Here is a 230,686-nt window from a genome sequence, read left to right as displayed (position 1 = left end):
CCGCGAACGGATCGTGGGCAATAGCCGGTCCGGCATATGACTGATCAGAAAGAAGATCGTTTTTTTCGGTGGTTCTTCAAGATTCTTCAATATGGCATTGGCACCGCCTCGTTCCAGATCATCGGCGGCGTCTATGACGACGACCCGATATTCGGAAATGGAGGCCTGATTTTGGAAGAGAGGCTGTAAGGCACGTATCTGATCGACTTTTATATTGCGGGCCAGATCGTGCTCTTCCAGCGAATCAAGGCCATTGTCCCGCGCCCTTTTTTCTTCCTTGTCCGACTTGGGTCCGCGACGCAGTAGTCGGAAGTCGGGATGTGAACCAGCTGCAAGAAGATGGCCGGTCTCGTCGTCCTGCACGTCACAAAATACCGTCGGCCGATTGTGGGAATTGAGCAAGAAATGCGCGGCCTGCTGGGCAAAAGCCGCTTTGCCCAATCCCTTGTCGCCGGCGAGAATCCATGCGTGATGGAGCTTGTCCTTGGCAAAAGACTGGCAGAAAACCTCCCTGGGTTTGTCGTGGCCATAAAATGACGTCATGCCATCATATCTCCGAGATTCTGCAACAACAGCTCGGTTATGGGCTCTACCGCCTGCGAGGCATCAATCAGCCGGATGCGATCGGGCTCGTCCGCAGCAAACTGGCGAAAACGCTGCATGACAGACCGATGATAGGCGCTATCTCTACCGCCGATCCGGTCGCTATCGCCACGATCTCTTGCTTCGGCTCGTTTCGCGGCCACTGCTTCGGGCAGATCCAGTACAAATGTCCGGTCCGGCATTAAAGCGCCGCTGCCCACCTCATGCAAGGCCATGATTTCCCGGTCGGTGAGCTGGTCACCTCCGGTTTGATAGGCGCGGCTGCTGTCGATGAAACGGTCGCTGATCACCCACTCACCTCGGTCAAGGGCCGGGCGGATCAATTTAGCGCAATGCTCAGCCCTTGCCGCGGCAAATAGCAATGCTTCCGTGCGCATATGCCATTTCTCATCTGCCCCGCTCAGCAGCAGATCGCGGATGACTTCCGCGCCGGGAGTTCCGCCCGGCTCGCGCGTCACATTGACTTTGTAACCTTTTGTCTCGAGCGCGCTGGCGAGTGCCTTGACCTGGGTGGATTTTCCCGTTCCCTCGCCGCCTTCAAGGCTGATGAAGCGGCCCTTGGTCACGCCAATCCGAGCAGGGATTTCAAGCCGGCCCAAGCCCGATTGAAAAAGCCCGCTTCGCCGACATCTTCGCCAGCGACCAGAGGAATCCGTTGTTGATCCACGTCCTCCGACGTAACGATCAAGGTTGCAATGGGCTGACCTTTAACGATCGGAGCCTTGATCGGCCCGTCATAAGTCACTTTCATCGATATCTTGCCGTCGGAGGCTTTGGGCAAAGTCGCGAACAGGTCCTTGGCGGCGACAAGAGAAACGGTCGAGCTGTCGCCCAGCTGGACTTCGGCGTTCTGGACTTTCGTGCCCTTGTCAAAAAGCTTCCTTGGTTCCCAGGCGTTGAAACCCCAGTTCATGAATTTGACTGATTCCTCGACGCGGCTGCCGTAACTATCCAGCCCGGCAAGAACCGACACCAGTCGCCGACCTTTTTGTTCAGCCGAGCCGGTAAAACCATAGCCGGCTTCGTCAGTGTGACCGGTTTTCAGTCCGTCCGAACCCGCAACCTTGCCGATCAGAGGATTTCGGTTCGTTTGTTTGATTCCATTCCAGGCGAATTCGTCCTGACCGTAGAAATCATCATATAATTTCGGGAAATTATTCACCGTAGCGGCCCCCAGGGCCGCGAGATCCTTGGCCGTGACCATGGTCCGGCCTTCATCCGGCCAGCCGTTGCTGTTGCCAAAGCGACTCTTTGACATGCCCAGTTCCTTGGCGCGCTTGTTCATAAGTCCGACGAAGGCTTCCTCGGTTCCAGCAATGCCTTCCGCGAGAACGACACAGGCGTCATTGCCCGACAAGGTCACGATTCCGTGCAGGAGGTCGCTGACGCTCACCTCATCACCCACGCCAAGAAACATCGTCGAGCCCTGGTTATTCCATTTCTTCCAGGTTCCCTCGTTGACGCGGAACTTGTCATCGAGCTTGAGCTTGCCTTTTTCGATCAGGTCAAAGGCGACATAAACAGTCATCATCTTGGCCATCGAAGCCGGTGGAATCTGCTTGTCCGCATTTTTTTGATAGAGCACGGCACCGGAGGACAGGTCCGTCATATAGGCAATGGGTGCTTCGGTATCGAAGCGGGGCGCTGCGATGACAATCGATGACATGGCAATTAGGGGCAGAGACGCCAGAAGAAACTTTTTCATTTAGGCCAGAATTCCCGATTAAAATTTTGCGAAGCTGATCGATACGGACGCTATTTGTTCGCCCGCAAGATTCGGGCCCCGCTATAACCCCGCTGCTGCGCCTGTGCCAGCCCTGCTTGCGCATCTTGCTCACTTGCATAAGGACCGTAACGAACACGCCAGATCGATCGGGTGCCATCGGACATGACCTTGGCTCCAATTTTCCGGGCAAGCGTATCTGCCCGCGATTTGTCGCTGAAGGCCGCTACCTGGACGACATATCCCCCGGCCAAGCCGCCGACATAATTGTCACCGATACTATTCTCGACTGCAACCGGACGTCCGCCACCCTCTATGATAAAACGACCGTCGCGGGTGCCGGGGCCTCGCCCCGCAGTATCGGTCGCGCGACCGGATGCCGCCGCGGGAGATTTTGCAATATTGGGTGGCGGGTAAGCGGGCGCCGCAGCCTGCCGGATTGGCGCAGTGGGTCGCGGCAGCTTGTCGAGGTTCTTCCGCAAGATTGAAAGAAGCGAATCCGGCGTCGCTATACGTTCCGTGGCAGGCGCACCCATGCGGAGGACCGCGCGTTCCTGTTCATTGGGGTTTACCTTGCGGACGCGGACACCGGACACGCCGTGCTGGTCAATACCCAGCTGTTTTGCGGCGCCGTGGGACAGGTCGATCAGCCGGTCGTTGGCAAATGGCCCACGATCATTGATCCGCACCAAAATCGTACGACCGGTATCAAGTGCAGTAACCTCGACATAGGATGGCAATGGCAATGTCTTGTGCGCCGCCGAAATGCCTTGGGGATTAAACGATTCTCCGTTGGCGGTCTGGTTCCCTGATAGTTCTTCGCCATACCAGCTGGCATATCCCACCTCGTCATAACTCGCGACATCCTCGGGAGTGTAAGTTTCTCCGGCGACCTTATAGGGTTCGCCGATCTTTTGCGGATAGTCGGAAACGCTTGTGGCCCCTGTCGGCGCGCCTGCGGCGGCAGGAGGAAGAGAGCCATCGGGGAAGCTGCCAAAATCGCGAGACCCGCTACAGCCGGCCAATGCCAGAGTTGCGGAAGAGAATATTCCAAGCTTAACTGCGTATTTCATCCGCCAATAACCCCACTGCTAATCCGTAAAAATTCGAACAATTATAATCCAGAATGACGCGGTAATTGCCCGTCAACAAATAAGCCCTGTTCCCAGCGCCGTCTGGTTCGAGCAGAGTCGCCATCACGTTCGCATCCAGTGACTTCCCCGTCGCTGGCAGAACGCCCAGCGTGCGCCATTCCGCCATGCTCTTCCACTGACTGTGGCGATTGAACACCCGCGGGCAGCGTGTCGGCGTTATCTGGCTTGCTATGGTCGCGCGATCTAGCCCCGAGGGAACGTTGACCGGGATTCCCCAAGGCTCTCCCCTGCGCCATCCCGAGTTAACGAAATAATTGGCGATCGAAGCCACGGCGTCATATTCGCTGCCCCAGATATCTGCATAGCCGTCTCCGCTGCCGTCTTTCGCCAGCCGCAGATATACCGAAGGGAGAAACTGCGGCTTGCCCATGGCCCCTGCCCAGCTACCCTTGAGCGCAGATTGCGGCACTCCCTGGTCGATCAGCTTCAGCACAGCGAGCAATTCGCCCTCGAACAGCGCGCGTCGCCGACCTTCGTAAGCGAGCGTCGCCAGCGACCGGGGGATATCGAAATTACCGGTGTAGGATCCGTAATTGGTTTCTTTCCCGTAGATCGCCATAATGATCGGCCCCGGCACGCCGGTTTCGCGTTCGACATCAATGAGCTTGGCCATCAGACGGCTATAGGCCGCTTTCCCGTTGGCAATCCGTTCGCTGGTGATGTGCCGCTTCTGGTAGGGAGCGAAGGGTGGTATTGCGCTGCTCGGGCTTCCCCCCGGCTGTGACTGGTCGAGCTCTATAACCCGCGGATTGTAGGTGAGGCCCGGAAGAACCTGATCCAGCGTCTCGGCGCGAACCCCGTCCTGAAGGGCTTTTTGTCGCACTTGCTGGAGATAGGACTCGAAGCTCGAGCTGCTTTGGGCCTGGGCATTTTCCATCGGGATTGCTGCGCTGATGGTGGAAATTGCAATAACGCTGCAGGCGATAGCGGTCATGATACGCATGAATACTTCCTTTTCGTTCCTTCATTGTCGCACAAAGCGACTCTCAGGGGAATCCCTAAATGTCCCACAGATGCAACAACTCGACCCGAAAGCGCAGTGAAGCCGGAAAATCGCCCTTGTATCGCAACTGCTTGCAAAATGTTTTGCGCTTTCAAATCGAGGGCGCTAGGACGCCATCGACCCGGCCCTAATGGCTATGCGGACAGGTGGCAGAGTGGTCGAATGCAGCGGTCTTGAAAACCGCCGAGGGTGCAAGCTCTCCGTGGGTTCGAATCCCACCCTGTCCGCCATCAACCTTTAACACTCAAAACCAATGAATTGATCGGACCTCACGCCCGTTGTGCAGCATGCATATTCATGCGTTGCAGGCTTTGGAGCGGAATTTCCTCAAGTCGATAATATCGTCCGCAGTGCACTTGGATTTTTCACCGCGAGCGGAACGTCTGCAATCCGCGATTGAAGCGATCATTCCTGACGGCCCGATGCTGCGTCCGCTTCGCCGCAAGGTGGCCGAGGAATATATTATTACAGTTTTGTTGCAATGTTCGTCATAAAAGTGTAATATCCATTCATAACAATAGGAGATGATGCTATGAAAACAGCAAAAATGCTGGGAATTGCAACGGGTTTTCTCTTGGTGGCCACGCCAGCTTTGGCAGAGACTCCAAGCGGTGAAATCGGCTACGCCAAGGGAGCGCTTGGTTATGATGCGCTGGTTGCCGGTGATAATCAAACCGCACTCACGCAGCTTGAAGCCGCCGATGGTGTAAGCGCCAATGATCCGGCACGACTTATCAATCTTGGTCAGGCCTATAAGCGTGTCGGTCGCGCCGGCGATGCTGCCCAGATGTTCAGGGCGGCAATGAATAGCAACCGCAGTTTTGATCTGGTTCTTGCCAATGGCACTGTGGTAAATTCACGCAAAGCCGCGAAACTGGCGTTGAGCGAAATGAACACCTCGCTGGCTGCACGCTAAAACCAGCGACCTTATTTTATGAAAAGGCGGCCAATTTTTTGGCCGCCTTTTTTATGCCTCCGGAAGGCCGATAATATTGCAGCGCAGCATCAATTTTGGCGGCGCTCTGCGCTCTCGCCGCCGACTGCCATAAACATGAAATAATTCTGTCTCTGTTGCGTCATGTAAACCGCACCGACGAGTCACAATCTGTGCCTATTGGCCTCACCCAAGGGCGATGGGGTGAAGTTAAGGTTCGGTACCGCATCGTTTGAACATCAAGCTTCAAGCCAGTTCTGCGGAGAATATTACATGAATAAGAAAAAGTTCCAGTCCATCCTTTTTGCCAGTGCGGCGGCGTTCATCGTCACCGGCTGTGGCGCGGACAGTGTCGCTTCCCCCGGTGAAGGCAATATTGTGGTACTGCCCACTCCTGCTCCGACACCGGCGCCGACTCCAACACCGACGCCCACACCAACAGCGGGCACTCCAGCCACTGACTGTCCTGTCGGAACCGCCAATGTGGGAGTGATCACCACCGGGAACGGCGAAGAGGCACGCAATTGTCAGGTATCGGGTGTCATTCAAGGCAACCTGGTTCTGCCCAAGCGCCCCAATACAGCCAACACTGTTTACTCACTGTCCGGCGGCGTTGAAGTCGGCGTTGACGGCGGGACAACGGGTATCCTGACAATCGAGCCGGGCGTAACCATATTCGGTTCCTCGGGCGGTGATTTTCTGCTTGTCAATCGCGGGTCGCAATTATTCGCCGAAGGTAACGCTTCCGCGCCTATTATCTTTACATCGCGCCAGAATATCCTGGGTCAGTCCGGCGTGGACAGCATCGGCCAGTGGGGCGGCATCGTGATCCTTGGACGGGCTCCGATTTCCGATTGTGCCACCGGTGGCGCGTCCAATCCCGGCGGTGCTCGCGCCGACTGTGAGGCAATCGTCGAAGGCCCTGCCAACGCGGTTTATGGCGGCACGCTCCCGGCTGATTCCAGTGGCCGTTTGTCCTATGTCCAGGTCCGCTATCCCGGCTTTGAAGTCTCGCCGGGCAACGAGTTGAACGGCATCACCATGGCTGGTGTCGGCAGCGGAACATTCTTCCAGAACATCCAGGTTCACAACAGCTCGGATGATGGCGTCGAATGGTTTGGCGGCCGGGTCAATGGCAAAAATCTTGTGATGACCGGTATTGACGATGACTCCGTGGACTCTGACTCGGGCTACAAGGGGCACAACCAGTTTGTGCTGGCAGTACAGCGCGTTGGCGGCGGCGACCATGTGATGGAAGCCGACTCCAATGGCGACGAAGATGCCGAACCGCGTCAGGATCACAAATTGGCCAATGTCACATTCGTGTCCAGCGGCGGCGATCACGTGATCCTGCTGCGTGGTGGTGGTGATTATGCCTTCTATAACAGCGTTTTCACCAGCCGAAACGGTGGAGCATGTGTCGACATTGACAGTGCAACGACCATTCAAGCTGCGGGTGCAGGCCCTGACGAGAACGGGCCTCCAGTGTTCGAATCGGTATTCTTGAGCTGTCCGACAGCCTTTGTCGACGATGGCAACGTCACGGTCGCTCAAATACAGACCCTGTTCAACGCCGGAACGAATAACACTGCAAACGGCACATCGACTCTTTCCAATGTGGCCGCTGCCTTCCCGTTCGTGAACGGAGCCAATGAAACCGGTGTTACGCCATTTGCGGTAAGCGGTGTGAACAGCTTCTTCGAAGATGTGAATTACATCGGCGCTGTCAGAGACGCGAACGACACGCGTTTCCAAGGCTGGACTTGCGGTCTTTACGCCAATGATTGTGCGACCGCCCCGACCATTGGTTAACCTCGAGAAAACTTGCGGGATGGCGGTCATACTGACTGCCATCCCATTTTATATATGTGACAAGGAAATATTCCGATGAAGAAGCGGGCCTCATTTATCTCCAGCCTTTTGCTGACCACGGCACTATTATCGCCCTCGGCATTCGCCCAGACCATGGCGTCGGACGAGCCGGCCATAGAAGAGGCGCCGGTCGACGAACGCGCATCCGATGATGATGTGGATATTTCCGCGCCTGGCAGTGATTTTGGTAATGAAATCATTGTTCGGGGAAAATTTATTCCCAATCCGATCCGCGCAACGGCCGAAGTTGTTTCGGTTCTCGGCGAAGCTGAAATCGCGCGGGCTGCCGATGGAGATATTGCTGGTTCGTTGCAGCGTGTCACCGGTCTGAGTGTGGTCGGCGGACGGTTCGTGTTTGTTCGCGGCCTCGGCGAGCGTTATTCGCTTGCGCTTCTGAACGGATTACCCCTGCCCTCGCCGGAGCCATTGCGGCGTGTCGTTCCGCTCGATCTTTTCCCGACGAGCGTGATTGCCTCCACCGTAGTTCAGAAGAGCTATTCGGTAAATTATCCCGGAGAATTTGGCGGTGGCGTGATCAACCTGACCACCAAATCAACACCGGATGAGCCGTTTCTGGAAGTCAAGTTCGGGGTCAGCGGCGATAGCGAGACAACGGGCAAACTGGGCTATGTCTATGATGGTTCCGACACAGATATTATCGGTTACGACAACGGTCTGCGAGATATTCCAAGCGGACTGGCCAATGCTCTTGCGCTCAATATTCCGATATCTGTCGGTACCGAGTTTTCCAGCCTTGATCTGCAAAACTTCGGCGCTAGCCTTAACAATGCCAATACGAATCTGATCCAGACCAATAATGATATTCCTGCAAATTTTTCCGCAGAAGTTACCGGCGGCACGACGTTCGACGTCGGTGATGCCTTTGTCGGTATTGTCGCGACAGCTGGTTTCGATAATAGCTGGCGCACACGTAGCGGCATGCAGCAAACCTCGCAGGGTATCGTCAATATCAATGGCGAACCCGGCCTGCTCCCTGACCAGAATTTCAATTTCGTCACCACCGAAAATCGCATTATCGTCAATGGGCTGCTGGGATTGTCGGCGGAAATTGGCGAACATAAATTGCGTTTCACCAACCTCTATATCCACGACACATCGAAAGAAGCGTCAATCAAGGCCGGTATCGACGCGATCAATGTTGATGAAGAAACATTGCTCAACCAGGGACGCACGAGCTGGTTCGAACGGCAGCTCTTCACCAGCCAGTTTGTCGGCGAATTCGAGTTTGGCGCCGTTTCCGTCGATCTGCGCGGGGCCTATGCCAATTCCAAACGCGATGCGCCTTATCAGCGGTCGTACAGCTATGCCTATGACGACCAGATCGCCGATGACTTTGTCAACGACCTGACCTCGCCTGGTCAGTCTGCACGCGTCCAGTTCAGCGATTTGAACGATGATGTGTATGGCGGTGGAGCGGACCTGGGATATGAAACCAACATCGGCGTCCCGGTCAATCTCAACGTCGGTTACAGCTATTATCTCAACGATCGACAGGCGCAGCGCCGGGACTTCAGATTTGTTCCGGCCAATGGCCTTCCTAATCCCATCGAACAGGAGCGGATCGACTTTCTCCTGTCGGATTTCAATATTTTCACGCATGAAATTGAACTGCGCGAGGTAGCGGCCCAGACGTCTGTGCCAGCCTATGAAGCGCAACTTGAAATTCATGCCGGTTACGGCCAGATTGACGCGGAACTTGCCGATGGTCTGCGCGTGAATGTCGGCGTCCGTTATGAAGATGCGCAGCAAACGGTGACCCCCATTTTGCTGCAAGGGGGGACGGCCTCTCTCGCATCCGGCATAAGCAATGACTATTGGCTTCCCGCCGGAACGCTGACCTGGAATTTTGCCGACGACATGCAGTTTCGGCTAGCCGCTTCGAAAACCGTTGCCCGCCCGCAGTTTCGCGAACTGGCACCCCAGCAGTTTCTTGATCTGGAAACCGACCGCACGTTCATCGGTAACCCCTTGCTGAAAGATAGCGAGTTGATCAATGTGGAAGGCAGGTATGAATATTATATCGGGCGTGGTGAACGCATCACCCTTGCCGGCTTCTACAAGAAGATCGACAATCCTATCGAAAATGTAGCCTTTGTTCAGGGCGGAGGGACGCTGTTTACCGGCTTTTCCAACGCGCCAACCGCGACGCTATATGGTGCAGAAGTCGAACTGGTGAAATATTTCCCGCTCTATGATCTGGGAGGCAATTTCTTTGAAGATCGCCGACTGTTGCTTGCCGCAAACTATACCTACACCAAGTCTGAAATAAAGGTCGCCGATGGCGATCAGGCAATCAACCCGGTCACGCTTCAGCCAACCGACGCAGCCAATCTGTTCGACGATGGTGATCGTTTGACCGGCCAATCGAGCCATGTTGCCAATCTGCAATTCGGGATGGAACGCGAGGACGGTCCTTTATCGCAACAAACCGTTCTGCTGACCTATAACAGCCCCAGGGTGACAGCGCGCGGACCGCAGGATCAACCGGATCTGATCGAGAAGACAGGCTGGCGGCTCGATCTTGTATTGCGCGAGGAAATGAATATCGCAGGTCAGGACTTCGAGTTGAAGTTCGAAGCCCGCAACGTTCTGGGCACGGATTACAGTGAATCCCAGACACTGGGCAGTTCGACCATTCTCAATAATGCCTACGAAGTGGGCACTCGCTTTTCCATGAGTATCGGGTTGAATTTCTAGCAGTTTTACGCCCATTTCTCTGTAATTTATTTGTCATCGATGCGTCTCCAATCCGTCATCTTGTCATGCGACAGATGATGGAAGAAATTTCTACGGGGACCATCGTGACAGATGATTATGCAGAACAGGCATCTCTGAACAGAACAGGGAATGGTGCCTGCGAAAATGTGGCACCCGGCCGCCCGGTTGTCGAACTATCCTACGATTATTCCCGAGAACACGGGATATTGATTGTGGCGGGCGATCGCGAGCGCGTGAAAATTGCAGTGAAAAAGGGTTCTGATCCCGCAGCTTTGCTCAAGATACAACGCTATCTCGCCATACCGATCGATCTGGAGATCGTCGACGAGACCGCATTTGAACAGCTTTTTAATGGGTATTTCCAGCGACTGATTCAAGCTGGCAAGACTGTGCAGACAACCGGTGATCCGCAGCAACCAGATGACGCTTTTGCAGGCGATCCACTGGATGTCTTTACCGCTCATTTTCCGGATGCGGCAGACATTTTGAAGGAAAAAAAAGACGCATTCGGCCTTCGCCTGATCTGCGGAATTATTGCAGAGACCGAGCGACAGGGCGCTTCTGCCGTACATCTGGAATCGCATGATCTGGCATTGGTGATCCGGATGCGGGTCAATGGCGTGCTGACTGAAAAACTGCGGCTGCCGCAAGATCTGTCGACGGTCGTCGTCAAACTTATCCATCGGATGTCGCGTCCGGATATGGCTGATCAGCCTTTTCCACAAGACGGAACCATGCAAATTTTTCTTCGCGGAAAATTACGGAAAGTTCGCGTCTCGACGCTTTCCGACGTCAACGGAACGGGGGAACGGCTGGTACTGCGAATTCTTGACCAGCAGGTTACATCAGCTACGCTAAAACTGCTCGGCATGTCAGAGCCTATTCAAGAAATTTTGACAGATGCCTGCGCCAAGCCAGACGGCCTTATTCTTGTTTGCGGCCCCGGCGCATCGGGCAAGACAGCTACGCTTTACGCCGGAATGAAGCAGTTGAATGATGGTCGTCGCAATATCCTGACGGTCGAGAACCCGATAGAATATCCAGTCGAAAATATCGTGCAGACGCAGATTGATACCGAGAGTGGCGTGGGTTTCGCGCAAGGGCTGAGGGCTATCTTGCACCAGGACCCGGATGTTGTCATGATTGGCGAGATTGATGATCGCGAGACCGCTGGAATAGCGGTGCAAGCGTCGCTTGACGGTCGACTGGTCCTCGCGGCGATAAATAGCATCGATGCTGTGAGCGCCATTACACAATTGCGTGAAATGCACGTTGATCCGTTTCTTCTGGCATCCTCGATACGGGTAATCATCGGCCAGCGTATGGTTCGCAAGCTTTGTGAACATTGCCGACTGCCGATCCAGGCAGAAGGGTCACTAGCTTCGCTGCTGGGCTTTGATCGTGGCACCATCGTGTTTCGGGAAACCGGCTGCAATCGTTGCAGCCAGACGGGTTTTCAGGGTCATACCGGAGTGTTCGAGGCGATTCGTGTAGATGAGACAATCCGCAAACTGATTAACAATGGCGGCGATGAGGCGCGCATATCAGCGCATGCCTTTTATAACCAGCCCGGACTGGCGTCTGCAGCCCGTGCTATGGTCAGGCAGGGTATTACAACGCCGGAAGAAGGAATAAGAATCTCGCAGGGGGAAGCCGTCGCGATAAGCCAATCAGGCCGGATTTAGCACTTCCGAGATTAAGGAACTGATGGGCTATCGGAAAGTTCAAGTTCCAGTGGCGCGCCGATCTCAGTCGAACCCACCAAGGATAAATCAGAACACTCACCTGTTTCATGCAGTCCGTCCGTCTGAAGCACGCGGACGAGGGACAGATGTGCATTTCTATGTCCAGCTGCCCCCGCCAAGGGTCACTGCTCCGGCAACCTTGCCAACAGCTTGTCCAGCGTGGCCGGATAATCGCGAACACGAATTCCCGTCGCATTATATATCGCGTTGGTGACCGCAGCAGCAGCACCGCATATCCCCAGCTCGCCTATGCCTTTCGCCTGAATGGGGCTGGCCAGTGCGTCCCGTTCCTCGAGCAGGACAACCTCGATTTGCGGGACATCCAGATTGACCGGAACATGATATTCCGCCAGATCGTGATTGACAATATGGCCGTCGCGGTCGTCGAAAACCAGCTCTTCGGTCAGGGCACTGCCAATGCCCCAGATCATGCCACCATAGCATTGCGATGTTGCAGTCTTCTCGTTCAGGATCCGGCCCGCCCCGAATACGCCCAGCATCCTTTTGACCCGGGTCTCGCCGGTTACTGCGTTTACCGCGACCTCGGCGAAATATGAGCCGTATGTCGCCTGTTGCCATTCCTCCAGCGTCTTGCCGGGTTCGATATGACCAATTGCCGAAATATCCTGCCCGTCCAATATGTCGGCAAAAGATCGCATGCTCTCACCGGTCCCTGCCCTGCCATTTGCCAGTGCAAGATCAGTCTCCTCGCTGCCAATCTGTTCGGCGAGTTTTTTACGGATTTCCTCGCATGCGAGAAACACGGCCGAACCTGCAGAAGACGCTCCCCATGATCCCCCCGAGCCCGGCCCTGCCGGAAAATCGGTGTCACCCAGTTTTGTTTCGACCTTGCTTGCCGGCAGGCCCAGCATGTCGCCGGCAATCTGGGTCAATATCGCATAGGTTCCGGTACCGATGTCGGTCATGTCGGTTTCAACCACCGCGGTTCCGTCTGCACACAACGTCACCCTGGCCTTCGCTTCCGAGAGGATATTGACTCTCGCCGCGCCGGCCATCCCATGGCCGACCAGCCAGTCTCCTTCACGCAACGATCCGGGCGTCTTGTTGCGCTTGTGCCATTCAAAGAGTTTCGCGCCCTCGTCGAGCGCCTCGATGAACCGGCGGGACGAGTAGGGAATATCCTGCTCCGGATGGCGGTCCGGTACATTTCGCCGTCTGAGTTCAACCGGGTCAATGCCCGCTTCCTCGGCCAGTTCATCCATGGCATTTTCCAGAACCTGCATGCCGACTGCCTCGCCGGGTGCCCGTACCGAGCCACCGCAGGTACGGTTGATCCGCGCGACTTGGATGCCGAGCTTGCGGTTTTTGCCGCCGTACATGAAATGGGTCGCCTGGGTGACTGGCTCGTAAAATTCTTCCTCCGGCAAATTGGACACCAGACATTCGTGGCCAAGACCGGTCAGAACACCGTCTGTTCCGCAGGCCAGCCGGACATGCTGCCGCGTCTCGGATCGGCGCATGGTGGTTTCGAAAACCTGTGGCCGCGACAAGGCAACACAGACCGGTTGACCGATTTCCTTAGCCGCGAGCGCAGCGGAGACGGCTTCCGGCGAGATGCCCAGTTTGGAACCAAAGCCGCCGCCGACAAAGGGTGACAACATCCGGATATTTTCCGGCACGATATGTAGCGCATCGGCCAGTTCGTTGATGTTGAAGTTGAGCATCTGATAGCTGCCGCGCAAGGTCAGCTTGTCGCCGTCCCAGCTGGCAATGGCGCAATGCGGCTCCATTGCTGCGCTATTGTGGCCTGGGGTGCGATAGACCTGGTCCACGGTAAAGGGGGCATCGGCCATCGCCTTGTCGAGATCGCCCTGATCAAGCTGATCGTCCTCCGGCTTGTCGGTGGGTGTGTCTTCGGCCTCCGGGTCGAACGCGGCATTGGCCATCGGTTCATAGCTGATCTTCAGAATATTGGCAGCGTGGCGCGCCTGTTCGAATGTATCCGCGACCACCAGCGCGATCGGTTGACCGAAATAGTCGACCTGCCTTGATCCTTGCGGCGGCGCTTCATCGGCACCGCCTTGCGCAGGCCGTCTCAGCAAACGGTCATCGGTGATAACCGCGCGGACACCGTCTTTGCCGATTAGGGGAATGCTCGCCACATCGGTGACGCGGCCTTTGGAGATGGTTGCCCGAGCCAGCACGCCAAATAGCATGCCGGGTACATCCCATTCGTGCGCGTAGGTTGCTTGTCCGGAAACCTTGAGCGGTCCGTCCGGACGATCCATCGGCGAGCCGACCAGACCCTGTACCATATCGTCGAGCCGGTTGCGCGAATCCGCCTTATCCATTTTGTGATGCGCGGTCATGCGGCTGCTCCTTTTTCAGTGGCTTCTTGCAAGACGGAGATCATCACGCGTCTGGTCAGCGGGATTTTGAAATCGTTGCTGCCATGGCCCTGCGCCTCTGCGAGCAATTGGTCCGCTGCCCTGCCGAATAATTGTGCCGAGGGTTTCTCTCCGACCAACAGCGCCTCTACGGTTTCGTCCCGCCATGGCTTATGTGCCAGCCCGCCGAATGCAAGCGCAGCGGCGGCGATGGTCTCGCGATCCATCTGGACAACGGCCGCGACCGAGCAGAGCGCGAAGGCGTAGGATGCGCGGTCGCGGACCTTCCGGTAAATCTGTTTTCCCTCGACCGGGCGGGGCAGGATCACGGCGGTAATCAAATCGCCGTTCTCGAGGATATTGTCCCGTTCGGGATTGTCGCCCGGCAGGCAATGAAAATCCTGGATCGGAATCTGCCTGATCGCGCCATCGACATTTTCGATTTCGACCCGAGCGTCGAGCGCGGTCATCGCCACCGCCATATCCCCGGGATAGGTGGCAATACAGGCCTCGCTCGCGCCGAGGATCGCGTGGATTCGGTTAAAGCCCGCCAGTGCCTGGCAGCCGGACCCCGGCTCGCGCTTGTTGCACGGCATGGCCGTATCGTAGAAATAATAGCAGCGGGTGCGCTGGCACAAATTGCCACCGGTCGTCGCCTTGTTGCGCAGCTGACCGCTGGCGCCAGCCAGAATTGCGCGCGACAACAAGGGATAATCACGCCGGATACGCTGATCGGCGGCGCAGTCGCTGTTGGTTACCAGCGCACCGATCCGCAAACCTCCGTCGTCGGTATCGGCGAGTTCGGAAAGGTCCAGCCGATTGATGTCGACCAGCTTGTCGGGAGCCATCACCTCGAGTTTCATGAGATCGAGCAAATTGGTTCCGCCCGCGATATAAAGGGCATTGTCCGCCGCCTCCGCTCTGGCTCCGTCGCGGTCGCTTGCTCTGGCATAGGCAAAGGGCTTCATGATTTTTCTCCGGCAACCTGACGGATGGCGTTGACGATGTTCGGATAAGCGGCGCAGCGACAGAGGTTCCCGCTCATCCGCTCGGAAATTTCTTCATCGCTCAGCCTATCGGGTCCTTCCAGATCATCCGACACGAAACTCGGCCAGCCCGCCTTTGCCTCTTCTATCATCGCCGTCGCCGAGCATATCTGCCCGGGGGTGCAATATCCGCACTGGAAGCCGTCGTGAGCGACGAATGCCGATTGCAACTGCGACAGATTGCCCGGTTCGCCCAGTCCTTCGATCGTTGTGATCTCGTCACCGTCATGCATGCAGGCGAGCGTGAGGCAGCTGTTTATCCGGCGGCCCTCGACGATCACGGTGCAAGCGCCGCATTGTCCATGGTCACAACCCTTTTTGGTTCCGGTAAGTCCCAAATGGTTGCGGAGCGCATCCAGCAAGGTCACTCTGCTGTCGGCTTCCAGTCTGTGGCTTTTGCCATTCACGCTCAATTCTGTGATTTCCATTCTGACGCTGTCCTTCCATGCCGGGCAATATGATAGCCGCGGATCAGCCAGTTCTGGCGATCACTGGCCCGATATTGTGATTTGAGATCGCTGGTACATCACCACTTTACGCCCGGCCGCCCCGATCGTTCCGCAAAAGCCGATATTTATGAAAGCACCATTTACGGTGGTCCGAAAACGCGGGTCGGGCCAATGTCTAAGGGATAGACCGGTCGTAAAATTCCGGACGATTTTTTGGGAACGGAATTCGACGAGGCTCGTTTCGGTTCTGCAACGCGATGATCCGCAACCCAGTCTGAGGAGAGATAACATGACCACGAGCAAATCCCCGTCCAAGTCGAAGCAGCAATCAGATTCAAGCAGTCCGGCGCTCGATAATGCGCTCCATGAAATCCAGCCCGGAAGCGGTCGTGTCGACCACGCAGAAGAACAGCGGGATAATGGCGGCGAAACCCATCAGCAGATCAAGCCGGGTGCCGACCATGGCGACGGCACTGCCCATCTGACCGACAATTTTGGCCATCGTATTTCCGATAACCAGAACAGTCTCAAGGCCGGTGCGCGAGGCCCCAGTCTGCTGGAAGATTTTGTACTGCGCGAGAAAATATTCCATTTTGACCATGAACGCATCCCCGAACGTATCGTGCATGCGCGCGGCTCGGGAGCGCATGGTGTATTTGAGGTAACAGAAGCAATCCCCGAGCTGACCAAGGCCGAACTGTTCCAGAAGAAAGGCAATAGCTGCCCGCTGTTTGTGCGCTTTTCCACCGTTGCCGGATCGAAGGGTTCCAAGGACACGCCTCGCGACGTTCGCGGCTTTGCCGTCAAATTCTATACCGAAACCGGGAACTGGGACCTGGTCGGCAACAATATGGCGCCCTTCTTCATTCAGGACGCGATCAAGTTTCCGGATCTGATCCATTCGGTAAAGCCCGAAGCCGACCGGGGATATCCTCAGGCTGCATCTGCGCATGATACATTCTGGGATTTCATCAGCCTGATGCCGGAAAGCATGCACATGATCATGTGGGCCATGTCCGACCGCGCCTTGCCCAGAAGCTTGCGGATGATGGAAGGCTTCGGCGTCCATACATTCCGTTTTGTGAATGCCGAGGGGAAAGGCACTTTTGTCAAGTTCCACTGGAAGCCGAAGCTTGGAATGCAATCCACGACCTGGGACGAGGCGGTCAAGATTTCGGGCGCCGATCCCGACTATCATCGTCGTGATCTGCACGATGCAATCGACGCTGGCGATTTTCCCGAATGGGAACTGGGTATCCAGACATTTGACGAGCAATGGGCGGCCAAGCAGCCATATGATGTGCTCGACGCCACCAAGCTGATACCGGAAGAAGAAATTCCGGTCCGCATTATCGGCAAGATGACGCTTAACCGGAACCCCGACAATTTTTTTGCCGAAACCGAGCAGGCGGCCTTTCTGCCGACGAACGTCATTCCCGGCATCGACTTCTCGAACGATCCGCTGCTGCAAGGCCGTCTGTTCAGCTATCTCGACACGCAAAAATCGCGACTTGGGACGACGAACTTTCACCAGATTCCGATCAACGCACCAAAATGCCCGATGCACAATTTCCAGCGCGACGGGCTGATGCAGACGATGGTTCCGACCGGGCGCGCCAATTATGAACCGAACAGTCTCGCCGAAGCGGACGAGGACGGTGGTCCGCGCGAATGTCCGGAAACCGGTTTCAGCACGTTCGAAGAAAATGCCGAACGCAACGACCCGACCGAGAAAGTCCGTGCCCGCGGAGAGCTGTTCGCCGACCATTTCAGTCAGGCGCGGATGTTCTACCTTTCCCAGACCGACAACGAGCAAGCGCATATTGCCTCCGCAATCGTCTTTGAATTGTCGAAAGTCACCCTGCCCCACGTCCGTGAGCGGGTGGTTGCCCAGCTAAGGAATATCGATGCGGACCTCGCCAAACGGATCGCCGACGGATTGGCAATCGATCTGCCCGAAGCAGCCAAGCCAGCCCGCAAACCGGTAGACCTCGGGCAATCGGACGCGCTCTCGATACAGAAGAATGTCAAGGATATTCTGGAGGGCCGCCAGGTCGGCATTCTGTTCGCCGAGGGCTCCGACAGAAAGACTATCGACGCGCTGAAAAAGTCAATCGAGGCCAAGGGCGGCACCGCAATGTTGATCGCACCCAAGATCGGAGGGATCAAGCTGGACGGTGGCACCTTGGAAGCGGACGGCCAGCTGGCGGGAACGCCGTCAGTGCTGCTAGATGCCGTCGCTCTGGTCCTCACCAGGGAAGCGGCCGAAAAACTGACCACCGATAGCGCCGCCGTCGACTTTGTCTGCGATGCCTGGGCCCATCTGAAGGCGATCGGTCATGATGATGGTGCTCGGCACTTGCTCGATCATTGCCACGTTCCGGTCGAGGCCGGTGGCGTGTCGGAGGCCGACGGTTCGTTTGTCGACAATGCCGCCTTGCGTTTCTTCGATCGTGAACCGGATGTTCGCGACCTTGCGTAAGAGAATATAGCCAGCTGCTGGCCGGACGATCGCGAGCCCCCTCATCGTCAGGTGCGAGTGACGGTCCGCTCGCGTGGTTTCGGCCAGCAATTGGTATACTGCCTATTCTATCGTTTGGCGGAGCGCCGTCCGTTTTGGGCAGCGCTACAAAGGTCGGCGTGTCTTGGTCCTGAAGGGATTACATCGGTGCGAAAAATCGGAATCGTGGGCAGCGGCCCGACGGCAATCTATTTACTCAAGCATCTTTCTTCCAGCGATGATCCGCTTGCCATTACATTCTTCGAAGCGTCACCTCGCGCGGGAACGGGAATGCCTTACGACCCTGCTCTGAATGCCGATTACATGCTTTGCAACGCCTTTAGCCGCGAAATCCCGGCTCCGGTGCGACCGCTGGTCGACTGGCTCAGAGAGCAGCCCGCCCGCGAACTTGGTGAATGGGAATTATCGGCGCATGACCTTACCGCTCGCGCCTTTTATCCGCGCGTCCTGATCGGCGAGTATCTCCATTCCCAATTTTCCGAATTGTGCGAAAACGCTCGCGATATCGGGCACGAAATCGATATTCTTACGAAATGCCGCGTGACTGACATTGAAGCGGCAAATGACATGCGCTCGACCGTGCGATATGAGTGCGGACAGTCCATCAAGACGTTGCAGTTCGACGCAGTCGTGATTGCTTCGGGTCACAGCTGGCCCGACGTTCCCGAAATTGACGGCGTGAAACTGGTTTCGCCCTGGCCCAATACAAATATCACCGGGCTGGAACAGAATGATATTGGCGTGCTGGGCTCGTCGCTGTCAGCGATAGACATTGTAATCACCCTTGGTCACGCCCGCGGTGAATTCCAGGAGAGCGGGGGGCGTATCAGCTGGTTGGCGGCCGATACGGATAACGCGTTGCGGATTACCATGGTGTCGAAAATGGGAATCATGCCAGAGGGCGACTTCTATTACCCTTTTCCCTACGAGCCGCTCACCTGTCTGACGCGGGATGCGATGGATTTCGAGATTGATCAGGGATCTGACGGTTTGCTCGATCGTATATTCCAGCTTCTGTGTGACGAACTGGATGTGGCCGACCCCGACTATCTCGATCGGCTACCCGAGACCGCGAGGACCCTGGAAGGGTTCGGGCCTGCCTATTTTTCCGATCGACGCGAGGTCGGCGGATTGCGCGCGGTGAAACGAGATTTGCTTGAATCGCGGGAGACTATGCGTTGCAAGGAGACAATCCCGCATCGCTATGCCCTGCTCCGTGCGCACGTAGCGATCGATCATATATTACGGCAACTGTCCGAGGAGGATTATTGGCGTTTCCTCGATCATCTCATGCCGGTGTTTGCCGACTGCTATGCCGCCGTGCCACATCTTTCTCTCGCTCGCGTTACCGCGCTCTTTGATGCAGGCGTGCTTGCGCTTGTTGCGACTGAGGAAGAAGCCGAATTTGGGCTATCGGACGATGGCATAATCGAGATTGATAGTGAGGATGGTACCATCCGTTTTGATGTCATGCTTGATGCCCGGGGCCAGTCTCCGTCAAGTCCGGCCGATTTGCCATTTCCGTCGCTGGTAAAGGCTTTGCGCGATCCTGAGGAGCCGGTGTTGCGGCCCTTCATTCTGGATCTGGCGAAAGCAGACGCCAGTCCGATTTATTGTTTGGCCCTGCCCCAGCTTCTTGAACGCTATCCGTTCTCGCAAGGTTTGGTGGAATGTTCGAAAAATGCCCGACATGTGGCTGACGATATATTGCGCAAATGGAGCAAACAGGGTTCCTGAGAATGAGCACAGATCTTACCGGAAGCCGTATTTTGACCGGTTTATCAAGGATTGCGCGGCCATGGCTCTGACCAAGACCGCGCACCCTGTCGAAATGTCTTTCTAAGAATAGGCACCTTCGGAATAGGTCAGTTCATAGCTGTGGCTGTAAATTTCGAACACGATCCCGAACGGGTCTTCGACGTAGCACATGCGATATGGCTTCTTGCCCGGAAAATATTCGCGGACAGGCATGCGTTGCCTTCCTCCGGCGGCGACGATTTTTTCGATCAGGCCTTCCACGTCGGGATCCTGGATGCAGAAATGGAAGGTTCCGTGGCGCTTGTGGTCAAGATTCTGGTCCGGCGCGTGATTGTCCGGAAATTCGAATATCTCGATGCCGACACGGTCGGCGGTCGCGAGATGGGCGATACGCAAGCTGCCCCATCCCGGGCCGAAAACGTCGGTACACATGATCCCGACAGCACTGTCGTCTTCGGTGATTTCGGTCGGTTTCATGATCGTATAGAGCCCGAGTATTTCGGTGTAGAATTTGACGGCGGCATCAAGGTCCGGGACCGATAGGCCGATATGCGAAAAAGCGCGTGGTGTTGGCAGCATGGGTGAGTTCCTTTTATTTCCTGTACTGTTAGAGATAAGCGAACGCCTTCATCATGTGAAATAATCGTTTGCTTATTTAATCATTACAGATAGTAATATCCAATGTTGAACGCCCAATGGTTGGAAACCTTCGTCACTCTCTGCGAAACCGGTCATTTTACCAGGGCGGCGGAGCAGTTGAATATGACCCAGCCCGGCGTTTCGCAGCATTTGCAAAAGCTGGAAGCCCAGATCGGTCAGTCGCTGATTTCGCGCCAGGGAAAAAGATTCAGCCCCACCCCGGCGGGCGAAGCGGTACTGGCGGTCGGGCGCGCGAGACGCGCCGAAGAGCAGAGCCTGCTCGAGACGGTGCTGAGCGACGACCCCGCGACCGGTGAGGTCACCATCGCCTGTTCCGGCAGTTTCGCGATGCTGATATTTCCGCATCTCCTTTCGGCGATGCAACACTCGCCGAAACTGACGATCAGGCTGGAGGCCGCGCCGCAGGACAAGGTGCTGAACGGCGTTTTGAAGGGACAATTTGATCTGGGCGTTGCGGACCATGATCCGCGCCATCCCAGGCTCGATGCCATGCATCTGGCACAGGAGGAACTATGTCTCGTTGTGCCACTCGATGCGATCGAGCCTCCGATCAGCTTTCAGGCGCTCGAACAGCTCGGCTTCGTCGCCCATCCTGACGGATTTGCCTATGCGGACAGTCTGTTCGCGCTGAATTTCCCGGAAGAGTTCCGGGGGTCGGACCGTCTCCGCATCCGCAGTTTCGTGAACCAGATCAGCCAGATCCCTGCACCCGTCGCGGAAGGTGTCGGATATACCCTGCTGCCGCGCAGCGGCGTGAACAGCTACCCGGCGAAGGACAGGCTTCAGGTCGCGCCACTCCCCAAAAGGCTCCGCCATGATTTGTGGATGGTCTCGCGACGCGGCAGAAAAATGCCCGCGCGGGTCGAGTGGATTGGACAGCTTATCGCATCGGTCTCGAACAGTCTGGACGCAGAATGAGGGATGACGGCGCGGTCAGGCGCGGCATCTATGTCCCGGCGGGTTCACCCCGGTCCTGGTCTTGCGGTAATTCTATCGGAGTAGCCGCACAAATGGTTCGCAATGCCTGTTTCAACCCTTCTTCCAGTGTTGGATGATAATAAGGCATTTCGAGGAATTGGGTGGCGGTCTGGCCTTGCTGGATGGCCCATGTCAGCATGTGCGCCAGATGTTCGCTACCGGGCGTGAAGAGATCGGCACCGATCAACCGACCGTCGGGTGCGGCGGCATAGAGGGTCAGGACGCCCTGGTTAATTCCCTCGACCCGAGCGCGACCCTGGTCGCTGAAATCGGCGGTGCCGGTTACCAGCCCGTCCTCTTCGGATTTGCCGATCCGTGCGACCGGTGGGCTGGTGAAGGTGATGCTGAAAGGTGTGAACCGATCGGTCTTTATAGTGACCGGACAGGCAACGGCGTTGCGCCCCGCAATGGCCCCGCCATGCGATGCCTCGTGGAGCAGCGGCATGTCATTGGCGACATCGCCGGCAAGAAAGATCGCGCTTTCTCCGCAGCGCATCGTTTCCCTGTCGTGCCGGGGTACGCCCTGGTCATCCAGCTCCAGGCCCGCTGCACGCAGATCGAGGCTTTCCAGATTCGGCGGTCGTCCGGTGGCAACCAGAATATAATCGAAATCCGCTTCACCCGACGACCGGCCGCTCCACGCCAGGCCAACGCTTTCCGCTTTGCCGTCGGCCTCCACATCTACACCCAGATGGAGATCCATATCCGCTTCGATCTCGGATCGCAGCGCGGCATGAACGCGGTCGCAGCGAATTCCGCCGAGCCGAGCGCCACGGTCGAAAAGGGACACCTTGACGCCGAGCCTTGCCATGGCCTGAGCCAGTTCGAGCCCGATCGGTCCCGATCCGATGACCGCCAGCCGAGCGGGCAATTCCTCCAGCTCGAATATATTGTCATTGGTGAGCAGCCGGTCGCCGAGATTGGAATATCCATCCGGAATCGATGGAGCCGATCCGGTGGCAATTACGATAGCCCGCGCGTCAATCGTCCGGCCATCGTCCAGTTCGAGCCGATCGGGTGCGGTAAATCTCGCCCGCCCTATCAGACGGACATGCTCGGGTATATCCGCGATCGATTCGCGGGTCAGCCGGGCAAAGCGGTCGCGTTCGTCGCGGACCCGCTGCATCACCGCCGCGCCATCGACCCTGACCTTGCCAACTTCGATACCGAACATGGCAGTCGACCTTGCGGCATGGGCGGCGTGAGAAGCCGCGATCAGCAGCTTGGATGGCATGCAGCCCACGTTGGCGCAGGTCGTTCCGTTATATTCCGGATCGATCAGCAGGGTGCGGGCACCGTTGGACCGCGCCGCACGTTCGGCCGCGAGGCCGGCGGTGCCGGCACCAATCACCGCCACATCACATGTCAGGGTCCCGGTCATATCAGTCCGCAATCGTGATTGCCTTGACGTTGACAAACTCCTTCAGGCCGACCTCGCCATGTTCGCGACCATAGCCCGAATTCTTGACGCCGCCGAAGGGCATGTCCGGCGATGCAATGCTGTAAGTATTGATATTGACCATGCCGGTGTCAAAATGGGTCGACGCCATCCTGACCGCGCGATCGACATCCTTGCTGAATATCCCGCCGCCGAGGCCATAGCGGCTGTCATTGGCAATGCGCATCGCATCTTCGTCATCCCTGGCCTTGATAATCGAGGCAACAGGACCGAATATCTCGTCATCATAGGCTGGCTGGCCAGGGGCCACATCAACCAGCGCTGTGGCCGGATAGAACCAGCCGGCCTGATCGGGGATCTCCCCGCCGGCCACGATCTTTGCGCCATTGGCCACGCTTTCCTCGACCTGCTTGTGGACCTGGTCCCGCTGGCTGCGCGATACCAATGGACCAAGTCCGGATTCTTCCTTGTTGGGATCTCCCATCGTGACGGCTTTGAACGCATCAGCATAGCCTTTCACAAACGCATCGTAATTTTTCTCGGTGACAATGAAACGCTTGGCATTGACGCAGGTCTGGCCGTTGTTGAACAGCCGGCCCTGAACGCATGTCTTGATCGCGAGATCGAGATCGGCGTCATCAAAAATCATATAGGCATCGTTCGAGCCCAGCTCCATCACGGTCTTTTTCGCAACCGCTGCAGCCTTCTGCGCAACGGTACGCCCGGCCTTGTCGCTGCCCGTCAGGGTGACACCGCGCACCAGGTCATGTTCAATGATGGCATCGGACTGGTCATGGCTGATCAACAGCACGCCGAACAAGCCTTTCGGCAGTCCTGCCCGTTCGTAAATGTCGCGCAGCATCAGCCCGCTGCCGGTGCAATTTTCCGAATGTTTCAGCAACACGCCATTGCCGACCATCAGGCTGGAAATGGAATAGCGAACCGCCTGGTAGCAGGGGAAGTTCCAAGGCTGGATGCCGTAGATCACGCCCATCGGGGAATAGGTTACCAGCCCGCGGCCGCTGGGGACATCATGCTGTTCATCGGCCAGCATTTCGGGTCCGTTTTTGGCGGTATAATCGCAAATGCTAGCGCAAAGCTCGATCTCGGCGCGGGAGTCGCTGATCAGCTTGCCGACCTCATCGGTCATCAGCTGGGCAAATTCCTCTTTCGAATTGCGCAGTTCCTTCGCGATCGACGCGATCACGCCGGCCCGCTCTTCAGGGCTCTTCAGACGCCATTCGAGAAACGCGGCATGACTGGTCTCGACCACGTCCATCGCCTCTGCGTCCGACATCATCGGATAGGATTTCAGCAGCTGTTCGGTAAGCGGGTTGGTGGTCTGGATAGACGGATTGCTCATATTTATTTCCTTGATCTGATGGATTTGCCGAAGCGTCCGGAACCGAGCGGTCAGCCGTATTTGCTACGATGTTTGTCGAGAGTGGGGGCAGCTGCATCGAGGGCTTCTCGGATCGCCTCTGGAAAGTTCTGGCCGGACATGTCGAGAATGCCGTTATGGGCGGCGCATATCATTGACGTGTCGGCCCATTCACTGGCCAGCTGATTTGCCCAACGGACATAATCGTCCGCTGCGCCCGAGCGTTTTTCGAGTCCGTCGGCCAGCTTCGGATGGAAACGCAGTTGCGGACCCGGAATCAGTTTTTGTGCCAGCGCAGGCAGGTCGATATACATCAATGTGTCGTCGGCATGGACGATGCGACTGGCGCGATGGCGAAGCAGGACCGAGCTGACGTGGACGGCCTCGTCATCGGAAATGAAGTCGACACCCGAGGGGATCGAGAAATCGAACAGGTCGGCAAACTCCTGTTGCGTCGCCGCATCTTCGATCAGTGCCGTGTCCCAGTGGAGATCAGGCTTCTGCTCATGATGGCGACGCGTGCCGATCAAACGGGCGTTCGGCGCCAGCTTCTCCGCAAAGCCGCAGTGGATGGTGTGAAAGGGATGAACATTCAACACCGCCTCGATCATCGAACCGCCCTCGGTCAGGGTCATCAGCGCGTCAAGGTCCTGCTTGGCGGGTTCATAGGAGTCGAGAAGGATAAACTTGCCACCCGGCCGGCGGACCACAGACATGTGGGTGCCGATGTTGATGACATGCGCGATCTTGAAATCACCGCGTATGTTCCAGAAGTCTTGGCTTAATTGTTTCATCGCGGTGGCCCTTGAGAATTGAACGTTCGTGACCAGACAAAGCATGAGCAGCGATATCGTTCCAATCGCGTGTGATGACGTGCGAGGGCCGTCCGTTGCCGAAAGCGAATCCTGCTGTTCGGACGGGAGAAACGGGAATGCCCGGGCGGGCTTACAAAAAAGGGCGGTCAGTCAAAAAATAGCCGGGAAAGAGGCGACAAGCATGTCGCCCAATCGGGCTCAAACCTGATTCTGCCGGTCGGCAAGCACTTCCGTTTCCGGCGTCATATTGCGTGCCAATGGAGCGCTCTGAAAACTCGCCTTGTCATCTGCAGCGACCTGGGCCCGCTGCCCTATTCGCCAAAGCGAGAAGATGGCCATCAACAGATGCGCGCCGAAAATGGTGCCGAACAGCCCCATTGGCCCGAATAGCATGATAGCGAGACCGCCGATGAACGGGCCGATGATCGATCCCAGACCGAACAACATCAACAGCCCACCGGAGGTGCGGATATATTGGCCCGGAGCGGCGTGATCGCTGGCATGCGCGACGACGATCGGATACATCGCGAAAATCGCCGCGCCGAGTGCAGAGCCGATCAGGATATTTGCCAATGCTGTCTCGGGCCGCATGAAAAGAAAGCTGCTGGTCGCAGCGAGGGCAATAATGGCCAGAAACACGAGGACTTTGCGACGATCGAAACGATCCGACGCCCTCCCCACCGGGATTTGTGCAGCAGCACCAGCGAGGATTGGCAAGCTGCTGAAAAGCACGATGGTTGTCAGGTCGAGACCGATTCTATCGGCGTAAACCGGCGCCAGGGCTCCAAATGTGCCATTGGCAATACCGATCATCAGCACCGCAAATACCGCGACGGGGGAATTGCGCCATAGCTGCGGAATGTTGAGCTTGACCTCGAACAGTGGCGCGGGCGCGCGGTTGGAACTGATCGCCGTCGGGATCAGGGCCAGACAATAGAAGATGGCGGCCAGCATGAAGAACCAGGGCGTGGAAACATCCGCGCCGATCAGGATCAACTGCCCGCCGGTCGAACCCACCAGATTGATCATCGTATAGGTTCCGAAAACCTGACCCCGGATCGAGGAATCGACCTCTTCGTTGAGCCAGCTTTCGACGATCATCGCCGCCCCTGCGAAACAGAAACCCGAAACCGCTCTCAACGGGATCCAGAACCATGGATTGGGGAACATTGACGACAACAAGATGACGATCGCGGCTGTAGCGGCGAGGGTTCCGAATACCCGGATATGGCCGACTCCGGCCACCAGTAGCGGCGTATAGATGCATCCCAGCACATATCCCGCCGCCCAGCCGGTGCCCAGCAACCCCAGCGAAAAGGCGCTAAAGCCCTCGTTTAACCCGCGTATCGGGAGAATCAGGCCGTTTATGCCGCCTGCGATCAGTAGAAACAGGGAACCGAGCAGCAGGGCGCTGAGAGGGATGAGGCGGGCTGTCATGATGGTTTGTTCACTGCTCGTTATTCTTCACACTGTTCAGCGGGGGCTCAGCCAGATCTTTGGGGCTAACACGGTAATTCGGCCGATGATCCCGGTCGCCCCGCTATTGCTCTCGACAAGCCGGGGCGACCGGATACAATGCCTAGACGACCATATATCCGCCGTCGACCGTGATTATTCCACCGGTCATGAAGGCACCTGCATTGCTTGCCAGCAGCAGAGCCGGCCCCATTATATCTTCATCCGATCCCCAGCGATGCAAGGGTATCATCTTGATTTCCCGTTCATATTGCTCCCTGTCCTGTTCGACGGTGCTGGTCATCTTCGAATGAAAGCGGCCAGGTGCAATGGCATTCACGCGAATATGATCGTCGGCCAGCAGGTTGGCGAGATTGCGCGTGAGTTGATGGATCGCGGTTTTGGAAACGCTGTAGCTCAAGCCGCCGCCGGCATTTCCCAGCATCCCCGCAATCGACCCGATGTTGATGACGGAAGCGGTATTCTCGGCGCTCCCCCCTGCCCTGAGCAGTGGCAATAATTGCTGGGTGAGGAAGAAAGGTGTTTTCACATTCAGGTCCATGACCTTGTCCCAGCCCTTTTCGGGAAACTCGTCAATCGACGCGACCCAGGCTGCACCAGCGTTGTTGACCAGGACATCGACATGGCTCTCCCGGCTCGCAATTTCATCGACAAATGCCTTGATGTCATCGGCGCTACTCATGTCGCCCGGCAGCCCGATACATTCGCCGCTTTCGGTCAGGGCTGACAGTTCCTCTGCCGTCTGGGCGCATTCGTGAGGCTTGCGGGCGGTGACATAGACCCGCTTCGCGCCCGCGTTGAGAAATGCGGTAGCCATGGCCTTGCCCAGTCCTCGCGAGCCCCCCGTGATCACGCAGATTTTGTCGAGCATGGAAAACAAGGGGTTGGACATGGATTTTTTCCTCGAGTTGAGACTGGGTGGGAAGAGTTGTCGGCGAAAGCCGATCAGAAGGCTATCATAAAGCAGACCGAGGATGACAGGCAATGACGCTGATGGCCATGCCAAATTGAAATAATGTCAAAATTGGAATGATGATGGTCGGGGCAAGCCATTGAAGAACGTCCGGGAGACATAAATCCTGGTAGGGTCGTTGCCTGCTTGGCATCTCGACGGCAAATGACATTGACGTCATGTCCTGGCGCAGAAACATAATCGATGACTAGCCGGTTGGCCGCTGGCAAGCCTGCCCACTCCGAATTGCGACGGACGCGCCGATGGAGGCAAATTACAGCCCGAGCCGGGCCTTCACCACAGCGAAGGCTTCGATTGCCCGGTCAATTTCCTCGATGCTCAGGCCGGCTGACATCTGGGTTCTGATCCGTGCCTTGCCCTTGCCAACCACCGGATAGGAAAAGGCGACGACATAGACGCCTTCTTTGAGCATTTCATCGGCAAATGTTTTTGCCGTCTTGGCGTCATACAGCATCACCGGCACAATCGCATGCTCGCCCGGCAGAAGGTCAAAGCCGAGTTTTGTCATCGCATCGCGGAAATAGGCGGTTTTCTGGTTGAGGTCCTTGATACGTTCCGGCGCCCCCTCGATAGCGTCGAGCGCCGCAATGGCGCCACTGACCACCGGGGGCGCGACCGTATTGGAGAACAGATAGGGCCGCGACCGCTGGCGCAGCAATTCGACAATTTCGCGCTTGGCACTGGTATAGCCACCACTCGCGCCGCCCAGCGCCTTGCCGAGCGTGCCGGTGGTAATATCCACCCGGTCGATACAGTCGCGAAATTCGTGCGTGCCGCGTCCCGTTGCGCCAACAAAGCCGGTGGCGTGGCAATCGTCGAAATGGACGAGCGCCTCATATTGCTCCGCGAGATCGCAGATCTTGTCGAGCTGCGCGATCGTGCCGTCCATCGAGAATACCCCGTCGGTGGTGATCAGCTTGAAACGCGCGCCCTGTTCGTCTGCTGCGCGAAGCTGTGCCTCGAGATCGGCCATGTCGTTATTTTTGTAGCGGAACCGCCTGGCCTTGCTGAGCCGAATGCCGTCGATGATGCTGGCGTGGTTCAGTTCGTCAGAAATCACCGCGTCTTCGGGGCCGAGTAGCGTCTCGAAAAGACCGCCATTGGCATCAAAACAAGACGGGTAGAGGATGGTGTCCTCCATCCCGACAAAGGCGGACAGCCGGTCCTCGAGCTGCTTGTGCTGGCTCTGGGTTCCGCAAATGAAACGAACCGAAGCCATGCCAAAGCCCCAGTCATCGAGCCCCTTTTTGGCAGCGGCATTGACCCCTGCATCCTGAGCCAGGCCTAGATAATTATTGGCGCAAAGATTGATCACCTTGCGACCCTTCAAATCTACCGAGGCTCCCTGGGGAGAGGTGATCAGGCGCTCGTCCTTATACAGGCTATCGGCCTTGATCTGGTCGAGTTCGCCTTGCAGATGCTGCTGAAAATTTCCGTACATAGCTCAATCTTCCCAGTTCAATACGACTTTGCAAGCGTCGCCCGCCAGCATTGCCTGAAAGCCCGTTTCAAAATCCGTGTAGGGCAAGCGGTGTGTGATGAGTGGTGAAATGTCGAGGCCGGATTCGATGAACACGGACATCTTGTACCAGGTCTCGAATATCTCGCGTCCGTAGACGCCCTTGAGCGTCAGCATGTTGAAAATCACCTTGTGCCAGTCGATCGCCATACCCGCCTCCGGCAGACCAAGAATGGCGACCTTGCCGCCGTGACACATATTGTCGATCAGCGATGCAAAGCCCGCTTCGTTGCCCGACATCTCGAGGCCGATATCAAAACCTTCGCTCATCCCCAGTTCTTTCTGAACGTCTTCGATCGTTTCCCGGGACACGTTGACGGCCCGGGTAACGCCGAGCTTGCGCGCCATGTCCAGGCGATTGTCGTTGATGTCGGTGATCACGACATGCCGCGCGCCGGCATGGCGGCAGACGGCAGCGGCCATCATGCCGATCGGTCCCGCCCCGGCAACCAGAACATCTTCGCCCAGCACGTCAAATTGAAGCGCGGTGTGCACTGCATTGCCGAACGGGTCGAACAGCGAGGCTACGTCGAGGTCAATCCCGTCGTTATGCAACCACAAATTCGCGGAGGGCAGCGACAGATATTCGGCAAAGGCACCCGGACGGTTGACGCCGATGCCATCGGCATGCGCGCACATATGGCGACGGCCTGCCATGCAATTGCGGCAGCGGCCGCAAACCACATGGCCTTCGCCGGAGACAATCTGCCCCAGTTCATAGCCGCGGACATTGTCGCCGATCTTGACGATCTCGCCGACAAATTCATGGCCCACCGTCATCGGGACCGGGATGGTCTTTTGCGCCCAGTCGTCCCATTTATAAATATGCATGTCGGTGCCGCAGATCGCGGTTCGCTTTACCTTTATCAGGACATCGTTGATTCCGGTCTCCGGCTCCGGAACATCGCGCAGCCACAGGCCGGGTTCCGATTTTGCTTTCACCAATGCCTTCACTTCAATCTCCTAAATCATGCAGCGGAAACACCAGACCGAAGCGACCGGTCAAAGACCGGTTGCCGAAAGGCCGCGTCGTCCGTTCGGGGACCGTCACCAGCTTGCCCGTCGGGCACTTTTGGCGTGAGCCACCTGAGCGTCTCTTAGGGCAGAAGCGGTCTCGCTTCCATGAACAATATTGCCGGTTCCCGGCGCCTGAGCCGCTGCAAAATCAGGATTGGTCCGATCCTGCAAGATCATGTCTTTCGGCCCGGAAATGCCGACCGAATATTGCTGGAAGTTAACGCAATTTTTAGCCTAAGTTGCTATTTCGATACGTCAGGAAAGCTGGATAATATGCGATTTTTTTCCTGTCGGGCAATGGTGGCAAAATTAGAGGCAGGCAAATTGGGACAAACGGGCTTCGAAGCGGGAATTGACGTGAACCCGGCCAGCGAACGCGAATGGTTCGGGGCGATTTATGCAGTTCAGGTTGCCAGCTCCGCATTTGCCCGGTTTCTGGTGATCAAACCCATATGACCGATGTTTTCATCACAATCGATACCGAATATTCAGCCGGTATATATGACCGTCTGGGGTTCTCCTGCCGGGCTGAAAATTTCGACAAATCCATTCTCGGCCGGACCCCCAACGGCGATGTCGGCATATCCTACCAGATGGATGTCTTTGACCGCTATGGCATGAAAGCCGTATTCTTTGTCGATCCGATGCCGGCGCTGATATGGGGTGTGGAGGCAATAGCGGATATCGTGTCTCCGATCATCGCCCGCGGCCATGATGTCCAGTTGCATCTCCACAGCGAGTGGCTGGCCTTTGCCGGAGACGCCAATCCCCTGGGCTCGCGCACCGGCCAGAATATGAAGGATTTCTCAAGGGATGAACAGAAGCGCCTTCTAGATTTCGCAGCCCGAACGCTTGTCGAAGCCGGTGCGCCTTATCCGGTCGCGTTTCGGGCCGGAAATTATGGCGCAAATGATGACACTCTGCGCGCCCTCGCCGATCTCGGCCTTGCTTATGACACCAGCCACTGCCCGGGAATCGCAGCGGCAGAATGTGCGATCGGACTGTCGAAAACCCAATATCGGCCAGTTGCCCATTGCGGGGTAATGGAACTTCCCATCGGCGCGATCGGCGCCATTGGCAATAAAACCCGGCACGCGCAAATCACGGCTTTGTCTGCGGCTGAACTTATATCCGCAATTCGGTTTGCGCATCAACAGAATTTACTCTATTTTACAGTGGTTTCTCATAGCTTTGAGTTGATGAGTCGCGACCGGAAGCGTATCAACAAGATCATAAAGAAACGATTTGAAACATTTTGCCGGTTGTTCGCGGCAATGCCGGATGTAACCACCATGACTTTCAATGATGATTCACTATCCATAGCTTCGTCCACAATCCCCTCGCCGGTCCTGCCGCATAATATCATGCGCACCGGCGCCCGTCTGGCCGAACAGCTACTGAGCAACAAGCTCTACGGCGGCAAATGACCACGAAATCCGGTCCGGTGGGCGACAGCGCAACGCTTCCACCGGCCATCGTGATTGGGGTCGATTCCCCGATTGGCCTGACCGTGATCCGCGAGCTTGGCAAGCGCGGTGTGCCGGTGATTGGCGTGGGTTCTAGCAAATATTCGGTCGGCGGCGCATCTCGCTATCTCAAGCATTTCTTCAGACGGCCCGAGACCCGGACAATTCCAGAATGGTTGCCCGGATTGATCCGGCAATATGACGCAAAGGCGGTTCTGGCGATCTCTGAAAGCGATTTGCTGCAATTGGCCGAGATGCCGGACGATATCGAAGGCTGCCAGATCCTGACCCCGCGCCAGCCGCAATTGGGCGAGGTCCTCGACAAGTCCCGGACGATGGCTGTTGCGCGAGACCTCGGGCTGGACACTCCGGATTCCTGGCAGCCGTCTGCGGAAGATGATTTTGCCGAAATAGCGCGTGTTTTGGCTTATCCGCTGGCCATCAAATGGAATGACCCGCAGGCGATCGGGCCCGTGCTCAGCGAACATCAGATCGCTTTTGAAAAAGTCGAATATGCCGCGAATGCGGAGGAGCTGCTTGGCATATTGCGGCGTTATGACAATGTTCAAGCCTGGCCGCTGGTGCAAAGCTATTGTCCCGGCACCGGGTTTGGCCAGATGCTCCTGATGCGCGACGGCAAGGCTGCGCTTACGTTCCAGCACCGGAGGCTTCATGAATGGCCCGTAACGGGGGGCGTTTCGACATTATGTACCAATGAAGCACCGGAACGGCATCGCGATCAGCTGGCAAAATCTGAAAAACTGCTTCGCGCCATCAATTGGGATGGTCCTGCGATGGTGGAATATCGTTATGACCCGGAAACCGGCCGTTATTGCCTGATGGAAGTCAACGGTCGATTCTGGGGCAGCTTGCCGCTGGCGCACCATAGCGGAGCATTTTTCGCATGGGAAACCTATGCCGGACGAATATTGGGTCTGGAGGTCGACGAGACGTCCCAAAGCTCAAGGTCGATCAAAGCTTGCTATCTGATCCCGGAAACAAAGCGGTTGGCCCAAATATTGAGACAAGATGTCGAGCCCAAAGGCTATGCGGAGCGGATCATGATATTGGGTGGATATATCCGAGACAGGCTGAACCCCCGGATGCATTATTATATATTTTCCTGGCGTGATCCCAAGCCGTGCATTGTCGACATGATCGGGATCATTGTCCGCTTGCGGCACCGGGGAAAGTGATTTTCAGAGCGTCGACCGCGCTGGCCACGCGCTTCAGGCAAACCGGCATATAGCGCGGATCGAGACTATAGGGGTCGTGCAAATGCGGAAATGACGGCTTTGCATAGAGTCCCAGCAAGGTTCTGGGGATATCCCGCAACCGCTCGATTTGCGCGATTTTGTGCAAATGACGAACTTCCATCGCCAACAACAGGTCACCCGGCTGCGGCTGGTAATCTTCGACCGCTGTTGTCTGATGCCCGGCCAGACTGACGCCCAGACCTTCGGACACCTCGCTGGCAAAAGCATGTGCGCCTTTGTGGCTGGTAGTAGACAAGCCGAATGAAGCGGTTGAAAGGCCCGATTGACGCGCATAATGGTCGGCAAAGGCGCTGCGGCAGATATTGCCGTGACATACGAACACAAGCCGCTTGATCGTGGTCGGGTCGAAGTCATTGATTTGCGCTGTTTTCAGGCCGACCTGAACATAGGACAAGGCAAGCCGCACCAGGCCGCGATGGGTTCCGAAATTTTCTGTCAGCATCGAGTTGTCGCTCTCAAGTCCCTGTTTCGCATCGAGTTTGGTCCTGCCTGGCTGTTATTTGGCATCGGAAGAGATTCCTAACGCGACGCTTAAGGACAATTCCCTAATATCAGCCTGACGATTTGCAATGTTTATGGTGACGATTGACCGCGCTATGGCCTTGAAAGCATTTCCTGTTTTGCCCTAGTGGCCAGACCTGAAATCGCGGCCCGCGCGGCGAGCGCAATATTTCTTTTCCATATCCAGCAAAACTTATCTTCAAAATACGCAAAATTCCATCTAGGAGCATTTTAATTACAAAAATATTATCGAAAAATAAGGACGGAAAATGAGCTTCCCGCCACGGCAAGGCCTGTATGATTCAAACAACGAGCATGACGCGTGCGGCGTCGGCTTTGTTGCAAATATCAAGGGCGACAAATCGCATCTCACGGTCAAACGTGGTCTGGAAATTCTGGTTAATATCGACCACCGCGGCGCTGTTGGTGCCGATCCGCTCCTGGGTGACGGCGCCGGAATATTATTGCAGATTCCCGACGCACTTCTGCGGAACTGGACCGATTCACAAGGTCTCGCCCTGCCCCCGTCGGGTGACTATGCCGTCGCGATGTGCTTCCTTCCGTCCGACCCGGCCGAGGCGGAATTTGCGACAGCGCATTTCGAACGGTTCATCGCCAAAGAAGGCCAGGTCATGGTCGGCTGGAGAGACGTGCCGATCGATACCGTCGGCATCGGCAAGGCCGTGCTCGAACAAATGCCACTGATTCGTCAGGCCATTGTCGGCAAAGGCGATTCGATTGCCGATCAGGATGCGTTCGAGCGCAAGATCCTCGCTATCCGCAAACAGGTGCACAACCCGCTGGATGGCCTCGCCGAGAAAAACGGGATGCCGGGCCTCTCCGAATTCTATATGCCGTCTTTCTCGACCAAGACGATTGTCTACAAGGGGCTGTTGCTCGCTGATCAGGTCGGTTCCTTCTACAAGGACCTGAATGATCCGCTGACCACGTCAGCCGTCGCGATGGTTCACCAGCGTTTTTCGACCAACACCTTCCCGTCGTGGAAACTGGCGCACCCTTATCGGTTCATCGCGCATAATGGCGAGATCAACACGGTGCGCGGCAATGTCAACTGGATGAATGCCCGCCGCAGGACCATGGAATCCGACCTGCTGGGCGCCGATCTCGACAAGATGTGGCCATTGATCCCGCACGGCCAATCCGACACGGCATGCCTCGACAACGCTCTCGAACTGCTGGTTGCAGGCGGATACTCCCTGCCCCACGCGGTCATGATGCTGATCCCGGAAGCCTGGGCCGGTGATCCGATGATGGATGCCGACCGCAAGGCATTTTACGAATATCACGCCGCCTTGATGGAACCATGGGACGGCCCTGCGGCTGTCGCCTTTACCGATGGAGTTCAAGTCGGCGCAACGCTGGACCGCAACGGCCTGCGTCCGGCGCGTTTCTGCGTCACCGACGACGGTCATGTCATCATGGCCTCGGAATCCGGCGTACTTCCCGTCAAGGAGGACAATATCGTCCGTAAATGGCGGTTGCAGCCCGGAAAGATGCTGCTCATCGATATGGAGCAGGGCCGGATCATCGAGGATGAAGAGATCAAGGCCGATCTCGCCAAGGCCAAACCCTATGCGAAATGGCTGGAATCGACGCAATATAATCTGAAAGATCTTGATCTTGATGATCTGGACGATGTCGATGCACCGAAAGCCAACGGGCAAGACAGTCCGGCGGCGCTGCTCGACCGCCAGCAGGCGTTCGGCTTCACCCAGGAAGATATCACAAAATTCCTCGAACCGATGGCGAGTGACGGGATTGATCCGATTGGCTCAATGGGCACCGACACGCCGATAGCTGTCCTGTCAGGCAAGCCGCGCCTGCTATATGATTATTTCAAGCAGAATTTTGCCCAGGTAACCAACCCGCCGATCGACCCGATCCGCGAGGAACTGGTCATGTCGCTGGTTTCGATGATCGGTCCGCGACCCAATCTGCTGGGTCATGATGCCGGTACGCACAAGCGGCTCGAGGTCGACCAACCTGTGCTGACCAACGCGGATTTGCTCAAGATTCGCTCGGTCGAAGAAGCGCTCGACGGTGCCTTCCGGACCGAGACGATCGACATCACCTGGGACGCCGAGACTGGCGCAGACGGTCTGGAAATGGCGCTTAAGGAAATGTGCTGGGCGGCAACCGAAGCCGTGCTGGCCGACCGCAATATTCTGATCCTGTCCGATCGCGCCAAGGGACCGGACCGGATCGCCATGCCGGCCCTGCTCGCTACGGCAGCCGTTCATCATCACCTGGTCCGTCAGGGCCTGAGAATGCAGACCGGTCTCGTCGTCGAAACCGGTGAAGCCCGCGAAGTCCATCATTTTTGCGTTTTGGCCGGCTATGGCGCAGAAGCGGTCAATCCCTATCTGGCGTTCGAAACGCTTGAGGAAATTCGCGTTCGCCGCGAACTGCCGCTGACCACGCAACAGGTCGAGCAGAATTATATCAAGGCCATCGGCAAGGGTATTTTGAAAGTCATGTCCAAAATGGGCATCTCGACCTACCAGAGTTATTGCGGCGCGCAGATTTTCGATGCGGTTGGCCTGTCCAGCGCGTTTATAGAAAAATATTTCACCGGTACCGCGACCATGATCGAGGGCGTTGGTCTGGCGGAAGTCGCCGGAGAGACCGTGTTCCGGCATACCGAGGCCTATGGCGACAATCCGATCTACAAGAATATGCTCGATGTCGGGGGTATCTATGGCTTCCGGCTTCGCGGCGAAGAACATGCCTGGACACCTGCCAATGTCGCAAATCTGCAGCATGCGGTGCGCGGCAATGATCCGAAAAATTATGCGGAATTTGCAAAATCGGTCAATGAACAGAGCGAACGACTGCTGACCATTCGCGGGTTGATGGATCTGACCAAGTCTGGTGAACCGCTCGACATCAGTGAAGTAGAGCCCGCATCCGAAATCGTGAAGCGTTTCGCCACCGGTGCGATGAGCTTCGGCTCTATCAGCCGGGAAGCGCATACGACGCTGGCCATCGCCATGAACCGGATTGGCGGCAAGTCCAATACCGGCGAAGGCGGCGAAGAACCGGACCGCTTCCTGCCGATGGTCAATGGCGACAGCATGCGCTCGGCGATCAAGCAGGTCGCCAGTGGCCGTTTCGGCGTAACCGCCGAATATCTCGTCAATGCCGACGATATCCAGATCAAGATGGCGCAGGGTGCCAAGCCTGGCGAAGGCGGGCAGCTGCCCGGCAGCAAGGTCGACAAGAATATCGGCAAGGTTCGTCACTCGACCCCCGGCGTCGGCCTGATTTCGCCGCCGCCGCATCATGACATCTATTCGATCGAGGATCTGGCACAGCTCATCCATGACCTGAAAAATGTGAACACAGGCGCGCGGATTTCGGTAAAACTGGTTTCCGAAGTCGGCGTCGGCACGGTTGCCGCAGGCGTGTCCAAGGCACGCGCCGATCATCTGACCATTTCCGGTTATGACGGTGGCACAGGCGCTTCGCCCCTGACCTCGCTGACCCACGCCGGCTCACCTTGGGAAATCGGTCTGGCCGAGACGCAGCAGACCTTGCTGCTCAACGGATTGCGTTCGAGAATATCGGTACAGGTTGATGGCGGTCTGCGTACCGGGCGCGATGTCGCCATTGGCGCGCTACTGGGCGCCGACGAATTCGGTTTTGCTACGGCACCGCTGATCGCCGCCGGTTGCATCATGATGCGCAAATGTCACCTCAACACCTGCCCCGTCGGCGTGGCGACCCAGAATCCGGAACTGCGCAAGAAGTTCACAGGACAGCCGGAATATGTGATCAACTATTTCTTCTTCGTCGCCGAAGAGCTGCGCCAGATCATGGCCGAAATGGGCTTCCGCACGATCGAGGAAATGGTTGGACGAGTCGACAAGATCGATATGCGCAAGGCGCTCGACCACTGGAAAGCTGAAGGTGTCGACCTTTCCCGTCTGCTGCATCAGGTTCCACTGGCCGAAGGGGAACCGCTTCATCAGACCATCACCCAGGACCACGGCCTTGACGCCGCGCTGGACAAGGATCTGATCGCGGCTGCCACACCGGCTCTGGAAAACGGGCAGACCGTGAAGATCGAGCGCAAGGTGAAAAACGTCAACCGCACCGTCGGCGCGATGCTTTCGGGGGAAGTTGCCAAGCGCTACGGCCATGCGGGACTGCCGAACAATACGATCCAGATGGCGTTCGAAGGCGTGGCCGGGCAAAGCTTCGGTGCGTTTCTGGCGCATGGTATCACCGCCGAACTGGTCGGCGATGCCAATGACTATGTCGGCAAGGGCCTTTCCGGTGGACGTGTCATCGTCAAGCAGCCGACCCATGTCGATCGCAATCCGACCGAAAATATCATCGTCGGCAATACCGTGCTCTATGGCGCGGTCGCCGGGGAAGCCTATTTCAACGGGGTCGCAGGAGAACGTTTCGCTGTCCGCAATTCGGGCGCGGTCACCGTCGTAGAAGGCACAGGCGATCATGGCTGTGAATATATGACCGGCGGGGTTGTTGTCGTGCTCGGCAAGACCGGGCGGAATTTCGCGGCCGGCATGTCCGGTGGTGTGGCTTATGTCTATGACGAGGACGGCCTGTTCCGCAAACGCTGCAATATGGCGATGGTCGGCATCGAGCCGATTGATGCGGACGCCGATGATGGCGAAGGCACCACGCCGCCCCAGCAGCTTCCGGTTGATGTCAACGATTATGGCATGGGTGACATGCTGTATCACGACGCCGCGCGACTGCGGATCTTGCTGGAACGGCACAAGCTTTACACCGGCAGCAAACGGGCGAGCGAAATTCTCGAAAATTGGGAAGAAGCCCTTGGCCGTTTCGTAAAAGTCATGCCGAGTGATTATGCCGGTGCGCTGAAACAACTTGAAGCCGAGCGTCTCGACGCGATCGTTGCTGCAGAATAATTGAAGATATTGGAGTAGACCGTGGGTAAAGTAACAGGCTTTCTCGAGATTGATCGCAAAGAAGCGACCTATGCCGATCCAAAGGAACGGCTGAAACATTACAAGGAATTCACGATTCCATTGCCGGAATCTGAAATCAAGGGTCAGGCTGCCCGCTGCATGGATTGCGGCATCCCTTATTGCCATAACGGCTGCCCGGTGAATAACATCATCCCCGACTGGAATAATCTGGTCTACGAAGGTGACTGGAAGACGGCTCTCGAAACGCTGCACTCGACCAACAATTTCCCCGAATTCACCGGTCGTATCTGCCCCGCTCCTTGCGAGGCCGCCTGCACGCTGAACATCGACGACGCGCCGGTGAACATCAAGTCGATCGAATGCGCGATCGTCGATCGCGGATGGGAAGAAGGCTGGATCAGCCCCCAGATCGCCGACCATAAGACCGGGAAATCTGTCGCGGTCGTCGGTTCCGGTCCTGCGGGCATGGCCTGCGCCCAGCAATTGGCTCGCGCCGGCCACAACGTCACATTATTCGAGAAAAATGACCGTATGGGCGGACTGCTGCGCTACGGCATTCCCGATTTCAAGATGGAAAAGCATCTGATCAACCGCCGACTCGTCCAGATGGAAGCGGAAGGCGTGGAATTGCGCACCAGCGCCGAAGTCGGCGTGACCGTTTCGGTCCAGTCATTGCGCGACAATTATGATGCAGTGGTGATGTCAGGCGGCGCGGAAAAGCCGCGCGCACTCGACATACCCGGCTATGAAATGTCCGGCGTCCGCACGGCAATGGAATTTCTGACCCAGCAGAACAAGCGCAACGCGGGCGACGACGAAATGCGGGCAGCTCCGCGCGGATCGATTACCGCCGAAGGCAAGCATGTCATCGTCATTGGCGGCGGTGATACCGGCTCGGACTGTGTAGGCACATCCAATCGCCAGGGCGCCGCATCGGTAACCCAGATAGAAATCATGCCCAAGCCGCCGAAAATGGAAGACAAGACTTTCTCCTGGCCCGATTGGCCTTTGAAGCTGCGCACTTCGTCCAGCCATCTGGAGGGCTGCGAACGCGACTGGTCGATCATGGCAAAACGGGTCGTCGGCACCAACGGCGAGGTCGAAGGTCTCGAATGTGTCCGCCTCGAATGGCTCGATGGCCAGATGCAGGAAATTGCGGGAAGCGAATTCACCATCAAGGCCGACCTTATACTCTTGGCCATGGGCTTCGTAGGACCGCGCAAGATGGGATTGATCGATCAATCGGAAGTCGAACTCGACGCGCGCGGCAATGTCGCGGCCAATGTGAGCAGCTACGCAACCAGCAAGAGCGGTATCTTCGCCTGCGGTGACATGCGTCGCGGCCAGAGCCTTGTCGTGTGGGCTATCCGCGAGGGGCGCCAGTGCGCCCGTGCGGTCGATCTGGAGCTTATGGGAGAAAGCTTGTTGCCCCGCTGAGGTTGGGATAAAGCAGGCCGAGATGGCAGAACCGGAAAACAGCAACAAGCCCCCCGAGGCTTCTCCTCCTGCTGACGCCGACGGGGCCAAGACGGACATCGATTTTTCCGCCGGCCTTGCCGGGTTTCTGGCAGCCGGTAATATCTCGCTGGGCTTCACATCCTATCAGACCGGCAGACTATATCTGATAGGTTCCGGCGCAGACGGAAAGCTCGCCCTGCACGAAGCGCAATATCCGCAGGCAATGGGTGTGGCAGGCGACAGCGAGCGCATCTATCTGGGGACGCTGACGCAGGTGGTGCGAATGGAAAATGTGCTGGCACCGGGCCAGACGGCCAATAATGTCCACGACAAGGTCTATGTCCCGCGCAATATGCAGACAACCGGCAATATCGACATTCACGAACTGGGCATCCGCAAGAACGGGCGCCTGGTCTATATCAACACGCGCTACAGCTGTTTGTGCGAGCCCGACATCAAGCACAGTTTCAAACCGGTCTGGAAACCGGAGTTCATCTCCAAGCTGGCGCCCGAAGACCGCTGCCATCTCAACGGTCTGGCGATGGTCGACGGCGAACCGAAATATGTCTCCGCCGTCTGCCGCAGCGATGTTATCGATGGCTGGCGCGACCGTCGCCACGATGGCGGTGTGATTATCGACATCGATACAAACGAGATAATGGCCGAAGGCCTCTCCATGCCGCACAGCCCGCGCTGGTTCGACGGGAAATTATGGATCCTCAATTCAGGCAGCGGCGAACTGGGCTGGATTGACCCGGAAGACAAAAGCTTTCAACCGGTGGCATTCTTTCCAGGCTTCCTGCGCGGTCTGGCCTTCCACGGCAACCATGCGGTCACGACATTGTCCAAGCCACGCAATAAACGGTTTGACGGGCTGACTCTCGACGACAGGCTGAAGGAAAAAGATGCCGATGCGTGGTGCGGCGTCCAGATACTCAATTTGCAGACGGGCGATGTCGCCCATTGGCTGCGCCTCGACGGTCCGATCACCGAATTGTTCGATGTCTGCGTACTCCCTGGCGTGCGCAACCCGATCACCCTTGGCCCCAATTCGGCAGAGATCAGAGACTTCATCACCTTCAATTAGCGGATCGCACGGCGCGCTCTGCACATGCTCTCTTCCCAATCGGCATGATTTCGTTACACTCCCGCCATGAACATCTCGCCCGTTCGCGCTACCTTGCTGATGCTAGGCCTGTTTCTGGCGGCCAGTTTTCTTGGCGGCTCGGCCATCTGGTCGGTGCTTGGTATCGCCGATGATCTGACGATCGACGGCCGGGCTCAAATCGTCCGTCCGGACAGCGGTGGTCTCGGCACGGATTGGCAAGCCTATGGCGGCGACAGCGGCGGCAATCGCTATGTGGCCGCCCGCAATATCGACAAGGATAATGTCGCCCGTCTCGAGATCGCGTGGGTCCATCAAAGCGGGGCATTGAACGGCCTTGGTAAAAAGGCGCTTTCCCGCACGGCCCTGCAGTCCACCCCGATACTGGTTGAGGGGCTGCTGATCTATTGCACCCAGTTCAATCAGGTCATCGCGCTTGATCCGGGCACCGGGGCCGAAAAATGGCGTTTTGATCCGGAAGTGCCAACCGACAGCCGACCCGCCAATCAATATACTTGCCGCGGTGTTTCCTACTGGCAGGACAGCGCGGCACCACCGGGCGCGAAATGCGCCTCGCGGCTGTTTACCGCGACAATCGATGCGCGGATGATCGCGCTCGACGCCCGAAGCGGCAAGCTCTGCGAGGATTTCGGCGAAGGCGGAACCAAACGCATCCGGCCATCGATCTCGCTGCGCTGGCCGGGCGAATTTCAGGTCACGTCGGCACCGGCGATCGTCGGCGATATCGTGGTGACCGGGACGTCGATCGGCGACAATCTGCGCACCGATGCACCGAGAGGAACGGTTTTCGCTTTTGACGCGCGGACCGGTGAGACAAAATGGATTTTCGATCCTCTGAGCGGATCACCGACCATACGCGCAGGGCACGGCAACGTCTGGAGCAGCATCGCGGTCGACAAGGAGCGCGGCCTCGTCATCCTGCCGACCTCGAGCCCCAGTCCCGATTATTATGGGGGCAACAGGCCCGGCGATAATCTCTACGCCAATAGCGTCGTGGCGCTCGACGGCGAGAACGGCACGGTGGCATGGCATTTTCAAACGGTCCATCACGATGTCTGGGACTATGATCTCCCTGCCCAGCCCGGGCTCTATCAGGTCTGGCGTGATGGCGAGGCCCATGATGTTGTCGCACAGGTCACCAAGACCGGATTGGTGTTCGTGCTCGACCGCGACACTGGCAAACCCTTTTTGCCAATAGAGGAAAGGCCGGTGCCGCAAGGCGGCGTTGCAGGTGAACGGCTGTCCCCTACCCAGCCCTTTCCGGTCAGGACGCCGCCGGTCGTTCCGGACCGGCTCGACCTTGGCGATGCCTTTGGGGTGACCTTGTGGGACAAGTTGGCCTGCAAATCAAAACTGGAGAAATTGCGCGGAGAGGGTCTGTTTACGCCGCCAACCATAGCCGGAACCCTGTCGCTGCCGTTTACCGGCGGCGGGGCAAATTGGGGCAGCGCGGCCTATGACCCGCGCCGCAATCTTATGGTGATCAACATGAACAATCTCGCGTCCCATATGACGATGCATCGCGATACGAACGAGCGTGAGCAAGTCGACGCGATAAGCGACGACGACGAATTCGCACCAATGGAAGGCGCGCCTTATGCGATGACCAGAGCAACGCTCCTTTCGCCTCTCGGCCTGCCCTGCTCCGCGCCGCCGTGGGGCGTACTCGCTGGTGTCGATCTCGACAGCGGTCGGATTGTCTGGCGACAGACACTGGGCACGACCGAAGATCTGGCACCGGGCGGACTGGCGCTGAAGCTTGGAACCCCGAGTTTCGGCGGGCCGATGATCACCGCTGGGGGGCTGATATTCATCGGCGCGGCGATGGATGACTATTTACGGGCGATCGATGTCGATACTGGCAAAGAGCTGTGGAAGGGCCGGTTGCCCGCTGGCGGCCAGGCAACGCCCATGAGCTACGTCTGGAAAGGCCGCCAATATGTTGTGATTGCTGCCGGCGGACATGCGCGCATCGGTTCAAAGCTGGGTGACCATATCCTCGCATTTGCCCTGCCCCAATAGCTTGGCCGGGACGGATATGGTTAGATCGGTGAAGCGTGTGTTCCTGCCTCGAACTATGCCGACAATCTTTGTTCTTCAGCAACGCTATCGAGCCAGACAGCCGTGAAGATTTCCGAAGAGACCGGCTTGGAGATATGCCAGCCCTGACCAATGTCGCAGCCATATTGCATCAGCAAGTCCATCGTTTGCTGATCCTCGATCCCTTCGGCAACGATTTTCAGTCCCAGTTCATGAGCCATGGCGATGGTAGACTTCACGATCACCTGATTGGATTTGTCGGTGACCATTGACTGCACAAAGCTCTTGTCCAATTTTATCTCGCCGATCGGAAGACGTTGCAGATAGCTTATCGTCGACTGGCCTGTCCCATAATCGTCGATGGATATTCCGATACCGGCTTTCCGGATCTGTCTCAGCGCCAATAGTGATGCATCGGGATCAGCCAAGGTCGCCGTTTCCGTGACCTCAAATACAACTTGCCCATTCGAAACAGCAGCGGCTTTGACCATCGCAATAGCCTGGTCGACAAAGCTGCTGTCGCTCAACAGTTTCGCCGAAATGTTGACCGAGCAGGTCAATCCCGGGCGTCGTTTGTCCCAGGCGCCCAGGTCATTGAGGGCCCGTCGCAACACCAGATAGGTCAGCTGGTCGATGCGGCCAGCCTGTTCGAGCAAGGGAATGAATATTTCCGGGCTGATCAGGCCACGATCGGGATGGCTCCAGCGGACCAGCGCCTCGGCACCGTCCAGAGCTTGCGCCGACAGGTCCCATTTGGGTTGATAGACCACGACCAGCTTGCCGTCCTCGATCGACCGATCCAGTTCCATCAGCAGGTTATGTTTCTGGCCGATCGCCTGATCGACCTCTTCATTGTGCCACGCCCATTTCTGGCCGGCGGCAAAGGCCTGTTCAGAAGCAATCCGTGCCTTGTCGACGGATTCGCTGCTGATCCCGAACGTCGCCGCAATCTTGACCCTGGTTTGCTCCGCCATCACCGGAGCTTGCAGAAGCACGGAGGCGGTATCGAAATGGCCCACAATATCGTTGCGATAATCGCTCTTAACAATCCAGGCGAGCAGATCGGAATCGAGATGGAATATCTGCTCGTCCTGCGCGAGAAAGCCGAACCGGCTCGCAAGATTCCGGAACAGGTCGCGACGCGATTCCTTGCTGGTCACGACCAGCAATTCCCGGAAATCCGAAATACGTGCAGTTGCGATAAAGCCAAAATCCCTGCCGCCGACCGTCTTCAGCAAGGCCGTTTCATTGGGCAGATTGCTCGTCACGTTTATGTAGCGGCTGGTATTCAACGCCCTGGTAGTCGTCAGGAACTTCTGGAACAGAATGTAGGACGCGAGGAAAAGCATGACCTGAACATTCCCAAAGGTAACGAGATTGAGATATTCGGTCAGAAGTAACAGCCCGGAGAATATGACGGCGGTTCCCAACGCCAGACGGATCATTCCCGCCGATGATATCTTCCGGATGAGGATGCCCCCTAGCAACACTATTGCCGCCAGCATCAGGGTGGGCAAGCTTCCCAGATTTTGCAGATTGGTCCCCTGGATCAGGGTCTCGCTAGCCATCGCCTGGATGACAACCCCCGGAAGGATACCATGACGGCTGATCGGATAACGGTCGCCCAGTTCGATCGCTGTCGCGCCAATCAAAGCCGCCTTGCCAGCGAGATTGATCGGTTGGCCATTTCCACTGACCAGATCGCCAAAACTCAGCCGCGGAATTGTATTCGGATCGATCGATTGATCGATCGCAAAGCTATGATCTATATCGCCAGATACCTCGGCGATCATGCTGGCCAGCGAGGGACGAGCGATGCCCGCGGTGGTGGTCCCGAAACTATAGTCGTTCAATTGTCCGAGCTCGTCCGGATGGACGTTGACCGATGCCAGAAATGCATTTTCGCGGAGCATCTCGATCGGCAGGCTTTCGACAAATTCCGATTGTACAGTCGAAGCCTGCTGCCGCATCGTCGGCAGAATGACCGTCGCATCAGATCGCGCAATTGCTTCGGCCAGTATCTGATCCTGCATCTCGGTCGACCGGGATGAAAAATCGACATCAAACGCGATCTGGCTTGCGCCGGCTGCGGTCAGGACGTCGATTGCTTTCGCATAATGAGCGCGCGGCCACGGCCAGTTGTCGACGGCTTGCAGCGACCTGGCGTCAATCTCGACGATTACGACGTCTCCGGACGCCGGTTTTTCCAGCAAACTGGCACGCAGGTTGGTAAGCTGGCGCTCGACTTCATTGCCGACACCAGCGGAACTCAGCACCAGAGCAGCGAGCAGCGCCAATGTCCACGCTGCCAGGAACTGGAAGAACGGATCTGCGTCGAAAGAGGAAAAAATGGTCTTCAATTATGGCCCCAAGGAATATCTGGAGAACATCTAACCGAAGACCACTCTATTTTGCGTTAACGCTACCAGTCACGTTGAATCAGGGCTTGGGAAACAAGCCCTGATTCAGACCTTCTATGATCTCGCTGACGATATTGGAACTGCCGCTCTTATTGGCTCCGGCACCATTGGCATTGTTGTTCCCGGCACCATTGCTGTTTTCGCTGATGCCGCTTCCGTCGCCATTCCCATAGCCGATAATACCGTTGCCGGCGTCATCATTTTCGCCATCATCGCCATCATCATCTCCGCCACCGTTTCCGTTTCCGTTACCGTCGCCGTTGTTGCCATTGCCGGCGTCATCATCATCGCCGTCATCGCCATCATCGTTTCCGCCACCGCCACCGTTTCCGTTCCCGCTATTGCCGTTTCCGTTACCATCATTGCCGTTGTCGTTGCCGTCTCCGTTGCCATTTGGATTGGGGCCGCTTCTGCAATTCGGAACACCGTTGCATGTCCCGTCGGGTTGATCCCCGCCATAATTTGGTCCGGCATCATCATCGCCATTATTGCTATTGCCGCCAGCGTTGTTATTTTCGCCGTTGTTACCATTGCCAACACCGTCCGGCTTTCCGCCCGCGTCAGCATTGGCGTTGTCGCTGTTTCCGCCAGCGTTATCGCTTCCGGCATCTCCTAAAGAATTTCCTCTGCCAACAGCGCCTGGATTGCCATTGTCAACCGGGCTATTGCCGCTGACCGCTCCCGGCAACGACAGCTGAAGTGACGCAAATCGCGCGGGTGCTGGTGCTGACGGGGCTGCACCGTTGGAAACCAGTCCACCGGTCAGATCGCTGAGTGACACCGGAGCTTCCAACACGGGTGCCGTGATTGTTCCTTCAAAACTGCTGTTTGCGATCTCTACCAGGGCGGCATCTTCGACCGGTTCCGGCGTGTCGGTGCTGCCTGCCGGCGCATTGGGCGAATCTATGGTGCGCGATTCCGTTCCCGCGATGGTCAGTCGAAATTGCTGACTCTGGTCGACCATTCCGATCATGCCCGGAGACAGAAGCTGCGTCGCGCCGCCGTCAAGAGTCGAGACCTGCACTGCACCTTCGGTAACCTGCACCGCCGTTCCGGACTCCGTAACCGTCACGCTGAAAGTGGTGCCCTTGACCACAGCCGCCAGATAGGGTGTTTTTACCCCGAAATGCGGGGTGGACTTCTTGTCGATGCGAAACAGAACATTGCCGAGCTCTTCAAAAAACTGAACCACGCCGCCGCTTTGTTCCGGAGCGCTGATCCTGAGCCGGCTGTTGGGAGAAACGACAACATATTCCTGACCACGCACCAATACCGCACGGCTTTTCGTGCCGGTCGTGATGACATCGCCAGCAGTCAGACTGCCACCGCTGATAGCGATCCTGGACACGCCCGAACGCAGGACATTAACAGTTCCGGCGCTTTCCGAAAGCTTCCACTGCGGTGTTTCTGCTTGAGCAGATCCTCCGGCCATCAATGCGGCTATCGTCAGGATTATCTTGGTTTTCTTCATTGTCTTGCCCTTGTGATCTCGCATCGCGGAGACCGTTTTCGTTGACCCACGAGACACCCGATAGCGGTTTAAAGTCGCAACATCGTTTAAAAGCGCGCTGAATATTCCGTTAATGGGGGCTCCTGCTAAGGAATTCCTAAGGATTGCAGGATAAATGACATGTTGAATATGTTCAGGAGTGTTGCGTGCGTCCCCAAGTAAATCTAGCCCTATTCACCATGCTGGGCTGCCTATCGTCCGCTGTCCTGGCGCAACAGAGCGGCAACCCCTTCGAAAGCGTTGGCGATCCGGGTGAGTGGATCGTGGGCGATCCCACCGGCGACGACATGGTTGCGCCGATAGCACTGGCCAAGCCAGAAGCTGTGCCGGACCAGTCATTGCAACAATCCAATGAAAGCCGTTCGATCACCATCGGTGCGGTCAGCGTCAATTCGGGCAGCCAGATCGCCGGAGACATGCTTGCCAGCAGCTACGAGAAATTCATCGGCCAGACTGCCAGCCAGGACATGCTGAGGGACCTCGCCAGCGCTGTCTCGGAAGCTGCCAGAAACCGCGGCTATATATTTGCAAGCGCACAAGTTCCGCCTCAATCTGTCAAAATAGGTGTGGTCGAGGTCCTGCTGGATCCTGGCGCTATCGATGAAGTCCGGATCATCGGATCAAACAATCGCCGGTTGAGGAAAATACTCGACCAACTGGAATGCAAGGCTGCGCTGTCGCACGAGGTCGAACGGCAATTGCTGCTAGCCGGCGACTTGCCGGGAATCAGGGTGCTGAATTCAAAATATCAACGCGAAGACGGCAAGGGTGTCCTGATCGTGAAGGTACGCGAAGACAAAGCCAAAGGGCATTTGAGGGTGGACAATCACGGTCCGGAAACACTGGGGCCGATCCGTGCCCGCCTCAATCTCGACGTGGCGGGCCTGCTGACGGACAGCGATGTTCTCACAACCAACGTGATAAGCACTGCCTTGCAACCGAAAGAACTGACCTATATCAACGCCCGCTATGCGATGACATTGGGCGATGGCGGCACTGTTATCGGTTTTTCTGGTGCTGCGGGCCGCACCCGGTCGGGCGGCAATCTTTCCAGTTTCAATTATACCGGTCGCAATCGCTATGCTTCCGTCTTTTCCAGTCACGCCTTGAAGCGCAGCAATGATTTCAATCTCTGGCTCAATGCGGAACTGGCCTATCTGGATGTCAAGCAATCCCGCGATGGGCTATTGTTTCAAGACGAGCAGATCGCCACTGCCTCGCTGAATTTCTCGGGCAATTATAATGTCGGTATCGGTCGCATCTATGGCGGGGTCGGGGTTACCCGGGGTCTGGGCATATTGGGAGCGAATAGAAGCGGCGATTCGCTAAACTCCCGCAATGATGGCAGCGGCGAATTTACCAAGGCAAATTTCTGGATCAACTCGATCCTCAACATGGGCGACGGCTTTGGCATGAGACTGGCCGGCAATGCGCAAATCGCCTCGCGACCGCTACTCTCTCCCAATGAAATTTCGATCGGCGGGCCATATTTTGGCAAGGGATATGATTTCAGCGAACGCTTCGGCGATGAGGGCGCTCTGGGACTTGCCGAAGTGCGCAAGGAATTTGACGACATCACCGGTTGGCTCGACTGGTTCCAGCTCTACGCCTTTGTCGATGGCGGCTATGTTTCCAACATCGGTTCCGGCTTTGGTGGCGGCACGCTAGCGTCGGCAGGCGGCGGCCTGCGATCCCAGATCGGCAGAATCGACCTGGGCGTCGAGGCCGCGGCACCAGTGAACACCGACCGCTTTGAAAGCGGAGACCGGTCGCCCAAGATCAATGTTCAGGTCGGACTGCAGTTCTAGCCGGGTTAGCCTGCTCGGGGCGACCGGTACGCTTACTGCTCCTTGACGGGTCTTGTATTGCTGCTCGCATAGCCGGCATATCCGTCGGTATAGGCAAATAACACGTTGTCGGCTTCTTCGGTGGCAAACTGCGCCGCTTCACTTTCCGGACTATTATAGCTGATCTCGTCTTTCTTGATCGCCGCGATCATATTGTTCCGCTCATCGGCGCAGGCCGTCGTGGCTGCTTTTTTGAATGCGCTGGTGCTGGTTTTTTCATCCAGATTGACGGACGTAAAATCCACCAGACAATTGGAATATGCAATACGCGCGCTTTCGGCATCGGCGAATGTGGCTGCCGATGCGGTGCTGAGAAAGGCAATAGTCAAAAATGTAATCATGATGATCGTTCCTCGATTGAGCATCGCTTATAGCATATCGGGATTTTGTGAGCGAAGCAGATTCAACATCTCTCGATGCAGAAAATACCGTTACTTATCAGGATGATAGTAGCGAACCTGGATATGAACGGTCGCGGTATTGCAGCGCAAGGCCTGCGACAGCAGCCGACTCGCCCGGCAAAATATTAGGGCTTGCAACCGAAACCGTTTTGAGAGAATGGGGCGGCAGATATCGGGTTTCTCTTAATCGAGAATTCAAAGGGAAATCGGTGAGGAAAGGGTTTGCGCCCGTTCCAAATCCGGTACTGACCCCGCAACTGTAAGCGGCTAGCTGATATGCCAAATGCCACTGGATCCCCGGATCTGGGAAGGCGGCATGTTCAGCAGCGATCCGCAAGTCAGGAGACCTGCCCTGTATCGTCGTTCTTCAGCCGGACGGGGTGTGTCGGGTGAACGGGGTTTTCCCCTGCGTAACGGCAATTGATGTCGTTAACAAAAGGGAATCCCAATGTATAAAATCCGAACCCTCGCCACACTTCTGGCGTCTTCCGCTTATTGCTTTGCAGCGCCTGCACTGGCCGCCGACAATCCCGAGATCGTTGTCACCGCGACCGGCATCGAGCAGGATATCCGCGATACCGGCACCGCCATATCGGTGATCGATACAGCAGACATAATCGACCAGCAGATCATCTCGATAGCCGACATCCTGCAGGAACTTCCCGGGGTCAGCGTGACCCAGAGCGGAGGATTGGGGTCGCAAGCCTCGGTCCGCATCCGGGGGGCGGAAAGCGACCAGACGCTGGTGTTGATCAACGGCATCAGGGTCAATGACCCGTCCTCTCCCGACGGCGCATTTGATTTCGGCAATCTGCTCGCCGGAAACATAGAACGCGTGGAAGTGCTGCGCGGTGCCAGCGGCGTTACCTGGGGCAGCCAGGCCGTCGGCGGCGTGGTCAATATCACCACGAAACGCCCGACCGAAGATCTCGCCCTGTTTGCCCAGGGCGAATATGGTGCCCATGATACGGTCCGGCTGGTCAGCAACGCCTCCGGCAAGATCGGGCCGGTCGGCCTGAGCATCGGCGGCGGCTATGCCAGCACCGACGGCATCAGCGCTTTTTCCGGCGGCACCGAAACGGACGGCTATCGCCAATATTCCGCTTCCGGACAGGTCGAGGTCGACCTAACCGACGCGATCCGTTTTGAAGCAAGCGGCTATTATGCGGACAGCCGGATCGACAATGACAGCGTTTTCCCGCCCTTCAGTTCCGACGACAGCCAGTTTTCGCTGGCAAAGGAAATCTACGGCAATGCCGCGATTGAGGCGCGGGCATTTGACGGCCGCTTCCAGAACCGCTTTGCTTTCAGCATTTCCGATATCAACCGCGATATCATCAACCCCTTCTTCACTTCGCTGCCGAGAGGACGGACGGAGCGGTTCGAATATCGCGGCGACTTCGCAGTGATCGAACAGTTGCGGTTTGTTTTCGGCGCCGAAACGGAGGACAGCCGCTATGAAAATAGCGGCGTGACCGACTCGACCGGCATCGATTCCGTCTTCTTCCAGACCGTGTTCAAACCGCTCGACGGGCTGGCGCTGACCGCCGGGGTCCGGCACGATGATCACGAGGATTTTGGCGGCAATACCAGCCTCGCGGGAAATATCGTTTATCGCGCTGGCGAGGATGGGCCGACGATCCGGGCGAGCTATGCCGAGGGTTTCCGAGCGCCCTCGCTGATCGATCTTGATGACCGTCCTTTCGGCTTTGGCACGCCTGACCTGTTGCCGGAAACCGCCAAATCCTACGAGATCGGCATTGAACAATCGTTTATCGCCAAGGCTGTTCAGCTGTCGGTAACCCTGTTCCAGCGCGACACAGATAACCAGATCGCCTTCGCCGCCTGTCCGGTAGCGCCCGATCCGGCTCCGGAAGTCTGCACCAACGGCAGCCGTCCTTTCGGTACGACCCTTAACATCGAACGCAATCGGACCAAGGGTGTTGAGGCGATCCTGTCGATCGCTCCGGTCGAACGGTTGAGGATTGATGCCAATTACACCTGGCTCGACACTGCGAACCGGTCGACCGGTGCCAATTTCGGCAACGAGCTCGCCCGCCGTCCGGCCAGCAGCCTCTATCTCGACGCCAGCTACCAGACCGCATTCGGCCTGAAGCTGGGGGCGGACATGCAGATGGTCGGCGACAGTTTCGACGACTTGGCCAACAGCCGCCGCATCGACGGCTACATATTGGCCGGAGCACGGGCGAGCATCCCCGTCACCGACGCGTTTGAAGTCTTTGGACGTATCGACAATCTGTTTGATGTCACCTATGAAACAGCCACTGATTTTGGCTCTCCGGGGCGTTCGGCTTATGTTGGAGCGCGCGCGCGTTTCTGATATCCATTAGCAAAAGGGAATATGATCACATGCAACTCCGTCAATCTTCTTCGTCCGTCCAGAATATCTGGGCCGGCGTGCTGGCATCTTCGTCGGTTCTGGGCAGCCTGGCATTGGCCTGCATATTTCCTTTTGCCGCGATCGCGACCTTGCTGGCGGCGACATTGCCGTTCCGCAAGGCAGCGGTCTGGATGGGTGCGGTCTGGTTTGCCAATCAGCTGGTTGGCTATCTGATCCTCGGCTATCCGCAGACCGCCAACAGCTTCGGCCACGGCCTCGCCATGGGCGCGACCGCGATGGCCACCTTGTTCGTTGCGAAGACGGTGCTGGATATGCGCTCCGACCGCAGCTTCGTTACGCTGGGCCTCGCCTTTGTCGCAGCCTTTGCCGCTTATGAAGCGCTGTTGCTGCTGGCCGCGACATTCCTTGGCGGCGTGCAGAATTTCATGCCTTCGATCGTCTGGATGGTCGCGCAAAACGACATATTGTGGTTTGCCGGGCTCGCGATCCTGTACATGGTTCTCGACGGCACCCTGTTCGAACGGATCGGGAAGCACGCCAACCCGCTGGGCTGATCGCGCTATAGCCTGATCCGCAATTCCGAAAGTTGCGTGTAGGCATCGCGGCACTGGTCCGCGATTGCCTGCTCGCTTTTCGCCAGTCTCGGCGCTTCGTCCTCGCCGGCCCCGAAGCCCGTCGTTTCGAGCACGCGGCCATACCAGTGGGACGCCCACACTCCGTCACTTTCACGCGGCCCGGACTCCCACGAGAGCATCCCCGCATCCCACGGAATATCAAGCGCCGCGCACAGCGCCCGCAAATGGGCCTCGGGATCGCGCAATATATCGGCGCTATCCAGCACGACCGGTGGCTGGCCGGTATGCTGGGCCGTCCGGTCGACATATTCAAGCTGCCGCGCATAGCCAAGATCATCGGCGGTGACCTCGACCCGCTTTGCGGCATAGCTTGCAACAACGCGCTGCGGATCGCGGATCAGGAAAGCATGGCGATGGTCGGGGAAGTCGGCAATGCTGATATCGGCGGCCATATGGTGCGGCATATGTTTCTGGTACCAGAGCGGCTTGCTGCCGGGAGCCGGGCCTTGCATCGCAGCGGCGACAGACTGCCAGTCGCAATCCATTGACGCAATGACGTCATCGGCCATCGGTTGCCGCTGACCGGTGGTTTTCAGGAAGGCGCCGTAAAAGGGCTCGTCGCTGACTGCACAATCGCTGCGCCCCCCAAAGCTGCGCATCATCGCGGTCGAGATATTGCGTGGGCCGGACCACATGGCGATGCGGATGGTCATGATTGGATCACCAGAGCCTCCCAACTCGCCGCGAAGCGCATTTATTCAATGCTATTTTGGGCGCGCACGAAGCCACGAAGACACAATGATGCTGCCGCTCTAATATCATTCTTCGTGCCTTTGTGTCTTCGTGCGAGGAATTAATGGAAATGACCTGCGGTCGCCAAAGATTTGCGTTGTACAAATAGGCGTGGCGTCAGGCCGCAACATCATGCTCAATCAGTCCCTTGTAAAGACCTTGCAGCCGTTCGACCATCGGCCCCCTGCCCTCGGTCAATATCCGGCCATCCACCTCGGTAGCGGGCACCACACCGGCGAAGGTCCCGGTAACGAAGGCCTCGTCCGCGCCATAGACGTCGGTGAGCGAGAAGTTTTTCTCGAACACCGGAATGTCATTCTCCCGGCAGATCCGGATGACATTGGCGCGGGTAATCCCGCCGAGGCAATAGTCGCCGCTCGAGGTCCAGACCTCGCCCTTGCGGACGATGAAGAAATGGGTGCTGTTGCAGGTCGCGACAAAGCCCTGCGGGTCGAGCATCAAGGCCTCGTCTGCACCGGCCTGGGTCGCCTGGATACAGGCGGTGATGCAGTTGAGCTTGCTGTGCGAATTCAGCTTCTGGTCCTGTACTGCCGGATCACCGCGCCGGACATGGACGGTGAACAGGCGGATGCCGTTCTCGACCGTGCTCGGCAAAGCTTCCTTATATTCGGGAATGATCACGATCGTCGCCGGAGAGATCACCACGCGCGGGTCCTGATAGGGCGTCGAGCGGATGCCGCGGGTCACCATCAGCCGGATATGCACGCCTTCCTGATCGAACATGGCATTGGCAGCAATGGTGTCATTGAGGCGTGCCACCAATGCGTCGCGCGTGATCCCGATATCCATCGCGATTGCCTTTGATCCTTCAAACAGCCGGTCGAGATGGGCGTCGAGAAAAGCGATCTTGCCCTTGTGAACGCGCAGGCCTTCCCAGACCCCGTCGCCGAGCATGAAACCGCTGTCGAAAACCGAAACCACCGCCTCGGCCCGTGGCGTCATCACGCCGTTGACATTGATCAGAATATTTGAGTTGCGCGGATCGGCGGTGAAGTCGTGCGTGCCTTTGGCCATTTTATCTAACCTTGTGATTTAGCGAAACCGCCTGGTGAACTTTACCAACTTTACAGTGTTAAAGAAAAGAAACAACTTGCTGCGGGGAAAGGCCTTTTTGCAGGTATAGCTGGTCCCGAAACATTGTGGTTCATGACCCGAAGGCTAGCGCAAACCGGGGCGTGTAGGAAAGTGATTTGCGTCCTGCCGAAGCATTAGGATCATTTCGGCGATCATGAACTTTCCTCTCCCGTGAGGGAGAGGGATGTGCAGGCTTGGCAACTTGTTGCCTAGCCGGAACTGGGTGAGGGTGTGCTGCGCTTCAGGGGTTAGGACACCCTCATCCAACTGCGCCTAGCTTCGTTCCTCAGCAAGGCTAGCTATCCTTCTCCCTCACGGGAGAAGGAGTCACATATGCAAAACGCGGCCATAGGCATCGAGCACGCTTTCGTGCATCATCTCGCTCAGCGTCGGATGCGGGAAGACCGTGTTCATCAGCTCCGCTTCGGTCGTTTCCAGCGTCTTGCCGATCGTATAGCCCTGGATCAGTTCGGTTACTTCCGCGCCGATCATGTGCGCGCCGAGCAATTCGCCCGTCTTGGCGTCAAACACCGTCTTGATGAAACCCTCGGTTTCGCCCAGCGCAATAGCCTTGCCATTGCCGATGAAGGGAAACTTGCCGGTCTTGACGTCATGGCCTGCTTCCTTCGCTCTCGCTTCGGTCAGACCGACACTGGCGATCTGGGGGTGGCAATAGGTGCAGCCGGGGATATTGTTGACGTCCATCGTGTGCGGGTGGGCGTCCTTGCCCAGGCTGGCGGCGATGGTTTCTGCAGCAATGACGCCTTCGTGGCTCGCCTTGTGCGCCAGCCACGGACCAGCGGTACAGTCACCGATCGCGTAGATGCCATCGACATTGGTCCGGCAGTGATCATCGGTCTTGATATGAGAACGTTCATCGGGAGTGACGCCAAGTTTTTCGAGACCGATATCCTCGAGATTGGGCATGATACCGACGGCGACGATGACATGACTGAAGTCATGGCTTTGCTTCTTGCCCTTGCTGTCCTCTATCTCCGCCTTGACGCCTTTGGCGCTGGCATCAATGCTTTTTACGCCCGCACCGGTCATGATGGTCATGCCCTGCTTCTTCAGAGACTTTTCGAGGAATTTCGAGATTTCCTCGTCTTCGACAGGCACGATGCGGTCGAGCATTTCGACGACCGTCACATCGACCCCGATATCATTATAGAAGCTGGCAAACTCGATGCCGATCGCGCCAGAACCAATGACCAGCAACTTGGTCGGCGTTTCGCTTGGCGTCATCGCGTGGCGATAGGTCCAGATGCGCTTGCCGTCGGCCTTGGCAAAAGGCAGATCCCGCGCGCGGGCACCGGTGGCGATGATGATATTCTTGGCGGTGAGTTCGGTCTCGCCGCTCTCGCCGGTCACGACAATCTTGTCCTTCGCGGTCAATCTGCCGTCGCCCATATGGACGTCGATCTTGTTCTTCTTCATCAGCCCGGTGACGCCCTGATTGAGCTGCTTGGCGACTCCGCGCGAACGCTTGACGATGGCGTCGAGATCGGCGCTGATCTTCTCTGCGGCAAGACCATAGTCCGCCGCATGTTTCATATTGTGGAACACTTCCGCCGAGCGGAGCAAGGCCTTGGTCGGTATGCAACCCCAGTTCAGACAGATGCCGCCGAGATTTTCACGCTCCACGATAGCGGTCTTGAGGCCGAGCTGCGCGGCGCGGATCGCGGCTACATAGCCGCCGGGGCCGGAACCGAGAACGATGAGGTCATATCCGTTTGCCATGTTGTTCCTTTTCGATAATCTCTAGTCCAGTGCGGGGACCTGCACGGGCTTGCCATCGCTATTAACAGCGACAAATGTGTAGACGCCCGACGCCGCCCTCGTCATTTCATCCCCATGCCGGTCCCGCCGGAATGCTTCGACCTGAACGGTCATCGAGCTACGGCCGATCTTGGAGAATTCGGCGTAGACCGACAATTCGTCACCAATTTCGACCGGATGCCCGAAACGGACATCATTTGCGCCGACAACCACCGACTGGTGCTTGCTGTGCTGCGCCGCGAGCGCGCCGCCGGCCTGCGCCATCTGTGCCATCAGCCAGCCACCAAATGCCACCCCGTAAGGATTGCCGTCAGCCGGCATGACGATGGTGCGAATGGCGGGCACTTTATTGGCCAGTTCGCTCAAGCGAGCATCCCCAGCGGATTTTCACAAAGTTCCTTGAACACTTTCATCAACTGCGCGCCGTCCGCGCCGTCAATCGCGCGATGGTCGAAGCTGCCAGTGGCGCTCATGATCGTGGCGATCTGCAGACTGTCGTCAATCACATGCGGGCGTTTCTCTCCGGCACCGATTGCCATGATCATCGCTTGCGGCGGGTTGATCACCGCGTCGAAATTCTTGATCCCGAACATGCCCATGTTGGAAATGCTCGCGGTACCGCCCTGATATTCATGCATCTTGAGCTTGCCGTCCTTGGCGCGATCGGCGAGGTCCTTCATCTCGGTCGAGATGGCGCTGAGCGACTTGCTGTCGGCGCTCTTTATGATCGGGGTGATCAGACCGCCTTCGATGCTGACCGCAACCGAAATATCGGCGCGTTCAAATGTTTTCAGTTGATCGCCTTCGATCGAGACATTGCATTTCGGCACCTGCATCAACGACACCGCCAGCGCCTTGATCAGCAGATCATTGACCGACAATTTTATGTCGCGCGATGCCAGTGTCGCGTTGAGCTCGCTGCGCAATTTGAGCAGCTTGTCGAGCTGGATATCCACGGTCAGATAGATATGCGGGATCGTCTGTTTGGCCTCGGTAAGGCGGCGCGCGATGGTCTTGCGCATGCTGGAGAGTTTTTCGCTGCTGTGCGGAATATCGAAATCGCTTGCCGGCGCTGCTGTTGCGGTGGGTGCGGTTGCAGCCGCTTCGCTTTTGACCGGAGCAGCGCCGCCGTCCGCCGCGTCGATATCGGCCTTGATGATCCGGCCACCGGGTCCGGATCCGGACAGCGCGTTCAGGTCGACGCCTTTCTGGTCGGCCAGACGCCGCGCTAGCGGGCTGACTTTCAGACGCTCGTCATTTCCGTTCGACGATGTCTTGGCTGCAGGAGCGGCTGTCGGAGCCGGTGTCGCTTTCGGTGCAGGTGCTTCCTCTTTCGCGGCGGGCGCGGCTGTCTTTTCTGCCGGAGCCGGAACGGCTTCGACGTCACCTGCATCTTCGCCTTCTTCGGCGATGATCGCAATGACGTCGCCGACCTTCACATTTTCCGTGCCCTCGGCAACCACGATCCTGGCAACCACGCCTTCGTCGATCGCTTCAAATTCCATCGTCGCCTTGTCGGTTTCGATTTCCGCCAGCAAATCACCGGATGAAACGCTGTCCCCCTCTTTCACCAGCCATTTTGCGAGCGTCCCCTCTTCCATGGTCGGCGATAGGGCTGGCATTTGGAGATTGATGGGCATGGCCGGTTATCTTTCCTGGGGAAGTCCTGTTATCAGGTCGATCTGTCCAACATTGAAGCAATATCGTCAAGGGCCGTAGCTTGCCTTGTATGCGTTTTTATCGCAACAGGTGTTTCTGACAGGGTGAGGAGGGTTCATGCGCACGTATCTGGTAGTGATCGACGAGACCGACGAGGCGAGCGTAGCGCTCCGCTTTGCTTCCCGACGGGCGATGAAGACGAACAGCGCGCTGCACATCCTGGCGCTGGTCGAAAGCGAGGGTTTCGTTGCCTGGGGCGGGGTTCAGGCCACGCTTGAGGAAGAGGCGAAAAACCGAGCCGAGGCTCTGGTGTCCGGCGCCGCCGGTACCTTGTTTGACGAGACCGGTATCCGGCCTTCGATTACAGTGAAGCAAGGCAAGGGCCCGAAAGTCGTCCGCGAGATGATGGGAGAGGTCGATGGCCTCGCCGCGCTGGTACTAGGAGCGGCCGCGCACGGCGCGCCGGGACCACTGGTCAGCCATTTTGCCAACACCGAAGCAGGGACGCTGCCCTGCCCGGTGATGGTTGTTCCCGGATCATTGACCAAGGAAGAGATTGATCGTCTCAGCTAGCGCGATTGCGCCAGCTCTCCGCGCGCCGGATAATCATTTTCCAGCGCATAGTCGATGCCCTTGAGAAGCTCGTCGAGCGGAGGCCGGGTGAACGGCATGCTCTGGATACTCGCAAAATACAGGCTCTGGTCCGGCTTGACCAGCAGCAAGGCGGGTTCGGAGAAAACCTCAGGTTCCTCGCTGTCGGGTCGACCGGACGAGATATAGAGGTCAAAAGCGCGGGCCTGTTCTTCGCTGAGACCATAGCCGAGCGTCACGTCCTTGATATCCCATTCGTCGGACGATTTGCGGGCACGTTCCTGGCTGTCCATGCTGATCGCGACGACATTGATACCGCGCTTTTCAAAATCACCGAGCTTGCGCTGCAATTCGCGCAACTGCATTTTGCAGATCGGGCAGTGAACGCCACGGTAAAAGACCAGCAGCGTAAAATTATCGCCAAGCTGCTCGCTCAGTTCAAACGTGCCACCGCCGATCAGCGGGACGGAGAAATCGGGAACGGCTTGGGTCGGAAGAATATTCGGCATGGGAGGAGTTCCTTTGTTTTTATTTAGTCTATACCCCAATTCGACCCGAATGGTTGCCTCCTGACAAACAAGAATTACTTGCGACGGGCCTTGCCCATCTTGCCACGAACGTTGGCAGGGCGCCCGGGTTTGCCCTTGCGATGCGGCTTGCCCTTGCCGGCACGGCGCGGAGCGGGACGGCCAGCCATGTGGTTGGCACCCTCGGCCAGTTCGAACAACAGGCTGCCGGTCGCGGCATTGGCCTCGACCAGACGCAATTCGATCTTCTGGCCGACATTATAGGTGGTTCCGCTGTCCATGCCGGTGAGCTGTTGCTTGGCTTCGTCATAATCGAAACGTTCGGCCCCCAGCGTGCGGACCGGCACCAGCCCGTCGCCGCCGAGATCCTCGACGGTGGCGAAAAAACCGAAATTCTGGACGCCCGTGATCCGGCATTTGACGACTTCGCCGATCCGGCTCGCGAGATGGGCCGAGATATAGCGGTCGATGGTTTCCCATTCGGCCTTCATCGCGCGGCGTTCCAGCTTGGAGATTTTCTCCGAGATCAGCTCGAGGCGCCCGGCCTCTTCCTTGCTCAGTCCCGAATATTCCGGAATGGCGCTGTTCTCCGGTGCCGGCTGTTCAAGCTTGCAGGCACTGACCAGCGCCCGGTGCACGATCAGGTCGGCATAGCGCCGGATCGGGCTGGTGAAATGGGCGTAGCTTCCCAGCGACAGGCCGAAATGGCCCATGTTGGTATGGCCGTAATAAGCCTGGGTCTGGCTGCGCAATATCTGCTCCATGACCAGAGGCAGCAGCAATTCGTCATCGACCTGTTCGATCAGATTGTTGAATACCGAAGGCTTGATCACCTGCCCCATGGCGAAGCTCATGTCGAAGCTCTTGAGATAATCCTTCAGCGCGATCAGCTTCTCGCGCGAGGGCGTTTCGTGGACCCGATAGATGACCGGAGATTTTTTCGATTCCAGCATCCGCGCCGCCGCGACATTGGCGACGATCATATAATCCTCGACCACGCGGTGCGCGTCGAGCCGTTCGCGGATGGCGATTTCGACGATCTTGCCCTGGTCGTCCAGCACCACCCGTTTTTCGGGCAGATCGAGATTGAGCGGTTCGCGTTCGTCGCGTGCCTTGGCGAGCAGCTTCCAGCAGGCCCACAGTGGCTCGAGCGCGCTGCTCTTGAGCGGATGGTCCAGCTTCCCGTCCATTGCGGCCTGCGCGTCTTCATAGGCGATATTGCCGGTCAGCTTGACGATTGCCCGGGTGAAGCGGGAGGCGATCACCTGCCCCTTGGCATCGATCGTGACGTGACAGACCAGAGCCGCCCGGTCGACGCCCTGTTTGAGCGAGCAGACATCGGTCGACAGTGCCTCCGGCAACATCGGCACGACCCGGTCTGGGAAATAGACGCTGTTGCCGCGCTTATAGGCTTCGCGGTCGAGCTTGCTGCCCGAGCGGACATAATAAGACACATCGGCGATCGCGATCAGCGCCTTGAACCCGCCCTTGTTATCCGGATTGTCATCCGGCTCGGCCCAGATCGCGTCATCATGATCGCGGGCATCGGCCGGATCGATCGCGACAATCGGCAAGTGCCGCAGGTCTTCGCGCTGCTCTTTCGAAATTGCCAGCCTGGTCGCCTGTTCGGCTTCTTCGGTCACCGCATCGGGAAAATGCAGCGGGATTTCAAATTTGTGGATGGCGATCAGGCTGAAGGATTTGGCAGCGAACGGATCGCCCAATATTTCCTTCACCCGCGCCTTGACCTCGGAGCCGCGCTTGAGCGGTTCGGCCAGCACCAGGTTCCCGGGCTTTGCCTCACCCAGATCGATAATCGGCGTGCTCCGACGAATCTTGCGGTCGACCGGCTTCAGCCAATATTGGTCGCGCTCATCCTTCTCGACGATACCGAGCAGCATCTCGTTGCTCTGGGCGAGCTTTTTCATCAGAAACGCAATATGGCCCTGCCCGCGTTCTTCGGTGCGAGCGAGTATCCTGTCGCCGATCGCCAGTGCGGCGCGGCGGCCTTTTTCCTTGATCCTGATCTTTGGTGCGGGAGCGCTCTCTTCTTCCCATTTTTCGGGGATGCCGATCGCTTCGTTGCCGTCAATCTCGACGATCTTGAGCACGGTTACCTTCGGCAGGCCGCCCACCTTATGCAAGGCCCGCCCCAGATCTCCGGCGAGCAATCCTTCCTTGGTCATGTCCTTGAGCAAAGCCTTGAGGGCAATTTTGTCCGCCCCCCGCAATCCAAAGGCTTTTGATATCTCCCGCCGTCCTGCAGGCCGCTCCGATTGCTCGATAAAATCCAGTATCTGCTGGCGAGAGGGAACCTGTTTCGGTTTGTGAGATTTTTTGGGACCTGCCATTAATAAGCTTTACCTATGATTATGCGCTCGACCGCGGGTTTGCCCGTAAAGATGCATGTGCCATCCGCGGCGGCTGCATCGACGGGCACGTTGCGGAACGTCAGCTTCAGTTTCTTCAAACGCTCTTCTATCGACTTTAGTTCCTCGCCGGTCGCCTTGCACCATTGCACTTCCAGCCATCCGGGATGCTTCTTCTTCGGCGCATAGAAACGTTCAACGTCCGACCAATATTCAACGCCCTTCTTGACGTTGCCATCCATCCGCTCTCTGGCTTCTGAGTGCAAGTTGGTCTGGATGTCGGACAATAGCGCCGGGATTTCGGGAATGAATTCAGCCTTGGCCAGGAATTTCGTGTCGAGCTTCCCGCTGTCCTGATAAAGCGCATCCCTGCGGATCATCGCGACCTTGTTGTCGGCCATGTCGCGCGGTCCGATTTCCAATATGACCGGCGCGCCCTTCTTGATCCACGACCAGCGCTTGGTCTGGGTCTTGGCCCCCGTGACGTCGACCTTCACCCGAACCGGCTCGTCAAAGGCACGGAGCTTGGCAATGTCTTTGGCCAGCGCCTTGCAATAATCCAGCACTTCTTCATCTTCCGGCTTGTCGCGCAGCATCGGCACGATCACCACCTGATAAGGCGCAATCAGCGGCGGCACGCGCATGCCGTCGTCATCGCCATGGGTCATGATGACGCCGCCGATCATCCGCGTCGATGTGCCCCAGCTGGTTGTATAGGCAAACTGGAACTCGCCGTCCTTGTCCTGATAGCGGATATTCTGCGCCTTGCTGAAGGTCTGGCCGAGGAAGTGGCTGGTGCCGGCCTGCAAAGCCTTGCCGTCCTGCATCATCGCTTCAATCGAGTAAGTCGCATCGGCGCCGGGAAAACGTTCATTTTCCGGCTTCTCTCCGGCGATGACCGGCATCGCCAGCACCTCTTCGGAAAAGGCGCGGTACATTTCCAGCGCGCTCAGCGTCTCTTCCATCGCCTCGGCCTTGGTGGCGTGAGCGGTATGGCCTTCCTGCCAGAGAAATTCGGTGGTCCGCAGAAACATTCTTGTGCGCATTTCCCAGCGCACCACATTCGCCCACTGGTTGATCATCACCGGTAGGTCGCGCCAGCTCTGCACCCAGCGCGCAAAAGCGGTGCCGATCACCGTTTCCGATGTAGGACGAACAACAAGCGGTTCTTCCAGCTTGGCTTCCGGATCGACGACCAGTCCGCCGTCTTCGCCCTTGATCAGCCGGTGATGCGTGACAACCGCCATTTCCTTGGCAAATCCGTCAACATGCTCGGCCTCTTTCGAAAAATAGCTGAGCGGAATGAACAAGGGAAAATAGCAGTTTTCATGTCCCGACGCCTTGATCCGCTGGTCCATCAGATATTGCACCCGTTCCCAGATGCCATAGCCCCAGGGCCGCATGATCATGCTGCCGCGCACGCCGGATTCCTCGGCCATGTCGGCTTCGGCAATTACTTGTTGGTACCATCCCGCGAAATCGTCAGCGCGGGTGATGGAAAGAGCATTTTTCTTCACTAGTGGTTCCTGCGGATTATTGGTTTCCGGTTATCAGACGTCGAGCTTGTCAATCTTGGACTGGATATCCGCCAATTGCTTTTTCAATTCGACAATTTCGATGTCTTTTTCCGACAATTCTGCTTGTTGCTCGTCGTCGGACGAATCCTGGTTGTTCTGGCCGAGGCTCAATGCCTTTTCGAACACGCCGGCGAGCGGGCTGGCCTTCAGGGCATTTTCGACAGCTTCCTGAAACTGCTTCTGGTTCTTGACCGCCATCTGTCCGAGCGGGTTCTTGTTCAGAGCCCCTTCGACAGCTTCCTGAAACTGCTTCTGGTTCTTGCGAAAATTGTCCATCGACGCTTCGAGATAGGATGGCATCAGCGACTGCATGCTGTTGCCATACATGGAAATCAGCTGGCGCAGAAAATTGACCGGCAGCATTTGCTTGCCGCTGCTTTCCTCGTCGACGATGATCTGGGTCAGAACATTATGGGTGATGTCATCGCCGGTCTTTGCGTCGACAACGACAAAATCTTCATCGTTGCGGGTCATCTCGGCGAGAAAATCAAGCGTGATATAATTGGATGTCTGGGTGTTATAGAGACGGCGATTAGCGTATTTTTTTATGACTATCGGGCCGTCCTGAGTTTTTTTCTTCGACTTGGTCATATAAGCTCCCGAGGGGTTAGAAATACTGAAGGTTGTCGGGATTTCTAACCGTCCTTTAATTGGATGTTGCACCAGCACTAAACCTATTTGTGCAATGCCGCAACTTCTGTTGTTATACGGGGTTTTTGTGCAACATATTCATTTTGTGCAACTGCGTTGGTCGCGGTTGTTCAACAAGGCTATGTCCACTGGCGTGCCAACCGATTGCCGAGGCCGGTAATCAGTTCATATTGCGACAAGCCGGATTGCGATGACGCGATCCCGAGATCATATTCGCAATCGACCCAGTCGCCTTCTTTGAGTTGGGGCGCTTCTGTAAGATCGATTGCGATCAGGTCCATCGAGACCCGGCCCAGCACGGGCAGCACGATGCCGCCATCCGCGAACATGCCGCTATTTGAAAATCCTCGCAAATATCCGTCGGCATAGCCCATCGCCAATATGCCGACATCGTGCGATTCCTCTGCAATATATTGCGCGTTATAGCCGAGCTTGTCGCCCGCACGAAGCGAGCGAACCTGGATGATCTCGGCTTGCGGCATAGCCACTTGCTCGATGACCGCTTCGAGTTCCGGACGCTGGACGCCGCCGTAAAGCGACAGGCCGGGACGGGTAAGGTCAAAATGATAATCACTGCCCAGCGCGATGCCGGCGCTATTGGCGAGGCTGTTCCGCTTGGCCGGGAGAATTTCGAGCGCGGCCCTGTACTGATCGAGTTGCGCTGCATTTTGCGGCCCGTCTTCATCAGCCGATGCCAGATGGCTCATCGCGATATCGATCGCCATCCCGACAAAATGATCCGCTTCAAGATTTTCGGGATTGATCCCGAGACGGTTCATGCCGCTGTTGATCATGATGTCACAGGCCTTGCCCGTCGGCCGCCAGCGCGCAAGTTGCTCGAGACTGTTTATCACCGGCTTTGCCGGGGACTGCAGTGCGAAAGGCAGATCGGCCTGACGGACGCCATTGAGCACGGACACCGACGCTTTGCCAGCTGTCAGATATTCGATCTCCCGAGCCTCCTGCCAGTTGGCGACGAAGAAATCCGTGCATCCGGCGGCCATCAGCTTTTGCACAACGTCGCGGACACCCAGACCATATGCGTTGGCCTTGACGGCTGCCCCCGCCTTCGCTTTTCCAGACATCTTGTCCAGCGCACGCCAGTTGGCCACCAGCGCATCGGAATCGAGCCTTATCTTCGCCGTCGGCGGTATGATGGGTACTTCATCACTCATCGACTGGCCGATACGGCCTTCATTGCGTTTCGTCGAGTGCCGCTTCGGGATCATTGGGAATTCCCCACCATGCCACGACCACCCCAAATGCGACAACGACCCAGGTGTACCAGAGGCCAGCATAGATATCACCCGACCGCGCTACAATATATCCGGCAATCAGCGGCAGGAACCCGCCGAGATAGCCCGCTCCGATATGATAGGGGATCGACATTGAACTGTAGCGGATTTTGGCCGGAAACATTTCCGACAGCAGGGCGGCGACCGATCCGTAGGTCAAGGCGCTCAGCGCTCCCAGCACCAGCAGGATGGCCACAATACCCAATATGCTGATCATACCCGGCTGCTGCTTGGCAAAATCATAGCCATATGCGCTAAGCGCATCGCGGATGCCGCTGCTACGGGCGGCGCCATCTTCCAGCCAGCTTGGGTCAATAACAATCGGATTGCTGCCCGCGCTCAATTTCAGATCGCTGGCATCGACCAGCGTGTAGGACACGCCCGCTGATGTCAGGGTTTCCAGTATCTTGCCGCAATCGCTCTGCTCCCGGCTGAACAGCTCGGCAAAGGGATCGGTGCTGCAGGCGCTGCCTTCGACCCGGACAGGGTTGGCCTCGGCCGCTTCGGTCAGGCCGGGATTGGCAAAATGGCCCAGTCCCCAGAACGCTGGAAAGAGCAGCAACAGTGACAGCAGGGCGCCCACAATAATTGGCTTTTTGCGTCCAACCCTGTCGGACCATTTGCCGACGACGAGATAGAAGGACATGGCGATCAGACCGGAGAGAAACAGGATTATGTCGACGGTGCGCGCCTCCATGTTCATCGGCCCACGCAGAAAGGACATGCCGGAGAAAAAGGCAGTGTACCAGATGGTCGTAAGCACGCCGGTGATGCCGAACAGGGCGACAAAGATGCGCTTCTTGTTTCCGGGATAGGTGAAGCTTTCTACGAACGGATTGCCCGCGGTTTCGCCCGCCGCTTTCATCGCCTGGAAGACCGGGCTTTCGTTGAGCTTCAGCCGCATCCACAGCGATATCACGAGGAGGAGGATCGAGAGAAGAAACGGTACCCGCCAGCCCCAGTCGTTGAACGCCTGCTCGGGAATCAGGAATCGGCAGGCCAATATTACGCCGATCGACAGGACGAAGCCGCCGGCGACGCTGGCCTGGATATAGCTGGTATAATAGCCGCGCTTCTCGGTTGGCGCGTGTTCCGCGACATAGATTGCCGCGCCGCCATATTCACCGCCCAGCGCCAGACCCTGCAATATCCGCAGGAAGATTACGATCAGCGGGGCCGCCAGTCCGATTGTCTCGGCGCTCGGGATCAGACCGACGCCTGCGGTGGCTATGCCCATCAGGGTGACCGTCACGAGAAACGTATATTTGCGCCCCAGCTTGTCGCCGAGAAAGCCGAAGAGGATGGCGCCGACCGGACGGAAGCCGAAGCCGATGGCAAAGGTCGCCCAGACCATCAGGATTTCCAGCGTCGGATTGCCGCTGGGGAAGAAGGTCGGCCCGATGATGTAGAACAGGGTGCCGTAGATGAAGAAGTCATACCATTCGAAAATGGTGCCGGCGGAGGATGCCGCGATGACCAGACGAATTTCCTTTTGCGTCGGTTCGCGCTGTCCTGCCGCTGCTACTTCACTGGCCATATTTTACCCTCCCCAAGGCGTTCGTCCTTATTCCAGCTCGAGTATCACGGCATCGACGGCAAGGCTATCACCCTGTGCCGCGTTGACCGATTTTACCACGCCGTTTTTCTCGGCGCGGAGAATATTCTCCATCTTCATCGCTTCGACGACGGCCAGCGGCTGTCCCTCGACCACGGTTTCGCCCTCGCCCACGTGCAACGCGACCAGCAGGCCAGGCATCGGGCAGAGCAGGAATTTTGACAGGTCGGGCGGTATCTTCTCGATCATATGCACGGCATGCTGCGCAACATGGGCGGGCAACACGCGGGCCTTGTGGGTTGCGCCATGGGTGTTGAGCGCAAAGCCGTTCGCGGTCTTGGCGATCTTCACCGACAGCGGCTTTCCCGCGACTTCGGCGAGGATCAGGCTGTCGCCCGGCGTATATTCGGCGGACAGGTCGACTTCGGTACCGTCGACGATGATTTCCTCTTCGGAAATCGAGACGTCCATGATCTTGTCGCCGATCTTGACCTGCCATTCTGATGGCGGATCAAGCCGCTTGCCGAGCTGACTATCGACCCGGCGGGCGCGATCAGCATGGGCGGTCGCGGCGAAGGCCCCGACGGCAGCGAGATTGCACAACAGTTCATCGGATGCCGGAGCGCCCTGGAACCCGTCCGGATATTCTTCGGCGATGAAATTGGTCGTAATATTGCCCTCGCGGAACCGCTCGTGCTGCATCAGCGCCGAGAGGAAGTCGATATTGTGACCGGGGCCGACCAGCTCGAAGCGGTTGAGCGCGTCGATCTGGCGATCAATCGCCTCGATGCGGGTCTCGCCATAGGTAATCAGCTTGGCGATCATCGGATCGTAGAAGATAGAAACTTCGCCGCCCTCGGCTACGCCATCGTCGACGCGGATGCCTTCTTCGGCTTCCGGTGGCCGATATTTCACGAGACGACCGGTCGACGGCAGGAAGCCGCGATAGGGGTCTTCGGCATAGACGCGGTTTTCGACCGCCCAGCCAGTGAGTTTTACCTCATCCTGTGTCAGCGGCAGTTTCTCGCCATAGGCGACGCGGATCATCTGTTCGACCAGATCGAGACCGGTGATATATTCAGTGACCGGATGCTCGACCTGCAGACGGGTGTTCATTTCGAGGAAATAGAAGCTCTTGTCGGCACCGACGATCAGTTCGACCGTACCGGCGCTGTAATAGCCCACGGCCTGCGACAGGGCGACGGCCTGCTCGCCCATTTTCTTGCGCATCTCGGGGTCAACGAAGGGCGATGGCGCTTCCTCGACGACCTTCTGGTGGCGCCGCTGAATCGAACATTCGCGTTCGCCGAGATAGATGACATTGCCATGCTTGTCGCCGAGCACCTGGATTTCGATATGGCGCGGCTGTTCGATGAATTTCTCGATAAACACGCGGTCATCGCCAAAGCTGGCCAGACCTTCGCGCTTGGTCGCTTCAAATCCTTCGCGAACGTCTTTCTCGTTCCACGCAAGCCGCATGCCCTTGCCGCCGCCGCCGGCGCTGGCCTTCATCATCACGGGATAGCCGATTTCCGACGAAATGCGCACGGCATGTTCGGTATCGTCAATTTCGCCGATATGGCCGGGAACCACGCTGACGCCAGCCTTTTCGGCCAGTTTCTTCGACTCGATCTTGTCGCCCATCGCCGCGATGGCATTGATCGGCGGGCCGATGAAGGCGATGTCATTATCATCCAGTTGCTGGGCAAAGCTGGTCCGCTCGGACAGAAATCCATAGCCGGGATGGACCGCTTCCGCGCCGGTTTCCTTGCAGGCCGCGATAATCTTGTCCGCGATCAGATAAGATTCGCCTGCAGGCGACGGACCGATATGCACCGCCTCGTCCGCCATTTTGACATGCGGCGAGCGCGCGTCGGCATCGGAATAGACGGCGACCGTCTTGATCCCCATTTTCTGTGCGGTGCGGATGACCCGGCAAGCGATTTCGCCGCGGTTTGCGATCAGGATTTTTTTAAACAAAACATGACTCCAGCAGTTCGTCACCCTGAACTTGGTTCAGGGTCCATCGTGCGAAAAGCACAGACGGTGATTGTTGAGAGGTGGATGCTGAAACAAGTTCAGCATGACGAAAATGTAAGATCACTCAGCCGCCTCCAGCGCACAATCCCGCTGCTCGGCTTGCATCGGAACCAGCCCCAGTTTTGCGAACAATGTCTCGTCCGCATCATCACCCGCATTGCCGGTGGTCAGCAATTTGTCGCCGGTGAAGATGCTGTTGGCACCGGCTAGGAAACACAAAGCCTGTGTGCTTTCGCTCATGCTTTCGCGGCCAGCGGACAGGCGCACCATAGATGCAGGCATGGTGATCCGTGCCACCGCAATCGTGCGGACAAATTCGATATCGTCGATCTTCGCCAGCGGTGTATCGGCGAGCATATCGCCGAGCACGGTGCCTTTGACAGGAACCAGCGCGTTGACCGGCACGCTTTCCGGATGTTTCTGCAAGGTTGCCAGCGCGTGGACAAAGCCGACGCGGTCTTCGCGGGTCTCGCCCATGCCGACGATGCCGCCGGAACAGACGTTGATACCGCTGTTGCGGACATTTTCCAGCGTCTCGAGCCGGTCGCCGAAGGTGCGTGTGGTTATCACCTTCTCATAATGTTCGGGCGAGGTATCGATGTTGTGATTATAATAATCGAGGCCCGCTTCGGACAGCATTTCCGACTGTTCCTTGGTCAGCATGCCCAGAGTCATGCAGGTTTCCATGCCCATCTGCCGCACGCCCTTGATCATCTCGATGATCGCCGGCATGTCGCGGTTCTTGGGATTGCGCCATGCGGCACCCATGCAGAAGCGCGAGGAACCGCGGTCTTTCGCCTGCGCCGCCGATTGCAGCACGGTGCGGACGTCGAGCAATTTCTCTGCCTTCAGGCCGGATTTTGCGCCGGCGGACTGGTTGCAATAGCCGCAATCCTCGGGGCAGCCGCCGGTCTTGATCGACAGCAGCGTCGAAAGCTGCACCTCGCCCGCCTTGTGATTGACGCGGTGCACGGTCGCGGCCTGAAAAACCAGATCGTCGAACGGCAGATCGAACAGCGCGGCGATTTCCTCGCGGGTCCAGTCGTTGCGCACGCCGGTTTCTTCCATCTCTATCACGTCACTCATTCGGCAATTTCCTCTTCGGGGGGCATATTATGGCCCAGCAATCTCAATATGTCCGCGGCACATTCCACAATATTGCTGCCCGGTCCATAGATTCCGACAACGCCGGATTTGCGCAAAAATTCATAGTCCTTCGCCGGGATCACACCGCCGGCAAAAATCTTGATATCGCTCCGCCCAGCTTCTTTCAGCAGGTTGATCAGTTCCGGGATCAGTGTCTTGTGGCCTGCGGCAAGGCTGGACGCGCCCACCGCGTCGACATTCTCGGACAAGGCAAGATCGCGGGTTTCGCCGGGTGTCTGGAACAGCGGCCCGGAAATCACGTCAAAGCCCATATCGGTGAAGGCGCTCGACACGACATTGGCACCACGGTCATGACCGTCCTGCCCCATTTTCGCGACGAGGATTTTCGGCTTGCGGCCAAGCCGCTGCGAAACCGCATCCACGCCCTCGATGACCATCGCGTAGCGGGCATCGCCTTCATAGGCTTTGCCATAAATGCCTTTGACCGGCGTTGGCTGCGTTTCATAACGGCCAAAGACCGCTTCCATCGCATCCGAAATCTCGCCCAGCGACGCGCGTTGCCGTGCGGCATCAACCGCCAGCGCCAGCACATTGCCGCCGCCCTTGGCGCCATCGGTCAGCGCCTTGAGCGCCGCCTGACAGGCAGCTTCATCGCGGTCAGCCCGCATCTTCTCGAGCCGCGCAATCTGGCCCTGCCGGACCTTGGCATTGTCGATGTCGAGCGTTTCCATCGGATCTTCTTCGGGCAGCCGATATTTATTGACCCCGACAATAACGGCATCGCCCTTGTCAACAGCGGCCTGGCGACCGGCAGCGGCCTCCTCGATCATCGCCTTGGGCCAGCCATCGGCAACCGCCTTGGCCATGCCGCCTTCGGCGTCGACTTTCTCGATAATCTCCCAGGCTTTCTCGACCAGTTCATCGGTCAGCGCCTCGACATAATAGCTGCCGCCGAGTGGATCGACGACCTTGGTAATGCCGGCTTCTTCCTGCAACACGATCTGCGTGTTGCGCGCAATCCGCGCCGAGAAATCGGTCGGCAGCGCGATGGCTTCGTCGAGCGCGTTGGTGTGCAGCGACTGGGTTCCGCCCAAAGTCGCGGCCATTGCCTCGATCGTGGTGCGGATCACGTTGTTGTAGGGATCCTGCTCGGTCAGCGACACGCCCGAAGTCTGGCAATGGGTGCGCAGCATTTTCGACCGTTCCGACTGAGCGCCGAGATCGGTCATCACCCGGTGCCACAGGGTCCGGGCCGCGCGAAGCTTTGCGACCTCCATGAAGAAATTCATGCCGATGCCGAAGAAGAAGCTCAGACGGCCGGCAAACGCGTCGATATCGAGACCCGTCGCCATCGCCTGCTTGGCATATTCGCGGCCGTCGGCGATGGTGAAGGCCAGCTCCTGCACCGCCGTCGCTCCAGCCTCATGCATATGATAGCCGCTGATCGAGATGCTGTTGAACTTCGGCATATGCTCGGACGTATAGCCGATGATGTCGGAAATGATCCGCATGCTTGGTGCCGGCGGATAGATATACGTATTGCGGACCATGAACTCTTTGAGAATATCATTCTGGATGGTGCCGGAGAGCTTCTCCTGCGAGACGCCCTGCTCTTCCGCCGCAATGATATAGAAAGCGAGGCACGGGATCACCGCTCCGTTCATCGTCATCGACACCGACATCTCGTCGAGCGGAATCTGGTCGAACAGGATTTTCATATCCTCGACACTGTCGATCGCCACGCCGGCCTTGCCGACATCGCCGACAACGCGCGGATGGTCGCTGTCATAGCCGCGATGGGTGGCGAGATCGAAGGCGACCGACAGCCCCTTCTGACCCGCCGCCAGATTGCGACGATAGAAGGCGTTGGATTCCTCCGCCGTCGAAAATCCGGCATATTGCCGGATCGTCCATGGACGGCCCGCATACATGCTGGCCTTGACGCCGCGGGTGAAGGGCCCGAAGCCGGGCAGTCCGGGGTCAATGCCTTTCCCGCTGGTGTCTTCCGCAGTATATAGCGGTTTCACGGCGATGCCTTCGGGCGTTTCCCAGGTCAGGTCGCGGCCCTTGACCTCTTTGTCGGCCAGGGCCCTCCAGTCGTCGAGAGTTTTCTTTGTCATATCTTCGTCTTTCAAGCCTTGGCGCTTGGCCGCGCGGAAACGCGGGCATGCCAGTCTAGCAAATGCTTATGTTCCTGGGGAATATCTATCCCCACAAATTGGGCAAATTCTATTGTGCAGAACAGGATGATATCGGCGGCGCTAAACCGTGATCCTGCCAGATAGTCCCGGTCGGCCAATGCCTCATTGCACATCGAAAATCCCTCGACCGCCCGCGCACGATTGCTTTCGCCATATTCCGGATAACGCTTGATCGGCATTTTCGCGGTATAGGGATGGGCATGTACCCAGAGCTTGCCGACCGGCTCCATCACCAGCATTTCGGCCCGGCGTAACCACATTTCGATCGCGCCGATTTCTTCCGGCTTTTCCCCGAACATCGGCTTCTCGGGATGCACCGCTTCGAGATAGCGACAGATAGCCACGCTTTCGCTGATCACCGTTCCGTCGTCCAGCTTCAATGCCGGCGTCTGGCCGCGCGAATTGATCTTCAGAAATTCCGGTGATTTCTGCTCGCCCGCCATGATCGAAATATTTTCGGTTGGCAGGGCTATACCCTTCTCGGCGGCAAATATGCGCACCCGACGGGGATTTGGAGCAGGATTGGCGCTATCGTAGAAAATCACTCGCCCTTGAACTCCGCCTTGCGTTTCTGGAGGAAGGATATTCCGCCTTCCCTCGCATCAGCGCTGTCACCGGCAATTAGCTGGTTTTCCGCTTCTGTCCGCAAGGCGGAAGCATAGTCCGATTCCAGCGCTGCAGCCAGTCCCTGCCGCATCAGTCCCAGCGAAACCGTCGGCCCATTTGCCAGGCGCCCCGCCAGCGAGCGGGCTTCCTCGATCAACATGTCATCCTCGACACATTTGTAGATCAGCCCCCAGTCGGCAGCTTTCTCTCCGGAGATTTTCTCTCCCAGCATCATCATTTCCGTCGCCCGCGCCTTACCGATGAGCCGTGCCAGCATCCATGATGCACCGCCGTCCGGCACAAGACCAATGTTTACGAACGCCTGAAGGAAATAAGCTGATTTGCCCGCGACGGCAAAATCGCTGGCCAGAGCAAGGCTGCAACCGACACCGGCTGCGGGACCGTTGACCGCGGTGATTACCGGAACTTCCAGTCGGGCCAGTTTCATCATCAGCGGATTATAGGACCGGCTCAGCGCACGGTGGGCGCCCTGCCCGCCGGAGATGGACGCGCCAGCCCCGCGCGCGGCAAGATCGGCTCCCGAGCAAAAGGCTCTGCCTTCGCCCGAGATCAGCACGCAGCGCGCACCGTCCAGCTGGTCCAGCGCGTCGCCGATCTCGTCCGCCATTTGTGGCGCCATGGCGTTCAGACGCTCGGGCCGGTTCAGCGTGATGGTGGCGATATTGTCCGCAATATCCAGCTTGATTGTTTCGAATTCCATATTTGGTCCTTTTGAATGGTTCGTCATCCTGAACTTGTTTCAGGATCTCGCGGGGTCCTGAAACAAGTTCAGGATGACGAATATTTGTTTAGTGCCCTTTTGGTGTTTCCATAATTTCGGTCAGCATTCCGCCCATATCCTTGGGATGCACAAAAAAGATCAACGTACCGTGCGCGCCGATCCGCGGTTCGCCGAGGACGCGCTTGCCCATCGCTTCGAATTCGGCCTTGGCGGCGTGGATATCGGGCACTTCAAAACAGATATGATGCTGGCCGCCGAGCGGGTTTTTCTCCAGCCATTTGCCGACCGCGCTGTCCGCTTGTGTCGGCTGCAGCAATTCGACCTGCGTGCCGGCGGTGCCGCCCTCGCCCGGTGTGTTGACGAAACAGACGCGCACTTTCTGCGAATCCAGCACGAACGGTTCGGTGATATCGGTGGCGCCCATGACATCGCGATAGAAAGCGATCGAGGCATCAAGATCGGGCGTTGCGACGCCGATATGGTTCATTCTTCCCAGTTTCATCTAATGTCCTTCTCCATGCGGAATGATCTTGTGCACCAGCGGCGCTATTCCGGCGCCAACGAGCACGCCGAGTATCCCCGACAGTAGCGCAAAGGCGATACCGCCGACCATCAGCTCGGCCGAAGCCGGGAACAGGCCAAGCAGCGGATGCGAGAGCCAATCGATCAGATGTTCCGGGCCGTGCCATCCCAGAGCCGCGACATTGTGGACCAGCAACCCGCCGCCGACCCAGGCCATGGCCAGCGTCCCGATGATCGATAGGGCCGCGAGCAGTTTCGGCATCAGCCGAACCAGGCCACAGCCAAAGGAACGCAACGCTCCTTCATTATTCTGAGCGATATGCAGACCGATATCGTCCATCTTCACGATCAGCGCGACCGAGCCATAGACGGCAACGGTAATCACGATGCCGATGATCGCCAATATGATCGCCTGCTCCCACCAGACCTGGTCGGTCAGCTCGGACAAGGCGATCGCCATGATCTCGCCCGACAGGATCAGGTCAGTCCGGATCGCGCCCGAGACCATCTCCTGCTCCCGCCCCGGCCCTTCGATGATCGCGGGCTGGTCATGTTTGGTGGACTCGTCGACATGGAAAATTTCCAGAACCTTCTCGGCGGCTTCATAACAGAGGAACAAACCGCCGAAAATGAGGATGATCGGTATCAAAAAGGGCGCAAATTGACCCAAAAGCACCGCTGCCGGTAGCAAAAAGACCAGCTTGTTCTTGAACGACCCCTTGGTAATTTTCCAGATCATCGGCAATTCGCGCGACGGATCGAAGCCGGTCACATAGGTCGGCGTAACCGCAGCATCGTCGATCACCACGCCAGCCGATTTGGTCCCGGCCCGCGCGGCGGCGGCACCGATATCATCAACCGAAGCGGCAGCGACCTTCGCAATGGCTGCGACGTCGTCGAGGAGGGCTACTAGTCCTGTTGGCATAAATTAACCCCTACAACGGAATATTGTCATGCTTCTTCCACGGGTTCTCGAGCTGCTTGTTGCGCAGCTTCCGTAACCCCAGAGCCACCCGGCGCCGCGTTGAATGGGGCATGATCACTTCGTCAATAAAGCCCTTTTGCGCCGCAATGAACGGGTTGGCAAAGCGCGCTTCATATTCCGCGGTACGCTCGGCAATCTCATCCGGCGTCTTGCCGCGGAAGATGATTTCGACCGCTCCTTTTGCACCCATCACAGCGATTTCGGCGGTGGGCCAGGCATAATTTAGATCGCCGCGCAGATGCTTGGACGCCATCACGTCATAAGCGCCGCCATAAGCCTTGCGGGTGATGATCGTGATCTTCGGCACGGTCGCCTCGGCATAGGCAAAGAGAAGCTTCGCGCCATGTTTGATGATGCCGTTATGCTCTTGTGAGGTGCCGGGCAGAAAGCCTGGAACGTCGACCAATGTCACGATCGGAATGTTGAACGCGTCGCAATAGCGGACAAAGCGCGCTGCCTTCTTGGATGCATTGATGTCGAGGCAACCCGCGAGCACCATGGGCTGATTGGCGACGACACCGACGGTGGCGCCTTCCATCCGGCCAAAGCCGCAGATGATATTGCCGGCATGGGACGGCTGGACTTCAAAGAAATCGCCCTCGTCGACCATCTTGCGGATGACTTCGTGCATGTCATAAGGCTGGTTGGCATTGTCCGGGATCAGCGTATCGAGGCTGTCCTCGAGCCGGTCCCACGGATCGGCGGTCGGCCGTTCGGGGACTTCCTCGCGGTTGGAAAGCGGCATGAAGTCGATGAAGTCGCGCGCCGCGAGCAATGCCTCGATATCATTTTCATAAGCGACATCGGCGACGCTGGTCTTGGTGGTGTGCGTGACCGCTCCGCCCAGTTCTTCCTGCGTCACGATCTCGTTGGTCACGGTCTTGACCACATCGGGCCCGGTGACGAACATGTAGCTGCTGTCCTTCACCATGAAGATGAAATCGGTCATTGCCGGGGAATAGACCGCGCCGCCCGCGCAAGGCCCCATGATCAGGCTAAGCTGCGGGATCACGCCACTGGCGAGCACATTTTTCTGGAACACGTCGGCATAGCCGCCGAGCGATGCCACGCCTTCCTGAATACGCGCGCCACCGCTGTCGTTGATGCCGATAACCGGCGCGCCGACTTTCATCGCATTGTCGAGCACCTTGCAGATCTTCTCGGCATGGCGTTCGGAAAGCGAGCCGCCGAACACCGTGAAGTCCTGGCTGAACACGAAGACCAGCCGGCCGTTGATCGTGCCCGAGCCGGTAACCACGCCGTCGCCGGCGATCCTGGTTTTTTCCATGCCGAAATCGACGCAATTATGTTCGACATACATGTCGATCTCTTCGAACGAATCTTCGTCGAGCAGGATTTCGATCCGCTCGCGCGCGGTCAGCTTGCCCTTGGCATGCTGGCTATCGATTCGCTTCTGCCCGCCGCCAAGCATGGCTTCGGCACGCTTGGCTTCCAATTGTGCGATAATGTCTGACATTAAACCCCCGGCTGTGAATCACTAGATGCAATATGCCCTAGTCAATGCACAGCCGGTTAGGCAATCGTCAATAGTAATTAATCGCGCGATTAAACCTTTTCTATAGTCCAAGAGGCCGTAGCGTCACCCTATTTGAACAGGACAAGTTCCTCCGCCATGCTGGGGTGCAGGGCCACGGTATCGTCAAAGGCCTGCTTCGTCAGTCCGGCTTTCACCGCGATCGCGGCGGCCTGCAAGATTTCCGGTGCGTCGGGACCGATCATGTGCAGTCCGAGAATTTTCTCGGTCGGATGCTCCACGATCATCTTGTAAAGGCTGCGCTCGGTCCGGTCGGCGAACACATTGCGCATCGCCCTGAAATCAGAGGAATAAACCTTGATATTGCCATATTTCTCGCGTGCTTCGCCTTCGGTCAGACCGACCGAAGCAATCGGCGGCTGAGAGAATACCGCCGAGGGAATATTGTCATAATCGACGGTGCGCGGATTGTCGCCGAACACGGTGTCGGCAAAGGCCTGCCCCTCGCGGATCGCGATCGGAGTCAATTGGACGCGGTCGGTGACGTCGCCCACGGCATAAATATTGTCGACGTTGGTCTGGCTATATTCATCGACGATGATCGCGTCGCTATCGTTGATCCTGACCCCCGCATTTTCCAGACCCAGTCCCTCGATCTTCGGTCGACGTCCGGTAGCAGCAAGCACCACATCGGCGCGGACCGGCTCATCGTGCCCGTCCATGTAAACGTCGAGAGCGCCATCCTCACGCTTTTCGATCTTGTCGAAGTGGCAGTTGAATTTGTAACTGATACCTTTGGCGAGCGAGATCTGTATCAACCGATCGCGGACGCTCTCGTCATAGCCGCGCAATATGATGTCCGAGCGATTGACAACCGTGACTTCACTGCCCAAGCCATTGAAAATACCTGCAAATTCATTCGCAATATAGCCACCACCGGAAATGATGACTGTCTCGGGCAGCTTCTCGAGATGAAACATCTCGTTCGACGTAGACATATGTTCACTGCCCGGAAATTCGGCGACAGCGGGCCATGCACCCACGGCGATCAATATATATTTTGCAGTAACCGTCCTGCCATCACCCAGCTTGATTTCATGCGGTCCGGTGAGTTCGGCGCGTTCGAGGATGACCTCGACATCGTGGTTTTTCAACGTTTCGGTATAGGCGTTGTTCAGCCTGTCAACGTCCTTGAGAATATGATCGCGCAGGGTCGGCCAATCGAACCTTGCATTTTCCCAGGTCCAGCCAAAATTCTTGCCATCTTCCAGTTCTTCGGAAAAATGGGAGCCGTAAACCAGCAGTTTCTTTGGCACACAGCCGCGGATGACACAGGTTCCACCAACCCGATATTCTTCGGCTACTGCTACTTTCGCACCATAAGACGCGGAAACCCGCGCAGCTCGCGTTCCTCCGGAACCTGCTCCGATAACGAACAGGTCATAATCATATTCAGCCATGTAATTTTCCTTATTGCCCGGGTCCGAAGGCCCGCTTTTTCAGTTCTTCGGTCGAAGCGTCCAATCGGTTACCATCGTCAGCGGCCAGTGCGTTGGCCATCTGCTTTCCGAGCTCCACGCCAAATTGATCGAACGGATTGATATTCAGCAAAACCGCGTTCACAAAAGTGCGATGCTCGTAAAATGCCAGCAGCGCACCCAGTGAACGTGCTTCCAAGTCTTCCAGTAAGATGGTGACCGATGGCCTGTCACCTGGATAATTTCGATGACTGTCATCGGATTTTTTACCCGCCATCAACGCCGCCCCCTGCGCGAAGCAGTTGAGTAGCAGGCCGTGATGGTGAGCAGGGCCCAACGAGTGCCCCGGCTCGACCACCGCCAGGAACTCGACAGGCACCAGATGGCTGCCCTGGTGGAGCAGCTGAAAGACGGCATGTTGCGCATCGGTGCCGATGCCGCCCCAGACGATCGGGCTCGACTGCAGTGCCAATGGTTCGCCATCCAGTGTCACGGATTTGCCGTTGCTCTCCATTTCAAGCTGCTGAAGATAGTCGGGCAGCAGGCCCAGGCGCTCGTCATAGGCAAAAACCGCCCGGGTTTCGCATCCGCGAACCTGTGCATAATATTGATCGGCGAAGGCGGCGAGAGCCGGAATATTCTTCGCCCAGGGAGTATCCCGAAAATGCTGGTCCATCGTGGCTGCACCGGCCAGCAAATCCTCGAAGGCTTCATATCCGAGAGCTAGCGCCAGACTGAAGCTGATCGAGGACCAGAGCGAATAGCGGCCGCCGACTGTCTCGGAAAACGGCAATATGCGCGTTTCATCGACGCCCCATTCCACTGCCTGTTCGGGCGCGGCCGTCAGAGCCACGACCTGTCCCAACGGATCAGCGACGCCGTCTTCGCGCATCCAGTCCAGCACCGCATGCGCGTTGAGCAGTGTCTCCGCGGTGGTGAATGTCTTCGACGCGACGACCAGCAGAGTCTTGGCGGCAGTGAAGCGCTCCAGCACCGGTTCTAGGGCCGCTCCATCGATATTGGAGACGACCGCAAGTTCATATTTTTCATCACCGAGCTTGAGCGCCTGGTGCAGCATTTTGGGACCGAGTGCCGATCCTCCGATGCCGAGATGGATGATCTGCGTAAAATCGCCCAACACACCGGTTTCGATTACTTCGATCAGACTTTTCATGCGCTGGTGCAGCATGGCGGCATTGTCGACGCTCGCCGGGTTTCCGGTTCCGCGCTCGGCGCTATGTTCCGCCGCCCTTCCCTCGCTTACATTGATAGGTTCGCCGCTCAGCAAGGCATTCACTCTACCCGCGAGGTCCAGTTCGTCGGCCAGTTTATCGAAAGCCTGGACAGCGGTTGCATCGAGATGGGTTTTTGAAAAATCAAAGTAGATCCCGGCCTGCTCCAATCCGAAATTGGCGACCCGGTCGGGATCTTCGTCGAACAGGCTGACGAGCGGTGTCTGGGGTAGCGCCTTGATGGTCTGCCACTGGTCTGAAGTCATGGAAACATCCGATCTCTGGGGTATGAATTGGGTTCACCGTTCAAGTCCCTCTGCCCTATCGGTCGAGTGGACCTGTCTCAAGGTGAAAATCGCGCCGAGCGGGCAAATGCAAGAATTCTTGACGCCGCCGCCAATGTCGGCAAAGGGGCGCCATGGCGCGAGATAAAGCAGAACGATCCGAAACGCGGGACTTTGTCGCGTTCCTTGTAAAACTTGCATTGTTCATCCTGATCTTGCGCAGTTTCATCATCTCGCCGTTCAACATTCCCTCGGAATCGATGCAGCCTCGGCTTGTCGTCGGCGATTATCTGCTGGTGGCGAAATGGCCTTATGGCTTTTCCAACTACAGCCTGCCGTTCGACATATCCCTGTTCCCTGGCCGGATTTTACCCAATCCGCCTAAACCCGGCGACGTTGTGGTGTTCAAGGCTCCACCAAACGCGCGCGATGACTATATCAAACGCGTAATCGCGCTCTCCGGCGATATCGTTCAGGTCACCAAGGGCGTGGTCTCGATCAACGGAACCGAGGTCAAGCGTACGCAGATCGAGGATTTCGAACATCCTGTTACCCCAAACAGCCCGTGTTACCGCGACGAATTTGAGTCACCGGGCGATAGCGGCTCGACGATCTGCCGCTATCCGCAATTTCAGGAAACCTTGCCCAACGGGATATCCTATCGGATTTTGGACATTTACGAAGATTCGGAAGGCGACACAACCGAGGCATTTGTGGTACCGGATGGTCATATGTTCCTGATGGGTGACAACCGCGACCGCAGTGCCGACAGCCGCTTTCCCGCTGTAGACGGCCATGCAATCGGCATGGTACCGCAAGAAAATCTTGTCGGTCGGGCTCTGGTCTCGATTTTCTCGACCGATGGTACGGCAGAATGGATCAAGCCGTGGACCTGGATCACGGCAGCGCGCTGGGAACGGATCGGAGAAACATTTTGAACCGCCCCGACTTTCTCGAATGGATAGCCGAGATCACCAACGAACCGCCGGTTTCACCTGAGCTTTATGTCCGAGCCGCAACTCATGGCAGCCACGGGCAGATGGACTATCAGCGGCTGGAATTTCTTGGAGACCGGATACTAGGCCTGGTCATCGCCGATCATCTCTACCACCAGTTCCCCGACGAACCGGAAGGGCAATTGTCGCAGCGCCTCAATGGCCTCGTTTCCGGCCCGGTATGCGGCGCCGTCGCCAAGCACATCGGCGTGGGCGATCATATCCTGCTCGGCAAGCAGGCGCGGGACGACGGTGCGCGGCAAAGCATAAAGGTTCTGGGCGACGTCATGGAATCGCTGATCGGGGCGGTCTATCTCGATCACGGCATGGAGGCCGCTCGCAGTTTCATCCTCCGCCATTGGGGTGGCCGGGTCTCTGCAACCGTCGCTGACGTCAGGCATCCGAAATCCGCTCTGCAGGAGTGGGCAGCCGCCAACAATCGCAAGGTTCCGGAATATGAACTGATCGACAAAAGCGGTCCGCATCACGATCTGAAATTCACCATCAAACTGAGCGTTCGCAATATCGGCGAGGTCACGGCCACCGCTTCTGCTATTCAGGCCGCCGAAACCGCGGCTGCAAAGAAATTTCTGGAAAAATTCACATGACACAAAAATGCGGCGTCGTAGCTTTGATTGGTGCGCCCAATGCCGGCAAATCGACCCTGATCAATGCGCTGGTCGGGCAGAAGGTGGCAATCACCAGTTCCAAACCGCAAACCACGCGGACGCGGCTGTTGGGCATCGCTCTCGAGGAAGATACCCAGCTTCTGCTGGTTGACACGCCCGGCATATTCGAACCGCACCGCCGACTTGACCGCGCCATGGTTTCTGCCGCCTGGGAAGGCGCCGAAGATGCCGATATTATCGTCATGCTGGTCGATGCACGGGCCGGTCTCGGCACCAAGGTGACCTCGATTGTCGAACGGATCAAGCACCGATCGGAAAAGACGATCCTGGTCATGAACAAGGTCGATATTGCTGCCAAAGACAAGATGCTCGGCCATGTCGTCAAGCTGCACGAACTGGCTGATTTCGACGAGACCTTCTTTGTCAGCGCCAAGACCGGTGACGGTTTGGAGGAACTCAGATCCTATCTGGTCAATGCAATGCCGGAAGGCCCCTGGCATTTCCCCGCGGACCAGGTGTCCGATGCCAGCGAGCGCATATTGGCCGCAGAGATCACCCGCGAACAGGTTTTCCGGCAACTGCACGCGGAACTGCCTTATGCGACCGCGATCGCGATGGAGCAATATAAGGAACGGCCCGACGGATCGCTCGAGGTGCACCAGCAAATCCTCGTCGAAAAGGCCAGCCAGAAAGCGATCATCCTTGGCAAGGGTGGTCACCAGATCAAGGAAATCGGGGCCAAGGCCCGAGCGGAATTGTCCGGGATATTGGGCAAACCGGTCCATCTCTATCTCCACGTCAAAGTCAGCGCGAACTGGGATGAGGACAGAAGCCTCTATCAGGATATGGGGCTGGACTGGGTCAAATAGGCCCGACTTCGCTAGCGCCGAACAGAGACAGCACCCGTCCCTGACTGCGATGCAGCGCTATCGTCTGGATCGTGCGTTGCGACGACATTTGTAAACAATTGCAATATTAGGGATAAATTAGCCTATTGCGACGATGGCCTGCAGCAGGAACGAATTGCGTTCGGCTTTGGGAATGAACTTGCAGCATCAGTCTTCAGATTTAACCGGTATTCGGCCTATCATCGTACGCGCGGCTTTCGTCGCGGCGGTGTTCTGCGTCAACTCGCTGATTGTGATCGCAGCGTCCAATTATACCGGCGGTTTTGCGGCCCTGTGGTCTGCCAACGCCAGCCTTGTTTTCATGATGATGATATTCCCCCGGAAGGAACATCTGTTTTATTGTACGAGTGTTTTGCTGGCGAGCACCGCGGTCAATTTGCAGGCAGGATTTCCGCTACAGACATCGATTGTCTTTTCGGCTTCAAACGTGCTGGAAGCGGTATTGGCATATCATATCATCTCGAAGCTGGGTTTGCCGAAAACGGGTCTTTACAATCCGACACAGCTGGTCAAATTTGTTGCAATTTCGGTGTTTGTCAGCTCGGTCTCGGCAACCACCGCCTCTCTCGGCAGCACCGGCGAACTGGGTAACAACTGGATATCCTGGTTTGGATCAGATCTGCTCGGCCTGCTGATTTTCCTGCCCTGCTTCAACATTCTGCACGCGACGCTGACGGGAATCGAACGATATACATGGCCGAAGAACAGGCATATCGAATTCGCAGGCGTACTCCTGCTGGTGTTTGCCGTGTCGGCAATGGCCCTTGTCCAGACCGTCGTTCCGCTACTGTTTCTTACAGCGATTCCCGTGTTCATCGCGGTATTCCGCTTTGGACCGCTTGGCGGTATGATGTCGACGTTGATCGTTGCCATTGTGGCTGAATTTCTGACCATCGCCGGGTTCGGTCCCATCGCGGGGCTCGATGCCAGTCACATCACCAAAATATTCGTGTTGCAGGCCTATATCGCCAGCCAACTCATGCTGGCACTGCCGGTAGCGTCGCTGTTGGCGGACGGTCAGCGCAAGGTAGAGAAGATAATCGAGACCGAAAAGCTGCTTCGGATCATGGCGGAAAAGGATCGGCAAAAAGCGGTGACGGCAAAGCTGCAGAAAGCGCGCCTGCTCGCTCTGGACGAGCTGACCGGGCTTTCCTCGAGACGACACATATTGGAAGAGAGTGAAAAGGCCTTCGAACTGGCCCGACCCCGAAATCGGCTGCTCTCGATTGCGATTTTCGACGTCGATAAATTCAAATCGGTCAACGATCGGTTCGGCCATGCCGCAGGCGACGACATCCTGCGGATGATTGGCAAAGTGGCAAAGCGCAATATCGGTAAAAACCAGCTGATCGGACGCATGGGCGGCGAAGAATTTCTAGTCGTGATGCCGGATATCTCCATCGCCGAAGCAGAAGCGCAGGTCGAGAAATTACGCCTCGCCATAATGAACGCTCGCTCGTCCGACCCGGGTATCGGCGTAACCATTAGCGCTGGACTCGCACAAAATTCCGGATGCCGCGACCTGAAGGAAATGTTGCTGCTGGCGGACAATGCGCTTTACGCAGCCAAAAACGGCGGCCGGAACCGCCTGGAGATCGCGGCCTAGTCACGGATCGACTGCAATCCGTCAGTCGAATATTGTCCCCGCATAGCAGAGGACTGGCCAGGCCCTGAACGAGCCTGGCCCATATTCAAACCTATTCCTTTTCAGCCTTTGCAGGAGCCTTCTTGGCCGCAGGCTTCTTTTTTGCTGCGGGCTTTTTCGCAACTGGCTTCTTGGCCGCCGGCTTCTTCTTCGGAGCCGCCTTTTTCTTGGGAGCGGCTTTCTTCGCGCGCTTCTTCGCGGGCCCCTTGGCAGCGCGATCATCGATCAGTTGAGCCGCCTCTTCCAAAGTAAGCTGATCCTTGTCGACCGTTTTGGGCAAGGACGCGTTGGTCGTGCCGTCGGTCACATAGGGACCAAAGCGGCCGTCCATCAGCTTGATCTCTTCCTCTGTGCGCGGATGCTTGCCCATGATCTTGAGCGGCTCCATCTTGCCGCGTCCTCGACCGCCGCCGTTCTTCGCAGCATCCGCCAGTTTGGCAACGGCTGCGTTCATGCCAATTTCAAATACTTCTACCGTATTCTCGAGCCGCGCCGATTTGCCATCGTGGCGCAGATAGGGACCGTAACGGCCGATTTGTGCAGTCACCGGCTCGCTGGTCTCCGGATGGATTCCTACTTCGCGGGGCAGTGACAGTAGCTTGACGGCCCATTCAAGGCCGAAATCTTCTGCTGGAATATCCTTGGGAATAGACGAGCGCTTGGCTTCCTTGCCCTCGCCTTTTTCGACATAGGGTCCGAAACGGCCCACCTTTTTGGTGATCTTTTCATCGCTGTCGGGATCGACACCCAGTTCCTGCGGTCCTTCGTCCTCGTCGGCATTGGCACCGCCGCCCTGCGCGAAACGCCGGGTGAACTTGCATTCGGGATAATTGGAACAGGCAACAAAGGCGCCAAAGCGGCCGCCACGCAGGGCCAGCTTGCCCTCGTTACAGCGGGGGCACAAACGGGGATCGCTGCCGTCTTCCTTTTCGGGGAAAAGATAATCGCCGAGGAACGTGTCCAGCTCGGCCGTCACTTCCGACGGCAACTTCTCCATTATCTCCACGGTCTTCGGCTTGAAATCATGCCAGAAGGCTTCGAGAATGGCCTGCCATTGCGCACGGCCGCCGCTGACTTCATCCAGTTCATCTTCGAGCGCGGACGTATAATCATAGGCTACATAGCGATCGAAAAATCGCTCGAGAAATCCGGTCAACAGCCGCCCGCTCTCCTCGGCGAAGAACCGGTTCTTCTCGATCCTGACATAGGCGCGGTCTTTCAGCGTCTTGATGATCGACGCGTAGGTTGATGGCCGACCGATGCCCAGTTCTTCCATTTTCTTGACCAGGCTGGCTTCGCTGTAGCGCGGCGGAGGCTGGGTAAAATGCTGGGACGCGTCGACGGATTTCTTCGCGGGACTGTCGCCCTTCGACATCGCTGGAAGCAAACCGCCATCTTCGTCCTTGTCGTCGTCCCGGCCTTCTTCATAAAGCGCCAGAAATCCAGGGAATTTCACGACCTGACCGTTCGCTCTCAGGCCGGTTTTCCCGGTGCCGTCGAGCATCTCTACGGTGGTCCGCTCGAGCCGGGCGGACGCCATCTGGCTGGCCATGGCCCGCTTCAGGATCAGGTCATAGAGTTTTGCGTGGTCGCCGCTGCCGACGGTTTTCTTGGTGAAGCTGGTCGGACGGATCGCTTCATGCGCTTCCTGAGCATTTTTGGCCTTTGACTTGTAGATTCGCGGGCTGTCCGGAACATAGCTGGCGTCATAGCGATCCGAGATCGCCTTGCGCGCTTCCGAAATAGCACTGCCGTCCATCTGCACACCATCGGTACGCATATAGGTAATCGCGCCATCTTCATAAAGCTGCTGGGCGATCCGCATGGTGTGACTGGCCGAATAGCCGAGTTTGCGGGCTGCTTCCTGCTGCAGGGTGGACGTCGTAAACGGCGGCGGCGGATTGCGGGTGAGCGGTTTCGTTTCGATCGTTTCAATCGTGAACAGACCATTTTCAACCGCGGCTTTGGCGAGCATGGCCTGATCTTCGTTGGCCAGATCCATCTTGCCGAGTTTCTTGCCGTCATGGATGGTCAGCCGGGCTTCAAAGGCTTGGCCGCCCTGCTCCATTTGTGCCGTGACAGACCAAAATTCCTGAGGTTTGAATATCTCGATTTCGCGTTCCCGTTCGACGATCAGCCGGAGCGACACGGACTGGACGCGGCCCGCGGATTTCGCGCCCGGCAGCTTGCGCCACAAGACCGGTGACAAGGTGAATCCGACAAGATAGTCGAGTGCACGGCGGGCACGATAGGCGTCGATCAGATCCTCATCGAGAGCCCGTGGACGGGTCATGGCCTCGGTCACCGCGGCCTTGGTAATCGCGTTGAAAGTCACCCGGTCGACCTTGTCCGGAAGCGCCTTCTTGATCCGGAGTACTTCCTGAACATGCCAGCTGATCGCTTCCCCTTCGCGGTCAGGGTCGGTCGCGAGGATCAGTCGCGTGGCTTTTTTCGATTCAGCAGTAATTTCTTTGAGCTGTTTGGCCTTGTCGGGATAGTTTTGCCAGGTCATGGAGAAGCCATCGTCCGGATCGACCGAACCATCCTTGGGAGGGAGATCGCGAATGTGGCCATAGGACGCCAATACCTTGAAATCCGATCCCAGATATTTTTCGATGGTTTTGGCTTTGGCGGGTGACTCGACAATAACTAGCTGCATATGTTCCGATTTTCTTTGTTCTCACGTATACGCGCGAGGCTGTGACAGGGATTGCCGCTAGGTCAAGGCCCTGATTGAAGTTTTTTGTCAATGGCGGTGAAAATTTGGCCGGTGACGCAGCGGTCATTCTGACCAGCTTACCCGAGCGCCTGCATGGCGGTCGAGCCGCCCGGCCAGCTCCAGTTCAAGCAGCGCAAACTGCACGGAGGCGGGGGACAGGCCGGATTGCCGGACCAATTCGTCGACAGTGACCGGTGTGGTGCTGAGCAAGTTCAGGAGTGGCGCGCGATCGAGATCACTCACCTCCAAATCAGATGCCTCCTCCACAATCGAGATTTTACAACTGGCTCCCTCTCCTGTGTTCTTCGCCGCCGATTCCGCCCTATCATCAAAATGCCGGACCAGCTCGAGGATATCATCGGCAGACTGAACCAGCGTCGCCCCGTCGCGGATCAGCATGTTGCACCCCCTTGAACGCGGGTCGAGCGGCGAACCCGGAATGGCCATGACTTGCCGACCGGCTTCGGCTGCCAGCCTTGCCGTTATAAGCGAACCCGAACGCGGCGCTGCTTCAATGACTACGGTTCCCCTTGCCAAGCCGGCAATGATGCGGTTGCGATAGGGAAAATGTCTGGCGCGGGGTTCTGTTCCAGGAGGCTGTTCCGCCAGCAACAGACCGCTCTTGGCGATCTCGCGCTGGAGCTGTTCATTCTCAGGCGGATAGAAAACATCCGGCCCGCCCGCAATCACCGCGATTGTGGCTTTCCCCAGCGAACCCTGGTGAGCAGCCGTATCGATGCCTTTCGCCAGCCCCGAAACGATCGAGACACCGGCTTCGACCAAGCTGTTGGCCAGATCCCGAGCGAACCGGCAGGCCGCCGCCGATGCATTTCGCGCGCCGACGATTGCGACTATCGGCTGCTCAAGCAGCTCCATTCGACCTTGCCAGACCAGGGCCGGTGGCGGATTGCTCAGCTCTGCCAGCAAGGGCGGGTAGCCGGGATCATCGAGAAAGAGAAATCGGGCGCCAAGTTTGTGAACCGCGGCAACCTCTGCGTCGATCTGCTTTCGGTCGGCAATGCGTGGCATCCGCCCGCCACCCCGTTTCGCCATATCGGGTATGGCCTCCAACGCGTGCGCGGCAGAGCCAAATCTTCTGATCATTTGTTGATAGGTAACGGGTCCGATATTCTCGGACCGGATAAGCCGAAGCCGGTCAAACGCTTCCTGGCTTTTCCCCATTCATCTCAGACCTTTTTGGATGCTCCGACTTTCGGTTCCTCGCCGGCGATCAACCGCTCGATATTGGAGCGATGCTTCCACAGGACCAGCAGCGCCAGGCCGATAAACATGGGCATCATGGCATATTCTCCCAACAGGAAAGCCGCTATCGGCACAGATATCGCCGCAAGCATGCCTCCAACGGAAGAGTAGCGCCAAAGGGCGAGCGAACCAAGCCAGGTGACCGCAAATATCAACCCTGCGGTGGGAATCAGGGCAGCGACAACGCCCAGCAGTGTTGCGACGCCTTTACCCCCATTGAACCGGAGCCATATGGGGTAAAGATGGCCAAGAAAGGCTCCCAGTCCGGCCAAGACGCCCAATCCGTCGGAGACCTGCAGAGCGAGAAAGACCGCCGCATATCCCTTGCCGATATCGAGTAGCAGGGTAAGGGCGGCAAGACCCTTGTTGCCGGAGCGCAATACGTTGGTGGCGCCGATATTGCCGGACCCGGTCTTGCGCAAATCACCGCCACCCGTCGCGCGGATGAGCAACAGGCCAAACGGAATCGACCCCAGCAGATAGCCGAACAATAACGCCAATAATGGTTCTATCCACATAGACTGCACTGTAATTACCCCTTGTCGGGTTCGCGCTATATTCACTGTTGATTTTCGGCAAGTAATAGATGGTAAAAAACGGTTAAGGCCAAACGCTTGTCAGACGAACCGAAGCGGTTGCCGTTGCCACGCAATATTGGCTATGGGCAAAAGCATGATCAAACCATCTCATGCTGAATGCCCGCCCCTGCTGTTTTTCGACTCCGGCATCGGCGGGCTTTCGGTTTTGCGCGAAACTATAGATCTTCTGCCGCATGCGCCGATCGTCTATGCTGCAGATTATGCAGGACTGCCTTACGGGATGAAGTCCGAAGCGGAATTGGCGGCCCGGGTTCCCGCTCTGCTCGGTCGGCTGGTGGAGCGTTACAAGCCGATATTGGTAACCATCGCCTGCAATACCGCGTCGACCATCGCCCTCGATCATGTGCGGTCGGCTTTGAATATCCCGGTGGTCGGGACGGTGCCGGCGGTAAAGCCGGCCAGCATGATGACCAAAACCGGAGTGATCGGCTTGCTTGGAACCCGCGCAACCATCCGGCAGCCCTATGTCGACAGGCTTGCCGCCGATTTTGCCTCGGACAAGATATTGCTGCGTCATGCCGCGCCCGATCTCGTCTATGCCGCAGAAGCAAAATTGCGCGGCGAAACACCGGATCAGCGGATTATCGAAGCGGCGATGGCAGGATTGATAGATCAGGCGGAGGGCGAGCAAATCGACACTATCATTCTGGCCTGCACCCATTTTCCGCTGTTGCGCAATGAATTGTCTTCGGCCGCGCAACGGCCGATCGAGTTTATCGACGGCGCGCAAGGCATCGCGCGGCGGATCGCCCATCTGACCAGCGAAAAAACCTGGCCGAGCAAGAAGCGGGACGGCATTTTTGTCACCACCGGAGATATTGTCGATATCGAACCCTATCGATCGGCGATCGCCGAATATGGAATAACAGAGTTCGAAACGCTCTAAGCCTATGGCGAACAACTCTTATTGCGAATGGTTTGCGCTGGAAATTCTGGGCAAAGGCGGCTAAGGGCCTTCTCACGACGACCGCAAGAACAGATTTGAAGCAGGATTTTGTAAACAGTGGACTACGATAAAATTTTTTCGCAAGCGATCGACCGGCTGCATGCCGAAGGACGCTATCGGGTTTTCATCGACATATTGCGGAACAAGGGTTCGTTCCCGAATGCCCGCTGCTTCGCGCATCATAATGGACCGCAACCGGTTACCGTATGGTGCTCGAATGATTATCTCGCAATGGGCCAACATCCCGACGTCATCGCCGCTATGGAAGAAGCGTTGCACGATGTTGGCGCCGGTTCCGGCGGCACTCGCAATATCGGCGGCAATACCCATTATCACATCCAGCTCGAGCGGGAATTGGCCGACTGGCACAGCAAATCCGGTGCTCTGCTGTTCACCTCCGGCTATGTGTCTAACGAGGCAACCCTTTCCACGCTCACCAAAATCCTGCCGGGATGCATCATTTTTTCCGACGAACTGAACCATGCCTCGATGATTGCGGGAATCAAGAACAGCGGCTGCGAAAAGCGGGTTTTCCGGCACAATGACCTTGAGCATCTCGAAGAATTGCTGGCCGCCGAAGATCCCGAAGTTCCCAAACTGATCGCCTTTGAAAGCATCTATTCGATGGACGGCGATGTCGCTCCGTTGCACGCAATCTGCGATCTGGCCGACAAATATAATGCCCTTACCTACTGCGACGAAGTCCACGCTGTTGGCATGTACGGCAAGCGCGGCGGCGGGATTTCCGAACGCGACAAGGCCGCCGAGCGTATCACTGTTATCGAGGGCACGCTGGCCAAGGCCGTCGGCGTCATGGGCGGCTATATTACGGCCGACCAGAAAATCGTCGACGTGATCCGCTCTTATGCACCCGGCTTCATTTTCACGACCAGCCTGTCACCGGTATTGGTCGCTGGCGCATTGGCCAGTATCCGCCACCTCAAGCAATCCAGCGCAGAGCGCGATGGCCAGCAGGCCTCGGCGCAGCGGCTCAAGGATTTGTTTCTCGAATCCGGCCTGCCGTTGATGGATTCATCGACCCATATTGTGCCGCTTCTGGTGGGTGATCCGATCAAGGCCAAGAAAATCAGCGATATATTGCTAGCTGAATATGGCGTCTATGTGCAGCCGATCAACTATCCGACAGTGCCACGCGGCACCGAACGGCTGCGGTTCACACCCGGTCCGGCGCATACCGAAGCGATGATGAAGGATCTGGCGCATGCGCTAGTCGAAATCTGGGGCCGGATGGATCTGGAACTGGCCATCGCCGCCTAATTTTCGGCGATAATATTCGCAAACAGCTGACGATCGACATTGCCGCCGGATAGCGTGATCGCGGTGCGATCCGTCAGCGCCACCTTGCCCGCCAATATCGCCGCCAGCGCAACCGCACCGCCCGGTTCGACAACCAGATGCAATTTCTCGAACGCGACGCGCATCGCGTGATGCACCGCGTCACGGGAAACCGAAAGCCCCAGGGCATTGCGATCTCGTAATATATCAAACGTAATCTGTGCGACTTGCATCGTCTGCAACGCGTCGCATTCGGTTGCAGGGGGGTTCTTGTCGACCGGCACAATGGTGCCGAGTTCGAGCGACCTTTTCATATCGTCCCAGCCTTCCGGTTCGACCACGATCATGCGTGCATCGGGATTGGCGAGAGCGGTCCCGCTGGCCAGTCCACCGCCGCCGCAGCAGACGATGATCTGGTCGGGAACGGACCCGACCTGTGCCAGCATCTGCTCGCGTATTTCCAGGCCGCAACTGCCCTGTCCTTCGACGATCCAGGGATCGTCAAAGCTGGGGACCACAACCGCTCCGGTCTTTTCCGCAAAATCAGCCGCAAGCTTTTCGCGCGAACCGCTCATCCGGTCATAGGTGATGATGTCGGCACCCAATGCGCTGGTATTCTCCAGTTTGGCCTGAGGAGCGTCCTCAGGCATGATGATGGTCGCGTGCACGCCCAGCTTGCGCGCGGCCCAGGCAACGCCTTGCGCATGATTGCCGCTCGAGAATGCGACCACACCCCTTGATCTTTGTTCATCGGTCAGATCGGTCAGACGGTGCCAGCCCCCGCGGATTTTGAATGCACCTATAGGCTGCAGACATTCGGCCTTGCACCAGATGGTTTTACCGTCGACGTCCAGTGGCAACAGCGGCGTAGCGGGCAGAATAGCAGCAATTTTTTCTGCCGCTCTCTCGACCCCCGCCAGAGAAGGTTGCCGGTCCGGGCTCATCAGGTATTGCTCTGTCATGGTCTCTTCCTATATGCGGGTTTCTTATTTCTCCAGCATTTAGAGTGGAATTCATGGGCAAAATTTTGGTGATCGGCGCAGGCGGCGTCAGTTCAGTTGCGGTGCACAAGATGGCACAACTGATCGCGGCGGGTAGCGGGCCCTTTTCGGAGATTATATTGGCCAGCCGGACCTTGTCAAAATGCGACGCGATCGCCGAGTCGGTCAGGCAGCGCACGGGCGTGGCCATTTCCACCGCGCAGATCGACGCCGACGACGTGCCGGCGCTGACCGCGCTGATAGAGCGGGAAAAGCCGGTTCTGGTGGTCAATCTGGCGCTCCCCTATCAGGACCTGCCGATCATGGATGCGTGCCTGGCGACCGGCACCGATTATCTCGACACCGCCAATTACGAACCGCGCGACGAGGCCAAGTTCGAGTATAAGTGGCAGTGGGATTATCAGGACCGGTTCAAGGATGCCGGGATCATGGCGCTGCTCGGCTCCGGCTTTGACCCTGGCGTCACCAGCGTGTTCACCTGCTGGCTGAAGAAACATCATTTCGACCGGATCGACACGCTCGATATTCTCGACTGCAACGGCGGCGATCACGGCCAGCATTTCGCGACCAATTTCAATCCCGAGATCAATATCCGGGAAGTCACCGCCAACTCACGGCACTGGGAAAATGGCGAATGGGTCGAAGGTCCGCCGCTGACCCACAAGCAGACATTCGACTTTGAAGCGGTCGGCCCGAAGAACATGTACCAGATGTATCACGAAGAAATCGAATCGCTGAAAACCCACTTGCCGGAGATCCAGCGGATTCGCTTCTGGATGACCTTTGGCGACGCCTATCTGACCCATCTCGAAGTGCTGCAGAATGTCGGGATGACGCGGATTGACCCGGTGATGTACGAGGGGCGCGAGATCATTCCACTGCAGTTTCTGAAAGCCGTATTGCCCGAACCGGCGAGCCTGGGCGAAACGACCAAGGGCAATACCAATATCGGCGTGATCGCGACCGGCGTGAAAGACGGCGTTCAGAAGACGCTCTACGTCAAGAATATCTGCAGCCATGAAGCGGCTTTCGAGGAAACCGGAAATCAGGGCGTCAGCTATACCACCGGCGTTCCGGCGATGATTGGCGCAGCGATGATGGTATCGGGTGAGTGGCGCGGCCAAGGCGTTTTCAACATGGAAGAGTTTGATCCGGACCCGTTCATGGCAATGCTGAACGAGCACGGCTTGCCATGGACACTGGAAGAATTGGAAGGACCTTTGCCCTTTTGATATGGAGACCAAGGCTGGCGATCCCGGCGCTTTTGCGCATTTCGATCTGAACCGCATTCCCTCGCCTGCCTTCGTTGTCGACGAAGTAGCGGTGCGCCGGAATCTGGAGATTCTGGCTGATATCAAAGCGCGTTCCGGTGCCAGGGTCCTGCTGGCCCTAAAGGCCTTTTCGATGTGGTCCCTCGCCCCGCTGATTGACGAATATCTCGATGGCTATTGCGCTTCCGGTCTGTGGGAGGCGCGGTTGGCGAAGGAGTGCTATAACGGGCCGATCAGCACTTATTCTCCGGCATACAAGGCTGCGGATTTGGCCGAATTGGCCGAGATTTCCGAACATATTACCTTTAACAATCCACAGCAGGTCGAGCGTTGGAAAAGTGATTTTACTCAAGATATTACGATCGATATTTCTGAAATTGGTTTAAGAATTAATCCGGAGATCGCGCTGGGCGAGACAGAGAAATATGATCCGAGCCAGCCGCACAGCCGGCTGGGCTTTCCGATCAGCCAGCTGGCGCCCGATCATTTTCAGCATCTGTCCGGTATCCATTTCCACAATCTGTGCGAACAGGGTTTCGATGCCCTGCAGCAAACCTGGGAAAAAGTGGAGCCAGTCATCGCGCCCCATTTCGACTCGCTCAAATGGATCAATCTGGGTGGCGGGCATCATATAACGCGCGAGGATTATGATCGCGAGGCGCTGGTGGACTTCCTGAAGAACCTGAAAGCGCGGTCGGGATGCGAAATCTATCTGGAACCCGGTGAGGCCGTGGCGCTGGATGCGGGCATCTTGGTCGGCGAGATACTGGACGTCTTCGACAATGGCATGCCGGTCGGGATCACCGATATATCGGCAACCTGCCATATGCCCGACGTAATCGAGGCTCCCTATCGTCCAGCGATGCTCGGAGAGCGTCCCGAAGGCACCGCGATCCGACTCGGGGGTCCCAGTTGCCTCGCCGGGGATATTATCGGCGACTATATCCTGCCCGATGAACCCTATATCGGACAGCGTATCGCATTTCTTGATCAGGCGCATTATTCGATGGTCAAGACCAACACGTTCAACGGCGTTCCACTGCCATCGATCTGGCTCTGGAACAGTGAAAGCGATACGCTGCGCTGCGTCAAATCCTTCGACTGGACCGAATTCAGGGATCGGCTCAGCTAAAAAATGTCTTTGTTCAGCTTCTGTAAGGACTTCGGTCTTTACAGGGCGATCAAGTGGCCATATAGCCGCGCCTTGCTGCCCCATGGCCGCTTGCGTATCCGCAAGGCAGCTCAATCGATCTTAGCCTATAAGGGGGTCCCTTGAGTTGCACCATTATCTTGATGCTGAGGAGCTGACGAAGGCTCTAAGCCCAGACATTCCAGTTTTGTTGAATCGTCCGCACGCAGCGCGTCGTGCCGCGCGTTATTTTGTCGATCAGTTTCCCGGCAAGGCACTCTACGCGGTCAAGGCCAATCCATCGCCTGCCTTGCTGCAATTGCTGTGGGAAGAAGGCGTGACCCATTTCGACGTGGCTTCGATCGACGAAGTGCGCATCGTCCGCGCGACCCTGCCCGACGCGACGCTCTGCTACATGAATCCGGTCAAGCAATTGGCTTCGGTACGCGAGGCCTATCGCGAGCATGGCGTTCGGATTTTCTCGCTCGACAGTCTCGAAGAGCTTGAGAAGATCGAACTGGGAACCGAACTGGCGGAAGACCTTACGCTGTGCGTCCGGATTCGGGTCGCCTCTGAATTCGCGGAAATCAGCCTCGCTTCAAAATTCGGCGTCGATGTCGATGAGTCGGCTGAATTGCTGCAGCGGGCGCGGCAGCGGGCAGACTGCCTCGGCATCTGCTTCCACGTCGGCAGCCAGGCGATGACGCCGCTCGCCTATGTCCACGCCCTGGAACGGGTGCGTACCGCCATTGTCGGCGCGTCGGTCACGGTCGACATCGTCAATGTCGGAGGTGGGTTTCCGTCGATCTATCCTGATCTCGAGCCGGTTTCGCTCAACCATTATTTCACCGCAATCGACCGTACGTTCGAGGATCTGCCGATCAGCTATTCCGCCGAACTCTGGTGCGAGCCGGGCCGGGCGCTGTCGGCCGAATATAGTTCGCTGGTGGTCAAGGTCGAACGACGCCGCGGCAACGAGCTGTTTATCAACGACGGAGCCTATGGCACCTTGTTTGACGCAGCCCATATCGGATGGCGCTTTCCGGTTCGCCAGGTCGGTGCGGATGCTGAAAACGGCACAACCACCGGGTTCAGCTTCTATGGTCCGACCTGCGACGACATGGATTTCATGGCGGGTCCCTTTGTCCTGCCCGACGACATCAGGGCCGGAGATTATATCGAGATCGGCATGATCGGCGCCTATGGGTCGGCGATGCGGACCAAGTTCAACGGCTATGGCAGCAGCGAAGAGCATGATGTCACCGACGAACCGATGGCCAGCCTCTATGTCGGCGATAATCTGGACCGTTCCGATCGCGACAATGTTGTGTCTTTTCCGAGCGCCTGACCTCCCAACTAGGTTGCAATTGACAATCGGTTACAATTAAAGCAGTTTCTTTCCGATTTCGGGAGGAAAACAATTATGGATATCGCTATTCTCGCGCCCGCTGCGGTGCTTGTTCTATGGTCGCTGATCATGTTGTTGTGGATGGCCGGCACACGATTCCCTGCCATGGCAAAGTCAGGAGCGGATCTATCCAAGGCCGCACCGGGCGGGCGGGGCAGCGATCTCGAAGGGGTAATCCCCGACAAGGTCAACTGGAAGTCACACAATTACACCCATTTGATGGAGCAGCCGACGCTGTTTTACGCGACGGCTGTCATTCTCGCGATCACCGGTGCCGGTCACGGGCTCAATCTCTATCTCGCTTGGGCCTATGTGGTCATCAGGATCATTCACAGCATCTGGCAGGCGACGGTCAATCTGGTCAATGTCCGCTTTCTGCTGTTCGTGGCTTCGACGATATGCCTGCTGATCATGGCGATCAACGCGCTGTGGGCCACGCTTTTCTAGAATCGCAAACAGACAACCGGAGAAAAAACGATGGAAAATAGCCCGCTATTGCAGCCGATGGTTGCTCTCATCCTGTGGACCATGCTGATGTGGCTCTGGATGTATGTCACCCGCATCCCGGCGATGAACAAGGCCAAGATAGATTCGGCAAATCTGGTGGGAACCAAGGGCGGTGACCTTGATGAATTGCTGCCGCCTGCGGTCCAGTGGAAGGCGCATAATTATAACCATTTATTGGCCGAACCGACTCTTTTCTATGCAATTTGTGTCGTTTTGATCCTGTCGGGTGTCGGAAACGGACTGAATGTAACGCTCGCCTGGGCCTATGTAGGATTGCGCGTGGTGCACAGCCTGATCCAGGTGACGAGCAATCGCGTGCTCTTCCGATTTCTGGCCTTCGCCCTCTCCAGCCTGTGCCTGATCGCCATGGGAATCCATGCCGCTATCGCGGTGTTCCATTAGCCCGCAGAGCAAGGTTCGCGACTAGCGGGTGAAGCTGGAAACGATCTCAACGTGGGTCGACCACAGAAACTGGCCAACCGGCCAGACCTGTTCGAGCTTGTAACCGGCTTCGCAGAGTTGCTTTGCATCCCGGGCAAAGCTCGCAGGATTGCAGCTGATATAGCAGATTTTCGGGACGTTTGATTGGGCCAGCTGCAATATCTGTTCTCGCGCACCGGCGCGCGGCGGGTCGAGAATGACCGCGTCAAAACGGTTCAGCTCCTCGACGCTGAGCGGGCGGCGGAACAGATCGCGATGTTCGCAGAATATCTGTCGGCTGGAGTGATTGGCCGCGAGTTTGAGCGATCCGATCGCGTCGCGTGCGCCTTCCGCAGCATAGACTTTCTTGTCCGCGCTCAGCGCAAAGGTGAACGTGCCCAAGCCGGCAAACAGGTCGGCGACGAGCTTTGCATCGCCTACGGCCTCAAGCATCGCTGCGATCAGAACCTTCTGCCCGTCATGTGTCGGCTGGAGGAAACCGCTGTGGGGAAAATTCACTGCCGTCCCGCTGAGTGTGACCGTGACCGGCTCCGGTTCCCACTGGGTCTCGGGACCATAGCCGCCATCAACCGACAGCCTTGCCAGCCCGTTGGCCTTGGCAAAATCCGACAGGGCTTCGCGCTGTTCCAGCCCCTCGGGCTCGTAATTGCTGATCAGCAGGTCGATACCCTGATCGACCAGCGTCATTTCGATATTCATGTCATGTTTGCGGCGGGAAGCGTTTTTCAGAAATTTCCGCAATGGCGCGAGCAGATCGAACATCTCGGGAACCATGATCTCGCATTGCTTGAGATCGACGATCCGGTGGCTGCCGGCACCGCTGAAGCCGAGCTTGAACTGATCACCCAGTTTTGCCGCGCGCAGGCTGGCGCGGATGCGGGTTTTAGGTTGCGAAATCCGGGGCGGATGCATCAGTTCTGCGAGCAGGCCCTGCCCTTCGAGCGCATAGGCCACGCGGTCGGTGAGGAACTGGGTATAGCTCTCTGTATCGAGCTGCTGCAGGCTGCAGCCGCCGCAGGACTGGAAATGCTGGCACGGAGGATCGACATGATGCGGCCCCTTGATCAGGCCGCCTTCATCATTCAACCGGTCGAGTGGCGCGGAAAAGGCAACGTGACGGCCATCGGCGGTCACGCCGTCGCCCTTCGCGGCGACGCGAATGATCAGGTCGGGATCGGCAGTCTCGGTCATAAACATTCCTGCAGCGTGGCGGGGAGCTGGTCGATCAGCATTTCCGGCGTGAAAGCGGGGCCAGCCAGACGTGCCGCCCTGCTGTGCAGCCATTGGCCCTCGCACGCCGCCCTATAGCCACTCGCTCCGCTTGCCAAGCGACTTGCGATGATGCCGGCCAATATATCGCCTGTACCCGCAGTGGACAGCCACGGACAGGATAGCGCCGATATCGACGCCGCGCCGTCGGGACTGGCTATTACGCTATCGGAGCCTTTCAGCAATATATGGCACCCCGATTGGGCGGCCAGCTTACGGCTGTCATCGATCTTGTCCGCCAGGCTGTCGGAAGTCAGACGGGCAAATTCCCCTGCATGCGGAGTGACAACCGTTTCCGCCATCCGTCCTGCCACCAGTTCGCAAAACCCCGATCCCGCGATCATCAGCGCATCGGCATCGATCAGAAGCGGTGCCTCTGTCGTCAATGCCGCGTCCAGCAATGCATTTGCATGATCATCGCGCCCCAGACCGGGACCGACAACAAGAGCAGAAATGCGGTCGTCAGCAAGCTTCTGTTTCAACTCGTCGACATCCGCGACGGTCTCGACGACGATGCTGGAATGCGGGGCCGGAAAGCCCGAAGGCGCGAAGATTTTGACATAGCCGGCACCGGATTTCTGCGCCGCCAACGCGGCAAGCTGCGCCGCGCCGGGCATCGCGCCGGCGACCACGGCCACCAGACCGCGGCTATATTTATGATCGTGCGGGCCTGGTCCGGACAGCCGGGGTTTGGGCAATATTGCAAGCTGGCTGCTGGCCTCGATGCCGATGTCTATACCGACCAGATCACCCATCATGCTACGCGCCGGTTCGAGAAAGTGGGACGGTTTGAAAGCGCCCAGCGCAATGGTGATATCGAAAGGCTGGATCTCGTTCAGCAGCGTTCCGTGATCGGACTCGACTCCGCTGGGCAGATCGATGGCGACCCGTCGCCTTGCCCCTGTGAACAGGCGCATGAAATGGTCAAACCAATCATCGCCGACAGCGCGGGTCAGTCCGGTGCCGAACAGGCAATCGACAAACTGGGCGGCGGTCTGGGCAGCGGCCAGCGACAGGGTTGGTCCGCGCCAGAGCGATTTTGCATGCCGGGCCGCATCGGTCTTTGGTTCGAGCGGCGCCGCGACGCAGACGTCGACGCCTTTTTCGAGCAGCCATTGCGCGATCACATAGCCGTCGCCGCCATTATTGCCCGGGCCGCAAAGCACCAAGGTCGGCTGATCGGCAGAAATCCGCCAGATCATTTGAGCGGCACCCTGCCCGGCCCGGCGCATCAATTCGTCAACCGATGTCCCGCCGTCGATCAGCACTTGTTCCGCCTTCTGCATTTCTGCGGCGGTCAAGATGTTCCCGTGGTTGAGCAAAGAGGCCTCTAGTTACCGGCTTGTGCCGGTTGTTCATCGGCAGCCGGCATCGTTTCCGCTGATGTTTCGGAACCGGATCCGGCCTTGATTTGCGCAGGCAGAAGATATTTGTCAGGACCGACGACGACCAGTATCTTGCCGTCCTCGACGATCGATATCTTCGCCTTGTCAAAACCATCGGCCGCTTCCAGCCCGTGGCCGTCGGTCAGAACGTTGAACCGGCGAAACCCGCCGTCGGGATGGCGGATGATCAGCGTCACGCCGCCCTCACCGCTCAGCCGTTCTGTAAAGCAGCCGCGGGTAAAATTGCTGTCACCGTCGATTGCGCATTCGATCTTGCCGTCATTGCCCGCCTGATTGCCGGCGCGCTGCTCTGCTTCCGCAAGCACGCTATTGTCCGGCTTGTTATCACAAGCGGCCAGCAGCAATATCAGGGCAACGACACTAGATATCCGCATAGACATGCTTTTCCGCTTTCGCTCCCGGATGGGTTACCGCGCCCTGATAGGCCGGCCCGACATTCTGGGCATAGCGCCACAAGGCACCCGAACCATAATCGGTTTCGCGCTGGACGAATCTGGTCCGGCGCTCGGCCAGCACGGCTTCTTCGACTTCCAGATCGATTATCCCCGCTTCGGCGTCGATATTGATCATGTCGCCTTCTTCGATCAGGCCGATAGGCCCGCCGGCTGCGGCTTCCGGACCGACATGGCCGATGCAGAAACCGCGGGTAGCGCCCGAGAAACGGCCGTCGGTGATCAGCGCGACCTTCTCGCCCATGCCCTGCCCGTATAGCGCAGCGGTGGTGGCCAGCATTTCCCGCATGCCGGGACCGCCTTTTGGCCCTTCGTTGCGGATGACAACAACCGCGCCTTCCTTGATCTCGCGTTTTTCGACGGCTTCAAAGGCATGTTCCTCGCATTCGAAGACCTGTGCCGGTCCGCGGAACTGCAGACGGGCCATGCCGGCGACCTTGACGATCGCACCCTCTGGTGCCAGCGAGCCGCGCAGCCCGACAACGCCACCGGTTGCGGTGATCGCGTGCTGGACGTCGTAAATGACCTTCTGGTCGGGGTTCCAGACGATTTCCTCGATATTCTCGCCGAGCGTCTTGCCGGTGACGGTGATGCAATCTCCGTTTATCAGGCCGTTATCCATCATCGTCTTCATCAGCATGTAGACACCGCCGGCATCGTGCATGTCCTTGGCGACATATTTGCCGCCCGGTTTCAGGTCGGCCAGATAGGGTGTGGTCTTGAAGATTTCCGCGACATCGAACAGGTCGAAATCGATACCCGCTTCGCTGGCCATTGCCGGCAGGTGCAAGGCGGCGTTGGTTGATCCGCCGGTGGCGGCGACGACGCGCGCTGCGTTGATGAACGCGTCTCTGGTGCAGATGTCGCGGGGGCGTAGATTGAGCTCGATCAGGTTCATGATCTGGCGACCCGCTGCCCGCGCCATATCGTCGCGGGTTTCATAGGGTGCTGGCGCCATGTTGCTGTTCGGCAAGGACAGGCCGATCGCTTCGGCGACACAGGCCATGGTGTTGGCTGTAAACTGGCCACCGCAGGCACCGTGGCCCGGGCAAGCGACTTTCTCGAGTTCGATCAGTTCCTGCAACGGGCAATTGCCGGCGCTATGCTGACCGACCGCCTCGAACACATCGACGACGGTTACGTCCTTGTCGTGGAAGCGTCCTGGAAGAATGGAACCGCCATAGACAAATATCGACGGCACATTGAGCCGCAGCATCGCCATCATCATACCGGGTAGGCTCTTGTCACAGCCGGCATAGCCGATGACCGCATCATAGCAGTGGCCACGAACGCTGAGTTCGACGCTGTCGGCGATGACCTCGCGGGAAACCAGCGAGGCTTTCATGCCCTGGTGACCCATGGCGATGCCGTCGGTGACGGTGATGGTATTGAACCGCCGCGGGGTGCCGCCGGCTTCTATCACGCCTTCGCGTGCAACATCGGCCTGGCCGTCGAGCAAGGTGTTGCAAGGGGCGCTGTCATTGCCCGCCGAGGCGATCCCGACGAACGGTTTTGCAATATCCTCTTCGGTCATGCCCATCGCATAATAATAGCTGCGCTGCGGTGCGCGCTCCGGGCCGACGCTGACGTGGCGGCTGGGCAAACGGGACTTGTCGAATCTATCGCTCATTAACGGTTCCATTGTTGTAATTTCCGGATCGTCCTTCCAAAACTCCGGCGTTTAAGCAAGAGCCGTTCTTATTTTATCGCAAGTACGCAATAAAATGTCGGCGAAACGACGCTGCCCCGCTTCATCCATGATCAGATCCTGCCGGATTTCGAGACCGAAATAGGGCTGGCCCACCGCCTCGCAGTTGCGATTCATGGTCGCGTTGAGCTCTTTGCCGGAATAGGGCCGCTGATCGCCGACGTTGAGCACTGATTCTTCCTCGAGAAACTGGATCGCAAAGCGCGATGCCGTCTCATATTCATTATACATGATGCCGACGTCCCATGGGCGCTTGAGCTGGAGATCGGAACGGAGGGTTGGCGAGAAACTGTGGAGCGAGAGCACCAGCGATGGTTTCAGATCGTGAACCAGCGAGCGAACCCGGTCGTGATAGGGCGTGAAATAGCGATCTATTCTCGCCATTCTCTCCTCGGCGGAGAGGTGGTTACCCGGTATTTCGACGCCGTCGCTGCGCTGCTGGATGACGGCGGGTTCGTCCGGGTAGCGGTTGAGATCCACCACCAATCGCGAGGCGGTTCCCAATATGGCGAGATAGCCGGCAGTTTGCGACATCAGGCGGGCGATCGGCGCCGTGCCGGGATCATAGGCGATATGATCGTCCGCAAATTGTGGCGACAGGCCGAGATCAATCTCGTCCGGAACATGATTGGACGCATGATCGACCACGATCAGAACACCACCCTCGGAAGGAACGCCGGATATTTCAAAAGCCTTGGTCATCGAAATTCTCCCTTCATCGTCCAGATATTGTCCGTTGCCTGCCGGCAGTGGCGCTCGGCTTCGGCGGCGGCGGCCAGCGTGTCGTAAAGAGCGAAACAGGTAGCACCGGAACCGGACATTTGCGCCATTATCGGTTCACTCCCGTCGAGCATTTGCAACATATCCGTCAATATCGGGACCAGCGCAACCGCGGGCTTCTGAAGATCGTTGCGACCGCTTCTGGCCACCGCCATCACCGTCCCCTCGCCGAGCGGGCCGCGGTCGATGCCGTCCCATGCGGCAAAAATGTCGCCGGTCGAAACCGCCACAAGCGGATTGATCAGCAGCGCGGCATAGCCTTGCAATTCGTTCTCGGCGATGATCGCCAGGTCCTGTCCGATGCCCGTGCCACGGCATGTCCGGCTGTAGACGCAGGCCGGAACGTCGGCGCCCAGCGGCTTGGCAATATCCGCCAGCGCAGCAAGGGAATGGTCGAGGCCCCAGAAGCGATTGAGCAGACGCAAGGTTGCGGCGGCATCGGCCGAACCACCGCCAATGCCCGAGGCGACCGGCAAGCGTTTGTCGAGATGGAGTCTGGCGCCCTGCGCCACTCCTGACAGTTCCGCGAGGCGCCGGGCCGCTTGCAGCACCAGATTGTCCGTGCTGCTCAGCCCTTTCGCAAAGGGCCCGCTGATTTCCAGCGTCAGCTGGTCGGCCGGTTCCACAGAAATCACATCGCCCTGATCAAGAAATGCGAAAATGGTTTCGATTCGATGATAGCCGTCGGGCCGCCGCTCGCGAACATGGAGCGCCAGGTTTATCTTTGCATAGGCTGTCTCTTCATTCGTCATGCCCAATGTTAAATCGGGCATCAGGGCGACGATAGCCCGGGACGCAAGCCCAGATCGATCTTGCTGGAAAGGCGCTGCAAATCCTCTCCTTCGGCGAATAGTTTCGCCGATTTCCAAGCATAGCGGGCCTCGTAGAGCCGGCCAACCGTCCAATAGGCATCACCAAGATGTTCATTGATCGTGGGGTCCTGCGGCTCGCCTTCGAGGGCGCTTTCCAGATAGGTAACGGCCCGGTCATGCTCTCCGGTGATGAAATAGGCCCATCCCAGGGAATCGGTGATCGCCGGAGAATCCGAACGCAATTCATGCGCCTGCTTGATCGCCGCGATCGCCGCTTGCTGGTTTTCGCGGCGTTCGAGCTGCGCATAGCCGAGATAATTCAGGATCGTCGGCGAGTTGGGCAGCAGTTGATTGGCTTTTTCCAGGGCCTTGAGACCCTCCGGCCAAATCCCGGCCTGTTCCTGCGCGCCGCCCAGCGCAAGCCAGTAGCTCGCCATGAGCATCGCCGGGCGCTCGAGCTGCTCGCCGAGTTTTATGGCGGATTCAAACGAAGCCGCCGCCGCGGCATTGTCGCCCTTCACCTGGAGGGTCTGGCCCTTCAATATATGCAATTCGGGCGCGTCTGGATTGGCCTTCAACGCAATATCGGCCCGGGCGATGGCCTGATCATATTGCTTGCTGGTGACCAGGCTGGAAGTTGCGGAGCTAAGCGCGACCAGATGATAGGGGCTTTGCTCTCCGACTTTGGAAAATTCGGTGACCGCCAGTTCGTGATTCTCTGCAGCGGCGTAGCTGCGCCCGAGGGTCAGAAAGGCATAGTCCGATTTGCCGGCCACCCGCGCGCCAACCTGCGCCATGACCTGTGACGGGAACCGGGCCTGCTGCGCCGCCAGATCGTTGGACAATCTCTGGAATAGAAAAGCGAGACCAAGCGATGCATTGACCTTCTGGGCGATGCCCTTCCGCTGTCCCGCCTCGATCTGCCGCAGCAGCTTCTGTTCGGGTCCCGATGATCGCGACCGCAGGATTTCCTTCGCCGTTGCCGGATCATTGATCGCCCAGAAATGCCGGGCAGCGATCATCCGGATCGGCGCCATCCGCGCTTCGTCGCGTTGAACCAGGCTGACCAGCAAGCCGACCGCTTCGCTTTCACGCCGGTTCGCCAGCCTGTTCAGGACCATCTGTTCTTCGAGATAATATTGGGCGGTCGGATTATCCTGTTTCGAGGACAGCGTGGCAGCGTCGCCCTGCCCCTTTGCGGTAGCGATCCAGGCCTCCAGAAACGGCTGCAGGAACGAGAAATTCTTGAGGGCTTCCAGTTCGACCATCGCGAGCTCGACCGTTTTCCAGTCGCGCGCCGCAAACGCGTCTGCAAGTATGACCAGCGGCATTTCCGGATCCATCTTGCTGCGCAACTGCAGTGTCCGGACGGCTTTTACCGCGAGATCAAAATCCCCTGCCCTGATCGCGCTGACATAGGCCTTCCCCGCCAGAAGCGCGTTGTCAGGCTGCTCTTTCAGACTCTCGGCATAAACCGAGGAAGCAGCCTGCAGCTCGTTCGACGATTCAGCCAGCCGCGCTTCGACAAAGCGGTTGAGCGCCGACGCGCTGTCTCCACGACTGGCCGCTGCCGGAGAAATGACCAACCCGGCAGTTACTAGCGCAAAAAAGCTAAGCTTACATATTGGGGTAATTGGGACCTCCGCCACCTTCCGGAACGACCCAGTTGATATTCTGGGCCGGGTCCTTGATATCACAGGTCTTGCAGTGAACGCAATTTTGAGCGTTGATCTGGAACTTCGGCTGGCCCGCCTCGTCTTCAATAAATTCATAGACGCCCGCCGGGCAATAGCGTGCCGATGGTCCCGCAAAAACCGGCAGGTTCACATCGACCGGGATCGAGGGATCCTTCAGCTGCAGATGGACCGGCTGGTCTTCTTCATGGTTGGTGTTCGACAGGAATACCGAGGACAGGCGATCGAAACTGATCACGCCATCGGGCTTGGGATATTCGATCTTCACACAATGTTCCGCCCGCTTCAGGCGCGACCAGTCGGGGTGCAACTTCATCGTGAACGGCATTTTGATCTTCAGATGCTCGGCCCACATATTGATCCCGGAAATGATCGTTCCGAGGAAATCGCCATATTTCTCGACCGCCGGCAGCACGTTGCGAACCACGCGCAATTCCTCGCGGACCCAGCTATTCTCGTAAGCCGTGCCATAAGCGGTCAGCTCGTCGCTGGTGCGGTCTGCCACGATCGCTTCATAAGCCGATTCTGCGGCCATCATACCGGTCTTCATGGCCGTATGCGTGCCCTTGATCCGCGGGACATTGACGAAACCGGCAGAACAGCCGATCAGCGCGCCGCCGGGAAAATAGAGTTTGGGTACAGCCTGGAAACCGCCATCGTTGATCGCCCGCGCGCCGTAGGATACACGCTTGCCGCCTTCCAGGATCTTGCGGATTTCGGGATGCTGCTTCCAGCGCTGCATTTCTTCGAACGGCGAGAGATAGGGATTTTCGTAGTTCAGCCAGGTGACGAAGCCGAGCGCGACCTGATTGTCCGCCTGATGATAGAGGAACCCGCCGCCATTGGCGCCTTCGCTGAGCGGCCAGCCCTGCGAGTGGATGACGCGACCGGCCTTGTGCTTGGCCGGATCGATGTCCCACAATTCCTTGACGCCGAGCCCATAGATCTGGGGTTGGCTGTCTGCGGTAAGCGCGAACTGTTTTTTCAGCATCTTGGTCAGATGCCCGTGGGCGCCCTCTGCAAAGAAGGTATATTTGGCGTGCAGCTCGAGACCCGGCTGATAGTCCGGCTTGTGACTGCCGTCGCGGGCAACGCCCATGTCGCCGGTGGCAACACCTTTGACCGATCCGTCGTCATTATAGAGAATTTCTGCAGCGGCGAATCCGGGAAATATCTCGATTCCCATATTCTCGGCCCGCTCGCCAAGCCAGCGACAGAGATTGCCGAGCGATCCGGTATAGGTGCCCTTGTTGTGCATGAACGACGGCGTCATGAAATGAGGCATCGCGAATTTCTTTTTCTTGGTCAGAATCCAGTGATGATTCTCGGTCACCGGAGTCTTCGCCAGCGGACAATCCTCGTCGCGCCATGAGGGGAGCAATTCGTCGAGAGCCTTGGGATCAACAACCGCTCCGGAAAGGATATGCGCACCGATTTCGGAGCCTTTTTCCAATATGCAAACCGAGAGGTCCTTGCCTGCCTCATCCGCCAGTTGCTTGAATCTTATGGCTGCACTGAGACCGGCGGGGCCACCCCCGACTATCACCAGGTCATAAGGCATTGACTCTCGTTCACTCATGTCGCTTTTCCTACCGTTCTTGCTTTTATTCTCATCTACATTCGGTCTGTCGTAAACCGCAACCCGCTGGGCAGAAACCTGCTTTCCCGCCAATTGACCTATTCGTCAACTCATGACTCTATGCATAAATGAATTTAATCAACCCACCAACGTCAAATCCGTCCACTGAGTCGATGATTCACAGTTTGCAAAACTGGTGGGCACTCGCCGGTGTCGAACTGGATTACACCGATCAACCGACCACGCTTCTGGCCCCCGAAATCGCGCCGCAACCGGCGGCCAGCCTTGCCCCTGCTTCCGTTACGAAACCCGAGCCCGAAGAGCTTCTCGTTCCGGTTCCCAGCGAACCGTTGCCAGCGGAATATGCCGATTTTATCGATTGGCTGGCAAATGCCAATGACTTGATCGAGGCGAAATGGTCGAAGCAGAGAGTAGCGCCCAGAGGCGATCTCGAACCCGAGATTATGACGATTTCCGCGCTTCCGGAAAAAAATCACCACGGGGAAGTGAATTTGTTCAATTCGGACAATCAGAAGCTTCTCGACCGGATGTTGGCTGCAATCGGGTGCGATTCGCAAAAATCCTATTCGGCCACCATATCCCAGTCGGTTCCCTTTGATGGCAGGATCGACGAGCAGCACTGGACCACCCTTAAAACCAGGATTTTCCATCATATCGGGCTTGTCAGACCCAAGCGCGTAATCTGCTTCGGTGACCTCGCGGCGAAGATAATATTCGGTGAGGACCTGATGTCAGCGCGGAAAAATAAACAGTTTATTAACCATGGCTCCTGCAAAACAGAGGCGATCGTAACCTTTCATCCTCGGATTTTGATCGAGCGACCGTTGTTCAAGGCCGAAGCGTGGAAGGATTTGCAAATGCTGACAAGGATTTCTGCCCCGTGAAACTGAAGCTCACACTGACTGCATCCCTTCTCACCCTGATCGCGACTCCTGCCATCGCGGACGATGGCGCCGTGCTCTACAACAGCGCTTCGATCGCCAAGGATATCCCTTCACAGTTGAAGCGGCAGCAGTCCGACCATTATCGCGCACTTTTCTCGGCCATGAGCGCCAATCAGTGGGACAGTGCCAAGAATCTGATGGACAGCGCGCCATTCGGCCCGCTCAGATCAATCGCACAAGCAGAATATTTCCTCGCGGCAAACAGCCCCCGGGCGGAACTGGGTCCGTTGCTGACCCTGGTCAACGAAGCGCCGCAGATACCGCAGGCCGCGCAGCTTGGCCGCCTCGCGGAGAAGCGTGGCGCGCAATTGCTGCCCAGCCTGCCGCAGCGGCGCAATCTCTCCTGGGTGCCCGGGTCGCCCATTCGGTCCAAACCGAATGACGTGAATTCGGACAGCGCCGCCAATGGCGTTCGCGGCCAGATCATCGATTTTATCAAGAATGACAATCCGCAAGGCGCGGAGTCGCTGCTCAGCGCCAGCGCGCAGAATATGTCGTCCGAGGGGCGGACCGAGCTGGAGCAGCGGGTTGCCTGGTCTTATTATATCGAGAATGACAATAGCTCCGCATTGCGAATGGCGCAGCGGGCCCAAAATGGTGCCGGCGAATGGGTTGGTCACGCCGACTGGGTAGCCGGATTGGCCGCCTGGCGCCTGAATGACTGCCGGACCGCGAGCAGTGCCTTTGAAAAAGTAGGACGCTCCGCCGCCAACGCCGATCTCAAGGCATCCGGTCTATACTGGAGCGCCCGTTCCGATCTTAAATGCGGTCAGCCTGAAAAAGTACAAGGCAAATTGCAGGCTGCTGCCCGGATTGATGACAGTTTGTACGGCATGCTGGCCGCCCAGACGCTCGGCATGGAACCTGCGAAATCGGACGCCATGGAAAGTTTCGAGAAATCGGACTGGCGGGCGCTCGAGCGTCACGAGAATGTCCGGGCCGCGATCGCCCTGGTTGAAATCGGCGAAGAACGGCTGGCCGACGAAACATTGCGGCATCAGGCGACGATCGGTCCAGACGAGGATCACCCCGCCCTGATCAAGCTGGCGCGGGAACTGAATTTGCCACGTACCCAGCTCTGGCTGGCCCATAATGCACCGCGCGGAATGAAGCCCGATGTCCAGTCACGCTTTCCGGCCCCGAAATGGCGGCCGGATGGCGGCTGGCGGGTCGATCCGGCGCTTATCTACGCGCACACACTGCAGGAATCTGCATTCCGCAGCCAGGTGGTGAGCCCCGCCAACGCGATCGGCCTGATGCAGGTACGCCCGGGCACCGCTGGCGATATTGCGCGGGCCAACGGCCTGCATTTCAGCGAAGCAGATCTCTACAAGCCCTCGACCAATCTCGAATATGGCCAGTCCTATCTCGAATATCTCGGAAAATCGTCGATCACCGGTGGCAAGTTGCCAAAGATTGCGGCGGCCTATAATGCCGGACCGGGTGCGGTGCAGCGCTGGAACAGCGAAGTGGTCGACAATGATGACCCGCTGCTGTTCATGGAGAGCATCCCCTATGTCGAAACGCGCGGCTATGTCTCGATCATCCTGCGCAACTACTGGATGTACGAGAAACAGGCCGGTATCCAGTCGGTCAGCGCCCGGGCGCTATCGCAAAATCACTGGCCGCAATTTCCGGGCAATCCGGACGGACGCAAGACGCAGTTCACTTCCCGCTGATTTCTGAAACCCAGATTTCAGACATGAAAAAGCCGGGCAGTGTACTGACACTGCCCGGCTTTTTATTTCGCAAGATTCTCTCGCCTAGTAGCGATAATGGTCCGGCTTGAACGGACCTTCGGTCGGCACACCGATATAGTCGGCCTGTTCCTGGCTCAGCTTGTCCAGTTTCACGCCGAGTTTCGCGAGATGCAGTTCGGCGACCTTCTCGTCGAGATGCTTCGGCAGAACATAGACGTCATTTTCATATTGTTCCGGACGCAGCCACAATTCGATCTGGGCCAGCACCTGGTTGGTGAAGCTTGCCGACATGACAAAGCTCGGGTGGCCGGTGGCGCAGCCAAGATTGACCAGACGGCCTTGCGCCAGAATGATCAGTTTCTTGCCATCAGGGAATTTGACTTCATCGACCTGAGGCTTGATTTCGGTCCATTGCATGTTCTTCAGACCGCTGATCTGAATCTCGCTGTCAAAGTGGCCGATGTTACAAACGATCGCACGGTCCTTCATGGCCCGCATGTGATCGACGGTGATGACGTCCTTGTTGCCGGTCGTGGTCACGAAAATATCAGCCCGTTTCGTGGCTTCGTCCATGGTCACGACTTCAAAACCTTCCATCGCCGCCTGCAGCGCGCAGATCGGATCGATTTCGGTTACCAGCACGCGCGCGCCGCCGTTGCGGAGCGATTGGGCCGAACCCTTGCCGACATCGCCAAAACCAGCGACCGCTGCGACCTTGCCGGCCAGCATGACGTCGGTGGCGCGACGGATCGCGTCGACCAGCGACTCTTTGCAGCCGTAAAGATTGTCGAACTTGGACTTGGTCACGCTGTCGTTGACGTTGATCGCCGGGAAAGGAAGCTTGCCGATTTTGGCGAGTTCATAGAGACGGTGAACACCGGTGGTGGTTTCTTCCGAAACGCCCTTGATGGCCGCAACCGTCTTGGTCAGATAGCCGGGACGTTCAGCCAAAAAGCGGGTCAGGGTCGCGACGAAGACTTCTTCTTCTTCATTTTCGGGTTTGAACAATTCTTCACCGGCTTCAACCCGCGCGCCCCAGAGCGCGAACATGGTAGCATCGCCGCCATCGTCGAGGATCAGGTTGCAGGTTTCGTCCGTGCCCCAGTCGAAGATGCGCTCGACATAGGCCCAATATTCTTCGAGCGTTTCGCCCTTGATCGCGAAGACGGGCGTTCCACCGGCTGCGATAGCGGCTGCGGCATGGTCCTGGGTCGAGAAGATGTTGCATGAAGCCCAGCGCACTTCGGCGCCGAGGTCGAGCAGGGTTTCAATCAACACGGCCGTCTGGATGGTCATGTGCAGCGAACCGGTGATGCGGGCGCCCTTCAGAGGCTTGTCCGCGCCAAATTCGTCACGCAAGGCCATCAGGCCAGGCATTTCGGTTTCGGCGATTTCAATCTCCTTGCGACCGAAGTCGGCGAGGGAAATATCCTTGATTACATAATCCTGGGTTGCGGTGGCCACGTCTTGTCTCCTTGAAAAACGAAATGCCGCACGGGCAATCCGGTGCGGCAACATGGCTTTTCAATAGCGGCTTGTGGCTTTGGAAGCAAATATAAAGATGTCTTTATATTTGATATTTTGTGAGGCTGCGGCCCTCCCGACCGTAACTATCGATGGCTCAGGCGCTGCCAAATCCGGTGGACAGCTTCGCCGGATCGATCCCCAGCGACTGCCAGGCCATCAGCCATTTGTCCCGCGACCGGTTCTCGTAAAGCCAATCGGGCGACCCTTCGGCAATGGACCAGCCATTCTGGGTCAATTCGCTTTCCAGCTGGCCTTCTCCCCACCCGGAATAGCCGAGCGCGATTGTCCATTGGTCGGGACCACGGCCCTTGGCAATCGCACCGAGCATGTCGACCGAGCTGCTCAAGCCCCACCGATTGCCGACCTGGAGCGTATCCGACATGTTGATATCGAGGCTGTGCAGGATGAACCCGCGCTGGGTTTCCATCGGGCCGCCGAGGAAGACTTCGCAGTCGGGCGCGTCGGCCGGATCGATGTCAAACTGCCGCAGGATATCGTGGAAACTGATCCCTTCGACGGTTTCGCCGATATTGATTCCCAGGGCCCCGTCCTCATCATGCGAACATATCGCCACCACCGACCGCGCAAAGCGGGGGTCTGCCATCCCCGGCGTGGCGAGGAGAAACTGTCCGGAGAAAAATACGGGATCATTCATTGCCACCAGCATAGCAATGCAATGATCAACTGCCCATGGCAAAATTCATGGGCAATTTGTTTGACCATGTTGCTTGCAATTTCGCGCCGTTGCCACCACGTTCAACGCTCGAGACAATATCAAAATTCCAACCAAGGCAAGGAGCATATGATGATCAACAAAGGCGACAAAATTCCCGAAGTCAATCTGGTCAAGGCAACCGCAGATGGTCCGCAACAGATCAGTTCCAATGAATATTTCGCTGGCAAGAAAGTGGCACTATTCTCGGTTCCCGGTGCGTTCACACCGACCTGCTCCGCCAAACATCTGCCCGGCTATGTCGAAAAAGCGGCAGACCTGAAAGCCAAGGGCGTCGACGAGATTGCCTGCACCGCGGTCAATGACGCTTTCGTCATGGGCGCCTGGAATGATGCAGCCGGTTCGGAAGATGTCACCATGCTGGCAGACGGCAATGGCGATTTCGCCAAGGCGGTTGGCCTGACCATGGACGGTTCCGGCTTTGGTCTCGGCCAGCGCGGCCAGCGTTTCTCGATGATCGTCAATGACGGCGTGGTCGAGGAACTGAACGTCGAAGCGCCCGGTGATTTCAAGGTCAGCGCGGCCGAATATATGCTCGACCAGCTTTGAGCGAAACTGTCGAATGAAATAGAAGGCCGGCGGAAACTCAGGTTCCCGCCGGCTTTTTCATGCCTACCAGCCGCAGGACTTGCCTTTGTTCTCTTCCTTCAGCCAGGTCATCAGCGGCGCGAAATAGCTGATCATCGCCTTGCCGTCCATTTCGCGGGTTCCGGTGAAGGCTTCGAGCGCGTCGGGCCAAGGCTTAGATGCGCCCATTTCCAGCATTGCGTTCAGCTTCGCGCCGACCTTCTCGTTGCCGTAGAAGGAGCAGCGATGCAGCGGGCCCTTCCAGCCGGCAGCATCGCAGGCCGCCTTGTAGAATTGAAACTGCAATATCCGGGCGAGGAAATAGCGCGAATAGGGTGTGTTGCCCGGGATATGATATTTGGCGCCCGGATCGAAGGCATCGGCGGGCCGGTCAACCGGCGGGGTGATGCCCTGATATTCCAGTTTCAGACCATGCCAGGCTTCGGTGTAATTTTCCGGCTGGATATCGCCCGAGAAAACCTGCCAGCGCCATTTGTCGACCAGCAGGCCGAATGGCAGGAAGGCCACCTTGTCCATCGCCTGGCGCAGCAACAGACCGATATCCTTGTCGGCGCTCGGGACCTTGCTCTTGTCGAGCAATCCGACCTGGACCAGATATTCCGGCGTGATCGACAGGGCGACCGCATCGCCGATGGCTTCATGGAATCCATCATTGGCACCATCGAGATGGAGATAGCTCTGCTTGTTATAGGCGCGCTGGTAATAGTTGTGGCCAAGCTCGTGGTGGATGGTGGTAAAATCGTCGCCATTGACCTTGATGCACATCTTGATCCGGATATCGTCCTTGTTATCGATATCCCATGCGCTGGCGTGGCAGACCACTTCGCGGTCCGCCGGCTTGGTGAACAGCGAGCGCTCGTAAAAAGTTTCCGGCAGCGGTTCGAAACCAAGCGAGGAGAAGAAGCCCTCGCCAGCCTTGACCATCTTCATCGCGTCATAACCTTTGGAGGTCAGCAGCTCGGTGGTATCAAAGCCGATATCGCCGGCCCCTTCCGGTGCGACGATCTCGTAGATATTGCCCCATTCCTGGGCCCACATATTGCCGAGCAGATCGGCGCGGATCGGTCCGGTTTCCGGCTGCACGGAATCGCCATATTTCTCGTTGAGCTTGTCACGGGTGTAGCAGTGCAGCTGATCGTAAAGCGGCTTGACCTGAGCCCACAGCTTGTCGGTGAGCTTGGCAAAATCGTCGGCCGGCATGTCGTAACCGGAGCGCCACATCGCACCGACATCCGCGAAACCAAGTTCCTTTGCGCCTTCGTTGGCAATTTCGACCATGCGGGCATAGTCGTCCTTCATCGGCGCGCCGACGTTCGTGTGCCAGCTTGCCCACATCTCCGACAGTTCTTCGGGGTTGCGGTTGGTGCCCATTGCGGCCTCGATATCGGAACCGTTGATTTCCTCGCCGTTGAGCGTGCCCTTCCCTTTGCCGTAAGCGGAGTTCAGCTTGGTCGCTATCTCGTTCAATTCGGTTGCGGCGCCTTCCGTCGTCGGTGCAGGCAGCACGATCCCGCCGCGCAATTTGTCCAGTTTGCGACGCGTCACCGCATCCAGTCCTTCGACATCATTGAACTTCGCCGCTTCGATTGCAGCGTTCACCGACATCGTCGTTCCCTCTGCGCCGACCTTTGCCGCGAGAGCATCCGTGTCATCGGTGATGAAGTTCGAATTGATCCAGTAGATCCGTCCGGCGTCGATCGAGAAGTCGAACAGCTGTTTTTCGGTATCGTCGACAAATTGCTTTGCATCAGCGGCGGTTGGCGGCGCGCTTTCTTCCATCGCATCATTTTCGTGATGCTTGGCGAGGGCCGGTGTGGACAGTGCCATGGTGGCGATTGCGACGATCGAAGCGGCGGTTTTCATATTTGGATCCTCAACAGTTTTGATTTTGGTTGGAATTGAAACTTTATTGACTGCCGGTCAAGCCCGTGTTTCGCGCCATCGCCAGATTAGCGCGACGATCATGGCGAAGGTGCCGACAATCCAGCTGATGGTCTTGACCGGTTTGGCGAGCGCCGCCGTCCCGGCGAGAATGTCGCTGCCCATTTCGTTGACCAGTTGCACCAGCTGGCAGATGGTTTCGATATAATCGGTCAGGCCGAAGAGGAAATAGGCGAGCACGCACAGCAGACCGACTTTCTTGAGCGTAGGCGAGTTGGCCCGCTGCCAGATCAATCGCCCGCCGATAATGCCGCCCGACATATAGAGGGTGATGAAGACAAGGTCGGCGATCATGCCCCAGCGCGCGAGTTCCAGCACGCCGGCGTCGGCCCAGCTTTGCTGGATAGCGTTGACCCTGTCCGCCGTCGCTGCGCTCTGATGGTCGAGGATTCCGCTGGGAGCGACAACGGTTTCCAGCGCCCCGCCCGAAATTATCAGATATATGAAGAGCGCCATCCCGCCGCCCCAGAATATCCAGAAATTGCGCCAGCTATACAGTTTCGGCATCGTTCCTCCTATCCGACCAGAAAGCGCACCATTTCCTGGCTCATTTCCGCTTTGGTCACACTGCTCATATGGGTTCCGGGGATCGCGACATGATGGCCATTGAGCAAAATCGCCGCCAGTTCCTCCGGATCGCCGTTGTCGCGATCTTCACTGCCGCACAGAACCAATGTTTCGGTTTCTATGCTTGCCGCCTCGGCTGGATCCATATCGGAAAAAGTCGCGAGCAACAAACTTGCCGACGCAGGATCGATTTTCTGGCTTTTCATGAACTGGATAGCCATCCAGTGCGGATCGCCGCGCTTTGCGGTATCCCTGATCCTGATCGCTTCCTGGAAAAATTTCTGTCGCCGTTCCCATCCCGCGAGACCCTGCAGCCCCATGCCGGCGAGTATCGCCTTGGTCGGTGTGGCGCCAGTGACCAGCAGGCGGGCCGTCGTCCGCGCACCGAGCGAGAAGCCACCCAGATCATAATCGGTCAATTGCAGATGCGCGATCAGCGCCAGCGCGTCTTGCACCAGCACATCATCGGGATAAGACGCGGGATCATGCGGCGCTTCGCTCTCGCCGTGGGCGCGCAAGTCGGGCATGATCACCCGGAACCCGGCATTGGCCAGCGCCCCGGCATGACCGAATTTGATCCAGTTGGTATCAGCATTGGAAAACAGGCCGTGGAGCAGAATCACCGGACGCCCCTCGCCCATTTCGTGGATTTTGAGCGACACTCCGTCGAAGGAAGAAAAATCCCATTTTTTTGCGGTCATCAATCGGTTCTCATTATCCAAAGTTTGTCAAAGTTGGGGCCAAGGCGCGAAATTCTGAAACAACTGCCGGCACCCAAATGCGTGATCCGAAAACGATGATTCCCGACAATGATGAAGGCGGGGCAGGCTGCAGTTTAGCGCTTCAGATCGTTGTAGGAAAGCTCCAAAAACTAGCGTGGCGCAAGGCCTTTTTGCTCCATCCGCCAGACCGCGAGATCAATCCGATCCTGCCCGAAGAAGGGTTCTCCTTCAAATACGAGAGTCGGCACGCCCCAGTGACCAGCGGCTTCAAGAGCCTTCTGGTTTTCCGCGATTTCGGCGTCCAGTTCTTTCGACTGGGTCGAGGCTTCAGCGCGCAATTCGGCCAGATCCAGTCCGGCGCGCCCGGCGGCTTTTTCCAGATGGTCGCCCTCGTTCCAGCCAGCAGTGCCACCCCAGATCAACTGCGAGACCTCGTTGGCAAATGCCAGACCCTTGCCGCGCCGCGAGGCCGCCTGCCCCATGCGGGTCAGTTCGAAAATATAGGGCTGCTCATCGGCGATCTTGCGGGTTGCGATGTCCTGGACGATCGGATCGGGATTGGGCGGTGCCATCGGGATGCCCATGTGCTGCGCCACCCGGAATATATCCCTGAACACATAGCCCAGCCAATTGGGGTGGTTCTTCTCGAAAAAGTCCGGTTCGCGGATCGCCAGCGGGTAAACGAAGCGCTGGTTGATCTCCAGATCATATTGCTCGGTCAGCGCGACATAACGCCGCGTCGCCAGATAGCTATAGGGAGAGCGGAACGACCAATATACGTCTGCATGTAATGTCATGTCGGGGATATTGCACCGGGGTTGATCGTAAAGGCAAGCCCCTAAAGCCGGCGCCGCAACGCGCCGGCTTTTTTGTGGACATCTCATGGCACCCGGTCAGGCGGCCCATGAGAATCTAGTGATTGCATATAATAAACTATGTTATTAAATTGATCTTATGATCGACAATATCGGATTCGTGATCGGCGACATCTCTCGATTGATCCGCCGTACATTTGACAAACGGGCCAGAGCCATCGGTGTGACCCGCGCACAATGGCGGGTTCTGACCTGGCTCAGACGCCATGAAGGGACCAACCAGAGCGCGCTGGCGGACAGGCTGGAACTGGACGCGATGACATTGTGCCGGATGGTTGACCGCCTGCAGGATGCTCAACTGATCGAGCGCAGGCGGGATCCCGAGGATCGCCGGGCATGGCAACTGTTTCTGACGACCAAGGGGGTTGCACTAAGCGATCAGCTGGAACCGATTGGCGAACAATTGTTGCAGGAAGCGCTGGCCGACATGCCCGGCAAAGATCGTGAGCGGTTGCTGGCCCTGCTGGAGCTGTTCCGCAGCAATCTCCAGTCGATCGACGAAGCGGACGCTGATCGCAAGCGAAGCGCCCATGGCTGATAACCCAGATCCTGCGATGGATATCGAAGAGGAGGAGAAGCCGCCCGCCTCCCGCACGCCCGGGCGTTCGCTCGGACGCCGCATCGGGCGCTGGATCCTGATGCTGTCGGTTCCTCTGGCGCTTGCAGCTTTCGGAATATTTTACTGGATAACCAGCGACCGCTATGCGTCGACGGACAATGCCTATGTCCAGCAGGATATCGTATCGGTGTCCCCGGAAATCGGAGGAAAGATCATCGAAGTCGGGGTCAGCGAAAACCAGCAGGTCGCAGAGGGCGATTTGCTGTTCGTGATCGATCCGGTTCCCTTTGAACTGGAACTGGCCCAGAGCAACGCCCGTATCGCAGCGGCTCAGGTTGAAGTCCAGAATCTGCAGACCGACTTTCAGGTCAGCGGCGTAGACATTGAAGTCGCCCGTCAGGATATCGCCTTTGCCCAGTCCAACTACCAGCGTCAGGCAGCGTTGATGGACAAGGGCTTCACCACGCGGGCGCGGCTCGATGCTGCCCAGCACGAAGTCGATCTCGCCCGGGCCAGGCTCAAATCCGCTCAGGCCGATGTTCTCGCGGCGAAATCTCGCCTGTCGAGCGGATCAGCATCATCCGGAGAAAATCCTGCCGTCGCCGATGCCAAGGTCGCGCGCGAACAGGCCCGGCTCAACCTCGATCGCACGCGGGTTGTGGCGCCGGTCGCGGGGCGCATCGCCCAGTCGACGCGCTTGCAGATCGGACAGATGATGGTCTCCGGCTTGCCGATGGTTTCGATCGTCAACGACGCGAGCAGCTGGATAGAAGCGAATTTCAAGGAAACCGATCTCGCCAGAATGAAGGTCGGGCAGAAAGCCAGGATCACCTTTGATGCCTATCCCGAAATTGAGCTCAACGGCCGGGTCGACAGCATTGGCGCGGGCACGGGATCGGAATTCTCGGTCTTGCCGGCCCAGAACGCCAATGGCAACTGGGTCAAGGTCACCCAGCGGGTGCCGGTACGGATCAAGATACTGGACAAGTCCCCACGGCAGCTGATCGCCGGGATTTCGGCAGAAGTGACCGTTGATCTTCGCAATGGCAGCGAGTGATTCCCGCCAATCCTGACCAGGCAGCATTACCGGTCAACAACCGGATGCTGCTCACCATCGCCGTGATGCTTGCCAATATCATGCAGATACTGGATTCGACCATCGCCAATGTCGCCCTGCCCCACATGCAGTCGGGTCTCGGAGCGACGCTGGACACCGTTACGTGGGTGTTGACCAGCTATATCCTGGCAACCGCCATAGCCATTCCAATCACCGGATGGGTCGCCGACCGTATCGGTTCGCGCAACCTGTTCCTGTTGTCAGTTGCAGGTTTCACCGCGTCATCGCTATTATGCGCCACCGCATCGAGCCTGGAAATGCTGGTATTTTACCGGGTGATCCAGGGCTTGTCCGGGGCATTCATCATGCCTTTGTCGCAGACGGTTATGCTCGACATCAATCCCCCGAAAAACCATCCCAGAGCGATGGCAATCTGGGGAATGGGGGTCATGATTGCTCCGATTACCGGGCCGGTTATCGGCGGTTATCTGACCGAGAATTTCAGCTGGGAATGGATTTTTCTGATCAATGTTCCGCTCGGTATCATCGCCTTCGTGATGCTCTGGACATTATTGCCCTCCCGACCGATTTCCCGCCGCAAGTTCGATCTGCTGGGATATGCCCTGTTCGCCGCCTTCATCACATCCTTCCAGCTCATGCTTGATCGCGGCAACGCCGAGGACTGGTTTGAAAGCTGGGAGATCATCATCGAATTCGGAATAGCGGCGGCCGCATTATGGATGTTCGGCATTCATATGGCGACCGCGAAAAACACCTTCCTGTCGAGAGACTTGTTCAAGAACCGAAATCTGGTCACGGCGATGCTGCTGATGGTCGTGGCAGGTGTCTCGATGTTCTCGACCATGGCCCTGTTGCCGCCGATGCTGCAGAACATGTACCATTATACGCCAATTGATGCGGGCATATTGCTCGCCCCGCGCGGGATCGGGGTATTTGTCGGCATGGCGATCGGCAGCCGGCTGGCAACGATTGTCGATGCCCGGTTCATCGTCGCAACCGGCATGGCGCTCGCTTCCTATTCCGCGTGGATGATGACCGGATGGAGCCTTGAGATGGATCGCTGGCCGATCATCACCAGCGGCGTGGTCCAGGGGCTCGGGATGGGTGCTCTGTTCGTCACCATGAACATACTCGCATTTTCGACGCTCTCGTCTGCCCTTCGGACCGACGGGGCCAGCCTCCTCAATCTGTCACGCACGATCGGCGCATCGGTCGGCATTGCGATATTTGTCGGTCTGCTGGGTCGTAACTGGCAGACCAGCCATGCCGATCTCGCGGCCAATGTCACCGAAGCCAGGCTGTCGCCGCTGAGCGCGACGAGCATCAGCCGGCTGGGACAATATGGCGAACAGGCGATGATGACGATTGACGGCGAGGTCAACCGGCAGGCGCTGATGATCGCCTATCTGGGTGACTTCTGGCTGATGGCCATCGTCACCGCTCTCTGTATTCCGCTGGTGTTCCTGATGAAGAAACCCCAGCGGAGCAATGTGGATTCAGCGCAAGCCGCAGGCAGCGCGCACTAGCCTTTCTTGAGATGCTTGCGTCCCAGCAGTTCGGCAATCTGGACGGCGTTGAGCGCCGCACCCTTGCGCAGGTTGTCGCTGACGCACCAGATGTTGAGGCCATTTTCCACCGTCGGGTCTTCGCGGACGCGGCTGATGAAAGTGGCTCCGTCACCGACACATTCGACCGGCGTGACATAGCCTTCGTCCTCGCGCTTATCGACCAGCATGATACCGGGCGCGTCGCGGAGGATTTTCTGCGCGTCGGAGGCGGACAGCTCTTTTTCAAACTCGATATTGATCGATTCGCTGTGGCCGACAAATACCGGAACGCGAACGCAGGTCGCGGTGACCTTGATCTTTGAATCGAGGATTTTCTTGGTCTCGACGACCATTTTCCACTCTTCCTTGGTCGAGCCGTCGTCGAGGAACACGTCGATGTGCGGAATCACGTTGAACGCGATCTGCTTGGTAAAGACCTGGTTTTCCTTTGGATCGCCGACGAAGATGGCGCGCGACTGTTCAAACAGTTCGTCCATGCCGCCCTTGCCAGCGCCGGAGACCGACTGGTAGGTCGAGACAACCACGCGCTTGATCGTCGCCGCATCATGGAGCGGCTTGAGCGCGACAACCATCTGCGCGGTCGAGCAATTGGGGTTGGCGATGATATTGCGCTTGGTATAGCCGCTGATCGCCTCGGGGTTCACTTCGGGCACGATCAAAGGAACGTCGGGATCCATGCGATAGAGCGAGCTGTTGTCGATCACCACGCAGCCGGCGGCCGCTGCCTTGGGCGCATATTCCTTGGTGGCCGACGAACCGGCAGCGAACAAAGCCATGTCCCAGCCAGCAAAATCGAAATTCTCGATGTTACGGACCTTGAGCATCTTGCCGGTATCGCCGATTTCAATTTCGTTGCCCTGCGAGCGAGACGACGCCACGGCGGCAATCTCGTCATAGGGAAATTCGCGCTCGACCAGAACGTTGAGCATTTCACGCCCGACATTGCCCGTGGCACCGACAACTACAATCTTGTAACCCATGAAACTTTTCCTGTGCCTGATATTAAAACAGCCGGTTTTCCTGGTGGGGAGAACCGGCTGTTTGAAACTATTATGAAGCGAAATTTATTTTTTTGCTTCGGTGCCCTTCGTAGGCTGGTTCAAACGGCGTTCCGCAATACGTGCGCGCTTACCGGTGAGACCACGAAGATAGTAAAGCTTCGCACGACGCACGATACCGCGGCGAACCACAGTAATGCTTTCAATGTTCGGGGAGTAAAGCGGGAACACACGCTCGACGCCTTCGCCGAACGACATTTTGCGTACAGTGAAGTTGGAGCCCATGCCGCGGCTGGTCCGTGCAATGCACACACCTTCGTAATTCTGGGTACGAACGCGCTCGCCTTCGACGACGCGGACACCGACGCGCACTGTATCACCAGCACGGAATTCGGGGATTTCCTTCGAAGCGATAAACGCGTCTACTGCTTCTTTTTCCAATGTTTGAATCAGGTTCATGACCTATTCCTTATCTTTATCTTTTTCCTGCGCACCAGAGGGCGACTGATCCGGAGCGTCCCTGTGACGCTCCCATAAATCCGGCCGCCTTAGCCGTGTATCTTCCTCTGCCCTTTGTTTCCGCCAAGCAGCTATTTTCGCATGATCCCCCGATCGCAAGACTTCAGGGATTATGCGCCCTTCCCATATTTGAGGTCGGGTATATTGCGGATATTCCAGAATAACGTTCTCGAAACTCTCGTCATCTCCGCTAGAAGACGCGCCCATTACCCCGGGAAGCAGCCGAATGCAAGCGTCTAAAAGCACCAGAGCACCCATTTCTCCGCCGGACAGGATATAGTCGCCGATCGAAACTTGCTCGATGTCGCGGGCATCGAACAGGCGCTCGTCAAATCCCTCGAAACGGCCGCAGATGATCGTGACGCCGGGACCGGCGGCGATTTCGCGGATACGTGCCTGGGTGAGCGGCTTTCCGCGCGGGGTCATGGCGAGGATTGGGGCTTTTAAGCCCCTCCCGCCTGCGGGAGGGGTTTGGGGTGGGATTGGTTGAGGTGCACTCGGCCCCACCCCCGGCCCCTCCCGCAAGCGGGAGGGGAGAAGCTGATCCATCCGTTCACTCGCAAAATCCACCGCCGCCGCCATGATATCCGCCCGGAGCACCATGCCGGCGCCGCCGCCCGCCGGCGTGTCATCGACGCTGCGATGCTTGTCGGTGGCAAAATCACGCGGGTTTATGGTCTCGAGCGACCATTTTTCCTCCGAAAGCGCCCTGCCCGCCAGCGATGTCCCGAGCGGTCCGGGGAACATGTCCGGATAAAGGGTGATGATCTGGGCGGTGAAGGTCATTGATCCGAGGTCCCACCCATCATTTGTTCTTGTGTGTGTTTTTAATCTCGAGAACCGCAAATGTCATGATCGAGATCACCAGCGCCATCGCCGCATATATCAGCGATGTTTGTACCGGATTTCCGCTGGCGCCTTCTCCCTGGGAAAAGGAGATATAGGCTACCGCGGGAGACAGGATCAGCTGCCCGGCAACGATCGCTCCCGCCATCCGGATCGATTGTCCCTGATTGCGGCTGAGTTTCCAGCCCGCATAGGCCGGCGCCGCGACCAGCGCGAAGATCAGGAGGATATAGAATATTGGGCCGATCATGGCTCGACAAACTCCGCTTCGACGATTGCCGGATCGCCACTCATGTCGATCGCGATCACGGGAACCATGAATTTCTTGCCGTTTGCGCGTTCTATCTCGATCACGTCACCGGCCCCAAATTCGTAGATGGCAAAGATCTTGCCCAGTTCCTCGCCCGCGTCGGAGACACAACGCAGGCCGATGATGTCGATATGGTAAAATTCGTCCTCGTCGAGATCCGGCAGCGCGGAGCGCGGGACGGCAAGTTCGGTGCCGCGTGCGGCTTCGGCGCCGTTGCGGTCGGTGATTTCGGCGATCCGTGCAATCGCGCCCATCTTGTGGGGCTTGACGGATTTCAGCGTCAATGCGCCGCCGTTAAACGTCTTGTGCGCCTTGAGACTGTCAAGGCTGTCACAAAACAGCTTGAGCCGGACTTCCCCCGTCACCCCGTGCGCGCCAATGATGACGGCAAGGGGGACAGGTTTGTCCGGATCAATCTGGTCCAAGGATTAACCCTCGGACTTTTCTTCAGCAGGAGCTTCTTCCGCTGGTGCAGCTTCTTCAGTAGCGGGTGCTTCTTCAGCAGCTGGCGCTTCCTCTGCCGGTGCTTCTTCTGCAGGAGCCGCAGCGGCTTCCTTGGCTGCTTCTTCAGCAGCAGCCGCTTTTTCAGCTTTCTCTTCCAGACGTTCGGTTGCTTTTTCGCCTGGCTTGCCCTTGTTCGGGTTGTTACGCGCTTCGCGCTTCAACAGGCCGGCTGCATCGAGGAAACGGGCAACGCGGTCCGAAGGCTGCGCGCCATTTTCGAGCCAGTGTTTCGCACGCTCGGTATCCAGAACAACGCGCTTTTCATCGTCTTTTGCGAGCAGCGGGTTATAGCTGCCGATACGTTCGATGAACTTGCCGTCGCGTGGTGCGCGGACGTCAGCGATCACGATTTTATAATAAGGACGTTTCTTGGATCCGCCCCGGGACATTCTCATTGCTACTGCCATTGTAATAGACCTTTCTAAAAATACTAAATTCAAAATTGTTACGGTTATTTCTTCTTATTCAATAAATTTGCCAGATCGGGTGGAAGTCCGCCCGGAGACATGTCGGACAGCCCGGGCATGCCGGCCATGCCGCCGTCCTGACCGCCCATGCCGGCACCAGCGGCTCCGCCGCCGCCACCGAACATCGACATCAGCCCCTTGATTCCGCCCATCTTCTTGATGCGTTTCATCGCCTTGGCCATTTCCTGATGCATCTTGAGCAGCTTGTTGACGTCCTGCACCGTGGTGCCGGAGCCGATAGCAACCCGCCGCTTACGCTTGGCGTTGAGCAGACCGGGCCTTGCCCGTTCTTCCTTGGTCATCGAGCCAATCATCGCATCCATGCGCAGCAGCACTTTATCGTCCATCGCTCCGCCAGCCATCGCTGCCTTGGCCTTTTTCATGCCAGGCATCATCGAGGCAAGCGCTCCGAGGCCGCCCATTTTGGTCATCTGGTTGAGCTGGGACCGCAGATCATTGAGATCGAACTGGCCCTTGAGCATCTTCTCGGCGAGCGCTTCGGATTCTTCCTTGTCGACGACCTGAGCCGCTTTTTCGACCAGGCTGACGACGTCGCCCATGCCAAGGATCCGACCCGCAACCCGTTCGGGGTGGAATTCTTCCAGCGCGTCGATTTTCTCGCCGACACCCACGAACTTGATCGGCTTGCCGGTGACCGCCCGCATCGAGAGAGCAGCACCACCGCGCGCATCGCCGTCCATGCGGGTGAGAACGACACCGGTGAGATTTACCTGTTCGGAGAAGTTTTGCGCGACGTTGACGGCATCCTGGCCGGTCAAGGCATCGACCACCAGAAGAGTTTCCTGGGGTTGCGAGATATCGGCGACCGCCTTCATCTCGTCCATCAGTTGCTGATCGACGTGCAGTCGACCGGCAGTGTCCAGCAACAGAACGTCAAAACCTTGCAATTTGGCCGCCTGCAGCGCACGCTTCGCGATCTCTACCGGCTGCTGCCCGGCGACAATCGGCAAGGTCGCAGCATTGATCTGCTCGCCCAGTACCGCCAGTTGTTCCTGAGCCGCCGGACGATTGACGTCGAGCGAGGCCATCATGACCTTCTTGTTCTCTTTGTCTTTCAGCCGTTTGGCGATTTTCGCCGTGGTGGTCGTTTTACCCGAGCCTTGCAGACCGACCATCATGATGATGGCAGGAGGCGCGACCGACAGTTCCAGCCCGCTGACTTCCGAACCGAGCATCTCGGCGAGACCGTCGTTGACGATCTTGACCACTTGCTGGCCGGGCGTGACCGATTTCAGAACCGACTGGCCTACGGCCTTCTCGGTGACCTTTGCGACGAAATCCTTGACGACGGGCAGTGCGACATCGGCTTCGAGCAGTGCAATCCGCACTTCGCGCATCGCGCCGCGAACATCATCTTCTCTCAGCGCGCCACGGCCGCGCAGCTTGTCGAAAACTCCGCCAAGGCGGTCGCTCAATTTATCAAACATATAACCGCCTTTCCCTCATCAAACAGCCGGCTTTCCGGCCAACGCAAAAAGCGCCGGTGGGCGAAACCTCGCTGACCGACGTGTGAGTTTTTCAAACTCTAAACTGAAACAGCAATCGAATATTGCCTCTATTGGCGGCCTGTTAGTGCAGTTTACGGAAGATCGCAAGCCCCGATTTGGCCTGCACTAATATGTTATTAACTGGAAATTGAGATTTTTTGGCTAAATGATTTCGGGAAACAGCGAAAGACTTATTATGGCTAGACCAGAAGCCTCACAGTGTGTCGAATTAGCGAAAAACGGTTATAGAGCGTCTGCGGGACGCGATGTAGTAACTGGCGGCGTGGTCATTATGGCCATTTTGATGTTTATCGGAACAGGCGGCACGGTATTACCCGATGCCATCTCGTCTCTCTCCGGCGAAGCCGGTGCCGGAGATGATATACTGGTTTCGGCCTTTCTGCTGAATATCGCTCTGATCCTGTTCGGTTGGCGCCGCTACAAGGATCTTTCCAACGAAGTCGACGAACGAGCCGCCGCGGAACAACGCGCGCATTCGCTCGCGATTACCGATCCGCTGACGGGACTGCTCAATCGCCGGACGATCGGGGAAAAAACTTCGGACCTGACCGACGAGGCGCAGCGGAAACACAAGAGCGTCGCTTTCCTGATGCTCGATCTCGACAATTTCAAGAATATCAATGATGTCCACGGACATAGCGCCGGTGACGTTGTGCTCAAACAGGTCGCAACCCGGATCGCAGGCCTGTTGCCGGCAAAGAATCTGCTCGCGCGCCTTGGTGGCGACGAATTTGCCTGCGCCTTTGTGTTTGACCCCGAACAGCCGGAGATGGTCGAGAGAATTGCCGACGATCTGATCGATTCCATTGCCGCGCCAATCCTCGAGAATGGCACACATCTGGTTGTCACCACGTCGATCGGAATGTCGCGCTACGAACCCGAAACAGCCGATGTCGAAGCATTGATGCGTCACGCGGATATTGCCATGTACAGCGCAAAAAAGCAGGGACGTAACCGTCATTGCTGGTTTGACGAGATCATGGAAAAGGAACTGCAGACCCGCAATTCGCTCGAGACAGAAATGCGCGCCGGCATCCCCAAGGGCGAATTTGTACCCTATTACGAACAGCAGATAGATCTCGCGACCGGCAAACTGACCGGCTTCGAGATGCTCTGCCGCTGGGAATCCCGGACGCAGGGACTGATATCTCCCGAAATATTCATCCCGATTGCCGAAGAGACGGGGATGATCGGCGACCTGTCGCTGAGCGTCCTGCGCCAGTCCTTTGAAAATGCCAGACATTGGGACCCGAGCCTGACTATTTCGGTGAATATTTCCCCGATCCAGTTACTCGATCCGTGGCTCGCCCAGAAAATCGTCAAGTTGCTGGTCGAAACCGGATTTCCGCCAAATCGCCTCGAGATCGAGATCACCGAGAGTTCATTGTTCGAAAATCTGAGCCTCGCCCAGTCGATCATCGGCAGCCTGAAGAACCAGGGCATCAAGATCGCTCTCGACGACTTTGGCACCGGCTACAGCTCGCTCGCCCACTTGCGCGCCCTGCCCTTCGACCGGATCAAGATCGACCGCAGTTTCGTGACCTCGATCCTGCTGAACCCGGAAAGCAAGGCGATCGTCAAGGCGATCACCGGCCTCGGCGAAAGCCTGGGAATGGCGATCACCGCAGAAGGTATCGAGGACAAGGAAACCGAGAGCGAATTGCGGACCATCGGCTGTGCCAAGGGCCAGGGCTGGTATTACGGACGACCGCTCTCGATCGAGCAGACCCGCGCGGTACTGGCCGAGCGCAATCTGCTGCCGGCCAAGCAGGTCGACGTCATCACGGTTCCGCAAACCGAAGCACCTGCTCCGATCAGCGTCGAGGATCGTCAGCAAAAAGCCGGCTAGACCCGTTGCCGACCGTCGTGTCGAGCCGAAACACTGGACACTGGTGAACTGCATCCCTAAATCGCCTGTCATGATGACCGGACGGTTTCACAAAATGCACGGGTTGGGCAATGATTTTGTCATCGTCGATGCGCGCGAGCAGGAGATGGAATTATCTGCTGCGAAGGCGACTGCCATCGCGGACCGGCACAGCGGGATCGGCTGTGATCAGCTGATCATATTGCGCCCCTCCGACATTGCCGATTTCAGGATGCAGATATTCAATGCCGATGGCAGCGAAGTGGAAGCCTGCGGCAACGCATCGCGCTGCGTCGCGAAACTGATTGGCGAGGAAACCCGGATCGAAACCAAGGGCGGAGTGATCACCGGTCATGCGACCGCAGATGGCGCGATTGTCGACATGGGCACACCGCGGTTCGATTGGCAGGCGATTCCGCTCGCCTATGCGATGGATGTGCTCAACATGCCGGTTGGCTGGGAGGATTTGCAGAATCCCGCCGCCGTCAATGTCGGCAATCCTCATTTAATTTTCTTTGTCGAGGACAGCGCGGTCGTGGAGCTCGATCGGCTTGGCCCGATGATCGAGGTCGATCCGCTGTTTCCGGAAAAGGTAAACGTCAATGTCGCCCACATCGCGGACGGCGTGATCCATTTGCGCGTGTGGGAACGGGGCGTTGGCCTGACCCAGGCCTGCGGAACCGGAGCCTGCGCGACAGCCGTTGCCGCAATCAAGCGCGGTCTGGTCACCAGCCCGGTACGGGTCGATTTGCCGGGCGGGTCGCTTACAATCAGCTGGACGGCCGGAGAGTCCATTCAGATGCAAGGCCCGACCACCTATGTTTTTTCCGGCGAAGCCGACTGGAGCCAGTTCGGATGAGCGCTCCGGAAATGATCAGCATGGGATGCCGTCTCAATATCGCGGAAAGCGAGACCTTGAGACAGAATTTGCTCGCCAGCAATATCGATGGTGACAATCTGATCATCGTCAACAGCTGCGCGGTGACCAACGAAGCCGTCAGGCAGACCCGCCAGGCCATCCGCCGGGCCAAGAAGGCCAATCCGGAAAAAAACATAATCGTCACTGGCTGCGCCGCACAGGTTGACCCAGCCATGTTTGCGGCGATGCCGGAAACCAGCGCGGTGGTCGGCAATGGCGACAAATATGACGTCGCCAATTTCAAGCTGGGGCTGCAAAGCAATCGTCCGGATATCCGGGTGTCCGACATCATGCGGATCACCGAAACCACGCCGCACATGGTCAGCGCCTTTGCCGACCGGTCGCGCGCCTTTGTAGAGATCCAGAACGGCTGCGACCATCGCTGCACCTTCTGCATCATTCCCTTCGGCCGGGGCAACAGCCGCTCGGTGCCTGCCGGTCTGGTCGTCGATCAGGTCCAAGCCCTCGTCGACCAGGGATTTCAGGAAGTCGTTCTGACCGGCGTCGATGTCACCAGCTATGGCCCCGACCTGCCCGGCGAGCCGACATTGGGCATGCTGATCGAACGGATATTGAAACATGTGCCGGCCCTGCCGCGGCTCCGGCTGTCCTCGCTGGACGGCATCGAAATCGATGATCGCCTGTTTGAGCTGCTGACCGGAGAGGCGCGGCTGATGCCGCATGTCCATCTCTCGCTCCAGTCCGGCGACAATATGATATTGAAGCGGATGAAGCGGCGGCACACTCGCGAGCAGGCTATTGATCTGGTCGAACGGCTCAAGACCAAGCGGCCGGAAATCACCATCGGCGCGGATATCATTGCCGGTTTTCCCACGGAAGACGAAGCGATGTTTGCCAACAGCCGATCGATCATCGAACAATGCGATATCGTCCATGGACATATTTTTCCTTACTCGCCAAAAAAGGGCACACCGGCCGCGAAAATGCCGCAGGTGGACGGACAGGCGATCAAGGACAGAGCGAAGATATTGCGCGGAATAGTGGAGAAACGCGCGCAGTCGTGGCGCCAGTCACTGGTTGGCTCGCGCCAGTCGATCCTGGCGGAAATGTCGGGTGATGCCGGCTATTCCGAGGGTTTTGCCCGCATTCAGCTGGATGAGCCAGTAAGCAAAGGCCAGATTGTTCCGGTCGACATTATCGCTATCAACGATAAGCAATTGATTGGCAGGGTGGCAGCGTGACCGAAAACAGCAGTTGGAAAGATCGCCTGTTTGGCGGCCTGGGCAAGACATCCTCGCGATTGACCGAGAATCTCTCGGGGCTGGTAACCAAGGCCAAGCTGGATGAAGCCACGCTCGACGATATAGAAGATGCGCTGATCATGTCGGACCTCGGGCCGGCTACCGCTGCGTCGATTCGCGAGAAGCTGGCGGTCGAGCGTTTCGAAAAGGGCCTGAGCGAGCATGCGGTGAAGGAGATCATCCAGCGCGAGATCGCCGCGATATTGGAACCGGTTGCCATCCCGCTGGAGATCGACGCCTTCCCCCGTCCGCAGGTGATACTGGTTATCGGCGTCAATGGCTCGGGCAAGACCACCACGATCGCCAAGCTGGCCAATCTGTTCCTCGAACAGGATTATGGAGTCATGCTGGCGGCGGGCGACACGTTTCGCGCGGCGGCCATCGGGCAGCTCAAGATATGGGCCGAACGGCTGGGCGTTCCGATCATCAGCGGTCCGCAGGGCGGCGACAGCGCCAGCATTGTATATGAAGGCGTCAAGCAGGCCACCGCGACCGGGATCGATGTGTTAATCGTCGATACAGCCGGGCGGTTGCAGAACCGGTCCGAATTGATGGACGAGCTGGACAAGATCCGTCGCGTACTGGGCCGGCTCAATCCGGCAGCGCCGCATAATGTCGTACTGGTGCTCGACGCGACGACCGGACAGAATGCCCTTTCCCAGATAGAGGTGTTCCGGGATGTCGCCAAGGTCACCGGACTGGTGATGACCAAATTGGACGGCACCGCGCGCGGCGGCGTTCTGGTCGCAGCGGCGAAGCAATTTGGCTTGCCGATCCACGCCATCGGGATCGGCGAGACCGTGGAAGACTTGAGACCATTCAAGGCCGAAGATTTGGCCGCAGCCATAGCCGGGATAGAGCAATGACCGAAGCAACAGCAATCGAAGAAATTCCCAAGGAACATCGGGGGCTCAGCTTCGCGCTTGATTTCGGGCCGCTGCTTGTCTTCTTTCTCGTCTACAAATTCGGCGCGCCGGATGGCAATCCGATCACCTCGGCAATATATGGCACCGTCGCATTCATGATCGCAATTATCATTGCGATGATCGTGTCCAAATGGAAACTGGGCAAGATTTCGCCGATGATGTGGATGTCGGCAATCCTGATATTGGGCTTTGGTGCCCTGACCATCTATTTCAACGATCCGCGCTTCATCCAGCACAAGCCGACGATCATCTATACCGGATTTGCGGCGATATTATTCGGTGGATTGCTGCGCGGGAAAGCAATGCTGAAGAGCCTGCTGCAAGCGGCATTCGAAGGCCTGTCCGACGAGGGCTGGCTCAAATTGTCGCGTAACTGGGGGCTGTTTTTCCTGGCGATGGCGGCGATCAACGAGCTGATGGTGGCGACGCTGAGCTTCGACTGGTGGCTTACGATCAAGGTGTGGGGCGTGACAACCGTTTCGTTTATCTTCGCGATGGCGAATATCCCGATGCTCATGAAACACGGGTTTTCGGTAGAAGAAAAGCCGCGCCCTGACGGTCAGGACGCGGCTTGAATATTGTTTCTGCTATCAGGCTTTAGCCCTGGTCGGCGCGGCTAACGCCGTCGCCGTCAAGATTCAGCGCGACAAAGTCCCAGTCAATCGCGTTGTCGAGAAGTGCGGATACATAATCAGGACGCGCATTCTGGTAGTCCAGATAATAGGCATGTTCCCAAACGTCGAGCGTGAAGACCGGCTTGACGCCATGTGCAACCGGGCTGTCAGCGTCATGGTAAGAGGTGATTTTCAGCTCATCACCGTCGAGGACCAGCCAGGCCCAACCGCTGGCGAAATGCCCGACAGCTTCGTCCTTGAACTTGGATTTGAAATCATCGATCGAACCGAAGCTGCTTTCCAGACGGTCTTTCAGTTCGCCGGAGATTTCCTTTTTCTCGGGCGACAGGCACAACCAGTAGAAACTGTGGTTCCATACCTGGGCTGCATTGTTGAACAATCCGCCATCCGCGGCTTCGATGATCTGTGAAAGCTTTTTGCCTTCACGATCCGTGCCTTTGATCGCGTCATTGGTCTTGGTGACATAGGCATTGTGATGCTTGCCATGATGATAGTTGAACGTCTCTTCGGAGATCAAATCTCCAAATGCGGTTTTTTCATAGGGGAGCGGGGGAAGTTCGAAAGCCATTTTGTCTTTTCTCCGGTTTAGTGAAACATGCCGCGTAAACGCATCAATAGCGGAAAAGATGCAAGGAGAAATATGCGATCGAGGCCGTCACGAGGCTAAAAGTTCATTTTTTCGTGACTTCCAACGACCGCAGACATATCGTGGGGCCCTAAATGTAAAATATCCTTGGGGGGGATGCACAATGGCAAAATTTTTCGGAAATCTTAATGCAGTGATGATCGTGGGCTTGATTGCGGCGCTTGCGCTGATGTTCGGCATGGACGCCAATATCAGCGGCAATGCCGTCGGACGCTGGCTTCATCTGTTCTTTGGCGTGCTGTGGATAGGCTTGCTCTATTATCTGAACTTTGTTCAGGTGCCACTGATGCCAACTATCCCGGACGAACTCAAACCCGCGGTCGGCAAGCATATTGCCCCGAAAGTATTATTCTATTTCCGCTGGGCCGCTTTGCTGACGGTCATAACCGGCCTCTATGTCGCATGGGCGAGCGGTTGGGTCCATCAGGCGATGACCCTGCAGGCACCCTATCAGATGATCGGTGTCGGAATGTGGATTGCCATCGTCATGGCCGCCAATGTCTGGTTCATCATCTGGCCGAAGCAGAAACGGGTTCTCGGCATCGTCGAAGCCACGGCAGACGAGAAAGCTGCAGCCGGCAAGATCGCGCTGATGGCGTCGCGGACCAATGTCCTGCTCTCGCTGCCGATGTTCTACACGATGGTGAACGCCAACGCCGGATAGAATGGAAGATATGGAAGCATGAAAAGGGGCCCTCGTGGCCCCTTTTTTTATGACCCCAGCAGGTCGTGCCGCTTTAGCGAATGACGCAACTGGTCATAGGTCAGGTTGAGCGCCTTGGCGGTCTGGCGCTGGTTGTAGCGCGACTTGGCCAGTGCCGTTTCCAATATCCTCTTTTCAAAGGCTTCGACCGCCGCCTTCATGTCGTCGACATCGTGCAATCCGGACTCGATCTGGGCGGGCGGGTTTTGGACGACCGGGGCTTCCTCGGCCTGTGGCGCATCCGGCTCCGCCTCCACTCTGGCAAGACTCTCCCGAGGCTTCCAGGGCGATGCGAAGGGATCGAACACGATGTGATCGACCGGTATCGAATGGTCATTCCACTGATAGACCGCGCGCTCGACCACATTGCGCAATTCGCGGACATTGCCGGGCCATTCGTGCCGGTTCAGCGCTTCTGACGCGAGCCGTCCGAAGCCGGGCCAGGACGGCCATTCCAGTTCGGCAGCCATGCGACGGCCAAAATAGTCCACGAGCACCGGAACATCGCCTTCCCGCACCCTGAGCGGCGGCAATGTAACCACTTCGAAGGACAGGCGATCCAGCAAGTCGGCGCGAAAGGCCTTTTCCTGCGCCATTTTCGGCAGGTCCGCGTTGGTGGCCGCGACGATGCGAACATCCACGCGTTGCGGTCGGGACGCCCCGATCCTGGTAATTTCGCCATATTCGACTGCCCTGAGCAGCCGCTCCTGCGCACCGGTCGACAATGTCCCGAGCTCATCGAGGAACAAGGTCCCGCCATCAGCCTCCTCGAACCGCCCTGCCCGCGCCTTGGTCGCGCCGGTGAAGGCGCCTGCCTCATGACCGAACAATTCAGCCTCGATCAGCGTCTCGGGCATCGCCGCGCAATTCAGCGTGATAAACGGCCCGTCCCACCGCAGGCTGAGACGGTGAAGCCGCTCTGCGATCAGCTCCTTGCCGGTTCCGCGTTCACCGACTACAAGTACCGGACGGTCCAATGGCGCCGCCCGGCTGGCTTTTTCCACGGCATCGAGGAAAGCCCCCGATTCCCCGACAAATTGACTCTCTCGCTCCATGACCAAGATATAGTGCCAATTCCCATTAAATAGCAATTAATACCAAGTTCATCTTGCGAGAAAAATTGGATTATTGTTGTTTATCAGCGCCTTATCTGGTTTGGCACGACTTCTGCAGTGTTGGTTTCATATACAAGACGAACCAATATCTGGAGGACAACATGCCAACATTGAACACATTGAGCCGCACCGATGTTTCCGCGATCATCTCAATCCTGATGTTTGGCGTGACCATCCTGATCAGTGCCGTCGGACCTGCACAGGCCGAAGGCACGGTCGCCAGCGACAAAATCGCTTCCCCACCTGTCAGCCCGATTAACCCTGGTTATCGGGCATGACAGACCAAATGGCCGGGACCACTTCATTCCCCCTTGCCGAAGTCAAGTCCCGGCCACCTTTTGAAATTGAACAGGTTGATGTAGAACAGGACTGGAGTAACGGTTCGAACAAGTTCAAACCCAACCATAGAGACAACCGGAGTATGTATATGGCAGGTATTTTTTCAAGAACGCGCGATATCATCGCCGCCAACGTTACCGACATGCTGGACAAGGCCCAGGACCCGTCGAAGATGATCCGGATGATCATCCTCGAGATGGAAGAAACGCTGGTTGAAGTCCGCGCCTCCGCCGCCCGCACGATCGCCGACCAGAAGGAAATGCGCCGGCATATCGACAAGCTCGATCATCTGACCGAAGACTGGAGCGAGAAAGCCCAGCTGGCCCTGTCAAAGGATCGCGAAGATCTCGCAAAGGCCGCTCTGGTCGAAAAACGCAAGGCTGCCGACATGGCAGACCAGCTGAAATCGGAAATCCAGGTCCTCGACGAAACGCTCCGCGCGTCGGAAGGCGACATCGCGAAATTGCAGAAAAAGCTGCAGGAAGCCCGCTCGCGGCAGAGCAGCCTGGTCAACCGGCTGGAAAGCGCTGAAAATCGCGTCAAACTCCGTGAAATGTATAATGGCGAGAAGATGCAGGATGCATTCTCCCGCTTTGAATATCTCGAACGCCAGGTCGATTTCGCCGAAGGCCGTGCTGACTCGCTCAACATGGGCGGTGAGCCGCAGAGCCTGGAAAACCAGATCGCGGCGCTCGAATCGAGCGACAAGGTTGATGAAGAACTGGAGGCCATGAAGGCCGCCATGAAGAAAGGTGACGCATAATGCAGGAAGAACTCATCATCATTCCCATCGTCATGGGAACATTGTTTATTGGACTGCCGTGGTTGATCTTCCACTATGTCACAAAATGGAAAACCGCCGCGACAATCACCAATGAAGATGAGCATCTCCTCGAAGAATTGCATCATATGGCCCGCCGTCTGGATGACCGGATGGAAACCATCGAACGGATAATGGCCGCAGACAATCCCGACTGGCAACAATCTGCGCTTCCGTCTTCATCCCCTGCCCCGACGCTCGAAAATTTTGACGAGCTGCTGAAAAAAGAAAGGCACCCATCATGAGCTCCTCACGCACCAAATTCTATCTCGACAAGAAGCGCGCAAAATGGAGCGGTGTCTGTGCCGGGATTGCCGACTATACCGGGATCAACGTGGCCTGGATCCGGTTGGCAGCGATTATCGCGACCGTGACATTCGCCTTTCCCTGGACGCTGATCGCCTACTGGATCGCGGCAAGGATTTCCGAACCCAAGCCGAGCGGCATGTATCTGAGCGACCCGGAAGACACCAAATTCTGGCAGGGCGTTCGCCAGTCACCCCGCCGCACGACCCGCGATATCAAATCGCGGTTCCGGGAAATCGACCGCAAGCTGGCTGACATGGAACTTTACTACACCAGCAAGAACACGACGCTGTCGAACGAAATAGAAAATCTGCGCTAAGCAGCTGAATTGGGAGAATAGACATGGATTGGGGAAGCCCCGAATTTGTAATAGCGATCATCGCGCTCTCATATGGAGGCTGGATCGTCAACAACTGGATCAGAGCCAAGCATGGCTATGAGCTGGAGGATGAATGGGGCGGAAAAAGCAGCAAGGCTGAGCCGAACGAACAGCGCAAAATCGAGCTTCTTTCCAACGAAAATGCGGAACTGGTCGGAAAGATCGATCGCCTGCAGGAACGGCTCCAGGTTCTCGAAAGGATCGCCACCGATCCCGCCAAGCGCACCGCTGATGAGATCGAAGCCCTGAGGGAGAAGAACTGATGGATCCGGACAAAATCTCGATGTTCACCGAACTCGCTCCGATGATTGCTGTAGGCGCCATCGCCATCACCATCGGCTGGGTTGCAACAACCTGGATGCGGGTCAAGAACGGCTATCCCCTGGAAAACCAGTGGGGCAAGTCAGTCTATCCCAAAACCGACAAGGAAGCGGTCGAGCGGGTCAAGCTGCTGACCAACGAGAATGCCGAACTGCGCGCCGAACTCGGTTCGGTCAAGGACCGGCTGGCCAATGTCGAGCGGATCGTCACCGATGACAGCCACCGGCTGACGCAGGAAATAGAACAACTGCGCGACAAGCGCACGAACTGAAGGGACAGGATTGATGGAAGGAATTATCGCGCTGCTGATACCATTTGGAGCCTTTGCCGTGGCAGGCTTTGCCATCTGGACAGGGCACCAGCGCAAGCTGATCAAAATGCGGGGAGAGTTTCCTGCGAGCCATGACGCGGATTCGGAGAGAATGCGCGAGGAGCTCAAATATCTGAAAGACCGCGTCGCCGTACTCGAGCAGATTACCACTGACGGGCACAGCACGCGACAACTGGAAAGCGAAATTGAGCAATTGCGGGATCGCTAGTCCGGCATTGATTGAGGAGACAGAACATGGGTTGGCCCGAGGCAGTCGTCGCCATCATCATCATTGTGACAATCGGACGGGTGATGCGTTCCAAATATCGCGCCGAACACGGCATATTGGAGGATCACAAGGGAAACACGATCGGTTCCCAGGCCAGAAATGATCCCGAGTCCGATCGCCTGCGTGATGAAGTGAAATATCTCAAGGAGCGCGTCGCGGTGCTTGAGAAGATCGCCACCGATGATCGCGGCGCCCGCGACCTTGAAAACGAGATTGAAAAATTGCGCGACCGTTGATCCGGTCCGGAAAGTAGAAGGACAAGTATGATGCAAGAACCTGCCTTTTATATGATTACCGCAGCCTTTTCGCTCATAGGACTGACGGTCGTCGCTCTGGTTACGCTCCGTGGATGGCGCGACTGGATAGCCCTCAAATCCCGCGAAATCGAACAGAGGCGCGAGGATAACCCGCCGACCACGACATCGCGGATCGAAGTTGCCGATCTCAAGGAACGGATCCGCAAACTGGAAGCAATCGCGGCGGGCGTAGAGCTCTAGCGAACGACGCCCCAATTCCGCTCGTGTCGAGCGAAGTCGAGCCACGCGAGAGCCTCTCGACTTCGCTCGAGGCGGACGGCAAAAATGGGTGACGTTGCGGTTAACCCCTGCTAATCGCCCTCCCCATGAGCAAAATTGACGACCTGATCGAAGAATATGAATTTCTCGAACCCGATGATCGCTACCGCCTGCTGATCGATCTCGGCAAAGAGCTTGATGACATGCCGGATGCCCTGAAAACCGATGCGACGCTGGTGCGGGGCTGTTCCGCATCGGTCTGGGTCTATCCCACCCAGCTGGATGATGGACGGCTGCATTTTCTGGCCGACAGCAACGCGGCGATAACCAAGGGCATTATCGCGCTCGTCCTGGAAACCGTTCAGGATCAGTCAGCCGAACAAATCACCAAGACCGATATCGCGGCCGTTCTGGAACCTTTTGACCTGAAGAACCAGCTGAGTTCGAACCGCACCCAGGGCATTCCCAACATGATCGGCCTCATTCAGGAGACCGCGTCGCGCCTGGAAAAAGCCTAGACCGGCTTCCAGACCCGCCGCTCTTCGGCAATCCGCAAAACGTCGAACGCTGCCTGGGCGGCCTGAAATTTCTTGGCCGCCTCGGCATCGCCCGGATTGACGTCGGGATGATATTCCTTGGCCATCGACCGCCAGGCCTTTTTCACCGATTCAAACTCGACGTCGGGAGTCAGGTCGAAAATTTCCAGCGCCGTCATCTCGTCGCGGGACCGGCTGCCGTCACCGGAGCCCATCCAGCTGTAATGGGCCGCTTCCTGATAGGCGTTGGCATCGCGCTGCTCGTCGGCTTCGCGCTTCTTGCGCTCTTCCTTGTCGAGCCCCTCGAAATAATCCCATCCGCGGTTATATTCCGCAGCATGGGTCTGGCAAAAATACCAGCGTTCGGGGCTGTTGGGCGATTTCGGCGCGGGGCAATTGCCCGGTTCGTCGCAACCGTGGCGGTCACAAATCTTGACCTGTTGCGTTTCGCGGGAGCTTTCATAGCTTCCCCAGCGGGGAAAACCCCAATTGTCGGATCGTTTTGCTTTTGGCATGGAGCGGACTCTATCAAAGACTGGCGCTAACTACCAGCCTCTTCGACGCGCTAGTTGCGGGACAATATATTTGCGGTAGCGCGTTCCAGATCCGGACGCTGCCGGAGTTCGGGCTGACTGGTCGCGAGTCTGGCCCAATATCGCGCCTCGCTGGGCGATTTCGGAATGCCCTGCCCCTGATCATGAAGCTGCGCCCATATCGCTCTTGCACCTGCATATCCGCCCCTCGCCGCAAGCGAACAATCCTTGGCCACCTTGTCGGCCTGCCCGCGCTGATATTGCAGCTCGCATATCCAGTTATTGCCCTCGACATTTCCGTCGTTGGCCAGCATCCGGAGCTTTCGCATCGATTCATCGATCTGCTTTCCGTAAATGCCCAGCGCATAGGTTGCATAGGGATGCCCGCGATCCGATGCTGCGCTGAACAGCTGGATCGCTCGTTTTTTGTCGGTGATGCCGAATTTTCCCTCCCACAAGGCGAAGCCGAGGTGGGATTGCGCCTTGGCATATCCTTGAGCAGCGGCGAGCAGATATAGCTCCAGCGTGCGGCTTGCCTTGTCGGGCTCATTTTCCTGGAGATACCACGCCAGCTCGGTCTGCCCTGCGGGATGGCCCTGGGCCGCTGATTTTTCCAACCAGAGCTCTGCCTGGTCCAGGTCTTTCCGCACCCCGACGCCGAGATGGTACATATATCCCAAAAACGATTGGGCAAGCGGATCACCGGCGGCCGCGAGCCGGGTCAAATCAGAGACGCCGATATTTTCGAGAACCTCGCCGACCAATATCGTCTCGTCTTCGATAGCCAGACGGTCCATGGGGATATCGATCGCCGACGGCGAAGCCGCTGCCGAAACGTCCGGCAGGTCCTTTGGCAGGTTGAGATAGAAATCTTCAAACCAGCTGCCATAATGAAAAGGTTGCTGCGGACCCAGATCCAGGGCCCGGGTATTTGTATAAACGTCCCGCGATACGACCTTGAAATAATCGGATAGCTCCAGACCGGGGATGGCCAGCTTGCTGGCGATCGCCTTGGCAAAGGGACTGGTTTTGGAATCGACCGGAGCGGCATCCAGAGCGGGCTTGCCCTTGGCAGTGGAATAGAAGACCGCACCCTGCGTCATTTCGAGCAGTCCCATTGGAGAAATACTGCCGTCAGGGTCGTCGCTGCTTTCGTTCTTGAGGCGTACGATCGGATCGGGCGTCCGGCAGGCGTCCATGAAGAACAGGTTGAACTTCTTCGCCTTTGACGCCGCTTTCAGCATTTTCTCCAGCGGAAGAAACTCGGTATCCAGCTCGTCCTTGGAAGCAAAGACCGGAGCATCTACCGGAACCATGAAATTGCGGCCGTTATATTCAAAGCCGTGGCCCGCGTAATAGACCACTGCACTATCGGCCCTTGATGCCTTGGCTGCAAACAGCTCGGTCGCGCTGTTCAACTCCGCAATATTTGCGTCGCGGACATCAATGATTTCGAACCCCGCACTGGCAAAGGCTGCGCAGACATGATCGATATCATTGACCGCATTTGCCAATGCGGGCCAGTTGAGACCATCATAGGCGCTGATACCAATGAGCAGGGCAACCCCACGCTCTCCCTGGGGCGCCACGCATTTCGCCTCGGCCGGATGAACGAGGCCGAAGAGACCGACGAGAACAAGGCAGCTGAGCAGAAATTTTTTCATTCCATCAGTCTACCATTGATCGTCCGTCGTTCAACGATCAAATCGAAAATACCAGAGGGTCTGTAAGCCGGGTTCTGTCCATCCGCCGAAGCGAAATAGCCAGCCATTCATCTAGGCCATGCATTGCTGCGTGGCTCAAGCAACCAACCCGGGCAGCAAGCCGAAAAAGCCATATGCCGCCCCTATTTGGTTTTGCTCCAGGTGGGGTTTACCATGCCAGGCCTGTTGCCAGTCCCGCGGTGCGCTCTTACCGCACCCTTTCATTGTCACGTGACCGAAGTCGTCGCGACCTGCTTTCTGTTGCACTTTCCCTAGGGTTGCCCCCGCCGGACGTTATCCGGCACCTTTTAATCGTGGAGCCCGGACTTTCCTTCCACCTCCGCTAAAGCTTCGGCGGACGGCTGGCCGACCCTCTGGTGCGCCCTATTTAGTGATTCCGCGCTCTCTGTCCAACATTAAAGACAAAAGCAGCGAGCGGCATTCGCCGTCGATCACGCCGTCGATGTTCTTTGGCCGGAAACGGCGCTGGAAGGCGACGACGGCGGCACTCTGGTCAGAGATATCATAGCCGAAACGCTCCAGCGCGAGCATGAAGCCGCCGTCCGACCACGGCGGGTCGCCGAGCTTCAGGGACGGCTTTTTCAGGGCGATGCCGTGCCGTGCCAGCCTTTCCCAGTCAAACAGCTCGCCCGGATCCTGCTTGCGAGCCGGGGCGAGGTCGCTGTGGCCGATGACATTGGATGGTGTGATATCGTGGCGTTTCACGATCGCGTGGGCAAGCCGGGTTACCGCGTCCATCTGCTCTTCGGGGAACGGAACATAGCCCCATTCATGGCCGGGATTGACGATCTCGATGCCTATGCTGGCGCTGTTTACGTCGGTGATCCCGCGCCAGTAGCCGCGCCCTGCGTGCCAGGCGCGCTTTTCCTCATCGACCATCTGGACGATCTGGCCGTCCTCGGTGACGACATAATGGGCCGAGACTTTCGCTTCGGGGTTGGCGAGCCAGTTTATCGCCGAAGCGGCGTCCTTCATGCCGGTATAATGCATCACGAGAATGGTGACCGGCAGTTTGCGTTCGTCAAAATTTGGAGACGGCGTCGATATGATGTCCATGAGAGGCCTCCCCTTTCAAACTCATGCGGTGACGATAGCACCCAAAAGCAATTCTGTCGGCGATGGCGGGGAAATTCTTAGATCCCCGCCATTTTGCAACGCCAGTTCGCGGGTCATCCAGGCCGGGGCGGTACGGGCGCTGAGATCGATCTGCTCGATGGTTCCGTCGAGAGCGGCACGGATACCGCTGTCCAGCGCGATCTTGACGCCTTCGGCCCGTACGACGACTTCGATCCCCAGATCGCCTTTTTCCGCGCCGACGTCCAGAGTGCCGCCTCTGACCAGCGCTTCCTTGGCGATAAGAGCGAGGTTGAGGAGAATCTTGATCGCCTTTTTCGGCAAGGCATCAGCCTGCAGCGCCCAACCGAGCGTGATCTTGCCCGAATCGCCGATCAGCGACTCGATCAGGTTGCGCGCCTCGGCCGGGTCGACTTCGTCACCAAAACCGCCAGCAGCACCGAAGGCGAGCCGGAAATATTTCAGCTTGTCCGCCGATACCCTGGCACTGTCGGCAAGCAGATCCATGCAGCGATCGCGCATGACCGGATCGCTTTCGTCTTCGAGCAGTTCGAGGCCATTGTTGATCGCTCCGACCGGGCTGAGCAGATCATGGCAAATTTTCGAACACAGCAGAGCGGCCAGATCAACTTCATTATTCGACATATCAACGCGCTTTCAAACTATGGTTACTATTTCGCGGCTGTTTGGCCTTTTGCATCCGCGCAATCAAGCTTCATCGCGACAAAACGGCCATAAATTTCCCCCGGATCGACGCTATGCCATGCCGCGGCATCCTCGCCGTTCAGAATGAGCCAGACCCTGCCGTCCGGCGCGGCGCATCGTGCATCGGTGCTTGACGGCTTTACCGTTCCGGCGGGGTGGGAATGATAATAGCCTAGAATGGGTTCTCCCCCTTCCCGCTGCTCCCGCTCGGCGGCGATCAATGTTGCGGGGTCAATCTCGAAATGCCGGCGGGGATCGTCCGCGACATTTTGCGCCACCCGATAGCCGCTCACCCTGCCATCGCGACCAAAGAGAATTCCGCAGATTTCCTTGGGCGCGCCAGCAAGGGCAATTAGCTGGAGATCCGCCAACATGGCGCTTGATATAAAGACTTGCATGGCCCACATCTACGCGATGAACGAGGGGCAATCCACAATATCCGGAACATTACCGGATTCTCAAAAGAAACAGCGTCTCGATGCGGCTTTGACAGAAGCGGTAGAGGGGCTCTCGCGCGAACGGGTCAAAGCGCTGATTTCGAGCGGAAACCTGCTGATCGACGGGGTTAAATTCACCGATCCGTCGGCCAAGAAGCTGAACGGCAAGGCTTTTGAGCTGAATATCCCCGAGCCGATTGCCGGGCCTGCGCTGGCGCAGGATATCCCGCTCGACGTGGTTTTCGAAGACACACATCTGATCATAATCAATAAACCGGCAGGACTGGTCGTCCATCCCGCAGCCGGCCATGCGGATGGGACGCTGGTCAATGCGCTGCTCCACCATTGCCGGGGCCAGTTGTCAGGCATTGGCGGGGTTTCCCGGCCCGGGATTGTCCACCGGATCGACAAGGATACTTCGGGACTGATGGTCGCGGCCAAGACCGACGCCGCGCACCAGGGTCTCAGCGCCCTGTTCGCCAAACATGATATCGAGCGTCGCTATCTGGCAATCGTCAACGGCAGGCCCAATCCGGCTTCGGCGACGATCGAGGGCAGTATCGGCCGGAGCAATGTCAATCGCAAGAAGATGGCGGTTGTCGGCGATGACCGCGGCAAGCTGGCGATGACTCATTATACGGTCAAGGAGATGCTTGACGGGGCCGCTCTGGTGGAATGTACGCTGGAAACAGGCCGCACCCATCAGGTCCGGGTCCACATGACCCATATCGGGCATAGTTTGATTGGTGATCCGCTCTATGGCACTCGTCGAAAATCTTTGCTTTCCCGGCGAAAAGATATTCAATTTGGACGTCAGGCGCTACATGCTGCTAGTCTTGGATTTGTTCACCCGATAACGGACGAAAAATTGATGTTTTCTATCGATTTCCCGGACGATATGCAGGAACTATTCATGAAGTTGCGCGTATAAGGAATACACCTTATATCAGCATTTGACCAAAGGGTGCTTAATGAGGCCCGGCGGCATAACATAAGAAGGAACTAAAATGGCTAATGGTAGCAATGTTCCGGCAAAAATCCCTGCCTTAGGGGGGGACGCGAGCCTGAACCGGTATCTCTCGGAAGTTCGTAAATTTCCGTTATTGACCCCAGAACAAGAATATATGCTGGCGAAACGCTATTCTGAACACAAGGATCAGGAAGCAGCGGCCCAGCTGGTTACGTCGCATCTCCGGCTCGTCGCCAAGATCGCGATGGGTTTCCGCGGCTATGGCCTGCCTGTTTCGGACCTGATTTCCGAAGGCAATGTCGGCCTGATGCAAGGCGTCAAGAAATTCGAACCTGAACGCGGCTTCCGCCTCGCGACATACGCGATGTGGTGGATTCGCGCGTCGATCCAGGAATATGTGCTGCGCAGCTGGAGCCTCGTCAAAATGGGGACCACCGCCGCGCAGAAGAAGCTTTTCTTCAACCTGCGCCGGATGAAGAATAATCTCGACGCGTTCGAGGACGGGGATCTCTCGCCAGAAGACGTGCAGAAGATTTCCACCGACCTCGGCGTCGCCGAACATGAAGTGGTCAATATGAACCGCCGCATGTCGATGGGCGGCGATGCATCGCTGAACGTCTCGCTTTCGTCCGAAGAAGGCGATAGCGGCCAGTGGCAGGACATTCTCGAAGATGACGGCCCGCTGCACGATGAGGCGATTGCCGCCTCTCAGGAAGCCGACTTCCGCCACGAGATGCTGACCGAGGCAATGGGTTCGCTGAACGAACGCGAACAGCATATCCTGGCCGAACGCCGCTTGTCGGAAGATCCCAAGACGCTCGAGGACCTGAGCAAGGTCTATGAAGTCAGTCGCGAACGCATCCGCCAGATCGAGGTGCGGGCGTTCGAGAAGCTGCAAAAAGCGATGCTTCGCATTGCCGGAGAGAAAAAGCTGCTCACAGCGGCCTGACACTCTGCCAAGATTGCAGAACCAAATCGCATGACGCCCCGAAACATGATTTGTTTTCGGGGCGTTTTGCATTTAGATTGCGGCGATGCGGCCGATTAAATTCCTTTTCAAATTGATGGTATATTTCGTTCTGATCACACTGGCGTGGGTCGGGATTTATGCCATCGTCCCGCCCCCGGTCACGGCGACGATGATCATGGATAAAAATGGCATCACCAAGGACTGGACCAGCTTCAGCGACATTTCCCCCAACATGGTGCGCGCGGTTATCGCTGCCGAGGATGGCAAGTTCTGCAGCCATGACGGATTTGACACCGAGGCCATTCAGAAAGCGATCAAACGCAATGCCCAGGGCGGCAGGATAAGAGGTGGATCCACCATATCCCAGCAGACCGCCAAAAATGCCTTTCTCTGGCAGGGCGGCGGATTTTTCCGCAAGGGGCTGGAGGCCTATTTTACCTTTTTGATAGAGACGATCTGGAGCAAGAAACGGATCATGGAGGTCTATCTCAATCTGGCGGAGACCGGGATCGGGACCTATGGCGTGCAGGCGGGTGCCCAGCGCTATTTCAAGAAAGACGTCAAAGATCTTACCCGCATCGAGGCCGCCCGCATTGCTGCTGCTCTGCCCTTGCCCAAGAAGCGCGCTGTCAACGGCGCCAGCGGCTTTACCCGCCGCTATGGCAATATAATCGCAGCCCGGATCAATGTGGTGCAGAACGAGAAGCTGGACAGCTGTATTTATAATTAAATTGTTTGAGCGCAAGATTCGGGAAGAAACTCGATCCCGGCATGGCTATCCGACGCTTGTAATAGGAGGCCAACATGACTTTGTTATTGAACCACTCGATCATCATCTCCGGAGCCAGTTCGGGGATAGGCGCCGCAGCTGCAGAGATCTTCGCAAAACAAGGCGCAAATCTGGTTTTGGTTGCTCGCGACGAGACAGGCTTGCAAGAAACGGCCGCAAAAGTAACCGATGATGGCGGACAAGCGATCATTTGTGCAGGTGACATTTGCGATCCACAAACCCACGAACATTCGGTTGACCGGGCAATGAAGAGCTTCGGTCGACTGGATGGTGCGTTCAACAATGCCGGAACCGTCGGTGCAACATCGCCCCTGGCGGAGATCAGCCTCGAGACATTCCAAAATGTTCTGACAACCAATTTGACCGGGGCTTTTCTTGCCGCCAAAAACCAGATCCCAGCAATGATTGAATCCGGCGGTGGTTCGATTGTCTTTACAGGTAGCTTTGTCGGAGTCAGTACAGGCCTCCCAACGATGGGGGCCTATGCGACGGCGAAGTCAGGCCTTCTCGGCTTGGTTCGATCAATTACCGCCGATTATGCTACCCAGGGTATTCGATCAACCGCCCTTATACCCGGCGGAACTCACACCAAAATGGCCGGAAATGCGGACAACAGAGAATGGGCGGCCAGCTTGCACGCGATGAAGCGCCTCGCAAATCCCGATGAAATCGCTCAGGCCGCTTTGTTCTTGTTAAGCAACCTGTCCAGCTTTGTGTCCGGCTCGACGCTGTGGGCCGATGGAGGAAACGCCGCGGTAAAAGTTTAGCGAACTTAAGCCGCGTCTTCCTTCTTCGCCTTGCTGCTTTTCGCGATTACCTTCACCGGATCTTTGGTGCCGGCGACGACATCCTTGTCGATCACGATCTCGTCCACGCCTTCGAAATCGGGCAGATCGAACATCGTGTCGAGCAGAATATTCTCAACGATGGAGCGCAAGCCGCGAGCACCGGTTTTCCGTTCGATCGCCTTGTTGGCGACGGCTACCAGTGCGTCGTCGGTGAAGGTCAAACCGACATCTTCCAGTTCGAACAATTTGCGATATTGTTTCACCAGCGCGTTTTTCGGTTCCTGGAGAATCGTCACCAGGGCATCGACGTCCAGATCCTCTAGTGTCGCGATCACTGGCAAACGACCGACAAACTCGGGAATAAGACCGAATTTCAACAGATCCTCGGGCTCGCCCTGGGCCAGCAATTCGCCAACCCGGCGTTCTTCGGGAGCAGCGACATGCGCGCCGAAACCAATCGATTTTCCTTCAAGACGGTCACCGATGATCTTTTCCAGACCAGCAAAGGCGCCGCCGCAGATGAACAGGATATTCGTGGTATCAACCTGCAGGAATTCCTGCTGTGGATGCTTGCGGCCGCCTTGCGGTGGAACGCTGGCGGTCGTGCCTTCCATCAACTTCAGCAAGGCCTGCTGAACGCCTTCACCCGACACATCGCGGGTGATCGAAGGATTTTCCGCCTTGCGGCTGATCTTGTCGATTTCGTCGATATAAACGATGCCGCGCTGGGCCTTCTCGACATTATAGTCGGACGCCTGGAGCAGCTTGAGAATGATGTTCTCGACGTCTTCACCGACATAGCCGGCTTCGGTCAATGTCGTCGCATCGGCCATGGTGAAGGGCACGTCGAATGTCTTCGCCAGCGTCTGCGCCAACAAGGTCTTGCCGCAACCGGTAGGGCCGACCAGCAGGATGTTGGATTTCGCCAGTTCGATATCGCCGGATTTGGCGGCGTGGTTGAGGCGTTTATAATGATTATGGACAGCGACCGACAGGACGCGTTTCGCGCGTTTCTGCCCGATGACATAATCGTTCAGCACGTCGCAGATTTCCTGCGGCGTCGGAACTTCGCCGTCCTTGCGTCCGGTTACGGTGCCCTTGGTTTCCTCGCGGATGATGTCATTGCATAATTCTACGCATTCATCGCAGATGAAAACCGTGGGGCCCGCAATCAGCTTGCGGACTTCATGCTGGGATTTGCCGCAGAAGGAGCAGTAAAGCGTGCTCTTCGAATCAGATCCCGTCAATTTCGTCATAAAAAGTCCTTTAAACCGGATAGTCTTGTAATCTAGCCGTCAAATTCCAAATTGCCACCGCTATTTTTACGGTTTTCCTGGCGCAAAGCCAAGTCTATCAAATAGTGCTTAAATTTCGTTTAGAGCGGCGCTAACCGCTTATTTAGCATCTTCTGAGGGCACCGGACGCTTGTCGTAGACTTCGTCGACAATCCCGAACGCCTTGGCTTCGTCCGCCTCGAGGAACGTATCGCGATCCATCGCCTTTTCGATCTCTTCCACGGGCTTGCCTGTATATTTGGCATAGAGATTGTTCATGCTGGAGCGGATGCGGAGAATTTCCTTGGCCTGGATTTCGATATCCGATGCCATGCCCTGGGCGCCGCCTGAAGGCTGATGCACCATGATACGGGCGTTTGTCGTTGCCATCCGCATGCCGGGCTCACCGGCTGCGAGCAGGAAGCTGCCCATAGAGGCCGCTTGCCCGACGCAAACCGTACCGACGCGGGGGCGGATATACTGCATGGTATCGTGGATCGCCATGCCGGCAGTCACGACGCCGCCCGGCGAGTTGATGTAGAGATAGATATCCTTCTTGGGATTCTCCGACTCCAGGAAAAGCAGCTGCGCCGTGATAATCGACGCCATTCCGTCCTCGACCGGACCGGTGACGAAAACGATGCGTTCGCGCAGCAGCCGGGAAAAAATATCGAAACTGCGCTCGCCGCGGTTGGACTGTTCGACAACCATCGGGATTAGAGCGTCTGTAATCGGATCATGCATCTTGTAAATCGTCCTGTTTTTGGCTTCGGCACTACATCGGGATTATAGCTGGATTGTTCAAGGGCTTTAACGATGTTCGCTGCTAATGATTGCAATCCGGAAAAAACACCTCCCCGATACGACGATCATTGCGCACCATCTACGCTATCCCTACATGTTCTCCAAGGCAACGCTGATCGTTCCGTGATCGGCGCTTCTCGAAATTTATTAGCGGAGTCCAGAATGATAACCAATAACAGCCCAATCTTTCCCTCATTCAACAATGAGGACAATGACGACGAGAACAAGTCCGGCGGCCTGCCGGGTGCCATGATGACAAAATTTCTGGAAGCGCGCACGATCATGATTTTCGGCGGCATTGACCAGAAACTGGCCGAACGCGTAGCGACGCAGCTCCTCTATCTCGACCATGTCAATCATGACCCCATCCGCATTTTCCTGAATTCCCCCGGCGGCCATGTCGAATCGGGCGACACGATCCACGATCTGGTCCGCTATATCAGCTCGCCGGTCGCGATGATCGGAACCGGCTGGGTAGCCAGCGCCGGCACCCATATTTTCCTCGGTGTTCCCAAGGAGCGTCGTTTCTGCCTGCCCAATACGCGGTTCCTGATCCATCAGCCATCCGGTGGCGCCGGTGGCAAGGCGTCGGACATTGCAATCCAGGCGCAGGAAATCGTGAAGATGCGCGAACGGCTTGCGCAGATTATCGCGGAAGAAACCGGCCAGGATGTCGAACGCATCCGCAAGGATATTGATCGCGATTACTGGATGAGCACCGAAGAGGCCAAGGAATATGGCATTCTCGGCACGGTGATCGACAAGGCGAGTGAAGTCACGATCTGAGGCCGGATAACGCCGCAAGGCGCAGACGGAAGCTGGCAGTAACCAGCGCATAAAAAAAGCCGGACAGGTTCGCCCTGCCCGGCTTTTTTTAAACTCAAACCAAATCCGTTACTTTTTGGCAGGTGCCTTTTTCGCAGCAGGCTTCTTGGCCGCTGGCTTTTTGGCTGGCGCCTTTTCGGCTGCAGCCTTGGCCGGAGCCTTCTTTGCTGCGGCCTTCTTGGCTGGCGCTTTTTCTGCGGCAGGCTTCTTCTCTGCAGCAGGTTTTTTCGCAGCGGCTTTCTTCGCCGGCGCCTTTTTCTTGGCAGCTGGCTTGGCTTCGGCCTCGTCTTCGGCCTCGATCGCTGCTTCCAGCTCGTCGCGCGTTACCTTGCGGTCGGTTACTTCCGCCTTGTCAAACAGGAAGTCGACAACCTTGTCTTCGTACATCGGTGCACGAAGCTGGGCTGCAGCCATCTGGTCCTGCTGGATATACTGGACGAAGCGATCACGGTCTTCCGGACGATATTGCTGGGCTGCCTGCTGGATCAGCATGCCCATTTCCTGCTGGCTGACTTCAACGCCATTGGCCTGGCCGATTTCCGAGAGCAGCAATCCGAGACGGACACGACGGACCGCGATATCGCGATATTCGTCCTTCTCGTCTTCCATTTCCTTGCGGGCGGCTTCCGGATCTTCTTCCTGAGCGGCTTCCTGCTCGAGCTGCTGCCAGATCTGGCTGAACTCGGCTTCGACCATGCCCGGTGGCACTTCGAAATCGTGGCTGGCGGCGAGCTGGTCGAGCAGCTTGCGCTTCATGTGGGTGCGGGTCAGGCCGTTCAGTTCCTGCTCGATCTGCCCCTTGAGCAGTTCCGTCAGCTGATCGATGCCTTCGAGACCCATGGACTTGGCCATTTCGTCGTCGGCCTTGGCAGCCTTCGGTTTCTGGACTTCGCCGATGACAACATCGAATGTCGCGTCCTTGCCCTTCAGGTCCTCGACATTATAATCGTCAGGGAAGGTCACCTTGACGAGCACTTCGTCATTGGCTTTCTTGCCGACCAGCTGGTCTTCGAAGCCGGGGATCAAACGGCCCGAGCCGAGTTCGATCGCCATGCCTTCGCCCTTGCCGCCGTCAAACGGAATGCCGTCTACCTTGCCTTCGAAATCGATCAGGCATTGGTCGCCGATCTGGGCCTTGTAGGATTTGGCTGCGGTTTCGAACTGTTTCTGGCTCTCTGCAAATTTCTGCAGGGCTTCATCAACGGTTTTCTTGTCCGCTTCGACCTGGAGGCGTTCGAGCTTGAGGCCCTCGACATCCGGTGTCGGGACGTCCGGCAGGATTTCGAGGTCCAGCTTGACGTTCGCGTCCTTGCCGGGCTCATAGCCTTCGTCGAGATTGACATTGGGCTGCATCGCCGGACGGAGATTGTTGTCCGTCATGGTTTTCTCGATGCTTTCCTGGATCGTGCTCGAAAGCGCGTCCTGCATCAGGGCATCATTGTGCATCTTGCGCACAAGATTGGCCGGAACCTTGCCTTTGCGGAAGCCGGGCATATTCACCTGCGGCGCCATTTTCTGCACCTCGGCTTCGACCCGCGACTCGATATCTTTCGCGGTTATCTTGATTTCATAGGCCCGTTTCAGACCTTCGTTCAGCGTTTCAACAATCTGCATGACTATCCTTTGGTGCCTTCATATTCGGTGTTTTTCGATAGATGTTGCGACTAACTTTGGTGCGGGCGAAGGGACTCGAACCCCCACACCCTAAGATACCAGAACCTAAATCTGGCGCGTCTACCAATTCCGCCACGCCCGCACAGATAGTTCGTCAAAACTCTATCGAAGATCGATTGACCCGCGCGCCTAGCCCAAAGGCGGGCCAAGGGCAAGTGGGCTTTGCGAAGGATTTAACCTAATATCTTCTTCAGCAGTTCATTCACCACCTGCGGATTGGCCTTGCCCTGCATCGCCTTCATTGTCTGACCGACAAAGAAACCGAACAGCTTGTCCTTGCCGTCGCGATATTGGGCGACCTTGTCTTCATTGGCCGCCATCACTTCGGCGATGACTTTCTCGATAGCACCGGTGTCGGATTCCTGGACGAGCCCCTGTTCCTCGACGATCTTCTTCGCGCCGTCGCCACTTTCGAGCATGATCTCGAACACCTGCTTGGCGATCTTGCCGGAAATCGTGCCATCGGCAACCAGACCCAGCAATTCAGCGGCCTGCGCCGGGGAGACCGGACTATCCTCTATCCCGACGCCGAGCCGGTTGAGCGCGCCGAACAGTTCCGAGGTTACCCAGTTGGCCGCGCTGCTCGCGATTTTTTCTGGCTGGTCGGTGGTTTCGAGCAATTGTTCGAACCACAGGGCCGTTTCATGCTCGGCCGTCAGAACCGCCGCGTTATAGGGGCTGAGACCCAGAACATTCTTGTAGCGGGCGCGCTTTTCGTCCGGCAGTTCCGGCAGGCTCGCCTTGCAGTCGAAGATGAAATCATCTTCCAGTTCCAGCGGCAGCAGATCGGGATCGGGGAAATAGCGATAGTCGTGCGCGTCTTCCTTGGACCGCATCGACCGGGTTTCGTTGCGGTCGGGATCGAACAGACGGGTTTCCTGCACGACTACCCCGCCATCCTCAATCAGATCGACCTGGCGCTGGGCCTCATATTCGATCACCGCCTGGATGAAGCGCATCGAGTTGACATTCTTTGTCTCGGTGCGGGTGCCGAGCTCGCCGCCCGGCTTGCGCACACTGACATTGACGTCGGCGCGCATCGAGCCCTGTTCCATATTGCCGTCGCATGACCCGACATAGCGCAGGATCGAACGCAGCTTGCGGACATAGGCCGCCGCTTCCTTGGGCGAGGTCATGTCCGGCTTGGAGACGATTTCCATCAGCGCGACGCCGCAGCGGTTGAGGTCGACATAGGACATGGTCGGATGCTGGTCGTGCATCAGCTTGCCGGCGTCCTGTTCGATATGGATGCGCTCGACACCGATCGCCTTGCCGTGGGCATCCGGGTCTTTCTCGTCGAGCGAAATCTGGATCACGCCCTCGCCGACGATCGGATGGTAGAGCTGGGAAATCTGGTAGCCCTGCGGCAGATCGGCGTAGAAATAATTCTTGCGGTCAAAGCGCGAATATTTGTTGATCTGGGCGTTGATCGCGAGACCGGTGCGCACCGCCTGACGGACGCATTCGCCGTTGAGCACCGGCAGCATGCCGGGCATGGCCGCGTCGACCAGGCTGACCTGCGTATTCGGCTCCGCGCCAAATTCGGTGGAAGCCCCGGAAAAGAGCTTCGATTCGGATGTGATCTGGGCGTGGACCTCGAGACCGATCACGACCTCCCATTCGCCGGTTCCGCCCTGGATACGATATGTTGATTCAGTCATTTTTACCACCACTGCTCCGGTTTCGCGACGAAGCCGGCGCGTTCCTCGATTGCCAGTCCTGCGTTGAACACGCTCTGTTCGTCCAGTGCCTTGCCGATGATCTGCAGCCCGAGCGGGAGGCCCTTGCCGTCCAGTCCGGCAGGCACCGACATTGCCGGCAGTCCGGCCAGCGAGCTGGGCACGGTGAACACGTCATTCAGATACATGGCCAGGGGATCGTCGCTTTTCTCGCCCAGGCCGAAGGCGGCGCTGGGTGCGGTCGGGGTCAGCAGCAGGTCGCAGCTGTTCCAGGCCTTGTCGAAATCCTGCGCAATCAGCGTCCGGACCTTCTGCGCCTGGGTATAATAAGCGTCATAATAGCCGGCGCTGAGCACATAGGTGCCGATCATGATCCGGCGCTTCACCTCGTCGCCGAAACCGGCTTCGCGGGTGGCGGCATACATGTCCTGCAGCCCTGCCCCGTCCGGCAGGTCGCGCAGACCATAGCGCACGCCATCATAGCGCGAGAGGTTGGACGATGCTTCGGCGGGAGCGATGATATAATAGGCGGGCAGCGCATATTTGGTGTGCGGCAGCGAGACATCGACGATGGTCGCGCCGGCATCCTTCAGCATCTCGATGCCTTTCTGCCAGAGCGCGTCGATATCGGCAGGCATATTCTCGACCCGATATTCCTTGGGAATACCGATTTTCTTGCCTGCGAGATTGCTATTGAGCGCCGCTTCCCAGTCGGGGACGGGCAAATCGAGCGAGGTTGAATCCTTGGCATCGAAGCCGGCCATCGATTCGAGCATGATCGCGCAATCGCGGACATCATGGGCCATCGGTCCGGCCTGGTCGAGCGAGCTTGCAAAGGCAATCGTGCCCCAGCGCGAGCAGCGGCCATAGGTCGGTTTGAAACCGGTGATGCCGGTGAAGGCCGCCGGCTGGCGAATCGATCCGCCGGTGTCGGTGCCGGTTGCTGCGGGCGCGATCCGTCCGGAAACGACGGTCGCGCTGCCGCCCGACGAACCGCCGGGAGTGAGGTCAGCATTGCCGCCGTCATTGCGCCGCCATGGCGAGATGACATTGCCGAAGGCGCTGGTCTCGTTCGAGGAGCCCATGGCGAACTGGTCGAGGTTGAGCTTGCCGAGCATGCCGGCGCCGGCCTTGAAAAGATTGGCGGAAACCGTCGATTCATATTGCGGGACAAAGCCCTTGAGAATGCCGCTGGCTGCGGTGGTCTCGACGCCTTGGGTGCAGAACAGGTCTTTCATGCCGATCGGAACCCCGGCCATCTTGCCCAGATCTTCACCAGCCGCCTTGGCCTTGTCAGTCGCTTCCGCAGCGGCCAGAGCGTGTTCCGGCGTCTCGACAAGGAAGGCGTTCAGCGGTTTTGCCGCTCTGACCCGTGCGATAAAGGTCTCTGCAACTTCCTTTGCGGTGAAATCGCCATCGGCGATGCCGCTGCGGATGCCTGCGATACCCAATTGATATATAGCGGTCATTATTCGATCACCTTCGGAACGGCAAAAAAGCCATGTTCGGCAATTGGCGCGTTGGCCAAGATCTTTTCGCGAATCTCGCCGTCTGTGACGACATCCTCGCGCAGCCGCAGCTTGTTCGGAATGACCGCCGTCATTGGTTCGACCTTCGATGTATCCACTTCGCCCAGTTGCTCGACCCAACCCAATATCTGGTTGAGTTCAGGCACGAAGGCATCCGCTTCGGCTTCGGTGATCGCGATCCTCGAGAGGCTGGCGATCTTTTTGACGGTTTCCTTATCGATTGACATGACTCATTCTTTTTCAGTTCATCTTTTTTCGGGTAATGCGGATATATATTGTGTACCGAGCGCCGCTAGCACTGGCGCGGAGCGGCTTCAAGCGGATTGAAGCGCCCACATATTGGTTGGAGTATCTTTTGGCCCGTAAATTTCTCTACTTCGTCGCAAGCATGGTCGTCCTCCTGCTTGCCGGCGCCTTTGTTTTTCAGGTCTATGGCGACGAGCTGATGGAAGTGGCATTCGTGCCCGACACTGAGTTCACGGCGCAGGAAGTGCTGGAAAACAACGTCTATGCCGATACCGGCATGTGGCTGGCGCGTCCGGAACTGGTGAAGGGAAACCCTGCCCTTTGGCTGCCGGCCGGCTATGAAGACAGTGACGAAGCGTTTCCGGAAGCGAAGAAAGCCGCAGTCTTTTTCCTTCACCCGACGTCCTTTCTGAAGAACAACCGCTGGAACGCGCCGCTGGATGACACAGAATCGCAAGCCCGGGCGCGGATTTTCCTGCGCGGCCAGGCCAGCGCCTTCAACGCTATCGGAGAAATATGGGCGCCCCGCTATCGGCAGGCGACCCTGGGCGCCTTTCTGACCGAGAAAAAGGAAGGCCAGCAGGCGCTGGATGCCGCCTATCAGGATGTGCTGGCGGCGTTTGACTATTTTGTCGCCGAAATCCCCAGTGATCAGCCGATTATCTTGGCTGGGCATAGCCAGGGCAGCCTGCATCTGACCAATTTGCTCAAGGACCGGGTTGCCGGAACCCCGCTCGCCAGCCGCATAGTCGCCGCCTATGTCGTCGGCTGGCCGGTTTCGGTCGAGACGGATATCCCGGAAATGGGACTGGACGCTTGCGAAATGCCCGACCAGACGGGCTGCATCATGGCGTGGCAAAGCTTTGCCGAACCCGCCGATTATGAGCGGATCGTCAGAGTTTATGACCGAACGATCGGTTTCAATGGCCAACCACGCAAGGACAGCAAGCTGCTGTGCAGCAATCCGATCAATGGCGACGTCGATTCGGCTGCTCCGGCAAATGTCAATCTGGGAACCCTGGTTCCCAATGACGATCTCAGCGAAGCGACTCTGCTCGCTGGTTCGGTCCCTGCCCGCTGCGATGAGCGCGGCTTTCTGCTGATCGGTGATCCGCCCGAAATCGGTCCCTATGCCCTGCCCGGAAACAATTACCACGTTTATGACTATAGCCTTTTCTGGGCCAATCTTCGGGTTGATGCGCGTCGGAGGATGACAGCATTTCCGGCGCGCTGATCTCTGATGATGTCGCGGCGTTCAGCCAGGCACTGCCCGACGGTGGCAGGCTGCTCGGGCTCGATATAGGTACGAAGACGGTGGGAATGGCCCTGTGCGATTCAAACTGGACCTTCGCGACGGCGGCAGAAACGATCGAACGCCGCAAATTTTCGAAGGACCTGGAGCGCATCAAAACGGTCATTGCAGAACAGAATATTGTCGGACTGGTCGCCGGCCTGCCGCTCAACCTCGACGGCAGCCAGAGCCAGCAGACTCAGGCCGCACGCTCCTTTGCGCAAAATCTGAAACCACTGGGCCTGCCGATATTGTTATGGGACGAACGCTGGAGCACGCAAGCGGTTACGCGCGATCTGATTGCTTCTGATGTCAGCCGGAAAAAGCGGGCCAAGGTCGTCGACAAGATGGCGGCCGCCTATATTTTGCAAGGGGCCATCGACAGGCTTGCCGCGCTGCCATGATGACTCTATAGAACCCGCTTTAATGACATCGAAAAAAACCGCATCGTCGCAGACCTTTCCACCCGGATCGGATGCTTTTCCTCATCGTCATCTATTGGGTATCGCCGGGCTCCATCCCTGGGAGATATTATTTCTGCTCGAGGAGGCCAAGCAATGGGTCGATCTCAACCGGAAATCGAGCAAGCATGCGGACAGGCTGGACGGCCTGACCGTCATCAACGCCTTTTTCGAGAATAGCACCAGAACCCTGTTGTCCTTTGAAATCGCCGGAAAACGGATGGGTGCGGATGTCGTCAACATGCACGCGGCGCAATCGAGCATCAAGAAGGGCGAGACGCTGATCGACACCGCGGTCACGCTGAACGCAATGAAGGCGGATGCGATTGTCATCCGCCACGGCAGTTCCGGAGCGGTGCAGCTGATCGCCGACCAGGTCGACTGTCCGGTACTCAACGCGGGTGACGGCAGCCACGAGCATCCGACACAGGCACTGCTTGACGCCCTGACCATCCAGCGGCGCAAGGGCGAGATCAGCGGGCTGACCGTCACCATTTGCGGCGATGTGATGCACAGCCGGGTGGCACGGTCCAATATTTACTGCCTGACCACGCTAGGTGCGAAAGTCAGGGTTTGCGGACCGCCTTCGCTGCTTCCCGCCGCATTGGACCGGTTCAATGTGGAAGTGTTCAGCAATTTCGACGGGTCCCTGGAAGGCAGCGATGTCGTGATGATGCTGCGGCTGCAGAACGAACGGATGAATGGCGATTTCATCCCCAGCCCGCGCGAATATCATTATCTCTACGGACTGACCCGCGAGCGGCTGATGCTCGCCAACAAGGACGTGCTGGTCATGCACCCGGGGCCGATGAACCGGGGCGTCGAGATTGATAGCGATGTGGCCGATGATCTCGACCATTCTGCCGTGACCGAACAGGTCGAGATGGGGGTTGCCGTGCGGATGGCCTGTCTCGACATTTTGACCCGCAAGTCTCGCGGCGTGGAGGGCTGGTCATGAAAAAACATTATACCAATGCGCGCCTGATCTTGCCGAACGAGGCTCAGCCCATTGAAGGCTCCCTGATCGTGGACGGTGACCGCATCGCCTCGGTCGGACCGGCTGCAGCCGGAGAAGCCGACGAGCAGATCGATTGCAAAGGCAGGATATTGGCGCCGGGAATCGTCGATCTTGGCGTTTTCGCCATCGACAAGCCGGCCTGCCATTTTGGCGGGATTACCCGCGCTGCATTGATGCCCGACCAGTCTCCGGTTCTCGATCTGCCGGCGATGATCAGGCATAATGCCGTCGACGGAAAACCGGACTTCTGGTCCCATCCGATTGCAGCAGCAACAAAGGGCCTCGCAGGCAAGCAGCTTGCAGAGATAGGACTGATGAAACGGTCGGGCGCGAACGCCGTCGCCACCGGTCGTCAGTGGATCGCGGACAGTGGCCTGATGCTCAAACTGCTGCAATATTGCCGGTCGCTGGACCTGCCGCTCATCGTCCACAGCGAGGATGCCGGACTGACCGGCAGTGCCGTCGCCACCAATGGCGAAACCGCAACCCGGTTGGGCCTCGCCAGTGCCACAGCCGCCGCGGAGGCGGTCTCCATTGCCCGGGACATAGCCCTGGTCCGCGAGACCGGCGCGCATGTCCATTTTCGCCAGGTTACGACCGAGGCCGGCCTGGATCTGATCCGGGCCGCGAAATCGGAGCATCTCCCGGTTACCTGCGGGATCACCCCTGCCCATCTGCTTCTCTCGGACATTGCGATCCACGATTTCCGGACGTTTACCCGCCTCTCTCCCCCGTTGCGAAGCGACGACGACCGGCTCGCATGCATCACTGCGGTGAAGGATGGTACGATCGACGCCATCGCCTCCGGGCATGATCCGCGCGGCGCCGAGGATAAAAGACTGCCTTATGCCGAAGCCGCGCCGGGAATGGCCGGTGCGGAAACCCTGCTCACTCTCTCGCTGACGCTGGTGCGCGACGGAACGATCTCGATCGGCCGGCTGTTCGAGCTTTTGTCCGCCAATCCGGCGCGGATTCTTGGTGTGGAAGCGGGCCTGTTGCAAGCGGGCTATGAAGCCGATTTCATCCTGGTCGATGAAGACAGCCCGTGGCAGGTCAATACCCGCAAAATGGCCGCCGCAGCCGACAATACGCCATTTGGCGGCCTGCCCGTCCAGGGCCGGGTCACCGCCATATATAAAGGCGGCAAAGCTTATTAGCTCGCCGCCTCTATTGCATTTTCAATATGGTAGAAGAACTAGCGTGATGCCAGCTTCTTCGGTGCCTTGCTGGCCATGCGGGTTGGCGCCGCCCTGTTGATGCCTGGTGCATTGCGAACGATGCAATTGCCGCCCTTGGCCTTGATACCGTTGCACATGGCGTCAGCGGTTTGCGCGTTACCGAAGCCGATTGCGGCCAGACGGTAAAGCGTCTTGCCCTTCACGTTGATCCGCGAGCTGGCATATTCAAAGGATTTGAGATCGCTGTTCTGAGCGGACAATATCCCCCAGGCGCGCTTGGCACCCTCGGCCGATGAAAAGGCGCCCAGCTGGACCAAATGGGTCCCGGTGCTAGAGGCTCGGGGCTTTGCGGCAGGCTGGAATGCAGCTTTTTGCACCACTGGCTTTGCCTCTGGAACGGTCTGGAACGCCGCTGGTTTCGATGCAACCGGCTTGTCGCGCTCTACGACGAATTTGGTCGCCGCAACCCGAGCCGGTTTTGCATCGGCCCTGATCAGCGGAGCTTTGGCTGCTGCCTGGCTCGCCGGGATGGCAACGTTCGCCACTTTGACATTATTTTCCTTGGCCATGAAGTCGACATCATCGTCGGCGCTCGGTGCCGGTCCGATCGCCGGCAGCGGGCTGTTGCGATCAAAGCTCGCCACTTCACGTTCAAAATCCTGTTCGGCAGAAACAGCGACATCTACCGGTGCTTGTGCCTGGTGCAGAGCCAGTCGAACGGGCTGACCCGGATCGTTTGCGACCGGGGTTACATTCAATACCGCAGCAACGCGTGTTTCATAAGCGCCGGGCCGGGCCATCTGGGCCCACTGCATCACCCGGTTGCTGACCTGCGACGGAGTCACGTCCTGAAGGGCCATCAACTTGGCTTCCTGCCAGCGACCGTCCAGAGCATAGGCAAGGCCCAGGTTCTGGCGGGTTCGTCCGGTGACATTGGCTTCGCGAATTGCCTGCTCAAGCACCGCGACGGCCGTTTTGCTATCGCCGGTCAGCGCCAGAGCGAGACCATAATCTTCGGCCGGGATATGCTGGCGATTGTTGACGACGAGTGTTTTCGCTTTATCCGCCTTGCCCTGACCCAGCTGGGCGAGGCTCAGGCTGAGGATCGTACGGGCATCGGTTTTACCGAGTTCCATGGCGTCCTGGAAACTGCGTTCCGCAGAAGCCAGACGACCCGCGGCCAAATAAGCCTGACCGAGAAGAGCGCGGGTTTCCGCATTGGTGCCAACACCGGCTACCGAACGCTCGGCATAGGCAATCGCTTTTTCGATTTCGCCTTTGGCCATCGCCTTTTCAGCCTTCTTGGCATATTTGGCGCCATCTTTGACCGTTGCCGGCTTGCTCGACATGGATGCGACCGAGCCGCCGCCAAAGGGGCCGCAACCGGTCAACACGGTGGCAAACACCATGGACGAAGCAGCCATTTTCAATATCAGATCGCGTTTCATTTCTATGCCCTCGCAATAAAGTCAGTCGTTGTCGTCCAGGATCCAGACCAGAACTGTTTTAAGCAGCCCCTCGAGACGGGATCCGTTCGGCCAGTCCATCCAACTCGGGGATAGACCTCAAATATTCGTCCACAGCTTTGGTTACCAATTGCTGCGCCGAGATGTTTTTTACCGCTGTTGCCAACCGCAATTTCAGATGCCGTTCAGGGTCCATGCGGAGCGTGAACGCCGTCTTTGCGTTACGGGTCCGGGATTTTGTCGCCGGACGGGATTTCTTCGGTTGACGCTTCTGGCTTCTGGCTGCCGCCAATACCGCCGAACCTTCAGCCAGTGGCTGAACTTCGCGGGAAATCGACAGGGGCACCGGAGCAGCAACGGGTTCCGGTTCGGCTTTCTTCACCGCTGGTTCGTCAACTGTCTTGTTCCCCAGCTTGGCAGCAATTTCTTCCTGCTGATGCCTGACGACGGAACCGGGATTCGGAATCGCACCGGCCAAAGGATTATGGTGAATATGTTCGACCGGATGCGCCTCGTGATCGGGGTCAACATCATATCCCATGTCATTCCAGCCAAGATCCTCATGCACATCGCTATGCTGATCGGATGAATGATCGGGAAAGCTCGTCAGTCCCTGACGACGCATCGCCGGCTTCGCACCGCCTTTTCGTGCCAGCAAGGTGGACGAAAGAGATGCTTGTGGTTTTGGATCTCTCATTTTCTCGGCCTCTGCCATCACGAACCAACCACTCTGCGGCCAAAATTGCCGCCTGGGCGTTGGACGCCGGGATTGACATTTTGCGCCATCGCGGGCGCGCTGAAGATGGTCCGGCGGAAATTCTTCTCCAGACGGTCGGAAATATAATCCCAGAGATGGATGACTTCCTGCGCGGATCGTCCTTTTGGATCGACTTCCATGACTGTACGGCCATCGATCATCGAACCGGCAAAATCGGTGCGGTGATGGATGGTGATCGGAGCGACGGTTCCATGTTGCGAGAGAGCAACTGCCGCTTCGGAAGTAATCTTGGCTTTCGGTGTCGCGCCGTTGACCACAAAGAGCAGCGGCTTGCCGGCCCGTTCACACAGATCAACGGTCGCGCCAACTGCGCGGAGATCATGCGGACTGGGACGGGTCGGGATGACAATGAGTTCCGCGACGGAAATCACGCTCTGGATCGCCATGGTAATGGCCGGAGGCGTGTCGATGACCGCCAGCTTGAACCCCTGTTGGCGCAATATCGCCAGATCCGAGGCAAGCCGGGATACGGTGGTTTGCGCGAAGGCCGGCAAATCGGCTTCCCGTTCGTTCCACCAATCAGCCAATGAACCCTGCGGATCGATATCGATCAATACAACGGGGCCAGCCCCGGCCAGTTGTGCCTGTACAGCCAGATGACCCGACAAAGTAGTTTTGCCGGAGCCGCCTTTTTGCGAAGCCATTGCTAGAACTCGCACGCTCTTCCCCTTATTCCATCACGGGCAGAATTTGCCCAAAAACCTCTAACCGGATGCTTTTGTGACAGAGCAGGGCTAAAATAGGGTTAACAAGCTGACGACGAATTTGATTTTGTAAAAATAAATTTACATTGCCTCCGCCGCGAATTGCTGAACTGGCCTGCCAGTTTTTGCTAGACTTCAAGAGTCTCGGCGGTTTAGCACTGCCCGAACGGAGAATAATCCGCCGACATTGATCTTTGATGACCGAGGAATAGACCATGAAAAAAGCCACTCGACCGATTACCCGATTGCTTGGCATGGCGCTCATTCTGGTGTCGGCACCCGCTCTGGCCGATGTAAAGGCAGGCGTGGATGCGTGGGGCCGGGGCGATTATGCAACGGCGATCAAGGAATGGCGCGGTCCGGCTGATGCCGGCGATGCCGATGCGCAATTCAATCTTGGCCAGGCCTATAAGCTGGGCAATGGCGTTCCCAAAGATCTGGGGCAAGCGGAGAAATGGTACAAGATGGCCGCCGATCAGGGCCATCTGCAAGCCAATGACAATTACGGCCTGCTGCTGTTCCAGAACAATCGCCGGAGCGAGGCCCTGCCATATCTGCAGGCATCAGCCGATCGGGGCGAAAAACGCGCCCAATATGTTCTGGGTACCGGCCATTTCAACGGGGACTTTGTCGCCAAGGACTGGGTCAAGGCTTATGCTCTGATGACCCGTTCCTCAGCGCAGGGTCTCAGCGCGGCAACATCCAATCTGGCGGAAATGGATCGCTTCATCCCGATCGAAGACCGGCAGCGGGCGGTTCAACTGGCTGGACAGATGGAGCAGAGCGAGCAGCGGGTCAGGACGGCGCAAATCGGTGGCCTGCGACCTGTACAGTCAAGCGGTGCGGTCCAAACCGCGCAATTGCCGCCCTCGCGTCCTGCAATGCCCGATCCTGCACCGGCACCTGGCCCGATCACGCCCGGCGTCACCTATGCGCCGGCCTCCGCTCCGCTACCAGCAGCGCCGGCGGCAGCGGCAGCACCGGTTCGCGCAGCTGCTGCCGGCGACTGGCGGGTGCAACTGGGAGCGTTCAGCGACGAGGACAAGGCCAAGAATCTTTGGACCAGACTGGAAAGCAGCGTTTCGGCTCTCGCCGGGCTGCAGCCCTATCTGGTCAGGGCCGGCGAGTTCACGCGATTACAGGCAGGGCCTTTTGCGACCCGCGCGCAGGCCGAAGCGATGTGCAACAATGTCAAAGCGTCCGGCAATGACTGTCTTGCAAAGCGTCCCTAATATCCGGTTATCCGATGACCCACTGGTCAACCGCGATACCCTGGATATATAGAAGCGCCGACAGGTCATTATATTTGATGGCCACATCTGCCGCCTGCGCCGCCTTCGGCTTTGCATGATAGGCTATTCCGAGCCCAGCCCGTTCGAGCATCGGGATATCATTGGCGCCATCGCCGACCGCGATACATTGTTCCAGCGGCAGGCTGGCTACTTGGGCAGCGCTTTCAAGCACTGCGACCTTGCGCGCCGAATCGACAATCTGTCCCTCAAGGCCGCCGGTCAGTTGGCCGCCCGCCTCGCCCAATATATTGGCATGGAAGGATCCAAATCCAATCGCTTGCGCAACGGGACTGGCAAATTTGGTGAAGCCCCCTGATACCAATATCGTCGTGGCTTCACGCTTTGCCATCGTCCGCACCAGGATTTCGGCCCCCGGCATGATTTTCACCCGTTCGTCGAGACATTGCTGGATCGCAGTGGTCTGCAGCCCCTCGAGCAGCGCCACCCTGCCCCGCAACGCTTCCTCAAAATCAAGCTCTCCCTGCATCGCCCGTTCGGTGATTTCCGCGATCTCCGACTTGATGCCGGCATAATCTGCCAGCTCGTCGATACATTCGACGGTGATCATCGTGCTGTCCATATCGGAAATCAGCAGTTTTTTGAGGCGATTGGCTTCGGGCTGTACAGCGATATCTATATCGCCCCCGATTGTTTCGAGCTTCACGCGCGCCGCAACCGGGTCCCCCTGGAAGAATATGTCCACCACCCGCCCGTCGATCAACTCCGACTGCCGGATGATTGTGGCATCAACCACAGCGAGGCTGGCAATCGCCGACTGAATATCTCTCTCATTGAGGGATTCTTTTGCTATGAGCGTTGCGATGAACATGATTTCTCCGAAACTGGACAAGAATGTCGCGCTGATCGTCGGACCGACGGCCAGCGGCAAATCCGCCTTGGCATTGGAGATTGCCAAAAAGCAACCCTCGGTGATCATCAATGCCGACAGCGCGCAGGTTTATCGTGACCTCAGGATCTTGAGCGCTCGACCCAGCGACGATGAAATGGACGGGATCGAGCATCAGCTGTTCGGCTATATCGACGGCAGCGAAGCCTGTTCCGCAGCGCGCTGGGCCGATGACGCCAAGACGGCAATTGCGGCAGCCCATGATCGTGACAGACTGCCGATACTGGTGGGCGGCACAGGGATGTACGTCCGGGTCTTGCTCGACGGCATTGCGCCGATTCCCGAAATCGTTCCTGAAATCCGTGCCACGATCAGAAAAATGGAACTATTGGAAGCATATCGAGCGCTCGCGGAGCTCGACCCCGTGTCAGCCTCAAGACTGCATCCAACCGACACCACCCGTATCCAGCGAGCACTGGAAGTGGTCCGCTCGACCGGCAAGCCGCTCGATCACTGGCACCAGCAAAAGACCGGCGGGATAGCCGGCGAGATCAGACTGCACCCGCTGATTCTGTTGCCGCCGCGCGAATGGCTGTATCAACGCTGCGACCTGCGTTTGCACCAGATGATCGAAGAGGGAGCGGCCGAAGAGGTGGAAACGCTTCTGTCTCGCAACCTGCCGGCGGAGCAACCGGTGATGCGGGCGATCGGCGTCCCTGATATCAGCGGGTGGCTGACCGGGGATCTGACGGAAGAAACCGCGGTTGAGCGCGCCCAGGCGGCCACCCGGCAATATGCCAAACGCCAATATACCTGGTTTCGCAACCAGTGTCCGGCTGAATGGCCGAGGATTGAAGAGCCATTAAATAATCATTTTGACGACATAATTGAAACTTTATTACGTAATTAGCCCTTGACATAATATATTCAGATATGTAGCCAGCCCCGAATTAACTAGGCCTTGCCTATTGTGGTGCAGTGCATCATGGCGGGCGGCAAGCACGAAACAGACAGTTACGGGAGCATGATGTGGCCGAAAAAAGCGGCGCCGACATATTGGTCGAAACCTTGATGGATCTGGGCGTGGATACCGTTTTCGGCTATCCTGGCGGTGCGGTGCTGCCGATTTACGACGCGCTTTACGAGCACCCCAAGATCAAGCATATCCTGGTTCGTCACGAACAGGCAGCGACGCACGCCGCAGAAGGCTATGCGCGCTCAACCGGAAAGCCCGGTGTCGTTCTGGTCACCTCCGGGCCGGGCGCTACGAATGCGGTAACCGGTATCACCGACGCGTTGATGGACAGCATTCCGATGGTTGTCATAACCGGACAGGTCGCGACCAATCTGATCGGCACCGACGCCTTTCAGGAAGCAGATACGGTCGGCATCACCCGCCACTGCACGAAGCATAATTATCTGGTGAAAAAGCCTTCGGATCTGGCGCATGTCGTCCAGGAAGCCTTTCACATCGCCACCCAGGGCCGCCCCGGCCCGGTGGTCATCGACATTCCCAAGAACGTCCAGGTTGCGGCAGCAGAATTCAGCCGCAACGCCGCTGTCGCCAATTCCCGCTATCAGCCGCAAACCGAGGGCGATTTCAAGGATATCAACACCGCGGTCGAGATGATCATGAACGCGAAAGCGCCGGTTCTCTATACCGGCGGCGGGATTATCAACAGCGGCCCCAAGGCGAGCGAGACACTGAGGGAACTGGCCGAATTGCTCGGATGCCCGGTAACCTCCACCCTCATGGGTCTGGGTGCATTCCCGGCCTCCTCCGACAAATGGCTGGGTATGCTGGGCATGCATGGCACTTTTGAAGCCAATATGGCGATGAACAAGGCTGACCTCGTGGTCTGCCTTGGCGCCCGGTTCGACGACCGGATCACGGGCCGGCTCGACGCATTTTCGCCAAACAGCAAGAAAATCCACGTCGACATCGACCGTTCGTCGATCAACAAGACCATCCGTGTCGATCTGCCGCTGGTCGGTGACGTCGGCCGGGTGATGGAACAGATGATCGCCGTCCTCAAGGGCAGACGCTTTGCCACGCCGGACTACGGCGAATGGTGGTCCCGGATCACCGGCTGGCGGGCGACCAATTGCCTTGATTATCCCGAAAACAAAAAGGAAATCATGCCGCAGCTGGCGATCCGCAAATTATGGGAAGCCACGCACGAACGCGAGCCGATCATCACCACCGAAGTCGGCCAGCACCAGATGTGGGCGGCCCAGCATTTCGATTTCGAAAACCCCAATAAATGGCTGACCAGCGGCGGTCTCGGCACGATGGGCTACGGCCTGCCTGCAGCGATTGGCGCGCAGCTGGGCAACCCCGATGCGCTGGTCATCGACATAGCCGGCGAAGCATCGATCCAGATGAATATCCAGGAGCTCGGCACCGCCACCCAATATCGCCTGCCGGTCAAGATATTCATCCTCAACAACGAATATATGGGGATGGTTCGCCAATGGCAGGAACTGACCTATGAAAGCCGCTATTCAAACAGTTATAGCGATAGTCTTCCAGACTTTGTGAAGCTGGCCGAAAGCTATGACTGGACCGGCATAAGAATCGAGGATCCCGCCGATCTCGAAGCCGGTATCCAGAAAATGATCGAGACCGACGGACCGGTGATGGTCGATTGCCGGGTCGCGAAACTGGCAAACTGCTTTCCCATGATCCCGTCCGGTGCAGCCCATACCGAAATGCTTCTGACCGAAGCCGACGTTAAGGGTACGATGGACGACCAAGCAAAGGCTCTAGTCTGATGCATATTCACGAAGAAGCCGTTGAACGGCATGTTCTCGCCGTTCTGGTTGACAATGAAGCCGGCATATTGGCGCGGATCGCCGGCATGTTCACCGCGCGCGGCTATAATATCGAAAGCCTGACCGTCGCCGATATCAGCGAAGATCACGCGATCAGCCGGATTACCATCGCCACCAACGGACCGCCGCATGTGATCGAGCAGATTATCGCCCAGCTCGACCGGCTGGTGCCGGTCCACAGCGTCCGCGACCTGACCGAATCCGGTCCGCATGTTCAGCGCGAGCTTGCGCTGGTGAAAGTCGCCGGAAAGGGCGAGAACCGGATCGAGGCCATGCGCCTTGCTGACGCCTATCGGGCCCGGATCGTCGACGCCTCGACCGAGAGCTTCATCTTTGAAATCACCGGCGCGCCGGAAAAAATCGAGACATTCGTGACGCTGATGCGCGAAGTCGGACTGGTCGAAGTCGGCAGGACCGGCGTCGTCGCGGTTTCACGCGGCCCGAATGCCGGCTGAACGGAATATTGCTCATATCTTCCGGTTCGCGCCGGTTGCCGTGAGCTCTCTCACCCTTTTGACAATCATCTGAATATAAGGAAGAAAAATGAAAGTCTATTATGACGCCGACGCTGACCTCGGCCTGATCACCGGCAAGAAAATCGCAATCGTCGGCTATGGTAGCCAGGGCCACGCCCATGCCCAGAACCTGCGCGACAGCGGCGTAAAGGACGTGGCGATTGCCCTGCGCGCCGGTTCCGCCACCGCGAAAAAGGCAGAAGGCGCCGGATTCCAAGTCATGACCAACGCGGAAGCGGCGAAATGGGCCGATGTCGTCATGGTCCTCGCGCCCGACGAGCATCAGGCTGCCATCTACGCCGATGACCTCCACGCCAATATGAAAGAGGGCGCCGCCCTCGCCTTCGCTCACGGCCTCAACGTCCATTTCGGACTGATCGAGCCGCGCGAAGATCTTGACGTGATCATGATCGCGCCAAAGGGCCCCGGCCACACGGTGCGCAGCGAATATCAGCGCGGCGGCGGCGTTCCCTGCCTGATCGCGATTGATCGCGACGTTTCCGGCAATGCCCATGATGTGGCGCTGGCTTATGCTTCCGGCGTTGGTGGCGGACGCTCGGGGATTATCGAAACCAATTTCCGCGAGGAATGCGAAACCGACCTGTTCGGTGAACAGGCGGTTCTCTGCGGCGGCATCACCCATCTGATCCAGGCGGGTTTCGAAACCCTGACCGAAGCGGGCTATGCTCCGGAAATGGCCTATTTCGAATGTCTGCATGAAACCAAGCTGATCGTCGATCTTCTCTATGAAGGCGGAATTGCCAACATGCGCTATTCCATCTCCAACACCGCGGAATATGGCGACATCACCACCGGCCCCCGGATCATCACCGCCGACACCAAGGCCGAGATGAAACGGGTATTGGAAGATATTCAATCCGGGCGTTTCGTGAAGGATTTCGTTCTCGACAACCGCGCCGGACAGCCGGAACTGAAAGCGGCCCGGAAGCAGGCCGCCGCCCATCCGATCGAGGAAACCGGCGCCCAGCTGCGCGCCATGATGCCGTGGATTGGCGCCAACAAGCTGGTCGACAAAGAAAAGAACTAGCACCGGCTCTCGGTTTTTTGGCCGTCTGGCGAATGAACTATCAGTTATCAGGGGCAGCGAAGGTCTACTTCGCTGCCCTTTTTCATGCAAACAGACTTGATTTTCCGGCAAAGTCGAATAACATCACGAACATGACGAGGTTAAAAGCTCTCTCGCTGCTACGACTTATACGCCCTTAGGCGTACCGTTGCTGCTGCGCAAAATGCGCACTGCCCCGCCTAAGGGACCTCTTTCCGGACAATATAAGCAAACCCTCGAATTTGTGCCTTGCGCGCATCTTCCAGCAGCATAAGAGTGAAGCCATGCACAAGAATCCGTCACAGAAATACCGCCCTTTTCCGCAGATCGACCTGCCCAACCGGCAATGGCCATCGCGCACCATAGACAAGGCGCCGCGCTGGCTCTCGACCGACCTGCGCGACGGCAACCAGGCCCTGATCGATCCGATGGATGCCCAGAAGAAACAGCGGTTCTTCGATCTCCTGGTCAAGGTCGGCATCAAGGAAATCGAGGTCGGCTTTCCTTCCGCCGGTGCCACCGATTTCGATTTCATCAGCGGTCTCGTCAAATCGGGCAAGATACCCGATGACGTCATGGTCCAGGTTCTGACCCAGTCCCGCCGCGACCTGATCGAAACCAGCTTTGCCAGCCTGGAAGGAGCACGGGCAGCGATCGTTCATCTCTATAACGCTGTTTCCCCGGCCTGGCGCGATGTCGTGTTCCGGCTCGACAAGCAGGGCGTCAAGGATATCGCCCGCGAAGGCGCAACCATATTGCGCGAACAGGCCGAGAATTATCCCGATACCGACTGGCATTTCGAATATTCACCGGAAACCTTCTCGACTGCCGAACTGGATTTCAGTCTGGAAGTGGTCGAAGCGGTGATGGAGATTATCGAACCGACCGCAGAAAAACCGCTGATCCTCAACCTGCCCGCGACCGTCGAAGCGGCGACGCCGAATATCTATGCCGATCAGGTCGAGTGGATGTGCACCAATATCAGCAAGCGCGACCATGTCGTGATCAGCCTGCACACGCATAATGACCGGGGATCGGGCATTGCCGCATCGGAACTGGGCATGATGGCCGGCGCCGACCGGGTCGAAGGCTGCCTATTCGGCAATGGCGAGCGCACCGGCAATGTCGACCTGGTGACATTGGGCCTGAATCTCTACACCCAAGGCGTTGATCCGAAACTGGATTTTTCCAATATGGACGAAATCGTCAAGACTGTCGAATATTGCAACCAGCTGCCGGTCCCGGCGCGCCATCCCTATGCCGGCGAACTGGTGTTTACCGCTTTTTCCGGTTCGCATCAGGACGCGATCAAGAAAGGCTTTGCCGCGCAGGAACAGCGCAATGACGAGCTGTGGAACGTGCCCTATCTGCCGATCGATCCGCGCGATCTCGGCCGCGACTATGAAGCGGTCATCCGGGTCAACAGCCAGTCCGGCAAGGGCGGCATCGCCTGGATCCTGGAACAGGATCACGGGCTGAAGCTGCCCAAGCGGCTGCAGGCCAATTTCAGCCGGACGGTACAGGAACTGGCCGATGAAACGAGCCGCGAACTGTCATCCGAGGACATCTGGGCGGCGTTCCAGAAGCGCTACCATATCGATGGCAGCGGCAAATATAGTCTGGTCGACTATGACGAGCGGGCAACCGGTGGCGAGCGTATTTTTGTCGGCAAGGTCAAGGGACCCGATGGCGAAATTTCGGTCAGCGGTCGTGGAAATGGCCTGATTTCCAGTGTGGTTGACGCCGTTTCCTCGGCGCTGGGCATAACGCTGGAAATAATCGACTATAGCGAACATGCGCTGGGTTCCGGCAAGGACGCTCAGGCGGCCGCCTATATCGAGTGTAAAACCGGCGACGGCAAAGAATTCTATGGCGTCGGCATCAACAGCGATGTTGCCACCGCTTCGGTCGAGGCGTTGCTCAGCGCCGTGAACCGAATTTAAGTGTTCAATTAAGAAAACAGTAGAATATGCCGCTGCATCGGTTATTGCAGTGGCATATTTCATCAAATCGGGGTGCCCATGACTTTACCAGCCATTTTTGACAATCTTCGCCTGCCGCTTATCGGTTCACCCTTGTTCATCGTGTCGGGCCCCGAACTGGTCATTGCCCAGTGCAAGGCGGGTATCGTCGGAAGCTTCCCTGCCCTCAACGCCCGCCCGCAATCGATGCTCGACGAATGGCTGCACCAGATCACCGAAGAACTGGCGGCATGGAACCGGGATAATCCGGACAAGCCGGCGGCGCCTTTTGCGGTCAACCAGATCGTCCACAAGTCCAATGACCGGCTCGACCAGGACATGGCGACCTGTGCGAAATGGAAAGTGCCGATCGTCATTACCTCGCTGGGTGCAATCGAGGATCTCAATACCGCGGTCAAGGGCTGGGGCGGCATCGTTCTCCATGACATTATCAACAACCGCTTCGCTCACAAGGCGATTGAAAAGGGCGCGACCGGCCTTATTCCGGTTGCCGCAGGCGCTGGCGGCCATGCCGGCACCCTGTCCCCCTTCGCGTTGATGCAGGAAATCCGCGAATGGTTTGACGGTCCTGTCGCGCTCTCCGGTTCGATCGGCAATGGCGCGTCGATACTGGCAGCCCAGGCGATGGGCGCAGATCTCGGCTATGCCGGTTCGGCTTTCATCGCAACCAAGGAAGCCAATGCGGACCAAGGCTATAAGGAAGGCATTGTCGAGGGCAAAGCCTCCGACATCGTCTATTCCGACCTGTTTACCGGGGTGAAGGGCAATTATCTCCGCCAGTCGATCGAGCAGGCCGGTCTCGATCCCGACAATCTGCCGCAGGGCGATTACAAGACCATGAACTTCGGTTCCGGCGGCAATACCGAGAAAAAGGCGTGGAAGGATATCTGGGGATGCGGTCAGGGCATCGGCCTGATCAACGACGTTATGAGCGTCCAGGACATGGTCGACCAGTTCACCGCCGAATATAGGGCCGCACGGGAAAGCCTGAAAGAGCGGTTCAATTATTGAAGCCCGTCGAGCGCTGTTGCGGCGTCCCTAGTCTGAAAAGCCTTCGATCGTGATGCCGCAGCCCTTGATCCGCAGCCGGTTCTCCGAACGCTTCAATCTGTCAGCCCCGATTGCCTTGGCGCCGATGGCATTGGCTACCGGCGGAGACCTGGCCGCGGCCTGCGCGCGTGCGGGCGCGCTTGGCCTGGTCGGCGGTGGCTATGGCGATCTTGACTGGACGCGACGCGAATATGGCGACGCGATCAACCGGCTGGACGGCGATCAGGAAAATCTGTCGCGACTGGGTTGCGGCTTCATCTCCTGGAAACTCTCGGAAGACCAGAGCGCGCTGGACTGGTTGCTGGACCAACCGCATGAACCGGCGGCGGTCATGCTGTCATTCGGCGATCCGACAGCCTTTGCCGGAATATTGTCCGACCGCGATATCCCGGTCATTTGCCAGATCCAGACGATGGCGCAGCTACCGCAAGCGGTGGATGCGGGAGCCGCTGTCATTGTTGCGCAGGGCAGCGAGGCTGGCGGGCATGGCATGAACGATCTGGAAGGCCGCAGCACATTCACCTTCGTACCCGAAGTCGCCGACTGGCTCGCAGGACATTCTCCGGAGACCCAATTGCTCGCCGCCGGCGGAATTGCGGATGGCCGCGGCCTTGCCGCAGCGATGATGCTGGGCGCCGACGGGGCGCTGATCGGTTCGAGATTATGGGCCACCACCCAGTCGCTGGCCCCGCAAAGCGCAAAGACAAAGGCGCTGGAGGCGAGCGGCGACGACACAGGCAGAAGCAGTATCTTCGATATTTTGCGGGGCAAGAACTGGCCGCGACAATATGACTTTCGCGCCATCAGGAATCGATTGCACAGAAAATGGGAAGGCAGGATTGACGAGCTGCGATCGGATCCGGCGGCGGCGATTGAAGATTATCTGGGCGGAGTCCGTCAGGAAGATTATGACAGGGCCCATATAACGGTGGGTCAGGATATTGGATTGATCAACGATATTTCGTCGGCAGACGAGGTGATCGGCCATATCAATCGCGATGCTGCGCGCTTGTTGAGTGGTGGCATCTTCGGCAAATAGTCACGGGAACAGTGGTGTCGCGTCGGCAGAATCACGATTATCGAGCCGCGTTGTCCCCCTCCGGCAATGGCCCACTATCGCTGAATAGCGGAATGTTTTCGTCAACCGCGAAACGCCCGCCGACCAGCCCCACGAACAGAAGCAATATCGCCAGCCAGATCAGGAATGCGCCGCTTGTGATTCGCCAGTTTCGGGGTGGTAGTCCCTGCACCAGAAAGGTAATTATTCCCGCCACGTTGATGCAGACCAGGTTGGTGGCGAGCAAAAAGAGCGCTCTGAAGCCGAGCATCTCTTCTCCGCTGCCCAGAAACAGCCCGGCTGCAGCAATCGGCGGCACGAGCGCCACCGCGATCATGACGCCGACCAGCGAGAGCGAGGCCCCCTGGCTGAACGCCAGCACGCCCGCCGCACCGCAGGCCAGCGCCAGCGCGATGTCGGCGGGGTGGACGATCGTGCGGTTCCTGAGTTCCGGTACAAGCGGATTGACCTCGATAAACATGCCGAGCAGAAATGTGAACGCCAGCGCCGCAACAATGCCGACGACGAGCGTGCTGACCGCACGGCGGCCAAGCGCCCTGTCTCCCAGAGTAGCGGCCATCGCCATTGCCATGGTCGGGCCAAGCAGCGGGGCGATTATCATCGCGCCGATGACCACGGCGGTCTGGCCACTGCGCATGCCAAGTGCGGCGATCAGGACCGAAAGAACCACTGTCAGCAGATAATTGGGACGCAGTTCCAGACTGGCCTCAATATCATCATAGAGTTCGTTGGTGCTGATCCGGTCGCGGGTAAAGAAGGCCTCGAGCCTGCTGGGCGGCTTGCGGTCGCCGGATGGAGATGGCGCAAGCTCTTCGAGCTCGGGGATTTCAGGCAGGACTGCCTCGACCTGCAGGATCAGCACCGAAAACCCGGCTATGTCTTTCAGAACGCCGGCAAGTTCGGCGACCAGTGGCTCTATTGTCCGGCTCGCCACGACGCAGGAGAATTTTTCCAGTCCGTCAGGCACCGGTTCCTGCCAGAAGCGACTGCAGTGCTTTTGAATAATCGATTTCGTCCGCGATATCTCAGCGTCGGGTGTGATGACCTCAACCAGTCGTGCCGACATATCGGGCTCCTACATTTCTCCGCGCTCGCGGCGTATCGCGAACCATTTCTCGACATTTGCGTTATGCTCTTTCAACGTATCCGCAAAAATATGCCCGCCCTTCCCGTCGGCCACAAAATAGAGCGCGCTGGTTTTTGCGGGGTTCAGCACCGCTTCGATCGAAGCACGACCGGGATTGGCAATCGGGCCCTTGGGCAGACCAACCATCGCATACGTGTTATAATCGTTGACCTGTGCGATTTCCGACTGACGAATGCGGCGTCCGAGCGGTTTGCCCTTGGTGATCGGATAAATGATGGTCGGGTCGGCCTGCAGCATCATATTCTTGCGAACCCGATTGCTGTACACGCCTGCCACGGTCCTGCGCTCACGGGCCAAGGCGGTCTCTTTCTCGACGATCGCGGCCAATATGATCGCTTCCTGCGGTGTCTTGACGACGCTCGACTTCGTCCGCGTCGGCCAAAGCTCGGCCAGCGTATCGGTCATCGCCTTTTGCATTCTCTGCAGCACTGCCGACCGTTGTTCGCCGCGTTCGAAACTGTAGCTGTCCGGCAGAATCGAGCCTTCTGCCGGGACAGGAATATCGCCCTTGAGCAGATCTTCGGCCATCAGTTTCTCGTAGACGATGATCGAAGGAGTGCCTTCGGGAACCGTGATCAGCCGCTGGACGGATTTCCCGCCCTGCAGGATATCCAGAATCTGGGCATTGCTGGCGCCCGCCGGAATCTCGAACTCTCCGGCCTTGATCGGTTCAGACCCGCCAAGAATCTTCGCCCGGTTCAGAAAAGCGTCGGCAGACTTGATCACACCTTCCGATTCCATCGCCTCGGCCGCCATGGCCAGGCTCGAACCGGATTTGATGATGATCGTCCGCTGATTTTCCAGCGGACCGCTGGCGTTCCAGCCATAGAGGAAATTCCCCGCCAGCAGGACTGCGATGATCGCGGCTGCCGCCAGTATCAGGCAACCAAGGCGGCGCATATTGCTAGATCGCTTTCATGATGATGCTGGCATTGGTTCCGCCAAAGCCAAAGCTGTTGCTGAGCACAGCCTTCACCTTGCGCTGTTTGGCAAAATGCGGGACCAGATCGACACCAGCGCACTCCTCTTCGGGATCATCAAGATTCAGCGTCGGAGGAACGGTCTGGTCGCGCATCGCCAGAATGCTGAAAATGGCTTCCACCGCACCGGCGCCGCCGAGCAGATGCCCGATTGCCGATTTGGTCGAGCTCATCGACATGGTCGCAATGTCATCACCGAACAGACGGCGGATCGCGGCCAGTTCGAGCGTGTCGGCCATGGTCGAGGTTCCATGTGCGTTGACATAGTCGATATCGGCAGTGGTCAGGCCCGAACGCTTGAGCGCCATCGCCATCGAGTTGTAGGCACCAATGCCTTCGGGATGCGGTGCGGTCACATGATAGGCATCGCCGGACAGGCCATAGCCGACCACTTCGCAATATATCTTGGCACCGCGCGCTTTCGCCCGCTCATATTCTTCCAGAACCACAACCCCGGCGCCCTCGCCCATCACAAAACCGTCGCGGTCCTTGTCATAGGGTCGGGAGGCCTTCGTTGGATCATCATTGCGTTTGGTGGAAAGTGCCTTTGCCTGCGCAAAACCGGCGATGCCGATCGGGCAGATCGTCGCTTCCGCGCCGCCGGCCAACATCACGTCGGCATCGTCAAGCGCGATCATCCGCGCCGCGTCGCCAATGCTGTGCGCGCCGGTCGAACAGGCGGTAACCACTGCGTGATTGGGGCCCATCAGGCCATATTTGATCGAAACCTGACCGGAGATCAGATTGATCAGACGACCATGGACAAAATGCGGGCTAACCCGTCCCGGGCCGCGCTCTGCAAGCACCAGCGATTCTTTTTCGATTCCCGGAAGGCCGCCGATACCCGAACCGATCGAACAACCGGTACGGAAGCGGTCTTCTTCCGACATGTCGGTGAGACCGGCATCTTCAAACGCCTGTCCGGCGGCATCAATGCCGTAGATGATGAAGGGGTCAACCTGGCGCTGCACCTTGTGGTCGACGCGGAGGTTGGGATCGAACCCAAATTCGTGGTCGGCCGGCTTCACTTCGCAAGCGATGTGGCATTTCTGGTCGGACGCGTCGAAATGGGTGATTTTCCCGGCACCGGACCGGGAAGCCAATATATTGCTCCAGGTCGTTTCCACATCCCCGCCCAGCGGCGTCACCAGGCCCATTCCGGTTACAACTACACGACGCATATCATGCTTCTCCTTGCGGGCTTAGCCTGCCCAAAATAAAAAACGGCCACCGGTTCAGGAAATCCTCCCCGGGCCGGTGAGCCGCTTTGCTGTCTTTCAGCGATCATTTGGCCCGAGGTGCGCCCAGTCAATGGCCGCACCTCAAAATCAATTAACCCTTGTTTTTATCGATGAAATCGATGGCATCCTTGACGGTGCCGATCTTTTCGGCCGCATCGTCTGGAATTTCGACGCTGAATTCTTCTTCGAACGCCATTACCAGCTCAACAATGTCGAGGCTGTCAGCGCCAAGATCATCGATGAACGCCGCTTCTTCGGTTACCTTGTCAGCTTCAACGCCCAGATGCTCAACAACAATCTTTTTAACCCGGTCTGCAGTCTCACTCATGAGAGTTCCTTCTTAGTTTTATTAATTTCGCGTTTGTCCTACTGGCATGCCGCGCCGCTTGCAAGAGGGCAAGAACAGCTTTGTGATACCAGCGAATTTATTGGCGCAGTTCCCCGTTGCGAAAATCATCCTCGATGCCCCAAAGCGTGGCCCGCCATTCAAAATAATCATGGACCCATTCCCGCATTTCCGCCTGTTCCGGATAGCCAGCGGCGGTCAGGTCCTGGTCCATCTTTCCGGACTGGAAGACATCTTCCAACATCTGCCGCCCGGTCGCGCTGACATTATCCGCGTAATATTGATCAAGAAACGGCTTGAAATCACCCAGATTCCGGATTCTCTCGATCAGCCCTTCTTCCAGCAGCCAGCCATCCATCACCGAAATCCGGAAAGCGTTCCGAGTCTGGATGTCCGACCACCTGTGCTCGGTCTGGCATTTTTCTGCAAGGCTGCGCTCCTTTTCGAAAGCCTCTGCCTCCTTGCCTCTGCGGGCCAAGGCATAATACGCCTGCGCCCGATCGGCCGGGATCTGGCTGCTGATACAGTCAAGGCCTTCAATCGTCAGCAGGCCGTGGCTCGGCATCGCGGGCTGAAGGCCCGCAGCCGCAAAAAGCAGCAAAGTTGATAACATCCGGAGGCTGGTCCTAGCCGAGCATCGCCATGCCGCCATTCACGTGCAGCGTCTGGCCGGTGACATAGGAGGCTTCCTGGCTCGCCAGATAGACGACGGCGGCGGCAATATCGTCAACGCTGCCCATTTTGCCCGCCGGAATCTTGCGGTTGATCTCGTCTTTCTGGGCATCGGTCAGCGCGTCGGTCATGGGCGTTTCGATAAAACCGGGTGCGACGCAATTCACGGTGATGTTGCGCGAGGCCAGTTCCTGCGCGAGCGCCTTGGACATGCCGACGAGGCCGGCCTTGGACGCGACATAATTGGCCTGTCCGGGGTTGCCGGTTGCGCCGACCACCGAACTGATCGAAATGATTCGGCCATTGCGCGCCTTCATCATCGGCCGGGCTGCGGCCCGGATCAGCCGAAAGGCCGATTCCAGGTTGACCCGGATCACATCGGAAAAATCATCGTCCGACATCCGCATCACCAGACCGTCGCGGGTGATTCCGGCATTGTTGACCAATATGTCGAGCTTGCCGAGTTTCGCTACCGTGTCCGGGACCAGGGCGTCTACTTCTTCGGGTTTGGAAAGATCGCACGGCATGACGATATGGCCGTCCCCCGCCATGTCCGGGATCATCTCCATTAGCACGTGCATGCGCGTGCCGGACAGCGCGACGGTAGCACCCTGTGCGGCAAGGGATTTGGCAATGGCCGAACCGATACCGCCCGATGCGCCGGTTACCAGTGCCGTCATTCCACTTAGATCAAACATAGCATATTCCTTCAAAATTCCAGTTCATCAAGACCGGATCAATCTGCACTCACAGGCTCTTCAGAAAACCCTCGATATCATCCATCGAAATCAGGCTGGCGGTTTCTGCATCCGGAGCGATCCGTCCGACCATGCCGGTCAGGACCTTGCCGCCAAATTCCACAAATTGCTCGACGCCGGCTTCTGTCATATTGCCGACCGATTCCCGCCAGCGCACGGTTCCGGTGACTTGCCGGACCAGAAGGTCGCGGATTTCGTCGGCATCGGAGACGGGCGCAGCGGTGACATTGGCAAAGACCGGCACAATCGGCGAGAATAGATTGGCTTCGGCCAGGGCCTCTTCCATCGCCTCGGCCGCAGGCTCCATCAGCGAACAGTGAAAAGGTGCCGACACCGGAAGCAATATGCCCCGCTTGATACCATGATCCTTGGCCGCGGCTATGGCGCGCTCGATTGCGCCGGTATGGCCGGAGATCACCACCTGGGTCGGGTCATTGTCATTGGCAACGGTACAGACTTCACCCTCGGACGACGCGTTGGCCAGCGCCGAGGCCTTTTTGATATCGGCTCCGAGCAGGGCCGCCATGCCGCCCTCGCCCACCGGCACGGCCTTTTGCATCGACTGGCCGCGCAGCTTGAGCAGTTCGGCGGTGGTGGTCAGGTCGAGCGCGCCGGCTGCGCACAAGGCGCTATATTCACCGAGGCTGTGGCCCGCGACATAGCTGCAGATATCGCCCAGCGACTTGCCGCCGTCCTTTTCCATCACCCGCAAGGTGGCAATCGCGTTGGCCATGATTGCCGGCTGGGCATTTTCGGTGAGGGTCAACTCGTCCAGCGGCCCGTCGCACATCAGTTTGAACAGACTTTGCTCCAGCGCATGATCGACTTCTTCGAATACTTCCCGCGCGGTACTGCTCGCCTCGGCAAGTGTCTTGCCCATGCCGACAGCCTGGCTGCCCTGTCCCGGAAAAATAAATGCACGCATGTCGATCCCCATTCCTCAAATATGATTGAGCGAATTAGGCACGATTGATTGGTCATGCAAGCGTCGCGCACCACAGGTAAAAGCATTGCGCTATTTTAATTGCTTGATTAAGCTCGACTTATGCGGGGAGAGGACTTCGAAAAAAAACTGGCAGCCTATTGCACCGAAACATTTGGTGCAGATGGCGAACTCGGCCAATTGCGGCGGCTTTCAGGCGGCGCCAGCATGGAAAGCTGGGGCTTCTCCTATGGCGGCGAACAGCTTGTCCTGCGTCGCCTGCCCGATGGCCTTTCCGCGGATGATGACGGTTTGCGCGGGGTTCCGCTGGCGACTCAGGCGGATATTATCGAACTGGCCCGTGGCGAGGGAGTGACCGCGCCGCAGGTTCGCGGCAGGCTTCGCCCCGAACATGGTCTGGGCGACGGCTTTATTATGACCAAGGCAGAGGGCGAAACCCTGCCCCACAAGATACTCGGCAATCCGGACTTTGCCGAGGCCGAAGACAATCTGACCGGGCAATGCGCGCGGGAACTCGCGGCCATTCACCGGATACCGGTGGAGTCGCTGCCCGCTTCGCTGGACTATTTCTCGCCCGCAGAACTGATTCGACTCCAGAAGGACAAATATGACGAGATTGGCGGCAAAATCCCGATCTATGAATATGCCTTTCACTGGTTGAACGAGAACGCGCCAGGCGCATCGGAGAAGAAGCTGGTCCACGGCGACTTTCGCATGGGCAATCTGATGATCGACCATCAGGGGCTTTCCGCAGTGCTCGACTGGGAGCTGATCCGGCTTGGCGATCCGGTCCAGGACCTTGCCTATCTGTGCACGCCAAGCTGGCGATTCGGCCATTACGAGAAACTTGCCGGCGGCTTCGACAGCGCCGAATCGCTCTTGCAGGCCTATGCCGAAGCGAGCGGCAAGAATGTTGACGCCGACCGTTTTCGCTTCTGGCTCATTTACTCGACCCTGTGGTGGGGCGTGGCCTGCATGGTCATGGGCCAGATCTGGCGCAGCCACGGAGACCGCTCGCTCGAGCGCACGGTGATCGGCCGCCGCGTCTCTGAGGTCGAGATTGATCTCGCCTTGCTATTCGAGGATATTCTCCCCGAACGGCTGTGCACCTCGCTGGACTGGTCAACGTCCGGGGAAAAAGCCGTGACCGGCGAGACCGGTTATGACGAGCTTCTCACCGCTCTCGGCGAATGGAATAGCGGGACCGTGCAGCCCGATCTGCAGGGTCATGACAAGTTCCAGTCGCGGGTCGCCGGCAATGCGCTCGGCATCGCGCGCCGCCAGGCTGCATGGGGTCCGGGCTTTCGCGATGCCGCCCAGGCCCGGCTCGCTGCGATCGGCCATGACCACGAACAGCTGTGCACCGGCCTCGCGAAGGGGGATATCGAAATCACCGCTCCGGGCATCTGGAACCATCTGCGGCTTTCCGCTCTTGAACGCCTGTCCATCGATCAACCCAAATATGCCGGCCTCAGGGTCGCGCTCAACAAATGGAGTCCGTCATGACCAGTTTCGAAATTCCGCAGGTGATTGAAGATTATCTGGCTGTCCTCGATGACTTTATCGAACGGGAGATCAAGCCGATCGAGCAGCGCGACGACAATATCCGCTTTTTCGATCACCGCCGCGAAGACGCGCGGACCAACTGGGAAAACCAGGGACTGCCGACCGAAGAATGGGAGGCGCTGCTGGTCGAGATGCGGCAGGTTGCCGATGCCGCCGGCCATTATCGCTATGCCCTGCCCGAAGAATTTGGCGGCCAGAACGGCACCAATCTCGGAATGGCGCGGATTCGCGAGCATCTCGCCCACAAGGGCCTGGGTCTGCACAATGATCTGCAGAATGAAAATTCCATCGTCGGTAATCTCGTGCAGCCGCTCATGCTCCGCGACTTTGGCACCGAACAGCAGAAACAGGAATATATTCCACAGATGCTGGCCGGGAAAATGGGCTGGTGCTTCGGGCTGACCGAAGAAGATCACGGTTCCGATGCGACATGGATGGACACGACCGCGATACCCGTCGCCCACGAAGGGGTCGATGGCTGGCTGATCAACGGCAACAAGATGTGGACCACCGGCCTGCACAAGGCTTCGCACGTGATGACCTTTGCCCGGCACAGCGGCAAGGACGGCGACGCAAGGGGAATCGGCTGCTTCATCGTTCCGGTGGATGCCAAGGGCTTTGAAATCGGCGAATATATGTGGACATTGAACATGCCCACAGACCATCCGAAATGCTCCTATAAAAATGTCTGGATTCCGGCAGATGCAGTGCTTGGCGATCTTGAGATGGGTCTCGCCTGCGCCCAGCATTTTGTGCATGAGAACCGCATACGCCAGGCAGCCTCGTCGCTCGGCGCGGCGCAATATTGCATCGATGAAGCCGTAAAATATGCCGGCGAGCGCAAACCGTTTGGTAAGCCATTGTCAGTCAACCAGGGAATCCAGTTTCCGCTGGTCGAGCTGCACACGGAAGCCGCCATGCTTCGCCAGCTGATCTACGCTACGGCGGCCAAGATGGACACGATGCCGAAACCCGACGTCGCCAAATATCTCTCCGCCCAGGTCAGCATGTGCAACTATCGCGCGAACCGGCTGGTCTGCGACGCGGCCGATCGCGCGATGCAGGTCCACGGCGGCATGGGCTATTCGCGCCACAAGCCGTTCGAACATATCTACCGCCACCACCGCCGCTACCGGATCACCGAAGGCGCGGAAGAAATCCAGATGCGCAAGATCGGCGGCGACATGTTCGGCTTCCTGGGGCCGAAGAAGTAAATTGAGCAGGTCCGCCAACCGCGCAATACGAGACATTTGAGATATATTACCTGCCCTTCTGCAATCGCCCCAATTCCGGACACTCCTGAGGTGTTGGCGTCCGCTCGAAAGTGGATGCGATTTTCGTGCGTTCAAAGAGAAAAAAGTCCAAGGCCTGCTACGATTTCATCCTTAGTCTGCTCGGTGATCTCTCGGCCCCGCTGAACGCCGGTTCGCAAGATGTCCATTATCGTGTCGACATCCCGACTTAACGCAGCCCGCCGCTCACGGATCGGAGCGACGGTGGCCTGGAGGATGATCGTGAGGCGCTGCTTCAGAACCATGTCCCCAAGACCTCCTTTTTGATAGTGCGCCTTCAGTTCGGCAACAGCTTCACGGTCGGGGTCAAAGGCGTCGAGATAAGTGAATACGACATTGCCCTCAACGCGCCCTGGGTCGGATGCACGGAGATGATCGGGGTCCGTGTACATGCGCTGTACGGCTGCCGCGATCTCATCGTCGCTAGCCGACAGGGGCAAAGCGTTACCTTGAGATTTGCTCATCTTCGCCCTGCCGTCCACGCCGGGAAGGCGCCCTATCAGCGGCGTAATCGCGCGTGCTTCTGGCAACACGGACCGGCCGATTTGTCGGTTGAGACGGCGAACCAACTCGTTGGTCTGCTCAATCAGGGGCGTCTGATCTTCACCGACCGGCACCACGGTCGCTCTGAACGCCGTAATGTCGGCAGCTTGTGCTGCCGGATAACAAAGAAAGCCGGCGGGTATGTCGCGACCAAACCCTCTCGCCTGTATCTCCTCCTTGATGGTCGGATTGCGCTCGAGGCGCGCGACCGTGACGAAATTCAGGTAGAGCATGGTCAACTCCGCCAAAGCAGGCAAAGCCGATTGCAGACAGATCGTGGACAGGGCTGGATCGATTCCGACCGCTAGGTAGTCTAGCGCCACCTCCAGGACATTGCGACGCACCTTGTCAGGATGATCGGCGTTGTCGGTCAGCGCCTGGGTGTCGGCCAGAAGCACATATTGCTTGTGGGTGTGCTGCAACTCTACCCGACTCTTCAGAGAGCCGATGTAATGTCCCAGGTGCAGGGGACCGGTGGTGCGGTCGCCGGTCAGGATTACAGGACGTGAAACAGGTCGCATGGACAATTCTCCTAGAAGTTGCCACTGCTGCCGTCGGGATGGGAGTGCTGATGATCCTAGCCGCCGAAAGCAGCGGATGAGGTCACAGAAATATGACTGGCCGCGCTTAAGTCGCGGGCCACCAAAGTTGATTGATGGTCGAAAGCCGGTAGGTCATAGGACTTACATAGCGAGCCTGTTACCATCAGGCAAGCAGGCAACGGCAGCTTTCTTCTGACCGCAGCCTGAAAGCCGTCCGACCGCTTTCCACCCAGTTTCGGCCTTTAAGAGCAACCTAGCTTTTCCGACATTGCAGCCCCCTCCTTCTCCCTTGCATTCCCCCGCCATTTCCGCCATAGGCGCCGCTTCCGCGTGAACCGGCCTGTCCGATTCACCCGGAAAAAGAAGAAAGCCGGAGGGGCGTTCGCATGGTGCGGCGTCAGCGATCGGCGGTAAATGAAGGAATGATTGCATGCCAATGTATGAGCATGTCTTCCTTGCGCGGCAGGATCTGAGCCAGTCTCAGGTTGATGCTCTTGCGCAGGAAGCCACCAAAATTGTTGAATCCAACGAAGGCAAGGTCGTACTGACCGAAACCTGGGGCCTGCGTACGCTCGCCTACAAGATCCAGAAGAACCGCAAGGCACATTATGTCATGCTGCGTCTCGACGCACCGGGCAACGTTGTCCTGGAACTGGAACGCCAGACCCGGATCAACGAAGATGTTATCCGTTTTCTGACCATCCGCGTTGACGAGCATGAAGAAGGCCCGTCCGTGATGATGCGCAAACCCGACCGCGACCGCAAACCGCGCCGCGATTTCGATAATAATTAAGCCAGAGAAGGAGTTAAGATATGGGACGTCCATTTTTCCGTCGCCGCAAAAGCTGCCCCTTTTCCGGTAAAAACGCACAGCCAATCGACTATAAAGACGTGAAGACGCTGCAGGGATTCATTTCCGAACGCGGCAAGATCGTACCAAGTCGTATCACCGCAGTTTCCGCCAAGAAGCAACGCGAGCTTTCCAAAGCTATCAAACGCGCTCGCCATATTGGCCTCCTGCCTTACCTCGTGAAATAGGAGCGAAACAATGGATATTATTTTGCTTGAACGCGTAGAGAAACTCGGCAGCATCGGCGACATCGTCACCGTCAAGAACGGCTATGCCCGCAATTTTCTGCTACCCAACAAGAAGGCCTTGCGTGCCAATGCGGCGAACAAGAAAGTCTTCGAAGCCAACCGCCAGCAGATCGAAGCCGACAATGAAGCAAAGCGCAAGGAAGCCGAAGCGGCATCCGGCAGCATTGAAGGCAAGCAGATCGTTCTGATCCGTGCGTCGTCTGCCAGCGGCCAGCTTTACGGTTCCGTATCGGTTCGCGATATTGTCGAAGCCCTGAACGCCGATGGCAAGAGCTCCGTCGTTGAGAAGAGCATGGTCATTCTGGAAAAGCCGATCAAGACACTCGGCGTTTTCGATGTCCGCGTTCGTCTCCACCCGGAAGTCAATGTCACGATCCAGGCCAATGTCGCCCGTTCGGACGACGAAGCCGATCTTCAGAAGGACGGCGTCGACGTGATTGCCCAGATGTTCGAAGAAGATCAGGCCGAACTGGCTGCCAACGCGCTTGCGCCTGACAGCGAAGACGATGCTCAAGAAGCTGGCGAAGAAGCCACTTCGGAAGCAGCGGACGAAACAGCAGAAACCGAAGAACAGGACGATACCGAAACCAAGGAATAGTCCTATTCTGACTTTGATATCGAAAGCCCGGGTCCGGAACGTCGCAAGACGGTTCACCAGACCCGGGCTTTTTCTTTGGAGGGCGCGTTGAGCGACGACTGGCAATCATTTTTTGCGAAAGATGCGTCCCTGTTCCCGCATCTCGCCGATCTGCAGAAGGAGCAGGTCCTCCTTTCGACCATGAGCGAAGCCGCCTTTCGCCAGGCCAGTTTCCTTGATCAGCGAATATTCACTCCCGATTTGCAACGGCAGGTCGTGTCCTGGGCGGATGTTGCTTCCGTGCCGCTGGCAAATCTTCCCAAGCCCCAGTATATTTTCCATATCGGCCATGTCGGATCGACTCTGATTTCCAGACTGCTCGGGGAAATCGACAGCATATTGGCGCTGCGCGAGCCTGCGATATTGCGGCAGCTGGCCGACGTCCGGATCAACAATCCGGCTGAAATCGGCTGGACCGGTGACGAGCAAGCCAAAAGGCTCGATCAGGTCGAACATTGGCTCTCGCGGACATTTCACCCCGATCAACGGGTGATGATCAAGGCGAGCAGCTTTGTCAGCCCCCTCGCCCAGGACCTGTTGGCCGGATCAGGCACCGCACTTTTCCTCGTTGCCTCGCGTGAACGTTATCTGCAGACCATTTTGGCCGGTGATGCGTCGAAGCAGGAAGCCGCTGCCCTGACTGAGCTCAGGCTGAAACGCCTCGAGCAGCATCTCGGCCAACCTGTCGGAACCATGGAGCAGCTGACGCTGGCCCAGACCAGCGCCCTGGGCTGGCTGTGCGAAATGGTCACGCTTTGTGATGCAGAAAAGCGCTGCCCGGATGCAGACATCATGTGGATGGATTTTGATCATTTCCTGAACCAGCCCGCCGGAAAATTGCAATCCGCCGCAGATCATTTCGGCAGGAGCCTGCCTCTGGATCAGGCCGAGAAACTGGTGTCCGGTCCGATCATGACCAGCTATTCCAAGGCCCCCGAATATGATTATAGCGCCTCGCTGCGCGAAGAGCTTCTGGCCGAAGCGGGAAAAATTCATGCTGACGATATCCGGCAGACACTGCTATGGATCGATCAATTGGCGCGGCAACATCCGAAAGTGGCCGCCGCGATAGCAACAGCGGAAACGAAGAGATAATGTTCAAGCAGCTCAATCTACTCGACCAGGCGCAGGTCAACCAGCTGAAACAGATTGCCGAAAAGGCCCAATTTGTCGACGGCAAGATCAGCAACCCGCACAGCAAGGTGAAGAACAACCTGCAATTGCACGATGTCGAGGGCTATAAACAGTCGTCGGAGATCCTGCTCGATGCGTTGATGGCCAATCGCGAATTTGTCGATTTTGCCTTTCCCGAGCAAGTCGCTCCGCCACTGATCACACGGTACAAGCCCGGAATGAATTACGGATTGCACGCTGACAGCGCGATCATTCCATTGCCAGACGCCCCGCTGCGGTCCGACCTGAGTTGCACGATTTTTCTCAGCGACGTAAAGGATTCGGTCGGTGGCGCTCTCCATGTCACCCAGGGCGAAGCCAGCATGCGGTTCAAGGGGCCTCCGGGCACCGCGATCGTCTACCCGTCTTCAACGCTCCACGAGGTCGAGCCGGTCACCGATGGCGAACGCATGGTTGCCATCACCTTCATCCAGAGCAAAATACCGGATGTCACCAACCGGAATCTTCTCTACGAACTGAATGAAGTCGCCGCGCTGGAGGGACATAACATGTCTCACGCCAATTACACCCGAATGCAGGCGATACAATATAATCTCATGCGGAAATGGATGCGCTGAGCCGCCTGTGGCTCAATAGCCCATCAGGCTCATGACTTCCTCGCGGCTCCGCGCGTCGTCCAGAAAACATCCGAGCAAACGACTGGTGGTCATCTTGACCCCGGGCGTCCGAACGCCGCGCGCCGTCATGCAGCTGTGACTGGCTTCGATCACGACCGCCACACCGGCTGGCTTCAGATTGTCCCAGATACATTCCGCCACTTCGGCTGTCAGCCGTTCCTGCACCTGCAACCGCCGGGCAAAGCCGTGGAGCACGCGAGCGAGCTTGGAAATGCCGACGACCTTGTCGGTCGGCATATAGGCGATGCTCGCCTTGCCGATGATCGGCGCCATATGGTGCTCGCAATGCGAGTGGAAGGGAATGTCCTTGAGCAACACCAGCTCGTCATAGCCGCCGACTTCCTCGAAGGTGCGGGCGAGATGCATGGCGGGATTCTCGGCATAGCCCTCGCAATATTCCTTCCACGCGCGCGCGACGCGTTTTGGCGTGTCGACCAGCCCTTCGCGCTCGGGATCGTCACCGGTCCAGCGCAGCAGCGTCTTCACCGCTTCCTGGACCTCGTCCGGCACCGCAATTTTCTGGGCTTCGCGCTCGGCGAGAGCGTCGACAATGGATTGGGAATAATCGGCCAAAACAGGTCCTTTGGTTCATCAGATGCAATGCCGACAAGTTACGCCAGCGGCGAGCCATGCGCAAGTGCACCTTGGTGCATCTTTTGCAGTGCATGGCCTGACAGAAAGGAAGGTGGTGCGCCCAGAGAGATTCGAACTCCCGACCCCTTGATTCGTAGTCAAGTACTCTATCCAGCTGAGCTATGGGCGCTAACCAGACGGTGCAGATAGGGGGTGATGCCCGTGCTTGCAAGCCATTTTAGTGGCTATTTTGTCATTCATTTGTAGAATGACCGTCAACGGACGGAGAGACGGTCGATGGGAACATGGGGTACGGGCAGTTTCGAGAATGATTCCGCGCTAGACTGGGCCGCCGAAGTCGCCTCGATCGATGACATCGATGGCAAGTTCAACGAGCTCGATTCATTTGGCCAGACAGACGATTGTGGGCCGGATGCCTATATCGAAGTGGATCTGGCCAGCGAAATCCTTGCTGCAGCGGAATGCGTCGCCTTTCTCATGGGGCGGCAGGCCGCCGATGTTCCCGACGATCTCCGCAACCGCCTCGGCACCATGGCAAAGCCCGACACGCCTCTGATCAACAAGGCGAAGGATTCGGTTTCCCGAATATTGGCAGGATCGGAGCTGCTTGATCTATGGTCCGAAGAGGATAGCGAAACCAACGAGTGGAATATCGCCATTTCCGGCCTGATCGACCGGCTCAACGCAGATGTGCCCTGTAACCCGCCGCCGCTGGAACAAATCGAAAGCAGCCAAGGCTATCTCACGCCCTGCGCCTTTTGCGACCAGCCCATTGCCGAAGGCGAAATTTTCCAGCTCGAATTTCGTGACCTGTCAAACGCCGACGGGCTGTTTGTCTCACGGGGCCTCTATTGCCACCTCGCCTGCCTGAACGGAAAATTGCACAGCAAGCACATGGTCCAGAACTGGAAATTCAACATCGCTCAGGCCGAAATCGACCGGATACTGGGCCGAAAGGAAGACTAGCTTCGGTTCAGTGCAGCCTGTGCCGCCGCCAGACGCGCGATCGGCACGCGATAAGGCGACGCGCTGACATAATCGAGCCCGGTTTTCTCGCAGAAGGCGATAGAGGCCGGATCGCCGCCATGTTCACCGCAAATGCCGAGCTTGATGCCGGGCCGCGTTGCCCTGCCCCGCTCGGCCGCGATTTCGATCAGCTGGCCGACGCCCTCGATATCGAGGCTGACAAACGGATCGCGCGGGAAAATGCCCTTGTCGACATATTGGGTCAGGAACCGCCCGGCGTCATCGCGCGACACGCCGAGTGTGGTCTGGGTGAGGTCGTTGGTGCCGAAGCTGAAAAACTCGCCATGTTCGGCGATCTCGCCCGCCATCAGGGCAGCGCGCGGCAGTTCGATCATCGTGCCGACGAGATATTCGATCTCCCGGCCCTTTTCGGCGAAGACTTCCCTGGCCATGCGGTTGACCACATCCTTCATCAGTTCCAGTTCGCGCGCGGTGGCAACCAGCGGGATCATGACTTCGGGAATCGGCGCTTCGCCGCTGGCTTCCGCCACTTCGCAGGCAGCCTCGAAAATCGCCCGCGCCTGCATTTCATAGATTTCGGGATAAGTGACGCCGAGACGGCAACCGCGATGGCCGAGCATCGGGTTGAACTCGTGCAATTCGCTCGCCCGCTGTTTCAGCGTTTCAACACCCACATCGGCGGCCTTTGCGACTTCCTCGAATTCCGACTGGTTGTGCGGCAGAAATTCGTGCAGCGGCGGATCGAGCAGGCGGATGGTCACCGGCAGGCCGACCATGACCTCGAAAATCTGGCGAAAATCGTCGCGCTGTTCCGGCAACAATTTCGCCAGAGCCAGCCTGCGGCCCTGCTCGTCGGGCGCCAGGATCATCTGGCGAACCGCGGTGATCCGGGCGGCATCAAAGAACATATGTTCGGTCCGGCAGAGGCCGATGCCCTCGGCACCGAAATCGCGGGCCACCTGGCAATCGAGCGGGGTTTCCGCATTGGTGCGGACGCCAAGGCGGCGCACCTTGTCGGCCCAGACCATCAGCACGCCGAAGTCGCCGACCAGTTCCGGCTGGATGGTATCGACGCGGCCAGCCATCACCTGGCCGTTGCTGCCGTCGATGGTCAGCATGTCGCCTTCTTTCAATTCGCGATCGCCGACCTTCATGACCTTGGTTTCATTGTTGATCGAAACCGTGCCGGCACCGGAAACACACGGTCTTCCCATGCCTCTGGCGACCACGGCGGCGTGTGACGTCATGCCGCCACGCGCCGTCAATATGCCCTTGGCGGCATGCATGCCGTGGATATCTTCCGGCGAAGTCTCGATGCGGACGAGGATGACGTCATCGCCCATTTCTGTACGCCGCTCGGCGGTATCGCTGTCGAACACGATCAGACCGCTGGCTGCGCCGGGAGAAGCCGGCAGGCCGGTGGTCAGCACGTCGCGTTTCGCTTCCGGATCGAGCGTCGGGTGGAGCAGCTGGTCGAGCGCCATCGGATCGACGCGCAACACCGCTTCTTCCTCGGTGATGAGGCCGTCATGGGCCATATCGACCGCAATTTTCAGTGCCGCCTTGGCGGTACGCTTGCCCGAGCGGGTCTGCAGCATCCACAATTTGCCGCGTTCGACGGTAAATTCGATATCCTGCATGTCGCGATAATGGCGTTCGAGCAGATCGAACACGTCGGTCAGCTCCTTGTAGGTCTCCGGCATCGCCTCTTCCATCGACAGCGGCTTGGCATTGGCCTCTTCGCGGGCGGCTTTCGAAAGATATTGCGGGGTGCGGATGCCGGCCACAACATCCTCGCCCTGCGCGTTGATCAGCCATTCGCCATAATAGGCGCTGTCCCCGGTCGAGGGATTGCGGGTGAAGGCGACGCCGGTGGCGCTGGTTTCACCCATATTGCCGAAGACCATCGCCTGGACGTTGACGGCCGTGCCCCATTCGGCGGGAATATCGTTGAGCCGGCGGTAGACCTTGGCCCGGTCTGCCTGCCAGCTGCCGAACACGGCGCTGACCGCGCCCCAGAGCTGGTCATTGACGTCCTGCGGGAAAGGCTTGCCCCATTGCTTCTCGACCAGCGCCTTATATTCGCTGACCAAGGCCTTCCAATGTTCAGACTCCATCTCGGTATCGGTGAAGAATCCGTTGTCTTCCTTGATAATTTCCAAGGCCTCTTCGAAGGAATCATGGTCGAGCTGGAGTACCACATCGCTATACATCTGGATGAACCGGCGATAGCTGTCCCAGGCGAAACGTTCGTCGCCGGAGGTTTTGGCAAGGCCCTCGACGGTGTCGTCGTTGAGACCGAGATTGAGCACCGTGTCCATCATCCCGGGCATCGAGGCGCGGGCGCCGGAGCGCACCGAGACCAGCAGCGGATCGGCCGCATCGCCGAATGTCTTGCCGGTGACCGATTGGATATGGGCCACGCCCTGCGCGACTTCGGCGTTCAGACTGTCGGGATAGGCGCCGTCATTGTTCATATATTCGGTGCACATTTCGGTGGAAATCGTGAACCCGGGAGGAACCGGCAGGCCGATATTGGCCATTTCGGCGAGATTGGCCCCTTTGCCGCCGAGCAGGTTGCGGGCTTCTGTCTTGCCAGATGGCGCACCATCCGCGTCCATGCCGCCACCGAAACGATATACATATTGGGTCATTCATCTGCCTCATCACTGTCCAACCCCTCCTTTTCAAAGGAGGGGCAAGGGGTGGTTTATGAGGAGGCTGGCTCGATGCCAGTCTCCGAGTTTTGTGAGTGGGGATAGACACCACCCCGACCCCTCCTCTGAAGAGGAGGGGCTTTTCGGTCAGTCCTCATAACCGAAAAAACCGCCGTCGAACTTTACACACTTTACACTGTTATGAATCAAATCTCTTCTAGCCCTCGATCTTCGAAAAATCAGCAACTTGGTGGACGGCGTTGCGAAAACGCGCGAGCAGGGCAAGCCGGGCTTCGCGCTTCGCTCCGTCGTCGTCGTTCACCGTCACATCCTCGAAAAACTGGTCAATCGGGCCGCGCAGGGCCGCCAGCGCGGTCATCGCCTGCTCGAACTGCTCGGCCTCGATCGCGGCAGTGACCTGCGGCTGCGCCGCGTCGAGCGCGTCTATGAGGGTCTTTTCGGCCTTTTCGGGCGTGTAGGAAAGGGGTTTGAGCCCTTCCCCGTTCGTCTCGAGCGAAGTCGAGAGACCATGCCTACCTTCATCCGTGTCTCGACTACGCTCGACACGAACGGCACCAGCGCCCTCTTTCTTCAATATATTCGAAGCCCGCTTGTAACCGGCGAGCAGATTTTCCCCGTCCGTGGTTTCGACAAAGGCCTGCAAAGCCTTAACCCGGGCGAGCAAACGCACCAGATCGTCTTCACCACCCAGCGCGAACACCGCGTCAATCAGGTCGTGACGGACGCCCGCTTCGCGTTGCTGGACTTTCAGCCGGTCAACGAGAAAACCCCAAAGTTCCTCAGCTTCGCGATCAATAGCTCTCTTCAACAAATTCTCTGATACGCCCGCCGCTTTGGATAAATTTTCCAGCCTCTCTTTTAACGTAGGCATCTGTTCGGCCGCGATTGCAATAGCCTGGCGAAGCACTTTTAAATGTGACCCTCGCAATTTATTATCGTGCCACAGGCTCAGATTAGCGATTCCCGCCCGACGGAGCGCGAACGGATCTTTCGAACCGGTGGGTTTCTCATCAATCGCAAAAAAGCAAGCCAGCGTATCCAGCTTATCCGCCAGGCTCACCCACACCGTCACCGGGTCAGTCGGCACATCATCGCCCTGCCCGACCGGCTTGTAATGATCTCTGATCGCTTGTGAGACTTCCACCGGAAGCTCTTCTTTCTCTGCATAATAGCCGCCCATCAAGCCTTGCAGCTCGGGGAACTCGCCGACCATTTCGGTGACGAGATCGGCTTTGCAGAGACGTGCGGCCTGCTTGGTCTGTTCCGGGTTGGCACGGAGTAACCCAGTCCCTTCTAAAGACGCCAACCACTCAGCCAGCTTGGCCACACGCTCTACCTTGTCGGCAACCGTTCCCAATTTTTCGTGGAACACGATGTTGCTCAATTTCTTTGCATGATCCTCCAATGCCGTCTTCTGGTCAAGTTCCCAGAAGAATTTTGCGTCGGAGAGTCGCGCAGCGAGGACTTTTTCGTTCCCCGCAACAATTGCCTTGCCGCCATCGCTGGCGTCGATATTCGCCGTGCAGACGAAATAGGGAGCCAATTTTTCCTCCCTGTCGCGAAGCGATGGGGAGGTGGCAGCCGGAACGGCTGACGGAGGGGCCCCTCCACCATCCTGCGCATTGGGAGGATATTTGCACACAAAATATTTCTGGTTCACCCGGGCGGTCAGCTGGATCACCTCTTCCGGTACGTCGAGAAATGCGGGATCGAACGCGCCCAGCAACGGCACCGGCCATTCGGTCAGGCCGGCATTCTCGATCACCAGGCCTTCGTCTTCGACCAGCTCCAGTCCGGCGTCGGATGCGGCTTTCGCGGCCCCATCGCGGATGATATTCTGACGCTCTTCATGATCGACGATCACATGACAGGCGCGCAGTTTTTCAACATAGTCATCGGCATTGCCGATGGTGATCATGCCATCATGGTGAAAGCGATGCCCGACCGTATCATAGGCTGACGTCATGCCGTCAATTTCGCATGGCACCAGATCGTCGCCGAAGATCGCGACGATGCCGCTCAGCGGCCGCACCCAGCGCAGGCTTTCGGTCGACGCACTGGCGTCACCCCAGCGCATCGATTTCGGCCACGGGAAGGCCCTGATGATCGCCGGAATGGCTTCCGCCAGCACATCCTGCGTATCGCGGCCCGGCTTGTTGATCACGGCAAAATAGGTCGGGCGTCCCTTGACGTCACGCACTTCGAGCTGGTCGCGGGTGACCTCATTCTTGCGGCAGAAACCCTCGACCGCCTGATCCGGCGCGGCTTCGGGTGGTCCCTTGGCTTCCTCGCTGACCGCTTCGGTCTGTGCGGGCAGGCCCCTGGCGATGAGAGCAAGACGCCGTGGCGTCGACCAGACGGTGATCGCGCCGGCTTTCAGGCCCGCTGCGGTCATCTGTTCGGTGAACAGCCGCTGCAGGTCGGCGCGGGCTTTCGCCTGCATCCGCGCCGGGATTTCTTCGGAAAGCAGTTCGAGCAGGAAGTCGGTCATCTAATTCCTCCCTGTCGCGAAGCGATGGGGGGGTGGCAGCCGGAACGGCTGACGGAGGGGCCCCTCCACCATCCTGCGGATGGTCCCCCTCCCCGTGCTTCGCACAGGGAGGAAAATAATGTTGCCACAACCATCACGCGGCCCATCCGTTCTTGATCATATGCGCTTCACAGCTGCCCTTGGCCAAATCACGGACGCGGCCCATGTAGCTGGCGCGTTCCTGGACGCTGATGACGCCGCGCGCCTGCAGCAGGTTGAAAACGTGGCTGGCCTTGATCGCCTGTTCATAGGCGGGAATCGGGAGTTTCGCCTCGAGGCAGTTCTCGCATTCGACGACCGCCTTGTTGAACAGGTCAAACAGGGTTTCCGTGTCGGCGACCTCGAAATTCCATGCCGACATCTGCTTCTCATTGTCCAGAAAGATATCGCCGTAAGATACTCCATTTCCGTTGAAATCCAGATCGTAAACGCTGTCGACATTCTGGATGTACATGGCCAGACGTTCCAGCCCGTAGGTCAGTTCGCCAGCCACCGGCTTGCAGTCGAAGCCGCCCATCTGTTGGAAATAGGTGAACTGGGTGACTTCCATGCCGTCGCACCAAACTTCCCAGCCGAGTCCCCAGGCGCCGAGCGTCGGGCTTTCCCAGTCATCCTCGACGAAACGGATATCGTGGAGCATCGGATCGATGCCGATCGCGACCAGACTGTCTAGATAGAGCTGCTGGATGTCCGGCGGCGATGGTTTGAGCACTACCTGATATTGGTAATAATGCTGGAGCCGGTTCGGATTCTCGCCATAGCGACCATCGGTCGGACGGCGGCAGGCCTGGACGAAGGCAGCATTCCACGGATCCGGCCCGAGGGCGCGCAGGGTGGTCGCGGGATGGAACGTCCCTGCCCCCATTTCCATGTCATAGGGTTGCAGGATCACGCAGCCCCGATCGCTCCAGTAATTGTGGAGTTTCAGGATGATCTGCTGGAAGCTTAGAGGCTTCGTATCGGCCAAGATGAAGACTTTCTTCGCGAGTGCAATATTTACGCGCTGCTTTGGCGAAGGAGGGCACGAGGGTCAAGGGAGGAATGGCCTCATTTGCAAGAACCATCGTGCTCCGCACTTGATGCGGAGCCCTATCGGCAGTCAGCGTCCAGCCTCCAGAGCTCCGCATCAAGTGCGGAGCACATTTTGCGATGTCTTACCCTATTCCGCCGCCACCAATTCCTCTGCTCTGGCAACCGTAACCGCCACCGCGTTCAACACGGCGTTGCCGGACAGCGGGTCAAAGCGCTCTGTATCGGTCAGGTCGTTGATCGAAACCCCCGGCTTCTCCCGCGCCACCGAAAGGCCGACGCCTTTGCGTCCGTGACCGAAGCCATGCGGGATCGACACCACGCCGGGCATGACGTCATCGCTCACCTCGACCGGGATATCGACGCTGTTCACCCGGCTGGTCACGGTCGCCATGCCGCCATCGGTTAGGCCGCGAGCCATGGCGTCATCGGGATGGATCATCAGGGTGCAGCGATCCGGCCCCTTGAGCAGGCGTTTGCTGTTGTGCAGCCAGCTGTTGTTCTGGCGGACGTGCCTACGCCCAATCAGACGCAAGACATCAGGCTGCTCGTCATCGAGCGAAGCGGCAAAGCGCTGCAGTTCGGCGAGGAAATCGGGATGGGCGCAGTGGATCTTGCCGTTCTCGGTGCGCAGCCGTTCGGCCATGCACGGCTGCAGCGGCCCGAGATCGATCCCGTTTGGCGCCGCCTCCACTTCGGCCAGCGTCAGTCCGGCGGGGGAGCTTTGCAGCATATTGTCGAGGACATCCCGCGGCACACGGATATTGGGGAGATCCTGTCCGTCCTGCGCCATTATCGCGAGGCTGAGCTCGGCGACAATCTCCCAGTCGGCCTTCTCGCCGTCTGGCATGTCGAAGATCGCCGGCGAGTAGCTGGCATAGTTGCGGATCGCCAGCGGCCCGAAGAAAAACGGATAGTGATCCTTTTCCAGCGGCCCGCAGGGCGGCAATATATAATCCGCATGGCGGCTGGTCGCGGTGACATACATGTCGAAGGAAACCATCAGGTCGAGTCGCTCGAGCGCGCGATCGAGCTTGGCGCCATCCGGTGCGGACAGCACCGGGTTGCCGGTCAGCACGAACAGCGACCTGATCCGCTGCTCGTCGTCGCGCAGCATTTCATCGGCGAAGGTGATCGTCGGCAGCTCGCCCATGATCGAGGGCATCGGCCCGCGCACGGTATCGACGGTGCGCACCGACCCCCTGCCGACCAGATTGATGGTGTCGAGCGCCGGCTGCGGAACCATCGTGCCGCCGACCCGGTCGAGATTGCCGGACGCGATATTGATGATCTGGATCAGCCACTGGTTGAGCGTCCCGAATTCGCAGACCGACACACCCATCCGGCCATAGAGCGCGGCGGGCTGGTCCGCGGCCAGTTGCGTGGCCATTTCCTGCATGGTCGCAGCCGATATACCGCAATGGGCAGCAAGCTGGTCCATATCAAAGCCCGCAACCGCTGGTTCGATGGCGCTCCAGCTGTCATCGAGCAGCGCATCGACGCGGGACGTGTCGACCAGACCGCTATCAAAAATGCTTTTCAAAATGCCGATCAGCAACGCGGTGTCGGTCCCCGGCTTCACGAAATGATGCGCGTCCGCGATCCTGGCGGTTTCGGTCCGGCGCGGATCGACGACGACCAGCCTGCCGTCACGCGCCTGCATTTCCTTCACCCTTTTCCTGAAGTCGGGCACGGTCCAGATGCTGCCGTTGGAGGCCATCGGGTTGCCGCCGATAATCACCAGATACTGGCAGCGGTCGATATCGGGCACCGCGGCGAGGCTGACATGACCATACATATGATATTGCACGACATGATGCGGAATCTGGTCCAGCGTTGAAGCCGAATAGATGTTTTTCAGCCCGATCGCGCGGCGCAGCTGGCCGACCTGGGTCGAGAGGGCATAATCATGCGCACCGGGATTACCGGCATATATCGCCGGCTTGGCGCCCTGCCCCTTGAGCGCGACGAGTTTCGCGGCGATTTCCGTATAGGCCTGTTCCCAGCCGATTTCCTGCCACTGGCCATCCACTTTCTTGACCGGCTTGTGCAAGCGGTCGGGGTCATCCTGCAGATCGGCAATCGCTGTTCCCTTGGGGCAGATATGGCCACGGCTCAGCACATGATCGGGATTGCCCCTGATCGACAATATTTCGCGCCCCTCGACCTCGACCAGCAGGCCGCAATTGGCTTCGCAAATATGACAGGTGCGGGCGTGAATCATGCTCATCGGAAAACCTCCTGGATTTAACCATCCGGTTAACATATTCGCAAGGCTGCTACCAGTACCACCGCATCAAGACAGAAATTTCACTGGGCATTTGGCGATAATTGTTGAATGTAGCCCCTTCCAATCTCTCTCGGAGTAACCTGTTCATGGCGCGTCGCTGGCTATCCACCGCTTTATTGTTCCCCCTGTATCTGTCGCTGACTGCCTGCCCGGCAATTGTTCAGGAACCGGATAGCGCCGGCAGCAATGCCGTTCCCACACCCGTCACCGCACCAGCGACCATGCCGGACGATCCCGATCCAGCGCTCTGGGTGATCAAGGATGAAGACACGACCATCTATCTGTTCGGGACCGTCCATATCCTGAAACCCGGCATGACCTGGTTCGACGAAGCCGTAAAGGAAAGCTTCGATGCGTCGGACGAGCTTGTGATCGAAATGATCAAGCCCGACCCGGCGGAGATGACGAAAATCGTCACCGACCTGGCGATCGACAAAAGCGGCGTTTCGCTGCGCGACAAATTGACCCCCGAAGATCGTGCAGATTTTGAAGCCGCAATGACGAAATTCAAGATGCCGGTCGCCGCTTTCGATCCGCTCGATCCGTGGTTCGCCAGCGTCAGCCTTTCGCTGATACCGCTGATGCAAAACGGATATGCAACCGACAAGGGCGTGGAAGATGAATTGCTGGCCCATGCCAAGGCCCGGGCGCTCACGATCACCGGGCTTGAAACGCCGGAGCAACAACTGGGTTTTTTCGACAATTTGCCGGAAGAGGTGCAGATCCGCTTTCTTAACTTCACCGTCGATAACATTGAAGATGCCGCCAGCGGGATGGAACAGATGGTCGCCGAATGGGCGAACGCCAATATCGATGCCCTGGGCGCGCTGATGAATGCCGGCATGGAAGACAAGATTCTATATGACACATTGCTGGTCAACCGGAACATTACCTGGGCCGAATGGGTCGACAAGCGGATGGAGAAGCCGGGAACCGTGTTTCTTGCGGTCGGCGCCGGTCATCTTGCAGGAGAAAGCAGTCTGCAGGCTATTCTGGAACAAAAAGGCATGACTGTGGATCGGATTGAATATTGAACATTCTCGCCCTCGTCCTTCCTTTTGGCCGCCGGCACACCAAATAGATATTATGCGCATATTAGCCCCCATCCTGACCCTGCTCGCCGCGTTGACACTCGGCGCGTGCAACAACAGCCCCGAACCGGCGAACCTGAATACGGTCAAGAACGGCACGCCCGCTCTGTGGAAAGTCACCGGTACCCAGCCCGGGCAGACCGGCGTCGCCTATATGTTCGGCACGATCCACATTCTGCCCGACGATGTGCAATGGCGTACGCCTGCGCTGGAAACGGCGATAGCGGAATCGGACCGTCTGGTCATCGAAGTGCTCGGCCTGGACGACACCAAGAGCGCGGCCAAGACATTCTCCCGACTGGCGGTCTCGCCCGGGCAGCAGAAGCTGGAGACCCGGATCAGGCCTTCCCTGCACGATGATCTCGAACGGATCATCGATTCCGCCAATATTCCCGAACGCGCGCTCAACCGGATGGAAACATGGGCCGCAGCGCTTTCGCTGGCTTCCGCGCAGACCCGAGGCCTCGGACTGAACAGCAGCAGCGGCGTCGAAGAAAAACTCACCGAACAATTCACGAAAGCAGGCAAGCCGATCGAGGCTCTCGAGACGATCGAATTGCAACTGGGCTATTTCGACAAGCTTCCCGAAGCACAGCAACGCCAGATGTTGACCAGCGTGGTCGAGGATTCGATCGACGCGCAGCAGGATTTCGAAGAATTGTTCAACGCCTGGATGACCGGCAATATCGAGCAGATGGTGACGCTGACCGACTCCGGGATCCTCGCCGACCCGACGACCCGCAAATATCTGCTGGTATCGCGCAATCTCGACTGGGTGGAACAGCTGGACAAGCGTCTGCAAAAGCCGGGCACGTCGCTTGTCGCGGTGGGCGCGGCCCATCTCGCCGGACCGGACGCGGTTCAGGAAACGCTCGCGCAACGCGGCTATAAAATTGAAAAAATCCAATAATCAGGGCATTGCATGACATATATATTTGATCGCGAAACCGCGCTGATCGCGCTGGAAGACGGACAGTACACAATCGAAGCGAGCGATGTATATCGCAACCCCACCGGCATGGCCTTTGGCGGATGGGTGGCAGCTGTCGCCGCTCAGGCGGTGGAAATGCATCCCGAGCGCCGCGGTCCGCTGGTTTCACAGCAGATCATGTTCATGACCGGCGTCGGGCCGGGCGAGGTCAGACTATCGGTCACATTGCTCCGCGCCGGCGCGTCGACGCAATTCTGGCGGGTGGAGCTGTCGCAAAACGGCGCGCTGACCAATGTCGCCGATATTGTGACCAGCACCCGCCGTCCGACCGATATCGACTATCAGATCGCGATTCCCGATGCCAAGTCACCCGAAGAATCCATCTCCCTGCCATCGGTCAATCCGATGGCTCCGGCATGGGTCTCCCGCTATGACCAGCGCATCGCCAAGGGTATGCCGTTCGCGGTCAACAAGTCACCTGAGGCAATGGTGTGGATCAAGGAAGCCGACGGCCGTCCGGTTGACCGAGTCAGCCTGTTCTCGATTCTCGATACACCGATGCCACGGACCTTTTTCGTGACCGAACAATTCCGGCCCGGTTCGAGCGTTGCGATGGCAACATACATATATGCCAGCGAAGAGGATCTAGCCCTGGCGGGCAATGATTTCATGCTGCTGCGCGTAACCGGCGCGACGGTCCGCAACAGCGCAACCGACGGTCGGGCCGAAATCTGGTCAAAAAGCGGAATTTTGCTCGCGACAAGCTCGCAGATCGGCTTTTTCCGCTAGGCTTCAAACCCCTTGCTTTTGGGGCGACCCGACCTTATAGCGCCCTCTTTCCGGCCATGAGCACCCTGGAGGCGTGGCGGAAATCTAACAAAAGCTAATTTTTGGAGCAACATTATGAGTGATCAGCTGACTATTGCAGCCGAACCACGCGAACGGGCTGGCAAGGGAGCCTCCCGTGCACTGCGTCGCGAAGGCCGTGTCCCTGCCGTTATTTACGGCGACAAGAAAGAAGCCATTGCAATTCACGTCGAAGAGCGTGCGTTGAACAAACTTCTCGGCACCGGCCATTTCATGAACTCGCTGGTTCAGGTAGACGTCGACGGGAAGAAAACCCGCACCCTGCCAAAGGATGTTGCTTTCGACCCGGTCTCCGACCGTCCGCTCCACGTTGACTTCTTCCGCCTCGCAAAGGGCGCGAAGGTACAGGTCAATATTCCTGTTGTCTTCATCAACGAAGAAGAATCTCCTGGCCTGAAACGTGGCGGCGTCATGAACGTTGTCCGTCACGAACTCGACCTGATGTGCGATGCGGATCATATCCCTGACCAGATCGAAATCGACGTGACCGGCCTGGAAATTGGTGATTCGATCCATATCTCCAGTATCACGCTGCCAGACGGCGCTGTAAGCTCGATCACCGATCGCGACTTCACCATTGCCGGCGTCACCGCACCTTCGGCTCTGAAATCGTCTGACGACGAAGCCGAGGAAAGCGAAGAAGGTACGGAAGAAGCTGAAGGCGAAGAAGCCGAAGGCGAAGAAGGCGATTCCGAAGACTAGACCTTTCCTTACAAAACAATGTAACGAAAAACCGTCCATGCCGAGATTTCAGCATGGACGGTTTTTTTGTCTGTCCAAATGTCGGTGTCGAGCAGGGAGCGCGTTCAATAATGCAACTATGGGTCGGTCTTGGCAATCCGGGCACGCAATACGCGATGCACCGGCACAATGTCGGCTTCATGGTGATCGACGCGCTCGAGGAAGTGCACGGATTCCCGCCGCCCAAACAGAAGTTCAAGGGCTGGACGATGGAAGCACGGCTCGGTGGCGAAAAACTGGTCCTTCTGAAACCCGGCACTTTCATGAACGAAAGCGGTCAGAGTGTGCGCGCGGCGTTGGATTTCTACAAGCTGGAGCCGGAAGACGTCACCGTCTTCTACGACGAGCTCGACCTCGAACCATTCCGGGTCAAGGTCAAGCGCGGCGGCGGCGCGGCGGGCCATAATGGCATAAGATCGATGATCGCCCATATCGGCCCCGAATTTCGGCGGGTACGCATCGGCATCGGCCATCCCGGCACCAAGTCACGGGTCACCGGCCATGTGCTGGGCAATTATGCCAAGTCGGAAATTGACGATCTGGCCGATATGCTGGGCGTGGTTGCTGCCGAAGCGGACTGGCTGGCGAAGGGCGACGATGCGCGGTTCATGAGCGAAGTTGCCATGCGGATGCAGGAATAGCGGCCATTTTTGAATGAATCATCACCCTGACCTTGATTCAGGGTCCAGAGCGTATATGCGCAAGTTTCGAACGATTTGGCACGGGGTGCTGAATCGGTTCCAGCACGACGGAGTGAATTAAATGGGTTTCAAATGCGGTATCGTTGGGCTTCCCAACGTCGGAAAATCAACGCTTTTCAATGCACTGACCGAAACACAGGCGGCGCAGGCGGCCAATTATCCGTTTTGCACGATCGAGCCCAATGTCGGCCAGGTCGCGGTGCCCGATCCGCGGCTGCAGCAGATTGCGAAAATCGCGAGCAGCGCCAAGATTATCGAAACCCAGCTCGCCTTTGTCGATATTGCCGGCCTGGTCAAAGGGGCGTCGCAAGGCGAAGGCCTCGGCAACCAGTTCCTTGGCAATATCCGCGAAGTAGACGCAATCGTGCACGTTTTGCGCTGTTTCGAAGATGACGATATCCAGCATGTTTCGAACAAGATCGATCCGATTTCCGATGCCGAAGTGGTCGAGACCGAACTATTGCTCTCCGATCTGGAAAGTCTGGAAAAGCGTGTGCCTGCCTTCCAGAAAAAAGCCAATAGCGGCGACAAGGAAGCGAAGATCGCGGCAAATGTGCTGGGCCGGACGCTGGAATTGTTGCGCGAAGGCAAGCCGGCGCGCCTGACCGAGCCCGAAGGCGAGGAAGAGGAGCGGATTTTTGACCAGTCGCAACTGCTGACCGCCAAGCCGGTGCTTTACGTCTGCAACGTCGCTGAAGAAGACGCGCAGGATGGCAATGCGCTGAGCGCCGCCGTCTACGAAAAGGCCAAGGCCGAGGGCGCGGAGGCGGTCATCGTTTCAGCCGCGATCGAATCGGAACTGGTCAGCATGGAACCGGAAGAACGCATCGAATATCTCGCCGATCTCGGACTGGAAGAATCCGGCCTTGCGCGGGTCATTCGCGCGGGATACCAGCTGCTTGAGCTGCAGACATTCTTCACCGTCGGCCCCAAGGAAGCGCGTGCCTGGACCGTCCACAAGGGCGCCAAGGCGCCCGAAGCCGCCGGCGAAATCCACAGCGACTTCGAACGCGGTTTCATCCGCGCCGAAACCATCGCCTTTGACGATTATGTCGCGCTGGGCGGTGAAAGCGCTGCCCGCGACGCCGGAAAGCTCCGTCAGGAAGGCAAGGAATATGTCGCGAAAGATGGCGATATCTTCAATTTCAAATTCAATGTCTGAATTGTCACAAAGTCCGGCTAGAAAGTCCGGCTAGGATGTGACGCCCGGAGGATCGACATGATGTTCAAGAACCTGATTTCGCTGATTTTGGCCGGCTTCCTGCTGGCCGGTGCCCCTGCCCTGGCGGCGACCACACCCGAACTGGACGATCCGGTCAGCGAAAAGACTGAACAACGCGATCCGGTCACCATCCTGATCTCGATCGACGGGTTCCGGCCCGATTATCTCGAGCGCGGGATCACCCCCAATCTGAGCGCGCTGGCAGCTTCGGGCATATATGGTCCGATGCGTCCGTCCTTCCCGAGCAAGACATTCCCCAACCACTGGACGCTGGTGACTGGCAAGACTCCCGATCATCACGGCATTGTCGGCAATACGATGGAGGATGCAGCACGGCCGGGCGAAGTCTTCAAAATGGCAACCCAGGACCCGTTCTGGTGGAACCAGGCGGAACCGATCTGGATCACCGCCGAGAAACAGGGCATTCGTTCGGCAACCATGTTCTGGCCCGGATCGGAAGTGGATTTCAACGGTGTCAGGCCGGCGGACTGGTGGCCGTTCAACCAGAAACTGTCGAATGATCGCCGGATCAATGCGATTGTCGACTGGATGCGGCGGCCCGCCGATATCCGGCCCCGACTGGTCACGCTCTATTTCGATACCGTCGATACCGCAGGCCATTATTACGGACCCGCTCCGGGAGAGAAGCTGCACGCCGCCATCTCCGCCGTGGACAGCGAAATCGGTCGCTTGAAGCAGCAGCTGGACAATCTTGACCAACCGGTCAATTTCGTCATCGCATCCGATCACGGCATGACCGAGACCGCGCCGGACCGGATCATCTATCTCGACCAGATCATGGCGCGTGACCAGTATCGGGTGGTCGAGGACGGCAATTATCTGGCTGTCGAGCCGCTGGAGGGCAATCGGGATGCGGTGCGCGCGGCGTTCCTGCAGCCGCACGAGCATATGCAATGCTGGGACCGGCAGAATATTCCGCCTGAGCTGGGCTACGGTACAAATCCCCGCGTGCCATCCATTTTCTGTCTGGTCGAAACCGGCTGGGTCGTGTTGCAGGACGTTCCGGAATGGATGACCGGAACCGGCGGCGGCCATGGCTACGACCATCGCGATCCCGACATGATGGCATTTTTCCTATCAAGCGGCCCCGCGATCCGCGCGGGCGGCCAGCTCCCGGCATTTGACAATGTGGATATCTATTCGCTTGTTGCAAAGCTGACGGGCGTAAATCCGGTTGCTGGCGACGGCAGCCTGGCCCCGTTCGAACCGGTCCTCAAACCCTGATTGCTTCTACGATCCGGGTCGATCGATCCTGACGTAGACAAGCCGAACCGGATCGCTGTCTTCGACCGTGCAATCGTCGGCATCGACTATTCTGCCCCCGCGAAAACCCGCCAGTTCGGTGCCCTCGGCATTGAGAGTGAGCCCCATGCCGACCCATATCTGACTGGAACATTTTTCCAGCATCGCCGGAGAAAAAGCGGCCCGGTGCGCGCCGTAAATCAGGTTACCATATATGGTTGCGGTGAAATCTATGGCATTTCCGGCATTGCCCGGCGACGCGGTCGAATATCGCGAAGTCAGGCTCGATCCGTCCTGCGTGAAATGGAAGGTCTGACCATCTTCCTGTTGCCAATGACCGGTCAGGTCGAACGCGGCCTGCGGGCTGTGGGCATCCTTGTCCGGAGCGGCCTGCGGCTGGGCCGCGACGCCATTGGCTGTCAGCAGAGCCAGCAATACACAGACCAGGCGGAGATATATCATGGCGGACTCCCGTTTCATTCCAGCCAGCGGCTTACGGCATCAGGCAAATCGGACAGTGACCGCTATCACGATCCGTTGTCATGGCGACAATGGATCACTTGCGGCCGAATAATTTCTCCACATCCTCGAGCGCCAGCTTTACCCAGGTCGGGCGACCGTGATTGCACTGGCCGCTATGCGGCGTCACTTCCATTTCGCGGAGTAGCGCATTCATCTCGGCGACATTGAGCACCCGCCCTGCCCTTACCGAACCGTGGCAGGCCATCGTCGATGCGACATGATCGACCCGCTCCTTGAGGCTCAGCGCTTCGTCATATGCAACGAGCTCGTCTGCAAGGTCGGTGACCAGGGATTTCACGTCGCCGGAGCCGAGCATAGCCGGCGTCGCCCGCACCAGCATTGCGCTCGGTCCGAACCGTTCCAGCTCCAGACCGAAATCCGACAATTCCGCCGCCCGCGCCTCGAGCCGGTCGCAGGCATTTTCATCCAGTTCGACGACTTCGGCCATCAGAAGCGCCTGGGACGCCACGGTGCCACCCTCGACCGCCTTGCGCATCCGTTCGAGCACGAGCCGCTCGTGCGCCGCATGCTGATCAACGATCACCAGACCGTCTTCGGCCTCGGCTACGATATAGGTTTTGGCGACCTGCCCGCGGGCGATCCCGAGCGGATGGCGGGCTCCATCGGGCACCGGTGCGGAAGCCTCTTCCGCCTTGCCCATCAGCGGCGCCAGATCCTCTTGCCGGTCAAAGCCGGAAAAAGCGCTGCCCCCTTCGTGCATCTGTGCCGAAGGATAGGGCTGTTGTGCGATATTGGACCGCCCCTGGGTCGCAAAGATACTGCCCTGGGGATCCGGAGCAGCCGGTTCCCGCTGCCAATTGGACAGCGCCGATTCCGCCGGTCGCTGGACCGCCCGGAACCCGCCTTCGTCCAGCGCCTTGCGCAACCCGCTGACGATCATCCCGCGGATCATCGCCGGTTCGCGAAAACGCACTTCGGTTTTTGCCGGATGGACGTTCACGTCGACCAGTTCCGGCGGCATTTCGATGAACAATGCGACCACCGGGTGACGATCCCGCGCCAGCATTTCGGCATAGGCGCCGCGCACCGCCCCGACGAGCAACCGGTCCTTGACCGGGCGACCATTGACGAACAGAAACTGGTGATCGGCAACGCCGCGGTTATAGGTCGGTAGGCCCGCGACGCCGGTCAGGCGAATCTCTTCCCGCTGGAGATCGACTCCGACACTATTGGCGCGGAGATCGCGGCTGGTCAGCGCGGCGACCCGTTCTGGACCCGATTCGCCGCCCTGGACCGCAATTGCCTTTCGCCCCTGATGCTCCAGCGTGAACCCGATATCGGGTCGCGCCATCGCCAGTCGCCGGACAATGTCGGTACAGGCGGCATATTCGCTGCGCGCGCTGCGGAGAAATTTGCGCCGGGCCGGAACATTGCCGAAAAGCTGTTCGACCCGCACCTTCGTACCCGGCGGGATTGCAGTCGGCCCCTCGTGGGCCAGCTCGCCATGGTCAATGACCCGCGACCAACCATCTTCGCCAGCCATGCGGCTTTCGATCGTCATCCGCGAAACACTGGCGATCGAAGGAAGGGCTTCCCCGCGAAAACCCATTGTGGTCACCAGCTCGATCGCTTCGTCCGGCAATTTCGACGTCGCGTGACGTTCCAGCGCCAGCACGATATCGTCACGGCCCATCCCGCAACCATTGTCGGAGACCTGGACCAGGTCGAGTCCGCCCTGATCGAGACGGATGTTGATCTGGCTGGCACCGGCGTCGATCGCATTTTCGACCAGCTCTTTCAGGGCACTGGCAGGGCGCTCGACCACCTCCCCGGCAGCTATCCGATTTATCAGGCTATTTGGAAGTCTTCTTATTGACATATTGTCGTTCCTAGCCCAAGCGACCTTGCCAAGCGACCCCTGATTTTCTGGACGAATGTCATGGTTAATTTCATGAGCCGTCCAGCTTAACCAGAGCGTTGTCCAATTGGTGCAGCTGGCCTGCGAAGATAAGAAATTACGGACAAAATTATGTTTGAAAATCTGTTCAAGTTCCGCTCGCAAGATTTGGCGATCGATCTCGGCACTGCGAATACAGTGGTATATGCACGCGGTCGGGGTATCGTTCTCAACGAACCTTCGGTTGTCGCGATCGAAACCATAAACGGTATCAAAAAAGTAAAAGCCGTCGGCAATGACGCGAAGATGATGATGGGCAAGACCCCTGACAGTATCGAAGCGATCCGCCCTCTGCGCGACGGCGTGATCGCCGACATTGATGTCGCCGAGCAGATGATCAAGCATTTCATCCAGAAGGTGAACGGCAAGAGCAAGCTGTTCAGCTATCCCGAAATCGTGATCTGCGTGCCGAGCGGTTCGACCTCGGTCGAACGCCGCGCCATTCGCGATGCCGCGTCGAACGCCGGCGCGCGTCAGGTTTTCCTGATCGAGGAACCGATGGCAGCCGCCATTGGCGCCGACATGCCGGTCACCGAGCCGATCGGTTCGATGGTTGTCGACGTTGGCGGCGGCACCACCGAAGTTGCCGTGCTCTCCTTGCGCGGCCTCGCCTACACAACCTCGGTCCGTACCGGCGGCGACAAGATGGACGAAGCAATCGTCTCCTATGTCCGCCGTCATCACAATCTGCTGATCGGCGAAACAACAGCCGAACGGATCAAGAAAGACTTTGGCGTCGCACAGGCTCCTGCAGACGGCGTCGGTCACACGATCCACATCAAGGGCCGCGACCTTGTTAACGGCGTGCCGAAAGAAATTTCGATCAACCAGGGCCAGATAGCTGAATCGCTCAGCGAGCCGATCGGCACCATCATCGAAGGCGTTCGCATCGCGCTGGAAAATACCGCACCCGAACTGGCGGCCGATATTGTCGATCAGGGCATAGTCCTGACCGGCGGTGGCGCTCTGATCAGCGGGCTCGATGCCGCGCTCAGCGATGAAACCGGATTGCCGGTGACGGTCGCTGAAGACCCGCTGGCCTGTGTCGCGATCGGCACCGGTCGCGCCATGGAAGACCCGATGTTCCGGGGCGTCCTGACCACAGCCTGAGCCCGAACAATGATGAAACAACGATTGGAAATGAAAGGATAGATCAATATGGCGCCGCCAACAAACCGGCGTCCAGGATTTTCCAAGCGGGCGCAATACAGCATTTTCGCTAGCTATTTACTGGGCATTTCGGGAGCGATCATTGGTCTGCTCCTTTTGCTCGTCTCTTTCATCGATCCTTTAGGCTTTTCCGCCCTTCGCACGATTGGCGCAGAAACAATGGCTCCGGTCAGCAGAACCCTCTCCAATATCGGCGGTGCCACAGGCAGCGCCGGCGGCGAGATTTCTGCCTATTTCAACGCGGCATCGAAAAATGCGGCATTGCAACGGGAAGTCGAGCAGAATCGGATAGAAATCCTGGAAGCCCGCGCACTCCGACAGGAGAATGAACGCCTCAAGAGACTGTTGAAGCTCGACGAGGAAGTTCCCGATTCTATCGCCATGGCCCGTCTGATCAGTTCGACCGCGTCCAGTTCGCGCCGGATCGCGACCCTGGGTGTCGGCAGCTCCAGCGGGCTTGAAATCGGTCAGCCGGTCCGCTCGCCCGAAGGGCTGGTCGGCCGGATATTGGAAACCGGACCGACCACCGCGCGCGTCCTGCTGGTCTCCGACGGAAAAAATGTGACTCCGGTGCAGCGGGCCAGCGACAGCCTGCCCGCCTTTGCCACCGGGCGCGGGGATGGCACGGTCGACATTCAACCGATCAATATCGGCACCAATCCGTTCAAGGGCGGCGACCTTCTGATCACCTCGGGCAGCGGCGGGCTCTATAGTCCGGGCATTCCCGTGGCGGTCGTCATTCGCAAGACTGAAACCGGAGCGATAGGCCGGGTTCTGGCCAATCCTGCCAAGGTCAGCCACGCCATTGTCCAACCGATTTTCCAGGCTGAAACCGTGCGTCAGATTGACAGGGATGCTGTGATCGGCGCGGAAGAGGAAACGGACGAATAGTGCCCAGATCGCGTCAATCCAGAATTGGCAGGCAGCCGTCCCAGTTGCGCATAAAACTGATACCGCCGGTGACCGTCGTCATTGCTTCGATGATCACCGCCCTGCCCATCATTACCGATTATCCGATACTGCCCCCGCTGGGGCTGCTGGTGATATTGGCCTGGCGGCTTATCCGTCCGGGATACTGGCCGGTATGGGCCGGTTTTCCGCTGGGTCTGGTCGACGATATCTTCAGCGGACAGCCGTTTGGCAGCGCCGTGTTTCTGTGGTCGGTCGTTTTCATCCTGCTCGAGGCAATCGATCGCAAGGCGGTAAGCCGCGATTACTGGCAGGATTGGCTTATCGCCTCCGTTGCGATCATTTTTGTGCTAATAGGCGGTATGCTGATCGTCGATTTTCAATCCAATATATTGCGGCTTGATCTGCTTTTGCCCCAGATTCTGCTGTCGATCCTGCTCTATCCGTTCCTTGCCCGGCTGATCGGCGCGATCGATAACTGGCGGGTGGCGTCATGAAGTCGGCCAAGACCATCAGCAGCGCGATGCAGACGCTCACTTTCTCCCGACGCGCGACTGTCGTCGGCGGGCTGCAGATTGGCGTTGGCGTGTTGCTCGCAGGCCGCATGGCCTATATCTCGGTTGCCGAGAACGAGCGTTACAAGCTTTTGTCGGAGAGCAACCGCGTCAATCTCACCCTGGTCCCGCCACGGCGCGGCTGGCTGATCGATCGCAATGGCAAACCGATTGCCAATAACAAGACAGACTTTCGCGTCGACATCATCCCCGACCGGTTGCGCGACAAGAAAAAGACCGTCGCCACCCTGGCCGAACTGCTCGCGCTTGACGCGGAAGATCTCGAACGGATCAACCGCGAACTCGAGCAGGCCAGCAGCTTTCAGCCGGTTCAGGTTGCGACCGGACTGGACTGGGAAGCCTATGCCGCGGTCAGCGTCAGATTGCCCGATCTGCCCGGCGTATCGCCGCGTCAGGGCTTCTCGCGCAATTATCCGAGCGGTCCGGCCATTGGCCATCTGGTCGGCTATGTCGGCACCGCTTCGGCTGAAGAATATAAGGAAAAGCCCGATCCCATATTGATCACGCCCGGCTATAAAATCGGCAAGGACGGGCTCGAGAAAATCTTCGAAGACCGCCTCCAGGGCAAACCCGGCGCCAAGCGGGTGGAGGTAACCGCACGCGGCAAGATTGTCAGGGAACTGCGCACACGCGCGGATGTTCCGGGCAAGGCAATGCAGCTGACCCTCGATATCGACCTGCAGGAATATGCCGCCCGCCGGCTGGGAACCCAGTCCGGATCGGTCGTCGTCATGGACTGCGAGAGCGGCGACATCCTGACGATGACCTCGATGCCGTCCTTTGATCCGAATAGCTTCTCCGACGGTATCGGTGTTACCGAATATGGCATGCTGCGCGAGGACGATCATGTGCCGCTGCTCGACAAGTCTCTCAAGAGCCTGTTCCCGCCAGGATCGACCGTCAAGCCGATGGTCGCTCTTGCGTTTCTGGAGGCCGGACTGAGCCCTGACGAGAGCGTCAACTGCAATGGCGGCCTGCAGGTCGGAAACCGGCGCTTTCGCTGCTGGAAACGCGGCGGCCACGGTCGTGTCGATATGGCGAAGGGCATTTACCAGAGCTGCGACGTCTATTTTTATCATTTTGCCCAGAAAATCGGGATCAACCCGATCGCCCTGATGGCCAACCGGCTGGGGCTGGGACAAAAATATCCGATACCCGTCCCGAGCCAGTTTTACGGCACGGTTCCCGACCCGGCGTGGCTGCGCAAGAAATATGATCGCGAATGGCAGGCCTATGACACGGTCAACACCACGATCGGTCAGGGATATATGCTGGTCAATCCGACCCAGCTGGCGGTCATGTCGGCGCGGATAGCGACCGGAAAAAACGTGATCCCGCGTCTGATCATGAACCAGAAGAAACCGGTGATGGAAACACTGAACATCGATCCGGAACATCTTCTATACGTTCACGAGGCGATGAGTGATGTGGTCAACGGGCCGGGCACTGCCGGACGGGCCCGGCTGCCGCTCGAAAATGTAAAAATGGCCGGCAAGACCGGTACCGCTCAGGTCGTCAATCTCGACTATGGCCGCGGTGGCAATGATGTGGCGTGGAAATATCGCGATCACGGCCTGTTCGTCTGTTTCGCTCCCTACGACAATCCCCGCTATGCGGCCGCGGTCGTGATCGAACATGGCGGCGGCTCCGGTGCCGCCTATCCGGTCGCACGGGACGTTTTGACCTTTCTCTACGACCGTGAAAAGGCGATGGATGTCCTGACCGGTCTCGAAAAATCCTGGGGCGGCACGATCCAGGAACGCATGGACACAAAAATGGCCGCCTATCGGAGCAAGAAGCAGCTGGAGAAGGCGATTGCCGAAGGGACGGCCCCTCCCCCACCAGCAGCTTCCGACGCCGCCGAAACCGGCGGCGGAGATTAGACGTTGAGTGATTTCATCCCAGCGCCGATTGCGCAGCTTCCGTGGAAGACCATCCTGCTTCTTTTCGTCATGGCCAGCTTTGGCTTTGTCGTCCTCTACTCGGCGGCGGGCGGCAGTGTGTCCCCGTGGGCCGGCCTGCACATGGGCCGTTTCGGCGTTTTCCTGGCGATGGCAGTGGTGATGTCCCGGTTCAAGGAATCATTCTGGAAGACCATGGCCTTCCCGACCTATATCGTCATTGTGATCATGCTCGTTGGCGTCGAACTGCTCGGCGCGGTCGGTGGCGGTAGCCAGCGCTGGCTCAACCTCGGTTTCATCCGGATCCAGCCATCGGAACTGATGAAGGTCGCGATCATCCTGGCGGTTGCCCGCTTCTATGATCTCCTGCCCCCCAGCCAGATCCGGACCTGGGGCGCGATCTGGCCGCTTTTCGCGTTGCTGGCCTTGCCCTGTGCCCTCATTCTGCTGCAGCCCGATCTCGGCACCACGATCACGGTATTCGTCGGCGCGCTGACGGTCGCGTTTCTCGCAGGACTGCCCCTGCGCCTGTTCATCGGCGGCGGTGCTGCGGTGGCGGTATTGGCGCCGATAGCCTATTTCTTCGCGCTCGAGGATTATCAGCAGCGGCGCGTGACAACATTTCTCAACCCGGAAAATGATCCGCTGGGATCGGGCTATCATATCAGCCAGTCGAAAATCGCGATCGGCTCCGGCGGCCTGTTCGGCAAAGGCTTTCTGAACGGCACCCAGAGCCACCTCGATTATCTGCCCGAGGGACACACCGACTTCGTCTTTGCCACCATGGCCGAGGAATGGGGCCTGATGGGGGGCGTCGTGGTACTATTCTGCTTCTTCCTGCTGTTCCGCTGGGGGCTGGGCGTCGCGATGAAGGCGAAGACCCGCTTTTCCCAGCTGACCGCAGCGGGACTGACGGTAACCATCTTCTTTTACGTCGCGATCAACCTGATGATGGTGATGGGCCTGGCACCGGTCGTCGGCATTCCCCTGCCCTTCCTCAGCCACGGCGGTTCGTCGATGATGACGATCATGATCTGCGTCGGAATATTGATGTCGATCGACCGTCATCCCGGTCGCCAGGGCGGCGCATTCGAGTGATTTGATAACACCGCTTGTGTTCTATCCATTCGGCCCTATATAGCCCCTCTAGTGGACGCTTAGCTCAGTTGGTAGAGCAGCTGACTCTTAATCAGCGGGTCGTTGGTTCGAAACCAACAGCGTCCACCATTTTTCCCTTTAGACAAGCCATCCGGCGGATGGTTTCCGGAAAAGTCTCCAGCCCAGACGCGGGCGCTCGTCACCAGATATTGCTCGCAGAACAGTCACCGAAGTCACCTCGGTTGATCGCGGGACAATAATCATGACAATTTAAACCGGTGCCCATAGAAAAAGGCGGGCCTCTTTTCGAGGTCCCGCCCTGTTTTCCAGAACAAAGTGCGAAAAAATAGGGAGCGAAACTCTGCTCCCCGGTTTAGTCTATTAGTTGACGGCGTCTTTCAAGCCCTTGCCGGCTTTGAATTTTGCTTGTGTCGATGCTGGAATTTGCATTGGTTCGCCGGTGCGCGGGTTGCGGCCGGTTGAAGCTTTGCGCTTTGAAGTCGAGAACGTACCGAAGCCAACGAGACGAACTTCGCCGCCGCTGGACAATGCGCTGGTGATGGATTCGAATACTGCGTCTACCGCTTTACCGGCGTCGCTCTTGCTGAGACCGCTGTGGTCTGCAACATTACTGATAAGATCCTGTTTATTCATTATGGGTATCCCCCCTTCTCTGATGGCAATTCTTTGAATCGCAGCTTTGTCTGGCAGCAGTAATGCGAAATTATCCGAGTGAGTCAAAGTAAAACCGCTGTTTTCTGCGCCAAACCCCCATTTTTTACGACAAAACATGGTAAATGACCCGCAAGGCAGCAACGCGCCGCCTGTTTCGATAAATTTACCACGAAAATCGGCCTTCGGTTCGTCGCAGCGACTCGCAAGTGATTGTCTTTAATGCCGGGCTGCGGAACTCGCATCGTCGACAACCGGAGCGGTCGCATGGCTGGCCAGCTCGTCTGCGTCACTCCACTCGATCGGTTCGACCGGCTCGGCCAGTGCCTGGGCGAGCACTTCATCGACATGGCTGAGGGGAATGATCTTCAGCTTTGAAGTAATATTCTCCGGGATCTCGACCAGATCCTTTTCATTGTCGGCCGGGATCAGCACGGTTGTGATCCCGCCTCGCAGCGCCGCGAGCAATTTTTCCTTGAGGCCGCCGATCGGCAATATCCGTCCGCGCAGGGTTACTTCGCCGGTCATCGCCACATCGCGGCGCACCGCAATGCCGGTCAGCGTCGAAACGATCGCGGTGACGATACCGACACCCGCAGACGGGCCGTCCTTCGGAACAGCGCCTTCGGGCAGATGGATATGGATATCCTTGCGGCTGAAGATGCTGGGCTTGATGCCGTAGGAAGGCGCGCGCGCCTTCACAAAGGATAGCGCGGTCTGGATCGATTCATTCATCACGTCGCCCAGCGTACCGGTGGTCTTGATCTGCCCTTTGCCCGATACGGTGACCGATTCAATCGACAGCAGTTCGCCTCCGACTTCGGTCCAGGCGAGGCCGGTTACGGCGCCGACCTGGTTTTCTTCCTCGCCAATGCCATGGCGGTATTTTCTGACGCCGGCATATTCCGCGAGATTGTCGGGGGTGATCTCGACATTCTTGTACTCGCCTTCGAGAATCCGGCGCAGGGCCTTGCGGGCAAGCTTGGCAATTTCGCGTTCGAGCGTCCGGACACCGGCTTCCCGGGTATAATAGCGGATCAGATCACGGAGTGCGTCTTCGCGAAGCGAAAACTCGCCTTTTTTCAGACCATGAGCCTCGATCTGCTTTTCGATCAGATGGCGTTTTGCAATCTCGACCTTCTCGTCTTCCGTATAGCCTTCAAGCCGGATGATCTCCATCCGGTCGAGCAGAGGCTGCGGCAGGTTGAGCGAATTGGCGGTGGTCACGAACATGACGTCGGACAGATCGATGTCGATTTCCAGATAGTGGTCCTGGAACTTGTCATTCTGTTCGGGATCGAGGACTTCGAGCAAAGCCGATGCCGGATCGCCGCGGAAATCCTGACCCAGCTTGTCGATCTCGTCGAGCAGGAACAAGGGGTTGGACGTGCCGGCCTTCTTCAGATTGGAGACAATCTTGCCGGGAAGCGAGCCGATATAGGTTCTGCGATGGCCGCGGATTTCCGCTTCGTCGCGAACGCCACCCAGCGACTGGCGGACAAATTCCCGTCCGGTAGCCCGGGCGATCGACCGACCAAGCGACGTCTTGCCGACGCCGGGAGGACCGACGAGGCACAGGATTGGTCCCTTCAGCTTGTTGGTACGCGTCTGCACCGCCAGATATTCAAGGATCCGTTCCTTGACTTTCTCGAGCGCGAAATGGTCGTCATCGAGAACCTTCTCGGCCTGCTTCAGGTCTTTCTTGAGCCGCGAGGTCTTGCCCCAGGGCAGGCCGAGCAGCACGTCGAGATAATTGCGCGTCACCGTCGCCTCGGCCGACATCGGCTGCATGCCCTTGAGCTTCTTCAGCTCGGCGGTCGCCTTGGCCCTGGCTTCCTTGGAAAGCTTCAGTTCCTTGATTTTCTTGCCGAGTTCGCCGAGTTCGTCGCCCTCGCCATCTTCGCCGTCGCCCAGTTCTTTCTGGATCGCCTTCATCTGCTCGTTGAGATAATATTCGCGCTGGGTCTTCTCCATCTGGCGCTTGACCCGGCCACGGATTTTCTTCTCGACCTGCAATACGCCGAGTTCGCCTTCCATGAAGGCAAACACCATTTCCAGCCGCTTGACAGGATCGCTCTCGATCAACAGGCTCTGCTTGTCGGAAACCTTGACGTTGATATTGGCGGCAACCGCATCGGCGAGGCGAGACGCGTCGTCGATCTCGCCCAGCTGCACGACGGTTTCCGCCGGCATTTTCTTGTTGAGCTTGGAATAATTTTCAAACTGGTCGACGACCGAGCGCATCAGCGCTCCGGCTTCTGCACCCTCGGCAACCTGCTCTTCGAGCAGTTCGATATCGGCCAGTACAAAACCTTCGCTTTTCTCTTCGAGCGACAGATGCCTGGCGCGCTGCTTGCCTTCGACGAGCACGCGAACCGTGCCATCGGGCAGTTTGAGCAACTGCAGGACCGACGCAACCACGCCGAGATCATAAAGCTGATCGCGGGCAGGATCATCTTCCGCCGGATCGAGTTGAGCGACGAGAAAAATTTCCTTGTCCGAATCCATCGCTTGCTCGAGCGCCACCACGGATTTGTCGCGGCCGACAAACAGCGGTACGATCATATTCGGGAACACCACAATATCGCGCAATGGCAATAATGGCAGCGCCTTGGCTTCGGGGGTCGATTTTGCTTCGGACTCGGGCATTTTTACTCCAACATACTGCGCTGAAACAGCGCTTCTGACCACTATATGGTGGCTGCAAGAGACACTTCAAGCGCAATGCGACCGATTGGCAAACAGAGCTAAAAAGGCAGTTTAAAACCTGGGGGTAACTGCATGCCGCTGGTCATCTTGCCCATTTCCTCGCTGCTCACCGTGTCGGCGCGGTTGCGGGCATCGTTGAACGCGGCCGCGACGAGATCTTCCAGCATCTGTTTTTCATCGGCCTTCATTAGGCTGTCGTCGATCGAGACCGACAATATCCGGCCTTTTGCTGTCGCTTTCACCTTGACCAGTCCGCCACCGGCCTGCCCTTCGACTTCAAGGCTATCCAGCTTTTTCTGGGCCTCTTCCATCTGGGTCTGGACCTGTTGCGCGGCTTCCTGCGCGGCTTTCATCATTTCTTCCATCGACTTCATAGCTATGCGCTCCTTGACTCTTGTGGGCGAGAATCTTCATCCTCCAGCAATACGGCATCGGGAAAAGCTTCAAAAGCCGCTTTCACCAGCGGGGCGTCGAGTATCGCCTGCCGCTCGGCGTCTCTGATCTGCTGTTCCCTTTCGACAAGACTGGGCTGCGCCTCGCCCTGCCCTTCGGTAAATTTCCAGTCCCGGCCGGTTTCCTGTCGCAACGCTTCGGTGATTTTCCGGATATCGGAATCACCAATTGCACGGACTGGCTGATAGATGACATTGGGAGCATCAAGCGATATCAGCCGCATGTCGGCGATCAAAATGCTTTCCAGGACAGCGGAGACCCGCCCGACGGCTTTGACAACCTCGGAAAAATCGTTTGGCAGCGCGCCCGCTTGCGGCTCTGGCGTCTCGGTCGGCGCGGGAGCAGGAGCAAGTGGCGTCGTCTGTGCGACAGGTGCTGCCTGTGGCGGTGGTGGCGCAGCCTCCTGCATAGTCGCAGTGCTCGCAGTGACGGACCCGTTTTGCTCCAGCATTTTCGCAAGCTTTCCCGGATCGGGCATATCGCCGGCACAAAGCACCCGCAACAGCGCCATCTCGCAGGCTTCGCGGGGGAGATGCGCCTGCTGGACTTCCTGATAACCCTTGAGCAGCAACTGCCAGAGCCGGTGCAGGACCGGATAGGAGAGCTGTTCGGACCAATCTGCAAATTGCTGCTTGGCGCTGTCGGACAATGTCGGATCACTGGCTCTGCCGACCTTGAACAGGGTCACCTGATGCGACAGCGAGAGCAGGCCGTTCATCAGCGACAAGGGCTCGACGCCGATTTTATATTGCTCGGAGATAGCATCGAGAAGCGCTGCCGAATCTCCTTCGAGCAATTTGGCGAAAAGCCGACGGACCGCGCTCCGGTCCGACAGACCGAGCATATCCCGGATCTGGACAGCTTTCACCTGACCGTCGCCGTCCATATCGGCGTGAGCAATCGCCTGATCGAGGATAGAAAGACCGTCGCGGACCGACCCTTCCGCCGCTTGTGCGATCAGATCGAGCGCTTCCTGCTCGGCGGTCACACCCTCTTTTTCAACGATCATCCCGAAATGTGCGGACAGTTGCTCGGCGCTGATCCGCTTGAGATCGAAACGCTGGCAACGGGACAAAACGGTAATCGGAACCTTGTTGACCTCGGTGGTGGCGAAAATGAACTTCACGTGCGGCGGCGGCTCTTCAAGCGTCTTCAGCAACGCGTTGAAGGCGTTTTTCGACAGCATATGGACTTCGTCGATGATATAGATCTTATAGCGGGCCGAAACCGATGAATAGCGCACCGCTTCGATGATCTCGCGAACATCGTCGACACCGGTATGGCTGGCGGCATCCATCTCGATAACGTCGATAAAGCTGCCTTCGGCGATGCTGCGGCACGGTTCGCATTGACCGCAGGGATCGATCGTCGGACCGCCCTGACCGTCTTCCCCGATGCAGTTCAGCGCCTTTGCAATCAAACGCGCGGTGGAGGTTTTGCCCACTCCGCGGACACCGGTCATCAGGAACGCATGGGCAAGCCGGTCGCGCTTGATCGCATTGGCCAGCGTCTGGACCATTGCGTCCTGGCCGATCAGCTCGGAAAATTTCGAAGGCCTGTATTTGCGCGCCAGCACCCGATAGGGTTGCGCCGCGCCGGGGGCGGGCTGTTCGGGTGCATCGACACCGCCAGCCGCGAAAATATCTTGTGAATCGGACATGTTGAAAGAGTTTAGGCGAGAGGCTCCGGCTTGTCGAAGGCTTTAAGCGCCAAAGCCAAGTCTTGTCCAAATTAGCGACATAATTCGCTGAAAGACTGACTTACATAAAGGTTAGGAGGTTCCAGCCGCGGCCAAAGCATCGCGCTGTTTCAAAGTAGGAGCCGGGCGACCCGCAGAAAAATCGTTACGGCTGCTTCCTTCCGGACCTGACCGGGTTGGCGAACACTACGTCCACCCGACTCCCGCTGCGCATATGGTGGGAGTTTGGTCGAAATGCAAGTCGTTAGACGATCTGCATATTGTGGCTGTCCGCAGGAATGTGGACGGTCAGTCCGTCCAAAGCCGCCGTCAGGGTGATCTGGCAAGCCAATCTACTGGTTCTGCGGGCTGCGGCGGCGAGATCGAGCATATCCTCTTCCATCTCGCTCGCTTCGGGCAACCGGTCAAAATCGGCAGCATCCACAATAACATGACAGGTGGAACAGGCCATTTGCCCTTCGCAGGTGCCTTCCAGCGGCTGGTGATGGATTTGCGCCACGGTCAGCAGATTGTCACCTTCCGATGCCTTGGCAGAAACGGTTGTCTCGCCGTCAGAACTGACAAAATTCACTGTGACATTGGTCATGATAGCTGGCTCTCCGCCGCTTGATTGATCAGATGCGCCGCCTGCTCCACCTCTTCGATCTCATTGTAGCGGCCAAATCCTAGACGGATAGATGATTTTATCTGCGCCGCTTTAAGTCCGAGAGCCGCCAGCACATGGCTCGGCCGTCCCGAACCGCTGGCACAGGCAGAACCGGCAGAAAAGGCGACGCCGCGGACCTCCGACATCAGCCGCGCCACGTCGAGTCCGTCGCGGCGGATATTGAGATTCCCCGGATAGCGCTGATCTACCGCCCCGTTCATCGTCCAGTCGCTGAACAGGCTGCGCGCTTTCGCAGCGAGCCCGGCAATATGGGCCGCGTCCCGTTCACGGCGCTCGGCACAGATTTTTGCAGCCACGCCCAGTCCGACGCACAATGCGGGAGAGAGCGTACCAGACCGCACCCCCTGCTCCTGTCCACCGCCATGGATCAGCGGTGGCAGATTTACACCATCACGAACCCACAGTGCGCCGATTCCCTTGGGCCCGTAAATCTTGTGTCCGGACAGCGCGATCAGGTCAGCCTCTTGCGGAATATCGATCCGGCCAAAGCCCTGCACCGCGTCGCAGAGCATCAAAGCGCCATATTTATGCGCCATCTCTGTAATTTGCTCGACCGGCTGGATCACGCCGATTTCGTTGTTGACCAGCATTGCTCCGACCAATGCGCTTCGAGAAGAAAAACATGCTTCCATATCTTCCATTTTGACCAGACCCTGGTGATCGACCGGGAGCAATTTTGTGTCAAAACCCTGCGTGCCGTACCAAAGCGCGGTGTCGCGCACCGCGGCATGTTCGGTGTCGATGACCGCGATCTGGTCGCGGCCCTCGCCAGATATTCTGCGGACGGCGCCGAACGCGAGATTGATCGCTTCGGTCGCACTTCCGGTGAATATTACGCGCCCGTTAGCGGGCAACAGCGCGGCCAGTTGCTCGCGGGCGACTTCCACCGCCGATGCCGCCTGCCGGCCCATCACATGGGGGCTGTGCGGATTGCCGAAATTGTCCTTGAGCCACGGCAGCATCGCGTCGAAAACCTCCGGCGCGAGCACCGTGGTCGCCTGGTTATCAAGATAGATGGTTGCCATGGGTCCGGTTCAGCTTCCTTTCGCCGCCGCAAATATCGACTGCCATTGCTCTATGAAGGCATAGATATGCGCCCTGCTGGTACCCCGCCCGATACTGACCCGGACGACTTCGCGAGCGACCTGAGCATCCGTGCCCATCGCTTCGAGCACATGGCTGGTCTTGAGCGTTCCCGAAGAGCAGGCGCTCCCGGCGGAGACCGAAAAACCTGCCATGTCGAATTTGATCAGCTGGGTATTCGCAGCGACGCCCGGCATATGATAGCTGGCGATGGTAGCGATGCGGGGAGAATATTCCGCGATCACCGCGCCGCCCGCCTTCTTGATGGCATCGTCGAGATGCTGACGCAATTCCATCGCCCGCCCTGCCCAATTTGCGGGCGCTTCGAGCGCAGCGGTCATCCCCATGATATAGGGCAGATTCTGGGTGCCGGAACGATAGCCTTGCTCCTGACCGCCATCGGCTTCGAGCAGCCTCAGATCCTTTACCAGCAACGCGCCGACACCGGGAGGTCCGCCGAATTTATGGCCGGCCACGATGATCAGATCAGCGTCCGGCAACGGCATCTTCCCGATCGACTGGGAACAGTCGGCCAGAAGATAGCTGCCCCGGTCGCGCACGACTTTGGAAAGGGCATCGAGATCCTGGATCACGCCGGTCTCGTTATTGACCGACTGGATCGCCACCAGCGCCGGCTCCTCGGCGCCCTTCAGCAGATGGTTGAGGTTCATCGGAACCACCGCGCCCCCCATATCAACCGGAATGGTCCTCGCGTTCGGTGCAAATCTCAACACCACGTCATGTTCGACGGGAGAGACATATTGCAGTGCAGGCTTGGATTTGGTCAGAGCGATCTGGACCGCTTCGCTGGCGCCGCTGGTAAAAATCACATCGCCATCCCAGTCGAGGGCCGCCTTGAACCGCCGCCGCGCATTTTCCAGCACCGCCTGCGCCGCACGACCGTCGCCGTGGGGAGAGGATGGATTGGCCCAATTTTCAAAACCCTCCACGCAGGCCCTCTTGGCCTCGTCCAGCATCGGAGCTGTCGCGGCATAGTCGAGATAGATGCGTTTCGTCCCGGTCACCATATTGGCAAAAACTCTCTGCTGTGCTGGATTGAGTTGCGGATTTGTTGACTCTCCCTATATAGGCGACGCATCCAGCGCAAAAGCTATTCTATAATCTCGCGCTCTGGACATTGTAATTTTGAGCGAAGAATTGAAAACCCATGCCAGATGTAGTTTTTACCGGACCCGAAGGCCGCCTCGAAGGCCGTTTCAGCCCAGGACCCCGTGACCGTGCGCCGGTTGCGATGATCCTTCATCCCCACCCGCAAGCCGGTGGGACGATGAACGACCGGATCACCCAGGCGATGTACAAGACATTCGTGAAGCGCGGTTTCGCGACCTTGCGGTTCAATTTCCGCGGCGTCGGCCGTTCGCAGGGCACGTTTGACAACGGGATTGGCGAATTGTCGGATGCTGCATCGGCACTCGACTGGGTACAGAGCTTTCATCCCGAAGCGCAGACCACATGGATCGCCGGCTATAGCTTTGGCGCCTGGATCGGCATGCAACTTCTGATGCGCCGCCCGGAAATCCGAGGATTCATCTCTGTTTCGCCACCTGCGAACATGTATGATTTCAACTTCCTCGCGCCCTGCCCGTCCTCGGGCATCATCATTCAGGGCGTGAACGATGAAGTCGTGACCCCCAGTGCGGTCCAGAAACTGGTCGACAAGCTGCGGACGCAAAAACATATCACAATCCATCACGACGAAATTCCGCGGGCCAACCATTTCTACGAAAATGAAATGGATTTGCTGATGGGCTCGGTCGACAATTATCTCGACATGCGGCTCGCACCGGATTCGCCGATCAAATAGGTTCAGTCCTCGGACTGCGTCGATAACGGCTGATTGCTGTCCGGGACAGGAATCAGCCCAATCCCCACATTTGCGAACATCACGGCGGCGGCGGCAAGCATCAGCCAGCCCTGCTTTTTGCTTTCGCCCTTTCGCAGCACAAAAATTCCGCCTGCAAGCAGCGCGGCTCCGGCGAGCATCAATATCGACAAGATCAGGTTGGACATGCTGCGATGATTACGGATGGATCGGCAGGCTGACAATCCATTGTTTGGATGGTTTTCCGGATTGGTCGCGGGATCAGGCCTCTTTCATTACCAATTACGGGGCGGCTGTTCCGGCCAGGATTGCCTTTACCGGCGATTGCGGTTAGAACATATAAAGAACAAAAGGATCGACGAAGGAGATACGGAATTGGCCGCGTGATTTCCGACCCCGCCCTGCTCATCGTAGCGCCCATGATGAACGGGTTTGATCTGGCGCATTTCCCCTGGCCCCGCGCAGCCGGAGACAGATTGCTGGTCAACGGCGCCAAGTTCGACGATCTGGACATGCTGGAAGTCATTGTCGATGGCATGCCATTCCTTCTTTCCCGCTTGTCCGCCGAAGAAACCCGCCAGAAATTTGCCGACGAAAGTTTCAGGCCGCTATCCGGCGACCTTCCCTACCCGGACGGTTCAGCCATTGGCATAGGCCCGAGGGACATCGTGACCAGCGCCAGGCATCTGCCCGAAATCAACTGTCGCCTGCTGATGCTCGGCAAATGGATCGGGACAATTCTGGCAGCCACAGCCGCGGCATGGGGTCCATCCGGCGGACTGGTGCACTTTGCCGACTATGACAAAGCGGTCAGCGACTATCTGGCCGGCGGGCCATTTCCGCCAGATTTTCAGATTTGCTTCGCCGAAGAGAGAAAGGGCCGCTTCTTAACCCGCGGACTCGCCTATTTCGCAGACCGGGAAATCCGTCTGTCCGTAGGTACGGACTATGAGGCTTCCGATGTCGCCGAGCAGCTCGCTCGCATCGTCGATGATATCGTGACGCACGGAAAAATCGATATTCCCGGCTCACCACGCACCTCGATCAAGAGGCATCCGCTATCGGGCTCGGACGGTGACGATCATGGCTATTTCGATATCAGTTTCGAAAGCCAACCGACCATCACCGGCTAGAGACAGCTATCAGGCGGCGGTAGGCGCCGCTTGGCGTACATTCTGATCGACATGCTCGGCAAATTGTTCGAAATTGTCGATGAACAATTTGACCAGCTTTTGCGCTGTTTCATCATAAGCGCTCGTATCTGACCAGGTCGACCGAGGGTCGAGGATGGCGCTGTCGACACCCGGCACCGACACCGGCACTTCAAAGCCGAAATTCTCGTCGATCCGGAATTCGCCGTTGTTGAGGCTGCCGTCCAGCGCCGCATTCAGCAATGCGCGAGTCGCCTTGATCGGCATACGGCTGCCTTCGCCATATTTTCCGCCGGTCCAGCCGGTATTGACCAGCCAGCAGCGAACGCCGCCCTTGGCGATCCGTTCCTTGAGGAGATTGCCGTAGACCGAAGGATGGCGCGGCATGAACGGCGCACCGAAACAGGTCGAGAACGTTGCTTCCGGCTCGGTAACACCGATTTCGGTGCCAGCGACCTTGGCGGTATATCCGGAGAGGAAATGATACATCGCCTGCTCGGGTGTCAACCGCGATATCGGAGGCAATACGCCGAACGCATCGGCGGTCAGCATGATGATATTCTTGGGCACCGGACCCATGTTTTTTTCGGAAGTGTTGGGGATGAAATCGATCGGGTAAGCGCCACGGGTATTTTCCGCTTTGCTGTTGTCATCGAGATCCAGTTCCCGGGTTTCGGGGTCCATCACGACATTTTCAAGCACGGTTCCGAACCGGCGTGTGGTTGCAAAAATTTCCGGCTCAGCTTCTTCGGACAGGCGGATCATCTTGGCGTAGCAGCCGCCTTCGAAGTTGAAGACTGCGGTATCCGACCAGCCATGCTCGTCGTCGCCGATCAGCACGCGGCTGGCATCAGCCGACAGCGTGGTTTTTCCGGTTCCCGACAGGCCGAAGAAAATGGCGGTATCGCCTTCCGGACCCATATTGGCAGAGCAATGCATCGGCATCACCGAGTCGAGCGGCAGCAGATAGTTGAGCAGGCCGAACACGGACTTCTTCATTTCGCCGGCATAAGCTGTGCCACCGATCAAGATCAGCTTCTCGGTCAGGTTCACCGCGATCACGGTTTCGCTACGCGTGCCGTGACGTTCCGGATCGGCCTTGAAGCTTGGCAGATCGATGATCGTATATTCGGGGACGAAAGCCGCGAGTTCTTCGGCATCGGGCCGCACCAGCATCGTGCGGATGAACAGATTGTGCCAGGCCAGTTCGTTGATGATCCGGACATTGACCCGGTGTTCCGGCTGCGAACCACCGAAAAGATCCTGGACGAACAGCGTATCTTTCTCGGCCAGAGCGGCAAGGAAATCTTCTTTCAGCGCGGCGAAATGATCGGGCGTCATCCCGACGTTGGTTTTTCCCCACCATACGCTGTCTTCGGTTTCCCCGTCGCGCACGATGAATTTGTCATTGGCAGAGCGACCGGTGTGTTTGCCGGTTTCGACGACCAGCGGACCGTCTTTGGCCAAATGGCCCTCACCGCGAGAAACGGCGGCTTCGACCAGCGCCGGGGCACCAAGGTTCCAGTGTTGCTCGCCCGAATTGGCAAAGCCCTGATCTTTTAACGACACAGACGAAATATTTGACACTGGAAATCCCCTAAAGCTTGAAACAGGTTGAGGTCACGCCGATCTGGCAATTTGGAATGGCGCTTACTGAACCAAGTCGAGTCGGTCAAATTTCTTGCTGCCGACCATATTAAATATTCTCGAAATCCGGACAGATCACGACTTTGTTTCTCGAAACCGACACCGACAAGTTGTCTTGTAACCTACTATCCCATCCACTAGGTCAAATCCAGCGCGAGCGGCAAAGGAACGCAAATTTATGGCAGCCAATATTGCTCTTGTCGATGATGACCGCAATATTTTGACCTCTGTATCCATCGCGATGCAGGCGGAAGGTTTTATCACACGCGTCTATTCGGACAGCGAAGCGGCACTTCATGCGATATTGGAGAATCCGCCGGACCTCGCAATATTCGACATAAAGATGCCGAAGATGGACGGGCTCGAGCTGCTCAGAAAAGTGCGCGAGAAATCGAACTTGCCAGTCATATTCCTGACGTCGAAAGATGAAGAGCTCGACGAAGCGCTGGGCCTCGCGATGGGAGCCGACGACTATATCAAGAAGCCATTCTCGCAACGCCTGCTGATCGCCCGGGTCAAATCCATCCTGCGACGGACGGAATTTATCAAGTCGCTCGAGGAAGGTCAGGATGACGAATCGGCAGAACCGATCGTCCGCGGCAGTCTGGAAATGGATCCGGCGCGGCATCTGGTACGGTGGAAGGACGCGAACGTGACCCTGACCGTGACCGAATTCATGATTCTGGAAACATTGGCGCATCGGCCCGGCGTGGTAAAAAGCCGCAACCAGTTGATGGATGCCGCCTATCAGGATGACGTCTATGTCGACGACCGGACCATCGACAGTCACATCAAACGACTGCGACGAAAATTTCGCGAAGTTGACGCTGAATTTGATGCAATAGATACGCTATATGGAGCCGGATATCGCTACACAGAATGATAGCGGACAAGATAGTGAAAGTGGCCTCTCGCTTCGCTGGTCGGCGCGCCTTTCGCTGACAACCCGCATATTGGTCGTCAATGTCCTGGCGATTGCGCTGCTGGCAGGCGGCCTGTTCTATCTCAACAATTATCGGGACCGGCTCACTGAAGAACGGCTGACCCAGGCGCGGCTGCAACTGACGATCGTCGCCGATGCCCTGTCCTCGGGAGATATCGCGAACCGAGATGCCCTGGTCGAACAATTTGCCAGCCATCTGGGCGCCCGGCTGAGGCTTTACGCGCCGGATGGCAGGAAAGTCATCGACAGTTTCGAGCTTGCAGAGCCGACCTATCAATTCGTCGACCCGGACGCCGAGCCGTTGCGCAAGGACGCGGCCCGGATGCTCGACAAGACCATCGAGAGCGTCGTCTTCACGACCCAGATTCCGAATTTCAGCGAGCCTGCCAATGATGTAGCCGGGGCCTGGTCCGAACTCGAGACAGCCGAGCGCAAATCAGCTGCGGTCAGCTCAGTCAGCTATGCGCCGGACCGCACGCCGGTGATTGTAGCTGGAAAGTCGCTGCCGGACGGCGCCGGTTCGATTCTGCTCACCGCCAATGCGCGCGACATCACGCGGATCGTCAGGGCCGAACGGGCGAGCGTGTTGCTGGTAATATTGGTTGCTGCGACAATCTCGATCCTGCTGTCTCTTTTTCTCGCTCGCACCATTGTCAGGCCGATTAGAAAACTGGCTGTCGCCGCTGTCCGCGTCCGCATGGGTCGATCAGACGAGATCGCGATACCCCGGATGCCGGGCCGGCGCGACGAAATCGGGCAGTTGAGCCGCGCCCTGTCCGACATGAGCGCTGCCCTGCGCCACCGGATCGACGCGACCGAGGCTTTCGCCGCCGATGTCAGCCATGAAATCAAGAACCCCCTCGCCTCCTTGCGATCAGCGCTGGAAGGGCTGGAACGGGTCGATGATCCCGATCTGCAAAAACAGCTGCTTGACGTCGCCAATGACGATGTTCGCCGCATAGACCGGTTGATCAACGATATCTCCGATGCCTCGCGCGTCGATGCCGAGCTTGCCAGAGCCAAGTTCGAACCGATTGATATCGGCAAGATGCTGGAGCAATTGCTCGCCGCTCGCGAACAGCGGACCTCCAATCTCGGGGTTCATATCGCCTTCGCGCGGCCGGCAAAGGATGTTGCAAAGGTGATGGGTGACGGCGGTCGTCTCGAGCGCGTGTTCGGCAATCTGCTGGACAATGCCGTATCCTTCTCGCCCGAAGGCGGTCTGGTCGAGATTCTGGCCACGCCCGATGGTGACGAAATTGTCATCCATATCGCCGACCAGGGGCCTGGCGTTGCGCCTGATCAAAGAGAGCAGGTCTTTCAGCGTTTCCACTCCGACCGTCCGGATGGCGAGGCTTTTGGCAAGCACAGCGGCCTCGGACTGGCGATCGCGAAGACCATCGTCGAAGGGCATCAGGGCGAGATCCGTATTCTCGATCGCGACGGCGGAGAGTCTGGTGCCTGTTTTGAAATCCGGCTGCCGAAGGCCCTGTGATGACAGATGCTCCCGAACAGCACAGCCAATTGACAACCCATGCGACGGCGATCGCGATCTCCGGTGCGGGGGTGATGATATGCGGAATATCCGGGTCGGGAAAGTCGGATCTGGCGCTCCGCCTCATCGATCGCGGCGGCATTCTGATCAGCGACGATTATGTCGAGATTCAACGCAGGAAAGATGATTTGTTGCTTCGTTCTCCAGCCAATATCGCGGGCAAACTGGAAATCCGTTCTCTGGGCATTATGCAATGCGACCATATGACCGACGTCCCGCTGAAAATGGTCGTCGATTTGAAAGCGGCTCCCGATCGTTTCCCGCTCGAGAGACAGGTCAGGAATTTGCTGGGAATAAATATTCCGTTCTGTACACTGGACGCCATGGAAAGCAGCGCGCCAATCAAGGTAGAATGGGCCTTGCGCCGGATATTGGGGGATAGTGTCAGCCAATGACCGAGCGCTCCGCCAAACGTGTTTTGCTGGTCACCGGCCTGTCCGGCGCTGGCAAGACCACAGCTCTGAAAACGATGGAAGACATCGGCTGGGAAACGGTCGACAATTTTCCCTTTCGACTGGTCGAAAGCCTCTTGAACACGCCCCCGTCGAGCTCGCGCGATGACAATGACCAGCCACTGGCGCTCGGGTTCGATAGCCGGACCCGGGGGTTTGAACCGGACAAGCTGATCAACAGCATCAAACGCCTGCAGAAAAAGCCGGGCTATCTGATCTCGACCCTGTTTCTCGATTGCGCTGGCGCGGAACTGGAGCGGCGCTATGCGGAGACCCGCCGGCGGCATCCGTTGGCCCTGGACCGGCCTGCCAAAGACGGCATCGCCCATGAACGGACATTGCTCGCGCCATTTCGTCGCTGGGCGGACCATGTTATCGACACCAGCGACCTGACCGCCAACGACCTTCAGCGCGAAATCCGGGAGCATTTCTCGCTCGACAAGGACGCTGCGACAACGATCACCATCACCAGCTTCGGTTTTTCCAGAGGCCTGCCGAACAATATCGATCTGCTCTTCGATGTCCGCTTCCTGGCCAACCCGTTCTGGGTGCCCGAGCTCAAGCAAAAGACCGGCCTCGATCCGGAAGTCGCCGAATATGTCAGCAAGGACCCTGCCTATGCCGAGGCAATCGAGAAGATAATGGACATGCTCACATTTCTGCTTCCGCGCTATCAGGAAGCCGGTAAGGCCTACGTCAACATAGGGATTGGCTGCACTGGTGGCCGTCACAGATCGGTACATGTTGCCGAGCGTCTGAGCAAAGACTTGCGTAGTGCTGGATTTTCGCCCAATGTCCTCCATCGCAACCTGGCATCACCGCCGATGGAAGCGCTGGAATCCATGCAGAAATTGAACGGGAACAGGGGAATTTAATCAGGATGATTGGATTGGTTCTCGTTACACACGGGCAGCTGGCAACGGAATTTGTCATCGCGATGGAACATGTCGTCGGTGCACAGAAAGCCATTGCCGCAATCGGCATCGGTGCGCGCGACGATATGGAAGTGCGCCGCCAGGAAATTGCCGATTGCGTCGCCAAGGTCGATTCCGGCAAGGGGGTCATCATATTGACCGACCTGTTCGGCGGAACGCCGTCCAATCTGGCCATCTCCTTGTTGGAAAAAGGCAAGGTCGAAGTCATCGCCGGAGTCAATCTCCCGATGCTGATTCGTCTCGACGGTGCCCGCAAGTCGATGGATATCGTTTCCGCAATCGCCGCCGCCAAGGAAGCCGGACAGAAATATATCAGCGTCGCGTCGGAAATATTGGGCAGCGACGCGTGAGCGAGTTTCGCAAAATTGTCGAAATCACCAACAGACGGGGCCTGCACGCAAGAGCAAGCGCGAAATTTGTTACCTATGTCTCAAAACTGCCGGACAGTCTGGACGTCAGAGTGGCGAAGGACGGTACAGAGGTGACCGGCATGTCGATCATGGGCCTGATGATGCTCGGCGCTGCCAAGGGTGACAGTATCGAGATTATCGTGGCCGGCGAACATGCAGAGAGCGCGCTCGAGAAGCTGACCGGGCTCGTCGTCGACGGCTTTGGTGAAGACTGAGCTTATGCGCCACCAGATTACCGGCTTTTCCAATCCGACGATAAAGCGGCTCAAAAGCTTGCGCGAGAAAAAGCACCGCAAGCGTGAGGGCCTGTTCCTTGCCGAAGGGCTGAGGATATTGACCGAGGCGCTGGACAGCGGGAAAACACCCCGGATGCTGGTGGTGGTCGAGGATAGTGAACTCCACCCCCTCGCCCGGAAAATCGAGGCCGCGACCGTGGCCGCCGGCGGCGACGTTATCGAGACCAGCGAAGCGATCATCGCCAAACTATCCGGCAAATCGAACCCGCAGTCGATTATCGGCATCTATCAGGATCACCCGGTACCGCTTGAAGAGCTCGACCGGTCGAGCGCGAATATCTGGCTGGTGGCCCAATCGCTGCGTGATCCCGGCAATCTCGGCACGATTTTGCGGACCGGTGACGCGGTCGGCGCGGGCGGCCTGATCCTGATCGACGATTGCGTCGATCCCTTTTCCGTCGAGGCCGTACGCGCGAGCATGGGCGCGATTTTTACCCAGAAGATCGTTCAGGCAAAATGGCCGGATTTTCAGAGCTGGTTGCGCAGTGGCCCGGGCGAGCTGGTCGGTACCAGTCTCAATACCGAAAATGATTATCAGTCGGTGCGCTACACTGCCCCGACCTTCCTGCTGATCGGCAACGAAGCGCAAGGATTGCCGGAAGATTATGAAGCGGCTTGCGACACGCTGGTCAAAATGCCGATGATGGGAAAAGCCGACAGCCTGAACGCTGCGGTCGCGGCCTCGGTGATGGCCTATGAAGTGCTCAATCAGAGCCGCAAGAGATAATTAGAAATTTTACATTCCCTATGATAGCTTGAAGGCGGAGGGGATAAATTATGAAAAACGCTATATTATTGTCGTCATTGGCTGCGCTGACGCTTTCGGCCTGTGGAGAGCCCGCAGAGGCGCCGGTGGAAGAAGCGAAGCTGGGCGACTATAGCGCCATCGGCACCGAACCGGGCTGGACCGTCGAGATCAAGGGTGACGAGATCGCCTTCACGACCCAGGAGGGCAATGATTTCACGCTTCCGGTTCATCGCATGAAGCAAAGCGGCACCGGCTGGGAGGTCAAAGGATTTTCCGACAGCCACAATATCAATGTCTACATCACCAGCGACGAAAAATGCAGCGATGGCATGAGCGATCGCAGCTACGCCGATACGGTGAGGGTCGAAGCCAGCGACAGCGGTACGCTAAACGGCTGCGGCGGTACGATTACCGAGGGACCGGACGGCGCGCCCTAGCGCTATTCTGCCGCCTGATCGCTGATGTCGCGATCGTCCTCGATCAGCTTTTCGGTCATCGCTTCGCTGTAGCGCGGTAGCGCTTCGATCTCGGGCACGGGTTCGAGATCCTTCTTGCCGGTCTCGATCTGCAGCTCGGCGAATTTGCGCCCGGTTGCCATGACATTGCGCTCGAAGCTACCGACAAATTTGTTATAATTGCCAACGGCGCTGCCCAGGCCCGAACCCATGCGTTTGAGATGCTCTCCGGCGACCGCAAGCCGGTCATACATTTCCTTGCCCAATTGGCCGATCTGCTTGGCTTCCGCCGCCATTTTTTCCTGTCGCCAGACACCGGCAACGGTCCGCGCGATAGCAACCAGATTGGTCGGCGTTGCCAGCAGCACTTTCTTCTCGAAGGCATGGTCCCAGAGCGTCGGCTCATGTTCCAGCGCGGCGGCCAGAAAATGTTCTCCGGGCACGAACATGATCACATAGTCCGGAGCATTCTCGAACTGGTCCCAATATGCTTTCTTGGAAAGTCCGTCGATATGCGCCTTCATACTGTTGCAGTGGCGCGCCATGGCAAAGCTGCGCGCGGCTTCGTCATCTGCCTCGAACGCATCCTGATAATCGTTGAGCGAGACCTTGGCATCGATCACCAGCTTGCGCCCGCCCGGTACATTTATCACCGCATCGGGGCGCAGGCGCCCTTCATCGGTGTCGATACTCTGTTCGGTGACAAAATCGGTATGTTCCGATAGCCCACAGGTTTCGAGGACATTCTTGAGTTGCTGTTCACCCCAGCGTCCGCGCGATTTTGGCGCGTTGCGGAGACTGTTGACGAGGCGCGCGGCTTCCTGCTGCACCCTGTCCTGCCCCTGCCGCACCTGTTCGATCGTGGCGCTGATCCCGGCATAGGATTCAGTGCGCTCTTTCTCGATTTTCGTAATCGAGGCTTCGTAGGTCGCCAGACGTTCATGGACCGGCTGCAGCAACTTGGCGATTTTCTCGCCGCCTTTTTCATTGGCCTGGTCAAAGCGCTGGTCGGCCCGTTCGAGAAACTGCCGCTGGGCCGTTTCCAGCATCTTGGCACCGATCTCGGAAAATTGCGCCGACAGCGCCTCTTTCGCATCGATCAATTGCTGCATCTGTTTTTCGTGATTGCGCGCGTCAGCCTGCAACGCCGCCAGTTCGGTCCGCGCCGCATCCCGCTCGTCGCGCACGCCATCGAGCGTGATCCGCAGTGCATCGGTCGCCTGAGCAGCCTCTTTGGCTGCATGAACCGCATCCTTGGTCGCTTGCGCTGCATCCTTGGCAGGCTTGCCGCCAATAATCCAGCCCAGCGCCAGACCGCCCAGGAGAGCGATGACAATGACGATGATGACAATGATGGGGTCCAAATTAACTCACTTTCCGATAAGAACGAAAAGAGAACCTAGAAGCGTTTCCCGTAATAGGCAATAGACCTAATGTCGGATTTGACTGGCGACGGTTAGGCCGCGATCCCGTGTTCCTTACGCAATTTGGCCAGCTTCTTCAGCACCATCTGACGCTTCAACCGCGACAGATGATCGATGAACAATATGCCTTCGAGATGGTCCATCTCGTGCTGCAGACAGGTGGCCAGCATGCCTTCGATCTGCTCTTCATATTGCTTGCCGTTTTCATCCTGCCAGCGCGCGGTGATGGTCGCCGGCCGTTCGACGTCGGCATATTGGTCGGGAACCGAGAGGCATCCCTCGCTGTAAACGTTCAAATCTTCCGACGGATTGAGGATTTCAGGATTGATGAAGACCTTCGGATCGCGGATCACTTCATGCTGATGGTTGCAATGCTCGCCATGCTCGTGATCATGGTCATGCTCGACCGGTTCCTGAAGATCGATGACCAGAATCCGCTTGGGTACGCCAACCTGGATCGCGGCAAGGCCAATACCTGGCGCGTCATACATGGTATCAAACATGTCCGCGATCAGCGCTTTGAGCGAATCGTCAAACTCGGTGACCGGTTCTGAAACGGTTTTCAGCCGCGGATCGGGAACTTCAAGGATCGGTAATATAGCCATGAGCCAAATTTAGGGATTATGCCGGGATTCGTCAACCATCGGCGGTGGCGGGCCCAGACAAAAGAAAAGGGCCCGCCAGGATATTGACGAGCCCTTTCATTCTTATGTTCGAATTTTAGAACCCGATTTTCGCACCAAGGCGGAAAACGCGCCCCAGGGTATTACCCACGAACGGGTTATATCCCAGCGGCAACCGCGCCGCTGAAGCGTCTTCGTTGGTGAAATTCTCGACCGAGAATTGCAACTGCGCGTCGAAAGCATTGATTGGCAAATCATAGGCTGCGTGAACGTCATGCTGCATATAGCTGGAAATATTCCGGCCGAAATTGGTGCCGCCGAAATTGGTAGTGGCACAGAATTGCAAACCGTCGCACCTTTCATCACGAACCCCTGCGATATAGGTTGCGCCATAACGCAGGTTCAGCCCGGCAACATTATAGTTGATGAAGGCATTGGCCCGCCATGGCGAAATTGTCCCTGGCAGCCGATCGAGATTGGCAGCTCCCACGGCACTGAAACCAGCGCGAAGCAAGTTCCCGTCCAGGTTGAAGTCACCGATATCATATTTGAGCGTGTGGCTCGCATTGACGCCGATTGTATACACGCCCGGTCCGATATCGGTGGTGTAGCTGGCGGCAAAATCAAGGCCCGATGTCTTGGTTTTCGGACCATTGACCCATTGCGTCAGAACACGCGAAATGTTCAATCCGGTTGTGGTGCCCTGCACACAGGCCCCGCCATCAAATGTGATAAGAGATGCAAATGGACTGGAACAATTTGCCAGACCACCAGCGGTCGGTACCACGCTGCTGGCGATCGCCTGGGCATCGGTAGTGGTGATTTCATCTTTGAAATCAAAGCTCCAATAATCCACCGAGAAGGTAAAGCCGCTGAAGTCAACAACCGCACCGAGGTTGTAGCTGAACGCTTTTTCCGGCCCGAGGTCGGTAGGGTTACCCGCGATATCAACAGCCTTGAAGTTGCCGTTTGCCGCATTGATCGCCGCAAGCGCTGTATTGGCATTGTTCGACACCTGCGCTGCCAGCGGCCCGCGGAAGGTCGTGCCAACGGAACCGCGAAGAACTAGCCAGTCAACCGGTTCCCAACGAACGGCACCTTTGGGATTGAAGGTAGAACCGATGGATCCACCATAATCTTCAAAACGGGCTGCAGCAGTAATTTCCAGCGTATCGCTGATAGGAACAGCGACTTCGGCAAAGACCGCCTTCACATTCTGGGCCAATCGCTCTGGCCGCGAACCGCCCAGGAAGATGAACGACCCTGCTCCGTCCAGAGATCCGCCAATGCAGCTTTGATCGCCCAGAATTACGCAAGGATTGATATCGAGATTGGACTCAACCGTCAGCGGACGGGAGAGAAAATCAAGCTGACGATATTGTGCGCCTGCAGCCCAGCCGACAGGGCCACCACCAAGGTCGATACCCAGTTCGCCGGAGAAGATGAGATCCACGACAAATGTGTCTTCGGTTTCTTCGACACCATTGTCAATTTGCAGAAACTCGACCAGATCGGGCGAGTTTTCATTGCCGGGAACATAGAACGGGTTCGTCAGGCCGAGAGACGGATGCCCCGGTCCGGCATTGATGAACGGGTTGAACCACTGACACCCACCGACGCCGGGAGTCCCGGTTGCCGGATCACAATCGGCGCCGCCCAATCCATTGAGCGCATCCTGCAAGCGTGAGCCGACAACGCCTGGCGAGCTGCGTCTCCGTTCATAGGTTGCCCAGGTCATCGACAATTGCCCGCGCAAGGTTTCTGAGAAATCCTTTTCAAGCGTACCCGATAGCCTGAACGCCCGGTTATTGGCGGTCTGGCGCCCTGATCCTCTGCCGGGATCGGTAGGATTGCCGAGATTGCCAAATGGCCGCCAGAGGAAAATGCCGATAGGACCCGCTATCGGAGCGGTAAGCCCGATTTGATTGGCATAGACTTGCGCGCCGGGGTTAGCAGGATCTACGGTGAAGCCGCCGCCCAATTGTGCACCACCCGGGCCCTGAAGCGGCGGATAACCTGGCGATGTGCCGATCCGGTCAAGATCGGTTTGCGCATAAGTGAATTCGCCACGGAACCTGAAGGAATCCGTGAGATCGATATCAGCCTGGACATATCCCTGGTAGCGATCTTCTTCCTCGATCAGATTATCAAAGGGAATGAAGCTGAAGCGGCATATCCCGTCGGGAGTACCACCCGTTTCGGCACAGCCCACGTCAGGACGCAAGCCCACGCCCGGGACAATGAATGCCCCCGGCGTTGCCAAAGCAGACCAGGCAGCAGGATTTACATCATATGGCTGGAACCCGTAGTCGCGCGCGGTCGATGGCAGTTCGGAGCGATGTTGCCAGCCGAAGCCGGCCATGATATTCAGGTCACCAAAATTCTGGCCGACCAGAATGGATGCCGTGTAATTGTTGTCCGATCCTTTGATAAAATCATAGTCGCCCTGAATTTCGACGCCTTCAAAACCTTTTTTGGTGATGAAGTTCGCGACACCGGCAATGGCATCGGAACCATATGTTGCCGCGGCCCCGTCTTTCAGGATTTCGACGCGATCCAGAGCGAATAGCGGTATCGCGTTGGTATCACCAAAGCCGCCGCCGACTGCACCAGGTGCGGTCAGCGTCCGCCGGCCATTGAACAGCACCAGTGTGCGCGTTGGACCGAGATTGCGGAGGTTGATCGAACCGAAGCCCTGATTTCCCTGCGCGTTGGTGGAGAATTGGTTTGAATCGCCCAGAACGCTGCCCACTTCCGGCAGATCCTTGATAAATTCGAGTGGCGAAGAAACCCCGTTTTGCGCGAGATCGGCGCTCGAGTAAACATCGACCGGAACAGCAGCATCTTCCGGAGTTCCGCGAATATAGGACCCCGTGACCACAATGACACTCTTGGGATCGACCTCGTCTGCCGCGTCCTGAGCGTGCGCCAGTCCCGGGGCTACTCCCATAGCTAAGGTCAACGCGCCGAGGGCGCACCTGTTGCGTAAAATGGATTTCCTCATCATGCTCTCTCCTGGTTGTCAGTCTCTTTGCCTTCATGGGGAGGACTGACTTTTTTATTGTGTGTACAATGTGGCCACAACGCAGCCCCTTCGTCAAGTGCGATTAATTAGCCACTTAATCGTCACCAGAAATCCCAGAAATTGGTTACTTTCCAACGCCTTCAACGATCAATATTTATCATTTGATTGTTTTATTGTTACCAACAAGCCACAATTTTTATACTAAATCGAGCCCTTGAACCATGTTGCGAGACATGGAGTCGGCGCCGGATCAATCCTGGTGTATCGGTCGCCGCGAGCGCAGCGCCTGCGCCAATGTGCCCTCATCGAGATAGTCCAGCTCGCCACCCACGGGAATCCCATGGGACAATTGGCTCAACCGCAGCGGGTAATTTTCCAGCCGTTCGGCAATATAATGGGCGGTTGTCTGGCCTTCCAGAGTCGCATTCATAGCCAGAACGACTTCGTCAATCCCGCCCTCCTCGACACGCTTGATCAGCTTGTCGATCGCGATGTCTTCCGGTCTTACCCCGTCCAGTGCCGACAATCGCCCGCCGAGCACGTGAAATTTTCCGGGGAACAGCCGGGATTTGTCCAAAGCCCAGAGGTCGGATACTTCTTCAACCACGCACAGCGCCTTTTCGTCGCGACGCGGGTCATTGCATATCTGGCAGGGGTCCTGCGTATCGACATTGCCGCATATGCCGCAGGTCACGAGCCGTTCTTCGACCGTCGTCATTGCTGCCAATATCGGCTTCATCGCCGTTTCCGGACGCTTC

At 57.7% G+C, this 230,686-nt stretch carries 210 protein-coding genes, 4 tRNA genes, 2 other RNA genes and 1 riboswitch (2 of these 217 only partly in view); of the genes, 100 read left to right on the top strand and 116 right to left on the bottom strand.

Features of this window, described 5'->3' with window-relative positions; genetic code table 11:
• The 5 genes in view from HUO14_RS08225 to HUO14_RS08205 are tightly spaced (at most 50 nt apart) and all read right to left on the bottom strand, a layout consistent with a single transcriptional unit that may run on beyond the window.
• A protein-coding gene (locus HUO14_RS08225; protein WP_176279362.1) for a DNA polymerase III subunit delta' crosses the window boundary here: on the bottom strand, positions 1-543 show its 5' portion. It extends 474 nt beyond the left edge of the window; the window shows 543 of its 1,017 coding nt (coding positions 1-543); the start codon lies at positions 541-543; its stop codon lies beyond the left edge, outside the window.
• Positions 540-1,169, bottom strand: a complete 630-nt coding sequence (gene tmk, locus HUO14_RS08220) for a dTMP kinase (RefSeq protein WP_176279361.1) — start codon at positions 1,167-1,169, stop codon at positions 540-542. Before tmk ends, HUO14_RS08225 begins: the two co-directional genes overlap by 4 nt.
• On the bottom strand, positions 1,166-2,308 hold the full coding sequence (locus HUO14_RS08215) for a D-alanyl-D-alanine carboxypeptidase family protein (protein WP_176279360.1): 1,143 nt from the start codon (positions 2,306-2,308) through the stop codon (positions 1,166-1,168). The genes tmk and HUO14_RS08215 overlap by 4 nt, the downstream gene beginning before the upstream one ends.
• A gap of 50 nt (positions 2,309-2,358) precedes the next feature.
• A complete protein-coding gene (locus HUO14_RS08210; RefSeq protein ID WP_176279359.1) occupies positions 2,359-3,399 on the bottom strand; it encodes a septal ring lytic transglycosylase RlpA family protein in 1,041 nt (346 codons plus the stop codon).
• Complete coding sequence (locus tag HUO14_RS08205) at positions 3,383-4,423, bottom strand: lytic murein transglycosylase (protein ID WP_425500480.1); 1,041 nt, start codon at positions 4,421-4,423, stop codon at positions 3,383-3,385. The genes HUO14_RS08210 and HUO14_RS08205 overlap by 17 nt, the downstream gene beginning before the upstream one ends.
• Positions 4,424-4,623: 200 nt before the next feature.
• On the opposite strand from HUO14_RS08205, the gene HUO14_RS08200 reads away from it, so the two are divergent.
• From HUO14_RS08200 to HUO14_RS08180, 5 genes are all read left to right on the top strand, one after another.
• Positions 4,624-4,713 (top strand) — tRNA-Ser (locus HUO14_RS08200).
• Between the two features lie 302 nt (positions 4,714-5,015).
• A complete protein-coding gene (locus HUO14_RS08195; protein ID WP_176279358.1) occupies positions 5,016-5,399 on the top strand; it encodes a hypothetical protein in 384 nt (127 codons plus the stop codon).
• A 291-nt stretch (positions 5,400-5,690) separates the two neighbouring features.
• Positions 5,691-7,229 (top strand): hypothetical protein, encoded by a 1,539-nt coding sequence (locus HUO14_RS08190; RefSeq protein ID WP_176279357.1) that lies wholly within the window; start codon positions 5,691-5,693, stop codon positions 7,227-7,229.
• Between the two features lie 75 nt (positions 7,230-7,304).
• A complete protein-coding gene (locus HUO14_RS08185; protein WP_176279356.1) occupies positions 7,305-10,007 on the top strand; it encodes a TonB-dependent receptor domain-containing protein in 2,703 nt (900 codons plus the stop codon).
• Between the two features lie 104 nt (positions 10,008-10,111).
• The gene (locus HUO14_RS08180; RefSeq protein WP_343046070.1) at positions 10,112-11,713 is read left to right on the top strand and encodes a GspE/PulE family protein; all 1,602 of its coding nucleotides are present in this window, start codon (positions 10,112-10,114) and stop codon (positions 11,711-11,713) included.
• A 182-nt stretch (positions 11,714-11,895) separates the two neighbouring features.
• On the opposite strand, the gene HUO14_RS08175 is transcribed toward HUO14_RS08180, so the two are convergent.
• From HUO14_RS08175 to HUO14_RS08165, 3 genes are read right to left on the bottom strand one after another with little or no spacing between them, the layout of a single operon-like run.
• Complete coding sequence (locus HUO14_RS08175) at positions 11,896-14,103, bottom strand: xanthine dehydrogenase family protein molybdopterin-binding subunit (protein ID WP_176279355.1); 2,208 nt, start codon at positions 14,101-14,103, stop codon at positions 11,896-11,898.
• Positions 14,100-15,089, bottom strand: coding sequence for an FAD binding domain-containing protein (locus tag HUO14_RS08170; RefSeq protein ID WP_176279354.1), 990 nt, complete (start codon positions 15,087-15,089; stop codon positions 14,100-14,102). The genes HUO14_RS08175 and HUO14_RS08170 overlap by 4 nt, the downstream gene beginning before the upstream one ends.
• Positions 15,086-15,595, bottom strand: a complete 510-nt coding sequence (locus HUO14_RS08165) for a 2Fe-2S iron-sulfur cluster-binding protein (protein WP_176279353.1) — start codon at positions 15,593-15,595, stop codon at positions 15,086-15,088. Before HUO14_RS08165 ends, HUO14_RS08170 begins: the two co-directional genes overlap by 4 nt.
• A gap of 310 nt (positions 15,596-15,905) precedes the next feature.
• On the opposite strand from HUO14_RS08165, the gene HUO14_RS08160 reads away from it, so the two are divergent.
• Both HUO14_RS08160 and HUO14_RS08155 read left to right on the top strand, forming a co-directional pair.
• Positions 15,906-18,098 (top strand): catalase, encoded by a 2,193-nt coding sequence (locus tag HUO14_RS08160; protein WP_176279352.1) that lies wholly within the window; start codon positions 15,906-15,908, stop codon positions 18,096-18,098.
• A gap of 186 nt (positions 18,099-18,284) precedes the next feature.
• On the top strand, positions 18,285-19,874 hold the full coding sequence (locus tag HUO14_RS08155) for an FAD/NAD(P)-binding protein (protein ID WP_176279351.1): 1,590 nt from the start codon (positions 18,285-18,287) through the stop codon (positions 19,872-19,874).
• A gap of 102 nt (positions 19,875-19,976) precedes the next feature.
• On the opposite strand, the gene HUO14_RS08150 is transcribed toward HUO14_RS08155, so the two are convergent.
• Positions 19,977-20,474: a lactoylglutathione lyase family protein gene (locus tag HUO14_RS08150; protein WP_176279350.1), complete on the bottom strand. Its 498-nt coding sequence runs from the start codon at positions 20,472-20,474 to the stop codon at positions 19,977-19,979.
• 102 nt (positions 20,475-20,576) lie between these two features.
• Here HUO14_RS08150 and HUO14_RS08145 point away from each other — a divergent pair, with 102 nt between their 5' ends.
• Positions 20,577-21,473, top strand: coding sequence for a LysR family transcriptional regulator (locus HUO14_RS08145; protein ID WP_176279349.1), 897 nt, complete (start codon positions 20,577-20,579; stop codon positions 21,471-21,473).
• 28 nt (positions 21,474-21,501) lie between these two features.
• Here the strand turns inward: HUO14_RS08145 and HUO14_RS08140 are convergent, their stop codons facing one another.
• The 7 genes from HUO14_RS08140 to tdh form a co-directional block, all read right to left on the bottom strand.
• Complete coding sequence (locus HUO14_RS08140) at positions 21,502-22,914, bottom strand: dihydrolipoyl dehydrogenase (RefSeq protein WP_176279348.1); 1,413 nt, start codon at positions 22,912-22,914, stop codon at positions 21,502-21,504.
• A 1-nt stretch (position 22,915) separates the two neighbouring features.
• Positions 22,916-24,295: an NAD-dependent succinate-semialdehyde dehydrogenase gene (locus HUO14_RS08135; protein ID WP_176279347.1), complete on the bottom strand. Its 1,380-nt coding sequence runs from the start codon at positions 24,293-24,295 to the stop codon at positions 22,916-22,918.
• Positions 24,296-24,345: 50 nt separating this feature from the next.
• A complete protein-coding gene (locus tag HUO14_RS08130) occupies positions 24,346-25,107 on the bottom strand; it encodes a hypothetical protein (RefSeq protein WP_176279346.1) in 762 nt (253 codons plus the stop codon).
• Positions 25,108-25,326: 219 nt separating this feature from the next.
• Complete coding sequence (locus HUO14_RS08125) at positions 25,327-26,565, bottom strand: MFS transporter (protein WP_176279345.1); 1,239 nt, start codon at positions 26,563-26,565, stop codon at positions 25,327-25,329.
• A 142-nt stretch (positions 26,566-26,707) separates the two neighbouring features.
• Positions 26,708-27,496, bottom strand: a complete 789-nt coding sequence (locus HUO14_RS08120) for an SDR family oxidoreductase (protein ID WP_176279344.1) — start codon at positions 27,494-27,496, stop codon at positions 26,708-26,710.
• 334 nt (positions 27,497-27,830) lie between these two features.
• Positions 27,831-29,018, bottom strand: coding sequence for a glycine C-acetyltransferase (locus tag HUO14_RS08115; protein ID WP_176279343.1), 1,188 nt, complete (start codon positions 29,016-29,018; stop codon positions 27,831-27,833).
• 3 nt (positions 29,019-29,021) lie between these two features.
• A complete protein-coding gene (gene tdh / locus HUO14_RS08110; protein ID WP_176279342.1) occupies positions 29,022-30,050 on the bottom strand; it encodes an L-threonine 3-dehydrogenase in 1,029 nt (342 codons plus the stop codon).
• A 168-nt stretch (positions 30,051-30,218) separates the two neighbouring features.
• Between tdh and HUO14_RS08105 the strand changes: the two genes are divergently transcribed.
• From HUO14_RS08105 to HUO14_RS08095, 3 genes are read left to right on the top strand one after another with little or no spacing between them, the layout of a single operon-like run.
• Entirely contained in the window at positions 30,219-30,569 is a 351-nt protein-coding gene (locus tag HUO14_RS08105) for a hypothetical protein (protein ID WP_176279341.1), read from the top strand.
• Complete coding sequence (locus HUO14_RS08100) at positions 30,566-31,540, top strand: polysaccharide deacetylase family protein (protein ID WP_176279340.1); 975 nt, start codon at positions 30,566-30,568, stop codon at positions 31,538-31,540. The genes HUO14_RS08105 and HUO14_RS08100 overlap by 4 nt, the downstream gene beginning before the upstream one ends.
• Positions 31,537-32,775, top strand: coding sequence for a carboxylate--amine ligase (locus HUO14_RS08095; protein ID WP_176279339.1), 1,239 nt, complete (start codon positions 31,537-31,539; stop codon positions 32,773-32,775). The genes HUO14_RS08100 and HUO14_RS08095 overlap by 4 nt, the downstream gene beginning before the upstream one ends.
• Here HUO14_RS08095 and HUO14_RS08090 read toward each other — a convergent pair.
• Positions 32,744-33,298, bottom strand: a complete 555-nt coding sequence (locus HUO14_RS08090; RefSeq protein ID WP_176279338.1) for an arsenate reductase/protein-tyrosine-phosphatase family protein — start codon at positions 33,296-33,298, stop codon at positions 32,744-32,746. The genes HUO14_RS08095 and HUO14_RS08090 overlap by 32 nt on opposite strands.
• Before the next feature lie 328 nt (positions 33,299-33,626).
• On the opposite strand from HUO14_RS08090, the gene gltB reads away from it, so the two are divergent.
• The 4 genes from gltB (at position 33,627) to HUO14_RS08070 (ending at position 42,906) form a co-directional block, all read left to right on the top strand.
• On the top strand, positions 33,627-38,279 hold the full coding sequence (gene gltB / locus HUO14_RS08085; RefSeq protein ID WP_176279337.1) for a glutamate synthase large subunit: 4,653 nt from the start codon (positions 33,627-33,629) through the stop codon (positions 38,277-38,279).
• 21 nt (positions 38,280-38,300) lie between these two features.
• On the top strand, positions 38,301-39,737 hold the full coding sequence (locus tag HUO14_RS08080; RefSeq protein ID WP_176279336.1) for a glutamate synthase small subunit: 1,437 nt from the start codon (positions 38,301-38,303) through the stop codon (positions 39,735-39,737).
• Between the two features lie 22 nt (positions 39,738-39,759).
• Complete coding sequence (locus tag HUO14_RS08075; RefSeq protein ID WP_176279335.1) at positions 39,760-40,845, top strand: TIGR03032 family protein; 1,086 nt, start codon at positions 39,760-39,762, stop codon at positions 40,843-40,845.
• 66 nt (positions 40,846-40,911) lie between these two features.
• A complete protein-coding gene (locus tag HUO14_RS08070) occupies positions 40,912-42,906 on the top strand; it encodes a pyrroloquinoline quinone-dependent dehydrogenase (protein ID WP_176279334.1) in 1,995 nt (664 codons plus the stop codon).
• 53 nt (positions 42,907-42,959) lie between these two features.
• Here the strand turns inward: HUO14_RS08070 and HUO14_RS08065 are convergent, their stop codons facing one another.
• Together HUO14_RS08065 and HUO14_RS08060 are read right to left on the bottom strand one after the other, a co-directional pair.
• A complete protein-coding gene (locus HUO14_RS08065; RefSeq protein WP_176279333.1) occupies positions 42,960-45,284 on the bottom strand; it encodes an EAL domain-containing protein in 2,325 nt (774 codons plus the stop codon).
• A 79-nt stretch (positions 45,285-45,363) separates the two neighbouring features.
• Complete coding sequence (locus tag HUO14_RS08060) at positions 45,364-46,815, bottom strand: FecR domain-containing protein (protein WP_176279332.1); 1,452 nt, start codon at positions 46,813-46,815, stop codon at positions 45,364-45,366.
• Between the two features lie 185 nt (positions 46,816-47,000).
• Between HUO14_RS08060 and HUO14_RS08055 the strand changes: the two genes are divergently transcribed.
• On the top strand, positions 47,001-48,662 hold the full coding sequence (locus HUO14_RS08055; RefSeq protein ID WP_176279331.1) for a ShlB/FhaC/HecB family hemolysin secretion/activation protein: 1,662 nt from the start codon (positions 47,001-47,003) through the stop codon (positions 48,660-48,662).
• 32 nt (positions 48,663-48,694) lie between these two features.
• Here HUO14_RS08055 and HUO14_RS08050 read toward each other — a convergent pair whose 3' ends face one another.
• A complete protein-coding gene (locus HUO14_RS08050) occupies positions 48,695-49,042 on the bottom strand; it encodes a hypothetical protein (protein ID WP_176279330.1) in 348 nt (115 codons plus the stop codon).
• Positions 49,043-49,259: 217 nt separating this feature from the next.
• A riboswitch (cobalamin riboswitch) is annotated at positions 49,260-49,471 on the top strand.
• 79 nt (positions 49,472-49,550) lie between these two features.
• Here HUO14_RS08050 and HUO14_RS08045 point away from each other — a divergent pair.
• Both HUO14_RS08045 and HUO14_RS08040 read left to right on the top strand, forming a co-directional pair.
• Positions 49,551-51,443 carry a TonB-dependent receptor plug domain-containing protein gene (locus tag HUO14_RS08045; protein ID WP_176279329.1) on the top strand — a complete coding sequence of 631 codons (1,893 nt, stop codon included), beginning with the start codon at positions 49,551-49,553 and terminating at the stop codon, positions 51,441-51,443.
• 29 nt (positions 51,444-51,472) lie between these two features.
• Positions 51,473-52,018 carry a hypothetical protein gene (locus HUO14_RS08040; RefSeq protein ID WP_176279328.1) on the top strand — a complete coding sequence of 182 codons (546 nt, stop codon included), beginning with the start codon at positions 51,473-51,475 and terminating at the stop codon, positions 52,016-52,018.
• A gap of 5 nt (positions 52,019-52,023) precedes the next feature.
• Here HUO14_RS08040 and HUO14_RS08035 read toward each other — a convergent pair whose 3' ends face one another.
• The 5 genes from HUO14_RS08035 to HUO14_RS08015 all read right to left on the bottom strand — a co-directional run bounded on the left by HUO14_RS08035 (position 52,024) and on the right by HUO14_RS08015 (position 57,345).
• A complete protein-coding gene (locus HUO14_RS08035; protein WP_176279327.1) occupies positions 52,024-52,752 on the bottom strand; it encodes a sulfotransferase-like domain-containing protein in 729 nt (242 codons plus the stop codon).
• Between the two features lie 196 nt (positions 52,753-52,948).
• Entirely contained in the window at positions 52,949-53,866 is a 918-nt protein-coding gene (locus HUO14_RS08030; protein WP_176279326.1) for an aminotransferase class IV, read from the bottom strand.
• Positions 53,867-54,253: 387 nt separating this feature from the next.
• Entirely contained in the window at positions 54,254-55,666 is a 1,413-nt protein-coding gene (gene lpdA / locus HUO14_RS08025) for a dihydrolipoyl dehydrogenase (RefSeq protein WP_176279325.1), read from the bottom strand.
• Positions 55,667-55,687: 21 nt separating this feature from the next.
• Positions 55,688-56,071, bottom strand: a complete 384-nt coding sequence (locus HUO14_RS08020) for an acyl-CoA thioesterase (protein WP_246255361.1) — start codon at positions 56,069-56,071, stop codon at positions 55,688-55,690.
• Positions 56,068-57,345, bottom strand: a complete 1,278-nt coding sequence (locus HUO14_RS08015) for a pyruvate dehydrogenase complex dihydrolipoamide acetyltransferase (RefSeq protein WP_176279324.1) — start codon at positions 57,343-57,345, stop codon at positions 56,068-56,070. Before HUO14_RS08015 ends, HUO14_RS08020 begins: the two co-directional genes overlap by 4 nt.
• Before the next feature lie 136 nt (positions 57,346-57,481).
• Between HUO14_RS08015 and HUO14_RS08010 the strand changes: the two genes are divergently transcribed.
• A complete protein-coding gene (locus HUO14_RS08010; RefSeq protein WP_176279323.1) occupies positions 57,482-57,937 on the top strand; it encodes a universal stress protein in 456 nt (151 codons plus the stop codon).
• Here the strand turns inward: HUO14_RS08010 and HUO14_RS08005 are convergent.
• The 16 genes from HUO14_RS08005 to pgi all read right to left on the bottom strand — a co-directional run bounded on the left by HUO14_RS08005 (position 57,934) and on the right by pgi (position 78,603).
• Positions 57,934-58,464 (bottom strand): peroxiredoxin-like family protein, encoded by a 531-nt coding sequence (locus HUO14_RS08005; protein ID WP_176279322.1) that lies wholly within the window; start codon positions 58,462-58,464, stop codon positions 57,934-57,936. The genes HUO14_RS08010 and HUO14_RS08005 overlap by 4 nt on opposite strands.
• A gap of 74 nt (positions 58,465-58,538) precedes the next feature.
• A complete protein-coding gene (gene rnr / locus HUO14_RS08000; RefSeq protein WP_176279321.1) occupies positions 58,539-60,833 on the bottom strand; it encodes a ribonuclease R in 2,295 nt (764 codons plus the stop codon).
• Complete coding sequence (proS, locus tag HUO14_RS07995) at positions 60,833-62,368, bottom strand: proline--tRNA ligase (protein ID WP_176279320.1); 1,536 nt, start codon at positions 62,366-62,368, stop codon at positions 60,833-60,835. The genes rnr and proS overlap by 1 nt, the downstream gene beginning before the upstream one ends.
• Positions 62,369-62,401: 33 nt before the next feature.
• Complete coding sequence (gene phaR / locus HUO14_RS07990) at positions 62,402-63,019, bottom strand: polyhydroxyalkanoate synthesis repressor PhaR (RefSeq protein WP_176279319.1); 618 nt, start codon at positions 63,017-63,019, stop codon at positions 62,402-62,404.
• 179 nt (positions 63,020-63,198) lie between these two features.
• Positions 63,199-64,308 (bottom strand): alanine racemase, encoded by a 1,110-nt coding sequence (gene alr / locus HUO14_RS07985; protein WP_335647338.1) that lies wholly within the window; start codon positions 64,306-64,308, stop codon positions 63,199-63,201.
• Positions 64,274-65,911, bottom strand: a complete 1,638-nt coding sequence (locus HUO14_RS07980; protein ID WP_176279318.1) for an MFS transporter — start codon at positions 65,909-65,911, stop codon at positions 64,274-64,276. Before HUO14_RS07980 ends, alr begins: the two co-directional genes overlap by 35 nt.
• A gap of 27 nt (positions 65,912-65,938) precedes the next feature.
• Positions 65,939-67,909 (bottom strand): acetyl-CoA carboxylase biotin carboxylase subunit, encoded by a 1,971-nt coding sequence (locus HUO14_RS07975; protein WP_176279317.1) that lies wholly within the window; start codon positions 67,907-67,909, stop codon positions 65,939-65,941.
• Between the two features lie 120 nt (positions 67,910-68,029).
• The gene (gene bioB / locus HUO14_RS07970; RefSeq protein WP_176279316.1) at positions 68,030-69,055 is read right to left on the bottom strand and encodes a biotin synthase BioB; all 1,026 of its coding nucleotides are present in this window, start codon (positions 69,053-69,055) and stop codon (positions 68,030-68,032) included.
• The gene (gene scpA, locus HUO14_RS07965) at positions 69,052-71,196 is read right to left on the bottom strand and encodes a methylmalonyl-CoA mutase (RefSeq protein ID WP_176279315.1); all 2,145 of its coding nucleotides are present in this window, start codon (positions 71,194-71,196) and stop codon (positions 69,052-69,054) included. Before scpA ends, bioB begins: the two co-directional genes overlap by 4 nt.
• A gap of 11 nt (positions 71,197-71,207) precedes the next feature.
• The gene (locus tag HUO14_RS16495) at positions 71,208-71,822 is read right to left on the bottom strand and encodes a glutathione S-transferase N-terminal domain-containing protein (protein ID WP_176279314.1); all 615 of its coding nucleotides are present in this window, start codon (positions 71,820-71,822) and stop codon (positions 71,208-71,210) included.
• Positions 71,819-72,604, bottom strand: a complete 786-nt coding sequence (locus HUO14_RS07955; RefSeq protein ID WP_176279313.1) for an enoyl-CoA hydratase-related protein — start codon at positions 72,602-72,604, stop codon at positions 71,819-71,821. The genes HUO14_RS16495 and HUO14_RS07955 overlap by 4 nt, the downstream gene beginning before the upstream one ends.
• An 88-nt stretch (positions 72,605-72,692) precedes the next feature.
• A complete protein-coding gene (gene mce, locus HUO14_RS07950) occupies positions 72,693-73,127 on the bottom strand; it encodes a methylmalonyl-CoA epimerase (RefSeq protein ID WP_176279312.1) in 435 nt (144 codons plus the stop codon).
• The gene (locus HUO14_RS07945; protein WP_176279311.1) at positions 73,128-74,072 is read right to left on the bottom strand and encodes a DUF808 domain-containing protein; all 945 of its coding nucleotides are present in this window, start codon (positions 74,070-74,072) and stop codon (positions 73,128-73,130) included.
• 10 nt (positions 74,073-74,082) lie between these two features.
• Positions 74,083-75,609, bottom strand: coding sequence for an acyl-CoA carboxylase subunit beta (locus HUO14_RS07940; RefSeq protein WP_176279310.1), 1,527 nt, complete (start codon positions 75,607-75,609; stop codon positions 74,083-74,085).
• A gap of 128 nt (positions 75,610-75,737) precedes the next feature.
• Positions 75,738-77,087 (bottom strand): glutathione-disulfide reductase, encoded by a 1,350-nt coding sequence (gene gor / locus HUO14_RS07935; RefSeq protein WP_176279309.1) that lies wholly within the window; start codon positions 77,085-77,087, stop codon positions 75,738-75,740.
• A gap of 10 nt (positions 77,088-77,097) precedes the next feature.
• On the bottom strand, positions 77,098-78,603 hold the full coding sequence (gene pgi, locus HUO14_RS07930; RefSeq protein WP_176279308.1) for a glucose-6-phosphate isomerase: 1,506 nt from the start codon (positions 78,601-78,603) through the stop codon (positions 77,098-77,100).
• 152 nt (positions 78,604-78,755) lie between these two features.
• On the opposite strand from pgi, the gene lepB reads away from it, so the two are divergent.
• The 4 genes from lepB to HUO14_RS07910 all read left to right on the top strand — a co-directional run bounded on the left by lepB (position 78,756) and on the right by HUO14_RS07910 (position 82,759).
• Complete coding sequence (gene lepB, locus HUO14_RS07925; protein ID WP_176279307.1) at positions 78,756-79,559, top strand: signal peptidase I; 804 nt, start codon at positions 78,756-78,758, stop codon at positions 79,557-79,559.
• A complete protein-coding gene (gene rnc / locus HUO14_RS07920; RefSeq protein ID WP_246255360.1) occupies positions 79,556-80,224 on the top strand; it encodes a ribonuclease III in 669 nt (222 codons plus the stop codon). Before lepB ends, rnc begins: the two co-directional genes overlap by 4 nt.
• A complete protein-coding gene (era, locus tag HUO14_RS07915) occupies positions 80,221-81,114 on the top strand; it encodes a GTPase Era (RefSeq protein ID WP_176279305.1) in 894 nt (297 codons plus the stop codon). The genes rnc and era overlap by 4 nt, the downstream gene beginning before the upstream one ends.
• A gap of 172 nt (positions 81,115-81,286) precedes the next feature.
• The gene (locus HUO14_RS07910) at positions 81,287-82,759 is read left to right on the top strand and encodes a sensor domain-containing diguanylate cyclase (protein WP_176279304.1); all 1,473 of its coding nucleotides are present in this window, start codon (positions 81,287-81,289) and stop codon (positions 82,757-82,759) included.
• Positions 82,760-82,850: 91 nt separating this feature from the next.
• Here HUO14_RS07910 and topA read toward each other — a convergent pair whose 3' ends face one another.
• The 3 genes from topA to plsY all read right to left on the bottom strand — a co-directional run bounded on the left by topA (position 82,851) and on the right by plsY (position 87,280).
• Entirely contained in the window at positions 82,851-85,457 is a 2,607-nt protein-coding gene (gene topA, locus HUO14_RS07905; RefSeq protein WP_176279303.1) for a type I DNA topoisomerase, read from the bottom strand.
• Between the two features lie 123 nt (positions 85,458-85,580).
• Entirely contained in the window at positions 85,581-86,699 is a 1,119-nt protein-coding gene (gene dprA, locus HUO14_RS07900) for a DNA-processing protein DprA (protein ID WP_176279302.1), read from the bottom strand.
• A 5-nt stretch (positions 86,700-86,704) separates the two neighbouring features.
• Positions 86,705-87,280, bottom strand: coding sequence for a glycerol-3-phosphate 1-O-acyltransferase PlsY (gene plsY / locus HUO14_RS07895; RefSeq protein WP_425500479.1), 576 nt, complete (start codon positions 87,278-87,280; stop codon positions 86,705-86,707).
• A gap of 172 nt (positions 87,281-87,452) precedes the next feature.
• Between plsY and murI the strand changes: the two genes are divergently transcribed.
• Both murI and hemA read left to right on the top strand, forming a co-directional pair.
• On the top strand, positions 87,453-88,265 hold the full coding sequence (murI, locus tag HUO14_RS07890; RefSeq protein ID WP_176279301.1) for a glutamate racemase: 813 nt from the start codon (positions 87,453-87,455) through the stop codon (positions 88,263-88,265).
• Between the two features lie 117 nt (positions 88,266-88,382).
• Positions 88,383-89,603 (top strand): 5-aminolevulinate synthase, encoded by a 1,221-nt coding sequence (hemA, locus tag HUO14_RS07885; protein WP_176279300.1) that lies wholly within the window; start codon positions 88,383-88,385, stop codon positions 89,601-89,603.
• On the opposite strand, the gene HUO14_RS07880 is transcribed toward hemA, so the two are convergent.
• Positions 89,600-90,583, bottom strand: coding sequence for a threonine ammonia-lyase (locus HUO14_RS07880; RefSeq protein ID WP_246255359.1), 984 nt, complete (start codon positions 90,581-90,583; stop codon positions 89,600-89,602). The two genes, hemA and HUO14_RS07880, sit on opposite strands and share 4 nt — an antisense overlap.
• A 53-nt stretch (positions 90,584-90,636) precedes the next feature.
• On the opposite strand from HUO14_RS07880, the gene HUO14_RS07875 reads away from it, so the two are divergent.
• From HUO14_RS07875 to HUO14_RS07855, 5 genes are all read left to right on the top strand, one after another.
• Entirely contained in the window at positions 90,637-91,854 is a 1,218-nt protein-coding gene (locus HUO14_RS07875; protein WP_176279299.1) for a saccharopine dehydrogenase family protein, read from the top strand.
• 1 nt (position 91,855) lies between these two features.
• The gene (locus HUO14_RS07870; protein WP_176279298.1) at positions 91,856-93,025 is read left to right on the top strand and encodes a carboxynorspermidine decarboxylase; all 1,170 of its coding nucleotides are present in this window, start codon (positions 91,856-91,858) and stop codon (positions 93,023-93,025) included.
• A 145-nt stretch (positions 93,026-93,170) separates the two neighbouring features.
• Positions 93,171-94,370, top strand: a complete 1,200-nt coding sequence (locus tag HUO14_RS07865; protein WP_176279297.1) for a type III PLP-dependent enzyme — start codon at positions 93,171-93,173, stop codon at positions 94,368-94,370.
• Between the two features lie 75 nt (positions 94,371-94,445).
• Positions 94,446-94,877, top strand: a complete 432-nt coding sequence (locus tag HUO14_RS07860; protein ID WP_176279296.1) for an MAPEG family protein — start codon at positions 94,446-94,448, stop codon at positions 94,875-94,877.
• A gap of 30 nt (positions 94,878-94,907) precedes the next feature.
• The gene (locus HUO14_RS07855) at positions 94,908-95,339 is read left to right on the top strand and encodes an MAPEG family protein (protein ID WP_176279295.1); all 432 of its coding nucleotides are present in this window, start codon (positions 94,908-94,910) and stop codon (positions 95,337-95,339) included.
• Between the two features lie 21 nt (positions 95,340-95,360).
• Here the strand turns inward: HUO14_RS07855 and HUO14_RS07850 are convergent, their stop codons facing one another.
• Genes HUO14_RS07850 through HUO14_RS07815 form a run of 8 tightly spaced genes read right to left on the bottom strand, consistent with a single transcriptional unit; the run spans position 95,361 to position 105,078 of the window.
• Positions 95,361-96,569, bottom strand: a complete 1,209-nt coding sequence (locus tag HUO14_RS07850; protein ID WP_176279294.1) for a class I SAM-dependent RNA methyltransferase — start codon at positions 96,567-96,569, stop codon at positions 95,361-95,363.
• The gene (locus HUO14_RS07845; RefSeq protein WP_246255358.1) at positions 96,566-97,948 is read right to left on the bottom strand and encodes an NAD(P)H-hydrate dehydratase; all 1,383 of its coding nucleotides are present in this window, start codon (positions 97,946-97,948) and stop codon (positions 96,566-96,568) included. The genes HUO14_RS07850 and HUO14_RS07845 overlap by 4 nt, the downstream gene beginning before the upstream one ends.
• 29 nt (positions 97,949-97,977) lie before the next feature.
• Positions 97,978-98,433, bottom strand: coding sequence for a hypothetical protein (locus HUO14_RS07840; protein WP_176279293.1), 456 nt, complete (start codon positions 98,431-98,433; stop codon positions 97,978-97,980).
• The gene (gene ilvD / locus HUO14_RS07835; RefSeq protein ID WP_176279292.1) at positions 98,414-100,135 is read right to left on the bottom strand and encodes a dihydroxy-acid dehydratase; all 1,722 of its coding nucleotides are present in this window, start codon (positions 100,133-100,135) and stop codon (positions 98,414-98,416) included. Before ilvD ends, HUO14_RS07840 begins: the two co-directional genes overlap by 20 nt.
• Before the next feature lie 51 nt (positions 100,136-100,186).
• The gene (locus HUO14_RS07830; protein ID WP_176279291.1) at positions 100,187-100,915 is read right to left on the bottom strand and encodes an N-formylglutamate amidohydrolase; all 729 of its coding nucleotides are present in this window, start codon (positions 100,913-100,915) and stop codon (positions 100,187-100,189) included.
• Positions 100,912-101,766, bottom strand: a complete 855-nt coding sequence (locus HUO14_RS07825) for a 4-(cytidine 5'-diphospho)-2-C-methyl-D-erythritol kinase (RefSeq protein WP_176279290.1) — start codon at positions 101,764-101,766, stop codon at positions 100,912-100,914. The genes HUO14_RS07830 and HUO14_RS07825 overlap by 4 nt, the downstream gene beginning before the upstream one ends.
• On the bottom strand, positions 101,766-103,391 hold the full coding sequence (locus HUO14_RS07820; RefSeq protein WP_176279289.1) for a tetratricopeptide repeat protein: 1,626 nt from the start codon (positions 103,389-103,391) through the stop codon (positions 101,766-101,768). The genes HUO14_RS07825 and HUO14_RS07820 overlap by 1 nt, the downstream gene beginning before the upstream one ends.
• A 31-nt stretch (positions 103,392-103,422) precedes the next feature.
• Positions 103,423-105,078, bottom strand: coding sequence for an electron transfer flavoprotein-ubiquinone oxidoreductase (locus HUO14_RS07815; protein WP_176279288.1), 1,656 nt, complete (start codon positions 105,076-105,078; stop codon positions 103,423-103,425).
• 173 nt (positions 105,079-105,251) lie between these two features.
• Here HUO14_RS07815 and HUO14_RS07810 point away from each other — a divergent pair, with 173 nt between their 5' ends.
• Positions 105,252-105,983, top strand: coding sequence for a uracil-DNA glycosylase family protein (locus HUO14_RS07810; RefSeq protein WP_176279287.1), 732 nt, complete (start codon positions 105,252-105,254; stop codon positions 105,981-105,983).
• On the top strand, positions 105,980-107,722 hold the full coding sequence (locus tag HUO14_RS07805) for a transglycosylase SLT domain-containing protein (RefSeq protein WP_176279286.1): 1,743 nt from the start codon (positions 105,980-105,982) through the stop codon (positions 107,720-107,722). The genes HUO14_RS07810 and HUO14_RS07805 overlap by 4 nt, the downstream gene beginning before the upstream one ends.
• A gap of 84 nt (positions 107,723-107,806) precedes the next feature.
• Here HUO14_RS07805 and ahcY read toward each other — a convergent pair whose 3' ends face one another.
• Both ahcY and HUO14_RS07795 read right to left on the bottom strand, forming a co-directional pair.
• Entirely contained in the window at positions 107,807-109,261 is a 1,455-nt protein-coding gene (ahcY, locus tag HUO14_RS07800; protein WP_176279285.1) for an adenosylhomocysteinase, read from the bottom strand.
• Positions 109,262-109,364: 103 nt separating this feature from the next.
• On the bottom strand, positions 109,365-109,925 hold the full coding sequence (locus HUO14_RS07795; protein WP_176279284.1) for a YqgE/AlgH family protein: 561 nt from the start codon (positions 109,923-109,925) through the stop codon (positions 109,365-109,367).
• A gap of 147 nt (positions 109,926-110,072) precedes the next feature.
• Between HUO14_RS07795 and HUO14_RS07790 the strand changes: the two genes are divergently transcribed.
• Complete coding sequence (locus HUO14_RS07790; protein WP_176279283.1) at positions 110,073-110,552, top strand: peroxiredoxin; 480 nt, start codon at positions 110,073-110,075, stop codon at positions 110,550-110,552.
• 63 nt (positions 110,553-110,615) lie between these two features.
• On the opposite strand, the gene HUO14_RS07785 is transcribed toward HUO14_RS07790, so the two are convergent.
• The 4 genes from HUO14_RS07785 to HUO14_RS07770 all read right to left on the bottom strand — a co-directional run bounded on the left by HUO14_RS07785 (position 110,616) and on the right by HUO14_RS07770 (position 114,618).
• A complete protein-coding gene (locus HUO14_RS07785) occupies positions 110,616-112,454 on the bottom strand; it encodes a M2 family metallopeptidase (RefSeq protein ID WP_176279282.1) in 1,839 nt (612 codons plus the stop codon).
• Positions 112,455-112,511: 57 nt separating this feature from the next.
• Positions 112,512-113,039, bottom strand: a complete 528-nt coding sequence (locus HUO14_RS07780) for a hypothetical protein (RefSeq protein ID WP_176279281.1) — start codon at positions 113,037-113,039, stop codon at positions 112,512-112,514.
• Positions 113,040-113,047: 8 nt separating this feature from the next.
• Positions 113,048-113,800: an alpha/beta fold hydrolase gene (locus HUO14_RS07775; protein WP_176279280.1), complete on the bottom strand. Its 753-nt coding sequence runs from the start codon at positions 113,798-113,800 to the stop codon at positions 113,048-113,050.
• A 170-nt stretch (positions 113,801-113,970) separates the two neighbouring features.
• Positions 113,971-114,618: a 2-hydroxychromene-2-carboxylate isomerase gene (locus tag HUO14_RS07770; protein WP_176279279.1), complete on the bottom strand. Its 648-nt coding sequence runs from the start codon at positions 114,616-114,618 to the stop codon at positions 113,971-113,973.
• Between the two features lie 157 nt (positions 114,619-114,775).
• Here HUO14_RS07770 and HUO14_RS07765 point away from each other — a divergent pair, with 157 nt between their 5' ends.
• Genes HUO14_RS07765 through HUO14_RS07755 form a run of 3 tightly spaced genes read left to right on the top strand, consistent with a single transcriptional unit; the run spans position 114,776 to position 117,859 of the window.
• A complete protein-coding gene (locus tag HUO14_RS07765; RefSeq protein ID WP_176279278.1) occupies positions 114,776-115,234 on the top strand; it encodes a MarR family winged helix-turn-helix transcriptional regulator in 459 nt (152 codons plus the stop codon).
• On the top strand, positions 115,227-116,312 hold the full coding sequence (locus HUO14_RS07760; RefSeq protein ID WP_176279277.1) for an HlyD family secretion protein: 1,086 nt from the start codon (positions 115,227-115,229) through the stop codon (positions 116,310-116,312). Before HUO14_RS07765 ends, HUO14_RS07760 begins: the two co-directional genes overlap by 8 nt.
• Positions 116,309-117,859 carry a DHA2 family efflux MFS transporter permease subunit gene (locus HUO14_RS07755; protein WP_343046068.1) on the top strand — a complete coding sequence of 517 codons (1,551 nt, stop codon included), beginning with the start codon at positions 116,309-116,311 and terminating at the stop codon, positions 117,857-117,859. The genes HUO14_RS07760 and HUO14_RS07755 overlap by 4 nt, the downstream gene beginning before the upstream one ends.
• Here HUO14_RS07755 and HUO14_RS07750 read toward each other — a convergent pair.
• From HUO14_RS07750 to ffh, 7 genes are all read right to left on the bottom strand, one after another.
• Positions 117,856-118,881, bottom strand: a complete 1,026-nt coding sequence (locus HUO14_RS07750; protein WP_176279276.1) for an aspartate-semialdehyde dehydrogenase — start codon at positions 118,879-118,881, stop codon at positions 117,856-117,858. The genes HUO14_RS07755 and HUO14_RS07750 overlap by 4 nt on opposite strands.
• A gap of 84 nt (positions 118,882-118,965) precedes the next feature.
• On the bottom strand, positions 118,966-119,358 hold the full coding sequence (gene rplS / locus HUO14_RS07745; protein ID WP_176279275.1) for a 50S ribosomal protein L19: 393 nt from the start codon (positions 119,356-119,358) through the stop codon (positions 118,966-118,968).
• Positions 119,359-119,361: 3 nt separating this feature from the next.
• On the bottom strand, positions 119,362-120,204 hold the full coding sequence (gene trmD / locus HUO14_RS07740; protein WP_176279274.1) for a tRNA (guanosine(37)-N1)-methyltransferase TrmD: 843 nt from the start codon (positions 120,202-120,204) through the stop codon (positions 119,362-119,364).
• A 19-nt stretch (positions 120,205-120,223) separates the two neighbouring features.
• Positions 120,224-120,514, bottom strand: coding sequence for a hypothetical protein (locus tag HUO14_RS07735; protein WP_176279273.1), 291 nt, complete (start codon positions 120,512-120,514; stop codon positions 120,224-120,226).
• Positions 120,511-120,990: a ribosome maturation factor RimM gene (gene rimM, locus HUO14_RS07730; RefSeq protein ID WP_176279540.1), complete on the bottom strand. Its 480-nt coding sequence runs from the start codon at positions 120,988-120,990 to the stop codon at positions 120,511-120,513. The genes HUO14_RS07735 and rimM overlap by 4 nt, the downstream gene beginning before the upstream one ends.
• A 12-nt stretch (positions 120,991-121,002) precedes the next feature.
• Positions 121,003-121,485, bottom strand: coding sequence for a 30S ribosomal protein S16 (gene rpsP, locus HUO14_RS07725; protein WP_176279272.1), 483 nt, complete (start codon positions 121,483-121,485; stop codon positions 121,003-121,005).
• Positions 121,486-121,529: 44 nt separating this feature from the next.
• On the bottom strand, positions 121,530-122,993 hold the full coding sequence (ffh, locus tag HUO14_RS07720) for a signal recognition particle protein (RefSeq protein WP_176279271.1): 1,464 nt from the start codon (positions 122,991-122,993) through the stop codon (positions 121,530-121,532).
• Between the two features lie 364 nt (positions 122,994-123,357).
• Between ffh and HUO14_RS07715 the strand changes: the two genes are divergently transcribed.
• From HUO14_RS07715 to HUO14_RS07695, 5 genes are all read left to right on the top strand, one after another.
• Positions 123,358-124,923, top strand: a complete 1,566-nt coding sequence (locus tag HUO14_RS07715; RefSeq protein WP_246255357.1) for a putative bifunctional diguanylate cyclase/phosphodiesterase — start codon at positions 123,358-123,360, stop codon at positions 124,921-124,923.
• A gap of 73 nt (positions 124,924-124,996) precedes the next feature.
• Positions 124,997-125,800 (top strand): diaminopimelate epimerase, encoded by an 804-nt coding sequence (dapF, locus tag HUO14_RS07710; RefSeq protein ID WP_176279539.1) that lies wholly within the window; start codon positions 124,997-124,999, stop codon positions 125,798-125,800.
• Positions 125,797-127,062, top strand: coding sequence for a tRNA (N(6)-L-threonylcarbamoyladenosine(37)-C(2))-methylthiotransferase MtaB (mtaB, locus tag HUO14_RS07705; protein ID WP_176279269.1), 1,266 nt, complete (start codon positions 125,797-125,799; stop codon positions 127,060-127,062). The genes dapF and mtaB overlap by 4 nt, the downstream gene beginning before the upstream one ends.
• Positions 127,059-127,988 (top strand): signal recognition particle-docking protein FtsY, encoded by a 930-nt coding sequence (ftsY, locus tag HUO14_RS07700; protein WP_176279268.1) that lies wholly within the window; start codon positions 127,059-127,061, stop codon positions 127,986-127,988. The genes mtaB and ftsY overlap by 4 nt, the downstream gene beginning before the upstream one ends.
• Positions 127,985-128,623 (top strand): inner membrane-spanning protein YciB, encoded by a 639-nt coding sequence (locus tag HUO14_RS07695; RefSeq protein ID WP_176279267.1) that lies wholly within the window; start codon positions 127,985-127,987, stop codon positions 128,621-128,623. Before ftsY ends, HUO14_RS07695 begins: the two co-directional genes overlap by 4 nt.
• Before the next feature lie 22 nt (positions 128,624-128,645).
• Here the strand turns inward: HUO14_RS07695 and HUO14_RS07690 are convergent, their stop codons facing one another.
• Positions 128,646-129,251, bottom strand: a complete 606-nt coding sequence (locus HUO14_RS07690; protein ID WP_176279266.1) for a superoxide dismutase — start codon at positions 129,249-129,251, stop codon at positions 128,646-128,648.
• Between the two features lie 181 nt (positions 129,252-129,432).
• On the opposite strand from HUO14_RS07690, the gene HUO14_RS07685 reads away from it, so the two are divergent.
• Positions 129,433-129,993, top strand: coding sequence for a urate hydroxylase PuuD (locus tag HUO14_RS07685; protein WP_176279265.1), 561 nt, complete (start codon positions 129,433-129,435; stop codon positions 129,991-129,993).
• A 47-nt stretch (positions 129,994-130,040) separates the two neighbouring features.
• Here HUO14_RS07685 and pspF read toward each other — a convergent pair whose 3' ends face one another.
• The gene (gene pspF, locus HUO14_RS07680) at positions 130,041-131,087 is read right to left on the bottom strand and encodes a phage shock protein operon transcriptional activator (RefSeq protein ID WP_176279264.1); all 1,047 of its coding nucleotides are present in this window, start codon (positions 131,085-131,087) and stop codon (positions 130,041-130,043) included.
• Between the two features lie 161 nt (positions 131,088-131,248).
• Between pspF and HUO14_RS07675 the strand changes: the two genes are divergently transcribed.
• The 10 genes from HUO14_RS07675 (at position 131,249) to HUO14_RS07630 (ending at position 134,944) form a co-directional block, all read left to right on the top strand.
• The gene (locus HUO14_RS07675) at positions 131,249-131,425 is read left to right on the top strand and encodes a hypothetical protein (RefSeq protein ID WP_176279263.1); all 177 of its coding nucleotides are present in this window, start codon (positions 131,249-131,251) and stop codon (positions 131,423-131,425) included.
• A gap of 149 nt (positions 131,426-131,574) precedes the next feature.
• Positions 131,575-132,249 carry a phage shock protein PspA gene (pspA, locus tag HUO14_RS07670; protein WP_176279262.1) on the top strand — a complete coding sequence of 225 codons (675 nt, stop codon included), beginning with the start codon at positions 131,575-131,577 and terminating at the stop codon, positions 132,247-132,249.
• Complete coding sequence (gene pspB / locus HUO14_RS07665; RefSeq protein WP_176279261.1) at positions 132,249-132,551, top strand: envelope stress response membrane protein PspB; 303 nt, start codon at positions 132,249-132,251, stop codon at positions 132,549-132,551. The genes pspA and pspB overlap by 1 nt, the downstream gene beginning before the upstream one ends.
• Entirely contained in the window at positions 132,548-132,931 is a 384-nt protein-coding gene (gene pspC, locus HUO14_RS07660) for an envelope stress response membrane protein PspC (RefSeq protein WP_176279260.1), read from the top strand. Before pspB ends, pspC begins: the two co-directional genes overlap by 4 nt.
• A 23-nt stretch (positions 132,932-132,954) precedes the next feature.
• A complete protein-coding gene (locus tag HUO14_RS07655; protein ID WP_176279259.1) occupies positions 132,955-133,254 on the top strand; it encodes a hypothetical protein in 300 nt (99 codons plus the stop codon).
• A complete protein-coding gene (locus HUO14_RS07650; protein ID WP_246255356.1) occupies positions 133,254-133,583 on the top strand; it encodes a hypothetical protein in 330 nt (109 codons plus the stop codon). Before HUO14_RS07655 ends, HUO14_RS07650 begins: the two co-directional genes overlap by 1 nt.
• A 13-nt stretch (positions 133,584-133,596) precedes the next feature.
• The gene (locus tag HUO14_RS07645; protein WP_176279258.1) at positions 133,597-133,851 is read left to right on the top strand and encodes a hypothetical protein; all 255 of its coding nucleotides are present in this window, start codon (positions 133,597-133,599) and stop codon (positions 133,849-133,851) included.
• Between the two features lie 26 nt (positions 133,852-133,877).
• The gene (locus tag HUO14_RS07640) at positions 133,878-134,147 is read left to right on the top strand and encodes a hypothetical protein (protein WP_176279257.1); all 270 of its coding nucleotides are present in this window, start codon (positions 133,878-133,880) and stop codon (positions 134,145-134,147) included.
• A gap of 30 nt (positions 134,148-134,177) precedes the next feature.
• Entirely contained in the window at positions 134,178-134,408 is a 231-nt protein-coding gene (locus HUO14_RS07635) for a hypothetical protein (RefSeq protein WP_176279537.1), read from the top strand.
• A gap of 125 nt (positions 134,409-134,533) precedes the next feature.
• Complete coding sequence (locus HUO14_RS07630) at positions 134,534-134,944, top strand: SufE family protein (protein WP_176279256.1); 411 nt, start codon at positions 134,534-134,536, stop codon at positions 134,942-134,944.
• On the opposite strand, the gene HUO14_RS07625 is transcribed toward HUO14_RS07630, so the two are convergent.
• The 6 genes from HUO14_RS07625 to HUO14_RS07600 all read right to left on the bottom strand — a co-directional run bounded on the left by HUO14_RS07625 (position 134,941) and on the right by HUO14_RS07600 (position 139,372).
• The gene (locus HUO14_RS07625; protein ID WP_176279255.1) at positions 134,941-135,477 is read right to left on the bottom strand and encodes a J domain-containing protein; all 537 of its coding nucleotides are present in this window, start codon (positions 135,475-135,477) and stop codon (positions 134,941-134,943) included. The two genes, HUO14_RS07630 and HUO14_RS07625, sit on opposite strands and share 4 nt — an antisense overlap.
• A gap of 50 nt (positions 135,478-135,527) precedes the next feature.
• Positions 135,528-137,159 carry a caspase family protein gene (locus tag HUO14_RS07620; protein ID WP_176279254.1) on the bottom strand — a complete coding sequence of 544 codons (1,632 nt, stop codon included), beginning with the start codon at positions 137,157-137,159 and terminating at the stop codon, positions 135,528-135,530.
• A 47-nt stretch (positions 137,160-137,206) separates the two neighbouring features.
• An RNA gene (rnpB, locus tag HUO14_RS07615) (RNase P RNA component class A) lies at positions 137,207-137,576 on the bottom strand.
• A gap of 6 nt (positions 137,577-137,582) precedes the next feature.
• Entirely contained in the window at positions 137,583-138,275 is a 693-nt protein-coding gene (locus HUO14_RS07610) for an N-acetylmuramoyl-L-alanine amidase (RefSeq protein ID WP_176279253.1), read from the bottom strand.
• A gap of 21 nt (positions 138,276-138,296) precedes the next feature.
• Positions 138,297-138,938 (bottom strand): histidine phosphotransferase family protein, encoded by a 642-nt coding sequence (locus tag HUO14_RS07605; protein WP_176279252.1) that lies wholly within the window; start codon positions 138,936-138,938, stop codon positions 138,297-138,299.
• Positions 138,939-138,964: 26 nt separating this feature from the next.
• Entirely contained in the window at positions 138,965-139,372 is a 408-nt protein-coding gene (locus HUO14_RS07600) for a M67 family metallopeptidase (RefSeq protein ID WP_246255355.1), read from the bottom strand.
• A 40-nt stretch (positions 139,373-139,412) separates the two neighbouring features.
• Here HUO14_RS07600 and HUO14_RS07595 point away from each other — a divergent pair, with 40 nt between their 5' ends.
• From HUO14_RS07595 to HUO14_RS07580, 4 genes are all read left to right on the top strand, one after another.
• Positions 139,413-140,366, top strand: a complete 954-nt coding sequence (locus tag HUO14_RS07595) for an RluA family pseudouridine synthase (protein WP_176279536.1) — start codon at positions 139,413-139,415, stop codon at positions 140,364-140,366.
• A 76-nt stretch (positions 140,367-140,442) separates the two neighbouring features.
• Complete coding sequence (rpoH, locus tag HUO14_RS07590; RefSeq protein ID WP_176279250.1) at positions 140,443-141,354, top strand: RNA polymerase sigma factor RpoH; 912 nt, start codon at positions 140,443-140,445, stop codon at positions 141,352-141,354.
• 85 nt (positions 141,355-141,439) lie between these two features.
• Positions 141,440-142,105: a monofunctional biosynthetic peptidoglycan transglycosylase gene (gene mtgA, locus HUO14_RS07585; RefSeq protein ID WP_176279249.1), complete on the top strand. Its 666-nt coding sequence runs from the start codon at positions 141,440-141,442 to the stop codon at positions 142,103-142,105.
• Positions 142,106-142,179: 74 nt separating this feature from the next.
• Positions 142,180-142,932: an SDR family oxidoreductase gene (locus HUO14_RS07580; RefSeq protein WP_176279248.1), complete on the top strand. Its 753-nt coding sequence runs from the start codon at positions 142,180-142,182 to the stop codon at positions 142,930-142,932.
• 5 nt (positions 142,933-142,937) lie between these two features.
• Here the strand turns inward: HUO14_RS07580 and clpX are convergent, their stop codons facing one another.
• Complete coding sequence (gene clpX, locus HUO14_RS07575; RefSeq protein WP_176279247.1) at positions 142,938-144,209, bottom strand: ATP-dependent Clp protease ATP-binding subunit ClpX; 1,272 nt, start codon at positions 144,207-144,209, stop codon at positions 142,938-142,940.
• Positions 144,210-144,347: 138 nt separating this feature from the next.
• A complete protein-coding gene (locus tag HUO14_RS07570) occupies positions 144,348-144,971 on the bottom strand; it encodes an ATP-dependent Clp protease proteolytic subunit (RefSeq protein ID WP_176279246.1) in 624 nt (207 codons plus the stop codon).
• A gap of 222 nt (positions 144,972-145,193) precedes the next feature.
• Here HUO14_RS07570 and HUO14_RS07565 point away from each other — a divergent pair, with 222 nt between their 5' ends.
• Complete coding sequence (locus HUO14_RS07565) at positions 145,194-145,817, top strand: ATP-dependent Clp protease proteolytic subunit (RefSeq protein ID WP_176279245.1); 624 nt, start codon at positions 145,194-145,196, stop codon at positions 145,815-145,817.
• A 108-nt stretch (positions 145,818-145,925) separates the two neighbouring features.
• On the opposite strand, the gene tig is transcribed toward HUO14_RS07565, so the two are convergent.
• The 5 genes from tig to gatC form a co-directional block, all read right to left on the bottom strand.
• Positions 145,926-147,470, bottom strand: coding sequence for a trigger factor (tig, locus tag HUO14_RS07560; RefSeq protein ID WP_176279244.1), 1,545 nt, complete (start codon positions 147,468-147,470; stop codon positions 145,926-145,928).
• Between the two features lie 57 nt (positions 147,471-147,527).
• Positions 147,528-147,612: transfer RNA gene (locus tag HUO14_RS07555), tRNA-Leu, on the bottom strand.
• Between the two features lie 91 nt (positions 147,613-147,703).
• The gene (gatB, locus tag HUO14_RS07550; RefSeq protein WP_176279243.1) at positions 147,704-149,191 is read right to left on the bottom strand and encodes an Asp-tRNA(Asn)/Glu-tRNA(Gln) amidotransferase subunit GatB; all 1,488 of its coding nucleotides are present in this window, start codon (positions 149,189-149,191) and stop codon (positions 147,704-147,706) included.
• 2 nt (positions 149,192-149,193) lie between these two features.
• The gene (gene gatA / locus HUO14_RS07545) at positions 149,194-150,678 is read right to left on the bottom strand and encodes an Asp-tRNA(Asn)/Glu-tRNA(Gln) amidotransferase subunit GatA (RefSeq protein ID WP_176279242.1); all 1,485 of its coding nucleotides are present in this window, start codon (positions 150,676-150,678) and stop codon (positions 149,194-149,196) included.
• Positions 150,678-150,965: an Asp-tRNA(Asn)/Glu-tRNA(Gln) amidotransferase subunit GatC gene (gene gatC / locus HUO14_RS07540; protein ID WP_176279241.1), complete on the bottom strand. Its 288-nt coding sequence runs from the start codon at positions 150,963-150,965 to the stop codon at positions 150,678-150,680. Before gatC ends, gatA begins: the two co-directional genes overlap by 1 nt.
• A gap of 128 nt (positions 150,966-151,093) precedes the next feature.
• On the opposite strand from gatC, the gene HUO14_RS07535 reads away from it, so the two are divergent.
• From HUO14_RS07535 to HUO14_RS07520, 4 genes are read left to right on the top strand one after another with little or no spacing between them, the layout of a single operon-like run.
• Entirely contained in the window at positions 151,094-152,218 is a 1,125-nt protein-coding gene (locus HUO14_RS07535; RefSeq protein ID WP_176279240.1) for a DUF3089 domain-containing protein, read from the top strand.
• A complete protein-coding gene (gene ruvX, locus HUO14_RS07530) occupies positions 152,215-152,679 on the top strand; it encodes a Holliday junction resolvase RuvX (RefSeq protein ID WP_176279535.1) in 465 nt (154 codons plus the stop codon). Before HUO14_RS07535 ends, ruvX begins: the two co-directional genes overlap by 4 nt.
• A gap of 22 nt (positions 152,680-152,701) precedes the next feature.
• Positions 152,702-153,694, top strand: a complete 993-nt coding sequence (locus HUO14_RS07525) for an aspartate carbamoyltransferase catalytic subunit (protein WP_176279239.1) — start codon at positions 152,702-152,704, stop codon at positions 153,692-153,694.
• Positions 153,691-154,911 carry a dihydroorotase gene (locus HUO14_RS07520; RefSeq protein WP_176279238.1) on the top strand — a complete coding sequence of 407 codons (1,221 nt, stop codon included), beginning with the start codon at positions 153,691-153,693 and terminating at the stop codon, positions 154,909-154,911. The genes HUO14_RS07525 and HUO14_RS07520 overlap by 4 nt, the downstream gene beginning before the upstream one ends.
• 38 nt (positions 154,912-154,949) lie before the next feature.
• Here HUO14_RS07520 and HUO14_RS07515 read toward each other — a convergent pair whose 3' ends face one another.
• From HUO14_RS07515 to HUO14_RS07500, 4 genes are read right to left on the bottom strand one after another with little or no spacing between them, the layout of a single operon-like run.
• Complete coding sequence (locus tag HUO14_RS07515) at positions 154,950-156,380, bottom strand: SPOR domain-containing protein (RefSeq protein WP_176279237.1); 1,431 nt, start codon at positions 156,378-156,380, stop codon at positions 154,950-154,952.
• A 58-nt stretch (positions 156,381-156,438) separates the two neighbouring features.
• Positions 156,439-157,095 carry a hypothetical protein gene (locus tag HUO14_RS07510; RefSeq protein WP_176279236.1) on the bottom strand — a complete coding sequence of 219 codons (657 nt, stop codon included), beginning with the start codon at positions 157,093-157,095 and terminating at the stop codon, positions 156,439-156,441.
• 17 nt (positions 157,096-157,112) lie between these two features.
• Positions 157,113-157,835 (bottom strand): AAA family ATPase, encoded by a 723-nt coding sequence (locus tag HUO14_RS07505; protein ID WP_176279235.1) that lies wholly within the window; start codon positions 157,833-157,835, stop codon positions 157,113-157,115.
• Between the two features lie 10 nt (positions 157,836-157,845).
• Positions 157,846-158,097, bottom strand: coding sequence for a hypothetical protein (locus tag HUO14_RS07500; RefSeq protein WP_176279234.1), 252 nt, complete (start codon positions 158,095-158,097; stop codon positions 157,846-157,848).
• Here HUO14_RS07500 and HUO14_RS07495 point away from each other — a divergent pair.
• Positions 158,096-159,112 (top strand): SPOR domain-containing protein, encoded by a 1,017-nt coding sequence (locus tag HUO14_RS07495; protein WP_176279233.1) that lies wholly within the window; start codon positions 158,096-158,098, stop codon positions 159,110-159,112. The two genes, HUO14_RS07500 and HUO14_RS07495, sit on opposite strands and share 2 nt — an antisense overlap.
• Before the next feature lie 7 nt (positions 159,113-159,119).
• On the opposite strand, the gene serB is transcribed toward HUO14_RS07495, so the two are convergent.
• Positions 159,120-160,001, bottom strand: a complete 882-nt coding sequence (gene serB / locus HUO14_RS07490; protein ID WP_176279232.1) for a phosphoserine phosphatase SerB — start codon at positions 159,999-160,001, stop codon at positions 159,120-159,122.
• Between serB and miaA the strand changes: the two genes are divergently transcribed.
• From miaA to HUO14_RS07455, 7 genes are all read left to right on the top strand, one after another.
• Complete coding sequence (gene miaA, locus HUO14_RS07485; protein WP_176279231.1) at positions 159,994-160,929, top strand: tRNA (adenosine(37)-N6)-dimethylallyltransferase MiaA; 936 nt, start codon at positions 159,994-159,996, stop codon at positions 160,927-160,929. The genes serB and miaA overlap by 8 nt on opposite strands.
• Positions 160,930-161,048: 119 nt before the next feature.
• The gene (locus HUO14_RS07480) at positions 161,049-162,794 is read left to right on the top strand and encodes an acetolactate synthase 3 large subunit (protein ID WP_176279230.1); all 1,746 of its coding nucleotides are present in this window, start codon (positions 161,049-161,051) and stop codon (positions 162,792-162,794) included.
• Positions 162,794-163,309, top strand: coding sequence for an acetolactate synthase small subunit (ilvN, locus tag HUO14_RS07475; RefSeq protein WP_176279229.1), 516 nt, complete (start codon positions 162,794-162,796; stop codon positions 163,307-163,309). The genes HUO14_RS07480 and ilvN overlap by 1 nt, the downstream gene beginning before the upstream one ends.
• Positions 163,310-163,397: 88 nt before the next feature.
• On the top strand, positions 163,398-164,417 hold the full coding sequence (gene ilvC, locus HUO14_RS07470; protein WP_176279228.1) for a ketol-acid reductoisomerase: 1,020 nt from the start codon (positions 163,398-163,400) through the stop codon (positions 164,415-164,417).
• A 302-nt stretch (positions 164,418-164,719) separates the two neighbouring features.
• Positions 164,720-166,378 carry a 2-isopropylmalate synthase gene (gene leuA / locus HUO14_RS07465; protein ID WP_176279227.1) on the top strand — a complete coding sequence of 553 codons (1,659 nt, stop codon included), beginning with the start codon at positions 164,720-164,722 and terminating at the stop codon, positions 166,376-166,378.
• 78 nt (positions 166,379-166,456) lie between these two features.
• Positions 166,457-167,428, top strand: a complete 972-nt coding sequence (locus HUO14_RS07460) for an NAD(P)H-dependent flavin oxidoreductase (protein WP_176279226.1) — start codon at positions 166,457-166,459, stop codon at positions 167,426-167,428.
• Between the two features lie 52 nt (positions 167,429-167,480).
• Positions 167,481-168,506: an NAD(P)H-dependent flavin oxidoreductase gene (locus tag HUO14_RS07455; RefSeq protein WP_176279534.1), complete on the top strand. Its 1,026-nt coding sequence runs from the start codon at positions 167,481-167,483 to the stop codon at positions 168,504-168,506.
• Between the two features lie 37 nt (positions 168,507-168,543).
• On the opposite strand, the gene HUO14_RS07450 is transcribed toward HUO14_RS07455, so the two are convergent.
• The 7 genes from HUO14_RS07450 to fabD all read right to left on the bottom strand — a co-directional run bounded on the left by HUO14_RS07450 (position 168,544) and on the right by fabD (position 174,614).
• Positions 168,544-169,611 (bottom strand): TIGR00341 family protein, encoded by a 1,068-nt coding sequence (locus HUO14_RS07450; RefSeq protein ID WP_176279225.1) that lies wholly within the window; start codon positions 169,609-169,611, stop codon positions 168,544-168,546.
• A gap of 9 nt (positions 169,612-169,620) precedes the next feature.
• Positions 169,621-170,592, bottom strand: coding sequence for an endolytic transglycosylase MltG (gene mltG / locus HUO14_RS07445; RefSeq protein ID WP_176279224.1), 972 nt, complete (start codon positions 170,590-170,592; stop codon positions 169,621-169,623).
• A 4-nt stretch (positions 170,593-170,596) separates the two neighbouring features.
• The gene (fabF, locus tag HUO14_RS07440; protein ID WP_176279223.1) at positions 170,597-171,853 is read right to left on the bottom strand and encodes a beta-ketoacyl-ACP synthase II; all 1,257 of its coding nucleotides are present in this window, start codon (positions 171,851-171,853) and stop codon (positions 170,597-170,599) included.
• Positions 171,854-172,004: 151 nt separating this feature from the next.
• The gene (locus tag HUO14_RS07435; protein ID WP_089132491.1) at positions 172,005-172,241 is read right to left on the bottom strand and encodes an acyl carrier protein; all 237 of its coding nucleotides are present in this window, start codon (positions 172,239-172,241) and stop codon (positions 172,005-172,007) included.
• A gap of 97 nt (positions 172,242-172,338) precedes the next feature.
• A complete protein-coding gene (locus HUO14_RS07430) occupies positions 172,339-172,872 on the bottom strand; it encodes a hypothetical protein (protein ID WP_176279222.1) in 534 nt (177 codons plus the stop codon).
• 13 nt (positions 172,873-172,885) lie between these two features.
• Positions 172,886-173,629 carry a 3-oxoacyl-[acyl-carrier-protein] reductase gene (gene fabG / locus HUO14_RS07425; RefSeq protein WP_176279221.1) on the bottom strand — a complete coding sequence of 248 codons (744 nt, stop codon included), beginning with the start codon at positions 173,627-173,629 and terminating at the stop codon, positions 172,886-172,888.
• A 49-nt stretch (positions 173,630-173,678) separates the two neighbouring features.
• Positions 173,679-174,614, bottom strand: coding sequence for an ACP S-malonyltransferase (gene fabD, locus HUO14_RS07420; protein ID WP_176279220.1), 936 nt, complete (start codon positions 174,612-174,614; stop codon positions 173,679-173,681).
• A 120-nt stretch (positions 174,615-174,734) separates the two neighbouring features.
• Between fabD and HUO14_RS07415 the strand changes: the two genes are divergently transcribed.
• On the top strand, positions 174,735-176,138 hold the full coding sequence (locus HUO14_RS07415) for a phosphotransferase family protein (protein WP_176279219.1): 1,404 nt from the start codon (positions 174,735-174,737) through the stop codon (positions 176,136-176,138).
• Positions 176,135-177,412 (top strand): acyl-CoA dehydrogenase family protein, encoded by a 1,278-nt coding sequence (locus tag HUO14_RS07410; protein ID WP_176279218.1) that lies wholly within the window; start codon positions 176,135-176,137, stop codon positions 177,410-177,412. The genes HUO14_RS07415 and HUO14_RS07410 overlap by 4 nt, the downstream gene beginning before the upstream one ends.
• A gap of 131 nt (positions 177,413-177,543) precedes the next feature.
• Here the strand turns inward: HUO14_RS07410 and trpS are convergent, their stop codons facing one another.
• Positions 177,544-178,554, bottom strand: a complete 1,011-nt coding sequence (gene trpS, locus HUO14_RS07405; RefSeq protein ID WP_176279217.1) for a tryptophan--tRNA ligase — start codon at positions 178,552-178,554, stop codon at positions 177,544-177,546.
• A gap of 451 nt (positions 178,555-179,005) precedes the next feature.
• Between trpS and rpsF the strand changes: the two genes are divergently transcribed.
• From rpsF to HUO14_RS07380, 5 genes are all read left to right on the top strand, one after another.
• A complete protein-coding gene (gene rpsF, locus HUO14_RS07400; protein WP_176279216.1) occupies positions 179,006-179,368 on the top strand; it encodes a 30S ribosomal protein S6 in 363 nt (120 codons plus the stop codon).
• Between the two features lie 20 nt (positions 179,369-179,388).
• Positions 179,389-179,613: a 30S ribosomal protein S18 gene (gene rpsR / locus HUO14_RS07395; RefSeq protein WP_176279215.1), complete on the top strand. Its 225-nt coding sequence runs from the start codon at positions 179,389-179,391 to the stop codon at positions 179,611-179,613.
• A gap of 10 nt (positions 179,614-179,623) precedes the next feature.
• Positions 179,624-180,271 carry a 50S ribosomal protein L9 gene (gene rplI, locus HUO14_RS07390; protein ID WP_176279214.1) on the top strand — a complete coding sequence of 216 codons (648 nt, stop codon included), beginning with the start codon at positions 179,624-179,626 and terminating at the stop codon, positions 180,269-180,271.
• Positions 180,272-180,358: 87 nt separating this feature from the next.
• On the top strand, positions 180,359-181,405 hold the full coding sequence (locus HUO14_RS07385) for a hypothetical protein (protein WP_176279213.1): 1,047 nt from the start codon (positions 180,359-180,361) through the stop codon (positions 181,403-181,405).
• Positions 181,405-182,061, top strand: coding sequence for a Fe2+-dependent dioxygenase (locus HUO14_RS07380; protein WP_176279212.1), 657 nt, complete (start codon positions 181,405-181,407; stop codon positions 182,059-182,061). The genes HUO14_RS07385 and HUO14_RS07380 overlap by 1 nt, the downstream gene beginning before the upstream one ends.
• A 12-nt stretch (positions 182,062-182,073) precedes the next feature.
• Here the strand turns inward: HUO14_RS07380 and folE are convergent, their stop codons facing one another.
• On the bottom strand, positions 182,074-182,694 hold the full coding sequence (gene folE / locus HUO14_RS07375; protein WP_217907940.1) for a GTP cyclohydrolase I FolE: 621 nt from the start codon (positions 182,692-182,694) through the stop codon (positions 182,074-182,076).
• A 113-nt stretch (positions 182,695-182,807) separates the two neighbouring features.
• Positions 182,808-182,884, bottom strand: a tRNA-Arg gene (locus tag HUO14_RS07370).
• Positions 182,885-182,991: 107 nt separating this feature from the next.
• On the opposite strand from HUO14_RS07370, the gene HUO14_RS07365 reads away from it, so the two are divergent.
• Positions 182,992-183,681 carry a DUF4259 domain-containing protein gene (locus HUO14_RS07365; protein ID WP_176279211.1) on the top strand — a complete coding sequence of 230 codons (690 nt, stop codon included), beginning with the start codon at positions 182,992-182,994 and terminating at the stop codon, positions 183,679-183,681.
• Here the strand turns inward: HUO14_RS07365 and ppdK are convergent.
• The 4 genes from ppdK to HUO14_RS07345 all read right to left on the bottom strand — a co-directional run bounded on the left by ppdK (position 183,678) and on the right by HUO14_RS07345 (position 192,169).
• A complete protein-coding gene (gene ppdK / locus HUO14_RS07360) occupies positions 183,678-186,356 on the bottom strand; it encodes a pyruvate, phosphate dikinase (RefSeq protein WP_176279210.1) in 2,679 nt (892 codons plus the stop codon). The two genes, HUO14_RS07365 and ppdK, sit on opposite strands and share 4 nt — an antisense overlap.
• A gap of 220 nt (positions 186,357-186,576) precedes the next feature.
• Positions 186,577-188,871 (bottom strand): glycine--tRNA ligase subunit beta, encoded by a 2,295-nt coding sequence (gene glyS, locus HUO14_RS07355; RefSeq protein WP_176279209.1) that lies wholly within the window; start codon positions 188,869-188,871, stop codon positions 186,577-186,579.
• A gap of 133 nt (positions 188,872-189,004) precedes the next feature.
• Positions 189,005-189,877 carry a glycine--tRNA ligase subunit alpha gene (locus tag HUO14_RS07350; protein ID WP_217907939.1) on the bottom strand — a complete coding sequence of 291 codons (873 nt, stop codon included), beginning with the start codon at positions 189,875-189,877 and terminating at the stop codon, positions 189,005-189,007.
• A 192-nt stretch (positions 189,878-190,069) separates the two neighbouring features.
• Positions 190,070-192,169 (bottom strand): molybdopterin oxidoreductase family protein, encoded by a 2,100-nt coding sequence (locus tag HUO14_RS07345; protein WP_176279208.1) that lies wholly within the window; start codon positions 192,167-192,169, stop codon positions 190,070-190,072.
• Between the two features lie 146 nt (positions 192,170-192,315).
• Here HUO14_RS07345 and HUO14_RS07340 point away from each other — a divergent pair, with 146 nt between their 5' ends.
• The 7 genes from HUO14_RS07340 (at position 192,316) to HUO14_RS07310 (ending at position 199,027) form a co-directional block, all read left to right on the top strand.
• A complete protein-coding gene (locus HUO14_RS07340; protein WP_176279207.1) occupies positions 192,316-193,263 on the top strand; it encodes a TraB/GumN family protein in 948 nt (315 codons plus the stop codon).
• Between the two features lie 52 nt (positions 193,264-193,315).
• A complete protein-coding gene (locus HUO14_RS07335) occupies positions 193,316-194,230 on the top strand; it encodes a TraB/GumN family protein (protein ID WP_176279206.1) in 915 nt (304 codons plus the stop codon).
• 12 nt (positions 194,231-194,242) lie between these two features.
• A complete protein-coding gene (locus HUO14_RS07330; RefSeq protein ID WP_176279205.1) occupies positions 194,243-195,040 on the top strand; it encodes an acyl-CoA thioesterase in 798 nt (265 codons plus the stop codon).
• A 114-nt stretch (positions 195,041-195,154) separates the two neighbouring features.
• Positions 195,155-195,820 carry a 50S ribosomal protein L25/general stress protein Ctc gene (locus HUO14_RS07325; RefSeq protein WP_176279204.1) on the top strand — a complete coding sequence of 222 codons (666 nt, stop codon included), beginning with the start codon at positions 195,155-195,157 and terminating at the stop codon, positions 195,818-195,820.
• A gap of 110 nt (positions 195,821-195,930) precedes the next feature.
• Positions 195,931-196,500, top strand: a complete 570-nt coding sequence (gene pth / locus HUO14_RS07320) for an aminoacyl-tRNA hydrolase (RefSeq protein WP_176279203.1) — start codon at positions 195,931-195,933, stop codon at positions 196,498-196,500.
• 121 nt (positions 196,501-196,621) lie between these two features.
• Positions 196,622-197,722, top strand: a complete 1,101-nt coding sequence (gene ychF, locus HUO14_RS07315; protein ID WP_176279202.1) for a redox-regulated ATPase YchF — start codon at positions 196,622-196,624, stop codon at positions 197,720-197,722.
• A 57-nt stretch (positions 197,723-197,779) separates the two neighbouring features.
• Complete coding sequence (locus HUO14_RS07310; RefSeq protein ID WP_246255354.1) at positions 197,780-199,027, top strand: alkaline phosphatase family protein; 1,248 nt, start codon at positions 197,780-197,782, stop codon at positions 199,025-199,027.
• A gap of 6 nt (positions 199,028-199,033) precedes the next feature.
• On the opposite strand, the gene HUO14_RS07305 is transcribed toward HUO14_RS07310, so the two are convergent.
• Together HUO14_RS07305 and mutL are read right to left on the bottom strand one after the other, a co-directional pair.
• Entirely contained in the window at positions 199,034-199,507 is a 474-nt protein-coding gene (locus HUO14_RS07305; RefSeq protein ID WP_176279201.1) for a hypothetical protein, read from the bottom strand.
• A 94-nt stretch (positions 199,508-199,601) separates the two neighbouring features.
• Complete coding sequence (gene mutL / locus HUO14_RS07300) at positions 199,602-201,407, bottom strand: DNA mismatch repair endonuclease MutL (RefSeq protein WP_176279200.1); 1,806 nt, start codon at positions 201,405-201,407, stop codon at positions 199,602-199,604.
• Between the two features lie 150 nt (positions 201,408-201,557).
• Between mutL and HUO14_RS07295 the strand changes: the two genes are divergently transcribed.
• The 6 genes from HUO14_RS07295 (at position 201,558) to HUO14_RS07270 (ending at position 207,267) form a co-directional block, all read left to right on the top strand.
• On the top strand, positions 201,558-202,595 hold the full coding sequence (locus tag HUO14_RS07295; protein WP_176279199.1) for a rod shape-determining protein: 1,038 nt from the start codon (positions 201,558-201,560) through the stop codon (positions 202,593-202,595).
• A 48-nt stretch (positions 202,596-202,643) separates the two neighbouring features.
• Positions 202,644-203,546: a rod shape-determining protein MreC gene (locus tag HUO14_RS07290; RefSeq protein ID WP_176279198.1), complete on the top strand. Its 903-nt coding sequence runs from the start codon at positions 202,644-202,646 to the stop codon at positions 203,544-203,546.
• A 68-nt stretch (positions 203,547-203,614) separates the two neighbouring features.
• Positions 203,615-204,061 carry a rod shape-determining protein MreD gene (gene mreD / locus HUO14_RS07285; protein WP_335647251.1) on the top strand — a complete coding sequence of 149 codons (447 nt, stop codon included), beginning with the start codon at positions 203,615-203,617 and terminating at the stop codon, positions 204,059-204,061.
• Positions 204,058-206,022 carry a penicillin-binding protein 2 gene (gene mrdA, locus HUO14_RS07280; RefSeq protein ID WP_176279197.1) on the top strand — a complete coding sequence of 655 codons (1,965 nt, stop codon included), beginning with the start codon at positions 204,058-204,060 and terminating at the stop codon, positions 206,020-206,022. Before mreD ends, mrdA begins: the two co-directional genes overlap by 4 nt.
• A 3-nt stretch (positions 206,023-206,025) precedes the next feature.
• Complete coding sequence (gene rodA, locus HUO14_RS07275; RefSeq protein WP_176279196.1) at positions 206,026-207,138, top strand: rod shape-determining protein RodA; 1,113 nt, start codon at positions 206,026-206,028, stop codon at positions 207,136-207,138.
• 53 nt (positions 207,139-207,191) lie between these two features.
• Positions 207,192-207,267, top strand: a tRNA-Lys gene (locus tag HUO14_RS07270).
• A gap of 252 nt (positions 207,268-207,519) precedes the next feature.
• Here the strand turns inward: HUO14_RS07270 and HUO14_RS07265 are convergent.
• The 8 genes from HUO14_RS07265 to HUO14_RS07230 form a co-directional block, all read right to left on the bottom strand.
• Complete coding sequence (locus tag HUO14_RS07265; RefSeq protein ID WP_176279529.1) at positions 207,520-207,792, bottom strand: HU family DNA-binding protein; 273 nt, start codon at positions 207,790-207,792, stop codon at positions 207,520-207,522.
• Between the two features lie 237 nt (positions 207,793-208,029).
• Positions 208,030-210,459, bottom strand: coding sequence for an endopeptidase La (lon, locus tag HUO14_RS07260; RefSeq protein ID WP_176279195.1), 2,430 nt, complete (start codon positions 210,457-210,459; stop codon positions 208,030-208,032).
• Between the two features lie 98 nt (positions 210,460-210,557).
• Entirely contained in the window at positions 210,558-210,893 is a 336-nt protein-coding gene (locus HUO14_RS07255) for a YbaB/EbfC family nucleoid-associated protein (RefSeq protein WP_100094914.1), read from the bottom strand.
• A 2-nt stretch (positions 210,894-210,895) separates the two neighbouring features.
• The gene (locus HUO14_RS07250) at positions 210,896-212,632 is read right to left on the bottom strand and encodes a DNA polymerase III subunit gamma/tau (protein WP_176279194.1); all 1,737 of its coding nucleotides are present in this window, start codon (positions 212,630-212,632) and stop codon (positions 210,896-210,898) included.
• Positions 212,633-212,783: 151 nt separating this feature from the next.
• Positions 212,784-212,878: signal recognition particle sRNA small type (gene ffs / locus HUO14_RS07245), an RNA gene on the bottom strand.
• Between the two features lie 37 nt (positions 212,879-212,915).
• Positions 212,916-213,257: a 2Fe-2S iron-sulfur cluster-binding protein gene (locus HUO14_RS07240; protein WP_176279193.1), complete on the bottom strand. Its 342-nt coding sequence runs from the start codon at positions 213,255-213,257 to the stop codon at positions 212,916-212,918.
• Positions 213,254-214,363: a cysteine desulfurase family protein gene (locus HUO14_RS07235; RefSeq protein ID WP_176279192.1), complete on the bottom strand. Its 1,110-nt coding sequence runs from the start codon at positions 214,361-214,363 to the stop codon at positions 213,254-213,256. The genes HUO14_RS07240 and HUO14_RS07235 overlap by 4 nt, the downstream gene beginning before the upstream one ends.
• 9 nt (positions 214,364-214,372) lie before the next feature.
• The gene (locus tag HUO14_RS07230; protein WP_176279191.1) at positions 214,373-215,449 is read right to left on the bottom strand and encodes a cysteine desulfurase family protein; all 1,077 of its coding nucleotides are present in this window, start codon (positions 215,447-215,449) and stop codon (positions 214,373-214,375) included.
• Between the two features lie 140 nt (positions 215,450-215,589).
• Here HUO14_RS07230 and HUO14_RS07225 point away from each other — a divergent pair, with 140 nt between their 5' ends.
• Complete coding sequence (locus HUO14_RS07225; RefSeq protein WP_176279190.1) at positions 215,590-216,246, top strand: alpha/beta hydrolase; 657 nt, start codon at positions 215,590-215,592, stop codon at positions 216,244-216,246.
• A 2-nt stretch (positions 216,247-216,248) separates the two neighbouring features.
• Here the strand turns inward: HUO14_RS07225 and HUO14_RS07220 are convergent, their stop codons facing one another.
• Positions 216,249-216,452 (bottom strand): hypothetical protein, encoded by a 204-nt coding sequence (locus HUO14_RS07220; RefSeq protein WP_176279189.1) that lies wholly within the window; start codon positions 216,450-216,452, stop codon positions 216,249-216,251.
• Between the two features lie 195 nt (positions 216,453-216,647).
• On the opposite strand from HUO14_RS07220, the gene HUO14_RS07215 reads away from it, so the two are divergent.
• Positions 216,648-217,397 (top strand): hypothetical protein, encoded by a 750-nt coding sequence (locus HUO14_RS07215; RefSeq protein ID WP_176279188.1) that lies wholly within the window; start codon positions 216,648-216,650, stop codon positions 217,395-217,397.
• Positions 217,398-217,406: 9 nt separating this feature from the next.
• Here HUO14_RS07215 and HUO14_RS07210 read toward each other — a convergent pair whose 3' ends face one another.
• Entirely contained in the window at positions 217,407-218,993 is a 1,587-nt protein-coding gene (locus HUO14_RS07210) for a phosphoenolpyruvate carboxykinase (RefSeq protein WP_425500481.1), read from the bottom strand.
• Positions 218,994-219,240: 247 nt separating this feature from the next.
• Between HUO14_RS07210 and HUO14_RS07205 the strand changes: the two genes are divergently transcribed.
• The 8 genes from HUO14_RS07205 to HUO14_RS07170 are packed head-to-tail and all read left to right on the top strand — an operon-like array spanning position 219,241 to position 224,838.
• The gene (locus tag HUO14_RS07205; protein WP_176279186.1) at positions 219,241-219,945 is read left to right on the top strand and encodes a response regulator transcription factor; all 705 of its coding nucleotides are present in this window, start codon (positions 219,241-219,243) and stop codon (positions 219,943-219,945) included.
• A complete protein-coding gene (locus HUO14_RS07200) occupies positions 219,917-221,500 on the top strand; it encodes an ATP-binding protein (RefSeq protein ID WP_176279185.1) in 1,584 nt (527 codons plus the stop codon). Before HUO14_RS07205 ends, HUO14_RS07200 begins: the two co-directional genes overlap by 29 nt.
• Positions 221,500-221,955 carry an HPr kinase/phosphorylase gene (locus HUO14_RS07195; protein ID WP_176279184.1) on the top strand — a complete coding sequence of 152 codons (456 nt, stop codon included), beginning with the start codon at positions 221,500-221,502 and terminating at the stop codon, positions 221,953-221,955. The genes HUO14_RS07200 and HUO14_RS07195 overlap by 1 nt, the downstream gene beginning before the upstream one ends.
• On the top strand, positions 221,952-222,887 hold the full coding sequence (gene rapZ / locus HUO14_RS07190; protein ID WP_176279183.1) for an RNase adapter RapZ: 936 nt from the start codon (positions 221,952-221,954) through the stop codon (positions 222,885-222,887). The genes HUO14_RS07195 and rapZ overlap by 4 nt, the downstream gene beginning before the upstream one ends.
• A 5-nt stretch (positions 222,888-222,892) precedes the next feature.
• Positions 222,893-223,297, top strand: coding sequence for a PTS sugar transporter subunit IIA (locus HUO14_RS07185; RefSeq protein WP_176279182.1), 405 nt, complete (start codon positions 222,893-222,895; stop codon positions 223,295-223,297).
• Complete coding sequence (locus HUO14_RS07180) at positions 223,294-223,572, top strand: HPr family phosphocarrier protein (protein ID WP_176279181.1); 279 nt, start codon at positions 223,294-223,296, stop codon at positions 223,570-223,572. Before HUO14_RS07185 ends, HUO14_RS07180 begins: the two co-directional genes overlap by 4 nt.
• A 4-nt stretch (positions 223,573-223,576) precedes the next feature.
• Positions 223,577-224,380 carry a TrmH family RNA methyltransferase gene (locus HUO14_RS07175; protein ID WP_176279528.1) on the top strand — a complete coding sequence of 268 codons (804 nt, stop codon included), beginning with the start codon at positions 223,577-223,579 and terminating at the stop codon, positions 224,378-224,380.
• Between the two features lie 50 nt (positions 224,381-224,430).
• Positions 224,431-224,838, top strand: coding sequence for a COG3650 family protein (locus HUO14_RS07170; RefSeq protein WP_176279180.1), 408 nt, complete (start codon positions 224,431-224,433; stop codon positions 224,836-224,838).
• 2 nt (positions 224,839-224,840) lie between these two features.
• On the opposite strand, the gene HUO14_RS07165 is transcribed toward HUO14_RS07170, so the two are convergent.
• The 4 genes from HUO14_RS07165 to recR form a co-directional block, all read right to left on the bottom strand.
• Entirely contained in the window at positions 224,841-226,220 is a 1,380-nt protein-coding gene (locus HUO14_RS07165) for a DNA recombination protein RmuC (RefSeq protein ID WP_176279179.1), read from the bottom strand.
• Between the two features lie 92 nt (positions 226,221-226,312).
• Positions 226,313-226,885 (bottom strand): peptide deformylase, encoded by a 573-nt coding sequence (gene def / locus HUO14_RS07160; protein ID WP_176279178.1) that lies wholly within the window; start codon positions 226,883-226,885, stop codon positions 226,313-226,315.
• Positions 226,886-227,000: 115 nt separating this feature from the next.
• Complete coding sequence (locus HUO14_RS07155) at positions 227,001-229,910, bottom strand: TonB-dependent receptor plug domain-containing protein (protein WP_246255353.1); 2,910 nt, start codon at positions 229,908-229,910, stop codon at positions 227,001-227,003.
• A gap of 268 nt (positions 229,911-230,178) precedes the next feature.
• Positions 230,179-230,686, bottom strand: the 3' portion of a protein-coding gene (gene recR / locus HUO14_RS07150; protein ID WP_176279177.1) for a recombination mediator RecR. The gene runs 95 nt beyond the window's last position; 508 of the gene's 603 nt are visible here — the last part of the coding sequence; its start codon lies off the right edge, out of view; its stop codon occupies positions 230,179-230,181.

It is taken from the genome of Parasphingorhabdus flavimaris, from assembly GCF_013371215.1.
Taxonomy (GTDB): domain Bacteria; phylum Pseudomonadota; class Alphaproteobacteria; order Sphingomonadales; family Sphingomonadaceae; genus Parasphingorhabdus; species Parasphingorhabdus flavimaris.
Note: the sequence above shows the minus strand (reverse complement) of the source record. Positions and strands in the feature narration are given on the sequence as shown.

Coding starts and splice junctions, on each gene's coding strand:
- HUO14_RS07810 (WP_176279287.1), top strand. CDS start 105,252: ATGATTCACAGTTTGCAAAACTGGTGGGCACTCGCCGGTGTCGAACTG.
- phaR (WP_176279319.1), bottom strand. CDS start 63,019: ATGACCAAGTCGAAGAAAAAAACTCAGGACGGCCCGATAGTCATAAAA.
- HUO14_RS07175 (WP_176279528.1), top strand. CDS start 223,577: ATGCGCCACCAGATTACCGGCTTTTCCAATCCGACGATAAAGCGGCTC.
- HUO14_RS08140 (WP_176279348.1), bottom strand. CDS start 22,914: ATGACCGGGACCCTGACATGTGATGTGGCGGTGATTGGTGCCGGCACC.
- bioB (WP_176279316.1), bottom strand. CDS start 69,055: ATGAGTGACGTGATAGAGATGGAAGAAACCGGCGTGCGCAACGACTGG.
- HUO14_RS07185 (WP_176279182.1), top strand. CDS start 222,893: ATGATTGGATTGGTTCTCGTTACACACGGGCAGCTGGCAACGGAATTT.
- mtgA (WP_176279249.1), top strand. CDS start 141,440: ATGCGGCCGATTAAATTCCTTTTCAAATTGATGGTATATTTCGTTCTG.
- HUO14_RS07675 (WP_176279263.1), top strand. CDS start 131,249: ATGCCAACATTGAACACATTGAGCCGCACCGATGTTTCCGCGATCATC.
- HUO14_RS07855 (WP_176279295.1), top strand. CDS start 94,908: ATGGAAAATAGCCCGCTATTGCAGCCGATGGTTGCTCTCATCCTGTGG.
- HUO14_RS08205 (WP_425500480.1), bottom strand. CDS start 4,423: ATGCGTATCATGACCGCTATCGCCTGCAGCGTTATTGCAATTTCCACC.
- pgi (WP_176279308.1), bottom strand. CDS start 78,603: ATGACTTCAGACCAGTGGCAGACCATCAAGGCGCTACCCCAGACACCG.
- HUO14_RS07610 (WP_176279253.1), bottom strand. CDS start 138,275: ATGGACATCATATCGACGCCGTCTCCAAATTTTGACGAACGCAAACTG.
- gltB (WP_176279337.1), top strand. CDS start 33,627: ATGAGCTTCCCGCCACGGCAAGGCCTGTATGATTCAAACAACGAGCAT.
- HUO14_RS07255 (WP_100094914.1), bottom strand. CDS start 210,893: ATGAAGTCGATGGAAGAAATGATGAAAGCCGCGCAGGAAGCCGCGCAA.
- HUO14_RS07735 (WP_176279273.1), bottom strand. CDS start 120,514: ATGATCGGCCCAATATTCTATATCCTCCTGATCTTCGCGCTGGTCGCG.
- HUO14_RS07250 (WP_176279194.1), bottom strand. CDS start 212,632: ATGTCCGATTCACAAGATATTTTCGCGGCTGGCGGTGTCGATGCACCC.
- rplI (WP_176279214.1), top strand. CDS start 179,624: ATGGATATTATTTTGCTTGAACGCGTAGAGAAACTCGGCAGCATCGGC.
- HUO14_RS07330 (WP_176279205.1), top strand. CDS start 194,243: ATGACATATATATTTGATCGCGAAACCGCGCTGATCGCGCTGGAAGAC.
- HUO14_RS07840 (WP_176279293.1), bottom strand. CDS start 98,433: ATGTCTATGCGGATATCTAGTGTCGTTGCCCTGATATTGCTGCTGGCC.
- mrdA (WP_176279197.1), top strand. CDS start 204,058: ATGAAGTCGGCCAAGACCATCAGCAGCGCGATGCAGACGCTCACTTTC.
- HUO14_RS07910 (WP_176279304.1), top strand. CDS start 81,287: ATGAACTTGCAGCATCAGTCTTCAGATTTAACCGGTATTCGGCCTATC.
- def (WP_176279178.1), bottom strand. CDS start 226,885: ATGGCTATATTACCGATCCTTGAAGTTCCCGATCCGCGGCTGAAAACC.
- ilvC (WP_176279228.1), top strand. CDS start 163,398: ATGAAAGTCTATTATGACGCCGACGCTGACCTCGGCCTGATCACCGGC.
- HUO14_RS07195 (WP_176279184.1), top strand. CDS start 221,500: ATGACAGATGCTCCCGAACAGCACAGCCAATTGACAACCCATGCGACG.
- HUO14_RS08005 (WP_176279322.1), bottom strand. CDS start 58,464: ATGCCGAATATTCTTCCGACCCAAGCCGTTCCCGATTTCTCCGTCCCG.
- HUO14_RS07450 (WP_176279225.1), bottom strand. CDS start 169,611: ATGTCGGCACGACTGGTTGAGGTCATCACACCCGACGCTGAGATATCG.
- HUO14_RS07655 (WP_176279259.1), top strand. CDS start 132,955: ATGGATTGGGGAAGCCCCGAATTTGTAATAGCGATCATCGCGCTCTCA.
- topA (WP_176279303.1), bottom strand. CDS start 85,457: ATGCAGCTAGTTATTGTCGAGTCACCCGCCAAAGCCAAAACCATCGAA.
- HUO14_RS07955 (WP_176279313.1), bottom strand. CDS start 72,604: ATGGAATTCGAAACAATCAAGCTGGATATTGCGGACAATATCGCCACC.
- trpS (WP_176279217.1), bottom strand. CDS start 178,554: ATGCGACCTGTTTCACGTCCTGTAATCCTGACCGGCGACCGCACCACC.
- HUO14_RS07645 (WP_176279258.1), top strand. CDS start 133,597: ATGGAAGGAATTATCGCGCTGCTGATACCATTTGGAGCCTTTGCCGTG.
- HUO14_RS08070 (WP_176279334.1), top strand. CDS start 40,912: ATGAACATCTCGCCCGTTCGCGCTACCTTGCTGATGCTAGGCCTGTTT.
- HUO14_RS07230 (WP_176279191.1), bottom strand. CDS start 215,449: ATGGTGACCGGGACGAAACGCATCTATCTCGACTATGCCGCGACAGCT.
- HUO14_RS07170 (WP_176279180.1), top strand. CDS start 224,431: ATGAAAAACGCTATATTATTGTCGTCATTGGCTGCGCTGACGCTTTCG.
- fabD (WP_176279220.1), bottom strand. CDS start 174,614: ATGCGTGCATTTATTTTTCCGGGACAGGGCAGCCAGGCTGTCGGCATG.
- gor (WP_176279309.1), bottom strand. CDS start 77,087: ATGGCTGAATATGATTATGACCTGTTCGTTATCGGAGCAGGTTCCGGA.
- HUO14_RS07500 (WP_176279234.1), bottom strand. CDS start 158,097: ATGGTCTATTCCTCGGTCATCAAAGATCAATGTCGGCGGATTATTCTC.
- HUO14_RS08185 (WP_176279356.1), top strand. CDS start 7,305: ATGAAGAAGCGGGCCTCATTTATCTCCAGCCTTTTGCTGACCACGGCA.
- HUO14_RS07945 (WP_176279311.1), bottom strand. CDS start 74,072: ATGCCAACAGGACTAGTAGCCCTCCTCGACGACGTCGCAGCCATTGCG.
- HUO14_RS08125 (WP_176279345.1), bottom strand. CDS start 26,565: ATGACAGCCCGCCTCATCCCTCTCAGCGCCCTGCTGCTCGGTTCCCTG.
- HUO14_RS07765 (WP_176279278.1), top strand. CDS start 114,776: ATGATCGACAATATCGGATTCGTGATCGGCGACATCTCTCGATTGATC.
- HUO14_RS07760 (WP_176279277.1), top strand. CDS start 115,227: ATGGCTGATAACCCAGATCCTGCGATGGATATCGAAGAGGAGGAGAAG.
- HUO14_RS08170 (WP_176279354.1), bottom strand. CDS start 15,089: ATGAAGCCCTTTGCCTATGCCAGAGCAAGCGACCGCGACGGAGCCAGA.
- HUO14_RS07235 (WP_176279192.1), bottom strand. CDS start 214,363: ATGGCAACCATCTATCTTGATAACCAGGCGACCACGGTGCTCGCGCCG.
- HUO14_RS07595 (WP_176279536.1), top strand. CDS start 139,413: ATGAACGAGGGGCAATCCACAATATCCGGAACATTACCGGATTCTCAA.
- ychF (WP_176279202.1), top strand. CDS start 196,622: ATGGGTTTCAAATGCGGTATCGTTGGGCTTCCCAACGTCGGAAAATCA.
- HUO14_RS07200 (WP_176279185.1), top strand. CDS start 219,917: ATGGAGCCGGATATCGCTACACAGAATGATAGCGGACAAGATAGTGAA.
- HUO14_RS07570 (WP_176279246.1), bottom strand. CDS start 144,971: ATGCATGATCCGATTACAGACGCTCTAATCCCGATGGTTGTCGAACAG.
- HUO14_RS07685 (WP_176279265.1), top strand. CDS start 129,433: ATGGCAAAATTTTTCGGAAATCTTAATGCAGTGATGATCGTGGGCTTG.
- HUO14_RS08135 (WP_176279347.1), bottom strand. CDS start 24,295: ATGAGCAATCCGTCTATCCAGACCACCAACCCGCTTACCGAACAGCTG.
- dapF (WP_176279539.1), top strand. CDS start 124,997: ATGACCGGACGGTTTCACAAAATGCACGGGTTGGGCAATGATTTTGTC.
- mce (WP_176279312.1), bottom strand. CDS start 73,127: ATGAAACTGGGAAGAATGAACCATATCGGCGTCGCAACGCCCGATCTT.
- HUO14_RS08165 (WP_176279353.1), bottom strand. CDS start 15,595: ATGGAAATCACAGAATTGAGCGTGAATGGCAAAAGCCACAGACTGGAA.
- HUO14_RS07650 (WP_246255356.1), top strand. CDS start 133,254: ATGGATCCGGACAAAATCTCGATGTTCACCGAACTCGCTCCGATGATT.
- gatB (WP_176279243.1), bottom strand. CDS start 149,191: ATGACTGAATCAACATATCGTATCCAGGGCGGAACCGGCGAATGGGAG.
- HUO14_RS07780 (WP_176279281.1), bottom strand. CDS start 113,039: ATGCCGAAACTGTATAGCTGGCGCAATTTCTGGATATTCTGGGGCGGC.
- HUO14_RS07880 (WP_246255359.1), bottom strand. CDS start 90,583: ATGACAGAGCAATACCTGATGAGCCCGGACCGGCAACCTTCTCTGGCG.
- HUO14_RS07790 (WP_176279283.1), top strand. CDS start 110,073: ATGATGATCAACAAAGGCGACAAAATTCCCGAAGTCAATCTGGTCAAG.
- scpA (WP_176279315.1), bottom strand. CDS start 71,196: ATGACAAAGAAAACTCTCGACGACTGGAGGGCCCTGGCCGACAAAGAG.
- ffh (WP_176279271.1), bottom strand. CDS start 122,993: ATGTTTGATAAATTGAGCGACCGCCTTGGCGGAGTTTTCGACAAGCTG.
- glyS (WP_176279209.1), bottom strand. CDS start 188,871: ATGACCGACTTCCTGCTCGAACTGCTTTCCGAAGAAATCCCGGCGCGG.
- leuA (WP_176279227.1), top strand. CDS start 164,720: ATGCACAAGAATCCGTCACAGAAATACCGCCCTTTTCCGCAGATCGAC.
- HUO14_RS07520 (WP_176279238.1), top strand. CDS start 153,691: ATGAAAAAACATTATACCAATGCGCGCCTGATCTTGCCGAACGAGGCT.
- rpoH (WP_176279250.1), top strand. CDS start 140,443: ATGGCTAATGGTAGCAATGTTCCGGCAAAAATCCCTGCCTTAGGGGGG.
- HUO14_RS07830 (WP_176279291.1), bottom strand. CDS start 100,915: ATGACCAAGGCTTTTGAAATATCCGGCGTTCCTTCCGAGGGTGGTGTT.
- HUO14_RS07455 (WP_176279534.1), top strand. CDS start 167,481: ATGCCGCAGCCCTTGATCCGCAGCCGGTTCTCCGAACGCTTCAATCTG.
- HUO14_RS07435 (WP_089132491.1), bottom strand. CDS start 172,241: ATGAGTGAGACTGCAGACCGGGTTAAAAAGATTGTTGTTGAGCATCTG.
- rpsP (WP_176279272.1), bottom strand. CDS start 121,485: ATGGCAGTAGCAATGAGAATGTCCCGGGGCGGATCCAAGAAACGTCCT.
- ilvN (WP_176279229.1), top strand. CDS start 162,794: ATGCATATTCACGAAGAAGCCGTTGAACGGCATGTTCTCGCCGTTCTG.
- HUO14_RS08195 (WP_176279358.1), top strand. CDS start 5,016: ATGAAAACAGCAAAAATGCTGGGAATTGCAACGGGTTTTCTCTTGGTG.
- HUO14_RS07345 (WP_176279208.1), bottom strand. CDS start 192,169: ATGAGCATGATTCACGCCCGCACCTGTCATATTTGCGAAGCCAATTGC.
- HUO14_RS07870 (WP_176279298.1), top strand. CDS start 91,856: ATGGAGACCAAGGCTGGCGATCCCGGCGCTTTTGCGCATTTCGATCTG.
- HUO14_RS07240 (WP_176279193.1), bottom strand. CDS start 213,257: ATGACCAATGTCACAGTGAATTTTGTCAGTTCTGACGGCGAGACAACC.
- HUO14_RS07715 (WP_246255357.1), top strand. CDS start 123,358: ATGTTTATCGGAACAGGCGGCACGGTATTACCCGATGCCATCTCGTCT.
- fabF (WP_176279223.1), bottom strand. CDS start 171,853: ATGCGTCGTGTAGTTGTAACCGGAATGGGCCTGGTGACGCCGCTGGGC.
- HUO14_RS07605 (WP_176279252.1), bottom strand. CDS start 138,938: ATGTCGAATAATGAAGTTGATCTGGCCGCTCTGCTGTGTTCGAAAATT.
- HUO14_RS07415 (WP_176279219.1), top strand. CDS start 174,735: ATGCGGGGAGAGGACTTCGAAAAAAAACTGGCAGCCTATTGCACCGAA.
- HUO14_RS07860 (WP_176279296.1), top strand. CDS start 94,446: ATGGATATCGCTATTCTCGCGCCCGCTGCGGTGCTTGTTCTATGGTCG.
- HUO14_RS07635 (WP_176279537.1), top strand. CDS start 134,178: ATGCAAGAACCTGCCTTTTATATGATTACCGCAGCCTTTTCGCTCATA.
- ahcY (WP_176279285.1), bottom strand. CDS start 109,261: ATGTTGCCGCACCGGATTGCCCGTGCGGCATTTCGTTTTTCAAGGAGA.
- mtaB (WP_176279269.1), top strand. CDS start 125,797: ATGAGCGCTCCGGAAATGATCAGCATGGGATGCCGTCTCAATATCGCG.
- HUO14_RS07690 (WP_176279266.1), bottom strand. CDS start 129,251: ATGGCTTTCGAACTTCCCCCGCTCCCCTATGAAAAAACCGCATTTGGA.
- rapZ (WP_176279183.1), top strand. CDS start 221,952: ATGACCGAGCGCTCCGCCAAACGTGTTTTGCTGGTCACCGGCCTGTCC.
- HUO14_RS07510 (WP_176279236.1), bottom strand. CDS start 157,095: ATGAGAGATCCAAAACCACAAGCATCTCTTTCGTCCACCTTGCTGGCA.
- HUO14_RS07265 (WP_176279529.1), bottom strand. CDS start 207,792: ATGAATAAACAGGATCTTATCAGTAATGTTGCAGACCACAGCGGTCTC.
- HUO14_RS08210 (WP_176279359.1), bottom strand. CDS start 3,399: ATGAAATACGCAGTTAAGCTTGGAATATTCTCTTCCGCAACTCTGGCA.
- HUO14_RS08145 (WP_176279349.1), top strand. CDS start 20,577: ATGTTGAACGCCCAATGGTTGGAAACCTTCGTCACTCTCTGCGAAACC.
- HUO14_RS07430 (WP_176279222.1), bottom strand. CDS start 172,872: ATGTTATCAACTTTGCTGCTTTTTGCGGCTGCGGGCCTTCAGCCCGCG.
- rnr (WP_176279321.1), bottom strand. CDS start 60,833: ATGGCAGGTCCCAAAAAATCTCACAAACCGAAACAGGTTCCCTCTCGC.
- HUO14_RS07980 (WP_176279318.1), bottom strand. CDS start 65,911: ATGGCCAGTGAAGTAGCAGCGGCAGGACAGCGCGAACCGACGCAAAAG.
- HUO14_RS07620 (WP_176279254.1), bottom strand. CDS start 137,159: ATGAAAAAATTTCTGCTCAGCTGCCTTGTTCTCGTCGGTCTCTTCGGC.
- HUO14_RS07795 (WP_176279284.1), bottom strand. CDS start 109,925: ATGAATGATCCCGTATTTTTCTCCGGACAGTTTCTCCTCGCCACGCCG.
- HUO14_RS07290 (WP_176279198.1), top strand. CDS start 202,644: ATGGCGCCGCCAACAAACCGGCGTCCAGGATTTTCCAAGCGGGCGCAA.
- gatA (WP_176279242.1), bottom strand. CDS start 150,678: ATGACCGCTATATATCAATTGGGTATCGCAGGCATCCGCAGCGGCATC.
- murI (WP_176279301.1), top strand. CDS start 87,453: ATGATCAAACCATCTCATGCTGAATGCCCGCCCCTGCTGTTTTTCGAC.
- HUO14_RS08060 (WP_176279332.1), bottom strand. CDS start 46,815: ATGAAGAAAACCAAGATAATCCTGACGATAGCCGCATTGATGGCCGGA.
- HUO14_RS07380 (WP_176279212.1), top strand. CDS start 181,405: ATGTTCAAGCAGCTCAATCTACTCGACCAGGCGCAGGTCAACCAGCTG.
- serB (WP_176279232.1), bottom strand. CDS start 160,001: ATGTTCATCGCAACGCTCATAGCAAAAGAATCCCTCAATGAGAGAGAT.
- HUO14_RS07205 (WP_176279186.1), top strand. CDS start 219,241: ATGGCAGCCAATATTGCTCTTGTCGATGATGACCGCAATATTTTGACC.
- HUO14_RS07295 (WP_176279199.1), top strand. CDS start 201,558: ATGTTTGAAAATCTGTTCAAGTTCCGCTCGCAAGATTTGGCGATCGAT.
- HUO14_RS08190 (WP_176279357.1), top strand. CDS start 5,691: ATGAATAAGAAAAAGTTCCAGTCCATCCTTTTTGCCAGTGCGGCGGCG.
- era (WP_176279305.1), top strand. CDS start 80,221: ATGACACAAAAATGCGGCGTCGTAGCTTTGATTGGTGCGCCCAATGCC.
- ppdK (WP_176279210.1), bottom strand. CDS start 186,356: ATGACCCAATATGTATATCGTTTCGGTGGCGGCATGGACGCGGATGGT.
- HUO14_RS07825 (WP_176279290.1), bottom strand. CDS start 101,766: ATGCCCGATTTAACATTGGGCATGACGAATGAAGAGACAGCCTATGCA.
- HUO14_RS08045 (WP_176279329.1), top strand. CDS start 49,551: ATGTATAAAATCCGAACCCTCGCCACACTTCTGGCGTCTTCCGCTTAT.
- HUO14_RS07365 (WP_176279211.1), top strand. CDS start 182,992: ATGGGAACATGGGGTACGGGCAGTTTCGAGAATGATTCCGCGCTAGAC.
- HUO14_RS08050 (WP_176279330.1), bottom strand. CDS start 49,042: ATGATTACATTTTTGACTATTGCCTTTCTCAGCACCGCATCGGCAGCC.
- HUO14_RS07940 (WP_176279310.1), bottom strand. CDS start 75,609: ATGTCAGACATTATCGCACAATTGGAAGCCAAGCGTGCCGAAGCCATG.
- HUO14_RS07340 (WP_176279207.1), top strand. CDS start 192,316: ATGGCGCGTCGCTGGCTATCCACCGCTTTATTGTTCCCCCTGTATCTG.
- pspA (WP_176279262.1), top strand. CDS start 131,575: ATGGCAGGTATTTTTTCAAGAACGCGCGATATCATCGCCGCCAACGTT.
- HUO14_RS07310 (WP_246255354.1), top strand. CDS start 197,780: ATGATGTTCAAGAACCTGATTTCGCTGATTTTGGCCGGCTTCCTGCTG.
- HUO14_RS07495 (WP_176279233.1), top strand. CDS start 158,096: ATGAAAAAAGCCACTCGACCGATTACCCGATTGCTTGGCATGGCGCTC.
- pspB (WP_176279261.1), top strand. CDS start 132,249: ATGCAGGAAGAACTCATCATCATTCCCATCGTCATGGGAACATTGTTT.
- mltG (WP_176279224.1), bottom strand. CDS start 170,592: ATGCGCCGCCTTGGTTGCCTGATACTGGCGGCAGCCGCGATCATCGCA.
- lpdA (WP_176279325.1), bottom strand. CDS start 55,666: ATGGCAAACGGATATGACCTCATCGTTCTCGGTTCCGGCCCCGGCGGC.
- alr (WP_335647338.1), bottom strand. CDS start 64,308: ATGATCCCGAAGCGGCACTCGACGAAACGCAATGAAGGCCGTATCGGC.
- tig (WP_176279244.1), bottom strand. CDS start 147,470: ATGCAGATTGTTGAAACGCTGAACGAAGGTCTGAAACGGGCCTATGAA.
- rpsF (WP_176279216.1), top strand. CDS start 179,006: ATGCCAATGTATGAGCATGTCTTCCTTGCGCGGCAGGATCTGAGCCAG.
- ilvD (WP_176279292.1), bottom strand. CDS start 100,135: ATGAGCGATAGATTCGACAAGTCCCGTTTGCCCAGCCGCCACGTCAGC.
- rplS (WP_176279275.1), bottom strand. CDS start 119,358: ATGAACCTGATTCAAACATTGGAAAAAGAAGCAGTAGACGCGTTTATC.
- HUO14_RS08160 (WP_176279352.1), top strand. CDS start 15,906: ATGACCACGAGCAAATCCCCGTCCAAGTCGAAGCAGCAATCAGATTCA.
- HUO14_RS07625 (WP_176279255.1), bottom strand. CDS start 135,477: ATGCCAAAAGCAAAACGATCCGACAATTGGGGTTTTCCCCGCTGGGGA.
- rpsR (WP_176279215.1), top strand. CDS start 179,389: ATGGGACGTCCATTTTTCCGTCGCCGCAAAAGCTGCCCCTTTTCCGGT.
- fabG (WP_176279221.1), bottom strand. CDS start 173,629: ATGTTTGATCTAAGTGGAATGACGGCACTGGTAACCGGCGCATCGGGC.
- HUO14_RS07325 (WP_176279204.1), top strand. CDS start 195,155: ATGAGTGATCAGCTGACTATTGCAGCCGAACCACGCGAACGGGCTGGC.
- HUO14_RS07460 (WP_176279226.1), top strand. CDS start 166,457: ATGACTTTACCAGCCATTTTTGACAATCTTCGCCTGCCGCTTATCGGT.
- HUO14_RS07875 (WP_176279299.1), top strand. CDS start 90,637: ATGGGCAAAATTTTGGTGATCGGCGCAGGCGGCGTCAGTTCAGTTGCG.
- HUO14_RS07220 (WP_176279189.1), bottom strand. CDS start 216,452: ATGTCCAACCTGATCTTGTCGATATTGATGCTCGCCGGAGCCGCGCTG.
- HUO14_RS08035 (WP_176279327.1), bottom strand. CDS start 52,752: ATGACCATCCGCATCGCCATGTGGTCCGGCCCACGCAATATCTCGACC.
- HUO14_RS08120 (WP_176279344.1), bottom strand. CDS start 27,496: ATGTCCAACCCCTTGTTTTCCATGCTCGACAAAATCTGCGTGATCACG.
- HUO14_RS07750 (WP_176279276.1), bottom strand. CDS start 118,881: ATGGGTTACAAGATTGTAGTTGTCGGTGCCACGGGCAATGTCGGGCGT.
- HUO14_RS08010 (WP_176279323.1), top strand. CDS start 57,482: ATGCGCACGTATCTGGTAGTGATCGACGAGACCGACGAGGCGAGCGTA.
- HUO14_RS08095 (WP_176279339.1), top strand. CDS start 31,537: ATGACCACGAAATCCGGTCCGGTGGGCGACAGCGCAACGCTTCCACCG.
- HUO14_RS08115 (WP_176279343.1), bottom strand. CDS start 29,018: ATGTACGGAAATTTTCAGCAGCATCTGCAAGGCGAACTCGACCAGATC.
- HUO14_RS07785 (WP_176279282.1), bottom strand. CDS start 112,454: ATGAAAACCGCCGCTTCGATCGTCGCAATCGCCACCATGGCACTGTCC.
- HUO14_RS07600 (WP_246255355.1), bottom strand. CDS start 139,372: ATGTTGGCGGATCTCCAGCTAATTGCCCTTGCTGGCGCGCCCAAGGAA.
- gatC (WP_176279241.1), bottom strand. CDS start 150,965: ATGTCAATCGATAAGGAAACCGTCAAAAAGATCGCCAGCCTCTCGAGG.
- dprA (WP_176279302.1), bottom strand. CDS start 86,699: ATGGGGAAAAGCCAGGAAGCGTTTGACCGGCTTCGGCTTATCCGGTCC.
- miaA (WP_176279231.1), top strand. CDS start 159,994: ATGAACATGATTTCTCCGAAACTGGACAAGAATGTCGCGCTGATCGTC.
- HUO14_RS08150 (WP_176279350.1), bottom strand. CDS start 20,474: ATGCTGCCAACACCACGCGCTTTTTCGCATATCGGCCTATCGGTCCCG.
- HUO14_RS07305 (WP_176279201.1), bottom strand. CDS start 199,507: ATGATATATCTCCGCCTGGTCTGTGTATTGCTGGCTCTGCTGACAGCC.
- HUO14_RS08030 (WP_176279326.1), bottom strand. CDS start 53,866: ATGGCCAAAGGCACGCACGACTTCACCGCCGATCCGCGCAACTCAAAT.
- mutL (WP_176279200.1), bottom strand. CDS start 201,407: ATGTCAATAAGAAGACTTCCAAATAGCCTGATAAATCGGATAGCTGCC.
- HUO14_RS07695 (WP_176279267.1), top strand. CDS start 127,985: ATGACCGAAGCAACAGCAATCGAAGAAATTCCCAAGGAACATCGGGGG.
- HUO14_RS07640 (WP_176279257.1), top strand. CDS start 133,878: ATGGGTTGGCCCGAGGCAGTCGTCGCCATCATCATCATTGTGACAATC.
- HUO14_RS07770 (WP_176279279.1), bottom strand. CDS start 114,618: ATGACATTACATGCAGACGTATATTGGTCGTTCCGCTCTCCCTATAGC.
- pspF (WP_176279264.1), bottom strand. CDS start 131,087: ATGGAGCGAGAGAGTCAATTTGTCGGGGAATCGGGGGCTTTCCTCGAT.
- HUO14_RS07515 (WP_176279237.1), bottom strand. CDS start 156,380: ATGAAACGCGATCTGATATTGAAAATGGCTGCTTCGTCCATGGTGTTT.
- HUO14_RS07630 (WP_176279256.1), top strand. CDS start 134,534: ATGAGCAAAATTGACGACCTGATCGAAGAATATGAATTTCTCGAACCC.
- lepB (WP_176279307.1), top strand. CDS start 78,756: ATGGCGCGAGATAAAGCAGAACGATCCGAAACGCGGGACTTTGTCGCG.
- trmD (WP_176279274.1), bottom strand. CDS start 120,204: ATGACCTTCACCGCCCAGATCATCACCCTTTATCCGGACATGTTCCCC.
- HUO14_RS07525 (WP_176279239.1), top strand. CDS start 152,702: ATGACATCGAAAAAAACCGCATCGTCGCAGACCTTTCCACCCGGATCG.
- HUO14_RS07815 (WP_176279288.1), bottom strand. CDS start 105,078: ATGAGTGAACGAGAGTCAATGCCTTATGACCTGGTGATAGTCGGGGGT.
- pspC (WP_176279260.1), top strand. CDS start 132,548: ATGAGCTCCTCACGCACCAAATTCTATCTCGACAAGAAGCGCGCAAAA.
- HUO14_RS08015 (WP_176279324.1), bottom strand. CDS start 57,345: ATGCCCATCAATCTCCAAATGCCAGCCCTATCGCCGACCATGGAAGAG.
- HUO14_RS08215 (WP_176279360.1), bottom strand. CDS start 2,308: ATGAAAAAGTTTCTTCTGGCGTCTCTGCCCCTAATTGCCATGTCATCG.
- HUO14_RS08075 (WP_176279335.1), top strand. CDS start 39,760: ATGGCAGAACCGGAAAACAGCAACAAGCCCCCCGAGGCTTCTCCTCCT.
- HUO14_RS07850 (WP_176279294.1), bottom strand. CDS start 96,569: ATGACCGAGACTGCCGATCCCGACCTGATCATTCGCGTCGCCGCGAAG.
- HUO14_RS08105 (WP_176279341.1), top strand. CDS start 30,219: ATGAACAATATTGCCGGTTCCCGGCGCCTGAGCCGCTGCAAAATCAGG.
- clpX (WP_176279247.1), bottom strand. CDS start 144,209: ATGACGAAATTGACGGGATCTGATTCGAAGAGCACGCTTTACTGCTCC.
- HUO14_RS07225 (WP_176279190.1), top strand. CDS start 215,590: ATGCCAGATGTAGTTTTTACCGGACCCGAAGGCCGCCTCGAAGGCCGT.
- pth (WP_176279203.1), top strand. CDS start 195,931: ATGCAACTATGGGTCGGTCTTGGCAATCCGGGCACGCAATACGCGATG.
- HUO14_RS07775 (WP_176279280.1), bottom strand. CDS start 113,800: ATGACCGCAAAAAAATGGGATTTTTCTTCCTTCGACGGAGTGTCGCTC.
- HUO14_RS08175 (WP_176279355.1), bottom strand. CDS start 14,103: ATGACCGCGCATCACAAAATGGATAAGGCGGATTCGCGCAACCGGCTC.
- HUO14_RS08100 (WP_176279340.1), top strand. CDS start 30,566: ATGACCGATGTTTTCATCACAATCGATACCGAATATTCAGCCGGTATA.
- HUO14_RS07155 (WP_246255353.1), bottom strand. CDS start 229,910: ATGATGAGGAAATCCATTTTACGCAACAGGTGCGCCCTCGGCGCGTTG.
- HUO14_RS07580 (WP_176279248.1), top strand. CDS start 142,180: ATGACTTTGTTATTGAACCACTCGATCATCATCTCCGGAGCCAGTTCG.
- HUO14_RS08040 (WP_176279328.1), top strand. CDS start 51,473: ATGCAACTCCGTCAATCTTCTTCGTCCGTCCAGAATATCTGGGCCGGC.
- HUO14_RS07335 (WP_176279206.1), top strand. CDS start 193,316: ATGCGCATATTAGCCCCCATCCTGACCCTGCTCGCCGCGTTGACACTC.
- HUO14_RS07565 (WP_176279245.1), top strand. CDS start 145,194: ATGATAACCAATAACAGCCCAATCTTTCCCTCATTCAACAATGAGGAC.
- lon (WP_176279195.1), bottom strand. CDS start 210,459: ATGCCCGAGTCCGAAGCAAAATCGACCCCCGAAGCCAAGGCGCTGCCA.
- HUO14_RS07410 (WP_176279218.1), top strand. CDS start 176,135: ATGACCAGTTTCGAAATTCCGCAGGTGATTGAAGATTATCTGGCTGTC.
- HUO14_RS08130 (WP_176279346.1), bottom strand. CDS start 25,107: ATGAAACAATTAAGCCAAGACTTCTGGAACATACGCGGTGATTTCAAG.
- HUO14_RS08090 (WP_176279338.1), bottom strand. CDS start 33,298: ATGCTGACAGAAAATTTCGGAACCCATCGCGGCCTGGTGCGGCTTGCC.